The 230686-nt window shown below is 73.9% G+C and carries 216 protein-coding genes, 4 tRNA genes and 3 pseudogenes (2 of these 223 running past the window's edge); 161 read left to right on the top strand and 62 right to left on the bottom strand.

All coding sequences use genetic code 11. The features are described 5' to 3' along the window. The 4 genes and pseudogenes from RHODO2019_RS06540 to RHODO2019_RS19325 all read left to right on the top strand — a co-directional run. A protein-coding gene (locus RHODO2019_RS06540) for a right-handed parallel beta-helix repeat-containing protein (RefSeq protein ID WP_265384187.1) crosses the window boundary here: on the top strand, positions 1-1323 show its 3' portion. 15 nt of this gene lie to the left of the window's left edge; the window shows 1323 of its 1338 coding nt (coding positions 16-1338); the start codon falls outside the window, past its left edge; its stop codon occupies positions 1321-1323. An 84-nt stretch (positions 1324-1407) separates the two neighbouring features. Next, positions 1408-1506: pseudogene (locus RHODO2019_RS06545) on the top strand (hypothetical protein); the annotation flags it as partial. Between the two features lie 65 nt (positions 1507-1571). Further along, positions 1572-1706, top strand: a complete 135-nt coding sequence (locus tag RHODO2019_RS06550; protein WP_265384919.1) for a hypothetical protein — start codon at positions 1572-1574, stop codon at positions 1704-1706. A gap of 42 nt (positions 1707-1748) precedes the next feature. Beyond that, the gene (locus RHODO2019_RS19325; RefSeq protein WP_354005595.1) at positions 1749-1889 is read left to right on the top strand and encodes a hypothetical protein; all 141 of its coding nucleotides are present in this window, start codon (positions 1749-1751) and stop codon (positions 1887-1889) included. Positions 1890-2024: 135 nt separating this feature from the next. Here RHODO2019_RS19325 and RHODO2019_RS06555 read toward each other — a convergent pair. The 4 genes from RHODO2019_RS06555 to RHODO2019_RS06570 all read right to left on the bottom strand — a co-directional run bounded on the left by RHODO2019_RS06555 (position 2025) and on the right by RHODO2019_RS06570 (position 2835). After that, positions 2025-2099: transfer RNA gene (locus tag RHODO2019_RS06555), tRNA-Val, on the bottom strand. A 30-nt stretch (positions 2100-2129) separates the two neighbouring features. Further along, a tRNA-Cys gene (locus RHODO2019_RS06560) sits at positions 2130-2201 on the bottom strand. 24 nt (positions 2202-2225) lie between these two features. Next, positions 2226-2298: transfer RNA gene (locus tag RHODO2019_RS06565), tRNA-Gly, on the bottom strand. A 78-nt stretch (positions 2299-2376) separates the two neighbouring features. Continuing rightward, a complete protein-coding gene (locus RHODO2019_RS06570; RefSeq protein ID WP_265384188.1) occupies positions 2377-2835 on the bottom strand; it encodes an SsgA family sporulation/cell division regulator in 459 nt (152 codons plus the stop codon). 433 nt (positions 2836-3268) lie between these two features. Between RHODO2019_RS06570 and RHODO2019_RS06575 the strand changes: the two genes are divergently transcribed. The 12 genes and pseudogenes from RHODO2019_RS06575 to pdxS all read left to right on the top strand — a co-directional run bounded on the left by RHODO2019_RS06575 (position 3269) and on the right by pdxS (position 14458). Next, positions 3269-3886: an RNA polymerase sigma factor gene (locus RHODO2019_RS06575; protein ID WP_265384189.1), complete on the top strand. Its 618-nt coding sequence runs from the start codon at positions 3269-3271 to the stop codon at positions 3884-3886. Continuing rightward, positions 3883-4671, top strand: a complete 789-nt coding sequence (locus RHODO2019_RS06580) for an anti-sigma factor (protein WP_265384190.1) — start codon at positions 3883-3885, stop codon at positions 4669-4671. The genes RHODO2019_RS06575 and RHODO2019_RS06580 overlap by 4 nt, the downstream gene beginning before the upstream one ends. A 2-nt stretch (positions 4672-4673) precedes the next feature. After that, positions 4674-5123: a TIGR02611 family protein gene (locus tag RHODO2019_RS06585; RefSeq protein WP_265384191.1), complete on the top strand. Its 450-nt coding sequence runs from the start codon at positions 4674-4676 to the stop codon at positions 5121-5123. Positions 5124-5212: 89 nt separating this feature from the next. Further along, positions 5213-5287: transfer RNA gene (locus RHODO2019_RS06590), tRNA-Val, on the top strand. A gap of 156 nt (positions 5288-5443) precedes the next feature. Next, positions 5444-7477, top strand: a complete 2034-nt coding sequence (gene thrS, locus RHODO2019_RS06595; protein ID WP_265384192.1) for a threonine--tRNA ligase — start codon at positions 5444-5446, stop codon at positions 7475-7477. Then, positions 7474-8022 (top strand): HIT family protein, encoded by a 549-nt coding sequence (locus RHODO2019_RS06600; protein WP_265384193.1) that lies wholly within the window; start codon positions 7474-7476, stop codon positions 8020-8022. Before thrS ends, RHODO2019_RS06600 begins: the two co-directional genes overlap by 4 nt. Positions 8023-8073: 51 nt before the next feature. Further along, the gene (locus tag RHODO2019_RS06605) at positions 8074-9741 is read left to right on the top strand and encodes an alkaline phosphatase D family protein (RefSeq protein ID WP_265384194.1); all 1668 of its coding nucleotides are present in this window, start codon (positions 8074-8076) and stop codon (positions 9739-9741) included. Positions 9742-9803: 62 nt separating this feature from the next. After that, positions 9804-10424, top strand: a complete 621-nt coding sequence (gene pgsA, locus RHODO2019_RS06610) for a phosphatidylinositol phosphate synthase (protein ID WP_265384195.1) — start codon at positions 9804-9806, stop codon at positions 10422-10424. After that, positions 10405-11319, top strand: coding sequence for a phosphatidylinositol mannoside acyltransferase (locus RHODO2019_RS06615; RefSeq protein ID WP_265384196.1), 915 nt, complete (start codon positions 10405-10407; stop codon positions 11317-11319). The genes pgsA and RHODO2019_RS06615 overlap by 20 nt, the downstream gene beginning before the upstream one ends. Beyond that, a pseudogene (locus RHODO2019_RS06620) lies at positions 11316-12447 on the top strand (glycosyltransferase family 4 protein). The gene RHODO2019_RS06615 and the pseudogene RHODO2019_RS06620 overlap by 4 nt, the downstream one beginning before the upstream one ends. Next, positions 12444-13445 (top strand): NUDIX hydrolase, encoded by a 1002-nt coding sequence (locus RHODO2019_RS06625; protein ID WP_265384197.1) that lies wholly within the window; start codon positions 12444-12446, stop codon positions 13443-13445. The pseudogene RHODO2019_RS06620 and the gene RHODO2019_RS06625 overlap by 4 nt, the downstream one beginning before the upstream one ends. Positions 13446-13609: 164 nt before the next feature. Further along, a complete protein-coding gene (gene pdxS, locus RHODO2019_RS06630; RefSeq protein WP_265384649.1) occupies positions 13610-14458 on the top strand; it encodes a pyridoxal 5'-phosphate synthase lyase subunit PdxS in 849 nt (282 codons plus the stop codon). Between the two features lie 23 nt (positions 14459-14481). On the opposite strand, the gene RHODO2019_RS06635 is transcribed toward pdxS, so the two are convergent. Next, positions 14482-15120, bottom strand: a complete 639-nt coding sequence (locus RHODO2019_RS06635) for a nucleoside/nucleotide kinase family protein (RefSeq protein ID WP_265384198.1) — start codon at positions 15118-15120, stop codon at positions 14482-14484. 366 nt (positions 15121-15486) lie between these two features. Here RHODO2019_RS06635 and pdxT point away from each other — a divergent pair, with 366 nt between their 5' ends. From pdxT to RHODO2019_RS06690, 11 genes are all read left to right on the top strand, one after another. After that, a complete protein-coding gene (pdxT, locus tag RHODO2019_RS06640; protein ID WP_265384199.1) occupies positions 15487-16116 on the top strand; it encodes a pyridoxal 5'-phosphate synthase glutaminase subunit PdxT in 630 nt (209 codons plus the stop codon). A 63-nt stretch (positions 16117-16179) separates the two neighbouring features. Continuing rightward, on the top strand, positions 16180-16935 hold the full coding sequence (locus tag RHODO2019_RS06645) for a YebC/PmpR family DNA-binding transcriptional regulator (RefSeq protein ID WP_265384200.1): 756 nt from the start codon (positions 16180-16182) through the stop codon (positions 16933-16935). A gap of 180 nt (positions 16936-17115) precedes the next feature. Further along, positions 17116-17691: a crossover junction endodeoxyribonuclease RuvC gene (ruvC, locus tag RHODO2019_RS06650; RefSeq protein WP_265384650.1), complete on the top strand. Its 576-nt coding sequence runs from the start codon at positions 17116-17118 to the stop codon at positions 17689-17691. Continuing rightward, complete coding sequence (gene ruvA, locus RHODO2019_RS06655) at positions 17688-18272, top strand: Holliday junction branch migration protein RuvA (protein WP_265384201.1); 585 nt, start codon at positions 17688-17690, stop codon at positions 18270-18272. Before ruvC ends, ruvA begins: the two co-directional genes overlap by 4 nt. Positions 18273-18310: 38 nt before the next feature. Then, positions 18311-19321, top strand: coding sequence for a Holliday junction branch migration DNA helicase RuvB (gene ruvB / locus RHODO2019_RS06660; RefSeq protein ID WP_265384651.1), 1011 nt, complete (start codon positions 18311-18313; stop codon positions 19319-19321). A gap of 99 nt (positions 19322-19420) precedes the next feature. Continuing rightward, positions 19421-19783, top strand: coding sequence for a preprotein translocase subunit YajC (gene yajC / locus RHODO2019_RS06665; protein WP_265384202.1), 363 nt, complete (start codon positions 19421-19423; stop codon positions 19781-19783). A gap of 168 nt (positions 19784-19951) precedes the next feature. Beyond that, positions 19952-21664 carry a protein translocase subunit SecD gene (gene secD, locus RHODO2019_RS06670; RefSeq protein WP_265384203.1) on the top strand — a complete coding sequence of 571 codons (1713 nt, stop codon included), beginning with the start codon at positions 19952-19954 and terminating at the stop codon, positions 21662-21664. A 2-nt stretch (positions 21665-21666) separates the two neighbouring features. Continuing rightward, positions 21667-22896 (top strand): protein translocase subunit SecF, encoded by a 1230-nt coding sequence (gene secF / locus RHODO2019_RS06675; RefSeq protein WP_265384204.1) that lies wholly within the window; start codon positions 21667-21669, stop codon positions 22894-22896. 5 nt (positions 22897-22901) lie between these two features. Beyond that, positions 22902-24563 (top strand): ABC transporter substrate-binding protein, encoded by a 1662-nt coding sequence (locus tag RHODO2019_RS06680; RefSeq protein WP_265384205.1) that lies wholly within the window; start codon positions 22902-22904, stop codon positions 24561-24563. Continuing rightward, positions 24560-25108: an adenine phosphoribosyltransferase gene (locus RHODO2019_RS06685; protein WP_265384206.1), complete on the top strand. Its 549-nt coding sequence runs from the start codon at positions 24560-24562 to the stop codon at positions 25106-25108. Before RHODO2019_RS06680 ends, RHODO2019_RS06685 begins: the two co-directional genes overlap by 4 nt. A gap of 46 nt (positions 25109-25154) precedes the next feature. After that, positions 25155-27479, top strand: coding sequence for a RelA/SpoT family protein (locus RHODO2019_RS06690; protein ID WP_435532183.1), 2325 nt, complete (start codon positions 25155-25157; stop codon positions 27477-27479). A 55-nt stretch (positions 27480-27534) separates the two neighbouring features. Here RHODO2019_RS06690 and RHODO2019_RS06695 read toward each other — a convergent pair whose 3' ends face one another. Continuing rightward, positions 27535-28446: a peptidylprolyl isomerase gene (locus RHODO2019_RS06695; protein WP_265384653.1), complete on the bottom strand. Its 912-nt coding sequence runs from the start codon at positions 28444-28446 to the stop codon at positions 27535-27537. Between the two features lie 142 nt (positions 28447-28588). Between RHODO2019_RS06695 and RHODO2019_RS06700 the strand changes: the two genes are divergently transcribed. The 4 genes and pseudogenes from RHODO2019_RS06700 (at position 28589) to RHODO2019_RS06715 (ending at position 32357) form a co-directional block, all read left to right on the top strand. Next, positions 28589-29278: an MBL fold metallo-hydrolase gene (locus RHODO2019_RS06700; RefSeq protein ID WP_265384654.1), complete on the top strand. Its 690-nt coding sequence runs from the start codon at positions 28589-28591 to the stop codon at positions 29276-29278. Beyond that, positions 29275-30546, top strand: coding sequence for a histidine--tRNA ligase (gene hisS, locus RHODO2019_RS06705; RefSeq protein WP_265384655.1), 1272 nt, complete (start codon positions 29275-29277; stop codon positions 30544-30546). Before RHODO2019_RS06700 ends, hisS begins: the two co-directional genes overlap by 4 nt. 126 nt (positions 30547-30672) lie before the next feature. Continuing rightward, positions 30673-31746: pseudogene (locus tag RHODO2019_RS06710) on the top strand (Rv2578c family radical SAM protein). An 83-nt stretch (positions 31747-31829) separates the two neighbouring features. Then, complete coding sequence (locus RHODO2019_RS06715) at positions 31830-32357, top strand: hypothetical protein (RefSeq protein ID WP_265384207.1); 528 nt, start codon at positions 31830-31832, stop codon at positions 32355-32357. Here the strand turns inward: RHODO2019_RS06715 and RHODO2019_RS06720 are convergent. Beyond that, positions 32354-33385, bottom strand: a complete 1032-nt coding sequence (locus RHODO2019_RS06720; protein ID WP_265384208.1) for an LLM class F420-dependent oxidoreductase — start codon at positions 33383-33385, stop codon at positions 32354-32356. The genes RHODO2019_RS06715 and RHODO2019_RS06720 overlap by 4 nt on opposite strands. Positions 33386-33484: 99 nt before the next feature. On the opposite strand from RHODO2019_RS06720, the gene RHODO2019_RS06725 reads away from it, so the two are divergent. The 8 genes from RHODO2019_RS06725 to RHODO2019_RS06760 all read left to right on the top strand — a co-directional run bounded on the left by RHODO2019_RS06725 (position 33485) and on the right by RHODO2019_RS06760 (position 42758). After that, entirely contained in the window at positions 33485-34093 is a 609-nt protein-coding gene (locus RHODO2019_RS06725; protein ID WP_265384209.1) for a TetR/AcrR family transcriptional regulator, read from the top strand. Continuing rightward, positions 34090-34896, top strand: a complete 807-nt coding sequence (locus RHODO2019_RS06730) for a TIGR03084 family metal-binding protein (RefSeq protein WP_265384210.1) — start codon at positions 34090-34092, stop codon at positions 34894-34896. The genes RHODO2019_RS06725 and RHODO2019_RS06730 overlap by 4 nt, the downstream gene beginning before the upstream one ends. Before the next feature lie 65 nt (positions 34897-34961). Next, positions 34962-36593, top strand: coding sequence for an acyclic terpene utilization AtuA family protein (locus RHODO2019_RS06735; RefSeq protein ID WP_265384656.1), 1632 nt, complete (start codon positions 34962-34964; stop codon positions 36591-36593). Further along, complete coding sequence (locus RHODO2019_RS06740; RefSeq protein ID WP_265384211.1) at positions 36590-37738, top strand: acyl-CoA dehydrogenase family protein; 1149 nt, start codon at positions 36590-36592, stop codon at positions 37736-37738. Before RHODO2019_RS06735 ends, RHODO2019_RS06740 begins: the two co-directional genes overlap by 4 nt. Before the next feature lie 71 nt (positions 37739-37809). Next, the gene (locus RHODO2019_RS06745; RefSeq protein ID WP_265384657.1) at positions 37810-39339 is read left to right on the top strand and encodes an acyl-CoA carboxylase subunit beta; all 1530 of its coding nucleotides are present in this window, start codon (positions 37810-37812) and stop codon (positions 39337-39339) included. A gap of 5 nt (positions 39340-39344) precedes the next feature. Further along, positions 39345-41330, top strand: coding sequence for an ATP-binding protein (locus RHODO2019_RS06750; protein ID WP_265384212.1), 1986 nt, complete (start codon positions 39345-39347; stop codon positions 41328-41330). Then, the gene (locus RHODO2019_RS06755; RefSeq protein WP_265384213.1) at positions 41327-42490 is read left to right on the top strand and encodes an acyl-CoA dehydrogenase family protein; all 1164 of its coding nucleotides are present in this window, start codon (positions 41327-41329) and stop codon (positions 42488-42490) included. The genes RHODO2019_RS06750 and RHODO2019_RS06755 overlap by 4 nt, the downstream gene beginning before the upstream one ends. Positions 42491-42515: 25 nt before the next feature. Continuing rightward, complete coding sequence (locus RHODO2019_RS06760) at positions 42516-42758, top strand: AMP-binding protein (RefSeq protein WP_265384214.1); 243 nt, start codon at positions 42516-42518, stop codon at positions 42756-42758. On the opposite strand, the gene RHODO2019_RS06765 is transcribed toward RHODO2019_RS06760, so the two are convergent. The 3 genes from RHODO2019_RS06765 to RHODO2019_RS06775 form a co-directional block, all read right to left on the bottom strand. Continuing rightward, positions 42737-43582: a GNAT family N-acetyltransferase gene (locus RHODO2019_RS06765; protein WP_265384215.1), complete on the bottom strand. Its 846-nt coding sequence runs from the start codon at positions 43580-43582 to the stop codon at positions 42737-42739. The two genes, RHODO2019_RS06760 and RHODO2019_RS06765, sit on opposite strands and share 22 nt — an antisense overlap. Positions 43583-43721: 139 nt before the next feature. Next, positions 43722-44417: a hypothetical protein gene (locus RHODO2019_RS06770; RefSeq protein ID WP_265384216.1), complete on the bottom strand. Its 696-nt coding sequence runs from the start codon at positions 44415-44417 to the stop codon at positions 43722-43724. A 5-nt stretch (positions 44418-44422) separates the two neighbouring features. Next, positions 44423-44923 (bottom strand): GNAT family N-acetyltransferase, encoded by a 501-nt coding sequence (locus RHODO2019_RS06775; RefSeq protein WP_265384217.1) that lies wholly within the window; start codon positions 44921-44923, stop codon positions 44423-44425. A gap of 340 nt (positions 44924-45263) precedes the next feature. On the opposite strand from RHODO2019_RS06775, the gene RHODO2019_RS06780 reads away from it, so the two are divergent. After that, complete coding sequence (locus RHODO2019_RS06780; protein ID WP_265384218.1) at positions 45264-45638, top strand: ribonuclease FAU-1 family protein; 375 nt, start codon at positions 45264-45266, stop codon at positions 45636-45638. Here RHODO2019_RS06780 and RHODO2019_RS06785 read toward each other — a convergent pair. Both RHODO2019_RS06785 and RHODO2019_RS06790 read right to left on the bottom strand, forming a co-directional pair. Further along, the gene (locus tag RHODO2019_RS06785) at positions 45599-46432 is read right to left on the bottom strand and encodes a class I SAM-dependent methyltransferase (RefSeq protein WP_265384219.1); all 834 of its coding nucleotides are present in this window, start codon (positions 46430-46432) and stop codon (positions 45599-45601) included. The genes RHODO2019_RS06780 and RHODO2019_RS06785 overlap by 40 nt on opposite strands. 112 nt (positions 46433-46544) lie before the next feature. Further along, a complete protein-coding gene (locus tag RHODO2019_RS06790; protein WP_265384220.1) occupies positions 46545-46967 on the bottom strand; it encodes a DUF805 domain-containing protein in 423 nt (140 codons plus the stop codon). Between the two features lie 171 nt (positions 46968-47138). Between RHODO2019_RS06790 and aspS the strand changes: the two genes are divergently transcribed. The 9 genes from aspS (at position 47139) to RHODO2019_RS06835 (ending at position 62025) form a co-directional block, all read left to right on the top strand. Next, complete coding sequence (gene aspS, locus RHODO2019_RS06795; protein WP_265384658.1) at positions 47139-48926, top strand: aspartate--tRNA ligase; 1788 nt, start codon at positions 47139-47141, stop codon at positions 48924-48926. 3 nt (positions 48927-48929) lie between these two features. Then, positions 48930-49871 (top strand): DUF389 domain-containing protein, encoded by a 942-nt coding sequence (locus RHODO2019_RS06800; RefSeq protein WP_265384221.1) that lies wholly within the window; start codon positions 48930-48932, stop codon positions 49869-49871. Between the two features lie 15 nt (positions 49872-49886). Beyond that, entirely contained in the window at positions 49887-53162 is a 3276-nt protein-coding gene (locus RHODO2019_RS06805; protein ID WP_265384222.1) for a transglutaminase family protein, read from the top strand. After that, on the top strand, positions 53159-55666 hold the full coding sequence (locus RHODO2019_RS06810) for a circularly permuted type 2 ATP-grasp protein (protein WP_265384223.1): 2508 nt from the start codon (positions 53159-53161) through the stop codon (positions 55664-55666). The genes RHODO2019_RS06805 and RHODO2019_RS06810 overlap by 4 nt, the downstream gene beginning before the upstream one ends. A 92-nt stretch (positions 55667-55758) precedes the next feature. After that, positions 55759-56685: a transglutaminase family protein gene (locus tag RHODO2019_RS06815; protein ID WP_435532204.1), complete on the top strand. Its 927-nt coding sequence runs from the start codon at positions 55759-55761 to the stop codon at positions 56683-56685. A gap of 96 nt (positions 56686-56781) precedes the next feature. Beyond that, complete coding sequence (locus tag RHODO2019_RS06820) at positions 56782-57813, top strand: zinc-binding metallopeptidase family protein (protein WP_265384225.1); 1032 nt, start codon at positions 56782-56784, stop codon at positions 57811-57813. Positions 57814-57844: 31 nt separating this feature from the next. Further along, positions 57845-58981 (top strand): kinase, encoded by a 1137-nt coding sequence (locus tag RHODO2019_RS06825; protein WP_265384226.1) that lies wholly within the window; start codon positions 57845-57847, stop codon positions 58979-58981. 22 nt (positions 58982-59003) lie between these two features. Continuing rightward, positions 59004-60320: a replication-associated recombination protein A gene (locus RHODO2019_RS06830; RefSeq protein ID WP_265384659.1), complete on the top strand. Its 1317-nt coding sequence runs from the start codon at positions 59004-59006 to the stop codon at positions 60318-60320. Positions 60321-60384: 64 nt separating this feature from the next. Further along, a complete protein-coding gene (locus RHODO2019_RS06835) occupies positions 60385-62025 on the top strand; it encodes a CocE/NonD family hydrolase (RefSeq protein WP_265384227.1) in 1641 nt (546 codons plus the stop codon). A gap of 106 nt (positions 62026-62131) precedes the next feature. On the opposite strand, the gene RHODO2019_RS06840 is transcribed toward RHODO2019_RS06835, so the two are convergent. Next, complete coding sequence (locus RHODO2019_RS06840) at positions 62132-63403, bottom strand: M18 family aminopeptidase (protein WP_265384228.1); 1272 nt, start codon at positions 63401-63403, stop codon at positions 62132-62134. A 280-nt stretch (positions 63404-63683) separates the two neighbouring features. On the opposite strand from RHODO2019_RS06840, the gene RHODO2019_RS06845 reads away from it, so the two are divergent. The 9 genes from RHODO2019_RS06845 to aroQ all read left to right on the top strand — a co-directional run bounded on the left by RHODO2019_RS06845 (position 63684) and on the right by aroQ (position 72661). Beyond that, positions 63684-63878, top strand: a complete 195-nt coding sequence (locus RHODO2019_RS06845; protein ID WP_265384229.1) for a hypothetical protein — start codon at positions 63684-63686, stop codon at positions 63876-63878. A gap of 52 nt (positions 63879-63930) precedes the next feature. After that, on the top strand, positions 63931-66594 hold the full coding sequence (alaS, locus tag RHODO2019_RS06850; protein WP_265384230.1) for an alanine--tRNA ligase: 2664 nt from the start codon (positions 63931-63933) through the stop codon (positions 66592-66594). Then, on the top strand, positions 66591-67133 hold the full coding sequence (ruvX, locus tag RHODO2019_RS06855) for a Holliday junction resolvase RuvX (protein WP_265384231.1): 543 nt from the start codon (positions 66591-66593) through the stop codon (positions 67131-67133). Before alaS ends, ruvX begins: the two co-directional genes overlap by 4 nt. A 17-nt stretch (positions 67134-67150) precedes the next feature. Further along, positions 67151-68491, top strand: a complete 1341-nt coding sequence (locus RHODO2019_RS06860; protein ID WP_435532205.1) for an endolytic transglycosylase MltG — start codon at positions 67151-67153, stop codon at positions 68489-68491. Positions 68492-68528: 37 nt separating this feature from the next. After that, positions 68529-69302: a shikimate dehydrogenase gene (locus tag RHODO2019_RS06865; protein WP_265384233.1), complete on the top strand. Its 774-nt coding sequence runs from the start codon at positions 68529-68531 to the stop codon at positions 69300-69302. Then, a complete protein-coding gene (aroC, locus tag RHODO2019_RS06870) occupies positions 69299-70519 on the top strand; it encodes a chorismate synthase (protein WP_265384234.1) in 1221 nt (406 codons plus the stop codon). The genes RHODO2019_RS06865 and aroC overlap by 4 nt, the downstream gene beginning before the upstream one ends. Continuing rightward, positions 70516-71016, top strand: coding sequence for a shikimate kinase (locus tag RHODO2019_RS06875; RefSeq protein ID WP_265384235.1), 501 nt, complete (start codon positions 70516-70518; stop codon positions 71014-71016). The genes aroC and RHODO2019_RS06875 overlap by 4 nt, the downstream gene beginning before the upstream one ends. 86 nt (positions 71017-71102) lie before the next feature. Next, positions 71103-72212, top strand: coding sequence for a 3-dehydroquinate synthase (gene aroB, locus RHODO2019_RS06880; RefSeq protein WP_265384236.1), 1110 nt, complete (start codon positions 71103-71105; stop codon positions 72210-72212). Further along, a complete protein-coding gene (gene aroQ, locus RHODO2019_RS06885) occupies positions 72209-72661 on the top strand; it encodes a type II 3-dehydroquinate dehydratase (RefSeq protein WP_265384237.1) in 453 nt (150 codons plus the stop codon). The genes aroB and aroQ overlap by 4 nt, the downstream gene beginning before the upstream one ends. A 4-nt stretch (positions 72662-72665) precedes the next feature. Here aroQ and RHODO2019_RS06890 read toward each other — a convergent pair whose 3' ends face one another. Beyond that, on the bottom strand, positions 72666-73148 hold the full coding sequence (locus tag RHODO2019_RS06890; protein WP_265384238.1) for a B-4DMT family transporter: 483 nt from the start codon (positions 73146-73148) through the stop codon (positions 72666-72668). Between the two features lie 270 nt (positions 73149-73418). Between RHODO2019_RS06890 and efp the strand changes: the two genes are divergently transcribed. Both efp and nusB read left to right on the top strand, forming a co-directional pair. Further along, the gene (gene efp, locus RHODO2019_RS06895) at positions 73419-73982 is read left to right on the top strand and encodes an elongation factor P (protein ID WP_265384239.1); all 564 of its coding nucleotides are present in this window, start codon (positions 73419-73421) and stop codon (positions 73980-73982) included. Positions 73983-74112: 130 nt separating this feature from the next. Next, positions 74113-74580, top strand: a complete 468-nt coding sequence (nusB, locus tag RHODO2019_RS06900; RefSeq protein WP_265384660.1) for a transcription antitermination factor NusB — start codon at positions 74113-74115, stop codon at positions 74578-74580. A 39-nt stretch (positions 74581-74619) separates the two neighbouring features. Here the strand turns inward: nusB and bldD are convergent, their stop codons facing one another. Beyond that, entirely contained in the window at positions 74620-75108 is a 489-nt protein-coding gene (gene bldD / locus RHODO2019_RS06905; protein WP_265384240.1) for a transcriptional regulator BldD, read from the bottom strand. A 269-nt stretch (positions 75109-75377) separates the two neighbouring features. Between bldD and pyrR the strand changes: the two genes are divergently transcribed. From pyrR to metK, 12 genes are all read left to right on the top strand, one after another. Then, complete coding sequence (gene pyrR / locus RHODO2019_RS06910; protein WP_265384241.1) at positions 75378-76028, top strand: bifunctional pyr operon transcriptional regulator/uracil phosphoribosyltransferase PyrR; 651 nt, start codon at positions 75378-75380, stop codon at positions 76026-76028. Next, entirely contained in the window at positions 76025-76957 is a 933-nt protein-coding gene (locus tag RHODO2019_RS06915) for an aspartate carbamoyltransferase catalytic subunit (RefSeq protein ID WP_265384242.1), read from the top strand. Before pyrR ends, RHODO2019_RS06915 begins: the two co-directional genes overlap by 4 nt. Then, positions 76954-78255 (top strand): dihydroorotase, encoded by a 1302-nt coding sequence (locus RHODO2019_RS06920; protein ID WP_265384243.1) that lies wholly within the window; start codon positions 76954-76956, stop codon positions 78253-78255. Before RHODO2019_RS06915 ends, RHODO2019_RS06920 begins: the two co-directional genes overlap by 4 nt. Continuing rightward, a complete protein-coding gene (locus RHODO2019_RS06925) occupies positions 78249-78818 on the top strand; it encodes a PH-like domain-containing protein (RefSeq protein WP_265384244.1) in 570 nt (189 codons plus the stop codon). Before RHODO2019_RS06920 ends, RHODO2019_RS06925 begins: the two co-directional genes overlap by 7 nt. Next, positions 78815-79942, top strand: a complete 1128-nt coding sequence (gene carA, locus RHODO2019_RS06930) for a glutamine-hydrolyzing carbamoyl-phosphate synthase small subunit (protein ID WP_265384245.1) — start codon at positions 78815-78817, stop codon at positions 79940-79942. The genes RHODO2019_RS06925 and carA overlap by 4 nt, the downstream gene beginning before the upstream one ends. Continuing rightward, entirely contained in the window at positions 79942-83286 is a 3345-nt protein-coding gene (gene carB / locus RHODO2019_RS06935; RefSeq protein WP_265384246.1) for a carbamoyl-phosphate synthase large subunit, read from the top strand. The genes carA and carB overlap by 1 nt, the downstream gene beginning before the upstream one ends. Beyond that, the gene (gene pyrF / locus RHODO2019_RS06940) at positions 83286-84143 is read left to right on the top strand and encodes an orotidine-5'-phosphate decarboxylase (protein WP_265384247.1); all 858 of its coding nucleotides are present in this window, start codon (positions 83286-83288) and stop codon (positions 84141-84143) included. Before carB ends, pyrF begins: the two co-directional genes overlap by 1 nt. Positions 84144-84346: 203 nt before the next feature. Further along, positions 84347-84664 carry an integration host factor, actinobacterial type gene (mihF, locus tag RHODO2019_RS06945; protein ID WP_265384248.1) on the top strand — a complete coding sequence of 106 codons (318 nt, stop codon included), beginning with the start codon at positions 84347-84349 and terminating at the stop codon, positions 84662-84664. Continuing rightward, positions 84661-85236 carry a guanylate kinase gene (gmk, locus tag RHODO2019_RS06950; RefSeq protein WP_265384661.1) on the top strand — a complete coding sequence of 192 codons (576 nt, stop codon included), beginning with the start codon at positions 84661-84663 and terminating at the stop codon, positions 85234-85236. Before mihF ends, gmk begins: the two co-directional genes overlap by 4 nt. Positions 85237-85311: 75 nt before the next feature. Continuing rightward, positions 85312-85596, top strand: a complete 285-nt coding sequence (gene rpoZ, locus RHODO2019_RS06955; RefSeq protein WP_265384249.1) for a DNA-directed RNA polymerase subunit omega — start codon at positions 85312-85314, stop codon at positions 85594-85596. Beyond that, positions 85593-86879, top strand: a complete 1287-nt coding sequence (gene coaBC, locus RHODO2019_RS06960) for a bifunctional phosphopantothenoylcysteine decarboxylase/phosphopantothenate--cysteine ligase CoaBC (protein WP_265384250.1) — start codon at positions 85593-85595, stop codon at positions 86877-86879. The genes rpoZ and coaBC overlap by 4 nt, the downstream gene beginning before the upstream one ends. A gap of 57 nt (positions 86880-86936) precedes the next feature. Then, positions 86937-88148, top strand: coding sequence for a methionine adenosyltransferase (gene metK / locus RHODO2019_RS06965; RefSeq protein WP_265384251.1), 1212 nt, complete (start codon positions 86937-86939; stop codon positions 88146-88148). 15 nt (positions 88149-88163) lie between these two features. On the opposite strand, the gene RHODO2019_RS06970 is transcribed toward metK, so the two are convergent. Then, complete coding sequence (locus RHODO2019_RS06970; protein ID WP_265384252.1) at positions 88164-89816, bottom strand: hypothetical protein; 1653 nt, start codon at positions 89814-89816, stop codon at positions 88164-88166. Between the two features lie 117 nt (positions 89817-89933). Between RHODO2019_RS06970 and RHODO2019_RS06975 the strand changes: the two genes are divergently transcribed. Further along, a complete protein-coding gene (locus RHODO2019_RS06975) occupies positions 89934-91928 on the top strand; it encodes a primosomal protein N' (RefSeq protein ID WP_265384253.1) in 1995 nt (664 codons plus the stop codon). 49 nt (positions 91929-91977) lie between these two features. Here the strand turns inward: RHODO2019_RS06975 and RHODO2019_RS06980 are convergent, their stop codons facing one another. After that, entirely contained in the window at positions 91978-93456 is a 1479-nt protein-coding gene (locus tag RHODO2019_RS06980) for an RNA polymerase sigma factor (RefSeq protein ID WP_265384254.1), read from the bottom strand. 91 nt (positions 93457-93547) lie between these two features. Between RHODO2019_RS06980 and def the strand changes: the two genes are divergently transcribed. The 20 genes from def to RHODO2019_RS07080 all read left to right on the top strand — a co-directional run bounded on the left by def (position 93548) and on the right by RHODO2019_RS07080 (position 112013). After that, a complete protein-coding gene (def, locus tag RHODO2019_RS06985; protein WP_265384255.1) occupies positions 93548-94096 on the top strand; it encodes a peptide deformylase in 549 nt (182 codons plus the stop codon). Between the two features lies 1 nt (position 94097). Beyond that, entirely contained in the window at positions 94098-95018 is a 921-nt protein-coding gene (locus RHODO2019_RS06990) for a methionyl-tRNA formyltransferase (RefSeq protein WP_265384256.1), read from the top strand. Continuing rightward, on the top strand, positions 95015-96412 hold the full coding sequence (locus RHODO2019_RS06995) for an RsmB/NOP family class I SAM-dependent RNA methyltransferase (RefSeq protein ID WP_265384257.1): 1398 nt from the start codon (positions 95015-95017) through the stop codon (positions 96410-96412). The genes RHODO2019_RS06990 and RHODO2019_RS06995 overlap by 4 nt, the downstream gene beginning before the upstream one ends. A 188-nt stretch (positions 96413-96600) precedes the next feature. Further along, complete coding sequence (locus RHODO2019_RS07000; RefSeq protein ID WP_265384258.1) at positions 96601-98094, top strand: MFS transporter; 1494 nt, start codon at positions 96601-96603, stop codon at positions 98092-98094. 61 nt (positions 98095-98155) lie between these two features. Beyond that, positions 98156-98821: a ribulose-phosphate 3-epimerase gene (gene rpe / locus RHODO2019_RS07005; RefSeq protein WP_265384259.1), complete on the top strand. Its 666-nt coding sequence runs from the start codon at positions 98156-98158 to the stop codon at positions 98819-98821. Next, positions 98818-99816 carry a bifunctional diaminohydroxyphosphoribosylaminopyrimidine deaminase/5-amino-6-(5-phosphoribosylamino)uracil reductase RibD gene (gene ribD, locus RHODO2019_RS07010; RefSeq protein WP_265384260.1) on the top strand — a complete coding sequence of 333 codons (999 nt, stop codon included), beginning with the start codon at positions 98818-98820 and terminating at the stop codon, positions 99814-99816. The genes rpe and ribD overlap by 4 nt, the downstream gene beginning before the upstream one ends. A 4-nt stretch (positions 99817-99820) precedes the next feature. Further along, positions 99821-100501, top strand: coding sequence for a riboflavin synthase (locus RHODO2019_RS07015; protein WP_265384261.1), 681 nt, complete (start codon positions 99821-99823; stop codon positions 100499-100501). Then, positions 100498-101763 carry a bifunctional 3,4-dihydroxy-2-butanone-4-phosphate synthase/GTP cyclohydrolase II gene (locus tag RHODO2019_RS07020; RefSeq protein ID WP_265384262.1) on the top strand — a complete coding sequence of 422 codons (1266 nt, stop codon included), beginning with the start codon at positions 100498-100500 and terminating at the stop codon, positions 101761-101763. Before RHODO2019_RS07015 ends, RHODO2019_RS07020 begins: the two co-directional genes overlap by 4 nt. Further along, positions 101760-102257: a 6,7-dimethyl-8-ribityllumazine synthase gene (gene ribH / locus RHODO2019_RS07025; protein WP_265384263.1), complete on the top strand. Its 498-nt coding sequence runs from the start codon at positions 101760-101762 to the stop codon at positions 102255-102257. Before RHODO2019_RS07020 ends, ribH begins: the two co-directional genes overlap by 4 nt. A gap of 41 nt (positions 102258-102298) precedes the next feature. Beyond that, positions 102299-102733 (top strand): PH domain-containing protein, encoded by a 435-nt coding sequence (locus RHODO2019_RS07030; protein WP_265384264.1) that lies wholly within the window; start codon positions 102299-102301, stop codon positions 102731-102733. Then, a complete protein-coding gene (locus RHODO2019_RS07035) occupies positions 102730-103146 on the top strand; it encodes a Rieske (2Fe-2S) protein (RefSeq protein WP_265384265.1) in 417 nt (138 codons plus the stop codon). Before RHODO2019_RS07030 ends, RHODO2019_RS07035 begins: the two co-directional genes overlap by 4 nt. A 118-nt stretch (positions 103147-103264) precedes the next feature. Further along, the gene (gene uvrC / locus RHODO2019_RS07040; protein WP_265384266.1) at positions 103265-105241 is read left to right on the top strand and encodes an excinuclease ABC subunit UvrC; all 1977 of its coding nucleotides are present in this window, start codon (positions 103265-103267) and stop codon (positions 105239-105241) included. Continuing rightward, positions 105238-106152: an RNase adapter RapZ gene (gene rapZ, locus RHODO2019_RS07045; protein WP_265384267.1), complete on the top strand. Its 915-nt coding sequence runs from the start codon at positions 105238-105240 to the stop codon at positions 106150-106152. Before uvrC ends, rapZ begins: the two co-directional genes overlap by 4 nt. A 35-nt stretch (positions 106153-106187) precedes the next feature. After that, positions 106188-107126 (top strand): gluconeogenesis factor YvcK family protein, encoded by a 939-nt coding sequence (locus RHODO2019_RS07050; protein ID WP_265384662.1) that lies wholly within the window; start codon positions 106188-106190, stop codon positions 107124-107126. Positions 107127-107241: 115 nt separating this feature from the next. Further along, positions 107242-108219: a DNA-binding protein WhiA gene (gene whiA, locus RHODO2019_RS07055; RefSeq protein ID WP_265384663.1), complete on the top strand. Its 978-nt coding sequence runs from the start codon at positions 107242-107244 to the stop codon at positions 108217-108219. Between the two features lie 70 nt (positions 108220-108289). Next, a complete protein-coding gene (gene gap / locus RHODO2019_RS07060; RefSeq protein WP_265384268.1) occupies positions 108290-109306 on the top strand; it encodes a type I glyceraldehyde-3-phosphate dehydrogenase in 1017 nt (338 codons plus the stop codon). Beyond that, positions 109306-110535, top strand: a complete 1230-nt coding sequence (locus RHODO2019_RS07065; protein ID WP_265384269.1) for a phosphoglycerate kinase — start codon at positions 109306-109308, stop codon at positions 110533-110535. Before gap ends, RHODO2019_RS07065 begins: the two co-directional genes overlap by 1 nt. Next, positions 110535-111320 carry a triose-phosphate isomerase gene (tpiA, locus tag RHODO2019_RS07070; protein ID WP_265384270.1) on the top strand — a complete coding sequence of 262 codons (786 nt, stop codon included), beginning with the start codon at positions 110535-110537 and terminating at the stop codon, positions 111318-111320. The genes RHODO2019_RS07065 and tpiA overlap by 1 nt, the downstream gene beginning before the upstream one ends. Before the next feature lie 124 nt (positions 111321-111444). Further along, positions 111445-111678 (top strand): preprotein translocase subunit SecG, encoded by a 234-nt coding sequence (secG, locus tag RHODO2019_RS07075; RefSeq protein ID WP_265384271.1) that lies wholly within the window; start codon positions 111445-111447, stop codon positions 111676-111678. Next, positions 111678-112013: an RNA polymerase-binding protein RbpA gene (locus tag RHODO2019_RS07080; protein ID WP_265384272.1), complete on the top strand. Its 336-nt coding sequence runs from the start codon at positions 111678-111680 to the stop codon at positions 112011-112013. Before secG ends, RHODO2019_RS07080 begins: the two co-directional genes overlap by 1 nt. A 65-nt stretch (positions 112014-112078) precedes the next feature. Here the strand turns inward: RHODO2019_RS07080 and pgl are convergent, their stop codons facing one another. From pgl to tkt, 5 genes are all read right to left on the bottom strand, one after another. Then, positions 112079-112834: a 6-phosphogluconolactonase gene (gene pgl / locus RHODO2019_RS07085; protein ID WP_265384273.1), complete on the bottom strand. Its 756-nt coding sequence runs from the start codon at positions 112832-112834 to the stop codon at positions 112079-112081. Then, positions 112831-113781, bottom strand: coding sequence for a glucose-6-phosphate dehydrogenase assembly protein OpcA (gene opcA, locus RHODO2019_RS07090; protein WP_265384274.1), 951 nt, complete (start codon positions 113779-113781; stop codon positions 112831-112833). The genes pgl and opcA overlap by 4 nt, the downstream gene beginning before the upstream one ends. Before the next feature lie 83 nt (positions 113782-113864). After that, complete coding sequence (gene zwf / locus RHODO2019_RS07095; RefSeq protein WP_265384275.1) at positions 113865-115400, bottom strand: glucose-6-phosphate dehydrogenase; 1536 nt, start codon at positions 115398-115400, stop codon at positions 113865-113867. Between the two features lie 11 nt (positions 115401-115411). Next, a complete protein-coding gene (gene tal, locus RHODO2019_RS07100; RefSeq protein WP_265384276.1) occupies positions 115412-116551 on the bottom strand; it encodes a transaldolase in 1140 nt (379 codons plus the stop codon). A 4-nt stretch (positions 116552-116555) separates the two neighbouring features. After that, positions 116556-118649 (bottom strand): transketolase, encoded by a 2094-nt coding sequence (tkt, locus tag RHODO2019_RS07105; RefSeq protein WP_265384277.1) that lies wholly within the window; start codon positions 118647-118649, stop codon positions 116556-116558. 406 nt (positions 118650-119055) lie between these two features. Between tkt and RHODO2019_RS07110 the strand changes: the two genes are divergently transcribed. Then, entirely contained in the window at positions 119056-119940 is an 885-nt protein-coding gene (locus tag RHODO2019_RS07110; protein WP_265384664.1) for a heme o synthase, read from the top strand. Between the two features lie 166 nt (positions 119941-120106). On the opposite strand, the gene RHODO2019_RS07115 is transcribed toward RHODO2019_RS07110, so the two are convergent. Continuing rightward, a complete protein-coding gene (locus RHODO2019_RS07115) occupies positions 120107-121072 on the bottom strand; it encodes a quinone oxidoreductase family protein (protein WP_265384278.1) in 966 nt (321 codons plus the stop codon). A gap of 33 nt (positions 121073-121105) precedes the next feature. Here RHODO2019_RS07115 and RHODO2019_RS07120 point away from each other — a divergent pair, with 33 nt between their 5' ends. Then, positions 121106-121414: a hypothetical protein gene (locus RHODO2019_RS07120; protein ID WP_265384279.1), complete on the top strand. Its 309-nt coding sequence runs from the start codon at positions 121106-121108 to the stop codon at positions 121412-121414. Then, positions 121404-122291: an ATP-grasp domain-containing protein gene (locus tag RHODO2019_RS07125; protein ID WP_265384280.1), complete on the top strand. Its 888-nt coding sequence runs from the start codon at positions 121404-121406 to the stop codon at positions 122289-122291. The genes RHODO2019_RS07120 and RHODO2019_RS07125 overlap by 11 nt, the downstream gene beginning before the upstream one ends. Here RHODO2019_RS07125 and RHODO2019_RS07130 read toward each other — a convergent pair. Genes RHODO2019_RS07130 through mptB form a run of 4 tightly spaced genes read right to left on the bottom strand, consistent with a single transcriptional unit; the run spans position 122225 to position 126585 of the window. Next, positions 122225-123202 (bottom strand): COX15/CtaA family protein, encoded by a 978-nt coding sequence (locus RHODO2019_RS07130; RefSeq protein WP_265384281.1) that lies wholly within the window; start codon positions 123200-123202, stop codon positions 122225-122227. The genes RHODO2019_RS07125 and RHODO2019_RS07130 overlap by 67 nt on opposite strands. Positions 123203-123221: 19 nt before the next feature. After that, entirely contained in the window at positions 123222-124010 is a 789-nt protein-coding gene (locus tag RHODO2019_RS07135; RefSeq protein ID WP_265384282.1) for an ABC transporter permease, read from the bottom strand. After that, positions 124007-124930 carry an ABC transporter ATP-binding protein gene (locus tag RHODO2019_RS07140; protein WP_265384665.1) on the bottom strand — a complete coding sequence of 308 codons (924 nt, stop codon included), beginning with the start codon at positions 124928-124930 and terminating at the stop codon, positions 124007-124009. The genes RHODO2019_RS07135 and RHODO2019_RS07140 overlap by 4 nt, the downstream gene beginning before the upstream one ends. A gap of 47 nt (positions 124931-124977) precedes the next feature. Continuing rightward, complete coding sequence (gene mptB, locus RHODO2019_RS07145; RefSeq protein WP_494338168.1) at positions 124978-126585, bottom strand: polyprenol phosphomannose-dependent alpha 1,6 mannosyltransferase MptB; 1608 nt, start codon at positions 126583-126585, stop codon at positions 124978-124980. Positions 126586-126793: 208 nt separating this feature from the next. Between mptB and RHODO2019_RS07150 the strand changes: the two genes are divergently transcribed. From RHODO2019_RS07150 to RHODO2019_RS07180, 7 genes are all read left to right on the top strand, one after another. After that, positions 126794-127576 (top strand): helix-turn-helix transcriptional regulator, encoded by a 783-nt coding sequence (locus RHODO2019_RS07150; RefSeq protein ID WP_265384283.1) that lies wholly within the window; start codon positions 126794-126796, stop codon positions 127574-127576. Next, entirely contained in the window at positions 127573-129000 is a 1428-nt protein-coding gene (sufB, locus tag RHODO2019_RS07155) for a Fe-S cluster assembly protein SufB (RefSeq protein WP_265384284.1), read from the top strand. Before RHODO2019_RS07150 ends, sufB begins: the two co-directional genes overlap by 4 nt. Before the next feature lie 2 nt (positions 129001-129002). Continuing rightward, on the top strand, positions 129003-130232 hold the full coding sequence (gene sufD, locus RHODO2019_RS07160) for a Fe-S cluster assembly protein SufD (RefSeq protein WP_265384285.1): 1230 nt from the start codon (positions 129003-129005) through the stop codon (positions 130230-130232). 77 nt (positions 130233-130309) lie between these two features. After that, positions 130310-131101: a Fe-S cluster assembly ATPase SufC gene (gene sufC / locus RHODO2019_RS07165; RefSeq protein WP_265384286.1), complete on the top strand. Its 792-nt coding sequence runs from the start codon at positions 130310-130312 to the stop codon at positions 131099-131101. A 1-nt stretch (position 131102) separates the two neighbouring features. Then, positions 131103-132395, top strand: coding sequence for a cysteine desulfurase (locus RHODO2019_RS07170; protein ID WP_265384287.1), 1293 nt, complete (start codon positions 131103-131105; stop codon positions 132393-132395). 5 nt (positions 132396-132400) lie between these two features. Beyond that, positions 132401-132892, top strand: a complete 492-nt coding sequence (gene sufU, locus RHODO2019_RS07175; RefSeq protein WP_265384288.1) for a Fe-S cluster assembly sulfur transfer protein SufU — start codon at positions 132401-132403, stop codon at positions 132890-132892. After that, positions 132889-133374, top strand: coding sequence for a metal-sulfur cluster assembly factor (locus RHODO2019_RS07180; protein WP_265384289.1), 486 nt, complete (start codon positions 132889-132891; stop codon positions 133372-133374). The genes sufU and RHODO2019_RS07180 overlap by 4 nt, the downstream gene beginning before the upstream one ends. 75 nt (positions 133375-133449) lie before the next feature. On the opposite strand, the gene RHODO2019_RS07185 is transcribed toward RHODO2019_RS07180, so the two are convergent. Beyond that, the gene (locus RHODO2019_RS07185) at positions 133450-134625 is read right to left on the bottom strand and encodes a lycopene cyclase family protein (protein WP_265384290.1); all 1176 of its coding nucleotides are present in this window, start codon (positions 134623-134625) and stop codon (positions 133450-133452) included. Between the two features lie 65 nt (positions 134626-134690). On the opposite strand from RHODO2019_RS07185, the gene RHODO2019_RS07190 reads away from it, so the two are divergent. Further along, positions 134691-135323, top strand: a complete 633-nt coding sequence (locus tag RHODO2019_RS07190) for a hypothetical protein (protein ID WP_265384291.1) — start codon at positions 134691-134693, stop codon at positions 135321-135323. Continuing rightward, complete coding sequence (locus tag RHODO2019_RS07195; protein WP_265384292.1) at positions 135278-135982, top strand: acVLRF1 family peptidyl-tRNA hydrolase; 705 nt, start codon at positions 135278-135280, stop codon at positions 135980-135982. The genes RHODO2019_RS07190 and RHODO2019_RS07195 overlap by 46 nt, the downstream gene beginning before the upstream one ends. Before the next feature lie 33 nt (positions 135983-136015). Here RHODO2019_RS07195 and RHODO2019_RS07200 read toward each other — a convergent pair whose 3' ends face one another. Then, on the bottom strand, positions 136016-136840 hold the full coding sequence (locus RHODO2019_RS07200; RefSeq protein ID WP_265384293.1) for an SDR family oxidoreductase: 825 nt from the start codon (positions 136838-136840) through the stop codon (positions 136016-136018). Between the two features lie 168 nt (positions 136841-137008). On the opposite strand from RHODO2019_RS07200, the gene RHODO2019_RS07205 reads away from it, so the two are divergent. The 3 genes from RHODO2019_RS07205 (at position 137009) to RHODO2019_RS07215 (ending at position 140897) form a co-directional block, all read left to right on the top strand. Continuing rightward, positions 137009-138640 (top strand): ABC-F family ATP-binding cassette domain-containing protein, encoded by a 1632-nt coding sequence (locus tag RHODO2019_RS07205; protein WP_265384294.1) that lies wholly within the window; start codon positions 137009-137011, stop codon positions 138638-138640. Positions 138641-138756: 116 nt separating this feature from the next. Then, a complete protein-coding gene (locus RHODO2019_RS07210) occupies positions 138757-138969 on the top strand; it encodes a helix-turn-helix domain-containing protein (protein WP_265384295.1) in 213 nt (70 codons plus the stop codon). 104 nt (positions 138970-139073) lie between these two features. Continuing rightward, positions 139074-140897, top strand: coding sequence for an ABC transporter ATP-binding protein (locus RHODO2019_RS07215; protein WP_435532206.1), 1824 nt, complete (start codon positions 139074-139076; stop codon positions 140895-140897). Here RHODO2019_RS07215 and RHODO2019_RS07220 read toward each other — a convergent pair. Then, on the bottom strand, positions 140894-141475 hold the full coding sequence (locus RHODO2019_RS07220) for a TetR/AcrR family transcriptional regulator (protein ID WP_265384296.1): 582 nt from the start codon (positions 141473-141475) through the stop codon (positions 140894-140896). The genes RHODO2019_RS07215 and RHODO2019_RS07220 overlap by 4 nt on opposite strands. 209 nt (positions 141476-141684) lie before the next feature. Here RHODO2019_RS07220 and egtA point away from each other — a divergent pair, with 209 nt between their 5' ends. The 4 genes from egtA to egtD are packed head-to-tail and all read left to right on the top strand — an operon-like array spanning position 141685 to position 145939. Beyond that, positions 141685-142851: an ergothioneine biosynthesis glutamate--cysteine ligase EgtA gene (gene egtA, locus RHODO2019_RS07225; protein WP_435532207.1), complete on the top strand. Its 1167-nt coding sequence runs from the start codon at positions 141685-141687 to the stop codon at positions 142849-142851. Then, entirely contained in the window at positions 142848-144176 is a 1329-nt protein-coding gene (gene egtB, locus RHODO2019_RS07230) for an ergothioneine biosynthesis protein EgtB (protein ID WP_265384298.1), read from the top strand. The genes egtA and egtB overlap by 4 nt, the downstream gene beginning before the upstream one ends. Before the next feature lie 8 nt (positions 144177-144184). Then, complete coding sequence (egtC, locus tag RHODO2019_RS07235; protein ID WP_265384299.1) at positions 144185-144922, top strand: ergothioneine biosynthesis protein EgtC; 738 nt, start codon at positions 144185-144187, stop codon at positions 144920-144922. 45 nt (positions 144923-144967) lie between these two features. Continuing rightward, complete coding sequence (gene egtD / locus RHODO2019_RS07240; protein ID WP_265384300.1) at positions 144968-145939, top strand: L-histidine N(alpha)-methyltransferase; 972 nt, start codon at positions 144968-144970, stop codon at positions 145937-145939. Between the two features lie 123 nt (positions 145940-146062). Here egtD and RHODO2019_RS07245 read toward each other — a convergent pair whose 3' ends face one another. Next, positions 146063-148861, bottom strand: coding sequence for an aconitate hydratase (locus RHODO2019_RS07245; RefSeq protein ID WP_265384301.1), 2799 nt, complete (start codon positions 148859-148861; stop codon positions 146063-146065). A gap of 168 nt (positions 148862-149029) precedes the next feature. On the opposite strand from RHODO2019_RS07245, the gene RHODO2019_RS07250 reads away from it, so the two are divergent. The 9 genes from RHODO2019_RS07250 (at position 149030) to RHODO2019_RS07290 (ending at position 159451) form a co-directional block, all read left to right on the top strand. Further along, positions 149030-149935, top strand: a complete 906-nt coding sequence (locus tag RHODO2019_RS07250; RefSeq protein WP_265384302.1) for an alpha/beta hydrolase — start codon at positions 149030-149032, stop codon at positions 149933-149935. Between the two features lie 64 nt (positions 149936-149999). Next, a complete protein-coding gene (locus RHODO2019_RS07255) occupies positions 150000-151541 on the top strand; it encodes an AMP-binding protein (protein ID WP_265384303.1) in 1542 nt (513 codons plus the stop codon). 266 nt (positions 151542-151807) lie between these two features. Next, positions 151808-153415: an NlpC/P60 family protein gene (locus RHODO2019_RS07260; RefSeq protein WP_354005588.1), complete on the top strand. Its 1608-nt coding sequence runs from the start codon at positions 151808-151810 to the stop codon at positions 153413-153415. A gap of 124 nt (positions 153416-153539) precedes the next feature. Beyond that, on the top strand, positions 153540-154601 hold the full coding sequence (locus RHODO2019_RS07265; protein ID WP_435532185.1) for an AAA family ATPase: 1062 nt from the start codon (positions 153540-153542) through the stop codon (positions 154599-154601). After that, positions 154598-155590: a DUF58 domain-containing protein gene (locus RHODO2019_RS07270; protein ID WP_265384304.1), complete on the top strand. Its 993-nt coding sequence runs from the start codon at positions 154598-154600 to the stop codon at positions 155588-155590. Before RHODO2019_RS07265 ends, RHODO2019_RS07270 begins: the two co-directional genes overlap by 4 nt. Further along, positions 155587-156567, top strand: coding sequence for a VWA domain-containing protein (locus RHODO2019_RS07275; protein ID WP_265384305.1), 981 nt, complete (start codon positions 155587-155589; stop codon positions 156565-156567). The genes RHODO2019_RS07270 and RHODO2019_RS07275 overlap by 4 nt, the downstream gene beginning before the upstream one ends. A gap of 70 nt (positions 156568-156637) precedes the next feature. Beyond that, positions 156638-157357: a 3-oxoacyl-ACP reductase FabG gene (gene fabG / locus RHODO2019_RS07280; protein ID WP_265384306.1), complete on the top strand. Its 720-nt coding sequence runs from the start codon at positions 156638-156640 to the stop codon at positions 157355-157357. A gap of 112 nt (positions 157358-157469) precedes the next feature. Beyond that, positions 157470-158237, top strand: a complete 768-nt coding sequence (gene fabI, locus RHODO2019_RS07285) for an enoyl-ACP reductase FabI (RefSeq protein WP_265384307.1) — start codon at positions 157470-157472, stop codon at positions 158235-158237. 119 nt (positions 158238-158356) lie between these two features. Next, positions 158357-159451 (top strand): ferrochelatase, encoded by a 1095-nt coding sequence (locus RHODO2019_RS07290; RefSeq protein ID WP_265384308.1) that lies wholly within the window; start codon positions 158357-158359, stop codon positions 159449-159451. Positions 159452-159465: 14 nt separating this feature from the next. Here the strand turns inward: RHODO2019_RS07290 and RHODO2019_RS07295 are convergent, their stop codons facing one another. Beyond that, positions 159466-160263, bottom strand: coding sequence for an Rv1486c family protein (locus RHODO2019_RS07295; protein ID WP_265384309.1), 798 nt, complete (start codon positions 160261-160263; stop codon positions 159466-159468). Between the two features lie 111 nt (positions 160264-160374). Here RHODO2019_RS07295 and RHODO2019_RS07300 point away from each other — a divergent pair, with 111 nt between their 5' ends. The 3 genes from RHODO2019_RS07300 (at position 160375) to RHODO2019_RS07310 (ending at position 162993) form a co-directional block, all read left to right on the top strand. After that, the gene (locus tag RHODO2019_RS07300; protein ID WP_265384310.1) at positions 160375-161205 is read left to right on the top strand and encodes a DUF3097 domain-containing protein; all 831 of its coding nucleotides are present in this window, start codon (positions 160375-160377) and stop codon (positions 161203-161205) included. Between the two features lie 64 nt (positions 161206-161269). Next, positions 161270-161701 carry an NfeD family protein gene (locus RHODO2019_RS07305; RefSeq protein WP_265384311.1) on the top strand — a complete coding sequence of 144 codons (432 nt, stop codon included), beginning with the start codon at positions 161270-161272 and terminating at the stop codon, positions 161699-161701. Then, a complete protein-coding gene (locus RHODO2019_RS07310; RefSeq protein WP_265384312.1) occupies positions 161701-162993 on the top strand; it encodes an SPFH domain-containing protein in 1293 nt (430 codons plus the stop codon). Before RHODO2019_RS07305 ends, RHODO2019_RS07310 begins: the two co-directional genes overlap by 1 nt. Before the next feature lie 68 nt (positions 162994-163061). On the opposite strand, the gene RHODO2019_RS07315 is transcribed toward RHODO2019_RS07310, so the two are convergent. The 4 genes from RHODO2019_RS07315 to RHODO2019_RS07330 all read right to left on the bottom strand — a co-directional run bounded on the left by RHODO2019_RS07315 (position 163062) and on the right by RHODO2019_RS07330 (position 165984). Further along, a complete protein-coding gene (locus RHODO2019_RS07315) occupies positions 163062-163970 on the bottom strand; it encodes a haloalkane dehalogenase (RefSeq protein ID WP_265384313.1) in 909 nt (302 codons plus the stop codon). Between the two features lie 24 nt (positions 163971-163994). Continuing rightward, entirely contained in the window at positions 163995-164525 is a 531-nt protein-coding gene (locus RHODO2019_RS07320) for a hypothetical protein (protein WP_265384314.1), read from the bottom strand. Further along, entirely contained in the window at positions 164522-165160 is a 639-nt protein-coding gene (locus tag RHODO2019_RS07325; protein WP_265384670.1) for a hypothetical protein, read from the bottom strand. The genes RHODO2019_RS07320 and RHODO2019_RS07325 overlap by 4 nt, the downstream gene beginning before the upstream one ends. Before the next feature lie 164 nt (positions 165161-165324). Beyond that, entirely contained in the window at positions 165325-165984 is a 660-nt protein-coding gene (locus tag RHODO2019_RS07330) for a TVP38/TMEM64 family protein (protein WP_265384315.1), read from the bottom strand. Between the two features lie 186 nt (positions 165985-166170). Here RHODO2019_RS07330 and RHODO2019_RS07335 point away from each other — a divergent pair, with 186 nt between their 5' ends. The 3 genes from RHODO2019_RS07335 to RHODO2019_RS07345 all read left to right on the top strand — a co-directional run bounded on the left by RHODO2019_RS07335 (position 166171) and on the right by RHODO2019_RS07345 (position 169168). After that, positions 166171-167292 (top strand): NDMA-dependent alcohol dehydrogenase, encoded by a 1122-nt coding sequence (locus RHODO2019_RS07335; RefSeq protein ID WP_265384316.1) that lies wholly within the window; start codon positions 166171-166173, stop codon positions 167290-167292. Further along, the gene (locus RHODO2019_RS07340; RefSeq protein WP_265384317.1) at positions 167289-168236 is read left to right on the top strand and encodes an AAA family ATPase; all 948 of its coding nucleotides are present in this window, start codon (positions 167289-167291) and stop codon (positions 168234-168236) included. The genes RHODO2019_RS07335 and RHODO2019_RS07340 overlap by 4 nt, the downstream gene beginning before the upstream one ends. Before the next feature lie 122 nt (positions 168237-168358). Then, positions 168359-169168 carry a VWA domain-containing protein gene (locus RHODO2019_RS07345; RefSeq protein WP_265384318.1) on the top strand — a complete coding sequence of 270 codons (810 nt, stop codon included), beginning with the start codon at positions 168359-168361 and terminating at the stop codon, positions 169166-169168. Between the two features lie 35 nt (positions 169169-169203). Here RHODO2019_RS07345 and RHODO2019_RS07350 read toward each other — a convergent pair whose 3' ends face one another. Both RHODO2019_RS07350 and RHODO2019_RS07355 read right to left on the bottom strand, forming a co-directional pair. Next, positions 169204-169482, bottom strand: a complete 279-nt coding sequence (locus tag RHODO2019_RS07350) for a hypothetical protein (protein WP_265384319.1) — start codon at positions 169480-169482, stop codon at positions 169204-169206. Positions 169483-169589: 107 nt separating this feature from the next. Further along, complete coding sequence (locus tag RHODO2019_RS07355) at positions 169590-169967, bottom strand: universal stress protein (RefSeq protein WP_265384320.1); 378 nt, start codon at positions 169965-169967, stop codon at positions 169590-169592. A 120-nt stretch (positions 169968-170087) separates the two neighbouring features. Between RHODO2019_RS07355 and RHODO2019_RS07360 the strand changes: the two genes are divergently transcribed. From RHODO2019_RS07360 to recD, 5 genes are all read left to right on the top strand, one after another. Next, complete coding sequence (locus RHODO2019_RS07360) at positions 170088-171059, top strand: aldo/keto reductase (protein ID WP_265384321.1); 972 nt, start codon at positions 170088-170090, stop codon at positions 171057-171059. A 111-nt stretch (positions 171060-171170) separates the two neighbouring features. After that, positions 171171-171521, top strand: a complete 351-nt coding sequence (locus RHODO2019_RS07365; protein ID WP_265384322.1) for a calcium-binding protein — start codon at positions 171171-171173, stop codon at positions 171519-171521. Between the two features lie 88 nt (positions 171522-171609). Next, positions 171610-174852 carry an exodeoxyribonuclease V subunit gamma gene (gene recC, locus RHODO2019_RS07370; protein ID WP_265384323.1) on the top strand — a complete coding sequence of 1081 codons (3243 nt, stop codon included), beginning with the start codon at positions 171610-171612 and terminating at the stop codon, positions 174850-174852. Beyond that, positions 174849-178133, top strand: a complete 3285-nt coding sequence (locus RHODO2019_RS07375) for a UvrD-helicase domain-containing protein (protein WP_265384324.1) — start codon at positions 174849-174851, stop codon at positions 178131-178133. The genes recC and RHODO2019_RS07375 overlap by 4 nt, the downstream gene beginning before the upstream one ends. After that, a complete protein-coding gene (recD, locus tag RHODO2019_RS07380) occupies positions 178130-179950 on the top strand; it encodes an exodeoxyribonuclease V subunit alpha (protein ID WP_265384325.1) in 1821 nt (606 codons plus the stop codon). The genes RHODO2019_RS07375 and recD overlap by 4 nt, the downstream gene beginning before the upstream one ends. Positions 179951-179982: 32 nt before the next feature. On the opposite strand, the gene RHODO2019_RS07385 is transcribed toward recD, so the two are convergent. Further along, positions 179983-181125, bottom strand: a complete 1143-nt coding sequence (locus tag RHODO2019_RS07385) for an acyl-CoA dehydrogenase family protein (protein ID WP_265384326.1) — start codon at positions 181123-181125, stop codon at positions 179983-179985. Between the two features lie 57 nt (positions 181126-181182). On the opposite strand from RHODO2019_RS07385, the gene RHODO2019_RS07390 reads away from it, so the two are divergent. Continuing rightward, entirely contained in the window at positions 181183-181749 is a 567-nt protein-coding gene (locus RHODO2019_RS07390) for a TetR/AcrR family transcriptional regulator (protein WP_265384327.1), read from the top strand. A gap of 7 nt (positions 181750-181756) precedes the next feature. Here the strand turns inward: RHODO2019_RS07390 and RHODO2019_RS07395 are convergent, their stop codons facing one another. The 3 genes from RHODO2019_RS07395 to RHODO2019_RS07405 all read right to left on the bottom strand — a co-directional run bounded on the left by RHODO2019_RS07395 (position 181757) and on the right by RHODO2019_RS07405 (position 184163). Further along, positions 181757-182224 carry a hypothetical protein gene (locus RHODO2019_RS07395; protein ID WP_265384328.1) on the bottom strand — a complete coding sequence of 156 codons (468 nt, stop codon included), beginning with the start codon at positions 182222-182224 and terminating at the stop codon, positions 181757-181759. Next, positions 182217-182600: a hypothetical protein gene (locus RHODO2019_RS07400; protein ID WP_265384329.1), complete on the bottom strand. Its 384-nt coding sequence runs from the start codon at positions 182598-182600 to the stop codon at positions 182217-182219. Before RHODO2019_RS07400 ends, RHODO2019_RS07395 begins: the two co-directional genes overlap by 8 nt. Positions 182601-183149: 549 nt before the next feature. Continuing rightward, complete coding sequence (locus RHODO2019_RS07405; RefSeq protein ID WP_265384330.1) at positions 183150-184163, bottom strand: PHP domain-containing protein; 1014 nt, start codon at positions 184161-184163, stop codon at positions 183150-183152. Between the two features lie 9 nt (positions 184164-184172). On the opposite strand from RHODO2019_RS07405, the gene RHODO2019_RS07410 reads away from it, so the two are divergent. After that, positions 184173-185345: a CaiB/BaiF CoA transferase family protein gene (locus tag RHODO2019_RS07410; protein ID WP_265384331.1), complete on the top strand. Its 1173-nt coding sequence runs from the start codon at positions 184173-184175 to the stop codon at positions 185343-185345. 17 nt (positions 185346-185362) lie between these two features. Here the strand turns inward: RHODO2019_RS07410 and RHODO2019_RS07415 are convergent, their stop codons facing one another. Beyond that, entirely contained in the window at positions 185363-186187 is an 825-nt protein-coding gene (locus tag RHODO2019_RS07415; protein WP_265384332.1) for an acyl-CoA thioesterase, read from the bottom strand. Between the two features lie 132 nt (positions 186188-186319). On the opposite strand from RHODO2019_RS07415, the gene RHODO2019_RS07420 reads away from it, so the two are divergent. After that, positions 186320-188098, top strand: a complete 1779-nt coding sequence (locus tag RHODO2019_RS07420) for a hypothetical protein (protein ID WP_265384333.1) — start codon at positions 186320-186322, stop codon at positions 188096-188098. A 69-nt stretch (positions 188099-188167) separates the two neighbouring features. Here RHODO2019_RS07420 and RHODO2019_RS07425 read toward each other — a convergent pair whose 3' ends face one another. The 5 genes from RHODO2019_RS07425 to RHODO2019_RS07445 form a co-directional block, all read right to left on the bottom strand. After that, positions 188168-189343 (bottom strand): N(5)-(carboxyethyl)ornithine synthase, encoded by a 1176-nt coding sequence (locus RHODO2019_RS07425; RefSeq protein WP_265384334.1) that lies wholly within the window; start codon positions 189341-189343, stop codon positions 188168-188170. A 49-nt stretch (positions 189344-189392) separates the two neighbouring features. After that, the gene (locus tag RHODO2019_RS07430) at positions 189393-190451 is read right to left on the bottom strand and encodes an ABC transporter ATP-binding protein (protein WP_265384335.1); all 1059 of its coding nucleotides are present in this window, start codon (positions 190449-190451) and stop codon (positions 189393-189395) included. Continuing rightward, positions 190448-191164, bottom strand: a complete 717-nt coding sequence (locus RHODO2019_RS07435; RefSeq protein ID WP_265384671.1) for an ABC transporter permease — start codon at positions 191162-191164, stop codon at positions 190448-190450. Before RHODO2019_RS07435 ends, RHODO2019_RS07430 begins: the two co-directional genes overlap by 4 nt. A 95-nt stretch (positions 191165-191259) precedes the next feature. Further along, positions 191260-192108 (bottom strand): ABC transporter permease, encoded by an 849-nt coding sequence (locus RHODO2019_RS07440; protein ID WP_265384336.1) that lies wholly within the window; start codon positions 192106-192108, stop codon positions 191260-191262. Between the two features lie 64 nt (positions 192109-192172). Next, positions 192173-193303, bottom strand: a complete 1131-nt coding sequence (locus RHODO2019_RS07445) for an ABC transporter substrate-binding protein (RefSeq protein WP_265384337.1) — start codon at positions 193301-193303, stop codon at positions 192173-192175. A 208-nt stretch (positions 193304-193511) separates the two neighbouring features. Between RHODO2019_RS07445 and RHODO2019_RS07450 the strand changes: the two genes are divergently transcribed. Together RHODO2019_RS07450 and RHODO2019_RS07455 are read left to right on the top strand one after the other, a co-directional pair. Continuing rightward, positions 193512-194447 carry an oxygenase MpaB family protein gene (locus RHODO2019_RS07450; protein WP_265384338.1) on the top strand — a complete coding sequence of 312 codons (936 nt, stop codon included), beginning with the start codon at positions 193512-193514 and terminating at the stop codon, positions 194445-194447. A gap of 145 nt (positions 194448-194592) precedes the next feature. Further along, positions 194593-195333, top strand: a complete 741-nt coding sequence (locus RHODO2019_RS07455) for a glycerophosphodiester phosphodiesterase (protein WP_265384339.1) — start codon at positions 194593-194595, stop codon at positions 195331-195333. A 107-nt stretch (positions 195334-195440) separates the two neighbouring features. Here RHODO2019_RS07455 and RHODO2019_RS07460 read toward each other — a convergent pair whose 3' ends face one another. After that, complete coding sequence (locus RHODO2019_RS07460; RefSeq protein ID WP_265384340.1) at positions 195441-195581, bottom strand: hypothetical protein; 141 nt, start codon at positions 195579-195581, stop codon at positions 195441-195443. Positions 195582-195701: 120 nt separating this feature from the next. Between RHODO2019_RS07460 and RHODO2019_RS07465 the strand changes: the two genes are divergently transcribed. After that, a complete protein-coding gene (locus RHODO2019_RS07465) occupies positions 195702-196562 on the top strand; it encodes an acyl-CoA thioesterase domain-containing protein (RefSeq protein ID WP_265384341.1) in 861 nt (286 codons plus the stop codon). Between the two features lie 221 nt (positions 196563-196783). Here RHODO2019_RS07465 and RHODO2019_RS07470 read toward each other — a convergent pair whose 3' ends face one another. The 7 genes from RHODO2019_RS07470 to RHODO2019_RS07500 all read right to left on the bottom strand — a co-directional run bounded on the left by RHODO2019_RS07470 (position 196784) and on the right by RHODO2019_RS07500 (position 203077). After that, on the bottom strand, positions 196784-197668 hold the full coding sequence (locus RHODO2019_RS07470) for an MOSC domain-containing protein (RefSeq protein ID WP_265384342.1): 885 nt from the start codon (positions 197666-197668) through the stop codon (positions 196784-196786). 152 nt (positions 197669-197820) lie between these two features. Beyond that, complete coding sequence (locus RHODO2019_RS07475; RefSeq protein WP_265384343.1) at positions 197821-198501, bottom strand: alpha/beta hydrolase; 681 nt, start codon at positions 198499-198501, stop codon at positions 197821-197823. Between the two features lie 16 nt (positions 198502-198517). Continuing rightward, entirely contained in the window at positions 198518-199267 is a 750-nt protein-coding gene (locus RHODO2019_RS07480; RefSeq protein WP_265384344.1) for a 3-hydroxybutyrate dehydrogenase, read from the bottom strand. Between the two features lie 138 nt (positions 199268-199405). Further along, entirely contained in the window at positions 199406-200857 is a 1452-nt protein-coding gene (locus RHODO2019_RS07485; RefSeq protein WP_265384345.1) for a protein adenylyltransferase SelO, read from the bottom strand. Beyond that, positions 200854-202194, bottom strand: a complete 1341-nt coding sequence (locus tag RHODO2019_RS07490) for an NAD(P)/FAD-dependent oxidoreductase (RefSeq protein ID WP_435532208.1) — start codon at positions 202192-202194, stop codon at positions 200854-200856. The genes RHODO2019_RS07485 and RHODO2019_RS07490 overlap by 4 nt, the downstream gene beginning before the upstream one ends. A gap of 10 nt (positions 202195-202204) precedes the next feature. Beyond that, positions 202205-202660 (bottom strand): CBS domain-containing protein, encoded by a 456-nt coding sequence (locus RHODO2019_RS07495; protein WP_265384347.1) that lies wholly within the window; start codon positions 202658-202660, stop codon positions 202205-202207. A gap of 114 nt (positions 202661-202774) precedes the next feature. Next, positions 202775-203077, bottom strand: a complete 303-nt coding sequence (locus RHODO2019_RS07500; RefSeq protein ID WP_265384348.1) for a putative quinol monooxygenase — start codon at positions 203075-203077, stop codon at positions 202775-202777. 144 nt (positions 203078-203221) lie between these two features. On the opposite strand from RHODO2019_RS07500, the gene RHODO2019_RS07505 reads away from it, so the two are divergent. After that, positions 203222-204469 carry a saccharopine dehydrogenase family protein gene (locus RHODO2019_RS07505; protein WP_265384349.1) on the top strand — a complete coding sequence of 416 codons (1248 nt, stop codon included), beginning with the start codon at positions 203222-203224 and terminating at the stop codon, positions 204467-204469. 19 nt (positions 204470-204488) lie between these two features. Here the strand turns inward: RHODO2019_RS07505 and RHODO2019_RS07510 are convergent, their stop codons facing one another. The 3 genes from RHODO2019_RS07510 to RHODO2019_RS07520 are packed head-to-tail and all read right to left on the bottom strand — an operon-like array spanning position 204489 to position 208386. Then, positions 204489-205091 (bottom strand): Pr6Pr family membrane protein, encoded by a 603-nt coding sequence (locus RHODO2019_RS07510; protein WP_265384350.1) that lies wholly within the window; start codon positions 205089-205091, stop codon positions 204489-204491. A gap of 20 nt (positions 205092-205111) precedes the next feature. Next, positions 205112-207496 (bottom strand): phosphoenolpyruvate synthase, encoded by a 2385-nt coding sequence (ppsA, locus tag RHODO2019_RS07515; protein ID WP_265384351.1) that lies wholly within the window; start codon positions 207494-207496, stop codon positions 205112-205114. Further along, entirely contained in the window at positions 207493-208386 is an 894-nt protein-coding gene (locus RHODO2019_RS07520) for a pyruvate, water dikinase regulatory protein (RefSeq protein WP_265384352.1), read from the bottom strand. Before RHODO2019_RS07520 ends, ppsA begins: the two co-directional genes overlap by 4 nt. A 199-nt stretch (positions 208387-208585) precedes the next feature. Here RHODO2019_RS07520 and RHODO2019_RS07525 point away from each other — a divergent pair, with 199 nt between their 5' ends. The 5 genes from RHODO2019_RS07525 to RHODO2019_RS07545 all read left to right on the top strand — a co-directional run bounded on the left by RHODO2019_RS07525 (position 208586) and on the right by RHODO2019_RS07545 (position 212677). Further along, positions 208586-211015 (top strand): ATP-binding cassette domain-containing protein, encoded by a 2430-nt coding sequence (locus RHODO2019_RS07525; RefSeq protein ID WP_435532186.1) that lies wholly within the window; start codon positions 208586-208588, stop codon positions 211013-211015. Between the two features lie 189 nt (positions 211016-211204). Continuing rightward, entirely contained in the window at positions 211205-211753 is a 549-nt protein-coding gene (locus RHODO2019_RS07530) for a hypothetical protein (RefSeq protein WP_265384353.1), read from the top strand. Then, positions 211750-212157 (top strand): phage holin family protein, encoded by a 408-nt coding sequence (locus RHODO2019_RS07535; RefSeq protein ID WP_265384354.1) that lies wholly within the window; start codon positions 211750-211752, stop codon positions 212155-212157. The genes RHODO2019_RS07530 and RHODO2019_RS07535 overlap by 4 nt, the downstream gene beginning before the upstream one ends. After that, on the top strand, positions 212154-212408 hold the full coding sequence (locus tag RHODO2019_RS07540) for a DUF3618 domain-containing protein (RefSeq protein WP_265384355.1): 255 nt from the start codon (positions 212154-212156) through the stop codon (positions 212406-212408). Before RHODO2019_RS07535 ends, RHODO2019_RS07540 begins: the two co-directional genes overlap by 4 nt. Further along, positions 212405-212677 (top strand): DUF4235 domain-containing protein, encoded by a 273-nt coding sequence (locus RHODO2019_RS07545; RefSeq protein ID WP_265384356.1) that lies wholly within the window; start codon positions 212405-212407, stop codon positions 212675-212677. The genes RHODO2019_RS07540 and RHODO2019_RS07545 overlap by 4 nt, the downstream gene beginning before the upstream one ends. Before the next feature lie 83 nt (positions 212678-212760). Here the strand turns inward: RHODO2019_RS07545 and RHODO2019_RS07550 are convergent, their stop codons facing one another. Further along, a complete protein-coding gene (locus tag RHODO2019_RS07550) occupies positions 212761-212916 on the bottom strand; it encodes a DUF6131 family protein (RefSeq protein WP_265384673.1) in 156 nt (51 codons plus the stop codon). Between the two features lie 174 nt (positions 212917-213090). Between RHODO2019_RS07550 and RHODO2019_RS07555 the strand changes: the two genes are divergently transcribed. The 17 genes from RHODO2019_RS07555 (at position 213091) to paaE (ending at position 228707) form a co-directional block, all read left to right on the top strand. Next, positions 213091-213900 (top strand): DUF1206 domain-containing protein, encoded by an 810-nt coding sequence (locus tag RHODO2019_RS07555; protein WP_265384357.1) that lies wholly within the window; start codon positions 213091-213093, stop codon positions 213898-213900. Positions 213901-214032: 132 nt separating this feature from the next. Then, complete coding sequence (locus RHODO2019_RS07560; RefSeq protein ID WP_265384358.1) at positions 214033-214314, top strand: metal-sensitive transcriptional regulator; 282 nt, start codon at positions 214033-214035, stop codon at positions 214312-214314. A gap of 25 nt (positions 214315-214339) precedes the next feature. Continuing rightward, the gene (locus tag RHODO2019_RS07565; RefSeq protein ID WP_265384359.1) at positions 214340-214558 is read left to right on the top strand and encodes a heavy-metal-associated domain-containing protein; all 219 of its coding nucleotides are present in this window, start codon (positions 214340-214342) and stop codon (positions 214556-214558) included. 30 nt (positions 214559-214588) lie between these two features. Beyond that, complete coding sequence (locus RHODO2019_RS07570) at positions 214589-216844, top strand: heavy metal translocating P-type ATPase (RefSeq protein WP_265384360.1); 2256 nt, start codon at positions 214589-214591, stop codon at positions 216842-216844. Continuing rightward, positions 216841-217191: an NADH-quinone oxidoreductase subunit A gene (locus tag RHODO2019_RS07575; RefSeq protein ID WP_435532187.1), complete on the top strand. Its 351-nt coding sequence runs from the start codon at positions 216841-216843 to the stop codon at positions 217189-217191. The genes RHODO2019_RS07570 and RHODO2019_RS07575 overlap by 4 nt, the downstream gene beginning before the upstream one ends. Further along, the gene (locus RHODO2019_RS07580; RefSeq protein WP_265384361.1) at positions 217182-218156 is read left to right on the top strand and encodes a hypothetical protein; all 975 of its coding nucleotides are present in this window, start codon (positions 217182-217184) and stop codon (positions 218154-218156) included. The genes RHODO2019_RS07575 and RHODO2019_RS07580 overlap by 10 nt, the downstream gene beginning before the upstream one ends. Beyond that, a complete protein-coding gene (locus tag RHODO2019_RS07585) occupies positions 218149-219069 on the top strand; it encodes an NADH-quinone oxidoreductase subunit H (protein ID WP_265384362.1) in 921 nt (306 codons plus the stop codon). Before RHODO2019_RS07580 ends, RHODO2019_RS07585 begins: the two co-directional genes overlap by 8 nt. Next, entirely contained in the window at positions 219066-219641 is a 576-nt protein-coding gene (locus RHODO2019_RS07590; RefSeq protein ID WP_265384363.1) for an NADH-quinone oxidoreductase subunit J, read from the top strand. The genes RHODO2019_RS07585 and RHODO2019_RS07590 overlap by 4 nt, the downstream gene beginning before the upstream one ends. Then, positions 219638-219943: an NADH-quinone oxidoreductase subunit NuoK gene (gene nuoK / locus RHODO2019_RS07595; protein ID WP_265384364.1), complete on the top strand. Its 306-nt coding sequence runs from the start codon at positions 219638-219640 to the stop codon at positions 219941-219943. The genes RHODO2019_RS07590 and nuoK overlap by 4 nt, the downstream gene beginning before the upstream one ends. After that, positions 219940-221745, top strand: a complete 1806-nt coding sequence (locus RHODO2019_RS07600; RefSeq protein ID WP_265384365.1) for an NADH-quinone oxidoreductase subunit 5 family protein — start codon at positions 219940-219942, stop codon at positions 221743-221745. The genes nuoK and RHODO2019_RS07600 overlap by 4 nt, the downstream gene beginning before the upstream one ends. Before the next feature lie 2 nt (positions 221746-221747). Further along, positions 221748-223259, top strand: coding sequence for a complex I subunit 4 family protein (locus RHODO2019_RS07605; protein WP_265384675.1), 1512 nt, complete (start codon positions 221748-221750; stop codon positions 223257-223259). Next, positions 223256-224671: an NADH-quinone oxidoreductase subunit N gene (locus RHODO2019_RS07610; RefSeq protein ID WP_265384366.1), complete on the top strand. Its 1416-nt coding sequence runs from the start codon at positions 223256-223258 to the stop codon at positions 224669-224671. Before RHODO2019_RS07605 ends, RHODO2019_RS07610 begins: the two co-directional genes overlap by 4 nt. Before the next feature lie 178 nt (positions 224672-224849). Beyond that, entirely contained in the window at positions 224850-225809 is a 960-nt protein-coding gene (gene paaA, locus RHODO2019_RS07615; RefSeq protein ID WP_265384367.1) for a 1,2-phenylacetyl-CoA epoxidase subunit PaaA, read from the top strand. A gap of 50 nt (positions 225810-225859) precedes the next feature. After that, on the top strand, positions 225860-226177 hold the full coding sequence (paaB, locus tag RHODO2019_RS07620; protein WP_435532209.1) for a 1,2-phenylacetyl-CoA epoxidase subunit PaaB: 318 nt from the start codon (positions 225860-225862) through the stop codon (positions 226175-226177). 12 nt (positions 226178-226189) lie between these two features. Beyond that, complete coding sequence (gene paaC / locus RHODO2019_RS07625) at positions 226190-227104, top strand: 1,2-phenylacetyl-CoA epoxidase subunit PaaC (RefSeq protein WP_265384368.1); 915 nt, start codon at positions 226190-226192, stop codon at positions 227102-227104. An 80-nt stretch (positions 227105-227184) separates the two neighbouring features. Next, on the top strand, positions 227185-227640 hold the full coding sequence (gene paaD, locus RHODO2019_RS07630) for a 1,2-phenylacetyl-CoA epoxidase subunit PaaD (protein WP_265384677.1): 456 nt from the start codon (positions 227185-227187) through the stop codon (positions 227638-227640). Continuing rightward, positions 227637-228707, top strand: coding sequence for a 1,2-phenylacetyl-CoA epoxidase subunit PaaE (gene paaE / locus RHODO2019_RS07635; RefSeq protein WP_435532210.1), 1071 nt, complete (start codon positions 227637-227639; stop codon positions 228705-228707). Before paaD ends, paaE begins: the two co-directional genes overlap by 4 nt. Before the next feature lie 35 nt (positions 228708-228742). Here paaE and RHODO2019_RS07640 read toward each other — a convergent pair whose 3' ends face one another. Both RHODO2019_RS07640 and RHODO2019_RS07645 read right to left on the bottom strand, forming a co-directional pair. Continuing rightward, positions 228743-229321, bottom strand: coding sequence for a TetR/AcrR family transcriptional regulator (locus tag RHODO2019_RS07640; RefSeq protein WP_265384370.1), 579 nt, complete (start codon positions 229319-229321; stop codon positions 228743-228745). A gap of 104 nt (positions 229322-229425) precedes the next feature. Then, positions 229426-230686, bottom strand: the 3' portion of a protein-coding gene (locus RHODO2019_RS07645) for a cation:proton antiporter domain-containing protein (RefSeq protein ID WP_265384371.1). 233 nt of this gene lie beyond the right edge of the window; the window shows 1261 of its 1494 coding nt (coding positions 234-1494); the start codon falls outside the window, past its right edge; its stop codon occupies positions 229426-229428.

Here is a 230686-nt window from a genome sequence, read left to right on the forward strand (position 1 = left end):
ACTGCTCTGCGCGTGGCCGCGACGGCGTCGACGCTGCTTATCGCGGCCACCGGCTGCACCAGCTCAACGCACGAGGCGTCGTCGCGCGCACCGTCGACGGCCTCGCCCTCTGGCACAGCGGTGCTGACCTGCGCACAAGCCGACCGGAACCTCGTCGGCGCCGTGCAGCGCTACGTCGACGCCTACGGCAGCCCGCTGAGCACGGCGGCGGCAAGCCCATCGAGCAGCGGGTCGGCGGCCCCATCGCCATCCGCGTCGGCGACTACTGGCCCGTCGAGCGAGGCCGCGGCTGCGCTGCGCACGGCGGTCGAGGCTGCACAACGCGCCATCAGCGCGAAGGCGTGTGAGCTTGCGCAGTTCCGCCAGAGCCTCGAATCCGACCTGTCGGCGGTGGCGGCCCGGGGCCCGGTCGCGAAGGCGGTGCTGATGCGCCTGACGGCCAGCATCACCGGCACCGCGCAGCAGGCGGTGACGACGATCAGCCTCAAGCCCGGTGATGATCTGGCCCGTCGCATCGCCGATCTCGCCCCGGGGTCGACGGTGGAGCTCGCGGCGGGCACCTACTCCCTCGACGCGTCGCTGGCCCTGCTCGACGGCATCACGGTGCACGGGGCGGGACGCGAACAGACGGTGATCCAGACGACGGCGGCCGACGCGGCGCTGCTCGTGCTGACCGATGCGCGGGTCGAGCTGAGCGATCTCACGGTGCTGCACACCGGGGCGGCGGTCGGCGACCTGGTGGTCGGTGGACCGACGTCCCTGCTCGTGCTGAACCGGGTTCGCATCAGCGGTGCGGTCGCCGCGAAGGACCAGGGCGGCAACGGCGTACTCATGTCGGCGCGCGCGAGCGCCGCCACGGTCGGTGCCACAACCCTCGAGAGCACCGACTCGATCTTCGATCACAACGCCGCCGCCGGTGTCTCGCTGTCGTCCGGACACGTGGCGAGCATCCAGCAGGGCCGCTTCGACACGAATGACAACTGCGGCATCTGCTTCGCCGGCGACAGTACGGGGGCCGTCCGCGGCAGTGTGTTCGTCAATGACCGGGTCGGTGTGGCGGTGCTCGATCACGCCGAGCCGGCGGTGCAGAACGACACCTTCGAGGGCGGCCTGTTCGCGATTCAGGCGGGTGGCGACGCCACTCCGGTGATCACCGGAGCGGCGGTGTCGGGTGCCACCAGGGCGGCGATGATTTTCGCCGACCGGTCCGCGGGAAGCGTTGACGGGTCGCGGTGCGACAAGGTGCCGTACGGCATCGTGGTCTCCGCCGCGGCCCTGCCGTTGTTGGGAACCAACACCTGCCAGGTGGCCCGAAGCCAGTAACGACGCCCAGCCAGCCAGAATCGGGGAAGCGGGCCGATCATGCTCGAGGACAAGGTCATCATCGTCACCGGCGCGGCGACGGGCATGGGCAGCTCCACGGCCAAGCTGTGCGCTGAGCGCGGTGCTCGCGTCGTGGTGGCCGACCTGGACGGGGCCAGAGCCGAACACGTCGACCGCGAGATCACGGCCGCTGGTGGCCAGGCGATCGCGCGCCAGGCGGACTTGGCTGGCGAGGCGTCGTCGCGGCGTTGGCCGACGCCGCCGTCGCGGCGTTCGGACGGATCGACGCGCTGCACAACAGCGCCTGTGCCGTTCACCCCGACGCCGTCGCGGATGTCGCCAACACCACGGTCGATTGCTGGGACTGGACGATCCGCACCTGACTCACCCGTCAGTTCCTGTGCTGCCGCGCGGTGCTGCCGAACATGCTGGCGCGGCGGTCGGGGTCGATCATCAACGTGTCGTCCGGCAACGGCATGACCCGGACGAAAAGTCGGACCGCTCGCGCCGTCCACTGTGGATTCGGCGGGCGACCTGTCTTGTTCATTTCTTCGCGTGGCACGTGACTTTGGGCTGTTCGTGGCTTCGCTTGCCAGGCGACCCTGAGTTGGTCATACCCCCGAAACGCTCGACCGCATCGCACGGGGATCGCACGATCTATGAGACGTGGTGTGCGTTTCCCCTGGTCAAACGGTTATTGATGGTGCGCGATACTGGGATTGAACCAGTGACCTCTTCCGTGTCAGGGAAGCGCTCTCCCGCTGAGCTAATCGCGCGGGTGGTGGGGCACGAGATGAGGACGAACGAGGCGGAGACGGGAATCGAACCCGTGTACAGGGCTTTGCAGGCCCTTGCCTAAGCCACTCGGCCACTCCGCCACAGAGCCCGAGATCGACTCCTCGAGCGGATGACGGGATTCGAACCCGCGACCCCAACCTTGGCAAGGTTGTGCGCTACCAACTGCGCTACATCCGCACTCGCAGCATCCGTTTCCGGTGTGTGCTGCGGTTGGGAACAGTAGCCGAGGCCCGGGCCCGGCTCCAAACCGGGTGGTCAGCGTGCGCCGGGGGTGAGCAGCGCGGCCAGGGCGGCGTCGAGGTCCACCTGCTCGGACTCGCGGCCCGGCGCCACCACGGCGAAGCTGCGGTCGAGGAACGCGGCCACCTCCGTCGCCGAGGCCTCGAAGCACGCGTGCCCGCTGGGTGAGCTCAGCTCGAGGAGCACGACGTCACGGGTGCCGTCCGCGCACGGCCACACGCGCACGTCGCCGTCACCGGTGGGGGCGAGGAGGCCCTCGGTGAGGAGCTCCCGGGCGAACACCCACCGCACGTCGCGCGCGGGGCCGGTGGTGAGCCGGAGGTGCACGGCGAACGGGTCGACCACCGAGAAGCGCAGCTGCGCGGGAACGGGTACCGAGGAGCTCCACCGTGGGGCGACGACGTCCGTGCCCAGCGACGGCGGTCCGAGCAGCCTGAAGACGGCGCTCGCGACGACGGTGCGGGAATCCTTCATGGTGCGCTCGTCCTCTCGTTCCCCACCGACCGACCTGGGTCGAACAGTTGGGTGGGAGCCGCAGACGATGTCCGCAACCTGGCTCTACCCAACGGCAGACGGTCACGCAGTGCTGACGAAGAGTCCTCTGGTCACACGTGTGAGCGGTGTGGTTCACCCGTTCGGTCCAGGCGGCGCGACGGAGTGACGCTCGCGCCTGCGCCGCGGCGGCGCTCCACCCACGAGGTGATCTTGCCGGTTACCCTCGCGTGGAGAGGGACGGTCGTCGTGGCCACCACGGGCGGCCGACCTCCGGGTGAACCGCCCGGGGCTCGGCTGCGAACACCCCGACGTGAGGACCCAACCTGTGGCTGAACTCGACGCACCTGGTGCGCCCGGCGGTGCTCCGTCTCCGCGACGGCCCCGCGGGACGCGAGCGGCAGCGTCGCCCGCGATGGCCGAGAGGGCGTCCGAGGACGTCCTGCTCGTCTCTCGGCTGTCCACCGGGGACGAGGGAGCGCTGTCCCAGCTCTACGACCGGTACTCGCGACCCGCCTACTCCCTGGCTCGGCGCATCTGCGTGGACGAGCTGCTGGCGGAGGACGTCGTGCAGGAGGTGTTCCTCGCCGTGTGGCGAGACCCCTCCAAGTACGTCGCGGACCGCGGCGCGTTCTCGTCCTGGCTGCTGACGCTCGTGCACCACAAGGCGGTCGACGCCGTCCGTCGCGAGGGCGTGCACCGCCGTCGCCAGGTGGCCATGGACGACGAGACCACCGACCGCCTCGCCCCGCAGACCCCTGGAGCCGACGTGGACGCCATCGGAGCGGTGGTGGCGGGTGACGTTCGCAGCGCGCTCCGCGACCTGCCCACCGAGCAGCGGACGGCCATGATGCTCGCCTACTACGGCGGCTACACCCAGCGCGAGGTGGCCGCCCTCGTCGGCGTGCCCCTCGGCACGGTGAAGTCGAGGATGTTCGCAGCGGCCGGCCGGTTGCGAGCCGCGCTGGGTCCGCTCTCCGCGGACTTCGGCATCGCCGCGGCCCGCACGTCCGAGGGTGAGGTGCTCCGATGAGCGAGCAGCACCGTCAGGAGTGCGCGCAGCGGGAGCTCGCCGTGGGCTGGGCCCTGCACGCACTGGAGCCCGAGGAGGAGGTCGGTTTCGCCCGCCACCTCCCGCACTGCGAGGACTGCACCGAGCGGGTCCGCAGCACGGAGGCCGTGGCGTCCCTGCTCGGTGGCGGGGCCGAGCAGCTCGACCCGCCTCCCCGACTGCGGACCGCCATCCTGGCCGCCGCCCGTGCACAGCAGCCCGTCCGGGTCGCGGCGCTCCAGCAGGAGCCGCCCCGTGCCCGCCCCGTCGAGCTGGCTGTCCCGGCCGAGCCCTCCCGCTCGATCTCCCGCACGCGGCGCGTCCTCGTGGCCGCGGCGGCCGTCGGACTCGTCGCCTTCGGAGCCGGCTGGGTCGGCAACGCCCTCACCGGTGCGGGTTCGCCCGCGACGCAGTCGGCGCTGCCGGACCTGTCGAACGCCGCCGTGCACTCCACGCCGCTGACCGGTGCGGTCTCCGGGCAGGTCATGGCGGTGGTGCTCAACGACGGCACGAGCGCATCGGTGGTGCCGCTCTCGCTGTCCTCGGCCCCCACGGGTGAGGCGTACTGGCTGTGGGGCACCGGTGGAACCGGTGGCAAGCCCGTCGCGCTCGGCCGGGTGACCGTCGGGGACGGCGCGGCGGCGGACCTCCAGCTGCAGGACGCGGTCCAGCCCGCGAGCTTCTCCGGGTACGCGCTCTCCATCGAGTCGGACATCGGTGTGCCCTCCGCCCCGTCGACGGTGATCGGGTCTTCGGGCACCGTCTAGGCATGAGCGACACCAACGAGGTCTCCACCGCGACGGCCGTCCCCGACCAGGGGCGGCTGTCCGGCCTCGAGCGGTGGCGGGAGGGAATCCGGAGCAACCCGGCGCTGAACACCGCCTACCGAGCGGCCGTCGGCGTCGTCGGGGCGGTCGTCCTCGTGGTGGGCATCATCCTGGTTCCCTACCCCGGTCCGGGGTGGCTCATCGTGCTGGCCGGGCTCGCGATCCTGGCCTCGGAGTTCGAGCGCGCCCACCGCGTGCTCACGTTCGTCAAGCACTACTACGCCACCTGGACCCACTGGCTCGGCCAGCAGCCGCGGGTGGTGCAGGGCCTGTTCGTCCTCGCCACCGCAGCTGTCGTCCTCGTCACCCTGTGGCTGCTCGGCACCGTCAGCCTCGTCGCGGGCTGGTTCGGCTGGGACGCGGGCTGGCTCGCCTCGCCGATCTTCGGCTGATGCCGTCGGAGGTGTCCCGGACCAGGTCCGGACCGTGTTAGTGTCCTCCCCGCACGTTCGGCCGGGCTGTCGCACCGCCTGATCCGCACGGTCCTGTGGCTCAGTGGAAGAGCGTCCCGTTCACACCGGGAAGGTCGCTGGTTCGAACCCAGCCAGGACCACCACCCAGAAGGCCCGGTCCCCATCAGGACCGGGCCTTCTGACGTCCCCGTCGCTGACGGCCCCAGGTCTCCGGAAACCGGTGTCGCCCCCGCGAGGCCGTCGTCGCGGGCCGATAGGCTCGGACCGTCCCGCACGTCGATCGAACAGGAGCACCGCCCGTGGCAGCCCCCGCCGTCCCCGCCGCACCCCGCCTCACCGTCACAGGCGGCACCACGGCCGGCACGGCGGTGCGCGAGGCGGGCCTCCCCGGCAAGGACGAGGACGGCGTGGTCGTGGTGCGCGACGGTGGCGGCCAGCTTCGCGACCTGTCGTGGACCCCTGACGTCGACACCGACGTCGAGGCCGTCGCCGCCAACACCCCGGACGGGCGGATGGTCATCCGGCACTCCGCCGCCCACGTCGCCGCGCAGGCCGTGCAGCAGCTGTTCCCGGAGGCGAAGCTCGGCATCGGCCCACCGATCACCGACGGCTTCTACTACGACTTCGCCCTCGAGCGCCCGCTCACCCCCGAGGACCTCGCTGCCGTCGAGAAGCGGATGAAGCAGATCGTCAAGGGTGCCCAGCGGTTCTCCCGCCGCGAGCTCGCCTCGGTGGAGGCGGCCGAGGCCGAGCTCGCCGACGAGCCCTTCAAGCTCGAGCTGGTCCGCGACAAGTCCGGGGCCGACGACCCGGAGGTCATGGAGATCGGGCCCGGGGCCCTCACCGTCTACGACAACCTCGACCCGCGCACCGGTGAGGCCGTCTGGGGCGACCTGTGCCGCGGTCCGCACGTTCCCACCACCAAGCACATCCCGGCCTTCGCGCTGACTCGAAGCTCTGCGGCCTACTGGCGCGGGGACCAGGCCAACGCGAGCCTGCAGCGCGTCTACGGCACGGCCTGGGAGTCGCAGGAGGCTCTGGACGCGCACAAGGAGCTGCTGGCCGAGGCCGAGCGCCGCGACCACCGCCGCCTCGGCACCGAGCTGGACCTGTTCAGCTTCCCCGACGAGATCGGCTCCGGACTGCCCGTGTTCCACCCGCGCGGAGGGGTGATCAAGCGGGAGATGGAGGACTACGTCCGCCGCCGGCACATCGAGGAGGGCTTCGACTACGTCGGGACCCCGCACATCGCCAAGGAGCCGCTGTTCCACACCTCCGGCCACCTGCCCTACTACGGCGAGGGCATGTTCCCGGCGATGCAGCTCGACGGTGGGCCCTACCGCCTCAAGGCGATGAACTGCCCGATGCACAACCTCATCTACCGCTCGCGCGGGCGCTCCTACCGTGAGCTGCCGCTGCGGTTCTTCGAGTTCGGGCACGTGTACCGCAACGAGAAGTCCGGCGTCATCCACGGCCTGACCCGGGTGCGGGGCTTCGCCCAGGACGACTCGCACTCCTACGTCACCCCGGAGCAGGCACCCGATGAGATCAAGCACCTGCTCGACTTCGTGCTGAGCCTGCTGCGCGACTTCGGGATGGACGACTTCTACCTGGAGCTCTCCACCCGCGACGACCGCCCGGACAAGTTCATCGGCTCCGACGAGGACTGGGCGGCGGCGACCGAGGTCCTCGAGGACGTGGCCACCGCCTCCGGGCTGGAGCTGGTGCCCGACCCGGGCGGCGCCGCCTACTACGGGCCGAAGATCTCGGTGCAGGCCCGGGACGCGATCGGTCGCACCTGGCAGATGTCGACCATCCAGTACGACTTCAACCAGCCCTCGCCCGAGCGCTTCAACCTGGAGTACGTGGCCTCCGACGGCACCCGGCAGCAGCCGGTCATGATCCACTCGGCCAAGTTCGGCTCCATCGAGCGGTTCATGGGTGTCCTGGTGGAGCACTACGCCGGCGCGTTCCCGGCGTGGCTGGCGCCGGTGCAGGTGGTGGGGATCCCGGTGGCGGCCGACTACGGCGACCACCTTGAGGCGGTGGCCCGGGAGCTGAAGGCGGCCGGCATCCGGGCCGAGGTCGACCACAGCGACGACCGGATGCAGAAGAAGATCCGTACCCACACCACGCAGAAGGTGCCGTTCATGCTGCTGGCGGGCGAGCGCGACGTCGAGGCCGGGGCGGTCAGCTTCCGCTTCCGCGACGGCACCCAGGTCAACGGCGTCCCCGTTGCGCAGGCCGTCGCCACCATCGTCGGCTGGGTGGCGCGGCGGGAGAACGCCTCACCCACCGCGGAGCTGCTCGCCGAGCTGGTGCAGGCCGGGTGAGCGAGGTCCGTCAGGGTGGGGTGGGGGAGCCCGACCGCCTGGAGCGGCTGTGGACACCGCACCGGATGTCCTACGTGGTGGACCCCGACGCCTCCGGGGCCGTGGCCGACCACCCCGGGGAGCCGGGGTGCCCGCTGTGCGCCATCCCGGCCATGGATGACGAGGCCGGGCTGCTCGTGCACCGTGGCGAGCACGTGTACGCGGTGCTCAACCTGTACCCCTACAACCCCGGTCACCTCATGGTGGTGCCCTACCGGCACGTTGCGCAGCTGGAGGCGCTCACGACCGAGGAGTCGACCGAGCTGATGGCGGTGACGCAGACCGCGATCCGGGTGGCCCGCAGCGTGGCGACGCCGCACGGCTTCAACGTCGGCCTGAACCTCGGTGGGGTGGCCGGTGGCTCGCTCGCGGCGCACCTGCACCAGCACGTGGTGCCGCGGTGGGGTGGGGACGCGAACTTCATCACCGTGCTGGGCGGCACGAAGGTGCTGCCGCAGCTGCTGGGGGAGACCCGCGCCCTGCTCGCCGGGGCCTGGCCCACCTGAGGGTGCGCCGGCCGGGTGGATGATCCGGGGTGCGCGTGCCACCCTCGGCGGGTGACCGCACCGACGATCGTGCTCGGCCCGCTGCTCCGCCACGTCGACGCCACCGAGGCGACCGTGTGGGTGGAGACCGACGCGCCCTGCGAGGTGCGGGTGCGCTGCGGCGACGTCGAGGCCACCGCCCGCACCTGGGGCGTCCACGGCCACCACTACGTGCTGCTCGCCCTCGAGGGACTGGAACCCGGCACCGCCACCCCGTACGCGGTGGACCTCGACGGCGCCACGGTCTGGCCGTCGGCGGGGGACCGCCCGAGCACCGTGCGCACCCGGGGCCGGGGCGACGACGTGCGCATAGCGTTCGGCTCGTGCCGCAAGGCGGAGGGTGTCGATGCCGAGGCGCTGGGCCGGTTCGGGGCCGACGCCCTCGTCGCCATGGCCACCCGGATGTCCAGCGCGGGCCACGAGGACTGGCCGGACGCGATGCTCTTCGTCGGCGACCAGATCTACGCCGACGAGCCCTCCGAGGACCTCCGCGCGCGGCTGCGGGCCCGGCGTGCGGCAGGCGAGGGGCCGCAGGGGGCGATCGGTGCCGACGAGGTCACCGAGGAGATCTGCGACTTCGAGGAGTACACCTGGCTGTACCACGAGTCCTGGGCGCCGGCGGACGTCCGGTGGCTGCTCTCCACCGTGCCCACGTGCATGATCCTCGACGACCACGACCTGCGCGACGACTGGAACAGCTCGTGGAGCTGGCGGCAGGAGATCCGGACCCGCCCGTGGTGGCGCGACCGCGTCGTCGGGGCCTTCAGCTCCTACTGGGTGTACCAGCACCTGGGCAACCTGTCCCCGCGCGAGCTCGAGTCCGACGTGCTCTACGCCGCGGTGCGGGCCGCCGGTTCCGACGCCGAGCGCGAGCAGCTGCTGGCCGACTTCTCCTGGCGGGCGGACACCGAGCCCGGCAGCGCCCGGTGGAGCTACCACCGCGACTTCGGCCGCACCCGGCTGCTCGTGGTCGACTCGCGGTGCTCCCGGCGCCTGGACCCCGACGACCGCGCGATGGTCGACGAGGCCGAGTGGGAGTGGGTGCGGGAGACCGCGCTGGACGCCGACGTGGACCACCTGCTCATCGGCACCTCCCTGCCGTTCCTCCTGCTGCCCGGCCTGCACCACCTCGAGGGGTGGAACGAGGCCACCGCCGAGGGCGCCTGGGGCCGGGCCTACGGGGCGGTGGCGGAGAAGATCCGGCTGGCCGTGGACCTCGAGCACTGGGCGGCGTTCCGGTCGTCCTTCGACGCGATGGTCGAGCTGGTGCAGCAGGTGGCGACGGGGCCGCGCCCGCCCGCGAGCGTGCTGTGGCTCTCCGGGGACGTGCACTGCTCCTACCTCGCGGAGGCCCACGTCGAGGGGGTGGACGCGGACCGGACGACCGTGCGCCAGCTGACCATGTCTCCGTTCCGCAACCCGCTGAACGTGCCCATCCAGGTCGCCAACCGACTCGCCCAGACCCCGGCGGTCGCGCGAGCGCTGCGCGGGCTGTCCCGCCGGGCCGGGGTGACCGAACCCGCGATCAGCTGGGACGTCGACGACGGGCCGTGGTTCGACAACGGGGTGATGACGGTGGTGCTGCACGGGCGCGCGGCCGCGGTCGACGTGGACCACGCCTGGGTGGATCCGACGGGCACGCAGGGCCTGCGACGCACGCTGCACCGCCGCCTGACCTGAGCCGGTGTGGACGCCGACTAACCTGCAGGGGTCCCGCCCGCTCCCCGGAGGTGCTCCACCGCATGGTCAAGCTCATCACCCGGTCCTCGGCCTCCCGCGTCACGGGGCCGATCGGGTCCTGGCTCGTCCGTCGTGGGCTCAGCCCGGACGCCATGACGGTGATCGGCACCGTGCTCAGCGTGGTCTCCGCGCTGACGCTGTTCACCACCGACCACCTTTTCGTCGGCACGCTGCTGATCTGGCTGTTCGTCATGTTCGACATGCTCGACGGAGCCATGGCGCGCGCGCAGGGAGGTGGCACCCGCTTCGGCGCGGTGCTCGACGCGACGTGCGACCGCGTCACCGACGGTGCGATCTTCGCCTCGCTGACCTGGTGGGCGTTCACCTACGCCCACAGCCGTCCGCTGGCCGCCGCCGCCCTGGTCTGCCTGATCACCAGCCAGGTCACCTCGTACGCCAAGGCCCGGGCCGAGGCCAGCGGGTTCGCCGCGCCGAAGGGGCTCATCGAGCGCCCCTCACGGCTGGTCATCGTCCTCGCCGGTACCGGGCTCACCGGCCTCGGCCTCCCGTGGGCGGTGTACGTCGGCACGTACGTGCTGGCCGTGGGCAGCGTGTACACGGTGGTGCAGCGCGTGCTGGCCGTCCGCAACGCCGAGGGCGCGCGTGACCGCATCCCGCTCTGACCGCGTCCGGAGCCGGGCGGGCGAGCTGGGCTACGCCGCCGGGTGGCGCCTGGTCCGTGCGCTGCCCGAGCCGGTCGCCACCCTCGCCTTCACGCTGGGGGCCGACGTGGCCGCCCGGCGCGGCGACCACCTCCAGCTGCGCCGGAACCTCGGCCGCGTGCTCGGGGTGGCCCCTGGCGAGGTTCCGCAGACCGTGGTCCGCGACGCGCTGCGCTCCTACGCCCGCTACTGGCAGGAGGCGTTCCGGCTGCCGTCGGCGGACCACGAGGACATCCGGGCCCGCGTGCGGATCGAGGGCGACGAGAACATCCAGGCGGGTCTCGACGCAGGCCGCGGGGTGCTGCTCGTGCTGCCGCACACCGGAAACTGGGACGTGGCCGGGCTGTGGCTCGTCGGCCGGACCGGGACCTTCACCACGGTGGCCGAGCGGCTGCGCCCGGAGTCGCTGTACCGCCGGTTCGTCGCCTACCGGGAGAACCTGGGTTTCGAGATCCTGCCGTTGACCGGCGGCGAGTCGCCGGTGCGGGGGATCGTCCGGCGGCTGCGCGCCGGCGGGGTGGTCTGCCTGGTGGGCGACCGCGACCTCAGCCGCGCCGGGATCCCGGTGACCTTCTTCGGCGAGGCGGCACGGATGCCGGCCGGTCCCGCGTCGATCGCGCGGAGCACGGGGGCGGCGCTGCTGCCGGTGGACTGCGTCTTCACCGGTGCCGGATGGCGGCTGCGGGTGCACCCACCGGTGGACCCGACCCTGGACGTGGCCGCCGCGACGCAGGTGGTGGCCGACCGCTTCGCCGCCAGCATCGCCGCCCACCCCGCGGACTGGCACATGCTGCAGCCGTTCTGGGTGGCGGACCTGCCGGCGCGCTGGCAGGCGGAGCTCGGGGGCGCGGGATGAGGATCGGCATGGTCTGCCCGTACTCCTTCGACGTGCCGGGCGGGGTGCAGGCCCACGTGGCGGAGCTGTCGGCCGTGCTCATCGGTCTCGGGCACGAGGTGAGCGTGCTCGCCCCCGCGGACGAGGACACCGTGCTGCCCGACTACGTCGTCAACGGTGGCCGGGCGATCGCGGTGCGCTACAACGGTTCCGTGGCGCGGCTGAGCTTCACGCCGACGAACTTTTCGCGGGTGCGGAAATGGATCCGCGGCAACGACTTCGACGTCCTGCACCTGCACGAGCCCAACGCCCCGAGCCTCACGATGATGGCGCTGATGATCGCAGAGGGGCCGATCGTGGCCACCTTCCACACCTCGACGACCAAGAGCCGCATGCTGAGCACGTTCTCCGGTGTGCTGCAGCCGTTCCTGGAGAAGATCACCGGTCGCATCGCGGTCAGCGACCTGGCCCGGCGCTGGCAGGTGGAGGCGCTCGGGGCGGACGCGGTGGAGATCCCCAACGGCGTCCACGTGGGGGCGTTCGCCGAGGCCGAGCCCCTGCCCGGCTACCCCCGCGCCGGCGGCACGCTGGCCTTCCTCGGCCGCTACGACGAGCCCCGCAAGGGCATGCCGGTGCTGCTGGCGGCGCTGCCCGCCCTGCTCGAGAACCACCCCGACCTCGAGGTGCTCGTGGTGGGCGGCGGCGACGTCGACGCCCTGCGCCGGGCTGCGGGCGAGGAGGTGTTCGCGCACCTGCGGCTGCTCGGCCAGGTCAGCGACGCGGAGAAGGCCTCGGCGCTGCGCAGCGCGGATGTCTACTGCGCCCCCAACACCGGGGGCGAGAGCTTCGGCATCGTCCTGGTCGAGGCCATGGCGGCGGGCACGGCGGTGGCGGCGAGCGACCCTCGAGGCCTTCCGGCGGGTCCTGCAGGACGGGGCCGCCGGCGCCCTCGTGCCCAACGGTGACGCCGCCGCGTGGAGCCACACGCTGCACGGGCTGCTCGCCGACGCCGACCGCCGCGCGGCGCTGGTCCGGGCCGGGAACACCGCGGTGCGGGCCTACGACTGGCCGGTGGTGGCGCAGCAGGTGCTGCGGGTCTACGAGACCGTGACCGCCGGCGGCGCCCGGGTGCACGAGGCGGACGAGTGACCGCGCTGCTCGTCGTCGCCGTGCTGGCCGTCGTGCTGGTGGGGCTCTGGATCTACGCCACCGCCAACCGGCTCGACCGGCTGCACGTGCGCACCGACGCCGCCTGGATCGCGCTCGAGTCCGCCCTGGGCCGTCGCGCCGTGGTGGTGCGCGAGCTCGCCAGGGCCGGGGCCGGCCCCGGTGCGGACACACGGCTCGCCGCCCTCGCCGCGCGCGCGGAGCGCACCGACCGGGTGGGGCGGGAGGACGCGGAGAACGCCCTCTCGGCCGCGCTGGGCTCGGTGCGCACCGAGGCGCTCTCGCCCCAGCTCGCCGCAGAGCTGGCCGACGCGGAGGCCCGGGTGCTGCTGGCCCGGCGCTTCCACAACGACGCGGTGCGCGACACCCTGGCCCTGCGCGGGCGGCGACCCGTGCGGGTGCTGCGCCTCGGTGGCACCGCCCGGCTGCCCGCCTACTTCGAGATCGCCGAGCGGCCACCCGTGGACTCGGGCGGTCCGCGGCGTCGACCGTCGAGCCGGGTGCTCCTGCTGGACCCGACCGGTCGGGTGCTGCTGCTGCGCGGGAGCGAGCCCACCCGTCCCGGGGCGCACTTCTGGTTCACCACCGGGGGAGGCACCGAGCCGGGCGAGGACGCCAGGGCGGCGGGGGTGCGCGAGGTCACCGAGGAGACCGGGCTGGCCCTGGAGGAGTCCGTGCTGCGCGGTCCGCTGTGGTGGCGCCGGTCGATCTTCGTCTTCGACGGCGACACGATCGAGGCCGAGGAGACGTACTTCGCGGCCGCCGTGTCGGCGTTCACCCCGGACGGGGCGGGGCACACCGAGCTGGAGCGGCGCACCCTCAGCGACGCCCGCTGGTGCGGACCGGAGGACGTGCGCACGCTGGAGGCCGCGGGGGAGCGCGTCTACCCCCCCGGGCTGGACGCGCTGCTGGCCGAGGCCGTGGCGCTCGTCACCTCGCCGGTCGACTCCCCGGCTCCGCTGCCGCGCAGCATCCCCTGATCGGTTCCGCCCGGCGTGCGTCTCGCGGTGTCCGGCCTACGATCACGGGCAGACCCGAGAGCCGCTCCCACGCGGCACGAACAGCAGGAGACACCGTGAGCACCCCCGAGACCTCCAGCAGCACCGCCGCAGCCGGTACCGGCACCGCCCGCGTCAAGCGCGGCATGGCCGAGATGCTCAAGGGCGGCGTGATCATGGACGTCGTCAACGTCGAGCAGGCCCGGATCGCCGAGGACGCCGGCGCCGTCGCCGTGATGGCCCTGGAGCGCGTGCCCGCCGACATCCGCGCCGAGGGCGGCGTGTCCCGGATGAGCGACCCGGACATGATCGACGCCATCCAGGCGGCCGTGAGCATCCCCGTGATGGCCAAGGCCCGCATCGGTCACTTCGTCGAGGCCCAGGTGCTGCAGAGCCTCGGCGTGGACTACATCGACGAGTCCGAGGTGCTCACCCCCGCCGACTACGCCCACCACATCGACAAGTGGCGCTTCACCGTGCCGTTCGTCTGCGGCGCGACCAACCTCGGCGAGGCGCTGCGCCGCATCAACGAGGGTGCGGCGATGATCCGGTCCAAGGGTGAGGCCGGCACCGGCGACGTGTCCAACGCCACGATGCACATGCGCACCATCTCCGCGGAGATCCGTCGGCTGACCTCGCTCAGCCCCGACGAGCTCTACGTCGCGGCCAAGGACCTCCAGGCCCCGTACGACCTCGTCGTCGAGGTGGCCACGGCCGGCCGCCTGCCCGTCACCCTGTTCACCGCCGGCGGCATCGCCACCCCGGCGGACGCCGCGATGATGATGCAGCTCGGCGCCGACGGCGTGTTCGTGGGCTCGGGCATCTTCAAGTCCGGCAACCCGGCGCAGCGTGCCGAGGCCGTCGTCAAGGCCACCACCTTCTTCGACGACGCCGACATGGTCGCCAAGGTCTCCCGCGGGCTCGGCGAGGCCATGGTCGGCATCAACGTCGAGCAGCTGCCGGTCGACCACCGGCTCTCCAGCCGCGGCTGGTGAGCCCGGCGCTGCGCCCGTGACCGCTAGCCGGTGCGCAGCGCGGGCCGGTCGGCGTGCTCGGCACGGACGAGCACGTCGGCCAGCTCATCGGTGCCCACCTCCTCCTCGTGCCCGAGCACGGCCGGCACCGTCCAGCGGAGGCCCTCCGGGGTGCGGCGCAGCAGTGCTGCCTCCGACACGTGCACGTGCACGGTGAGCTCGAAGGGCAGCCCGCGGCCGAGCAGCAGGGGTCCGTCCACCAGCAGCACGGTGCCCGGGGCGGCGGTGCGCCGCTCGGCGCGGGTGGCCCGGTCACGCTCGGCGTCCCACAGGGTGGGTAGCCACCGGCCGCTGCCGCCGGGGCCCAGGGGGCCGAGCACCTCGCGCTCGAGCGCGGCCAGGTCGAACCACCCGCTGCGGTAGCTCTCCTCGTCGGCTCGACCGTGCTCCAGGCGCAGCGAGGCGGGACGCAGCCAGTCGGCGAGCGACACCCGTGCGCAGGGGGTGCCCTCGGCACGCAGGCGCTCAGCCACCGCGTCGGCCAGCACACCGGGCTGCGCCCCGTCGGCGCCGTCCACCGCGACCCGCAGCGCGTCCGGGACCGTCCGCGCGGCCCGGCACCGGGCCGCGAGCTCGTCGGCCAGGGCCGCCGTGCTCAGCGGTCGGTAGGTGGGGGCGCTCACCGGTCCATCGTGGTGCAGCCGCCGCTCCCGCACGACATCGCGCCCGGGGGACGTATGCGGCGGCGCTCGCCGCCACCGCGACCCTCGCACCGACTGCCACGTCGAGGTCCACGAGTTCCAGGCCAGCCGTGATCTGCTCCGGGGTGGCACGCAGGCAGGCCGTCACCCGCTCGACCAGCGGGGTGGCGCGCAGCTCGGGGGCGCCGCGGTCCACCACCCGGCCGGGCCAAGCGCGGGGCGGCCGACTCCAGCTCGGCCGCGTCGGGCACCTCCCGTCGCCCCGCGCCCCCGGCGAGCGGCACGACTGACCATCGGCACCTGCGCCGGTGGACCTGACCCCGCGGGGGCCGCCTACAGTTCGCCCCCGTGACCGGACGGCCCGTGGTGGGAGTGCTCGCGCTGCAGGGCGACGTCCGCGAGCACCTCGTCGCGCTGGCCCGCGCGGGGGCCGATCCGGTGCCGGTCCGCCGGGAGGCGGAGCTCGCCGCGGTGCACGCAGTGGTGCTGCCGGGCGGTGAGTCGACCACCATGAGTCGGCTGCTGCGCACCTTCGAGCTGCTCGAGCCGCTGCGCGAGCGCATCGCGTCGGGGCTGCCCACCTACGGTTCCTGCGCCGGGATGATCCTGCTGGCCCGCGAGGTGCTGGACACCCGGGCCGACGCGGTGGGGGTGGGGGGTCTCGACGTCACCGTCCGCCGCAACGCCTTCGGCCGGCAGGTCGACTCGTTCGAGACCGATCTCGACGTGGTGGGCGTCGTAGGCCCCCCGGTGCGCGCGGTGTTCATCCGGGCGCCGTGGGTGGAACGGGTGGGCGACGGCGTGCAGGTGCTGGCGCGGGTGCCCCCGGGACACGGGGCCGCCGACGGGCGGGTGGTGGCCGTCCGCCAGGGATCGGTGCTGGCCACCTCCTTCCACCCCGAGGTGACCGGCGATGGCCGGGTTCACGAGCTGTTCCTGCGGATGGTGCGGGAGTCCGCCGACGGTGACATGGGTTGACCGGCTCCGCCGGTTAGGATCGCCGCACTGTCCCGAGCACCTGACCGGAAGGGGCGCGCGCCGATGAGCGGCCACTCCAAGTGGGCGACCACGAAGCACAAGAAGGCCGTGATCGACGCACGCCGCGGCAAGTCGTTCGCCAAGCTCGTCAAGAACATCGAGGTGGCTGCGCGCACGGGCGGGGGCGACCCCGTCGGCAACCCGACGCTGTTCGACGCCATCCAGAAGGCGAAGAAGACCTCCGTCCCCAACGACAACATCGAGCGTGCGCGCAAGCGTGGTGCCGGTGAGGAGGCGGGCGGGGCCGACTACCAGACGATCGTGTACGAGGGCTACGGGCCCGGTGGCGTCGCGATGTTGGTGGAGTGCCTGACCGACAACAAGAACCGGGCCGCGGGCGAGGTGCGCACCGCAATGACGCGCAACGGCGGCAACCTGGCCGACCCGGGCTCGGTGGCCTACCTGTTCGCCCGCAAGGGCGTCGTCACCCTGGAGAAGGGCGAGCTCAGCGAGGACGACCTGCTGATGGCCGTGCTCGAGGCGGGCGCGGAGGAGGTCAACGACAACGGCGACACCTTCGAGATCATCAGCGAGCCGACCGACCTGGTGGCCGTGCGCACGGCGCTGCAGGAGGCGGGGATCGACTACGACTCCGCCGACGCGAGCTTCCAGCCGTCGATGAGCGTGGCCGTGGACGCCGACGGCGCCCGGAAGGTGCTCAAGCTCGTCGACGCCCTCGAGGACTCCGACGACGTGCAGAACGTCTACTCCAACGTGGACCTATCCGACGAGGTGCTCGCCGAGCTCGAGGACGACTGAGTCCCGACCGCCCGTGGGTTGGTGGCGGTGGAAGACCGTCCGGCTGCTGTTCGGGGTACGTGCAGACGTGCCCACGCGTGTCGTGCGCCGGTGGTCTGCACCCGCGCCGCTAGGGTTCGAACGTCAGTTCGGGTCTGCGGGTCGGTCGAGCGTGGAGGTGCGGGCGTGCGGGTGCAGGGCTTGCGTGTGCTCGGCGTGGACCCGGGGCTCACCCGCTGCGGTTTCGGCGTCGTGCAGTCCGGTCGTGGGCGAGAGGTGAGCCCGGTGGCCGTGGACGTCGTCCGCACCCCCCCGGACCTCGAGCTCTCCCGGCGGCTGCTGCGCATCTCCGACGCCGCCGAGGAGTGGCTCGACGCGCACCGCCCGGACGTGGTGGCCGTGGAGCGGGTGTTCAGCCAGCACAACGTGCGCACCGCCATGGGCACGGCGCAGGCGGGGGGAGTCGTCGCCCTTGCCGCCGCACGACGGGGCATCCCCGTCAGCTTCCACACCCCGAGCGAGGTCAAGGCCGCGGTGACCGGCAGCGGCACGGCCGGCAAGGCGCAGGTCACCGTCATGGTCACCCGGCTGCTCGGGCTCGCCGTCGCCCCGACGCCGGCCGACGCCGCCGACGCCCTGGCCCTGGCCATCTGCCACTGCTGGCGGGCCCCCATGATCGCCCGGATGGCGCAGGCAGAGGCGGCTGCCGCGGAGGCCCAGCGGGCGTACAGGGCCCGCCTCGCGCTCGCCGCGCGGACCAGCCGGAGCGGGCGGTGATCAGCTCGGTCCGCGGCGAGGTGCTGCAGGTGGCGCTCGACCACGCCGTCGTCGAGGTCGGTGGGGTGGGTCTGGCCGTGCTCGCCACCCCCGCCACGCTGGCCACCCTCCGCCGGGGGAGCGAGGCCCGCTTGGACACCACGCTCGTGGTCCGCGAGGACTCCCTCACCCTGTACGGCTTCGCCGACGCCGAGCAGCGCGCGATGTTCACGCTGCTGCAGACCGTCTCCGGCGTGGGGCCGCGCCTGGCCATGGCCGTGCTGGCCGTGCTGGAACCCGACGTGCTGCGCGGGGCGCTGGCCGACGGCAACCTCACCACGCTCATGCAGGTGCCCGGCATCGGCAAGCGCGGCGCCGAGCGGATGGTCGTCGAGCTGCGGGACAAGGTCGAGGCCGTCGGTGCCCCGACCCCCTCCGCGGGCGGTGCGGTGCGAGACCAGGTGGTCGACGCCCTGGTCGGGCTCGGCTTCGGCGGCAAGCAGGCCGAGTCGGCGACCGACGCCGTGCTCACCGCCGATCCCGCCGCGAGCACCGCGGCCGCGCTGCGCGCCGCCCTGTCGAGCCTGGGGGCCCGCCGGTGAGCGAGGAGCCCGGGTCCGACGACGCCCTCACCGCGGCCATGGTCGCCGAGGACCGCGACGTCGAGTCCAGCCTGCGGCCCAAGGACCTGAGCGAGTTCATCGGCCAGCACCGCGTCCGCGAGCAGCTGCAGCTGGTGCTCACCGGGGCCCAGCGGCGCGGCACGCCACCCGACCACGTCCTGCTCTCCGGTCCGCCCGGGCTCGGCAAGACCAGCCTGGCCATGATCATCGCGGCCGAGCTGGGGACGGCGCTTCGGCTCACCTCGGGCCCGGCCCTGGAGCGCGCCGGCGATCTCGCGGCCATGCTCAGCAACCTCGTCGAGGGCGACGTCCTGTTCATCGACGAGATCCACCGCATCGCCCGCCCGGCCGAGGAGATGCTCTACCTGGCCATGGAGGACTTCCGGGTCGACGTGGTGGTGGGCAAGGGCCCCGGGGCCACGTCGATCCCCCTCGAGGTCGCCCCCTTCACCCTGGTGGGAGCGACCACCCGGTCCGGAGCGCTCACCGGACCGCTGCGCGACCGCTTCGGGTTCACCGCGCACATGGAGTTCTACGAGCCCGCCGACCTCCAGCTCGTGCTGGCCCGCTCGGCCCGCATCCTCGGGGTGGACCTGCGCCCCGAGGGGGCGGTGGAGATCGCGGGCCGCTCACGGGGGACACCGCGCATCGCGAACCGACTCCTGCGTCGCGTGCGCGACTTCGCCGAGGTGCGCGGGAACGGCACCGTCGACCGCTCCACCGCGCGCGCGGCGCTCGCCGTCTACGACGTGGACGAGCTCGGGCTCGACCGGCTCGACAAGGCCGTGCTCGGCGCGCTCGTGCGCAGCTTCGGTGGCGGCCCCGTCGGCGTGTCCACCTTGGCCGTGGCCGTGGGGGAGGAACCGGCGACGGTCGAGGAGGTCTGCGAGCCGTTCCTGGTGCGTGCCGGGATGCTGGCCCGCACCCCGCGGGGCCGGGTGGCGACGGCCGCGGCGTGGACCCACCTGGGCCTCGTGCCCCCACCGGACGCGGTCACCGGAGCGGGCCAGGCGGTCCTCTTCGACTGACCCGTCGGCCGCTCCGGGAGAGCAGTCGGTGACGGGTGGCACACTGGGGTCCCGTGCCGGGTCGCCGGTGCGCGACCCGACGACAGGACCGATCCACCGATGAACGCCTTGCTCCCCATCCTCCTCGTGGCCTTCCTGGGCATCATGTACATGGCCAGCCGCCGGCAGAAGAAGGAGGCCAAGGCCGTCTCCGACATGCAGGACGCGCTGACCGCGGGCGACGAGGTGATGACGACCTCCGGTCTGCACGGAACCATCGTCGACCTCGACGAGGACACGGTGGACCTCGAGGTCGCCCCCGGGGTCGTCACCACCTGGAACCGCCTGGCCATCCGGTCCCGGGTCACCGTCGACGCCAGCGAGGACGAGGTCGAGGACGAGGACCTGGAGGACGACCAGGTCGAGGACCAGCCCGCCGTCGAGGCCTACGAGCCGGCCGCGCCGAGCCTGCGCAAGGACTGACCGGACCGACCGGGCGGGTACGGTGCCTCTCCGGGCGAACCGGACGGGCGCCGACGCCGGTCGGCCGTGCGGAGGCGTCAAGCCACGAGCGCGAGCGCACCCCCACCCCTGAGCACACCCAGCCCGAGCACGTGACCAGCAGCACCCAGGCGAGGAGAACGACGGATCGTGGCACCCCAGGCAGGGCAGGTCCGGCCCGCGCGCTACCTGTCGATCTTCGCGGTCATCGTGGTGGGCCTCTACGCCCTGGTGTTCTTCACCGGTGGGGGCTCACCCAAGCCGAAGCTGGGCATCGACCTGCAGGGCGGTACACGGGTCACGCTGACCGCCACGACCCCGGACGGTCAGGCGCCCAGCCAGCAGAACCTCGACCTCGCCCGGCAGATCATCGAGACGCGGGTCAACGGCATCGGGGTCTCGGGCTCCGAGGTCGTCATCGACGGCAGCAACCTCGTCATCACCGTTCCCGGCGACAACAGCTCGCAGGCGCGCAGCCTCGGCCAGACCGCGAAGCTCTCCTTCCGCGGGGTGATCGGCAGGCCGGTGCCGGCGGCAGCCGCAGCGGTGCCCGCCCCCGCGGCAGGCACGGCCCCGGCGACCACGACGGACCCGGTGGCCCCCCCGGCCCCGGCGGCCCCGGCCACCAGCACGCCCGCGCCCCAGGGCCGGGTCCTGCCCGCCCAGGCCCCGACGACCGACCCGGCCGCACCGACGACCGCCCCGGCCTCGCCCACTCCCGACCCCGCCACCCAGACCACGGCCGAGCAGCAGGCGGCGGCGATCGCGCAGGCCAAGGCCACCCGGCAGAGCACCGACCCGGCGACGCAGCAGGCCGCGCTCGCCGCCCTGGACTGCGCTGCGCCGGACCCGCTGCTCGGCAACGACGACCCGGCGCTGCCACTGGTCACCTGCGACCAGAACGGTGCTGCGAAGTACGTGCTCGACAAGAGCTTCCTCGACGGCCAGGCGATCAGCGACGCCACGAGCGGGGTGGCCCAGGGCGGCGTCGGCTACGACGTGCGGCTCAGCCTGAACAGCGACGGGCTCAACGTCTGGTCGACCTACACCGCCGCGAACGTCGGCAGGCAGTCGGCCTTCGTGCTCGACGCCAAGGTCGTCAGCGCGCCCACGATCAACGGCGCGATCACCACGAACCCCACGCTGATCACCGGCAGCTTCTCCCAGTCCCAGGCGTCCTCGCTCGCCGAGTCGCTGAAGTACGGCTCGCTGCCGCTGTCCTTCACCCAGTCCGAGGCGCAGACGGTGTCGGCCAGCCTGGGTGCCGCCTCGCTCGAGGCCGGGCTGCTCGCCGGCGGCATCGGCCTGATCCTGGTGCTGGTCTACTGCCTGGCCTACTACCGCCTGCTGGGCATCCTCACCGCGCTCTCGCTGGTGCTCTCCTTCGCCATCGTCTACGCCGTGATGGTGCTGCTGGGCCGCTACATCGGCTTCACCCTCGACCTGTCGGGCATCGCCGGTCTCATCGTGGCGATCGGCATAACGGCGGACTCGTTCGTCATCTACTTCGAACGGCTCAAGGACGAGGTCCGCGAGGGCCGCTCGTTCCGCTCCGCCGTCCCGCGCGGCTGGATCCGGGCCCGGCGCACCATCCTCTCCGCCGACGCGGTGAGCTTCCTGGCGGCCGCGGTGCTCTACCTGCTGGCCGTCGGGCAGGTGAAGGGCTTCGCCTTCACCCTCGGGGTGTCCACGGTGCTCGACCTCGTCGTCGTGTTCCTCGTGACGCACCCGCTCGTCGCCCTCGCCTCGCGCTCCAAGGTCCTCTCCAAGCCGAGCCTCACCGGTCTCGGCGCGGTCCAGCACATCGCCGCCGACCGCCGGGCCGCCGCGGCCGCAGCCTCGACCCAGCCGAAGGAGGCCTGAGCATGGCCACGACCAGCGCCCCCGAGCCCAGCGACGCCGACACCGTCGCCGACGAGGCCCCGGAGAGCCCGGCCGGTCCACCGCCCGTCTCCACCGAGGCACGAGGCAGCGTGTTCAGCCGGCTCTACACGGGCACCGGTGCGTTCGACGTCATCGGACACCGCAAGCGCTTCTACGTGGTCTCGGTCGTGCTGCTGCTGGTCTCGATCGTCTCGCTGCTCACCCGTGGGTTCAACCTCGGCATCGACTTCGAGGGTGGCACGCAGGTGTCGCTGCCCTCGGGCTCGGCCACCACCGAGCAGGTGCAGAAGGCCTACACCGATGCGTTGGGCATGGACCCGGTCCAGGTCGTCTCCGTCGGCTCGGGAGGCTCGTCGACCATCCAGATCCGCTCGGTCGACCTCGCCGAGGGCCAGGTGGAGACCCTCAAGCAGGCGCTGTTCACCGAGTTCCAGCCCGTCGGCGCCGACGGGGTCGCGTCGGTCAACGCCATCAGCGACTCGGCCGTCAGCTCCACCTGGGGCGGGGAGATCACCAACAAGGCGATCATCGCGCTCATCGTGTTCCTCGTGCTGGTGACGGTGTTCATCGCCATCCGCTTCGAGCGGGACATGGCCGTCGCGGCACTGGTCTCGCTGTTCCACGACATCGTCGTCACCGCGGGGGTGTACTCCCTGGTCGGCTTCGAGGTCACGCCCGGCACCGTCATCGGGCTGTTGACCATCCTGGGCTTCTCGCTCTACGACACGGTGGTCGTCTTCGACAAGGTGCAGGAGAACACCCGCGGCATCCTGGGGCTCACCCGTCGCACGTACGCCGAGCAGACCAACCTCGCCGTGAACCAGACCTTCATGCGCTCGATCAACACCACCGTCATCGCCGTGCTGCCCGTGCTCGGCCTGCTCGTGGTGGGCGTCGGACTGCTCGGTGTCGGCACCCTGAAGGACCTCGCGCTGGTCCAGCTCACCGGCATCCTGGTGGGGACCTACTCCTCGATCTTCCTGGCGTCGCCGCTGCTCGTGACGCTGAAGGAGCGCAGCGGCGAGGTGGCCGTGCACACCAAGAGGGTGCTGGCGCGACGGGAGAGCGCGAAGCTGCGCTCCTCCGTGCCCCCCGAGCTCGCGACGGCGGGTGCGACCTCCGGGCCGGTGGCCTCACCCCGCACCCCGTCCGCGCCCCGGTCGTCCGCGCCACGTCCCGGCGCCCGACCGACCGGCAAGCGCAAGCGCTGACTCCCGTGCGTGCGCGGTGGGCGCTCGGCGGTGTCCTCGGCACGGCTCTGCTGCTCGGCGGGTGCACCACCGGGCCCACCCCGACCGACGACGCCGGACCGTTCCTCGGGCTCGCCCTGGCGGGCGGGGTGACCACGTACAACCCCTCGACCGTGGCGGGGGCCGCCGGCGCCGGACCGGAGGCGCTCGCCCGGGTGCTGCCCGGATTCAGCTACACCGGGCCTGCTGGCACCCCGGTCTCCGACACCGACGTGGGCACCGCGACCGAGCTCAGCCCGGAGCCGCTGACCCTGCGCTACACCTTCGACGACGCCGCCGTGTGGTCCGACGGCGTGCCGGCCGGCTGCGCCGACCTGGTCCTCGCCCGTCTCGCGCACTCCGGGGCCAACGGGTTCTCCGCGGCGAGCACCGTGGGCTACGCGGACATCGCCGAGGTCGCCTGCGCCGCGGGGGACCGCTCCGCCACCGTCACCTTCGCCCCCGGCCGGGCGGACCCGGACTGGCGCAGCCTGTTCGGGGCGGGGGACCTGATGCCCGCGCACGTGGCCGAGCGGGCCACCGGGGTGGCGGACGTGGTGGCGGCCGTCCGGGACCAGCACACCGCGGCGCTGGCCAGGCTGGCGACGTTCTGGAGCACCGGCTGGGACCTCACCCCGGGCGCGCTGGACCAGGCCCTCCTGCCCGCGCTGGGTCCCTACCGTGTGGACACCCTGGGCGCCGACGGCATCCTGGGCCTGGTCGCGAACGAGCGCTGGTGGGGCACCGCGCCCGGCGTGGGCCGGCTGCAGGTCCACCTGGACGACCAGGACCCCGCTGCGCTGCTGGCCTCCGGGGCCGTGCAGGTGGCCGACCTCCCGTCGAGCCCCGAGCTCGTCAGCGCCCTCGGGGCGGTGGTGGGGGCCCAGGTGGCCACCCGGACCACCACGACGGCCGAGCAGCTGGTGCTGGACCTGCGGGGCACCTTCGCGAACCCGGCCCTGCGCACCGCCCTCGCCCAGTGCCTGCCCCGGGCGGGCCTGCTGGCCCAGCAGGTCACCCCCGCCGATCCGGGTCCCACCGATCCGGGCCCCACCGTCCTGGACACCCGGCTGACCCTGCCCGGGCGGCCGGACAGCCCGCGCGGTCCGCGGGTGGTCGCCCAGCACGTCGCCGCGGCCGCCGCGACGGTCTCCGGCCTCGGTCGAGCCGGGACGGTCGTGCGCATCGGGTACCACGCACCCGACCCGGTGCGCGCCCGGACGGTGGAGCTGGTCGCGCGGGCCTGCGCCCCCGCCGGCTTCACCGTCACCGACGCCGGCAGCCCCGGCAGCGCACCGACCGACCTCGGGGCCGGCTCGGTGGACGCGGTGCTGGGCAGCAGCCCGGCGAGCACCTCGCCGGCGGTGCGGGGGGCGTCGCTGCGGACCGGCGCGGCGGCCGACACCGGTGGCTACAGCGACGCCCGGGTGGACCAGGTGCTCGACGCGCTGACCGTCACCACCTCGGTGGAGGACGGCGTGGCACTGTGCACCGAGGCGGAGGCCCTGCTGTGGGCCGACCTGCCGACCGTGCCGCTGCACCTGCAGCAGCGCACCACCGCGGTGACCGCCGCGGTGACCGGAGTGGTCCCGACACCCGCAGCGGTGGGCGTCGGGTGGAACGTCGACAGATGGGTGGCAGCCGGATGAGCGGTGCAGTGCAGGTCGGAGCGGAGCAACAGGCGGCGCAGGACGTCCGGCGGCTGACGCGGACGGTGGCCGACTTCCCCGTCGACGGCGTGCAGTTCGCCGACCTCAGCCCGGTGTTCGCGGACGGTCCTGCTCTCGCCCACGTGGTCGCGGCGCTGGCCACGGCCGGTCCGTGCGACCTCGTCGCCGGCATCGACGCCCGCGGCTTCCTGCTCGGCTCGGGCGTGGCGCTGAACCTCGGCGTGGGGGTGCTGCCGGTGCGCAAGGCGGGAAAGCTGCCGCCCCCGGTGCACTCGGAGTCCTACGCGCTGGAGTACGGCGAGGCCACGCTGCAGGTCCCCGCGGAGGGCATCGAGCTGCGGGGTCGACGGGTGCTCGTGGTGGACGACGTGCTCGCCACCGGGGGCACCGTGGCGGCCGCGGTGGCGCTGCTGCGCCGCTGCGGGGCCGAGGTGGTGGGTGCGGCCGTGGTGCTGGAGATCCCGGGACTGGGGGGCCGCGAGGTGCTCGACGGCCTGCCTCTCACCTGCCTGGTGCCGGCCTGAGGACTACGCTCGCCCGGTCAGCAGGCCACGAGCAGGGGGAGCGCAGGTGACCCAGGACGCGCGGCCCGCCGCCCCCGCGGACCCGGTGGCCGAGGGGCCCACACCGACGGTGTCCACCGCGTCGACCTCGCGTCGCGTGCGCGCCCGGCTGGCCCGGCGTATCACCGCGCAGCGCGCCGGTGCCGTGAAGCCGGTGCTGGAGCCGCTGGCAGCCGTCCACCGTGCAATGCACCCCAAGTCCGACCTGGTCGAGCTGCAGCGGGCCTACGACGCGGCCGAGCTGCACCACACCGGCCAGCTCCGCAAGTCCGGTGACCCCTACATCACCCACCCGCTGGCCGTCGCCACCATCCTGGCCGAGCTGGGCATGGACACCACGACCCTGGTGGCCGCCCTGCTGCACGACACGGTGGAGGACACCGGCTACACGCTGCACGCGGTGCGGGAGGACTTCGGCGAGGAGGTCGCGCACCTCGTCGACGGCGTCACCAAGCTCGACAAGGTGGCGCTGGGCACCGCCGCGGAGGCGGAGACCATCCGCAAGATGATCATCGCGATGGCGCGCGATCCCCGGGTCCTCGTCATCAAGGTCGCCGACCGGCTGCACAACATGCGCACGATGCGCTTCCTGCCCCCGGAGAAGCAGGCGCGCAAGGCCCGCGAGACGCTCGAGGTCATCGCCCCGCTGGCGCACCGCCTGGGCATGGCCACGGTGAAGTGGGAGCTGGAGGACCTCGCGTTCGCGATCCTGCACCCCAAGAAGTACGACGAGATCGTGCGCCTCGTCGCCGACCGCGCCCCGTCCCGGGACACCTACCTTGCCCGGGTGCGCACGGAGATCGGTGCCGAGCTCGCCGCGGCGCGGATCGACGCCACTGTCGAGGGTCGGCCCAAGCACTACTGGTCGATCTACCAGAAGATGATCGTCAAGGGTCGCGACTTCGACGACATCCACGACCTGGTGGGTGTGCGCATCCTCTGCGATGGCACCCGGGACTGCTACGCGGCCGTCGGCGTCGTGCACTCCATGTGGCAGCCGATGGCGGGACGCTTCAAGGACTACATCGCCCAGCCCCGCTACGGCGTGTACCAGTCGCTGCACACCACCGTGGTGGGCCCGGAGGGCAAGCCGCTGGAGGTGCAGATCCGCACCCGCGAGATGCACCGCACCGCGGAGTTCGGCATCGCCGCCCACTGGCGGTACAAGGAGTCGCGCGGCCGGGTCGCCGCCGACCCGCAGGCGGCCGAGGTCGACGAGATGGCCTGGATGCGTCAGCTGCTCGACTGGCAGCGGGAGGCCGCGGACCCGGGGGAGTTCCTCGAGTCGTTGCGCTACGACCTCGCCGTGAAGGAGATCTTCGTCTTCACCCCGAAGGGGGACGTGGTCACCCTGCCCGCCGGCTCCACCCCGGTCGACTTCGCCTACGCGGTGCACACCGAGGTGGGCCACCGCTGCATCGGTGCCCGGGTCAACGGCCGCCTCGTCGCGCTGGAGCGCCCGCTGGACAACGGGGAGGTCGTGGAGGTGTTCACCTCCAAGGCGCCCAACGCCGGCCCGACCCTGGACTGGCAGAGCTTCGTCGTCTCGCCCCGGGCGAAGTCGAAGATCCGGCAGTGGTTCGCCAAGGAGCGCCGCGAGGAGGCGCTGGAGACCGGCAAGGACGCCATCGCCAAGGAGGTGCGCCGGGGCGGGCTGCCGCTGCAGCGCCTGGTCAACGGCGAGGCCATGGGCGCCATCGCCCGCGAGCTGCACTACGTGGACGTCTCCGCGCTGTACGCCGCCGTGGGCGAGGCACACGTCTCCGCCCAGCACGTGGTGGCCCGGCTCGTGGCTCAGATCGGCGGGGTGGACGACGCGGAGGAGGAGCTCGCCGAGCGTTCCACCCCGTCCACCGTCGCCCGGCCCCGCACCTCGGGTGACGTGGGCGTGGTCGTGACCGGGCTGACCGGGGTGCTGGCCAAGCTGGCCAAGTGCTGCACCCCGGTGCCGGGCGACGAGATCCTCGGGTTCGTCACCCGGGGCGGCGGGGTCAGCGTGCACCGCACCGACTGCACCAACGCCACCTCGTTGCAGGAGCAGGCCGAGCGGCTCGTGGAGGTCACCTGGGCGCCCTCGGCGTCGTCGGTGTTCCTGGTGGCCATCCAGGTCGAGGCGTTGGACCGGCACCGCCTGCTCTCCGACGTCACCAAGGTGCTGGCCGACGAGCGGGTGAACATCCTCTCCGCCTCCGTGGCCACCTCCCGCGACCGGGTGGCGGTCAGCAAGTTCACCTTCGAGATGGGTGATCCCAAGCACCTCGGCCACGTGCTGACCGTCGTGCGCAACGTCGAGGGCGTCTACGACGTGTACCGGGTGACGTCAGCGAGCTGAGCCGCTCGGTCCCGCTGGTCCCCGCGGGGTGCGCCCCCCGCGGGGACCGTGCCGCTCAGGCGGCCGCGGTCATGGTGGTGATGGTCACCGGGGTGTTCGGCTTCCCGCCGCCGGGGCTGGGGTCGAGCGAGCCGTCGCTCCCGGCTGCCGCGACCTTGTCGAGGACGGCCAGCCCGGCGTCGGAGATGGTGCCGAACAGGGTGTAGCCGGGCGGCAGCGGCGAGTTGTCGTAGACCAGGAAGAACTGGCTGCCGTTGGTGTCGGGGCCGGAGTTGGCCATCGCGATCGAGCCGCGCGGGTAGGTCGCGGGGGCCGACAGGGCGGCGTCACCGGGAGCGAGCTGGTCGGTGGGGAACTCGTTGGCGAAGGAGTAGCCCGGGCCGCCCTGCCCGGTGCCCGTGGGGTCCCCGCACTGCAGGACCTTGATCCCCGTCGTGGTGAGCCGGTGGCAGGGGGTGGAGTCGAAGTACTGCTGACTCACCAGGCTCAGGAAGCTGTTGACGGTGCAGGGCGCGAGTGCCCGGTCGAGCGTCAGCCCGATGTCCCCGGCCGAGGTGGCCATGGTGACGGCCACCGTGCCCTCGGTCGAGATCCCCGTGGTGCCGGGAGGGGTGTTGGGCTTGGACGCCGGTTGGCCGGCCGTCGCGGCGTAGGTGCAGTCCACGGTGGCCGGCAGCGCGGTGGCCCGGCCGGTGGGCAGGGCAGCGGCGGCGGGTGCGGCTCCGGTGGTGGTGGTCGCCGGGGTCGACGTGGGTGGGGTGGACGTGGCCGCAGCGGTGTCGGCGGAGCTGCCACCACCCCGGGTGACCGTCACGAGCAGGACGACCAGTCCCGCGACGACCACGACGGCCACCGCGGACAGGGCGACCGCGAGCTGGCGGCGCTTCTTCGCACGCTCCTGCCGACGCTCGAGCTGTCGCTCGAGCTTCCGCTTGGCTGCTTGACGTCGCTGCTCGTTCGTCGGCACTGCGGTGTCCTCCATGATCGATGGTGCTGCTGGCGTCGCCGAGTGTGCCAGCAGCCCTGGTGGGCCCCGTGTGACCCGCTCGCGGTTACAGTCGGCAACCGGTTGGGTGGAGTCGAGCCCCGGACGAGATGAGGTGCTCACCGTGCTGGTGCTCGGGTTCCCCGCGGGATCGTTCCAGACGAACTGCTACGTGCTGGCCCCGGAGGCGGGCGGGCCCTGCGTGGTGGTTGATCCCGGCCAGGACGCGGTGGAGCCGCTGACCGAGCTGCTGGCGACCAACGGCCTGAGCCCGGTGGCGGTGCTGCTGACCCACGGTCACGTCGACCACACCTGGTCGGTGTTCCCGGTGTGCGACGGCAACGACATCCCCGCCTACATCCACCCCGCCGACCGCGCGATGATCGCGGACCCCGGCCGCGGGGTGAGCCCGCAGCTGGTGGCGATGCTGGGTGGGCTGGTCTTCCGCGAGCCCGCCGACGTCCGGGAGATGACCGACGGTGCCGTGCTGGACCTGGGTGGGGTGCAGCTCACCGTCGACCACACCCCGGGCCACACCCAGGGCTCCGTCGTCTTCCGCACCACCGCCGAGACCGAGCAGGGCGCCACCGGAGTGGTCCTGGCCGGGGACACCCTCTTCGCGGGCTCGGTGGGCCGCACCGACCTGCCCGGCGGCTCCCACGAGCAGATGCTGGCCTCCATCGCCGCCAAGCTCCTGCCGCTGGACGACTCGACGGTGGTGCTGCCGGGTCACGGACCGGGCACCACGATCGGCCGCGAGCGTGCGGGCAACCCCTACCTGGTTGGACTCGCGCCGCCGCGCAAGGGACTCTGAGCCCGGTGAGCACCTTCGCCGCGCCCAAGGGCGTCCCCGACTACGCCCCGCCGGCCTCGGCCGCGTTCCTCGCCGTCCGCGACGGCCTGACCCGGCAGGCCCGCCTGGCCGGGTACTCCCACGTCGAGCTGCCGATCTTCGAGGACACCGCCCTGTTCGCCCGGGGCGTCGGCGAGTCGACCGATGTCGTCAGCAAGGAGATGTACACCTTCGCCGACCGCGGCGACCGGTCGGTCACCCTGCGCCCGGAGGGTACGGCCGGGGTGGTCCGCGCCGTCATCGAGCACAGCCTGGACCGCCAGCAGCTGCCCGTGAAGCTCAGCTACGCGGGCCCGTTCTTCCGCTACGAGCGCCCGCAGGCCGGCCGCTACCGCCAGCTCCAGCAGGTGGGCGTGGAGGCCATCGGGGTCGACGACCCGGCCCTGGACGCCGAGGTGATCGCGATCGCGGACGCCGGTTTCCGGTCCCTCGGGCTGACCGGGTTCCGGCTGGAGCTCACCTCGCTGGGCGACGACTCCGACCGTCCCGCGTACCGGGCGCTGCTGCAGGAGTTCCTGGCCGGGCTCGACCTCGACGAGGCCACCCGCGAGCGGGCCCGGCTGAATCCGCTGCGCGTGCTGGACGACAAGCGGCCGCAGGTGCGGGAGATGACCGCGGGGGCCCCGCTGGCGCTGGACCACCTCACCCCGGCCAACGCCGAGCACTTCGCCGCCGTGCGCCGCCACCTCGACGCCCTGGAGGTGCCGTACGTGGTGAACCCGCGGATGGTGCGCGGGCTCGACTACTACACCAAGACGACGTTCGAGTTCGTGCACGACGGGCTCGGTGCGCAGTCGGGCATCGGCGGTGGCGGCCGCTACGACGGGCTGATGGCCTCCCTCGGCGGGCAGCCGCTCTCCGGCATCGGGTTCGGCCTCGGGGTGGACCGCACGATGCTCGCGCTCGCCGCCGAGGGCGTCGCGGTGGGGGAGACCACCCGGGTGGACGTGTTCGGGGTGCCGCTGGGCGAGGACGCGCTGGCCGCGCTCGTGCCGGTGGCCGGGGCCCTGCGGGCCTCGGGAGTACGGGTGGACCTGGCCTACGGTGGCCGTGGGCTCAAGGGCGCGATGAAGGCCGCCGACCGCTCCGGCGCCCGGTTCGCGCTGGTGCTCGGCGACCGCGACCTCGAGGCCGGGGTGGTGGGGCTGAAGGACCTGGGCACCGGGGAGCAGCTGGAGATCGCGCTGGACTCCGCGGTGGAGCGGGTTCGCGCCGCGCTGCGCGGGTAGCCAGGGCGCGAGGTCGGCCACCCGGGGTCCGCCTCCGCCCCGAGCCGGTGCCGGGCCAGCTCCAGCATCGCCACCCCGGCAAGGCAGCCCCTTGCTCTGGGATCGAACACGTGTTCGACTATCCCCATGAGGTGGGACGGGCAGAAGGTCGTGGACGGTGAGGTGGTCGGCGGACCGCCCACGCTGCCCGGCATGCCCGGGCTGCTGCGCTCGGTCCGGTCCCCGGACTTCGCCGACGTCGTGTTCCACGAGGTGGCCGCGCGCTCGGTGCTCAACGCGGTGCCCGGGGGATCGGCCGTGCCGTTCCGCTGGACGGTGAACACCTTCCGCGGGTGCAGCCACGCGTGCGTCTACTGCTTCGCCCGGAACACCCACACCTATCTCGACCTCGATGCCGGTGCGGACTTCGACGGCCAGGTGGTGGTCAAGGTGAACGCCGCCGAGGTGCTCGCCCGGCAGCTGCGGGCCCCGTCGTGGGCGCGCGAGCACGTGGCCATGGGCACCAACACCGATCCGTACCAGCGCGCCGAGGGCCGCTACGAGCTCATGCCCGGGGTGATCGACGCCCTGGCCCGGGAGCACACCCCGTTCTCCATCCTCACCAAGGGGACGCTGCTGCGCCGCGACCTGCCCCGGCTCGTGGAGGCCGCCGAGCGGGTCCCGGTGGGCATCGGGGTGTCCCTCGCGCTGGTGGACCCCGAGCTGCACCGGCGCCTGGAGCCCGGCACGCCGACGCCCCGTGCCCGGCTGGACCTCGTGCGGGCGCTGCGCGAGGCGGGGCTGCCCTGCGGGGTGTTCGTGGCCCCGGTGCTGCCGCACCTCACCGACTCGGTGGCCGCCCTGGACGAGCTGCTCGGGGAGATCGCGGCCGCCGGGGCCACGGGCGTCAGCGTGGTGGCGCTGCACCTGCGGCCCGGCACCCGGGAGTGGTTCCTGGCCTGGCTCCAGCGCGAGCACCCCGAGCTCGTGGACACCTACGCGCGCCTGTACCGCACGGGCGCCTAGGTCGATCCCGCCTACCGGCGGCTGCTCGCCCAGCGCTGGGCTCCGCTGGTGCGTCGACACGGGCTCGAGTCCCGTCGCGGTGCTCCGGCGAGCGGGGTGCCTGGTGACGGCGAGGCGGAGTTCCCCCGCGGGGCTTTGCCCACCCGGGCCCCAGCAGCGCCGACGACGGACACCGAGCAGCTCCGGCTGCTCTGAGCGGAGCGGACCTGATCGCGCCCGCCTGCCGGGCTCGTGGGGCCGACCGCGCCCGCCCGATCGGCGGTGGGGATGATGGATGCATGTGGCGCCGCACCCTCGTCCTCCTGCTCGGGCTGCTCGCCCTGGCCGGCTGCTCGTCGGACCCGGGCCCCGCGCCGGCGGCCACGGCTCCGATGGCGGGGGTGGGTGCTCCCTCGGACGCCGTCCACGGAGCGACGGCCGGCACCGCGCCCCTCGCCTTCGGCGCGACCTCCACCGACCCCAACGGCCTGGCCGTCACCGTGACCGCCCCCCAGGTCGTGGCCCTGCCCGCGGGGGTCACCCCGGTCCAGTCGTGGCCGACCTACGTCACCGTGACCGTGACGCTCGTCAACGGGAGGTCCGACGCCTACGACCCGCAGAGCCTGTTCGTGTCCCTGACCAGCGGGAAGGACACCGCCGAGCAGGTCTTCGCAGCCGGGGCCGGACTGCCGGGCACCCCCTCCCAGGGCCTGGCCCCCGGCGCCCGGGTGAGCTTCCCGCTGGCCTTCGGCGTCACCGCCGCGACCGGGCTCAGCCTGGAGATCGCTCCCGACTTCACCCAGCCCACGGTGCTCTACCAGGGCTAGCGGCGTCCCAGCAGCCGGGCGATCGTGCGGATGGTGGCCTCGTCGGGCCGCAGGATCATCGTCGTCAGCACGGTCTCCTCCCAGCGGGCCAGCTCGTCGGCGATCTTGGCCTCGGAGCCCACGAGCGCCACGTCCTCGACCATGGCCAGCGGCACTGCGGCAATCGCAGCCTTCCGGTCACCGGCGAGGTAGGCGTCCTGGATCGTCGAGACCTCGGCCTCCCATCCCATCCGGGAGAAGACGTCGGCGTGGAAGTTCGCCCCCTTCGCGCCCATCCCGCCCGCGTACAGGGCGATCTCCGGGCGCAGCGCGTCGGCCGCGCGCTCGACGTCGTCGTCGATCACCACGGGCACCGGGCACACCACCTCGAAGTCGTCCAGGGTGTGCCGGGCGCCGTCGCGGTCGAACCCGTCGGCCAGCGCGGTGCGGTAGAAGGCATCGGCGGAGGGGCCGAACCAGAGCGGGAACCAGCCGTCGGCGATCTCCGCGGCGAGCGCGACGTTCTTGGGGCCCTCCGCGGCGAGGAAGATCGGCAGATCCACCCGGAGCGGGTGCACGGTGGAGCGCAGCGGCTTGCCCAGGCCCGAGCCGCCCGCCAGGGGGAGGGGGTAGAACGCGCCCTCGTGCCGGACCGGTGCCTCGCGGGCCAGCACCTGCCGGACGACCTCGACGTACTCCCGGGTGCGGGCGAGCGGCTTGGGGTAGGGCTGGCCGTACCAGCCCTCCACCACCTGGGGCCCGCTCGCCCCGAGACCGAGCACGAACCGCCCGCCGGAGAGGTGGTCCATGGTCATCGCGGCCATCGCCGCGGCGGTGGGGGTCCGGGCCGACATCTGCATGATGGCCGTGCCCAGTCGGACCCGTTCGGTCCTGGAGCCCCACCAGGCCAGGGGGGTGAGCGCGTCGGAGCCGTAGGCCTCGGCTGTCCACACGGAGTCCAGCCCCAGGTCGTCGGCCCTGGCCACGAGCTCGGCGGCGCCCTCCGGTGGCCCGGCCGACCAGTAGCCGACCGACAGTCCCAGCTCCACGGTGAGCCCCTTCCGTTGCGGACCCCGACCGTACGGCGTGGCGCCCGAACGCAACAAGCAGGCTTGACTGTTTGTTGCCCGGAGGGCACAGTCGGCCAGGTGAGCACCACCGTGGCGGCGAGCCCGCGACAGACGCAGGCGGACCGCAGCCGTGACACCCGGCTCAAGCTCATGCAGGCCGTGGTGGAGTGCCTGGTCGACGTCGGGTGGGCCGGGACCACGACCACCCTGGTCTCCGAGCGGGCCGGGGTGTCCCGTGGCGCCCAGCTGCACCACTTCGCGAGCCGGGGCGAGCTCGTCGCCGCGGCCGTGGAGCACCTGGGGGCGGAGAGCGTGCGGGCGCTCCGTGCCGATTCCGACGCCCTGGGGCGACCGGTGCGCACCCCGGCCGTCGTCGGGCTGATCGTCGACTTCTACGTCAGCCCGCTGTTCGCCGCGGCCCTCGAGCTGTGGGTGGCGGCGCGGACGGACACCGCGCTGCGCGAGCTCGTCATCCCCCTGCAGGGTCGGCTGGGCCGGGAGACCCACCGCCTGGCCGTCGACCTGCTGGACGTGGACGAGTCCCGCCGCGGCGCCCGCGAGGCGGTGCAGGCGACCCTCGACCTCGCCCGCGGACTCGCCCTGGCCAACCAGCTCACCGACGACTCCGTCCGCCGCGCCCGCATCGTCGCGGAGTGGTCCGCCCAGCTCGAGGAGAGGCTCGCATGACCGCCGCCCCGGTGAACGCCCAGCAGCAGGTCGTCGACGACCTGGCCGCGGAGAACGACGACCTGGACGCCCGGGTGGCGGACCTGGACGCGGCCGGGTGGCGCACCCCGACACCGGCGGCGGGCTGGGACGTCGCCCACCAGGTCGCGCACCTCGCCTGGACCGACCACGCCTCGTTGCTCGCGGTGACCGACCCCGCCGGTTTCACCGCGCTCCTCGCCGACGCCGCGCAGGACCCCACCGGCTTCGTCGACACCGCCGCCGCGGAGGGTGCGGCCACGCCGGTCGCCGAGCTGCTGGCCCGGTGGCGGACCGGTCGCGCGGAGCTGCTCGTCGCGCTGGCCGCCGTCCCGTCCGGGGTGAAGATCCCGTGGTTCGGCCCGCCGATGAGCGCCGCCTCCATGGCCACCGCCCGGCTCATGGAGACCTGGGCGCACGGCCAGGACGTGGCCGACGCGCTCGGGCAGGTGCGGGAGCCCACCGCCCGGCTGAGGCACGTCGCCCACATCGGGGTGCGCACCCACGGCTTCGCCCACCTGGTCAACGGTCTCCAGCCGCCCGCCGCGCCGGTCCGGGTGGAGCTCACCGCGCCCGACGGCAGCACGTGGACCTGGAACGACGACGCCGTCGAGGTCGTGCGGGGTACCGCGGTGGACTTCTGCCTGCTGGTCACCCAGCGGCGGCACCGCGACGACCTCGCGCTGGTGGCACAGGGACCCGTCGCGCAGCAGTGGCTCACCGTCGCCCAGGCCTTCGCGGGCCCGCCGGGCGGCGGACGGTCCGCGGCCGAGGTGTCGCCGTGACCGACGCCCTCCGGATCGGCAACGCCTCGGGCTTCCTCGGGGACCGCTTCTCCGCCGTGCACGAGATGCTCACCGGCGGCGAGCTCGACGTCCTCACCGGCGACTACCTGGCCGAGCTGACCATGCTCATCCTCGGCCGCCAGCGCGCGAAGGACCCCACCCGCGGCTACGCCACCACCTTCCTGCGCCAGCTGGAGACCGGGCTCGGGGAGGCCCGGGCCCGCGGCGTGAAGGTGGTGGCCAACGCGGGCGGGCTCAACCCCGCGGGGCTCGCCGACGCCGTGCGGACGCTGGCCCAGCGGCTCGGGCTCGACGTGTCCGTGGCCCACGTGGAGGGCGACGACCTGCTGCCCCGCGCGGACGAGCTCGGACTCGGCGGCGCGCTCACCGCGAACGCCTACCTCGGTGCAGCGGGGATCGCGACGTGCCTGCGTGCGGGCGCGGACGTCGTGGTCACCGGGCGGGTCACCGACGCCTCGCTGGTGGTCGGACCCGGGATGGCCCACTTCGGCTGGGGGGCAGCGGGTTCGAGCACCGACGACCTGGACGCGCTGGCCGGTGCCGTGGTCGTCGGTCACGTGCTGGAGTGCGGCACCCAGGCCACCGGCGGCAACTACTCCTTCAGCGCGCGGCACGACGTGCGGCGCCCGGGCTTCCCCCTGGCGGAGCTGCACGCCGACGGCTCGGCCGTCATCACCAAGCACCCGGGCACCGGCGGGGCGGTCACGGTCGGCACGGTCACCGCGCAGCTGCTCTACGAGATCCAGGGCGCGCGCTACGCCGGCCCGGACGTCACCACCCGCTTCGACACGATCTCCCTCGCCCAGGACGGCCCGGACCGCGTGCGGATCTCCGGCACGGTCGGCGAGCCCCCCCCGCCCACGACCAAGGTGTGCGTCAACACCCTGGGCGGGTTCCGCAACGAGATGACGGTCGCGCTGACCGGGCTCGACGTCGAGGCCAAGGCAGAGCTGGTCACCGCCCAGCTCGAGGCGGCGCTGGACCCCCGGCCGCAGACCGTGGCGTGGACGCTGAGCCGGCTCGACACCCCGGACGCGGCGACCCAGGCCCAGGCCACGGCGCTGTTGCGGTGCGCGGTGAGCGACGAGGACCCGAAGGTCGTCGGACGGTCGTTCAGCGGTGCCGTCGTGGAGCTCGCGCTGGCGAGCATCGCCGGGTTCCACGTGCTGGCCCCGCCGGGCGACGGCACCCCGTACGGCAGGTACACCGCGGCGTACGTCGACAACGCCGTGCCGCAGCACCTGGCCACGGGCGTGCTGCACCAGCCGCCGGCGACCACCCGGCCGCTGCACCCCGTGCCCGACCCGGAGCTCCCGGAGGCGCTCACCGGTCCGACCCGGCGGGTGCCGCTGGGCACCGTGTTCGGCGCGCGCTCCGGCGACAAGGGCGGCGACGCGAACGTCGGGGTGTGGGCGGAGTCCGACGCCGGGTACGCCTGGCTCGCCCACGAGCTCACCCCGGACCGGCTGAGGGTGCTGCTCCCGGAGACCGCCGAGCTGGAGATCCACCGCACCCTGCTGCCGAACCTGCGGGCGGTGAACCTGGTGCTCGTGGGGCTGCTCGGCGAGGGCGTGGCCAGCGCACACCGTTTCGACCCCCAGGCCAAGGCCGTGGGGGAGTGGCTGCGCAGCCGCCTCGTCGACCTGCCCGTCACCCTGCTGGAGGAGACCCCGTGAGCACGGCTGAGCACTTCGAGACCCCCGAGCGCCGCGAGCTGCGCTCCACCGTGCGCCGGTTCGTCGAGCGCGAGGTGGTCCCGCACCTGTCGGACTGGGAGCGCGCCGGGGAGCTGCCCCGGAGCCTGCACGTCCGCGCCGCCGAGCTCGGACTGCTGGGCCTGGGGTTCGACGAGGAGGTGGGCGGCTCCGGCGGGGACCTGCTCGACACCGTGCTGCTCACCGAGGAGCTGATCCAGGCCGGGGGCTCCTCCGGGTTGGTCGCCGGGCTGCTCACCCACGGCATCGCCCTGCCGCACGTCGTCGCGGCCGGTGATCCGACGCTGCGGGACCGCTTCGTCCGCCCCACCCTCGCCGGAGAGCTGATCGGGTCGCTCGGCATCACCGAGCCCGACGGGGGTTCCGACGTCGCGGGCCTGCGCACCACCGCGGTGCGCGACGGGGACTCCTACGTCGTCAACGGGGCCAAGACCTACATCACCTCGGGCACGCGGGCGGACTTCGTCACCACTGCCGTGCGCACGGGTGGTCCGGGCCACGGTGGGATCAGCCTGCTCGTCGTCGAGGCGAGCACGCCCGGGTTCACCGTGACCCGCCGGCTGGAGAAGATGGGCTGGCACTGCAGCGACACCGCCGAGCTGTCCTTCGTCGACGCCCGCGTGCCGGTGGGCAACCTCGTGGGGGTCGAGGGCACCGGGTTCGTCCAGATCGCGCAGCAGTTCCAGTCCGAGCGCATCTCCCTGGCCGTGCAGGCCTACGCCACCGCGCAGCGCTGCCTCGACCTCACCCTGGACTGGGTGCGGCAGCGGGAGACCTTCGGTCGGCCGTTGATCGCCCGGCAGACCGTCCGGCACACCCTCGTGGAGATGCGCTCGCGGATCGAGCTGGCCCGGGCGTTCACCCGGGACCTGGCCGTCCGGGTGAACGAGGGCGCCGAGGACATCGGCGGGGTCTGCGTGGCCAAGAACACCGCCTGTGCAGCAGCGGACTTCGTCGTCGACAAGGCCGTGCAGCTGCACGGCGGGATGGGCTACATGCGGGAGGCAGAAGTGGAACGGCACTACCGGGACGCGCGGATCCTGTCCATCGGCGGCGGCGCCACCGAGGTCATGACCGACCTCGCGGCGAAGCGGTGGGGCTGGTGACCGCGCCCGCTCCCACCGTGGGCACACCCGTGCGCCACGACGAGGAGTTCCTCGCCAACCGGGAGGCCTCGCTGGTCGCGCTGGAGTCCGTGGCCGGCGAGCACGCCAAGGCGCTGGCCGGTGGCGGCGAGCGGTACACCACCCGCCACCACGCCCGCGGCAAGCTCCTGGCCCGCGAGCGCATCGAGCTGCTGCTCGACCCCGGTGCCCCGTTCCTCGAGCTGTCCACCCTGGCGGGCTGGGGCAGCGACTTCACCGTCGGCGCCAGCCTGGTCACCGGGATCGGCGTGATCGAGGGCGTCGAGTGCCTGGTGGTGGCCTCGGACCCCACGGTCAAGGGCGGTGCCAGCAATCCCTGGACGCTGCGCAAGACGTTTCGCGCCAACGACATCGCCCGCACCAACCGGCTGCCGGTGATCACCCTGCTGGAGTCCGGCGGGGCCGACCTGCCCACCCAGGCGGAGATCTTCATCCCCGGCGGTGGCCTGTTCCGAGACCTCACCCGGCTGTCGGCCGCGGGCATCCCCACCATCACCGCGGTGTTCGGCAACGCGACGGCCGGCGGTGCGTACGTGCCGGGCATGAGCGACCACGTGATCATGGTCTCCGGCGCCGCGAACGTGTTCCTGGCCGGCCCGCCGCTGGTGAAGATGGCCACCGGGGAGGACGCCGACGCCGAGACCCTGGGCGGGGCCGCCATGCACGGCGAGACCAGCGGGCTCGCCGACGCGGTCGCCGTCGACGAGCACGACGCCCTGCGGCTGGTCCGGCGCGCCGTCGCCCGGCTGCACTGGCGCAAGCACGGTCCGGACCCGGTGGCCGTGGTGGAGCCCCTGCTGGACGCCGAGGACCTGCTGGGCATCGTCCCGCGCGACCTCCGGGTGCCCTTCGACCCGCGCGAGGTCATCGGCCGGATCGTGGACGGCAGCGCCTTCGACGAGCACAAGCCGCGGTACGGCGCGAGCCTGGTCACCGGGTGGGCGCGGCTGCACGGCTACCCCGTCGGCATCATCGCCAACGCCCGGGGCGTGCTGTTCAGCGAGGAGGCGCAGAAGGCCGCGCAGTTCATCCAGCTCGCCAACGCCCGCGACACCCCGCTGCTGTTCCTGCAGAACACCACCGGCTACATGGTCGGCACCGCCTACGAGCGCGCCGGCATCATCAAGCACGGGGCGATGATGGTGAACGCGGTGGCGAACTCCCGGGTGCCGCACCTGACGGTGACCCTGGGCGCCTCCTACGGGGCGGGCAACTACGGCATGTGCGGACGGGCCTACGAGCCGCGCTTCCTGTTCACCTGGCCGGCCGCCAAGTCCGCGGTGATGGGGCCGGCCCAGCTCGCCGGGGTGCTGTCCATGGTCGCCCGGCAGGCCGCCGCGGCCAAGGGCGCGCCGTACGACGACGAGGCCGACGCCGGGCTGCGAGCCATGGTGGAGAACCAGATCGAGTCCCAGTCGCTGGCGCCGTTCCTCTCCGGGCGCCTGTACGACGACGGCGTGATCGACCCGCGCGACACCCGGACCGTGCTCGGGCTCTGCCTGTCCGCGATCCACTCCGCCCCGGTCCAGGGTGCGGAGCACTTCGGCGTCTTCCGGATGTGACGGTCATGATCGAGAGAATGCTGGTGGCCAACCGCGGGGAGATCGCCCGGCGGGTGCAGGCCGCGTGCCGGGCCCGCGGCATCTCCACCGCCGCCGTCTTCTCCGACCCGGACGCCGGGGCCCGCTTCGTCCTCGAGGCCGACGTCGCCGTGCGGCTGCCGGGCTCCTCACCGGCGGAGACCTACCTGCGGATCGACGCCGTGGTCGCCGCGGCCCTGGCCTGTGGCGCTGACGCGGTGCACCCGGGGTACGGGTTCCTCTCGGAGAACGCCGCGTTCGCCCGGGCCGTGCTGGCCGCCGGGCTGACCTGGGTCGGTCCCACGCCGGAGTCCATCGACGCGATGGGGTCCAAGGTCGCGGCCAAGGCGCTCGTGGCCGCAGCCGGGGTGCCCGTGCTGGCCGAGCTCGATCCCGCGTCGGTGACGGAGGCCGACCTGCCGATCCTGGTGAAGGCCTCCGCCGGTGGCGGTGGACGCGGCATGCGGGAGGTGCACGCCCTGGCCGAGCTCGAGGAGGCGGTGGCGGCGGCGCAGCGGGAGGCGGCCTCGGCCTTCGGTGACGGCACCGTGTTCTGCGAGCCGCTGCTGCGCGGTGCCCGGCACGTCGAGGTCCAGCTCATGGCCGACACCCACGGCACCGTGTGGACCCTGCACGAGCGGGACTGCTCCCTGCAGCGCCGCCACCAGAAGATCGTGGAGGAGAGCCCGAGCCCCGGGGTCGACGCCACCACCCGCACCCGCCTGCACGCCGCGGCCCGCGCGGCCGCCGGGGCCCTGGGCTACGTGGGGGCGGGCACGGTCGAGCTCCTGCTCGGCGACGACGGGCGGCTGGCCTTCCTGGAGGTGAACACCCGCCTGCAGGTGGAGCACCCCGTCACCGAGGCCGTGCACGGGATCGACCTGGTGGGCTGGCAGATCGCCGTGGCCGAGGGGGCCGTGCTCCCCGCGGAACCGCCGGCGGCCCACGGTCACGCGGTGGAGGTGCGGCTGTACGCCGAGGACCCCTCCCAGGACTGGCGGCCGGCCTCGGGCACCCTGCACCGGCTGCACGTGCCCGGGGTGGACACCGAGTTCGGGGTCCCGCCCGGCGCGCACGGCCTGCGCCTGGACAGCGGCGTCGTCGACGGCGACGAGGTCGGGGTGCACTACGACCCGATGCTGGCCAAGCTCATCGCCCACGGCCCCGACCGGGCCAGCGCGCTGCGGCGGCTGGTCACCGCCCTGCGCGGCGCCGAGATCCACGGGCTCACCACCAACCGCGGGCTGCTCGTCGGGCTGCTGACCCACCCCGCGTTCACCACCGGGGGCGTGGACACCGGGTGGCTGGACGCGCGTGACCCCGCGACGCTGGTGGCCGGCCCGGCGCGGGTGGACCTCGCGGTGCTCGCGGCCGCACTGGTCCTGGCCGAGCGGGGCGGGTCCCGGCGCGCCACCCCCACCGGCTGGCGCAACCTGCCCTCGGCCCCGGTCCGCACCACCTTCACCCACGGCGACGACGAGCACGTGGTCGACCACCTCCTGGTGCACGGGCGCCTGCAGAGCGCTGGAGATGTCGACCACGCCGGGGTGGAGCTCGTCAGCCTCACGCCCACCGGCGCCGTCCTCGCCGTCGACGGGGTGCGCCACGCGTTCCGGGTGGCCGTGCACGGTGCGCAGGTGGAGGTCGACTCCCCCCTGGGCGCGGTGAGCCTCCGCTGGCAGGATCCGCTGCCCGAGCCGCGCGCCGTCCTCGCCGCCGGCGCCATGGTCGCGCCCATGCCGGGGGCCGTCGTGCGGGTCAGCGTCACGCAGGGCCAGCTCGTGGCCGCGGGGGACGAGGTGCTGGTGCTCGAGGCCATGAAGATGGAGCACCGGGTGCTCGCCCCCACCGCCGGCACGGTCGCGTCCGTGGCCGTCGCCCAGGGAGACCAGGTCGCCGCGGGCACCGTGCTCGCCGTCGTCTCCGCCGATGTCCCAGAAGATGCAGCAGAACCAGCAGAGGAGCGGGCATGACCAGCTACACGGAGACCTCCGAGCGCCAGCAGCTGCGCGAGCAGGTGTTCAAGCTCGGCAGCACCTTCGGCGGGGAGTACATGCGGGCGTGCACCGCCGAGGGCCGCAAGACCACCGAGCTGTGGGATGCCGTGGCGCAGGCCGGGTACCTCGGCGTCGCCGTGGACGAGCAGTGGGGCGGCGGCGGCGGCGACATCGGCGACCTCGCTGCGGTCATGGAGGAGCTGTCCGCGGCCGGCTGCCCGCTGCTGCTCATGGTGGTCTCGCCCGCGATCTGCGGCACCGTCATCCAGCAGTTCGGCACCGCGGAGCAGAAGGACCGGTGGATGCCCGGCTTCGCCGACGGCAGCCTCACCATGGTCTTCGCCATCACCGAGCCCGACGCCGGCTCCAACTCCCACAACCTCGCCACGAACGTCCGGCACGACGAGGAGACCGGGGAGTGGGTCCTCAACGGGGGCAAGTACTACATCTCCGGGGTGGACGAGGCTAGCCACGTGCTCGTCGTCGCCCGGCACCGGCAGCCCGACGGGACCCTCGGGCTCCCCTCGGCGTTCATCGTGCCCACCGACGCGCCCGGGTTCACCAAGCAGGTCATCCCCATGGACATCGCGATGCCCGAGAAGCAGTTCACGCTGTTCCTCGACGACGTGCGGGTGCCGGCCGACGCCCTCGTGGGTGACGCGACCGCCGGTCTGGCCCAGCTGTTCGCCGGGCTGAACCCCGAACGCATCATGGGGGCGGCCAGCGCACTGGGCATGGCGCGCTACGCGCTGGACAAGGCCACCGAGTACGCCCGCACGCGCCAGGTGTGGTCCACCCCGATCGGGGCCCACCAGGGCATCGCGCACCCGCTGGCGCACTGCGCGATCCAGGTCGAGCTCGCCCGGTTGATGATGCAGAAGGCCGCCGCGCTCTACGTCGCGGGGGAGAAGGGGGCCGGCGAGGTCGCGAACATGGCCAAGTACGCCGCCGCCGAGGCCTCCATCGCCGCGGTGGACCAGGCCGTGCAGACCCACGGCGGCAACGGGCTGGCCTCGGAGTACGGCCTGGGTTCCCTCGTCGTCGCGTCGCGGCTGGCCCGGATCGCCCCGGTGAGCCGCGAGATGATCCTGAACTACGTGGCCCAGCACACCCTGAAGCTGCCCCGCTCGTACTGACCGCCCCGCAGACCCAGAGCGCACGGTGGTGTTCGGTCGAGGCCCTCGCGGCCGGCACGTCGAGGGGTTGCGCAAGGGCGACGTGCTGGCCCTGCACGGCCCGAGCTCGCTCGCCGTCCCCGTGGTGCTGCTCGCCGCCGCCCGCCTCGGCGTCACCGTCACCACGCTGAACGGGCTCTGCACCACCGGTGAGATGGCGGTGCAGCTCCGGGACCGGGAGACGCGGCGCGCGCCCGGGCCGCGCGGTCACCCCAGCGGCACGTCGTAGTAGTCCTCGCCGGCCACCCGCGTGAACCCCAGCGAGGTGTACAGCCCCAGCGGCCCCTCGTTGTCCACGGCGACCTCCAGGCCCACCCGGGTGGCTCCCTCGGCGAACAGCTGGGTGCTCACCCGCCGCAGCACGTCGCGGCCGATGCCCCTGCCCTGCCACGCCGGGTCCACCGCGAAGCCGTGGACGCCGCCGGTGCCACCCTCCAGGCTCAGGCGCACCGTGCCGACGGCGGCACCATCCACCGCGACGAGCAGGGTGCGCTCCTGCGCCTCGGCGAGCTGCTCGGTGAGGTCGCGGGGCGGGTCGCCGAAGGCGGCCTCCAGCAACCGGCCGACGGCTGCGGCGTCGTCCGGACCCGCCCGGCGCACGGAGGTCCGGGCGTCCTGGGGACCCGCGTCGGGCGGGGCGTCGAGCACCAGTGCGTGCTCGGAGTGCTCGGGGACCCCGCCTCTCGCGAGGGCGAACGACCGCCCCGGCTCGGAGCCCGCCGGCACCACCAGCAGGGCCCGGTGCAGTCCCCGCTCCCGCCCGAGCTCGGCGGCGGCGTCGAGCAGCGTCCTCCCCACGCCCCTGCGCCGGGCGGTCGGCTCGACCACCCCGGCCAGCTCCAGCGGAGCGGACCCGAACCGGTAGAGCCCGAGGAACCCCGTCAGCCGGCCGTCCTCCCACCACAGCAGGTCCTCCACCCGAGCGCCCGGACGCGACCGGAGCGTGGCCCACTCGAGCTTCAGCCGCCCCCCGTCCGCGGCGAGCGCGCTGCGCTCCAGCTCGGCGAGGGCTGTCAGGTCGGTGGCGGACAGACCGCGGGAGCGTTCCAGCACGTGTGCAGCAGACCACGGTCGTCCACCGGGTTCCGGTCCCGGCGGTCGTGCCGGGGCCCCGGCACGCCACCACCCGCCGACGACGCGACGGGGGACCGGGGTGGTGGTCCACGTCGAGCGCGCTGGACGACCTCGTGCCCTACGGCCTCGTCGGCGGCGTCCGAGCTTCCTGGTTCCGACCTGCGAGGACCAGCGCGCCGATGACGAGGCCGAGCGCGACCACCTCGCCGAGCAGGGTGACCGGAGCGAGACCGGTGCGGAACAGCTGCACCCCCAGTCCCACCAGCCCGAGCACGACGGCGGCTGCGGTGCCGGTCCGTCCCCAGCGGCGGTCGTCGGCGAGGCCGGCCAGCCCCACCAGGACCAGGGCACCCAGCACGGACCCCGCCACGACGACGACCGCGGGCGTCGTGGTCGCACCGCTGAGCTCGAGCGGTGCGTAGTCGCTGTACCGCCGTGGCATCGTGGCGCCCCCGCCGAGCAGGACGAGCGAAGATCCGACCCCGCCGTACCGCGGAGCCAGGGCCACGCTGAGCACCGCGACGACGAGCCCGCCCACGCCGAGGGTGAGCACCCGGCGGTCACCGCGACCGGGTCGGGACCCGGCACGCCGCCGGGCGACTGCGACGGCCAGCGCACCGAGACCCGCCAGGACCAGCGGGACCAGCAGCCACTCCTGAACCACCCGGGGCGCGGCGGGCACCACCTGCGGCGGCGGCGCGTACGCGAACCACCCGAAGTCCGCCTGCCCCGCGCCCAGCCCCGCCACCAGCAGCACCGCGACGAGGCCCTGCAGCACCCCGACCAGCGCCCCCGCCAGCACCCCTCGACCCATGCCGTTCAGTGTCGGGGCCGGGGACCACCCGTGGCAACGCCCGCCCGCACCCGCCCGTCGACCTGGGTGCCCAGCGTGAAGCCGAGGTGGCCGAGCACCGCCAGCGCGCCCCGGTTGCCCGCCGTTGTCTCGGCCACGACCCGCCGGACCCCCGCCTGCGCCGCCAGCTCCAGCACGACGGCCAGCGCCGCCCGCCCCACCCCGGCCCCCCGGACCGACCGGGTGAGCCACAACCCGGTGTCGGCGACGCCAGCCTCGTCGGTCCACCGCAGCCGGGCCCCGCCCACCGGTGCGCCGTCGACCAGCACCGCCCAGGTCGCCTCACCGCAGGGACCGTCGAGCCCGGCCCGGCGGTCGCGGTGGTAGGCCCGCAGCCACACCGAGCGCTCCGGGGTCCAGCCGTCGCCCAGCGGCGGGGTCACCTCGTCCGGCGCCGCACCCCTGGTGGCCGCCCCCACCAGCGCGGCCAGCACGAGCTCGTCCACGGCGACCAGCTGCACGTCCACCGCCAGGACGGTAGCGGCGGGCCCCGCGGCTCGGTGGCCCGCCGGCACGGTCCCGCGCGACGAGGTCGGTGGTGCCGCCCTCCACGAGGGGTCGTACCTCGTGGTTGCTCCTCGATGGACCGCAGGGGCGAGGATGGCGGCGTGCACGCACCCGGGACCGTCCTGCGCTGGACCGTCTCCATGGGCGGGGTGCTCGGCGGCGAGTGCGCCGTGCGGGTGGTGCGGGACGGCGTCGACGGTCTGGTGCTCCTGCTGGCCCGGGGCACCGTGGTGCGAGCGGCGTCGGTGCACCCCCCGCGACGTCGCGTCGGGGGCCGCGCCCGGCCCGTTCGTGGAGCGCGTGGCCGACCGGGACGCCCTCGTCTGGGAGCCTGCGGGCACCGGGCACGCCGTGTGGTGGTGGTTCGCGCCCGACGGGACGTTCACCGGGTGGTACGTCAACCTGGAGCGTCGGGTGCACGGGATCGCCTCGGTGGACGTGCACGACCACGAGCTGGACCTGGTGGTCGCCCCGGACCGCAGCTGGAAGTGGAAGGACGAGGGGTCCTTCGCCGCGAAGACCGGCCGCGCCGGGTTCTGGACCCAGGAGGAGGCGGTGGTGATCCGTGCCGAGGGTGAGCGCGTGGTGGCGCAGGTCGAGCGCGGGGAGCTCCCCTTCGACGGGACGTGGTGCGACTACCGGCCGCCCCCGGGCTGGACACCGCCGAGGGTGTAGCGGACGTCCTGGTGCAGCACCACCGTCCCGTCGGGCTCCCGGGCCGTCTGCAGCAGCTCGAGTGCGTCGGCGAGCAGCGCGGCGTGGTGCTCGGGGGGAACCGCCTCCCACATGCCGCGCTGGCCGTGCGACCACGAGAACTCGCGCCACTGCTCGGGCCCGGTGAGCACCGTCCGCAGCGCGAGGTGCACGGTGCGGACGTCGGTCAGCCCGGCCTCGGCGAACAGCGCCTCGACCCCCGCGTCCGAGGCGAACGGGCCGCGCCGGCCCGAGGTGCGGGCATCGAGCATCGCCGGCGGCAGGTGGGGGACGAAGAGCTCGTCGACCGTGGCCAGGAGGTGTCCCGTGGGACCGAACGTCGCGATCCCGAGCCGCCCGCCCGGCACCAAGACCTCGCGCCAGGCCCGCAGGGCGGTCGCCGGTCGCGGCAGGAAGAACAGCACCAGCGACGCCGCCACCACGTCGAACGAGGCCGGTGGCAGCGCCGGGGAGCGGGCGTCGGCCACCCGGAGCTCGACCTGCGGCAGGTGGGCGAGATCGGCCGTGGTGGCCGAGACCATCCGGGGCGCGAGGTCGATGCCCAGGACGCGGCCGTCCGGGCCCACGCCCTCGGCCAGCGGGACGGTGGCCGCGCCGCGTCCGCAACCGACGTCGAGGGCGTGCTCGCCGGGGGCAGGTGCGAGCTCGTGGACGAGACCCGCCGCGATGGGGGTGAACCAGTCCACGCCCACCGCGTCGTAGGTGTCCGCCACGCGGTCGAACAGTGCGGCGACGCGGTCGGTGGGCTCGGTCATGATCCACCGTGGCACGCGGGCCGACGGCTGTCGACGGCACCGCCCCGGTGGCCGCCGTGGTGGTGCGGTGGTGTGGTGGTGCGGTGGTGTGGTGGTGCGGTGGTGCGGGGGCTCAGTAGCCGACCGGCGGGGTGTACCCGGCCGACGGGGTGTACCCACCGATCCCCTTGGGGGACGGCCCGTGCTGGTTGTCGCCGTGGCTGTCCTGCACCCAGAACACGATCAGCACGATGATCCCGACCAGCGGGACGAGCGCGATCAGCTGCCACCACCCGGTCCGGCCGGTGTCGTGCAGCCGGCGAGCGCCGACGGCGAGGGTCGGCATCAGGATGGCCAGCGAGAACAGGTTCGTCAGCCACGACGTCCCGATGACCCCGCCGATGATCCCCAGCACGGCGCCGGCGGCCAGGGCGAACAGCTCGAAGAACCAGAGCTCGGAGCGTCGGGCACGGCCCGAGAACCCCGCGTACTGGCCGAACACGGACTTGACGGCGTCGCCGAACCCCATGGTGTGGAACCCCCTCGTGAGCGCCACCGCGGTGGTGGTGCGGGCCGAATCGTCCGGTACGGGACGCCGGTGCACCAGCACGCGACGGTCACGGTTGCGTCACGCCTGGCGGGTGTGGCCGTCCCCGGCCCGCACGACGCGTCGGTGGGTCTCCGTAGGATCATCGTCCGACCCCCGAGGACCAGAGTGAGGAACCCCGTGCTGCGCACCCACCCCGCCGGCTCGCTGCGAGCCGAGCACGCCGAGCAGACCGTCACGCTCACCGGCTGGGTGGCGCGGCGTCGTGATCACGGCGGGGTGGAGTTCATCGACCTGCGAGACGCCTCCGGCACGGTGCAGGTGGTCTTCCGCGAGGGCGCGGTCGCCGAGGCCGCGGGCGCGCTGCGCAACGAGTTCTGCGTGCAGATCACGGGCACCGTCGCCGTCCGGCCGGCGGGCAACGCGAACACCGAGATCGCGACCGGTGACGTCGAGGTGACGGCGACCGAGCTGGTGGTGCTCAACGAGAGCGCACCGCTGCCGTTCCCGCTGGACGACCACACCGGTGTCGGCGAGGAGGTCCGCCTCAAGCACCGCTACCTGGATCTGCGCCGCTCCGGGCCCGCCGCCGCGATCCGGCTGCGCAGCGAGGTCAGCCGCGCGGCCCGCACCGTGCTCGCGGGCCACGACTTCGTCGAGGTGGAGACGCCCACCCTCACCCGCTCCACCCCCGAGGGGGCGCGGGACTTCCTGGTGCCCGCACGGCTGCAGCCCGGCAGCTTCTACGCCCTTCCGCAGAGTCCGCAGCTGTTCAAGCAGCTGCTCATGGTGGGTGGGCTCGAGCGCTACTACCAGATCGCCCGCTGCTACCGGGACGAGGACTTCCGCGCCGACCGCCAGCCGGAGTTCACCCAGCTCGACGTCGAGATGAGCTTCGTCGACTCCGACGACGTCATCGCCCTCGCCGAGGAGGTGCTGGTCGCGCTGTGGCGTCTCGTGGGCCACGAGATCGCGCTGCCGATCCCGCGGATGACGTACGCCGAGGCCATGCGTCGCTTCGGCTCCGACAAGCCGGACCTGCGCTTCGGCATCGAGCTCGTCGAGTGCGCGGACTACTTCACCGACACCACCTTCCGGGTGTTCCAGGCGCCCTACGTGGGCGCGGTGGTCATGGCGGGGGGCGCCGCCCAGCCCCGCAAGCAGCTCGACGCGTGGCAGGAGTGGGCCAAGCAGCGCGGCGCCAAGGGCCTGGCCTACGTGCTCGTCGCCGAGGACGGCACCCTGGGCGGGCCCGTGGCCAAGAACCTCACCGACGCCGAGCGGGACGGGCTGGCCGCGCACGTCGGAGCGGCGGCCGGGGACTGCATCTTCTTCGCCGCCGGCGAGGTCAAGAGCTCGCGTGCGCTGCTCGGGGCCGCGCGGGGGGAGATCGCGAGGCGCCAGGAGCTCGTCGACCCCGATGCGTGGGCCTTCACCTGGGTCGTCGACGCTCCGCTGTTCGAGCCGGCCGGGGACGCCGTGGCCAGCGGGGACGTGGCCGTGGGCTCCGGAGCCTGGACCGCGGTGCACCACGCGTTCACCTCGCCGACGGCCGCGTCGATGGACACCTTCGACACGGACCCGGGCTCGGCCCTGAGCCACGCCTACGACATCGTCTGCAACGGCAACGAGATCGGTGGCGGCAGCATCCGCATCCACCAGCGCGCGGTGCAGGAGCGGGTCTTCGCCGTGATGGGCCTGGACCAGGCCTCGGCGCAGGAGAAGTTCGGCTTCCTGCTGGACGCCTTCGCCTTCGGCGCGCCCCCGCACGGCGGCATCGCGATGGGCTGGGACCGCATCTGTGCCCTGCTGAGCGGCACCGACTCCATCCGCGAGGTCATCGCCTTCCCCAAGTCCGGTGGCGGCATCGACCCGCTGACCGACGCCCCGGCGCCGATCACCCCGGAGCAGCGGAAGGAGTCGGGCATCGACGCCAGGCCGAAGCCCGGTCCCGAGAAGCCCGAGTAGCCGGTGCTGCACCTGCGGGTGATCTGCCCCCCGGAGCTGACCGAGCACGTCCTCGCCCTGCTGAAGGACGCCCGTGGTGCGACCCACCTGACGCTGCACCGCGGCGCGGCCCTGGTCCCGGCGGGGGACGTCGTGGAGGCCGACGTCGCCCGTGAGTGCACCAACTCCCTGCTCGACGCCCTGGGTGACCTCGGCGTCGAGCGGGAGGGCGGGGTGACCCTGGAGGCGATCGACACGACGCTGTCGGTGGCCGCCCGGCGTGCGCAGGAGGCGGCCCCGGGGGAGGCCGACGACGCGGTGATCTGGGAGGAGCTGGTCGCGCGGACGGGGGAGGAGTCCCGGCTGACCTGGACCTTCGCGGCGTTCCTGGTCCTGGCCGTCCTGATCGCTGCGGTCGGCGTGGTGACCGACTCGCCGGTGACCGTGGTGGGCGCGATGGCCGTGGGTCCGGAGTTCGGCCCGCTGGCCGCGATCGCGGTCAACCTCGTCCGGCGTCGACCCGAGCTGGTGGGCCGCGCCGCCGTGGCCGTGGGAGTGGGCTTCCCGCTCGCGATGGTCGCGACCCTGCTGGGTGCGCTCCTGGCGGAGGCCGCGGGCCTGGTGACCGCGCAGAGCCTGGAGGGCGCGGACAAGGTGGACTTCATCTACCAGGTGGGACCGTTCTCCTTCGTCGTCGCGCTGCTGGCCGGGACCGCCGGGATGCTGAGCCTCGTCTCGTCGAAGTCCGCAGCGCTGGTCGGGGTGTTCATCTCGGTGACCACCGTGCCCGCCGCGGGGTACGCCGTGGTCGCCGCCACCCTCGGCCGTTGGGACCGTGCCGGGGAGTCCGCGCTGCAGCTGCTGGTCAACCTGGTGGGGATCACGGTGGCCGCCACCGCTGTCCTGGCCGTGCTGCACCGGCACCGGGCCCGGGCGCGCGACCGCAGCCCGGCCGAGGTGGACTGAGTAGGTTCACCCCCCGTGAGCATCAAGGTCGCCCTGGAGCACCGCACCGCCTACAGCTTCGACCGCCCCGTGACCGTGCACCCCCACGAGGTGCGCCTGCGCCCCGCCCCGCACACCCGCTCGACCATCGAGTCCTACTCGCTCACCGTCACCCCGGCCGAGCACTTCATCAACTGGCAGCAGGACCCGTTCGGCAACTGGGTGGCCCGGCTGGTGTTCCCCGAGCCCACCACCGAGCTGTCCATCACCGTCGGCCTCGTCGCCGACATGCAGGTCGTCAACCCCTTCGACTTCTTCATCGCCGACCACGCCGAGAGCTACCCGTTCGCCTACGGGCCCTCGCTGGAGGCCGACCTCGAGCCCTACCTGCGCCCTGTCGACAGCGACATGCTCGTCGCCAAGTTCCTCGACGCGTTCACCATCGCCCCCGGCACCCGCATGATCGACCTCCTGGTCCAGCTCAACGCCGCCGTCAACCGGGCCGTGGGCTACACCGTCCGCATGGAGGCCGGGGTGCAGACCCCCGAGCACACGCTGGACACCGCGATCGGCTCCTGCCGGGACAGTGCGTGGCTGCTCGTGGCGCTGCTGCGCGAGCTGGGCCTGGCCGCACGGTTCGTCTCCGGCTACCTGGTGCAGCTCAGCTCCGACGTGCCCAGCCTGGACGGGCCCTCCGGTCCGGCGGAGGACTTCACCGACCTGCACGCCTGGGCCGAGGTGTTCGTGCCCGGGGCCGGCTGGATCGGCATGGACGCCACGTCGGGACTGTTCGCCGGGGAGGGCCACATCCCGCTCTCGGCCACCCCGCACCCGTCCTCGGCGGCCGCCATCAGCGGCTCCACCAGCCCGTGCACCGCCACCCTGGACTTCCACAACGTGGTCACCCGCATCCACGAGGACCCCCGCGTGACGCTGCCGTACACCGCGCAGCAGTGGGCCCGGGTCCAGTCGCTCGGGGCCGAGGTGGATGCCCGGCTGCGGGCCGGGGACGTCCGGCTGACCATGGGCGGGGAGCCCACGTTCGTCTCGACCACCGACCTCACGTCGCCGGAGTGGATCACCGCGGCGGACGGGCCGCACAAGCGGGAGCGGGCCAGCGCGCTGGCCGAGCGGCTGCGCGGGGTGCTCGGGGCGGGCACGGGGGACACCTCGGGCGTGCTCGTGCACCGGGGTCAGGGCAAGTGGTACCCCGGGGAGCCGCTGCCGCGCTGGCAGATCGGCTTGCTGTGGCGCACCGACGGCGAGCCGCTGTGGCACGACCCCGCCCTGCTGGCCGACCCGTGGGTCGACGAGCAGACGCCGGGCCCGCACGACCAGGGCGACGCCCGCCGGCTCGCCGTCGCCCTCGCGAGCGCCTTCGGCCTGCCCGAGAGCCAGGTGCGCCCGGCCTTCGAGGACCCGCTGGCCGCGCTGGCCACCGAGGCCCGCAGGCCCCGGGGACCGGCGCCGGACGAGGACGTGACGGTGGCCGATCTCGACGCGGCGGTCACCGAGCCCGTCGCCCACGTGCTGCCCCTGCACCAGGAGCTGGACGGCTCCGGCTGGGCGAGCGCGGACTGGCGGCTGCGGCGCGGTCGCGTGGTGCTGCTGGCCGGGACGTCCCCGGCCGGGCTGCGGCTGCCGCTGGACGGGCTCAGCTGGGTCGCGCCGGCGGCCACCGAGGAGGACGACCCCCAGGCCGCCAAGGCCCCGCTCCGGGCGCGGACCGACCCGGCTCGGGTGGTCCCGATGGGCGACGGGGTGCCCCGCACGGCCCTGGTGGTGGAGGAGCGCAACGGGCACGTGCGGGTGTTCCTGCCGCCGCTGGACCGCCTCGACGACGCCGTGGACCTCATCGCCCGGCTCGAGGGTGCGGCCCGGACGTCCGAGGTCACCGTCGTGCTGGAGGGTTACACCCCGCCCGGCGACCCCCGGCTCACCTCGCTCACCGTCACCCCCGACCCCGGCGTCATCGAGGTCAACGTCCAGCCCACCAGCTCCTTCGCCGAGCAGGAGGAGCTGCTGCGCACCCTCTACGCGCAGGCGCGGCTGACGCGGCTGGGCACCGAGACCTTCGAGGTGGACGGCAGCCACGGCGGCACCCGGGGCGGCAACCACATCACCCTCGGCGGGGCCACCCCGTCGGACTCCCCGCTGCTGCGCCGGCCGGACCTGCTGGTCAGCCTGCTCACCTACTGGCAGCGCCACCCGAGCCTGAGCTACCTGTTCTCCGGACGCTTCATCGGCAGCACCTCGCAGGCCCCGCGGGTGGACGAGGGTCGCGCGGAGAACCTCTACGAGCTGGAGATCGCGTTCGCCGAGATCGACCGGCTGACGGGCCCGGACCGCACCGCGCTGCCCTGGGTGGTCGACCGGGCGCTGCGACACCTGCTGACCGACATCACCGGCAACACCCACCGCTCCGAGTTCTGCATCGACAAGATGTACAGCCCCGACTCCACCCGCGGTCGTCTCGGCCTGCTCGAGCTGCGGGGCTTCGAGATGCCGCCGCACCCGCAGATGGCCATGGTGCAGGCGCTGCTGGTCCGCGCGCTGGTCGCCCGGTTCTGGGACGAGCCCTTCCAGGCCCCGCTGGTGCGCCACGGGCTCAACCTGCACGGGCGCTGGCTGCTGCCGCACTTCCTCATCAGCGACGTCGCCGAGGTGGCGGCGGACCTGCGCCGGCACGGCACCGATTTCGACACCTCGTGGCTGGAGCCGTTCACCGAGTTCCGCTTCCCCCGCATCGGCAGCGTGCACGTGGGTGGGGTGAGCATCGAGCTCCGCGGGGCCATCGAGCCGTGGAACGTGCTCGGCGAGGAGGCCACCGGCAGCGGCACGGCCCGCTACGTGGACTCCTCGGTGGAGCGCGTGCAGGTCACCGTGGTCGGCGCGGACCCGGGACGGCACCTGCTCACCTGCAACGGCGTGCCCGTGCCGCTGCTCGACGGCGGCTCCGCGGGCGTCCAGGTCGGCGGGGTGCGCTTCCGGGCGTGGCAGCCGCCGAGCGCGCTGCACCCCACCATCGAGGTCCAGGCGCCCCTGGTCTTCGACCTCGTCGACCTCGACGCCGGGCTCTCCCTCGGCGGCTGCAGCTACCACGTCGGCCACCCGGGCGGGCGGTCCTACGAGAGCCCCCCGGTGAACTCCGTGGAGGCCGAGTCCCGCCGCAACCGGCGCTTCTCCACCGACGGCGGGGCAGCCCGCGCGGTGGACACGGCCGAGCTGCGCGAGCACCTCGCCCGGATCGCCGCCGACCCCGCCCCGTCCGGCGTCCTCGACCTGCGCCGTGCGGTGGTCACCCGGCGGTGAACGTCGCGACCACCACGCCGGGCTTCGACGAGGCCCGGTCCGTCGACGGCACGCCCCGTCCCGGCTGGGGCGAGCTGGTCGAGGACCTGGCCCGGCTGGGCGAGACCGGTCTCGCCCGGGCCCGCGCGCACGTCGAGCACCAGCTGGCCAGCGACGGCGTCACCTACAGCCCCGTGCTCGGGGACGCGCCGGTCCCGGCCGACGGTGAGGTCGCCGCCCCCGAGCGCTGGCAGCTGGACCCGGTGCCCCTGGTGCTCCACGCGGAGGAGTGGGCCGTGCTGGAGCGGGGGGTGGCCCAGCGCTCGACCCTGCTCGACGCCGTCCTCGCCGACCTCTACGGCCCGCAGGACCTGTTGCGGCACGCCCTGGTCCCGCCCGAGGTGGTCCTCGGGCACGAGGGCTACCTGCGGGCCGCCCACGGCATCACGCTGCCCGGTCCGCGTCAGCTGGTGGTGCACGCCGTGGACGTGGCTCGCGGCCCCGAGGGGGGGTTCGTGGCCCTCGCGGACCGGACGCAGGCCCCCTCCGGCATCGGCTACGCGCTGGCCGACCGGGCTGTGCTCGCCCGCGTCCTGCCCGACCTGCTGCGCCGCAGCGCCCCCCGCCGGCTCGGGGCGTTCGCCGACACCCTGCGCACGGCCCTGCACGCCGTGGCCCCCCAGGCGGTGGAACAGCCGCGCGTGGTGGTGCTGAGCCCGGGCTCGCACTCCGAGACCGCCTTCGACCAGGCCTACCTGGCGGCCCTGCTCGGCCTCCCGCTCGTGGAGGGCGCCGACCTGACCGTGCACCAGGGGCGGCTCTGGATGCGGTCGCTGGGGCGCCTGGAGCAGGTCGACGTGGTGCTGCGCCGGGTGGACGCCGCGTTCTGCGACCCGCTGGACCTGCGCTCGAGCTCGCGGCTGGGGGTCGTGGGGCTCGTCGAGGCCTGCCGACGCGGGACCGTGAGCGTGGTGAACCCACTGGGCGCGGGGGTGCTGGAGAACCCGGCGCTGGTGGCCCTGCTGCCCGCGCTGTGCCGGGCCCTGCTGGACGAGGACCTGGTGCTGGCGTCAGTGCCGCTGTCCTGGTGCGGGAGCCCGGAGGGCCTGTCCCACGTGCTGGCGAACCTCGGCTCGGTGGTGCTGCGGCCCATCGGGGCGGGGACGTCGGTCGTGCCCGGTCGCCTGCCCGCCGCGGAGCAGGAGCAGTGGCGGGCGCGGCTGGGCGCAGAGGGCTGGCGGTGGGTCGGCGAGCTGGGGGTCGAGCTCTCGCAGGCCCCCTCGGCCACCCGCGGCGGGCTGGCGCAGCGCCCCGTGGTGACCCGGCTGTTCTCCGTGGGCCAGGCCTCCGGGCACGTCGTGATGCCCGGCGGTCTCGGCGGCAGCTTCGGCGCGGGCGAGCACCCGGCGTGGACCGAGCGTCCGGCCGCCGCCGCCAAGGACGTGTGGGTGCTCTCCACCACCGCCGATCAGGCCGTCAGCCACGTCGCCGGCCCACAGGTGCTCCCGTCGCCCCGTGCGGCGCTCGGGTCGGTGTCCTCCCCACGCGTGCTCGCCGACCTGTTCTGGCTCGGCCGCTACGCCGAGCGCACCGAGGCGCTGACCCGGCTCCTCGCGGCGGGCACGGCCCGCGCCGGCGACGTGCGGCCGAGCGGTACTGCGGCGGCGGAGACCACCGGTGTGCTGGTGGCGGCGGCGGGCGCGCTGTCCGGGGTGGCCGTCGACGGCGCCGAACCGCTGGTGGTGCTGCAGCAGCTCACCACCGACGCTGCCCGGCAGGGCACCGTGGCGCACTCGCTGAACCGGCTGGTCGGGGTGGCCGGCGCCGTGCGGGACCAGCTCTCCGCCGACACCTGGGCGGTGCTGTCCTCGGCCGAGGACGCCGTGGACCGGCTCGTGGCGACCAGGGCAGCCGACGGTTCCGAGCTGTCCGGGTGCCACGCGGTGCTGCTGTCCTGCTCGCTGGCGCTGTCCGGGCTCGCCGCCGAGAACATGGTGCGCGACCCCGGCTGGTTCCTGCTGGACGCGGGCCGTCGGCTGGAGCGGTCCCAACAGCTCAGCGCCCTGCTGCGGCACACCCTCGGGACCCCGGCCGGCACGCGCACCGCGGAGGTCCTGCTGCTGGAGTCCGTCCTGGTGGCCACCGAGTCGGTGCTCACCCACCGCAGGCGCTACTCCGGTGAGCTCGCGCCGGGTGGGGTGCTGGCGCTGCTGCTGCTGGACCCCGCCAACCCGCGGTCGCTGGTGTTCCAGCTGCAGGCGCTCGCCGCCGACCTCCGGGCCCTGCCCGGAGCCACCGGCACCTCCAGGCCCGAGCGCCTCCTCGAGGAGCTCGTGGTGACGGTGCGCCGGCTGGACGCCGACGAGCTCGGCGTGGTGGCGCAGGACGGCACCCGCGTGGGGCTCGTGGGGGTGCTCGACGGGGTGCGGGCGTCCCTGCGCGCCCTGGCCGACGCCGTGTCCGCCCAGCACCTGGTGGTCAGCTCGCCGGTGGCGCAGCCCGTCGAGTACGGCGGGATGCGGTGAGCCCGGACGCGGGGGGTTCGGGCGCGGGGGGTTCGGGCGCTGGGGTTTCGGGCGCTGGGGTTTCGGGCGCAGGGGGTGCGCGGACCCACCGGATCACCCACCGCACCGTCTACGAGTACTCCGACGAGGTGTCGTCCTCCTACGGGCGGCTGTGGCTGCGCCCCCGGGAGCTCGCCGGTCAGCAGTGCCTGCACCACGAGCTGACCGTCGATCCCGGTGCGGCCGACCTCTCCACCGGCCGCGACGTCTACGGCAACGACGTGGCCTACTTCCACGTGAGCACCCCGCACACCCGCCTCGAGGTGACCGGGACCTCCCTCGTGCGCGTGCTCCACCCGGAACCCGACCCGGCCGCCACCGCCCTGGCCTGGGAGGACGCCCGACCCGTCGGGGTGCACGGCCGTCCCGTGCTCGACCTCGTCCTCGACCAGCGCGATCCCGCCCTGCTCGCCCGGGCCCGCGACTACGCCGCGCCGAGCTTCGCCCCGGGGACCCCGATCGGTGAGGCCGTGCAGGACCTGCTGCACCGGGTGCACACCGAGTTCACCTACGCCTCGGGCAGCACCTCGGTGCGCACCGGGCTGGACGAGGTGCTCGACGCCCGGCAGGGGGTGTGCCAGGACTTCGCCCGGCTGTCGGTGGCGTGCCTGCGCTCCCTCGGCCTGGCCGGGCGCTACGTCTCTGGCTACCTGGCCACCGACCCACCGCCCGGCCGTGACCGCGTGGTGGGCGCGGACGCCACGCACGCATGGGCGGCGGTCTGGCTGCCGTCGGCCCGCGGGGGGGCGGGGGACTGGCTCGACTTCGACCCCACCAACGACCACCTCGCCGACGAGCGGTACACCACGCTGGCGTGGGGGCGGGACTACGCCGACGTGCCCCCGGTGCGCGGCATCGTGTTCACCGACGCCGAGACCTCGACCATGACCGTGTCGGTCGACGTCGCTCCGGTCGACGTCACGCCGACAGACGTCGCTCCGGTCGACGTCACGCCGACAGGCGTCGAGTCGGCCTGCTGAACCGCCCCTCGTTGGGCGTCCCGGCGGAGGAGGGCCGTACGGTGCTCCCGCCCCGGCGCACTCGCCGTGGGGTCCCTGATCGAGGAGAGCACCCGCGTGCGCGACTTCAGCTGTCCCCGGTGCGGCCAGCAGCTGGCCTTCGAGAACTCCCGGTGCCTGCACTGCGGGGCCACCCTGCGGTTCGTGCTCGACACCCGTGACTTCGTGGCGCTGGTCGAGGACGGTCCCAACCCCCGCACCGCCGAGGTGGGCGGGGTCGTGCTCACCAGCTGCGCCAACCTGTTCACCGCGCGCTGCAACTGGGCCACACCCGCCGGGACGTCGCTGTGCCCGTCCTGCACCCTGACCCGGGTGCGTCCCGCCGACGCGGACACCAGCGGGATCTCCGCCTTCGCGGACGCGGAGGCGGCCAAGCGACGGCTGGTCCTGGAGCTCGTCGAGCTCGGCCTGCCCATCGTCGGTCGCGCCGAGGACCCCGAGGGTGGGCTGTGCTTCGACCTGCTCTCGAGCGAGGAGGAGCCGGTGATCACCGGGCACGACAACGGCGTGGTGACCCTCGACCTCGCCGAGAGCGACGACGTGCACCGCACCCAGCTGCAGCTGTCCATGGCGGAGCCCTACCGGACCCTGCTCGGGCACTTCCGGCACGAGACCGGGCACTACTACGCCACGCTGTTCCTGGACGGGGCTGCGGCGCAGGAGCGCGCCGCCCGCCCGGAGTTCGAGCGGCTGTTCGGCGACCCGGACGCCGACTACCAGGCCGCCCTGGACCGCCACTACTCGCAGGGCGCACCGGTCGGCTGGGCGCGGAGCTTCGTCTCCTCCTACGCGACGATGCACCCCGCCGAGGACTGGGCCGAGACGTTCGCGCACTACCTGCACATCCGCGACACCCTGGACACCGCGGCCGCCTTCGGGATGGCGCCCTCGGGTGCGGCGGCGGACCGTCCGCTCGCCGGGGACGTCGGCTTCGACAAGATCATCGAGCTCTGGCTGCCGCTGTCGTGGTCGCTGAACATGGTCAACCGCTCCATGGGGCACGTCGACCTGTACCCGTTCGTCCTGCCGGACGCCGTGCTGGAGAAGATGCGGCTGGTGCACCACCTGGTGACCGCGGAGGGGGCCTGAGGCGGACTCGAGCCGGGTACGATCGGAGGAGATGAGCCTGGAGACGGTGACCACTCGCGACAGCACGCAAGAGGTGCTGCGCTCGGCGGAACGTCTGCTCACGCGGCGCACGGGCGCCCAGGTGGTGCTGGTGGACCCCGAGGACCTCGGTGGCAGCGACCGCACCGTCGTGCTGCGGGTGCGGCCGAGGGAGAACCCGTTCTCGCTGCCGCGCACGATGGTGGTGAAGAAGGTGCTCACCGGCCAAGGTGGTCGGGACGCCGACGAGGCGTTCCTCCGGGAGACCGTCTCGTACCAGTTCGCGAACTCCCTGCCCCTGGAGCACCGTCCCGGGGCCACGCTCGTGGCCCACGACGTGGCCGACCGGGTCCTGGTGCTCGCCGACCTCGGGGGTGCCCCCACCCTCGCCGACGTGCTCGCCGACCCGGATCCGGTGCTCGCGCAGCGCGGGCTGGTCGCCTGGGCGCAGGCGCTGGGCCGGATGCACGCTGCCACCGCGTTCCGCGAGGGCGACTTCGCGGCCCTGCTGCGCCACGCCGGTCGCGCACGGTGGACCGATCCCCTGGAGGGCCCGGCCACCGCTGCCCTCGCCGAGCTCCCTGCGGCGCTGGAGTCCGCGCTCGGCGTGGACACCCCCCACGAGGTGGTGCAGCGGGCCGCCGCGACCGACCGCTTGCTCGGGCGCAGCGCGCTGCGCGCCTTCAGCCCGTCCGACCTCTGCCCGGACAACGCGATGCTCACCGCGGACGGGGTGCAGTTCCTGGACTTCGAGTGGGGTGGCTTCCGGGACGTGTTCCTCGACGCCGTCTACGCCCTGGTGCCCTTCCCCGGCTGCTGGTGCAGCCCGCAGCTGAGCACGGACCAGGCAGAACACCTGGTGCAGGCGTGGCGGGGCGAGGTCGTCGGGGTGTGGCCGCAGCTGGCCGACGACGCGCTGCTGCGGACCGGGCTGCTCGACGCGCAGCTGCTCTGGACGTGGGTGAGCACGCGGTGGTTCCTGCCCGGGCACGCCACCCGCGCCGACCCCAGCAGCGAGCACCCGCTGGCCCTGCGACCAGCCGACTCCCTGGCCGTGTGCTGGACGCGGTTGGCCGAGTCCGCGGAGCGCGCCGGCGAGCTCGCCACCGCGGAGCACGCACGGACCGTGGCCGCAGCGCTGTCGCGGTAGCGTCCTGGCGGTGGAGGACGGGCTGTTCGGCGACGACGATCCCGTCGGTCCCGCTCGGGCCAGGGTCCGGCCCGACTCGCCGCTCGCGGTGCGGATGCGCCCCACGGCCCTCTCGGAGGTGCTCGGCCAGGACCACCTGCTGGGCCCCGGCGCCCCGCTGCGCCGTCTGATCGAGGGGTCGGCACCTGCGTCCGTGCTGCTCCACGGCCCGCCCGGCACGGGCAAGACCACCTTGGCCACGCTCGTCTCCCAGGCCACCGGGCGGCGGTTCGAGGCGCTCAGCGCGCTGAGCGCGGGGGTCAAGGAGGTCCGCGCCGTCATCGACCTGGCCCGGCGGCGGCTGCTGGCCGGTGAGCAGACCGTGCTGTTCATCGACGAGGTGCACCGGTTCTCCAAGACCCAGCAGGATGCGCTGCTGGGCGCCGTGGAGGACCGGATCGTGCTGCTCGTGGGGGCCACCACGGAGAACCCGTCGTTCTCGGTGGTCTCCCCGCTGCTGTCCCGCTCGCTGGTGCTCCAGCTCAAGCCGCTGGGGGCCGACGACGTCCGGGCCCTGGTCCGGCGCGCCGTGGCCGACCCGCGCGGGCTCGACGGTGCGGTGACCCTGGCTGACGACGCGCTCGAGCACCTGGTCCGGCTGGCCTCCGGAGACGCCCGCCGCGCGCTGACCGCGCTGGAGGCGGCGGCCGGGGCCGTCCCGGTGGGCGGAGAGGTCGACCTGGCGACGGTGGAGGAGGCCGTGGACACCGCCTCGGTGCGCTACGACCGCGACGGGGACCAGCACTACGACGTCGTCAGCGCCTTCATCAAGTCCATCCGGGGCTCGGACGTGGACGCCGCGCTGCACTACCTGGCCCGCATGATCACTGCCGGGGAGGACCCGCGGTTCATCGCCCGCCGGCTCGTGGTGCACGCCAGCGAGGACATCGGGATGGCCGACCCCACCGCGCTGCTGACGGCGTCGGCCGCCGCCCAGGCCGTGGCGCTCATCGGCATGCCCGAGGCGCGCCTCGCCCTGGCCCAGGCCACCATCCACCTGGCCACCGCACCCAAGTCTCCCGGGGTGGTGGCCGCTCTCGGCGCTGCGCTGGCCGACGTGGCCGCGGGGAAGGCCGGTCCCGTGCCGCCCCACCTGCGAGACGGTCACTACGCCGGCGCCGCTGCACTCGGCAACGCCCAGGGCTACCGGTACCCGCACGACCATCCCGACGGCGTCCTCGCCCAGCAGTACGCCCCCGCCGAGCTCGTCGGCGTCAACTACTACGACCCCACCCCGCACGGGCACGAGCGGACGGTGCGGGAGCGGCTGGAGAGACTCCGCTCCCGCACCCGTGCGTGATTTCTGGACCCTGAGCGCGAGGTTTCCTGCACAGTCCGCGCCCGGGGCGTCGTATGTTGACGGCGTGGACGGTGTCGTCGAGGTCAGCGTGCCGATGCGCGACGGCGCGGTGCTGCACGCCGACCTCTACCTGCCGCCGGGCCGGGGCCCGCACCCCACCCTCGTGCACCGCACCGCCTACGGCACCCGCACGACGGCCATGGTGGTGCACCTCGTGGCCGACCCCGCCGTCCTGGCGGCCGCGGGCTATGCCGTTCTCGTGCAGGACGTCCGGGGGCGATTCGCGAGCGAGGGGGAGTGGGAGCCGTTCGTCCACGAGGCCGCCGACGGCTACGACACCGTGGAGTGGGCGGCCGCCCAGCCCTGGAGCAGCGGCCGCGTGGCGGTCTACGGCTCGTCCTACATGGGCATCGCCACCTACCAGGTGCTGGCCGCCGCGCCACCCCACCTGGCCGCCGCCGCGGTGTGGGTGGCCGGGAGCGATCCCGACAACGGCCTGCTGCGCACCGGGGGCGCGCTCGAGCTCGGGTTCCTCACCGGGTGGAACCTCGCCAACGCCCGCGACACCGTGCGGCGCGAGGGGGTCGACGTCGGGACCCGGACCGCACTGCTGGACGCGGTGGACGCGGAGCCGTGGTCGGTCGTCCGCTCGGTGCCGCTGCTCGACCACCCCGCCCTGGCGCTGAGCCCGGCTCTGCGTGCACAGGTGCACCACGAGGCGGGTGACCCGCTGTGGCGGTCGGTCGCGGTGACGGCCGAGCAGGTCGGGGTGCCGCTGCTGCAGGTGGTGGGCCTGCGGGACTGGATGGCGCCGTCGATGCTGACCTTGTTCCGGGCGCTCCAGGAACCGAGCGGTCCGCACCGCCTGGTCGCGGGGCCGTGGACGCACCACTCGGCCTACGCGGGGCCGACGGGGGAGCGCGACCTGACGGGTCCTGCCCCGGGTGGACCGGCCGCGCACACCCCGACCCTGCTGGCCTTCCTCGACCAGCACCTGCGCGACGGCGTCCCCGACGACGACCCGGTGGTGCGCTACTACTCCACCGGCGACGACACCTGGCGCGCGTCGTCGTCGTGGCCGCCGGAGGGCACGACCACCAGCACGTGGTTCACGGGCCCCGACGGTGCGTTGCGAGTCGCGGAGCCCGGCGCGGGGGTCGACGAGCTCGTGCACGACCCACGGGACCCGGTGCCGACGGTCGGGGGCAGCTGCTGCCACCTCGCCCTGGGTCCGTCCGGGATCGTCGACCACGCCGAGGTGGCGCGTCGGCCGGACGTGCTGACCTGGACCGGCCCGCCCCTGGTCGCACCCCTGCGACTGGCCGGCGAGGTGAGCCTGGAGCTGGTGCTCACGACCACGGCTGCGGACGCCGACGTGGTGGTGTTCCTGGTGGACGTGCACCCCGACGGGTACGCCGAACCGGTGACCGACGGGGTGCTGCGCACCCGCTACCGCCTCGGCGGGACCCGGCACTGGCTCGTGCCGGGGGAGGCGACGCCGCTGGTGGTGCGCCTGGCCGACACCGCGCACACGCTCGCTGCGGGCCACCGGCTGCGCCTGGAGCTCGCCGGGTCCAGCTTCCCTCGCTTCGCCCCCAACCCCGGCACCCGCGTGCTGCCCGAGCTGGCCACGCCGGCGGACCTGACGACGGCGGTGCACCACGTCGACCACGGTGCGCGGGTGGTGCTGCGCACCTGTGCGTGAAGGACCCGAGGCCGTTACCCCCACACGGTGAGCGATCCCTCGTCGACATCCAGGTGGGGGACGACCTCGACGGCGAGGGTGCGGTCGAGGGTTCTGTGCGGCGCCCCTAGCTGAGGCAGGAGGTCAAGGCCCGCACCATCATCGGCACGTCCAGGGCGGAGACCAGCTCGCGGCAGGAGTGCATGCCGAGCAGCGGTGCGCCGACGTCGACCGTGGAGATGCCCAGCCGGGTCGCGGTCAGCGGGCCGATGGTGGAGCCGCACGGCAGGTCGTTGCGGGACACGAAGTGCTGCACCGGGACTCCCACCTCCGCGCACCGCTCGGCGAACCAGCCACCACTGCGGGCATCGGTCGCATAGGCCTGGTTGGCGTTCACCTTCACCACCGGTCCGCCGCCCAGCGCGGGGGTGTGCGCCGGCTCGTGGCGCTCGGAGCGGGTGGGGTGCACCGCGTGCGCGGCGTCGGCGGAGACCAGCCGCGAGCGGGCGAGAGCCCGGGCACGGGCCTGGGGGTCGGCGTCCCCGGTGGCCGCGACGACCCGGTCCAGCACATCCTCCAGGAACGACCCGCGGGCACCCTCGGAGGACCCGCTGCCCACCTCCTCGTGGTCGTTGGCCACCACCACCTGGGTGTGCGCGGCCGCGGGTGCCGCCAGCAGCGCGAGCGTGGCGGAGTGGCAGCTGGTCTGGTTGTCCAGCCGGGGTGCGGCGATCCAGCTGCCGTCGGCCCCGGTGCGGGCGGCGGGCTGGGTGTCGGCGAGCACCAGGTCGTGGCCGGTGACCTCGTCCACCGCCACCCCCAGCTCGGCGGCCAGCGCCTCGAGCAGGCCCGGCTCGGTGCCGAGGTCGCTGCCCCACACGGGCACGAGGTGGCGCTGGGTGTCCAAGGTCAGCCCCTCGCGCACGCTGCGGTCGAGGTGGATCGCCAGTGACGGGAAGCGCAGCGGGGACCCGGGCAGCGTCACCAGGCGCACCTCGCCGCCGCGCAGCGACACCCGCCCGGCGACGGTGAGCTCCCGGTCGAGCCAGGTGTGGGCGAGCAGGCCGCCGTAGGTCTCCACGCCGACCAGCCGGTAGCCGCCCTGGTGGACGTCGTGGTGCGGGCGGACCTTGAAGGTCGGGGAGTCGGTGTGCGCTCCCACGATGCGCAGGCCGGCCTCCGACGGCGCGGCCGTGCCCACCCGGAAGGCCACGACGCTGCCGCCGGCCCGCACCACGTAGCGCGCGTCCCCGGGGGTCAGCTCCCAGCGGTCGGCCTCCGCCAGCGGGGTGAACCCCTGTGCGCGCAGCCGTCGCACCATCTCCGCCACGGCGTGCGAGGGGGACGGGGAGGCGTCGGAGAACACCCGGAGGTCGTCGCCGAGAGACTGGTCAACCATGCCCGGCACCCTACGGACCGCCACCCCCGGGCCAGGCCGCCGACCCGGACCCCGGCGCCGGCGGCTGCACCGGTGTCGCAGGTCCGCGCGCGGTCCGCCACCGATCGGCGACGGTGGGTCGGCACGCACTCCGGCGGCGCCCAGTATCGTGAGGAAGGACCAACGTCGGCCACCAGGTCGGCGTGGCACCCACCGAGCTGGAACGAGGACGACACGTGCTGCAGTGCCGGACCGCCCGGGGCCCCCGCCCCGTGGCCGCCGAGCTCGACGGACCCGCCTCGTGAGCCGCCTCGTCTGGTTGCTGGTGGGCCTCGTCCTCGGCGCAGGGGCCGCCACGCTGCTGGCCCGGCGCACGGTCGTCCCCGCCGTGGCTCCGGTCGTCGAGCGGGTCGCGCTCCCCAAGCCCGTGGCCGCTCCCGCCGGGCGCCACGTCTGGGTCCCGCCGGGCGAGAACGCCGGCCCCGCCGACCGCTGAGCCCCGCCCTCCCCGCGCGTCCGCGCCCCGAATCCCGTAGAGGACGACACCCGTGCAGACCCACGAGATCCGACAGCGCTTCCTCGACCACTTCACCGCGGCCGGGCACACCCCCGTGCCCAGCGCCTCGCTGATCCTGGACGACCCGAACCTGCTGTTCGTCAACGCGGGCATGGTGCAGTTCGTCCCCTACTTCCTCGGGCAGGTGCCGGCGCCCTGGGCCCGCGCCGCCAGCGTCCAGAAGTGCGTCCGCACCGGTGACATCGAGAACGTCGGGATCACCACCCGGCACAACACCTTCTTCCAGATGGCGGGCAACTTCAGCTTCGGCGACTACTTCAAGCGCGAGGCGATCGGGCACGCCTGGAGCCTGCTGACCGACCCGGTGGACGAGGGTGGCTACGGGTTCGACCCGCAGCGGCTGTGGGCCACGGTCTACACCGACGACGACGAGGCCCACCGGCTGTGGCAGGACGTCGCAGGCCTGCCGCCCGAGCGCATCCAGCGTCGCGGGATGGCCGACAACTACTGGTCGATGGGGATCCCCGGCCCGTGCGGCCCGTGCTCGGAGATCTACTACGACCGCGGTCCGGAGCACGGCGTCGAGGGTGGTCCGGAGGCGGACGAGGACCGCTACATCGAGATCTGGAACCTCGTGTTCATGCAGAACGAGCGCGGGGCAGGAACGTCCAAGGACGACTTCGAGATCCTCGGCCCGCTGCCGCGGCAGAACATCGACACCGGGATGGGCGTCGAGCGGGTCGCGTTCCTGCTGCAGGGCGTGGACAACGTCTACGAGACCGATCTCGTCCGGCCCGTCATCACCCTGGCCGAGCGGCTCTCGGGGCGCGCCTACGGGCGCGACAGCACCGACGACGTCCGCTTCCGGGTCATCGCCGACCACGCCCGCACCGGCGTGCTGCTCATCGCGGACGGGGTGACCCCGGGCAACGACGGCCGTGGCTACGTGCTGCGCCGGCTGCTGCGCCGCATCGTGCGCTCGGCCCGGCTGCTCGGCATCACCGCGCCGTCCATGGCCGAGCTGGTCGCTGTCGTCCGCGACACCATGAGCACCTCCTACCCGGAGCTGACCAGCGAGTTCGCCCGCATCGAGCGGATCGCGGTGGGGGAGGAGACGGCGTTCCTGCGCACCCTGGAGGCCGGCTCCACCCTGTTCGACACCGCCGCGGAGCAGGTGCGCGCCGCGGGGGCGTCGGTCATCGCCGGGGACCGCGCGTTCGCGCTGCACGACACCTACGGCTTCCCCATCGACCTCACGCTGGAGATGGCAGCCGAGGCCGGGCTCACCGTCGACGAGCCCGGCTTCTGTGCGCTGATGTCCGAGCAGCGGGCCAGGGCCAAGGCCGACGCCCAGAAGAACAAGACCGCGCACGGCGACCTCTCCGCCTACACCGAGCTCCTGGCCGCCGGACCCACCGAGTTCACCGGGTACACCGAGCTCGAGACCGAGGGGCGGGTGCTGGGCGTCCTCGCCGACGGAGTGCGGACCCGCCGGGCGTCCGAGGGTGACGTCGTCGAGGTGGTGCTGGACCGCACCTCGCTGTACGCCGAGTCGGGCGGGCAGGACAGCGACGCCGGCCGGATCACCGGGGACGGCGTCGACCTCGAGGTGCTCGACGTGCAGAAGGTGGCCAAGCGGATCTGGGTGCACCGGGTGCGGGTGGTCGCCGGTGAGCTCGCCGAAGGTGCCGCGGTGGTCAGCCGGGTCGACCCGCAGTGGCGGGCCGGCGCGCGCCAGGGTCACTCCGGCACGCACCTGGTGCACGCGGCGCTGCGGCACGTGCTCGGCCCCACCGCGCTGCAGTCCGGGTCGTACAACAAGCCCGGCTACCTGCGGCTGGACTTCGCGTGGCAGGGGGGGCTCTCCGCCGCCACCCGCAGCGAGGTCGAGGAGGTCACCAACCGCGCCGTGCGCGACGACCTGCCCGTCCGTGTGGTGCACACCGACATGGCCGGTGCGCAGCAGATGGGCGCGCTCGCCCTGTTCGGGGAGACCTACGACACCGACGTCCGCGTGGTGGAGATCGGCGGCCCGTTCTCGGTGGAGCTGTGCGGAGGCACGCACGTGCAGCACTCCTCGCAGGTCGGTCCGGTGACGCTGCTGGGGGAGTCCTCGGTGGGTTCCGGGGTGCGCCGCGTCGAGGCCTACGTCGGTCTCGACGCCTACCGCTACCTGGCCAGGGAGCGCGCGCTGGTCCAGGGCCTGGCGGCGACGCTGAAGGTGCCCGACGACGAGGTGCCGGCCCGTGTGGAGGCCCTGCTCGAGCGGCTCAAGGAGGCCGAGCGCGAGCTGGAGCAGACCCGGGCCGCGGCCGCCGTGGCCTCGGCGGGAACCCTGGCCGCCGGCGCCGAGAAGGTCGGTGACCTGCTGCTCGTCGCCACGACCGCGCCGGCCGGCGTCACCGGGGGGGACCTGCGGACGCTGGCCACGGAGGTCCGCGGGAAGCTCGGCCAGCAGCCCGGCGTGGTGCTGCTGCTCGCGGTGTCCGACGGCAAGGTCAGCTTCGTCGTGGCGACGACGGCCGCCGCTCGGGAGGCGGGCCTGCGCGCGGGCGACCTGGTGGCGGTGTTCGGACCGTCCATCGGTGGGCGTGGTGGCGGCAAGCCGGACATGGCCCAGGGAGGCGGCACCGAGCCCGACGGCATCCCGGCGGCACTGGCGGCGCTGCGGGCGCACGTCGGACAGCGGGCGTGAGCCGCGCCCCGGACCGGCCGGGACCCGACGACCCCGGCCGCGGCCGCCGCCTCGGCGTCGACGTGGGCAGCGTCCGCGTGGGGGTGGCGCTCAGCGATCCCGACGGCATCCTCGCCACCCCGGTGGAGACGGTGCCGCGGGTGGCCGGCAGCAGCGGTGCCGACCAGCCCGACGTGCGCCGGGTGCTGGCCCTGGCCGCCGAGCACGAGGTGGTCGAGGTGGTCGTGGGGCTGCCCCAGACGCTGCGTGCCGAGCACGGGAAGGCCGCCCAGCTCGCCACCACCTACGCCCGGTTCCTCCGCGACCACCTCGACGGCGTGCCGGTGCGGCTCGCCGACGAGCGCTTGACGACGGTCACGGCCGCCAGGACGCTGTCCGACCGGGGGGTGCGCGGACGCAGGCAGCGCGCCGTGGTCGACCAGGCTGCGGCCGTGACCATCCTGCAGTCCTGGCTCGAGGCCCGCACCCGGTACGCCCAGGAGCAGACCCGCCGCGCACCGGCACACCAGACGGGGTCCACGACGGAGGAGCGCGCGTGAACGACGACGACCTCGGCCTGCTCGGTGGCCACCGCGACGACCACCACCGCGACGACCACCACCGCGACGACCACCACCGCGACGACCACCACCCGGGCGCGGGTGGTTCCCGGTACTTCGACGACCCCGACCGCGCCGCACCCGCGCGGTTCGAGGCCACCGCGCGGCGTCCGCGGCGAGCGGAGGCACGCAGGGCCCAGGAGCGCCGCACCAGGGCCAGGCGCAAGCGCCGCACCGGCACCCTCGTGGCCGTCGTCGTGCTGCTGGTGCTCGGCGGCGGGGTCTTCCTCGGCGGCCGTGCCCTGCTCGGCGGGCTGGGCATCGGCGGATCCACCGCCTCGGACTACTCCGGTGGCGGGCTGGCCGACGTGGTCGTGCGGGTTGCCGCGGGGGACTCGACCAGCGCGATAGCGAAGACCCTCGTCGACGACGGCGTGGTCTCCAGCGTGCCGGCCTTCACCCGTGCTGCCAGCGGCAACGCCGGGATCTCCGCCATCCAGCCGGGCTACTACAAGCTGCGGACCCAGATCCCGGGCTCCGACGCGGTGTCCCGGCTTCTCGCCAGCGACTCCCGCGTGGGCAACCTCGTCATCCCGGAGGGTGTGCAGCTCGACGACGTCACCGGGGCGAGCGGCACCGTCACCGACGGGATCCTGACCCGGATGCAGAAGGCGTCGTGCGTCGACCTCGACGGGACCCGGACCTGCACCTCCCTCGACGACCTGCGCTCGGTGGCCTCCACCGGGAACCTCGCAGCGCTGGGGGTGCCCACCTGGGCCACCGCGGAGGTGGCCGCGGCCACAGTGCCGGGCAAGCGGCTCGAGGGCCTCATCCGTCCGGGCAGCTACGACCTGGAGCCCGGTGCCCCGGCGCAGCAGCAGCTCACCAAGGTCGTCACCGCCTCGGCGGCCTCCTTCGAGAGCCTGGGCCTGCCGAGGTCGACCGTGGGCGGGCTGACCCCCTACCAGGTGCTGGTCACCGCCTCGCTGGTGCAGCGCGAGGCGCTGCCGGCCGACTTCGCGAAGGTGTCACGGGTGGTCTACAACCGCCTCGCCGTCAACCAGAAGCTCGAGTTCGACTCGACCGTCAACTACCCGCTCGACGTGCAGGCCATCGCGACGACGGCCGCCGACCGCGGGACGGTCACGCCGTGGAACACGTACGCGAGCCCGGGGCTGCCCGCCACCCCGATCTCGGCGCCCAGCGACGACGCCCTGACCGCGGCCGAGCAGCCCGCGGACGGGACGTGGCTGTACTTCGTCACCATCGACACCAGAGGCACCACCGTCTTCTCCGACACGTTCCCCGAGCACCAGGCGGCCATCGCCCGAGCCCAGGCCAACGGTGTCTTCGGCTGATCCCCGGGCGCGTCGCGCCGGGGTGGTCGGCGCCCCGGTGGGCCACTCCCGCTCCCCGCAGCTGCACCTGGCGGCCTACGCGGCCCTCGGGCTGGGCGGCTGGCGCTACGACCGCCTCGAGTGCGACGAGGAGGGTTTCGCGCGGCTCGTGGACGGGCTCGGTCCGGAGTGGGTGGGCCTGTCGGTGACCATGCCGGACAAGCTCGTGGCCCTGGAGCTCGCGACCACCGCCACCGCGCGGGCCCGGGCCGTCGGGGCGGCCAACACGCTGGTGCGCACCACGTCCGGCTGGCACGCCGACTGCACCGACGTCGACGGCGTGACCGGAGCCCTGGACGAGCTGGGGGTGGTTGGGCTCTCCGGTGCTCGCGCGGTGGTGGTGGGGGCCGGGGGCACGGCTCGAGCGGTGCTGGTGGCCCTGGCCGCGCTCGGGGTGGCCGAGGTGGACCTGGCCGTGCGCTCGCCGGGGCGGGCGGCCGGGGCGGTGGTCTGCGCGCAGGCGGTGGGGCTGGCCGTGCGGGTGGTCGGCCTGGACGGGCTCGCCGGGGTGTGCGACGGAGCGGCGGTCACCGTGAGCACGGTGCCCGCGGCCGGTTCGCAGGCCGTCGCCGCCGCGGTGGCCCGGTGCGCTCGCGTGCTCGACGTCCTCTACGACCCCTGGCCGACACCCGTGGCGCAGGCGGTGCGGGCCGCGGGGGGCACCGTCGTCGGGGGCTTGTCGGTGCTCCTGCACCAGGCCTACGGGCAGGTGGAGCTGTTCACCGGGCGGCCCGCACCCCGGGAGGAGATGGCCGCCGCGCTGGGTGGATGACCCCACGGCCGTGGGAGACTGCTCGGGTGCTGCGCTGGATCACTGCCGGGGAGTCCCACGGGCCCGCTCTCGTCGCCGTCCTCGAGGGGATGGTCGCCGGGGTCGAGGTCACGTCGTCCGACATCGCTGCGGAGCTCGCCCGCCGCCGCCTCGGCCACGGCCGCGGGGCCCGGATGAAGTTCGAGGCCGACGCCGTGGAGGTGCTCGGTGGGCTGCGGCACGGGGTCACCATGGGCGGACCGCTCGCCGTGCGCATCGCCAACACGGAGTGGCCCAAGTGGGAGACCGTGATGTCCGCGGACCCGGTGGACGCCGAGACCCTGGCTGCGCAGGCCCGCAACGCACCGCTGACGCGCCCGCGACCCGGTCACGCCGACTACGCCGGGATGCTCAAGTACGGCTTCGACGACGCCCGTCCGGTCCTGGAGCGGGCGAGCGCCCGGGAGACCGCGGCCCGCGTCGCGCTCGGGACCCTCGCCAAGGCCTTCCTGCGCCAGGCGCTGGGGGTCACCGTGCTCAGCCACGTCACCGCGCTGGGTTCGGTGGACGCCCCGGACGGCGTGGTCCCCGGACCCGACGACCTGGCCGACATCGACGCGAGCCCCGTGCGGGCGTTCGACCCGTCCGCGACCGAGGCCATGGTCGCCGAGGTGGACCTGGCCAAGCGCGAGGGCGACACCCTGGGCGGCGTCGTCGAGGTCGTCGTCCACGGCCTGCCCATCGGGCTCGGGTCCTTCGTCGCCGGGGACCGAAAGCTCGACGCCCGCCTGGCCGAGGCGCTCATGGGCATCCAGGCCATCAAGGGCGTGGAGATCGGGGACGGGTTCGCCACCGCCCGCCGGCGCGGCAGCCAGGCCCACGACGAGATGCGGCCCGGTCCTGACGGGGTGCTGCGCTCCACCAACCGGGCCGGGGGCATCGAGGGCGGCATGACCAACGGCGAGCCGCTGCGCGTGCGCGCGGCCATGAAGCCCATCTCCACCGTGCCGCGCGCGCTCGCGACCGTGGACATGGCCACCGGCGAGGAGGCCGTCGCCATCAACCAGCGCTCCGACGTCTGCGCCGTCCCCGCCGCCGGTGTCGTGGCCGAGGCCATGGTGGCGCTCGTGCTGGCCCAGGCCGCCCTCGAGAAGTTCGGCGGCGACTCCGTGGGCGAGACCGCCGCCAACCTGAACGGCTACCTGAGGACCCTGCACACCCGGCACGAGCCGGCGTGAGCCCGAGGGTGGTGCTGGTCGGCCCGCCGGGCGCGGGCAAGACCACGATCGGCCGCAAGCTCGCCGCCCGCCTGGAGCTGCGCCTGGTGGACACCGACCAGCTGGTGGAGCTGCAGTCAGGCCGCACCGTGCCGGAGATCTTCACCACCGACGGCGAGGCGACCTTCCGTGCGCTCGAGGAGCGGGCCGTGCTCGACGCGCTCGACGAGGACGAGGCGGTGGTGTCCCTCGGCGGTGGGGCGGTGCTCTCCGAGCGGACCCGGGCCGCGCTCGCCGGGCACACCGTGGTGTTCCTGGCCGTCGGGATGGCGGAGGGGGTGCGGCGCACGGGCATGGGGGTCGGGCGCCCGCTGCTCGCGGGGATCAACCCACGGGCCACCTTCAAGGCGATGCTCGACGCGCGGCTCGGGCTCTACCGCGAGGTGGCGACGATCGAGGTGGTCACCGACGGCCGCAGTCCCGCCGCGGTGGTCGACGCCGTCCTCGCCGCCCTCTGACCCGCGCCCACCCCGGTCCCCGGCGCGCATCCCGCGGGCGCGACGTCCTGCGGGACCCGCCGGGGCCGTCTGGGAGGATGGCGCCCATGAGCGAACCGGTGCGGGTGCGGGTGGCGGCGGAGACGCCCTACGACGTGGTGATCGGGCGCGGGCTGCTCAGCGAGCTCACCGCCGAGCTCCGCGGCACCACCACCGCGGCGATCATCCACCAGCCCTCCCTCATCGCGACCGCAGAGGCCGTGCGCGAGGCCCTGGCCGAGGTCGGGGTGGACGCGCACCGCATCGAGATCCCTGACGCCGAGGACGGCAAGGACCTCGCGGTCGCGGGCTTCTGCTGGGAGGTGCTGGGGCGCATCGGGCTCACCCGCCGCGACGCCGTCATCTCCCTGGGCGGGGGAGCGGCGACCGACCTCGCCGGATTCGTGGCCGCCACGTGGATGCGCGGGGTCCGCGTCGTCCACGTGCCCACCACGCTCCTGGCCATGGTCGACGCGGCCGTGGGCGGCAAGACCGGCATCAACACCGACGCGGGCAAGAACCTCGTCGGCAGCTTCCACACCCCGTCCGCCGTGCTCGTGGACCTGGTCACCCTGGAGTCGCTGCCCCCGTTGGAGATCGTCGCGGGCACGGCGGAGATCATCAAGGCCGGCTTCCTGCACGACCCGCGCATCCTCGAGCTCATCGAGGCGGACCCGGCCGCGGCGCTGGACCCCACCGGCGACGTGCTGCCCGAGCTCGTCGAGCGCGCCATCGCCTACAAGGCCGAGGTGGTCGGCAGCGACCTCCGTGAGCAGGGCCGGCGCGAGGAGCTCAACTACGGCCACACCCTCGGCCACGCCATCGAGCGGCGCGAGCGCTACCGCTGGCGCCACGGTGCCGCCGTGAGCGTGGGACTGGTGTTCGCGGCCGAGCTCGCGCGGCTGGCCGGCCGGCTCGACGACGCCACCGCGGACCGGCACGCCGCGGTGCTCGCCTCCGTCGGCCTGCCCACCACCTACGACGCGGACGCGCTGGGCCAGCTCCTGGAGGGCATGCGCAACGACAAGAAGAACCGCGCCGGGATCCTCCGCTTCGTGGTGCTGGACGGGCTCGGCAGGCCCGGCCGGCTGGAGGGTCCGGACCCGGCCCTGCTCGCCGCGGCCTACTCCGCCGTGGCGCGCGAGCCCGGCGGAGCCGGCACGGGGATCCTGCTGTGAGGGTCGAGGTGCTCAACGGACCGAACCTGGGACGGCTCGGCACGCGCCAGCCCGAGGTCTACGGCCGCACCACCCACGCCGACCTGGTCGTGCTGTGCGAGCAGGCCGGTACCGGGCTGGGCCTGGAGGTCCGCGTGCGCCAGACCGACCACGAGGGCGAGCTTCTCGGCTGGGTGCACGACGCGGCCGACGCGGGGACGCCGGTGGTGCTCAACGCCGGCGGGCTGACCCACACGTCGGTGGTGCTGCGCGACGCGTGTGCCGAGCTCACCGCACCGTGGGTGGAGGTGCACATCTCCAACGTGCACGCCCGTGAGCCGTTCCGCGCGCACTCCCACCTCTCCGCGATCGCCACCGGCAGCATCGTGGGGCTCGGGGTGACCGGGTACGTGCTCGCGCTGCAGTTCCTGCAGCGTCACGGAGGGCAGGAGCACCGTCCGGCCGGCTGACGGCTCAGCGCTCGCGGGCCTCGAGCCGAGCTCGACGAGCCTCGCGGGCGGTTCCCCGGACCGGCTCGGGCTCCGGGTCGGCCGGGCGGACACGACGCCCGACGAACAGCCCCAGCGCCGCGGGCACCAGCACGAGCAGCGCCGTGAACGCGGCCCCGCCGGTGAGCTCCACCAGCAGCTGCTCGGTGCCGGAGGCGTCGACGAGCAGGCCCTCCACCGCCCAGCCCACCAGCCCGGCCGCCGGCCCCGTGAGCAGGGCAGCCTTCAGCCAACGGGTGAAGAGGTCGTCGCGCTGGACGTCCTCGAGGTCCTCGCGGACGGCGTCGAGCCCGGCCCACAGCAGGGCGACGAGGACGAGCAGCACGACGGACCCGTAGCGCAGCGCCCCGCCCGAGCCCGGGGCGGTGCGCAGCACCAGCTCGAGACCCGTGCGGACCAGCACGTGCAGCAGGACCAGGGACGTCGCCCGCACGAGCCAGGGGTTCATGGCGCGAGCCCGGTCGTCACGGCGCGAGCCCGACCGTCACGGCGCCAGCCTCATCCATCACGGGCCCGAGGTTACCGCCGAGCAGGGCTGCTCCGGGCGGGGGCACCGGGTGAACCTGCCGCACCGGTATGCTTCCGCTCCGGCGCGGCAGCAGCCGTCGGGGCCGGTGGGCGTCCGGGGCGCTCCCGCGGGGTGCGCCGTGCAGCGGACGGCCGCCGACGCCCCCACCTGACCCAGCGCTCACCGGCGACACAGAGAGGCGGAGCCGACGTGGCATCCACCAGCGACTTCAAGAACGGGCTCGTCCTCAAGATCGATGGACAGCTCTGGACCATCACCGACTTCCAGCACGTCAAGCCGGGCAAGGGCCCCGCGTTCGTGCGCTCGACGCTGAAGAACGTGCTCTCCGGCAAGGTGGTCGACAAGACGTTCAACGCCGGTGTGAAGGTCGAGACCGCCACGGTCGACCGTCGCAACATGACCTACCTCTACCGCGACGGCGACGACTTCGTCTTCATGGACGCCGAGGACTTCGAGCAGCACTACATCGGGGCTGCCACCGTGGGTGGCGGCGCGAGCTTCATGCTGGAGAACAGCGACGTGCAGGTCGCGTTCAACGAGGGTGTGCCGCTGTACGTCGAGCTCCCGGTGGCCGTCGACCTGCTGGTGCAGCACACCGACCCGGGCCTGCAGGGCGACCGCTCCACCGGGGGCACCAAGCCCGCCACCATGGAGACCGGCGCCGAGATCGCCGTCCCGCTGTTCATCAACACCGGTGACAAGCTCCGGGTGGACACCCGTGACAGCCGCTACCTGGGTCGTGTGAACTCCTGACGTGGCTGCCTTCCCCAGCTTCCCGCCCGGGAACCTCCCGGACGACGTCGAGCTCGTCGGTCCCGTCGTCGAGGACCTCGGCGACGCCCGGCGCCCGGGTGGCTCCCGCCGCAAGGCCCGCAAGCGCGCCGTGGACTTCCTGTTCGAGGCCGAGGCCCGGGACGTGGACCCGGTGGGGCTGGCGCAGGAGCGCGCCGCCGCTGCGGTCGGCGACCCCACGGCCGCACCCGTCAACCCGTACACCCTGCTCGTGGTGCAGGGGGTCGCGGAGAACCTGGACCGCCTCGACGACGTGATCAGCTCGCACCTGCGCGAGTGGCGCCTGGACCGGCTGCCCGCGGTGGACCGAGCCGTGCTCCGGATCGCCGTGTGGGAGCTGTTGCACGCCTCCGACGTCCCGCCCGTGGTCGCGGTCGACGAGGCGGTGGAGCTCACCAAGCAGCTCTCCAACGACGAGTCGCCCGCCTACGTCAACGGGGTTCTCGGCCAGGTCGTCCTCGTGGCGGAGCAGGTGCGGGCCGCGGCGGCCGCGGTCAGCAGCCGGGACGCTGAGCACGCCGCGTCCCGAGCGGCCGAGGACCGGGCCCGCGAGGACTGAGCACCGGGGGACCCTGGTCGTCGGAACCGCGCGGGATGCCTACTCCTGCATGGCCGGCCCGGCCTCGGGCGGGAGCACGCCCCAGCCGATGAGCCGGTCGGTGAGCTCACCCGGTGTGAGGTCGTAGATGATCGCGAGCGAGCGCAGGTCCTCGGCGCGGATGCTCAGCACCTTGCCGTTGTAGTCCCCGCGCTGGGTCTGGATGGTCGCCGCGTACCGGGCCAGGGGGCCCACCTGGTCAGCGGGCAGCTCCTGCAGGCGCTCCAGGTTGATCACGATCTTGGTGGCTGCCTCGGCACCGGAGCTGACCCGTCCCTCGGGGAGCAGCTCGTTGACCGGGATGCCGTAGAAGTCCGCCAGCTCGGCCAGCTTCTGGACCGTCACCGCTCGGTCGCCGCGCTCGTACGAGCCGACCACCACGGCCTTCCACCGGCCGGCGGACTTCTGCTCCACGCCGTGCAGGGACAAGCCCTGCTGCTGGCGGATGCCGCGCAGCTTGGCCCCCAGTGCCTTCGCGTAGTCACTCATCCGGTCGTCGTCTCCCTCGTGCACGTGCGCTGGTCCAGCCCCGACAGGAACGGTGGACACGGAGTGTAATCGTCGGACCGTCACGCTGCGCAGTCAAGCCGGCTCGGTCCGCAGCGCGTGGTGCGGAGCGGAAGATCACCCGGTCGGAGCACGGTGCGGTCCGCGGGAGCGGGCGGAGACGCACGGCGCGGCTGCTACCGTGAGGGCGTTCACCACCCTGTCGACATCCTTTAACGACCCGTCCCGTGAGGCGGGGAAGGAGGTCTCGGATGCTCCCGGCACCCGAGGCGGTCGGACCACCTGGCGGTGCTGACGGCACGGCGACCGAGCGCGAGCTGCTCGGTGCCGCGGACGTCACCCGGACCGTGGCCCGCATCGCCCACGAGCTCATCGAGAAGACGGCGCTCGACGCCCGTCCCGTCGCGGGTGCCGACTCACCCCGCGTGCTGCTGATGGGCATCCCGACCCGGGGCACCACCCTCGCCGCGCGCCTCGCCGACGCGGTGGCCGAGTTCTCCGGCGTGCGTCCCGGCCTCGGCTCGCTGGACACGACGCTCTACCGCGACGATCTCCGGCGCCGCCCGCCGCGCGCCCTGGAGAGCACCTCGGTGCCCGACGGCGGCGTGGACGATGCCCTCGTGGTCCTCGTCGACGACGTGCTGTTCTCCGGCCGCACCGTCAGGGCCGCCCTGGACGCGCTGCGCGACCTCGGCCGCCCGCGCGCGGTCCAGCTCGCCGTCCTGGTCGACCGCGGCCACCGCGAGCTGCCGATCCGGGCGGACTACGTGGGCAAGAACGTGCCGACCGCGCGGACCGAGGACGTGGCCGTGCTGCTCACCGAGCACGACGGCCGGGACGCCGTCGTGCTGAGGCCGGCGGTGCTGCTGCCCGGCACCGGCCGGCCGGGGAGCGGTTCGTGAAGCACCTGCTCAGCGTGGACGACCTCACCGCCGACGCGGCGACCGCCATCCTCGACGACGCCGAGCGCCTGGAGCAGGCCCTGCTCGGCCGCGAGGTGCGCAAGCTGCCGACCCTGCGCGGGCGGACGGTGATGACCGTGTTCTTCGAGGACTCCACCCGCACCCGGGTCAGCTTCGAGGTGGCGGGGAAGTGGATGAGCGCCGACGTCATCAACGTCGGCGCCAAGGGTTCCTCGGCGTCGAAGGGGGAGTCGCTGCGCGACACCGTGCGCACCCTGCACGCCGCCGGGGCGGACTGCCTCGTGGTGCGGCACCCCGCCTCCGGGGCTGCCCACCGCATCGCCGCGTGGGGCGGGGCGTCGGGGCCCAGCGTGGTCAACGCCGGGGACGGCACCCACGAGCACCCCACCCAGGCCCTGCTCGACGCGCTCACCCTGCGCCAGCGGCTCGGCTCCCTCGCGGGGCGCCGGGTGGTGGTGGTCGGCGACGTGCTGCACAGCCGGGTCGCCCGCTCCAACGCCCACCTGCTGGCCACCCTCGGCGCGGAGGTGGTCCTGGTGGCCCCGCCGACGCTGCTGCCGATCGGGGTGGAGCAGTGGCCGGTGAGCGTGGCCCACCACCTCGACGGCGAGCTGCCCGGCGCGGACGCGGTGATGATGCTGCGGGTGCAGGCCGAGCGGATGCGCGGCGGCTTCTTCCCCTCGGCCCGCGAGTACTCGATCTCCTACGGCCTCAGCGCGCGGCGCCAGGCCCTGCTGGGGGAGGACGTCCCCGTGCTGCACCCCGGGCCCATGGTGCGCGGGATGGAGATCGCCTCGGCGGTGGCCGACTCGGCCCAGTCCGCGGTGCTCGCCCAGGTGCGAAACGGGGTCCACGTCCGGATGGCCGTGCTGTACCAGCTCCTCGCCGGAGCGGAGGGAGTGTCGTGACCGTGCTCATCACCGGTGCCCTGCTGTACGGGGAGGGCGACCCGACCGACGTGCGCGTGCGCGACGGGGAGATCGTCGAGCTGGGCACGGGACTCGCCGTGCGGGACGGGGAGGAGGTGCTCGACGCCACGGGCCTGGTGCTGCTGCCCGGGTTCGTCGACCTGCACACCCACCTCCGCGAGCCGGGGCGCGAGGACACCGAGACCATCGCCACCGGGTCCGCGGCGGCGGCGCTGGGCGGTTACACGGCGGTGTTCGCGATGGCGAACACCGACCCGGTGGCCGACTCCGCCGTGGTCGTGGAGCACGTGCACCGGCGGGGGCTCGAGGCCGGGCTGGTCGACGTGCACCCGGTGGGCGCGGTCACCGTGGGCCTGCGCGGGGAGCAGCTCGCCGAGATGGGCGCCATGGCGGCCTCCGCGGCCGGGGTCCGTGTGTTCTCCGACGACGGGCACTGCGTGTCCGACCCGCTGCTCATGCGCCGGGCGCTGGAGTACGCCACCGCGCTGGACGTCGTCGTCGCGCAGCACGCGGAGGAGCCACGGCTGACCGTGGGGGCGGAGGCGCACGAGGGGCCCACCGCCGCGCGCCTCGGGCTCACCGGCTGGCCCCGTGCGGCCGAGGAGGCGGTGGTGGCCCGTGACGTGCTGCTGGCCCGGGACTCCGGCGCGCGGCTGCACGTGTGCCACGTGTCCACCGCCGGCACCGCGGAGGTCCTGCGCTGGGCCCGCACCACCATGCCGGGCCTGCGGGTCAGCGCCGAGGTCACCCCGCACCACCTGCTCCTGGACGACTCCCGGCTGCACACCTACGACCCGGTGAACAAGGTGAACCCCCCGCTGCGCGAGGCAGCGGACGTGGCGGCGCTGCGCCGGGCCCTCGCCGAGGGCGTCATCGACTGCGTCGCCACCGACCACGCCCCGCACGCCCCGCAGGAGAAGGACACCGAGTTCGCGGTGGCCCGCCCCGGCATGCTGGGGCTGCAGACCGCGCTCTCGGTGGTGGTGGAGGCGATGGTGCGCACGGGTCTGCTCGACTGGCGCGGCGTCGCACGGGTGATGAGCGAGCGCCCCGCCCAGATCGCCTCGCTGCCCGACCACGGTCGCCCGCTGGAGGTCGGCGAGCCCGCGAACCTCGTGCTCGTCGACCCCGACGCCACCTGGACCGTGCGCGGGGCCGAGCTCGCGAGCATCGCCGCCAACACCCCCTACGAGGGGATGACGCTGCCGGGCCGGGTGGTGGCCACCCTGCTGCGGGGCCGCGTCACCGCCCGAGACGGAGAGGTACGACCGTGTTGAGACTGCTGCTGAGCCTGGCCGCGCTGGTGGTGTTCGCCCTGCTGGTGTGGGGTGGCTTTCGCGGCTGGCGGCACCGCGCCGAGCGCCAGGAGGCCGTCACCGGCGCCTTCCCCGACGCTCCGGCCGATCCCGGTCCGGTGCTGCACGGCCCCACCACCGGCCTCTACGTCGGCAGCACCATCGCCGGCGACTGGCAGGACCGGGTCACCGTCGGCGACGTGGGCTCACGCGCCGCGGGGGCCCTGACCCTGCACGAGGGCGGTGTGCTGGTCGCCCGGGACGGTGCCAGCGACATCTGGTTGCCGCTGACGGCGGTGCAGGGCATCCGCACCGACCAGAAGCTCGCCGGCAAGGTCACCCTCAAGGGCGGGCTGCTGGTCCTGCGCTGGGCCGTGGGCGGGGCCGTGGTCGACACCGGCTTCCGGGGCGACGGCATAGACGACTACCCGGGGTGGCTCACGGCCGTGGGGTCGCGACTGACCACCGGCACCCCGACCGTGGACGACACCGTGACCGTGGACGACACCGTGAACCCGAAGGACGAGAAGGAGCAGCAGGCGTGAGCGAGGCAGCACTGGTGCTCGAGGACGGCCGGATCTTCCGCGGCGAGGCCTTCGGCGCCACCGGCACCACCCTGGGCGAGGCCGTGTTCTGCACCGGGATGACCGGGTACCAGGAGACGCTGACCGACCCCAGCTACCACCGCCAGATCGTCGTGGCCACGGCCCCGCAGATCGGCAACACGGGGTGGAACGACGAGGATGACGAGAGCGCCCGCATCTGGGTCGCCGGGTACGCCGTGCGCGACCCCTCGCGCCGCTCCTCGAGCTGGCGGGCCACCGGGACGCTGGACGACGAGCTGGTGGCCCAGGGGGTCGTCGGCATCGCCGGCATCGACACCCGCGCGGTGGTGCGGCACCTGCGCGAGCGGGGGTCCATGCGGGCGGGGATCTTCTCCGGGGACGGGCTGGCGCCGGCCGACGAGCTGGTGCGGCGGGTCCTGGACCAGCCGAGCATGCTCGGCGCGGACCTCGCCGGTGAGGTGAGCACGGCGTCGTCCTACGTCGTGGAGCCCGACGGGGGGCAGGCGCGGTTCACCGTCGCGGCACTGGACCTCGGCATCAAGAGCAACACCCCGAGGATGTTGGCCGCCCGCGGCGTGCGGGTGCACGTCCTGCCGGCCTCGGCGTCGGTGGAGGACGTGCTGGCGGTGTCCCCGGACGGCTTCTTCCTCTCCAACGGCCCCGGCGACCCCGCGACCGCCGACGCCCAGGTCGCGCTGACCCGGGCGGTGCTCGAGGCGCGGGTGCCCACCTTCGGGATCTGCTTCGGCAACCAGCTGCTGGCCCGCGCCCTGGGCCGTGGCACGTACAAGATGCGCTACGGCCACCGTGGGATGAACATCCCCGTCGTCGAGCACGCGACGGGACGGGTGGCCATCACCGCCCAGAACCACGGCTTCGCGGTGGAGGGCGAGGCGGGCGAGGAGTTCGACACCCCCTACGGCCGCGCGGTGGTCAGCCACACCTGTCCCAACGACGGCACCGTCGAGGGCGTCGCCCTGCTCGACGGCTCCGCCTTCTCCGTGCAGTACCACCCCGAGGCCGCCGCCGGCCCGCACGACGCCGCGGACCTCTTCGACCGGTTCACCGCCAGCATGCAGACCAGCAAGGACGGACACGCCTGATGCCCCGCCGCACCGACCTGCAGCACGTCCTGGTGATCGGCTCCGGCCCGATCGTCATCGGCCAGGCCTGCGAGTTCGACTACTCCGGCACCCAGGCCTGCCGCGTCCTGCGCGAGGAGGGCCTGCGGGTCAGCCTCATCAACTCCAACCCGGCCACGATCATGACCGACCCGGAGTTCGCCGACGCCACCTACATCGAGCCGATCACCGCGGAGTTCGTGGAGAAGGTGATCGTCAGCGAGCGGGAGGCCGGCCACCCCGTCGACGCCGTCCTGGCCACCCTGGGCGGGCAGACGGCGCTGAACTGCGCCATGGACCTGTTCCACTCCGGCGCGCTGGACCGTCACGGCATCGAGCTCATCGGGGCCAACGCCGCCAGCATCGAGCGCGGCGAGGACCGGCAGATGTTCAAGGACATCGTGGCCACCGTCGGCGGGGAGTCCGCGCGCTCGCAGGTCTGCCACACGATGGACGAGGTCCGCGCCTACGTCGCCGAGATCGGGCTGCCCGTGGTGGTGCGCCCCAGCTTCACCATGGGTGGGCTCGGCTCCGGGATGGCCCACACCCACGCCGACCTCGACCGCATCGCCGGGGGTGGGCTCACGGCGTCGCCGACGGCGAACGTGCTCATCGAGGAGTCCATCTACGGGTGGAAGGAGTACGAGCTCGAGCTGATGCGCGACTCCCGGGACAACGTCGTCATCGTCTGCTCCATCGAGAACGTCGACCCCATGGGGGTGCACACCGGCGACTCGATGACCGTGGCCCCGGCCATGACCCTGACCGACCGTGAGTACCAGCGGATGCGCGACCTCGGCATCGCCGTGCTGCGCGAGGTGGGCGTGGACACCGGGGGCTGCAACATCCAGTTCGCCGTGCACCCGCAGGACGGCCGGCTCGTCGTCATCGAGATGAACCCCCGCGTGTCCCGCTCGAGCGCCCTGGCCTCCAAGGCCACCGGGTTCCCCATCGCGAAGATCGCGGCCAAGCTGGCCATCGGCTACACCCTCGACGAGATCGTCAACGACATCACCGGGGAGACCCCGGCCTGCTTCGAGCCGAGCCTGGACTACGTCGTGGTGAAGGCGCCCCGGTTCGCGTTCGAGAAGTTCCCCGGCGCCGACCCGACGCTGACCACGACGATGAAGTCTGTCGGTGAGGCCATGAGCATCGGGCGCAGCTTCGCCGAGGCCCTGGGCAAGGTGCTGCGCTCGCTGGAGACCACCCAGAGCAGCTTCTGGACAGCACCGGACGCGGGCTTCGCCGACCTCGAGGCGGTGCTTGCCGACCTGCGCACGCCCACCGAGGGCCGCATCTACGACGTCGAGCTCGCGCTGCGCCTGGGCGGCACCGTGGAGCAGGTCGCGGCGGCCTCCGGCATCGACCCGTGGTTCGTGGAGGAGGTCGCCGGGCTGGTGGACCTGCGCGCCGAGCTGCTGGAGGCCCCCGTGCTGGACGCGCTGCTGCTGCGCCGGGCCAAGCGGGCGGGGCTCTCGGACCAGCAGGTGGCCGCGCTGCGCCCCGAGCTGGCCGGCGAGGGCGGGGTGCGGGTGCTGCGCCACCGGCTCGGGGTGCGCCCGGTGTTCAAGACCGTGGACACCTGCGCGGCCGAGTTCGAGGCCAGCACGCCTTACCACTACAGCTGCTACGAGTCCGACCCGGACGCGGAGAGCGAGGTCGCCCCACAGACCGACCGGGCCAAGGTCATCATCCTCGGTTCCGGGCCGAACCGGATCGGCCAGGGCATCGAGTTCGACTACTCCTGCGTGCACGCGGCGACCACGCTCACCGCCGCGGGGTACGAGACCATCATGGTCAACTGCAACCCCGAGACGGTCTCCACCGACTACGACACCGCCGACCGGCTGTACTTCGAGCCGCTGACGCTGGAGGACGTGCTCGAGGTGGTGCACGCCGAGCAGGTCAGCGGCGTGGGGGGGCCGGGTCTGGTGGGGGTGATCGTGCAGCTGGGTGGGCAGACCCCGCTGAAGCTGGCCCAGGGGCTGGCCGACGCCGGCGTGCCGATCGTCGGCACCTCGCCCGAGGCGATCGACCTCGCCGAGGACCGCGGCGCGTTCGGCGAGGTGCTCACCGCGGCCGGGCTGCCCGCCCCCGCCTACGGCACGGCGACGAGCTTCCCGCAGGCCCGGGCGATCGCCGACCGGATCGGCTACCCGGTGCTGGTACGCCCGTCCTACGTCCTCGGTGGGCGTGGCATGGAGATCGTCTACGACGAGGAGTCCCTGGCCGGCTACATCGACCGGGCCACGGAGATCACCGCCGACCACCCGGTGCTCGTGGACCGCTTCCTCGACGACGCGATCGAGATCGACGTGGACGCACTCTGCGACGGCACCGAGGTGTACCTGGGCGGGGTGATGGAGCACATCGAGGAGGCCGGGATCCACTCGGGCGACTCCGCGTGCGCGCTGCCACCGATCACGCTGGGCCGCACCGACATCGAGGCCGTCCGGCGCTCGACGGAGGCGCTGGCCCACGGGATCGGGGTGCGGGGGTTGATGAACGTGCAGTACGCGCTCAAGGACGACGTGCTCTACGTCCTGGAGGCGAACCCGCGCGCCAGCCGCACCGTGCCCTTCGTGAGCAAGGCCACCGCCGTCCCGCTCGCCAAGGCCGCCGCCCGGATCATGCTGGGCGCGACCATCGCCGATCTGCGGGCCGAGGGCGTGCTGCCGGCGACCGGGGACGGCGGCACCGTGGCCGTCGACGCCCCGGTGGCGGTCAAGGAGGCCGTGCTGCCCTTCCACCGCTTCCGCAAGGCGGACGGCAGCGGGATCGACTCGCTGCTGAGCCCGGAGATGAAGTCCACCGGCGAGGTGATGGGCATCGACGCCGACTTCGGCCGGGCGTTCGCCAAGAGCCAGACGGCGGCCTACGGCTCGCTGCCGACCTCGGGCACGGTGTTCGTCTCGGTCGCCAACCGCGACAAGCGGTCCCTGGTGTTCCCGGTCAAGCGGCTGGCCGACCTCGGGTTCCGCGTGCTGGCCACGGCCGGCACCGCGGAGACGCTGCGGCGCAACGGTATCCCGTGCACCGAGGTGCGCAAGCACTTCGAGGGGGCGGCCGCCGACGGCACCCCGACCATCGTGGAGATGATCGCGCGGGGCGAGGTGGCGATGGTCATCAACACCCCGTACGGCAACTCCGGCCCGCGCGTCGACGGCTACGAGATCCGCTCCGCCGCGGTGAGCGCCGACATCCCGTGCATCACCACCGTGCAGGGTGCGGCCGCAGCCGTCCAGGGCATCGAGGCGGCCATCGCCGGGGACATCGGGGTGCGCCCGCTCCAGGAGCTGCACCGCGTGCTCCGGCCGGCGCGCTGATGCCGGGGGCGGTGGTGCCGGGGGCGGTGGTGCCGTTCGGGGAACGGCTGACCGACGCCGTGGCGGCCCGTGGACGGCTCTGCGTCGGGATCGACCCCCACCCCGGGCTCCTCGAGAGCTGGGGTCTCACCGACGACGCCACGGGGCTGGAACGCTTCGCGATGACGTGCGTCGAGGCGCTGGCGGGGGAGGTGGCCGTGCTCAAGCCGCAGGTCGCGTTCTTCGAGGCGCACGGGTCGGCGGGGCTCGCGGTGCTGGAGCGGACCACCGCGGCCGCGCAGCAGGCCGGGGCGCTCGTGCTGGCCGACGCCAAGCGGGGTGACATCGGCTCCACGATGGCCGCGTACGCCCGCGCGTGGCTGGCCGACGGGGCGCCCCTGGCGGCAGACGCCGTGACGCTGTCCCCGTACCTGGGGGTCGGTGCCCTGCACCCTGCGCTGGAGCTGGCCACGAGCACCGGGCGAGGGGTCTTCGTGCTCGCGCTGACCTCGAACCCGGAGGGTGCGCTGGTGCAGCGAGCGGTGGGACCCGACGGCCGTGCCGTCGCGCAGGCGGTGGTGGACGAGCTCGGTGTCCGCAACGCGGGGGCCGTGCCGCTGGGATCCGCCGGGATCGTCGTGGGGGCCACCGTGGGCGCACACGGGTTGGACCTCGCCGCGCTCAACGGCCCGGTGCTGGCCCCCGGGCTCGGGGCGCAGGGAGCGAGTGCGGTGGACCTGGCGCGGGTGTTCTCCGGTGTCGGCCACCTGGTGCTGCCGACCACCTCGCGGGACGTGCTGCGGCACGGGCCGGACGTGGCCGCGCTCCGGGCTGCTGCGCTGGCCGTGCGCGACGAGGTGGCCGTCGCGCTCGGGTGAGCCCCGGCCCGCGGGCGCGACGTCGTCCACGGCCGGCCGGCGGTGCGTGCCGCTCGATACACCAGGGGTCGGCGCCTCGCGGCCACGGGGCGGGTTGGGCCAGGTAGAGCGCCCTGGGTACGGTCGTCGATGCTGCTGGCGAACCAGCGGCTGCACCACCAGACGACGATCCTCACGATGGATCCACACACAACGGAGGAACCGTGGCGCTTCCCCAGCTGACCGCTGAGCAGCGGGCCGCTGCCCTGGAGAAGGCGGGCATCGCGCGCAAGGCCAGGGCCGAGCTCAAGGAGCGGCTCAAGCGGGGCGGCACCGACCTCAAGCAGGTCCTCGCCGACTCCGAGAACGACGAGATCCTCGGCAAGATGAAGGTGTCCGCACTGCTCGAGGCCCTGCCGAAGGTGGGCAAGGTCAAGGCGCAGGAGATCATGACCGAGCTGGAGATCGCCCCCACCCGCCGTCTGCGCGGACTGGGCGACCGGCAGCGCAAGGCGCTGCTCACGCGCTTCGACCAGGCCTGAGGGACGTGACGACGAGGGGTCGGCTGGTCGTCCTGGCCGGCCCCTCGGCCGTCGGCAAGTCCACCGTGGTGGCCCGCCTGCGCACCGAGCTGCCGCAGCTGCACTTCAGCGTCTCCGCGACCACCCGTGCACCCCGCCCCGGCGAGGTGGACGGACGGGACTACCACTTCGTCAGCCCCGCGGAGTTCGACCGGATGATCAGCTCCGGCGAGCTGCTCGAGTGGGCCGACATCCACGGTGGGCTGCACCGCTCCGGCACCCCGGCCGTCCCGGTGCGCGACGCTCTCGACTCCGGACGACCCGTGCTCGTGGAGGTCGACCTGGCCGGTGCGCGGGCCGTGCGGGCCAGCGAGCCGGGCTGCACGCTGGTGTTCCTGGCCCCGCCCAGCTGGGACGTCCTGGTGGCGCGGCTGACCGGTCGGGGCACCGAGCCGGGGGAGGTGGTGGCCCGTCGGCTGGAGACCGCCCGCGAGGAGCTCGACGCCGCGGGGGAGTTCGACGTCACCGTCGTCAACCACGACGTCACCGAGGCCACCCAGGACTTGGTACGCTTGCTCGTTGGCCCGTCCTGAGCTCTCGTGGGAGCTGCTCAAGATCGTCTCGACCCGACCCGCCGCTCGACCAACTGTGCAGGAGCCCGATCACTCGTGAGCACGCCCGAGACCGACGCCGTCATCCCCGTCTACGACACCCCGCTCGGCATCACCAACCCGCCGATCGACGAGCTGCTGGCCCGTACCTCGTCCAAGTACGCCCTGGTCATCTACGCCGCCAAGCGCGCGCGCCAGATCAACGACTACTACTCCCAGCTCGGTGACGGACTGCTGGAGTACGTCGGCCCGCTGGTCGAGCCGGGTCCGCAGGAGAAGCCGCTCTCCATCGCCCTGCGCGAGATCCACGCCGACCTGCTCGAGCACACCGAAGGCGAGTGAGCACCTCCTCGCCCGACGTCGTCGCTCGGCCGGACGCCGCTGCCTCCTCCCGTCCCCGGGTCGTCCTCGGGGTGGGCGGGGGCATCGCTGCGTACAAGGCGTGCGAGCTGCTGCGCAGGCTGACCGAGTCCGGGCACGACGTCCGCGTCATCCCCACCGCCTCGGCCCTGGAGTTCGTCGGCGCCGCGACCTTCGAGGCGCTGTCCGGGCACCCGGTGCACACCGGCGTGTTCCACGACGTGCACGAGGTGCCGCACGTGCGCCTGGGGCAGCAGGCCGAGCTGGTCGTCGTGGCACCGGCCACCGCCGACCTGCTCTCCCGAGCCGCGCACGGCCGTGCCGACGACCTGCTCACGGCCACCCTGCTCACCGCCCGGTGCCCGGTGCTGCTCGCCCCCGCCATGCACACCGAGATGTGGCTGCACCCGGCCACCGCCGACAACGTGGCTCTGCTGCGCTCCCGCGGCGCGGTGGTGCTGGAGCCCGCCTCGGGCCGGCTCACCGGGGCCGACACCGGCCCGGGCCGACTGCCCGACCCGGCGGAGGTCGCTGCGCTGGCCACCCTGCTGCTGGAGCGGGCCGACGCGCTGCCGCAGGACCTGGTCGGTCGTCACGTGCTGGTGTCCGCGGGCGGCACGCGCGAGCCGCTCGACCCGGTGCGCTTCCTCGGCAACCGCAGCTCCGGCAAGCAGGGGTACGCCCTCGCCCGGGTGGCCGCCCAGCGCGGGGCCCGGGTGACCCTGGTCTCCGGTCACACCGCCGGGCTGGCCGCGCCCGCCGCGGTGGACGTGGTGCAGGTCGGCACGGCGGCCGAGCTGCGGGAGGTCGTGCACGCCCACGCTCGCACCGCCGACGTCGTCGTCATGGCGGCAGCCGTGGCGGACTTCCGGCCCACCACGGTGGAGTCGTCGAAGATCAAGAAGGGGGCTGACGAACCCTCGTCGGTGCCGCTCACCCGCAACGCCGACGTGCTCGCCGAGCTGGTCGAGGCCCGTGCGGCCGGTCGGCTGCCGGCCGAGCAGGTGGTGGTCGGCTTCGCGGCCGAGACCGGTGACGAGCGGGGCGACGTGCTCACCCACGCCCGCGCCAAGCTCGCCCGCAAGGGCTGCGACCTGCTCGTGGTCAACGCCGTCGGTGAGGGCGGGGCCTTCGAGGTGGACACCAACACGGGCTGGCTGCTCGGCTCCGACGGGTCCGAGCAGGCCCTGGACCACGGGTCCAAGGCGCTGCTGGCGACCCGCGTGCTCGACGCCGTCCGTGCCCGCCTCGCTCCGCCCCGTTAGGGTTTCTCCCGGCCCCGGGCACCGGGGCAGGTCCACCAGATCAGAGAGGGAGCACCTGTGAGCCAGTCCGGTCGTCGCCTGTTCACCAGCGAGTCGGTCACGGAGGGCCACCCCGACAAGATCTGTGACGCGATCAGCGACTCGATCCTCGACGCGATGCTCACCGAGGACCCGCGCAGCCGGGTCGCGGTGGAGACGATGGTGACCACGGGTCAGGTGCACGTGGCCGGCGAGGTCACGACCAAGTCCTACGTGCCCATCGCGGACATCGTGCGCCAGCGCATCCTCGACATCGGCTACGACTCCTCCACCAAGGGCTTCGACGGCGAGTCCTGCGGCGTGAGCATCTCCATCGGCCAGCAGAGCCCGGACATCGCGCAGGGCGTGGACACCGCGCACGAGTCGCGCACCGGTCTCTCCGACGACGAGATCGACCGCCAGGGCGCGGGCGACCAGGGCCTGATGTTCGGCTACGCCTGCACCGACACCCCCGAGCTGATGCCGCTGCCGATCGCGATGGCCCACCGGCTCTCCCGTCGTCTCACCGAGGTCCGCAAGAACGGCCAGCTCCCCTACCTGCGCCCGGACGGCAAGACCCAGGTCACCATCGAGTACGCCGGTGACCAGGCCGTGCGGCTGGACACCGTCGTGCTCTCCACCCAGCACGCCGCGGACATCAGCCTCGACGGACTGCTCACCCCGGACATCAAGGCCCACGTGGTCGACGCCGTGCTGGCGGACCTCGAGATCCCGGGTCTGGACATCTCCGACGTGCGGCTGCTCGTCAACCCCACGGGCAAGTTCGTGCTCGGCGGCCCGATGGGTGACGCCGGCCTGACCGGACGCAAGATCATCGTCGACACCTACGGCGGCATGGCCCGCCACGGTGGCGGCGCGTTCTCCGGCAAGGACCCGTCGAAGGTGGACCGCTCCGCGGCCTACGCCATGCGGTGGGTGGCCAAGAACGTCGTGGCCGCCGGGCTCGCCGAGCGGGTCGAGGTGCAGGTGGCCTACGCCATCGGCAAGGCCGCACCCGTGGGCCTGTTCGTGGAGACCTTCGGCACCGAGACCACGGACCCGTCCAAGATCCAGTCCGCGATCAGCGAGGTGTTCGACCTGCGGCCGGCCGCGATCATCCGGGACCTCGACCTGCTGCGGCCGATCTACACCCCCACCGCCGCGTACGGCCACTTCGGCCGCACCGACGTGGACCTGCCCTGGGAGCACACCGACCGCGCCGACGCGCTGCGCTCCCTCGCCGGGGCCTGACGGGGCAGGTCCACCTCAGGGGAGCTGAGTCGGGCCGGCCACCACGGCGTCGCTGGAGTCGTAGGCGGTGGCCAGGCCGGTGACCGGGGTGTCCCCGGCTCCCCGCCCCGGTGCCACGCACACCCCGTGACCGGCGCGCACCACGCAGCGAACGGGCACCGGCGAGCCGGACACCTCGAGGCGGGTGGCGCGGGGGTCCACCGCCAGGACCACGGTGCTGGACCCGTCGACCACCGTCGCCGAGCCGGGCAGCGGGACCGGGTCGAGGCTGCGCGCGGACGGGGGGTCGGCCACGGGTGCAACCAGCACGGTGGTCCGCCCGGGGGGCTCGTCGGCGCCGGTGCACAACAGCACCGCCCCCGGCGCGCCCACCACCTCCAGGGTCCGTGCAGGGTCGTCGAGCCGGAGCGCGGTCGCGGTCCGCCAGGCGTCCGGCTCGGGCACGTCCGGGTGCTCGGCCAGGCAGCGTGCGAGCAACGGGTCCCCCGGCCCGGGCAGGTCAGGTGCGGGCAGCGCCGTGTCGCTGCGGCGCACCGCGGTGAAACCGGGGTCGGGCAGCGGGCCGTCGTAGGTGTCGACCCCGTCCCTGGTGACCGTGAGGCGGAGGTTGGCGGCCGTGGCGCCGACGCGGTACGGGACGACGACGATCGCCGCGTTGGTGCTGGCGATGCTCACCCCGGAGCCGTCGCGCCCCGACCGGACCTCGATCGCGGCGCGGTCGGGGTTGCGCACCGCGAACAGGTCCGGGCCGGCGGCGAGCAGCTCCACGCCGCCGGCGTCGACGCCCCGGGTGGCCGACACCCAGACCCGGGCCGGACCGGTGACGCACACGAACGCGCCGTTGACGGTGGAGACGAGACCGGCCGTGTCCACCTCGGTGCGGCGGGCCGACCACGTGGACACCGGGGGGAACAGCGAGCCGGCCCCGGTGTCGACCACGGCTGCTGCGCAGCGGGCCAGGTGCTGGTCGAGCACCAGGTCACCGCTGTCGGTGAAGCCGGCCCGCGAGGCGACCTGGCGGTCCGCGGCCGACAGGGCCAGCGCGGCCTGTCCGAGCGCGGCCGCGACGGAGGACCGCAGCGGCGTGGACCGGTCGCCGGGCCCGGGTCCGCGGGTGCGGTCGATGCTGCCCGTCGCGGCCGCCACCGCGACCAGCAGGGCCGCGACACCGACCAGGGCGCCGAGCCGGAGCTGTCGCGGCGCGCGCACCCGGGGCGGCGGTGGGACGGGCCCGTCGAGCAGTCCGGCCGGCAAGGGCTCGGGCGCCGGCACCACGGGCAACCGGGCGGCCCCCGCGACGCGGTGCTGCCGGGCCACGGCGGTGCGGCTGCGACCGAGGACCCGTGCTGCCCGCGCCACGTCCAGCCCGCCCAGCAGGCACAGCACGGCGACGTCCCGCTCCGGTGCGCCCAGCTCGTCCAGGCCCCTCGCCTCGGCACCGACCGCCACCACCACCGGGCTGGGCGGCGCGGTGACCCGGGCGAGGACGGCCAGCAGCCAGCCCTCCGGGTCCGAGCGCGACACCCGCCGCGGGTTCCGCGTCGCGACGGCGAGCACGGCCAGCACCGCGGCCCGGGCCTGCCGGTCGTGCGGGGTCAGGGCCCGGGCCAGCGTCCACAGCCGCGTGCCGTGGGTGGACACCTGCGTGCCTGCTGCCTGCCGCTGCACCGTGGCCCTCCTCGCTCCCGCCCCCAGCGTGCCGCACCGACGGTCCCGGCACGAGGTCCGTGCGCACCGACCGCACCCCGGTCGGTCCCGTCGGTGTGCAGGGGTACAACTTCACCCGTGGTGGTGCAGCGGGTGCGGGCGTCGGTGGACCCGGTCGCGAGGGTCGCGCTGCTCGTGCCGCTGGCCCACCTGGACCGCGAGTTCGACTACCAGGTCGCCCAGGAGCAGTCGGACGATGCCCAGCCCGGGGTGCGCGTGCGGGTGCGCTTCGCCGGGCGCCTGGTCGACGGGTTCGTCCTCGAGCGCGCCGCCACCTCGGGGCACGCCGGCAGCCTCGGATGGCTGGACAGGGTCGTCTCGTCGGAGCCCGTGCTCACCCCGGAGGTCGCCGCGCTGGCCCGGGCCGTGGCCGCGCGCACCGCGGGGGTGCGCGCCGACGTCCTGCGCCTGGCCGTCCCGCCACGGCACGCCCGGGTGGAGGCCGAGGTCCCGCCCAAGCCGACCGCACCCCCGCCGCCCCCGGAGGACCTGCCCCGCTGGGCGCCGTACCCGCAGGCCGACGGCTTCCTGGCCGCGCTCCGCGAGGGACGTGCACCGCGGGCCGCCTGGCAGGCCCTCCCGGGGGAGGACTGGCCCGCCCGGCTCGCCGAGGCCGCCGCGGTCACCGTGGCCGGTGGGCGCAGCGCGGTCCTCGTGGTGCCCGACCAGCGCGACGTCGACCGGGTCCACGCGGCGTGCGCGCGGATCCTCGGCGAGGGCTCCGTCGTGGCGCTGGCCGCGGGCCTGGGGCCCGCCGTCCGCTACCGACGGTGGCTGGCTGCCCTGCGCGGCCAGGCCAGGGTGGTCGTGGGACCGCGCGCCGCCGCGTTCGCGCCGGTGACCGACGTCGGCCTCGTCGCGGTGTGGGACGACGGCGACGACAACCACGCCGAGCCCCGAGCGCCCTACCCGCACTCCCGCGAGGTGGCGGTGCTGCGCGCGCACGCCGCGGGGGCCGGGCTGCTGGTCGCCGGGCACGCCCGCACCGCGGAGGTACAGGCCCTGGTGGAGTCCGGGTACGCGCGCGACCTCCTCGCGCCCCGGGCCGTGGTCCGTGAGAGGGCACCGCGCACCACGGCCCTGGCCGACACCGACGAGCAGCTCGCCCGCGATCCCGCCGCCCGGGCCGCGCGCATCCCGGCCATCGCCTTCGCCGCCGCCCGGGCCGCCCTGGCCGTCGGCGCCCCGGTGCTCGTGCAGGTGCCCCGGCGCGGGTACGTGCCCGCGCTGTCCTGCGCCCGCTGCCGGGAGCCCGCCCGCTGCCGGCGCTGCCACGGACCGCTCGCCCTGCCGGCCGCGGCCGGGCCGGACGGTGCCGGTGCCCCGGTGTGCCGCTGGTGCGGGGTCACCGACACCGCCCACCGCTGCACGGCCTGCGGCGGCCGCGGGCTGCGGGCCACCGTGGTGGGCGCGCGGCGCACGGCCGAGGAGCTGGGCCGGGCCTTCGCGGGGGTGCCCGTGCGCACCTCCGGGGCGGAGGAGGTGCTGGCCACCGTGCCGGCGAGCGCGGCGCTGGTGGTCGCCACCCCCGGGGCCGAGCCGGTGGCCGAGGGCGGCTACGGCGCGGCCCTGCTGCTCGACGGCTGGGCGCTGCTGGGTCGTGCGGACCTGCGGGCGGGGGAGGAGGCGCTGCGCCGGTGGATGGCCGCCGCGGCCCTGGTGCGCGGGGCCGAGGCCGGGGGACAGCTCGTGGTGGTGGCGGAGTCCGAGCTGGCCACCGTGCAGGCCCTGGTCCGCTGGGACCCGGTGGGCCACGCCGCGGCCGAGCTCGCCTCCCGCGCCGAGGTCGGCTTCCCGCCGGCCGTCGCGATGGCGGCGCTGGACGGGGTGCCGGCCGCGCTCGAGGCGCTGGTGGCCTCGGCCGAGCTGCCCGCGGGCACCGAGGTGCTCGGTCCGGTCGACTCCACCGACGCCCCGCACGGCGCGCAGGGCTGGGAGCGGCTGCTGCTGCGGGCGCCGCGGGCGCAGGGCCGGGCGCTGGCCGGGGCGCTGGCGGCCGCGCAGGGCGTGCGCAGCGCCCACAAGGAGGCCGACACGGTCCGCGTCCAGGTGGACCCGCACCGCATCGGCTGAGCTCGCCTCGCCTGCGGCGGCCGCGGGGACGGGCAGCGTTGCACCGCGCTCAGGGCAGCGGGAGCACGGCCGGCCCGGCCACGACCTCGCCGTCCGCGGAGCACGCGGTGACGGTCGCGGGGGACACCGTGCTCGTGGGCGCCGAGCAGACGCCCACCCCCGAGGCGGCGACGCACGAGACGCCCTGCTGGGTGCTGCTGTCGACCTGCAGGGAGACGGCCCGCGGATCGACTGCGAGCACGGTGTAGGAGTGCGGGTCGCCGGCCACCGCCCCCACCTGGGTGACGGGCTCCAGCGCCCCGGCCGGCGCGGGGTCGGCCACCGGGAAGGACGCGAACACGACCTGCCCGCCCCGTTCGGTGCACACCCCCGCCATCCCGGGCGCGCGCGCGGCGACCACCGTCGTCCCGTCGTCCAGGACCGTGTTCGCCGCCACCGACCAGGCAGAGGGCGCGGGGGTGAGGCTGCCGAACGGCGAGGCCAGGCAGCGGCCCAGCAGCGCTCCGGCCACCGACGTCCGGTCGGGCGGGGCGAGCTGCGCATCGACGAGCTCCACGTAGGTGCTGCCAGGGTCGGGCACCGGGCCGTCGAAGCGCGTCCCGTCGGTCCCGGCCACGGTCACGTCCAGGCCGAACGGGGCGGTGAACACGTCGAACAGGCCCACCAGCTGCACGGCTGCGGAGCTCGGCAGCGTGCCTCCCGTCGTCTGCGGTCGCTGCGGGGTGAACGTGACCGTGGCGCCGAGCGGGTTGAGCACCACGAGCTGCCCCGGCCCCGCCCGGACCAGCTGCACGGCCCCGGCGCGGACCCCGGTGGTGCCCGAGACGAAGACCGTCGTCGGGGTGGTGGAGCAGGCGAAGGCATCGTCGACCACGGTCGTCACCCCCGTGGCCCCCGCCTGGGTCCGGCCCACCCGCCAGGAGGCGACCGGCGGGTAGTCCGCCGTGCGGAGGGTGCCCCGGACGGCCTCGACGCAGCGGGCGAGGTGCTGGTCGGTGACGAGGTCTCCGGTGGCGGGGAACCCGACGCGTGCTGCGAGGTCGTCGTCGGCCCTCCTGGCGGCCTCGGCGGCAGCCATCGAGGCCTGCGCGACCGTGTCGGGCACCACCGTCGTCGGGGCCCTGGCCGAGGGGGTCGACGAGGGTCGGGCCACCCACACCAGCCCCAGCACGACGGCCACGGCGAGCACCCCTGCTCCCACCCGCAGGCCACGGCGACGGCGCAGGGTGGGGGCGGCGGTGTCGGTCTCGGCCAGCACCCGGGCCCTGATCTCTGCTCGTCGCCGGTCGGAGAGCACGACAGGCTCGGGGCGGGCGTCCAGCCGGGTGATCACCCCCGGTGCCCGGGTGGGGGTTCTGCGGGCGAGCCGCCGAGCGGTGCCGGCCAGCCACGGTCCGTCCGCGTCGGTGCCCGCCGCCCGGAAGGTGCCGACGACGACGTCGGTGACCTGCCCCTCGTCGGGGACCACCGCCGCCACCTCGCGCCACACCGCCGCGACGTGGTGCTCGACCAGCTCCTCGGCGTCCACCCGCGCACCTCCCCGTCCGTGACCGCAGGCACAGCGTCGCACCCCCACTAGAATCGGCGGGCCGAACCAGACCAGACCTTGGAGCCGCCGCGTGTCCGTCCAGCCCGTCCGCCTGTTCGGCGATCCCGTCCTGCGCACCCGTGCCGAGGAGGTCGTGGACTTCGACGCCGAGCTGAGGCAGCTGGTGGCCGACCTGCACGACACGATGGTCGAGCAGGGCGGTGCGGGGATCGCGGCCCCCCAGATCGGGGTCGGCCTGCGGGTGTTCACCTGGATGGTGGACGGCGAGAGCGGGCACGTGGTGAACCCGACCTGGGAGACCGTGGGGCAGCAGGAGCAGGAGGGGCTCGAGGGCTGCCTGTCCATCCCGGGCCTGAAGTTCGACTGCCGGCGCGCCGAGCAGGTGGTCGCGAGGGGGTGGGACGTCCACGGCGAGCCGCTGGTGCTGCCGGGCACCGGGATGCTGGCCCGTGCGGTGCAGCACGAGGTGGACCACCTCGACGGCGTGCTCTTCGTGGACCGGCTCGACCCGGCCGCCCGCAAGGAGGCGCTGCGCGCGATCCGGGCGGCGGAGTGGTTCGGCGCTCAGGCTCCCGTGGTGAAGCTGAACCCGCTCGGCCTGCACGGCGCGGGCCGCTGACGTGCGCCTGGTCTTCGCCGGCACCCCGGCCCCCGCCGTCCCGTCCCTGCAGCGACTGCTGGACTCCCCGCGCCACGACGTGGTGGCCGTGCTAACCCGGCCCGACGCACCTGCGGGCCGCGGCGGGAGGCTGAGCCGCTCACCGGTGGGCGAGCTCGCCGACGCCGCCGGTGTCCCCGTCCTCACCCCCGCACGGGTCGCCGACGCCGCCGACGCGCTCGCGGACCTGGCCCCGGACTGCATCCCGGTGGTGGCCTACGGGGCGATCGTGCCCCGCTCCGCGCTGGAGCTGCCCACCCACGGCTGGGTCAACCTGCACTTCTCCCTGCTGCCCGCGTGGCGCGGTGCCGCCCCGGTGCAGGCTGCCGTGCGCGCGGGCGACGAGGTGACCGGGGCCAGCACCTTCCGGATCGAGGCCGGCCTGGACACCGGGCCCGTCTACGGGGTGCTCACCGAGACCGTCCGGCCCACCGACACCGCAGGCGCCCTGCTCGAGCGGCTCGCGTTCTCGGGCGCGCAGCTGCTCGAGGCGACGATGGACGGGCTGGAGGCCGGTGAGCTCCAGGCCGTCGCGCAGCCCGACGAGGGCGTGTCCCTCGCCCCCAAGATCGCCGTGGACGACGCGCGGGTGGACTGGACGCGGGCCGCGCTGCACGTGGACCGGCTGGTCCGCGCCGTCACCCCCGAGCCCGGGGCGTGGACCACCGTCGGCAAGGTGCGGGTGAAGCTCGGGCCCGTGGAGCCGACCGACGTGCAGGGCCTCGCGCCCGGGGAGCTAGCCGTGGAGAAGTCGACCGTGCTCGTGGGCACCGCCACCACCGCCGTGCGCCTGGGGCTCGTGCAACCGCCGGGCAAGAGGCCCATGGCCGCCGCCGACTGGGCCCGCGGTGCGCGGCTGAGCTCCGCGGCGGTGGCGTCGTGACCGAGTCCCGCCGCCCCGCCAGGCGCACCGGGGGCACCCGACGGCCCCGCCCGGCGCCGGTCCCCACCGGGGGCGACCCGGCCCGCGAGGTCGCCCGCGACGTGCTCACCGCCGTCCGGGCGCGCGACGCCTACGCCAACCTCGTGCTTCCGGGACTGCTGCGGGAGCGGAAGATCTCCGGCCGCGACGCCGCCCTGGCCACCGAGCTCGCCTACGGCACCTGCCGGGCGCAGGGCCTGCTCGACGCGGTGCTGGAGGACTGCACCGACCGTCCGCTGGCCGATGTCGACGGTGCCCTGCTGGACGTGCTCCGCCTCGGTGCCTACCAGCTGCTGCGCACCCGCATCGGGGCGCACGCCGCCGTGTCCACCTCGGTCGACCTGGCCCGCGCGACCCTCGGCCAGGCCCGGGCGGGGTTCGTCAACGCAGTGCTGCGCAAGGTCGGCCGCCAGGACGAGGCCGCCTGGGTGGCGCAGCTCGCCCCGGACGACGAGCTCGGTCGGCTGGCGCTGACCCACGCCCACCCCCGGTGGATCGCCGAGGCCTTCCGGGACGCGCTGGGCGCCGACGCCGGTGAGCTCGAGGAGGTGCTGCGTGCCGACGACACCCGCCCGGCCGTGCACCTGGTGGCCCGCCCCGGGGAGATCTCCGCCGAGGAGCTCGCCGCCGTCACCGGGGGCGATGCGGGTCCGTGGTCGCCCTACGCCGTGCACCTGACCGACGGGGGCGACCCCGGCCAGCTCGACGCCGTGCGCGAGGGTCTGGCGGGTGTCCAGGACGAGGGCAGCCAGCTCGTCGCCCGCGCGGTCTCGCTCGCCCCGCTGGACGGCCCGGACGGGCTGCGCTGGCTCGACCTGTGCGCCGGACCCGGGGGCAAGGCCGCGCTGCTGGGCGCGCTGGCGGGGATCGAGGGTGGACGGCTGGACGCGGTGGAGCCCAGCGAGCACCGGGCCGGGCTCGTCCGGCGCACCGCGAAGGACCTGCCGGTGGACGTGCACGTGGCCGACGGCCGGGACCCCGGCCTGGAGCCCGGGTACGACCGCATCCTCGTCGACGCCCCGTGCACCGGGCTGGGGGCGCTGCGCCGCCGGCCCGAGGCGCGCTGGCGCCGTCAGCCCGCCGGGGTGGCCGAGCTCGTGGTGCTGCAGGGCGAGCTGCTGGCCTCGGCGCTGCGCCTGGTGCGTCCGGGCGGGGTGGTGGTCTACGCCACGTGCAGCCCGCACCGGGACGAGACCACCGGTGTCGTGGCGGCGGCGGTGGCGGCGGGCGCGGTCCAGCTGGACGCCCGCCCACTGGTGCCGGGGGTGCCGCAGCTCGGTGACGGACCTCACGTCCAGCTCTGGCCGCACCGGCACGGGACGGACGCGATGTTCCTGGCGGCCTTCCGGGGCTGAGCCCGTCCCCCTCACGCAGGTGGCGGGCCAGCTGCGGTCGGCGACCCTGGTTTCGCGCGGATTGCCCGCTATCCGCGGGTTCCGGGCCGGGCACGGGGAGCGGGGTCGGTCCGGCCGGGGAAGGATCCCGACCGGAGCAGCGTCGCTCTCACCCCCGTTCGACCGTCCGTGAGAGGCACTGCAACCCCATGACCGAGTCCCAGCTGCGCGCACCCGCCGCCGCCACCACGGCCCACGACGACCCGCACCACGGTCGCCGCTGGCTGGTCCTGGGCGTGGTCGCCGTCGCCCAGCTGATGGTGGTGCTCGACGCGACGATCGTGAACATCGCCCTGCCGTCGGCCCAGGCCGCGCTCGGCTTCGCCGACACCGACCGGCAGTGGATCGTCACCGCCTACGCGCTCTCCTTCGGCAGCCTGCTGCTGCTCGGCGGCAAGCTCGGCGACCTGTTCGGCCGCAAGAACACCTTCATCGTGGGCCTCGTCGGCTTCGCGCTCGCCTCCGCCCTCGGCGGCGCCGCGGAGTCCTTCGGCGTCCTCGTCGGCGCGAGGGTCCTGCAGGGCGTGTTCGGCGCCCTGCTCGCCCCGGCCGCACTCGCGACGCTGGCGACCACGTTCACCGACCCGAAGGAGCGCTCCAAGGCGTTCGGGGTGTTCGGGGCTGTCGCCGGCGGCGGCAGCGCGGTGGGTCTCGTCCTCGGCGGGGTGCTCACCGAGCTGCTCTCCTGGCGCTGGTGCCTCTACGTCAACCTGGTCTTCGCCGTCCTGGCCGTGGTCGGCGCGGCGTTCCTGCTGCAGAACGCGAAGGGCCAGCACCGCACGCGGCTGGACATCCCCGGCACCCTGCTCGCCTCCGCCGGGCTGTTCTGCCTGGTCTTCGGCTTCTCGGAGGCCTCGACCAAGGGGTGGGTCTCGACCGTGACGCTCACCTCGCTGGTCGCCGGCGTGGTGCTGCTCGTCGTGTTCGTGGTGGTCCAGCAGAGGGTCAGCGCGCCGCTGCTGCCGCTGCACGTGGTCACCGACCGGGTGCGCGGCACCTGCTACGCCGCCGTGGGGCTCTCCGCCATCGCCATCTTCGCGGTGTTCCTGTTCCTCACCTACTACCTGCAGGAGATCAAGGGCTTCAGCCCCATCACCAGCGGCGTGAGCTTCCTGCCGCTGACCGCCGGCATCGTGACGGCCTCGACGACGGCCAACATCGTCCTGCTGCCGCGCACCGGTCCGCGGCCGCTGCTGCCGCTGGGCATGGCGCTGGGCGCGGCCGGGATGTTCCTGCTCACCCGCCTCACCCCGACCGCCGGGTACGCCAGCCACGTGCTGCCGTCGCTGGTGGTGCTGGGGCTGGGCTTCGGGCTCATCTTCGCCCCGGCCATCAGCAGCGCCACGTTCGGCGTCGAGCGCCAGGACAGCGGGGTGGCGTCGGCCATGGTCAACACGATGCAGCAGGTGGGTGGGTCGATCGGCACGGCGCTGCTGTCCACCCTTGCCGCGAGTGCCACCGCCGGCTACGCCAGCACGCACACCGGCGACGGCACGCAGGTCCTCGCGGCAGTGCACGGGTACACCACCGCCTTCACGGTGTCCGGGTGCATCTTCGTCGTCGGCGCCATCCTCACGGCGGTGCTGCTCCCGTCGGGGGTGCTCACCGCGGGTGCCCCGAAGGAGCCGGTGGCCGCGCACTGACGGGGGGCCGGGCCGGCTCGCCCTAGACTCCGCCCCCGTGCCTGCCCAACGTCCTGCGCCGATGATCGCGCCATCCCTGCTCAGCGCCGACTTCGCCCGCCTGGGCGAGGAGGCGGCGGCCGCACACGGGTCGGACTGGCTCCACGTGGACGTCATGGACAACCACTTCGTGCCGAACCTGACCCTCGGGCTGCCCGTCGTCCAGGCCCTGCTGCGGGCCACCGACATCCCCCTCGACTGTCACCTCATGATCACCGAGCCCGGCCGCTGGGCGCCCGCGTACGCCGAGGCCGGGGTGCGCAACGTCACCTTCCACGCCGAGGCCACGCAGGACCCGGTCTCCGTGGCCCGCGACATCCGGGCGGCGGGGGCGAGGGCAGGGCTCGCGCTGAAGCCCGGCACCCCGCTCGAGCCGTACCTGGCCATCCTCGCCGAGGTCGACACGCTGCTCGTCATGAGCGTCGAGCCCGGTTTCGGCGGCCAGTCGTTCATGCCGGAGGTGCTGGAGAAGGTGCGCACGCTGCGCGGTCTCGTGGACACCGGCCACCTGGAGCTGCTGGTGGAGATCGACGGCGGGATCAACGCCGACACCATCCACGCCGCGGCGGAGGCCGGGGTGGACTGCTTCGTCGCCGGCTCGGCCGTCTACGGCGCCGAGGACCCGGCCGCCGCGGTGGCGGCCCTGCGCGTCGCTGCGGCCGCCGCGCGTGAGCCCACGACGGCGTGAACCGGGAGCAGGCACTCGTCCTCGCCACCGCGGCCGGTGAGGCCGTCCGGGGCACCACGAGCCCCAACCCGCCCGTCGGCTGCGTCGTCCTGGACGCCGACGGTGAGCTGGTCGGCACCGGGGCCACCGCCCCGCCGGGTGGGCCGCACGCCGAGGTCGTGGCCCTGGCACGGGCGGGTGAGCGGGCGCGGGGCGGCACGGCCGTCACCACCCTCGAGCCGTGCAACCACACCGGGCGGACCGGGCCGTGCAGCGTGGCACTCGTCACCGCTGGGATCGCGCACGTGCACTACGCCGCCGCCGACCCCACCCCCCAGGCCGCCGGTGGAGCCGCGCACCTGCGCGCGGCCGGGGTGACCACCAGCACCACGGGCACCGACCCGGCCCCGCTGCGCGCGTGGCTGCACCGCCAGCGCACCGGGCGCCCGCACGTCACCTGGAAGCTCGCCGCCAGCCTGGACGGGCGCACCGCGGCCGTGGATGGCACCAGCCGATGGATCACCGGCCCGCAGGCGCGGGCCCAGGTGCACGCCGAGCGGGCCCGGGTCGACGCCATCGTGGTGGGCACCGGCACCGCGCTGGCCGACGACCCGGCGCTGACCGCCCGCCACCCCGACGGCACCCTCGCCGGCCACCAGCCGCTGCGCGTCGTGGTCGGGCACCGGCCGCTCCCGGCGGGGGCGCAGCTGCTCGACGACACCGCGGTGACGCTGCTGCTGGACACCCACGACCCGCACGCCGTGCTGGCCGCGCTGACCGACCACCCGGACGTGCTGCTGGAGGGCGGCGCGACCCTGGCCGGGGCGTTCGCGGCCGCCGGGCTGCTGGACCGCGTGGTGGCCTACGTCGCACCCGTGCTGCTCGGAGCGGGCCCGGCCGCGCTGGGGGATGCTGGGGTGGGAACGATCGCGCGGGCGCTGCGGTTCGAGGTGGAGAGCGTCGAGCTCGTCGGCGCGGACGTACGGCTGGTCCTGGGACCAGCAGAACGGGGTTGAGGCAGTGTTCACCGGCATCGTCGAGGAGCTCGGTGAGGTGGTCCGAAAGGACGACCTCGCCGACGCCGCCCGCTTCACCGTCCGCGGGCCGCTGGTCACCAGCGACGCGGGGCACGGGGACTCCATCTCGGTGAACGGCGTGTGCCTGACCGTCGTCGAGGTCTCCGACGGCACCTTCACCGCGGACGTGATGAAGGAGACACTGACCCGCTCCAGCCTCGGCGCCCTGGCCGCCGGCAGCCCGGTGAACCTCGAGCGCGCGGCGACCCTGAGCACGCGCCTGGGGGGCCACCTCGTCCAGGGCCACGTCGACGGCACCGGCGAGGTGCTCGGCCGCACGCCGTCCGAGCACTGGGAGCTGGTGCGGATCTCCCTGCCGGACAGGATCTCCCGCTACGTCGTGGAGAAGGGCTCCATCACCGTCGACGGGGTGTCGCTGACCGTCGCGGCGCTGGACGCCGAGTCCTTCACCGTCTCCCTCATCCCCACCACCCTGGAGCTGACCACCCTCGGGCAGGCCCGCCCCGGCACCCCGGTCAACCTGGAGGTGGACGTGATCGCCAAGTACGTCGAGCGGTTGTCGCTCGCGGGGCGCACCGAGCGGGCGGTCGTGGGCACCGTCGGCACGCCGCCGTCGGCCGCGGTGGGACACTCAGCAGCCAACCCCCAGGAGGCAGACCGGTGAGCAGGTTCGACAGCATCGAGCGGGCGGTCGCGGACATCGCCGCCGGCCGGGCCGTGGTCGTGGTGGACGACGAGGACCGCGAGAACGAGGGTGACCTCATCTTCGCCGCGGAGAAGGCCACCCCCGAGCTGGTGGCCTTCATGGTCCGCTACACCTCCGGCTACCTGTGCGTGCCGCTCGTGGGGGAGGACTGCGACCGGCTCGGGCTGCCGCCGATGTACTCCACCAACCAGGACAAGCACGGCACCGCCTACACCGTGACGGTCGACGCCAAGGCCGGCATCGGCACGGGCATCTCGGCCTCGGACCGCGCGGCCACCATGCGGCTGCTCGCCGACCCGACCTCCGGTGCCGGCGACTTCACCCGACCCGGGCACGTGGTGCCGCTGCGGGCGCTCGAGGGGGGCGTGCTGCGCCGACCCGGGCACACCGAGGCCGCCGTCGACCTGGCCCGGATGGCCGACCTCCGTCCCGCGGGCGTCATCTGCGAGATCGTGTCGCAGAAGGACGAGGGCGAGATGGCTCGCACGGACGAGCTGCGCGTCTTCGCCGACGAGCACGACCTCGCACTCATCTCCATCGCCGACCTGATCGCGTGGCGCCGCCGGCACGAGAAGCAGGTGCACCGCGTCGCCGAGGCCCGCATCCCCACCTCGCACGGTGAGTTCCGCGCCGTCGGCTACCAGAGCCTGTTCGACGGCATCGAGCACGTGGCCCTCGTGCGCGGGGACCTCGGCCTGCCCGGGGGCACCGACGACGGGGAGGACGTGCTGGTGCGCGTGCACTCCGAGTGCCTCACCGGGGACGTGTTCGGCTCCCTGCGCTGCGACTGCGGCACCCAGCTGGACGCCGCGCTGCAGACGGTCTCCACCGAGGGCCGCGGCATCGTGCTCTACATGCGCGGCCACGAGGGCCGCGGGATCGGCCTCATGCACAAGCTGCAGGCCTACCAGCTGCAGGACGCCGGGCAGGACACGGTGGATGCAAACCTGGCGCTCGGCCTCCCGGCGGACTCGCGCGACTACGGCACCGGGGCGCAGATCCTCGTCGACCTCGGGGTGAAGTCCATGCGGCTGCTGACGAACAACCCGGCCAAGCGCGCCGGCCTGGACGGCTACGGCCTGCACATCACCGAGCGGGTGGCGATGCCCGTCCGGGTCACCCCCGAGAACATCCGCTACCTGCGCACCAAGCGGGACCGGATGGGTCACCAGCTCGACGACCTGCCGGAGGAGACCGTCGACGAGCTGGCCACCCCGTGAGCGGCAGCGGTGAGCCCGAGATCGCGGTGAGCGGGGCCGCGGACCTCCGGGTGGCCGTGGTCGCCGCCCGGTGGCACACCACCATCACCGAGGCGCTGCTGGCCGGTGCGCTGCGGGCCGCCGCGGGTGCCGGGGTGCAGGACCCGACCGTGGAGCGGGTCGCCGGCGCGGTGGAGCTGCCGGTGGTCGCCCAGGCGCTGGCCCGCACCCACGACGCCGTCGTCGCCCTCGGGGTCGTCATCCGGGGGGACACCCCGCACTTCGACTACGTGTGCGAGGCGGTCACCGCCGGGCTCACCCGTGTCTCGCTCGACGAGGGCACGCCCGTCGGCAACGGGGTGCTGACCACCAACACCGAGGCGCAGGCCCTCGCGCGGGCCGGGCTGCCCGGCTCCGCGGAGGACAAGGGGGCCCAGGCCACCACCGCCGCGCTGGACGCCGCGCTCACCCTCAAGCGGCTGCGCCAGCCGTGGACCGCGGAGACCTTCCAGTGACGGCTCCCGGTCCCCTCTCGCCGGAGCTGGTGATCCGGCCGGTGCGGGTGCGTCGTGTGGCGGGCGCCTGCGCCGTCGCCGTCGTGGTCGTCTTCACCACCGTGGCCCTGCTGCTCACCGGCGATGCCACCGGCGTGTTCTTCCGTCCCGTCGACCAGGTCGCGATGATCCTGTTCGGCCTGATGCTCGGCGGGGCGATCCTCCTCCTGGCCCGGCCCCGGGTGCGGGTGGGACCGGAGGGGGTGGGCGTGCGCAACATCCTGGGTGAGCAGGTCTTCCCGTGGGCGCTCGTCCGCGAGGTCTCCTTCCCGCGCGATGCCCCGTGGGCCCGGCTGGAGCTGCCCGACGACGAGTACGTCGCCGTGATGGCCATCCAGGCCTCCGACGGCGACCGCGCCGTCCAGGCCATCCAGCAGGTCCGCGACCTGCACCGTCGCCACACCGCACCGGTGACCGAGACCGGGAGCGACGCGTGAGCGGGCCCCCGCTGAACCGGCGCACCGCGGTCTGCGGGCTGCTCCTCGGGCTGGTGGCTCCGGGCACGCTGGCCGCGTGCGCCAGCGGCGTCGCCGCCCCGACCGTCGACTCCGCACCGGGCACCGTGCTGGCCGAGCTCTCCGCCGTGCCCGTGGGCGGAGGAGCGGTGGTCGACGGCCCGTCCGGCAAGGTCCTGCTGGTGCAGGAGGTCGCCGGCACCGTCACCGGCTACTCCGCGCGCTGCCCGCACGCCGGGGTCACCGTGAACCCGCCGGTGGACGGCGTCGTGGTCTGCCCAGCCCACGGCAGCCGGTTCGACCCGGCCACGGGGGACGTCACCCAGGGGCCCGCCCAGCGCGGGCTCACCCCGCTCGCGGTGGCCGTCTCCGGGACGCAGGTCGTCATCGCCTGAGCACGCGGCCCCGGGTGCGACGCACTCCGGGCACACCCGCGCCGAGCTCGTCGACCGGGTGGCCGCGGGACTGCCGGCCGTGCCGGAGACCGTCGGGGGTCGGGACTAGCCTGGAGCCGTGCCCGACCCGTCCACGTACCGCCCGGCGACCGGCACCATCCCGGAGGAGCCCGGGGTCTACAAGTTCCGCGACCCGCACGGCCGCGTGGTGTACGTCGGCAAGGCCAAGAGCCTGCGCCAGCGGCTGAACAGCTACTTCGCCGACCTCGCCGGCCTGCACCCGCGCACCCGCCAGATGGTGACCACGGCCGCGTCCGTCGAGTGGACCGTCGTCGGCACCGAGGTCGAGGCGCTCCAGCTCGAGTACAACTGGATCAAGGAGTTCGACCCGCGGTTCAACGTTCGCTACCGCGACGACAAGAGCTACCCGATGCTCGCGGTGACCCTCAACGAGGCCTACCCCCGGCTGTTCGTCTACCGGGGGCCACGTCGCAAGGGGGTGCGCTACTTCGGCCCGTACCCGCACGCCTGGGCCATCCGCGAGACCCTGGACACGCTGCTGCGGGTCTTCCCCGCACGCACCTGCTCCACCGGGGTGTTCAAGCGCCACAACCAGATCGGGAGGCCCTGCCTGCTCGGCTACATCGGCAAGTGCTCGGCGCCCTGCGTCGGCACGGTCGACCAGGCCACCCACCGGCAGACGGTCGAGGACTTCTGCGACTTCCTGGCCGGGCGCACCGACAAGCTCGTCCGCCAGCTCGAGCGCCAGATGGTGCAGGCCTCCGACGAGCTGGACTTCGAGAAGGCCGCCCGCCTGCGCGACGACGCGGGCGCGCTCAAGCGGGCCATGGAGAAGCAGGCCGTGGTCCTCGGCGACGGCACCGACGCCGACCTCGTGGCGTTCGCCTCCGACGACCTCGAGGCCGCCGTGCAGGTCTTCCACGTCCGGGGTGGCCGGGTCCGCGGCCAGCGCGGGTGGGTGGTCGAGAAGTCCGGGGACGCCGACGACGTGCCGGCGCTGGTCGAGCAGTTCCTCACCCAGTTCTACGGACAGGAGGCGGCCCTCGTCGCCGACGACCCGAAGGCCAGGCCCGTCCCGAGGGAGGTGCTGGTGCCCGAGCTGCCGGCCGACGCCCCGGCGCTGGAGGAGTGGCTCAGCTCGCTGCGCGGGTCCCGGGTGGACCTGCGGGTGCCGCAGCGCGGGGACAAGCGGGCCCTGGCGGAGACCGTCGCCCGCAACGCCGCCGAAGCCTTCTCCCAGCACAAGCTCAAGCGCGCCGGGGACCTCACCTCGCGCTCGCAGGCCCTGCAGGGCATCCAGGAGCTGCTCGGGCTGGGGACCGCCCCGCTGCGGATCGAGTGCGTGGACGTCAGCCACGTGCAGGGCACCGACGTCGTCGCGTCCCTGGTGGTGTTCGAGGACGGGCTGCCCCGCAAGTCGGACTACCGGCACTACGCGATCAAGGAGGCCGCCGGCGACGGGCACTCCGACGACGTCGCGAGCATCGCCGAGGTCACCCGGCGGAGGTTCCTGCGGCACACGAGCCCACCCACTCCCGAGCTCGAGGCGGTGGCTGCACCCGTCGAGGGCCCCACCCCGGGCATCGACCCCGACACCGGTCGACCACGACGCTTCGCCTACCCGCCCAACCTCTACGTGGTGGACGGTGGTCAGCCGCAGGTCACCGCAGCGGCAGCCGTGCTCGACGAGCTGGGCGTCACCGACGTTGCGGTCATCGGGCTGGCCAAGCGGCTGGAGGAGGTGTGGGTGGCCGGCGAGGACGACCCGCTGATCCTGCCGCGCACCTCCGAGGCGCTCTACCTGCTGCAACGGGTGCGCGACGAAGCGCACCGCTTCGCCATCACGTTCCACCGCAGCAAGCGCAGCAAGCGGATGACGACCTCCGCGCTGGACTCCGTGCGAGGCCTGGGGGAGAGTCGTCGCACCGCGCTGGTGTCCCACTTCGGGTCGGTGGCGCGGCTCCAGCAGGCCAGCGTCGAGCAGATCACCGAGGTGCCCGGCATCGGCGTCTCCACCGCGACCGCGGTGCTGGCGGCGCTGAACGGACCGGCACCACAGGGGGAGACGGCGTGAACGACAGCACCACCGGCGAGGACCAGGGCCCGACCAGCGGCATCGAGGTCGCACTGGTCACCGGCCTGTCCGGCGCCGGACGTTCGACCGCGGCCAAGGTGCTGGAGGACCTCGGCTGGTTCGTGGTGGACAACCTGCCCCCTGAGCTCATCTCCACCATGGTCGACCTCGGTGCCCGGTCGGCCCGCGGGGCCGACGACGGGATCACCCGCATCGCCGTGGTCATGGACGTGCGCAGCCGGGCGTTCACCGGAGACCTCGCCTCGGTCATCAAGGACCTCGACGCCCGCGGCACCAAGCCGAGGGTGCTGTTCCTGGAGGCCTCCGACGCCCTGCTCATCCGCCGCTTCGAGCAGGTGCGCCGCAGCCACCCGCTGCAGGGCCCGGGACGGCTCTCCGACGGCATCGCCGCGGAGCGCGCCCTGCTGGCGCCGCTGCGGGCGGAGGCCGACCTCGTCATCGACACCACGACGCTGTCGGTGCACGACCTGCGGGCCACCATCGAGAGCGCCTTCGGCGACGCGTCGACCGCCCAGACCCGGGTGACGGTGCTGTCCTTCGGCTACAAGTACGGCCTGCCCATGGACGCCGACCTCGTCGTGGACGTGCGGTTCCTGCCGAACCCGCACTGGATCCCCGAGCTGCGCGAGCACACCGGGCAGGACGCCGACGTCCGCGACTACGTGCTCGCCCAGGAGGGCGCGGGGGAGTTCCTCGACCGTTACCACGACCTGATCCGGCTGATCAGCGCCGGCTACCGCCGCGAGGGCAAGCGCTACCTCACCCTCGCCGTCGGCTGCACGGGCGGCAAGCACCGGTCGGTGGCGATCTCCGAGCAGCTCGCCGTGCGGCTCGCCGAGCAGGACGGGCTCTCGGTGCGCGTGGAGCACCGCGACCTGGGGCGGGAGTGACACCGGGGGGTGGGGCGGGAGCGGCCACTCGTCCCCTGGCCGTGGTCGCGCTGGGTGGGGGCCACGGGCTGCACGCCACCCTCGGTGCGGCCCGTCGCCTCACCGACGACGTGACGGCCGTGGTCACCGTGGCCGACGACGGCGGCTCGTCGGGACGTCTGCGCCGCGAGCTCGACGTGCTCCCCCCCGGTGACCTGCGGATGGCGCTGTCCGCCCTGGCGGCCACGGACCAGCGCGGCGCCCGCTGGACCGAGGTGCTGCAGCACCGCTTCGGTGGCTCCGGAGCGCTGTCCGGCCACCCGGTGGGCAACCTGCTGCTCGCCGGGTTCACCGAGGTGCTCGGGGACCCGGTCGCGGCGCTCGACGAGGTGGGCGCCGTGCTGGGCGTGCGGGGACGGGTGCTGCCGATGAGCCGGCTGCCGCTGGAGATCGAGGCCGACGTGGTGGGCCTGGACGCCGACCCTCGGGTCTCCCGCCGGATCCGCGGGCAGGTGGCGGTGGCGACCACCCCGGGCCGGGTGCGCCGGGTGCGCCTGCTGCCCGACGCGCCCCCGGCCTGCGCCGAGGCCGTGGCCGCCGTGCTGCGGGCCGACCTCGTGCTGCTGGGGCCGGGATCCTGGTTCTCCAGCGTCATCCCGCACCTGCTGGTGCCCGAGCTCCTGGCGGCGGTGCTCGCGAGCCCGGGGCGCCGGGCCGTGGTGCTGAACCTCGGCCCTCAGCCGGGCGAGACCGCGGGGTTCTCCGCCGAGCGACACCTGCACGTACTCTCCCAGCACGCACCCGACCTTCGTCTCGACGAGGTGGTGGTGGACAGCGGCACCGAGCTGCAGGACACCGAGCGGGCCCACCTGGACCGGGCCGCGGCGGCCCTCGGTGGCGTGGTCCGGACGGCTCCGGTGGCCGTGCCCGGCACCACGGTGCACGACCCGGCGCTGCTCGCGGCGGCCCTCGAGCAGGTGGTCCGGGCAGGGTGACGGCGAGGGCGGGCACAGCGGCGACGGCAGGACCAGCAGCAGCACGACGACCACCAGCACGATGACCACCAGCACGACGACCAGCAGCACGACGAGAGGACAACCGGGCGTGGCGATGACGGCGGCCGTCAAGGACGAGCTGAGCAGGCTCGAGGTGAAGCGGACCTCGTGCCGCAAGGCGGAGGTGTCGGCGCTGCTGCGCTTCTCCGGGGGACTGCACATCGTGGCCGGCAAGGTCGTCGTCGAGGCGGAGGTGGACGCCGGATCCATCGCCCGACGGCTGCGCCGTGACATCCACGAGGTGTACGGCTACCCCTCGGACGTGCACGTGCTCAGCGCGGGAGGGCTGCGCAAGTCCACCCGGTACGTGGTGCGCGTGGTCAAGGACGGCGAGGCCCTCGCCCGGCAGACCGGGCTGCTGGACGTCCGTGGTCGACCGGTCCGCGGTCTTCCCCCGCAGGTGGTGGCCGGAGCCGTCGCGGACGCCGAGGCCGCCTGGCGCGGCGCGTTCCTGGCCCACGGCTCGCTGACCGAGCCCGGGCGATCCTCGGCGCTGGAGATCGGCTGCCCCGGGCCCGAGGCGGCGCTCGCGCTGGTCGGGGCCGCCCGTCGGATGGGCATCACGGCCAAGGCCCGCGAGGTGCGGGGGGCCGACCGCGTCGTGGTCCGCGACGGGGAGGCCATCGGCGCCCTGCTGACCCGGATGGGCGCCCAGGACACCCGCCTGACGTGGGAGGAGCGCCGGATGCGCCGCGAGGTGCGCGCCACCGCGAACCGCCTGGCCAACTTCGACGACGCCAACCTGCGCCGCTCGGCCCGCGCCGCCGTGGCCGCCGCCGCCCGGGTGGAGCGGGCGCTGACGATCCTGGGCGACGAGGTGCCCGACCACCTGGCCGCGGCGGGCACTCTGCGCGTGGCCCACCGGCAGGCCTCGCTGGAGGAGCTGGGCCAGCTCGCCGATCCGCCGATGACCAAGGACGCGGTGGCCGGGCGGATCCGCCGCCTGCTCTCCATGGCCGACCGGCAGGCACGGGAGACCGGGGTGCCGGACACCGAGTCCGCGGTCACCCCCGACATGCTGGACGAGGGGTGATCACCGCCCGATAGGCTGATCAGTGATCGATCCAGAACACTGGACATCCCCAGAGCTTGAGGAGAACACCGTGACGGTTCGTGTAGGCGTGAACGGCTTCGGCCGCATCGGTCGCAACTTCTACCGCGCGGTGGAGGCCCAGCGCGCGGCCGGCACCACGGACATCGAGATCGTGGCGGTCAACGACCTCACGTCCATCACGACGCTGGCGCACCTGCTCAAGTACGACTCCATCCTCGGGCGCCTCCCGCAGGACGTGTCGGTCGAGGGCGACGAGATCGTGGTGGGGGACAAGCGGATCAAGGCTCTCGCCATCAAGGAGGGCCCCGCCGCGCTGCCGTGGGGCGACCTCGGCGTGGACGTCGTCATCGAGTCCACCGGGATCTTCACCGACGCCGCCAAGGCCCGGGGCCACCTGGACGCGGGGGCCAAGAAGGTCATCGTCTCCGCGCCGGCCAAGGGCGAGGACCTCACGGTCGTCATGGGCGTCAACCACGGCGAGTACGACGGCAGCCAGGACATCATCTCCAACGCCTCCTGCACCACCAACTGCCTCGGACCCATGGCCAAGGTGCTCGACGAGGCCTTCGGCATCCAGCGCGGGCTCATGACCACGATCCACGCCTACACCCAGGACCAGAACCTGCAGGACGGCCCCCACTCGGACCTGCGGCGTGCCCGGGCCGCCGCCCTCAACGTGGTGCCCACCTCCACCGGTGCGGCCAAGGCCATCTCGCTCGTGCTGCCCCAGCTCAAGGGCAAGCTCGACGGGTACGCCCTGCGGGTCCCCGTGCCGACCGGCTCCGCCACCGACCTCACGGTCACGGTGAAGGCGCCCACCACGGCGGAGGCCGTCAACGCCGCGTTCAAGGCGGCCGCCGAGGGGGAGCTCAAGGGCTTCCTCCGGTACACCGAGGACCCCATCGTCTCCTCCGACATCGTCACCGACCCGGCCTCCTGCATCTTCGACTCGGGCCTGACCAAGGTCATCGAGGACCAGGTCAAGATCGTCGGCTGGTACGACAACGAGTGGGGCTACTCCAACCGCCTCGTCGACCTGACCGGCCTGATCGGCTCCAAGCTCTGATGAAGGGCCTCTCCGACCTGGTCTCCGGCGGGCTCGCGGGCCGGTCCGTGCTGGTCCGGTCCGACCTCAACGTGCCCCTGGAGGCCGGTGAGATCACCGACGCCGGCCGCATCGAGGCCTCGGTCCCGACCCTGCGCGCACTGGCCGAGGCCGGCGCCCGGGTGGTCGTCACCGCCCACCTCGGGCGTCCCGGGGGCCAGCCGGACCTCGAGCACAGCCTGGGTCCGGTCGCCGCGCGGCTCGCGAGCCTGCTCGGCCGTGAGGTCCAGCTGGCGCAGGACGTGGTGGGCTCCTCCGCCGCGACCCTGGCGGCCGCGCTGACCGACGGCGACGTGCTGCTGCTGGAGAACGTGCGGTTCGACCCACGGGAGACGAGCGGGGACGACGCCGAGCGCGGGGCGCTGGCCGACGCGCTGGTGGCGCTGGTGTCCTCGGCGGGCACCGACCCGGCCTTCGTCTCCGACGGGTTCGGGGTGGTGCACCGCAAGCAGGCCTCCGTGTACGACGTGGCCACCCGGCTGCCCGCCTACGCCGGCGGGCTCGTCGAGGCCGAGACCGAGGTGCTGCGCAGGCTCACCGACGATCCGGTCCGCCCCTACGCGGTGGTGCTCGGCGGCTCCAAGGTCAGCGACAAGATCGGCGTCATCGAGGCCCTGGCCCCGAAGGTCGACGGCCTGTTCATCGGTGGCGGCATGTGCTTCACCTTCCTGGCCGCCCAGGGCCACGGCGTGGGCGACTCCCTGCTGCAGCCGGAGATGCTCGACACCTGCCGCGACCTGCTCAGCCGCTTCGGCGACAAGATCTACCTGCCCGTGGACGTGGTCGTGGCGGAGGCGTTCGCCCCCGACGCGCCCATCCGGACGGTGCCCGCGAACGAGATCCCCGACGGGTGGAAGGGCCTCGACATAGGCCCCGCCACCGTCGAGCGCTTCGCCCAGGGTCTGGGCCAGGCCCGCACGATCTTCTGGAACGGGCCCATGGGCGTGTTCGAGATGGCGGCCTTCGCCGGTGGGACCCGCGGGGTGGCCGAGGCCATCGCGAAGGTCACCGAGGACGAGGGCGCGTTCAGCGTCGTCGGAGGCGGCGACTCCGCGGCGGCCGTGCGGTCGCTGGAGATCGGCGAGGAGCGGTTCTCGCACATCTCGACCGGTGGCGGCGCGTCCCTGGAGCAGCTCGAGGGCGCGGTGCTCCCGGGGCTCGCGGTCCTGGAGAACGGGGCGGTCTCCTGATGGCCCGCACCCCGCTCATCGCCGGCAACTGGAAGATGAACCTCAACCACCTCGAGGCCATCGCGCTCGTCCAGAAGATCGCGTTCTCGCTGCCCGCCAAGTACTTCGAGAAGGTCGACGTCACGGTGGTGCCGCCGTTCACCGACCTGCGCAGCGTGCAGACGCTGGTGGACGGGGACAAGCTCCTGCTCACCTACGGGGCGCAGGACGTCTCGCCGCACGTCTCCGGTGCGCACACCGGGGACATCAGCGGCGCCATGCTCGCCAAGCTCGGGTGCAGCTACGTGGTCGTCGGGCACTCCGAGCGGCGCAGCGACCACCACGAGGACGACGCGCTGGTCGCGGCCAAGACCGCGGCCGCGCTCGCGCACGGGATCACGCCCATCGTCTGCGTCGGCGAACCGCTGGAGGTCCGCGAGGCGGGCACCCACGTGGCCCACACCGTCGACCAGCTGACAGGCTCCCTGGCGGGGCTCACCGCCGTTCAGGTCGCCCAGGTCGTCGTGGCCTATGAACCGGTCTGGGCCATCGGCACGGGTCGCGTCGCCACGCCCGCCGATGCCCAGGAGGTCTGCGGCGCGCTGCGGGCTGCGCTCGTCGAGCTCGGGGGAGCGGCAGCGGGCAGCACCGTCCGGGTGCTCTACGGCGGTTCGGTGAGCTCGAAGAACGTCGCCGAGATCGTCGGCCAGACCGATGTCGACGGCGCCCTCGTGGGCGGGGCCAGCCTCAAGGCCGACGAGTTCGCCACCCTGTGCGCCATCGCGGCCGGGGGCCCGCTCCCGTGACGCGCCTGTCCTAGCTCCACACCGACTCCGGGCCGGGCTGCACCAGCACCCGGCCCGGAGGCACTACCCTGGCCTGGTCTGCTCCGGAGAACCCGTGGCGGGCGGACCACACCGGAAGGCTGTCATGCAACTGTTCCTGCAGATCCTGCTCATCGTGATGAGCCTGGCGCTGATCCTGCTCATCCTGCTGCACCGCGGCAAGGGTGGCGGTCTGTCCACGCTCTTCGGTGGTGGGGTGCAGTCGAACCTCTCCGGCTCCAGCGTCGTCGAGAAGAACCTCGACCGGTTGACCCTCTTCGCGGGCGTCATCTGGATCGTGTGCATCGTCGGCATCGGTCTGCTCATCAAGGTCGGCTGATGAGCAGCTCGATCCGCGGCAGCCGCATCGGGGCCGGACCCATGGGGGAGAACGAGCGCGGCGAGTCCGCCCCGCGCCAGCGCGTGCCCTACTTCTGCGCCAACGGCCACCGGTCCACCCCTGCCTTCGCGCACGACGCCGAGCTCCCCGCCGAGTGGGACTGCCCGCGCTGCGGCCTTCCCGCCGGCCAGGACGAGAGCGCTCCGCCGCCCGCCAGCCGGGTGGCGCCGTACAAGACCCACCTGGCCTACGTGCAGGAACGGCGCAGCGACGCCGACGGCGAGGCCCTGCTCGAGGAGGCCCTGGCCAAGCTGAAGGAGCGTCGGGGCCGCTAGGCCTGGGACCGGCACGGCCCGCCTCCGCGCTCCGCCGTCGAGGCGGAGGGCCGGGGACGGTTCGGTCAGGAAGGGGCCAGCCCGCCGGCCGCGGCGGTGTCCAGCACCCAGATCGTGCTCTCCAGACCCCGTGCGCCGGCGGCGGGCAGGTCGACCTCGGCCGCGCCGGAGAGCGCACGGTGCACGGCCTCGGCCTTGCCGGCTCCGGCGACGCACAGCCACACGTGGGCGGCGGCGCGCACGGTGGGCAGGGTCATGCTGATCCGGGTCGGGGGCGGCTTGGGACAGTCACGCACGGCGACCACGGTCAGCTGCTGCTCGTGCACGGCGGGCGAGTCGGGGAACACCGAGGCGACGTGGCCCTCGGGACCGATGCCCAGCAGCAGCACGTCGAAGCGGGGGACCGTGCCGTCGGGGCTGCGATCGGCGAGCGTGCGCGCGTACGCCGCGGCCGCCGCGTCCGGGTCGTCGCCCAGCGGTCCGTCGCTCGGGGCCATGGCGAACACGCGGGACGGATCGACCGGCACGTGGTCGAGCAGCGCCGCGCGGGCCTGGGTCTCGTTGCGCGCGGGGTCACCGCCCGGCAGGTACCGCTCGTCACCCCAGTACACGTCGACCCGGCTCCAGTCCACGGCGTCGCGGCCCGGCGAGCGGCGCAGCTGCTCGAGCACCGCCGTCCCCGTGCCACCGCCGGTGACCACGAACGAGGCGGACCCGCGGGCGGCCTGGGCGTCCACGAGAGCGGTGAGCACGCGCGCGGCGAGCGCGGCGGCCAGCAGCTCGGGGTCGGGGTGGACCACGACGCGGGGGTCCGTGCTCACCGGGACGCCCTCTGCGGGGTCTTGGCCGCGGCGCGGGACTTCTTCACCAGGGCCAGCCCCCCCAGGGCCCGGGCGTAGACCTCGTCGGGGTCCAGCCGCCGCAGCTCCTCGGCGAGGCAGTCGCGCACCTGTCGCCGGGCCAGGGCCACGGAGCGGTCGGGCTGACCGGGTTGGGTGAGCACCGCGGTGGTTCCCTCCGGCCGCACCAGCACGACGGGGCCGGAGCGGCGGTCGAGCTCGACGGACACGATGCCCTCGCCACCCCGCACCCGCTTCACCGGCACGTCCATGTTGGCCGCCAGCCACCCGGCGAGCAGATCGCTCGACGGGGACGCCGCGGCGCCGGTCACCGTGGCACCGGTGACGGGCTCGAACGGCGGCTGGTCCAGCGCCGAGGCGAGCAGCGCCCGCCACGGGGTCAGGCGGCTCCACGCCAGGTCGGTGTCCCCGTCGGCGTAGCTCGCGTGACGCTGGGCGAGGGCCTTGGTCGGGTGCGCCGAGGACGAGGCGTCGGTGATGCGGCGGTTCGCGAGCATCCCGATGGGGTCCTTGGAGGGCACCGCGGGCGGCTCGCCCGGCCACCACGCCACCACCGGCGTGTCGGGCAGCAGGAAGGGCACCACCACGCTCTCCGCGTGGTCGGCGAGCGGGCCGTAGAGCCGCAGCACCACCACCTCGGAGGCACCGGCGTCCCCGCCGACTCGGATCTGCGCGTCCAGGCGGGCCACGGCCTTCCGGGCGCCGCGGGCGAGCACGATCACGCGGCAGGGGTGCTCGTGGCTGGCCTCGTTGGCCGCGAGGATGGCCTCCTCGGTGTCGGCACCGTCGTCGGTGGTGATGACCAGGGTCAGCACCCGACCGGTGGTGACCGCGCCCCCGCTCTCGCGCAGGTCCACCATCCGCTTGTTCACGCTGCTCGTCGTGGTCGACGGCATGTCGATGATCATGGTCGCGCTCCTCGCGCTCGGGCGATCATGGTCGCGCTCCTCGCGCTCGGGCGATCATGGTCGCGCTCCTCGCGCTCGGGCGATCATGGTCGTCTCCAGGTGCGGCTGGTGCGGGCCATCATGTCGTCGGCGGAGCGCGGGCCCCACGTGCCGGCGGGGTAGGGGTCCGGGGAGCCCTCGGTGGCCCAGTGCTCGATGACCGGGTCGAGGATCTTCCAGGAGAGCTCCACCTCGGCGTTCACCGGGAACAGCGAGGGTTCACCGAGCAGCACGTCGAGGATCAACCGCTCGTAGGCCTCCGGCGAGCTCTCGGTGAAGGCCTGGCCGTAGCTGAAGTCCATGTTCACGTCGCGCACCTCCATCCCGCTGCCGGGGACCTTCGATCCGAAGCGCAAGGTGATGCCCTCATCGGGCTGCACCCGCACCACCAGCGCGTTCTGGCCGAGCTCCTCGGTCATCGTGGAGTCGAAGGGCAGGTGCGGAGCCCGTTTGAACACCACCGCCACCTCGGTGACGCGGCGTCCCAGCCGCTTGCCGGTGCGGAGGTAGAACGGCACCCCGGCCCAGCGGCGGGTGTCGACCTCGAGGGTGATCGCGGCGTAGGTCTCGGTGGTGGAGTCATGGGCGAACCCGTCCTCCTCGAGCAGCCCGACCACCTGGGTCCCGCCCTGCCACCCGCCGGCGTACTGCCCGCGGGCGGTGGTCTCGTCCAGCGGCTGCGCGAGCCGGGTGGCCGAGAGGACCTTCACCTTCTCGGCCTGCAGCTCGCTGGGCTGGAAGCTGACCGGCTCCTCCATCGCGATGAAGGCGAGCAGCTGCAGCAGGTGGTTCTGGATGACGTCGCGCGCGGCGCCGATACCGTCGTAGTACCCCGCACGCCCGCCGAGACCGATGTCCTCGGCCATGGTGATCTGCACGTGGTCGACGTAGTGGGCGTTCCAGATGGGGTCGAAGAGCTGGTTGGCGAACCGCAGCGCCAGGATGTTCTGGACGGTCTCCTTGCCCAGGTAGTGGTCGATGCGGAACACCGCGTCCTCGGGGAAGACCTCGTTGACGACCGCGTTCAGCGCCCGCGCGCTCTGCAGGTCGTGGCCGAAGGGCTTCTCGATGACCACCCGGCGCCACGACCCGTCGCTGGAGGTGGCGAGCCCGGAGCGGGCCAGCTGCTGGCACACCGAGGGGAACGCGTTCGGCGGCACGGAGAGGTAGAAGGCGTGGTTGCCGCCCGTGCCGCGCACCCGGTCGAGGTCGGCCAGGGTCGCGGCGAGGGTGTCGAAGGCCTTGTCGTCGTCGAAGGTGCCCTGCACGAAGCGGAAGCCCTCGGCGAGGGAGTCCCAGACGTCCTGGCGGAACGGCGTGCGCGAGTGCGCCTTGACCGCGTCGTGCACGACCTGGCCGAAGTCCTGGTCGGCCCAGTCGCGCCGGGCGAACCCGACGAGGGCGAAGCCGGGGGGCAGCAGGCCACGGGCGGCCAGGTCGTACACGGCGGGCATGAGCTTCTTGCGGGCGAGGTCGCCGGTGACCCCGAAGATCACCAGGGCGGACGGTCCCGCGATGCGCGGCAGGCGCTTGTCGCGGGCGTCGCGCAGCGGGTTCGTCCAGCCCTCGGGTGCGGTCACCGGCGGTCGCCTCAGGCCTCGCCGGCGGCGGAGCCGGTCACGGCGTCGAGCTGGCCCTGCACGGTGTCCAGGAGCTCCGTCCAGGAGACCTCGAACTTGGCGACCCCCTCGTTCTCCAGGGTCACGAACACGTCCGGGATGTCCACACCCGCGGCGGAGATCGCGTCGAAGACCTCCTGGGCGACGGCGGAGGTGTCGCTGACGGTGTCGCCGGTGACCTCGCCGTGGTCGGCGAAGGCGTCCATCGTCTTCTCCGGCATGGTGTTCACCGTGTTGGGGCCGACCAGCCCGGAGACGTAGAGCGTGTCCGGCAGGGACGGGTCCTTGACACCGGTGGAGGCCCAGAGCGGGCGCTGGGGAACCGCACCGGCGGCCGCGAGCGCCTGCCAGCGCGGTCCGACCTGGAAGACCTGCTCGTAGGCGCCGTAGGCCAGGCGCGCGTTGGCCAGCCCGGCCTTGCTCTTCAGCGCCATGGCCTCCGGCGTGCCGATGGCGGTGAGGCGCTTGTCCACCTCGGTGTCGACCCGGGAGACGAAGAACGACCCCACGCTGGCGATGGCGGAGAGGTCGTGGCCGTTGGCCCGGGCCTGGTCCAGCCCGTCCAGGTAGGCGTCCATCACCTCGCGGTAGCGCGCCACCGAGAAGATCAGCGTCACGTTGACGCTGATGCCCCTGGCGATCGTCGCGGTGATGGCCGGCAGCCCCGCCTTGGTGGCGGGGATCTTGATCAGCGCGTTCGGCCGGTCGACGGTCTCCCACAGCTCGACGGCCTGCGCCGCGGTCTTCTCGGTCTCGTGGGCCAGGCGCGGGTCCACCTCGATGGAGACGCGGCCGTCCTTGCCGCCCGTGGCCGTGTGCACGTCGGCGAACACGTCGCAGGCGTTGCGGACGTCGTCGGTGGTCAGCGCCCGCACGGCCACCTCGACGTCGGCCCCGGCCGCCACGAGCTCGCGCACCTGGGCGTCGTAGGCCTGGCCCTTGGCGAGGGCGCCGGCGAAGATCGTCGGGTTGGTGGTGACCCCGACGACGCTCTTCGTGGCGATCAGCTCGGCGAGGTTGCCCGAGTCGAGCCGCTCGCGGGAGAGGTCGTCCAGCCACACGGACACCCCGGCAGCGCTCAGCGCCTCCAGGTTCACGTTCTGCTCGCTCATGTCTTCATGCCTCCAGTCGGGCCAGCGAGCGCTGCGCGGCAGCGACGACGGCCTCATCGGTGATCCCGAACTCGCGGTACAGGGTCTTGTAGTCGGCCGAGGCGCCGTAGTGCTCCAGGGACACGACCTCGCCGTCGGTCCCGGTGAACCGGTGCCAGCTCATCGCGATCCCCGCCTCGACGGCCACCCGGGCCCGCACGGTGGGGGGGAGCACGGTGTCGCGGTAGCTCGCCGGCTGGGCGTCGAACCACTCGACGCACGGCATGGACACCACGCGGGTGCCGATGCCCTGGGCCTCGAGCTGCTCGCGGGCGGCCACGGCGATCTGCAGCTCCGAGCCCGTGCCGATCAGCACCACCTGCAGCGGACCGGCCGCGGCGTCGGCCAGCACGTAGCCGCCCCTGGCCACGCCCTCGGCGGAGGTGCCCTCGAGGATCGGCAGGTCCTGGCGGGTCAGCGCGAGACCAGCCGGACCCTCGGGCTGCTCCAGGATCGTCTTCCACGCCGCCGCGGTCTCGTTGGCGTCGCCGGGGCGCACCACGTCGAGGCCGGGGATGGCGCGCAGCGCGGTGAGGTGCTCGACGGGCTGGTGGGTGGGGCCGTCCTCGCCCAGGCCGATGGAGTCGTGGGTCCAGACGTAGACCACCGAGGACTTCATCAGCGCGGCCAGCCGCACGGCCGGGCGCATGTAGTCGCTGAACACGAGGAACGTGCCGCCGTAGGGGCGGGTGGGCCCGTGCAGCGCGATGCCGTTGAGGATGGCCCCCATGGCGTGCTCACGGACGCCGAAGTGCAGCGTGCGGCCGTAGGGGTTGGCCGCCCAGGTGTCGGTGGAGATGCTCACCGGTCCGAAGGAGTCCGCACCCTTGATGGTCGTGTTGTTGGAGCCGGCGAGGTCGGCCGATCCGCCCCAGAGCTCGGGCAGCACGGGGCCGAGGGCGGCCAGGACCGCCTCCGACGCCTTGCGGGTGGCCACGCCCTTGTCGCCGGGCGACCAGGTGGGCAGCGTGTCGGCGTAGCCCGTCGGCAGGGTGCGGCCCAGCACGCGGTCCAGCAGCGTCTTGCGCTCGGGCTCGCGGGCCGCCCAGGCCTCGAAGCGGGGGTTCCACCGCTCGCGCAGCTCGCGTCCGCGGTCCTTGACCCCGCGGACGTGGGCGAGGACCTCGTCGCTGACCTCGAAGGTCTGCTCCGGGTCGAAGCCCAGCGCCTTCTTGACCCCGGCCACCTCGTCGTCGCCGAGCGCGGATCCGTGCACGGCTCCACTGTTCATCTTGGTGGGCGCGGGGTAGCCGATGATGGTGCGCAGCAGGATGAGCGAGGGCTTGCCGGTCTCTGCCTTGGCCGCCAGCAGCGCCTTCTCGATGGCCGCGACGTCCTCGCCCCCCTCGACGACCTGCACGTGCCAGCCGTAGGCCTCGTAGCGCTTCGCCACGTCCTCGCTGAGTGCGATGTCGGTGTCGTCCTCGATGGAGATCTTGTTGTCGTCGTAGACCAGCACGAGGTTGCCCAGCTGCTGGTGCCCGGCGATGGAGGACGCCTCGGAGGTCACGCCCTCCTCGATGTCGCCGTCGGAGGCGATGACGAAGACGTGGTGGTCGAAGGGGCTCTCGCCGGGCGCGGCATCGGGGTCGAACAGGCCGCGCTCGCGGCGGGCGGCCATGGCCATGCCCACGGCGGAGGCGAGGCCCTGGCCCAGCGGGCCGGTGGTGATCTCGATGCCCGGGGTGTGCCGGTGCTCGGGGTGGCCCGGCGTCTTGCTGCCCCAGGTGCGCAGGGCCTTGAGGTCGTCGAGCTCCAGGCCGTAGCCGGCCATGTAGAGCTGGATGTACAGCGTGAGGCTCGAGTGCCCGCAGGAGAGCACGAAGCGGTCGCGTCCGAGCCAGTCCTGGTCGGAGGGATCGTGGCGCATGACGCGCTGGAAGAGTGTGTAGGCCAGCGGCGCGAGGCTCATGGCGGTGCCCGGGTGGCCGTTGCCGACCTTCTGCACGGCGTCGGCGGCGAGCACGCGGGCGGTGTCCACGGCGCGGGTGTCGAGGTCCGTCCAGCCCTCGGGGTGGCGGGCGGTGGTGAGGGAGGCGATGTCGTCTGTGACCGGCACGGCGCAGGAGCTCCTGACGTGGTTGCAGGGGCGGCCCGGGGGAGGGAGCTCTGCGCCGAGTGCAGGTGCGCGGTCGGCGGGGACCCGGCCTCAGGTAGCCCGTTGGTTGACGATGCGGATCGATCAAGACTCTAGTGGTGCGCACGGTCGCTGACGATCCCGGGAACCCGTGTGGCCGAGGACACGGCGGACCGGTCCGGGGGCGGGTCCGGGGGGAACGGCGTCTACTATCGGCTGTCGGAGTCAGGACGGTGGCGGACGAGGAGTCGTGGTGCGGGCAGCGGAGCAGGTCGGCCACGGCGCCGGGGGTCAGGGCGCCGGACGGCAGGGCGGTCGGGGAGCCGGTGTGGACGAACGCACCGGCAGGGCGTCGCGGGGCACGCTCTCGGAGCGCCGCGAGGGATCGGTGCTCGGCGCTCGTCTCGGCGCCTACGTCTCCCTGACCAAGCCCCGCGTCATCGAGCTGCTGCTGGTCACCACCATCCCCGCGATGCTGCTGGCGCAGCGCGGAACGGTCGCCCCGCTGCTCATCCTCACCACCCTCGTCGGCGGTTGGATGGCGGCCGCCAGCGCCAACACGCTGAACTGCGTGGCGGACGCGGACATCGACGCCGTGATGAAGCGGACCGCGTCGCGCCCGCTGGCCCGCCACGCCGTGCCCACCCGGAACGCGCTCGTCTTCGGCGTGGCCCTGGGTGTGGCGTCGTTCGCCTGGCTGTGGGTCACGGCCAACCTGCTCTCCGGCCTCCTCGCCGTCGCCACGATCCTGTTCTACGTCTTCGTCTACACCCTCGTGCTCAAGCGCCGCACCGCGCAGAACGTGGTGTGGGGCGGAGCGGCGGGGTGCATGCCCGTGGTCATCGGCTGGTCGGCGGTCACCGGGTCGGTCGGCTGGCCCGCGATCGCCATGTTCGGGATCATCTTCTTCTGGACCCCGCCCCACACGTGGGCGCTGGCCATGCGCTTCAAGGACGACTACGAGCGCGCCGGCGTGCCCATGCTCCCGGTGATCAAGACGCCGGTAGAGGTCACCCGGCGGATCCTCGCCTACACCGTCGGCATGATCATCGTCAGCCTGAGCCTGCTGTTCGCCACCGGCTGGTTGTACGCCGTGGTGGCGCTCGGTGCGGGCGCCTGGTTCCTCACCATGGCGGTGCGGCTGCACCTGGCCACCCGCTCCGGTGCGGTGACCAACCCCATGCGGTTGTTCCACCTGTCGAACACGTACCTGTCGCTGCTGTTCGTCGGCCTCGCCGTCGACTCCGTGCTCGGCCTGCCCGTCCTGCTCTGACCGGCTGTCGCAGGGGCCACGAACGGCTGTCGCAGGGGCCACGTGGAACCTCGTGGTCACTCGTGCCGGTGGTGCCACGCTCACGTGGAACCTCGTGGTCACTCGTGCCGGTGGTGCCACGCTCATGTGGAACCTCGTGGCCCCCAGCGACTGGCGGCGGCGGGGGTCAGGGGAGCAGCACGACGGAGCCCGTGGTCTCGCGGGCCTGCAGGGCGGTGTGCGCGGCCGCAGCCTCGGCCAGCGGGAAGCTCGCCCCCACGCGCAGCCGCAGCGACCCGTCCGCCACCGCGGCCAGCACGTCGTCCGCCCGCCGGTGCAGCTCCTCGGGCGTGCGGACGTGGTGGACCAGCGTCGGCCGCGTGAGGAACACCGATCCCGCGCCGTTGAGCCGTTGCGGGTCGAACGGCGGCACCGGTCCGCTGGCCGCACCGAACAGGGCCAGCGTCCCGCGCACCCGCAGCGAGGCCAGGCTCGACTCGAAGGTGCTCGCCCCCACCCCGTCGTACACCGCGGCCACGCCCTCGCCGTCGGTGAGCTCGCGCACCCGTGCGGCCACGTCGTCGGTGTAGCGCAGCACCACGGCCGCGCCCGCAGCGCGCGAGAGCTCCGCCTTGGCGTCGCTGGAGACGGTGGTGACCACCCGCGCCCCGCGGGCCACGGCCAGCTGGGTCAGCACCAGACCGGTGCCGCCCGCGCCGGCGTGCACGAGGACGGTGTCCCCGGGCTGGACCGCGTAGGTCGACGTGAGCAGGTAGTGCGCCGTGAGGCCCTGCAGCAGCACCGAGGCCGCCTCTGCGTCGGACACACCGTCCGGGACCGCCACCGCCTGCGTGGAGTCGACGACCACGAGCTCGGCGTAGCTGGCGGGGGCCGTGGCCCACGCCACCCGGGTCCCGACCAGCGCGGGGTCCGCGCCGGCACCGACCGAGCGGACCACGCCCGCCCCCTCCGAACCTGGCACGAAGGGCAGCGGCAGGGGGTACTGGCCGCTGCGCTGGTAGGTGTCGATGAAGTTGACCCCGCTGGCCGCGACCGCGACGAGCAGCTGGCCCGGGCCGGGCGAGGGGTCGTCCAGCTCGGTGGGGACGAGGACCTCGGGACCGCCGGTGACGGTGACCTGGATGGCGTGCACACCGCCATCCTGCACCCCCGCTACCCTCTCGCCATGAGCGAGGAGAGCACGCCGTCCGTCACCGCCCCCGCCCGCGCCGTCGCCGCGGTGGACCGTTTCGTCGCCGCGCACGGGGAGGCGGCCAGCGCCGTCGTGGAGGGTGTCAGCTGCGACAAGGTGCGGATCACCCTGGTCGGTGCCGACGGCAACCTCGGTGACGTGATCGTGCGGGACGCGGCCACGGCGGCGGCGGTGGTGGAGGCGTCCACGGCCACCGGGGCGGAGTGGGACCGGGAGCTGTCGGGATCGGTCACCCTCACCCGGGCCAACCGGGCGCGGATGGCCGGCGGGCGTGCCCGCTGACGTCGTCCTCGCGAGCTGTGCGGCGCTGCCGTGCGGGGATGGTGGTGACGACGACCTGGTGGACGCCCTGCTCGAGCGGGGGCTGGCGGTGCGCTGGGCGCCGTGGGACGCGCCGGGGACGGGCTCGGCCGGGCTCGTGGTGCTGCGGGCCACGTGGGACTACCCCCGGCGGTGCGCCGAGTTCCTGGCCTGGGTCGACGGGGTAGAGCACCTCGCGAACCCCGCGGCGGCGGTTCGGTGGAGCGCCCACAAGCGCTACCTGCTGGACCTCGCCGCCGACGGCGTCCCGGTGCTCCCCACGGCGGTCTTCGCCCCCGGTGCCGACGTGGTGCTGCCGGACGGTGAGGTGGTGGTCAAGCCGGCCGTGGGGGCCGGCTCCCACGGTGCCGCCCGGTTCACCGAGCCCGCCGCTGCGCTGGCCCACGCCCGCACGCTGCACGCCCGGGGTCACGACGTCGTGGTCCAGCCCTTCGAGCCCAGCGTGGACACGGCGGGGGAGACGGCGATGGTGCTGGTCCGGGGCCGGCCCTCGCACGCCTTCCACAAGGGCGCGATGCTGCCCGCACCGGGAGCGGCGGCCGTGGCCGTGGACGGCTCGGGGTTGTTCACCACCGAGCGGCTCGGCCCGCTGGAACCACCTGCGGCCGCCTGGGCCGTGGCGGAGCTCGCCGTGGCCGCGGCCGCCCGACGCATCGGGCTGGACCCCGCCGACCTGCTCTACGCGCGGGTGGACGTGCTCGGTGCCCAGCCCAGGGTGCTGGAGGTCGAGCTGGTCGAGCCCTCGCTGGGCTGGCGGCAGGTGCCGGACGCTCAACGGGCGGCGGCGCTGTCCCGGTTCGTCGACGCCGTGGTGGAGCTGCTCGCGTCCAGGGGCTGACGGGTGTGCGCCCACACGGCGGCCGACGCGGCGGTGACGGCAGCGGCCCCCGCGACGTGCAGCGAGACCAGCGCCTCCGGCACCCCGGTGTAGTACTGGACGATCCCCACGACGGCCTGTGCCAGCACCACACCGACGACCACCCACGTCCGCCGCACGAGCACGGCCGGTGCACCGACCACCCGAAGGCTGAACAGCAGTCCGACGAGCAGGGCGACGTAGGCGACCAGCAGGTCACCGTGCACCTGGGTGAGGGCGGGGATGGACACGGCGGTGAGCCTGTCCACGTCCGTCGAGCCCGAGTGCGGACCGGCCGCGGTGACGAGCGTCCCGGCGGTGAGCAGCAGCGCCAGCACGCCGGTGGCGACGACGAGCAACCCCCGCAGCGGCGACGGCACCGCGACCACCACGTCCACGTCGTCCGGACGTGCGATGCCCACGTGCAGCTGCACGGCGAGCCAGACCAGCACCATCGAGACGAGGAAGTGCGGGGCGACGGTCCACCACTGCAGCCCGGTGAGCACGGTGATCCCACCCAGCACCGCCTGGACGACGGTGCCCAGCGGCAGGGCCCACGCGTAGCGCCGCAGCTCGGTGCGCCGCCCGGCCCGCAGCACGACGAGCACGGCGGCGATGGCGGCCAGCACCACGACGTAGGTGAGCAGCCGGTTGCCGAACTCGATGGCCTGGTGCCACGCCGGAACCTCGGTGCCGCCGACCGGGACCAGGCTGCCCGCGAAGCAGCTCGGCCACGTGGGGCAGCCCAGGCCGGATCCGGTGACCCGGACGACGCCACCGGTGACCGCGATGAGGGCCTGGGTGAGGGCGGCGATCCAGGTGACCCTGCGCTGGGTCGCGACGGACGGTGCGGGGAACCGGCGCAGGACCGGGGAGAGCACGCGGGAGATCACCTGCTCAGGGTAGGTCGGCTCAGGTGAACTTGAAGGTCCGGGTGGCCACCGCCGCGGCCACCGCACCCCAGACCAGCAGGACCACGAGCGCGGTGAGATCGACGCCACCACCGAGCGCGGTGCGCAGCGCCTCGGTCAGCGCGCCGGAGGGCAGCAGCCTCGCGAACGCCTCGGTCCCCCCGGGCAGCCGGTCCAGGGGCACGACGACACCACCGAGACCGAGCAGCACGAACCAGATGATGTTGGCCAGGGCCAGCACGACCTCGGCCTTGAGGGCCCCGCCCAGCAGCAGGCCCAGGGCGCCGAAGCAGAAGGTGCCCACCACGAGGGCGACGGCCCCCAGCGCGAGCCCGGCCACGTCCGGGCGCCAGCCCAGCGCGAGCCCGATGGCCCCGAGGACGACGGCCTGCAGGGCGACCACGGCCACCACGGCCACGGTCTTCCCGGCGAGCACGCCCCACCGGGGCAGGGCGGTGGCGCCGAGTCGCTTGAGCGCGCCGTAGCGCCGGTCGAAGCCGACGGCGATGGCCTGCCCGGTGAATGCGGTGGACATCACCGCGAGGGCCATGATCCCGGGCACCACGGAGTCGATCCGGGGCGAGGGCAGGGCCACCACGTCCAGCTCGGTGAGCCCGATGAGCAGGGTGATGGGGATGAGCAGGGTGATGAGCAGCTGCTCGCCGTTGCGCAGCAGCAGGGTGAGCTCGAGCCGGCTCTGCGCGGCGAGCATGCGGCTCGGGCGTGCGGGCTCAGGGTCGGGGGAGAAGGTGCCGGCCGGGAACCGGCCGGTCGACGACGAGCCGGTCACGAGCGCATCTCCCGTCCGGTGAGCTCGAGGAACACGTCCTCGAGGCTTCGCTGGGCCACCCGCAGGTCCGCGGCCATCACGTCGAGCCGAGCGCACCACGAGGTCACCGTGGCGAGCACCTGCGGGTTGATGACCCCCTCGACGAGGTACGCCCCGGGGGTGGTCTCGGTGCTGGCGTAGCCCTCGGGCAGCACGGCCCGCAGCAGGTCCAGGTCGAGCCCGCTGGGGGCGGAGAAGCGCAGCTGCTGCTCGGCGCCGGCCCGGGTGAGCTCGGCGGGACTGCCCGCGGCCACCACCCGTCCGCCGTCGACGATGACCACCTGGTCGGCCAGCTGCTCGGCCTCGTCCATGAGGTGCGTGGTGAGCAGCACGGTCACCCCGTCGCGGCGCAGTCCCTGCACGAGGTCCCAGACGAGCAGGCGCGCCTGGGCGTCCATGCCGGCGGTGGGCTCGTCGAGGAACACGAGCTCGGGCCGGTTGACCAGTGCGCAGGCGAGCGAGAGCCGCTGCTGCTGGCCCCCGGAGAGCCTCCGGTAGGGGGTGCGGACAGCCTCGGTGAGCCCCAGGGTGCTCAGCAGCCAGTCGGGGTCCAGGGGGCGGGCGGAGTAGGAGGCGACCAGGCGCAGCATCTCGCCGGCCCGGGCGGCGGGGTACGCGCCGCCACCCTGCAGCATGACGCCGATGCGGGGACGCAGCTGCGCGGACTGCGCCACCGGGTCGAGCCCGAGCACGCGCACCGATCCGCTGTCCGGGCCGGTGAACCCCTCGCACATCTCGACGGTGGTGGTCTTGCCGGCGCCGTTGGGACCGAGCAGCGCGAGGACGCTGCCGCGCTCCAGGTCCAGGTCGAGCCCGTCCACCGCGCGGGTGCTGCCGAAGGTCTTCACGACGTCGCGCAGCTGGACGGCCCCGGGGTGCACGTGCCCGTGCCGCGCGGGGGCGCCGGCGGCGGCGGACGGAGGGGTGCTCACGAGGGGTCAGGGTAGGCGGCAGGACCGGGGTCCCGCTCTGCCGGGCGCCGCAACCGGGGCACGACGGTGCCGAGCTGCTCGCGCCAGGGCAGCTGCCGCTGGACGAGCAGGACGGCGACGGCCGCCGCGGCGACGGCCGCCAGGGCCGCCTGGAGGATGACGAACGGTGGGAACTCGGCGCCGTTCGGCATGAGCAGCAGCGCGATCACGGCGGAGACGGACACCGCGGCCCGCCGGTACGCCGGGGCCGAGGCCCACGCCGCGAGGGGGATGGCCGCCCACAGCAGGTACCAGGGGTGCACCACGGGGAACAGGACCACGATCGCGCCGAGGGCGATGCCGAGCCCGCCCACCGGGTGCAGCCGTCCGGACCGGACGGCCAGCAGCATGCGCAGCCCGATCGCGGCCGAGACGAGCGCCCCGATGGCTCGGGTGAGCGTCAGCACCGCCGACGTGTGGTCACCCAGCCCCAGCAGCACTCCCCCGCTGCCGGCCAGCAGCCCGGCCAGGGTGGACAGCGACATCCAGCTGCGCACGGCGTTGGCGGTGCCGAGCGTGCCGGTCCAGCCGAAACCCAGCCCGCTCGCCTCGCTGACGGCGACGAAGACCACCGCGGTGACGGCGCCCAGCAGCACCCCGGCCTGCACCACCGCCCGGAGCCCCCCGCCCCAGCGGCGGGCCAGGGCCATGCCGAGGAAGCCCAACGCGACGATCGTGGGGACCTTCACGGCCGCCGACAGCACCACCAGGCCGGACCCGCCGAGCAGGAGGGCGAGCGGCGCTCCCGCGAGGGCGCCGGAGTCGTCGATCCCGCGCAGCGCGAGCTCGACCCCGGCGAGCATCAAGCCGATCATGAGTGCTTCGTTGTGCACCCCGGAGACGAGGTGGAACAGCACCAGGGGGTTCAGCGCGCCGAGCCACAGCGCCGCCACCGGGGTCACGCCGCAGCGCCGGGCCAGCCGGGGCAGGGCCCACACGACGAGCGCGAGACCGACCAGCGCCACGAGCCGGTGCAGGAACACCCCGAGCAGGACGTCGTCGCCCGCGACCCGGGCGATCCCCCGGCCGATCCAGAGGAAGAACGGTCCGTAGGGGGCGGGGGTGTCGCGCCAGATCGTCGGCACGGTGCGGGTGAGCACGTTGTCGACACCGAGGGCCTGCGCCGGACCCAGCGCGTACGGGTCCAGCCCGCGGGCGGCGATCTCGCTCTGCGCCAGGTAGGAGTAGACGTCCTTGCTGAACATCGGCGGGGCCACCACGAGGGGCAGCGCCCACAGCATCAGCGTGCGGTCGAGCTGGCGCCGGCTCATCCGGCGCGGTGCGTCCCGGCGGACGAAGCGCCCCACCACCAGCCACGCCAGCACCACCATGATCATCCCGGTCATCACGACGGCGAGAGCGGTGCTGGGCATCCGGGCGGGCAGGCCCAGCACGCGCACGCCCTGCAGCGGGTTCTGCAGCACCGGGTTCGCACCGGCGCCGAGCGAACCCAGTGCCATCAGCAGCGAGCCGGTCGCACCGAAGCGCCGGGCGGTGCGCAGCTGCGCGGTCTCCGCGGCGGTCAGACCCGCCACGTCCTGCTCGGTGTCGTGCAGCGCCGAGATGCTGGCCCCGGGGGCACCGCGCCCGAGCCCGGTGGGGGCGACCCGGTCCCCGCCCGACCCGCGGCGCCCGAGCCCGCGGGTCGACGGTGCGCTGGGGCGGGTCACCGGGCGAGGGTAGCCGCGCTCGGCGGCTCCCCGTCGGGGCGCGGGCGAGCCCGCCCGGGGAGCACCGGTGGCGCCTGCCGAGTATTTGCGACACACTCGTGTTGTGGAAACCAGTCGCTCCGACGCTGCAGCGCCCCCCGGCGCCGAGCAGCACACCCGCCACGCGGTGGCGCGCGTGCTGCTCGAGGACGGACCGGTGACCGCCACCGACGTGGCCGATCGTCTCGGCGTGAGCCCGGCCGGGGTCCGCAGGCACCTCGAGGCGCTCCTCGCCGCCGCGGAGGCCACCAGCGCCGTGGCGCCGGTCCGTGGTCCCCGGGGTCGCGGCCGACCGGCGCGGGGCTGGATGCTCACCGCCGCCGGCCGTTCCCGCTTCGGCCACGCCTACGACGACCTCGCGGTGGCGGCCCTGCGCCAGCTCCGCGAGCTCGGTGGCGAGGCGGCCGTCGAGGAGTTCGCCCGGCGCCGGGTGGCTGCGGTCACGGCAGGCATCGAGCCGGCAGGTCCGCGGCGCGCGGACCGCCAGCGGGTGTCCGACCACCTCGCGCGGGCGCTCACCGGGGCTGGCTACGCTGCCTCCACCCGCCAGGTCGGCACCGGCGTCCAGCTCTGCCAGCACCACTGCCCCGTCGCTCACGTCGCCGCGGAGTTCCCGCAGCTGTGCGAGGCCGAGCGCACTGCCTTCGCCGACCTGCTGGGCACCCACGTCCAGCGCCTGGCGACCATCGCCAACGGTGATCCCGTCTGCACCACCCACGTCCCGGACGGCCCGGCGCCGCCGGGACCGCCCGAGGCAGGAACAGCGGGCGCCACCCGGCGTTCCACCCAGAGAGCCACCACCCCGTACCACCCGGTTCGCAACGCCCTCCGGAAGGAGCTCGCATGACCATCACGCCCGAGAAGCTCACCCAGGACGAGGCCATCGCCTCGCTCGGCCAGTACGAGTACGGCTGGTCCGACTCCGACGTGGCGGGCGCGAGCGCCAAGCGAGGGATCAGCGAGGCGGTCGTCCGCGACATCTCGCAGAAGAAGAGCGAGCCCGAGTGGATGCTCGAGAAGCGTCTCAAGGCGCTCAGCACCTTCTTCCGCAAGCCCATGCCGTCCTGGGGCTCGGACCTGTCGGGGATCGACTTCGACAACATCAAGTACTTCGTGCGCAGCTCGGAGAAGCAGGCCACCACGTGGGACGACCTCCCGGCCGACATCAAGAACACCTACGACAGGCTCGGCATCCCCGAGGCGGAGAAGCAGCGCCTGGTCTCCGGCGTGGCCGCCCAGTACGAGTCGGAGGTGGTGTACCACTCCATCCGCGAGGACCTCGAGGCCCAGGGCGTGCTGTTCCTGGACACCGACACCGCGCTCAAGGAGCACCCGGACCTGTTCCGTGAGTACTTCGGGTCGGTCATCCCGGCCGGCGACAACAAGTTCTCCGCGCTGAACGCGGCCACCTGGTCCGGCGGGTCGTTCATCTACGTGCCGAAGAACGTGCACGTCGACATCCCGCTGCAGGCGTACTTCCGCATCAACACCGAGAACATGGGCCAGTTCGAGCGGACCCTGATCATCGTCGACGAGGGTGCCTACGTGCACTACGTCGAGGGCTGCACCGCGCCGATCTACAAGTCCGACTCGCTGCACTCCGCCGTCGTGGAGATCATCGTCAAGAAGGGTGGTCGCTGCCGATACACGACCATCCAGAACTGGTCGAACAACGTCTACAACCTCGTCACCAAGCGCGCCAAGGCCGAGGAGGGCGCGACGATGGAGTGGATCGACGGCAACATCGGCTCCAAGGTGACGATGAAGTACCCGGCCGTGTGGATGACCGGTGAGCACGCCCACGGCGAGGTGCTCTCCATCGCGTTCGCCGGCGAGGGCCAGCACCAGGACGCGGGCGCGAAGATGCTGCACCTGGCGCCGCACACCACCTCGACCATCGTGAGCAAGTCCGTCGCCCGGGGCGGTGGCCGCACGTCCTACCGCGGCCTCGTCCAGGTCAACAAGGGTGCGCACGGCTCGAAGTCGACGGTCAAGTGCGACGCGCTGCTGGTCGACCAGATCAGCCGCAGCGACACCTACCCGTACGTGGACGTCCGCGAGGACGACGTGTCCATGGGCCACGAGGCCACCGTCTCGAAGGTCAGCGACGACCAGCTGTTCTACCTGATGAGCCGCGGCCTCACCGAGGACGAGGCCATGGCCATGATCGTGCGTGGGTTCATCGAGCCCATCGCCCGCGAGCTGCCCATGGAGTACGCCCTCGAGCTGAACCGCCTGATCGAGCTGCAGATGGAAGGGGCCGTGGGCTGAGCATGAGCACCCCCACACCTGCTCTGGCGTCCACCGACGCCGTCGCACACACCTCGATCCCGGCCGGCACCTCCGCGGTGCCCGCCGCCAGCCGGGGCGACGCGTTCGCCTCCTTCGACGTCGAGGCCTTCGAGGTCCCGACGTCGAAGGACGAGGCGTGGCGCTTCACCCCGCTGCGCCGCCTCCGCGGCCTGCACGACGGTTCCGCCCCGGCCACGGGCACGCTCACCGTGGACGTGGTCGCTCCCGAGGGCATCACGGTCGAGACCGTGGGTCGCGACGACCCGCGGCTCGGTGCTGCCGGCACCCCGGTCGACCGGGTGGCCGCCCAGGCCTGGACGTCCTTCACCGACGCCACCGTCATCTCCGTCGGCCAGTCCAGCGAGATCTCCGAGCCCGTCATGATCACGATGACCGGGCCGGGCGTGGGGCTCACCGCCTACGGCCACACCCAGGTGCGGCTCGCGGCGTTCGCCTCCGCGGTCGTCGTGCTCGACCAGCGTGGCTCGGGCACCGTGGCCGAGAACGTCGAGCTCGTCATCGGCGACGGGGCTCGCCTCACCATCGTCACCGTGCAGGACTGGGCGGCCGACGCCGTCCACGTCGCGGCGCACCACGCCCTCGTCGGTCGCGACGGGGTGCTCCGGCACACCGCGGTGAGCATCGGTGGTGACCTCGTGCGGCTGAGCCCCACGGTGCGCTACGCCGGTCCGGGTGGTGACGCCGAGCTGCTGGGCGTGTACTTCGCCGACGCCGGGCAGCACCTGGAGCAGCGGTTGTTCGTGGACCACTCGGAGCCGCACTGCCGTAGCAACGTCATGTACAAGGGCGCGCTGCAGGGGCTCTCCGACGAGGGCAAGGTCGATCGGGACGTGCCCGACGCCCACACGGTGTGGATCGGGGACGTGCTCATCCGGGCCGCCGCCGAGGGCACGGAGACCTACGAGATGAACCGCAACCTCGTGCTCACCGATGGCGCGCGGGCCGACTCGGTCCCCAACCTCGAGATCGAGACGGGCGAGATCGTCTCGGCCGGCCACGCCAGCGCCACCGGGCGCTTCGACGACGAGCAGCTGTTCTACCTGCGCGCCCGTGGCATCACCGAGGAGCAGGCGAGGCGCCTGGTCGTTCGCGGCTTCTTCCACGAGGTGCTGGCCAAGATCGCCGTGGTCGAGGTGCGCGAGCGCCTCGAGCACGCCATCGAGGCCGAGCTCGCCGCCGTCGGCGTCTGACGTCCCTGCCCCGCCCGACCCACTGGACCACCGAGAGCACGCCGGTCCCCCCGAACACGCTTGGAGCTGAGCAGCACATGTCCACCCTGGAGATCCGCGACCTGCACGTCAGCGTCGCGACCGACGACCCGGCCGCCCCCCGCAAGGAGATCCTGCGCGGCGTCGACCTCACCGTCCGCTCGGGCGAGACGCACGCGATCATGGGCCCCAACGGCTCTGGCAAGTCGACCCTGTCCTACGCCATCGCCGGGCACCCCAAGTACGAGGTCACCTCCGGCACCATCACCCTCGACGGCGAGGACGTCCTCGCGATGACCGTCGACGAGCGCGCACGGGCCGGCCTGTTCCTGGCCATGCAGTACCCGGTCGAGGTGCCGGGTGTGTCCATGACCAACTTCCTCCGCACGGCGGCCACCGCCACCCGCGGCGAGGCCCCCAAGCTCCGGCTGTGGGTCAAGGAGGTCAAGAGCGCGATGGCTGACCTGGACATCGACGCAGCCTTCGGCGAGCGCTCGGTGAACGAGGGCTTCTCGGGCGGCGAGAAGAAGCGGCACGAGATCCTGCAGCTCTCGCTGCTGAAGCCGAAGATCGCGATCCTCGACGAGACCGACTCGGGCCTGGACGTCGACGCGCTGCGCATCGTCAGCGAGGGCGTAAACCGCTACAAGGCCGACAACGACGGCGGTGTCCTGCTCATCACGCACTACACCCGGATCCTGCAGCACATCACCCCGGACCACGTGCACGTGTTCTCGGGCGGTCGCATCGTCGAGTCCGGTGGCGCCGAGCTGGCCGACGAGCTGGAGAAGAACGGCTACGTGCGGTTCACCGACGCCGACAAGGCCGAGGCCGCTGCGGCAGCGGTCTGACGTGTCCACCACCACGGAGCGACCCGGGGTCGTGGGCGGGGGCATCGACGTCGATCGCCTGCGCTCGGACTTCCCGATCCTGGGTCGTACCGTCCGCGACGGGAAGCCGCTGGTCTACCTCGACTCCGGCGCCACCTCGCAGCGACCGCTCCAGGTCCTCGACGCGGAGCGCGACTTCCTGCTGACGTGCAACGCAGCCGTTCACCGGGGGGCCCACCAGCTCGCCGAGGAGGCCACCGACGCCTACGAGTCGGCCCGCGAGCGCATCGCGGCCTTCCTCGGCGCGGTGGCCGACGAGGTCGTGTTCACCAAGAACGCCACCGAGGCGCTCAACCTGGTGGCCTTCACGCTGGGGGACTCGCGATTCCCCGGCGGTCCGGTGGGTCCCGGGGACGAGATCGTGGTCACCGAGCTCGAGCACCACGCGAACCTGGTGCCGTGGCAGGAGCTGTGCCGACGCACCGGGGCCACCCTGAGGTGGTACGGGGTCACCGACGAGGGCCGGCTCGACCTCGACTCCCTCGAGCTCGGCGAGCGCACCCGGGTTGTCGCCTTCGCCCACCAGTCCAACGTGCTGGGTACCGTGCTGCCCGTGGCCGAGCTCGTGGCGCGGGCCCGGGCCGTGGGTGCGCTCGTCGTGCTCGACGCGTGCCAGTCGGTGCCGCACATGCCCGTCGACCTGCACGCCCTGGACGTGGACTTCGCGGCGTTCTCCGGGCACAAGATGCTCGGGCCGACCGGCGTCGGCGTCCTGTACGGCCGCGCCGAGCTGCTCGGTGCCATGCCGCCGTTCCTGACCGGCGGCTCGATGATCGAGACGGTGGAGATGGCGGCGTCCACCTACGCTCCTGCCCCGCAGCGCTTCGAGGCGGGCGTGCCGATGGCGTCGCAGGTGGTGGGGCTCGGTGCCGCCGTGGACTACCTCTCCGCGCTGGGGATGGACGCCGTGGCCGCGCACGAGCACGAGCTCACCGTCGCCGCGCTCGACCAGCTCTCCGCCCTGGCCGGGGTGCGCATCGTGGGTCCGGCCGACGGTACCGACCGCGGGGGAGCGGTGGCCTTCGTCGTGGACGGGGTGCACGCGCACGACGTGGGTCAGGTCCTCGACGACGAGGGGGTGGCCGTGCGGGTGGGCCACCACTGCGCCTGGCCGTTGCACAAGCGGATGGGCGTGGCCGCGTCCGTGCGGGCCAGCTTCGCCGTCTACAACACCCTCGCCGAGGTCGACGCCCTCGTGGCGGCCGTCCAGCAGGCGCAGCGGTTCTTCGAGGTCCTGCCGGACGGGCGGTCCTGAGCGCCGTGCAGATGCAGCAGATGTACCAGCAGGTGATCCTGGACCACTACAAGCACCCGCACGGGCGTGGGCTCCGCGAGGCGGACCCCGGCGCGCTCACGGCGCAGGTGCACCACGTGAATCCCACCTGTGGGGACGAGGTCACCCTCCGGGTGGTGCTCTCCCCGGACGGGACCACCGTGCTCGACGTGTCCTACGACGGGCAGGGCTGCTCGATCAGCCAGGCGGCCACCTCGGTGCTCACCGACCTCGTCACGGGGGTGCCGGTCGAGGATGCTCTGACCACGCTGGACGCGTTCAGCTCCATGGTGACGAGCAAGGGCACCGTGACCGGGGACGAGGACGTGCTCGGCGACGGGATCGCCTTCGCCGGAGTCTCGAAGTACCCCGCCAGGGTCAAGTGCGCCCTGCTCGGCTGGCTCGCCTTCAAGGCGGCCCTCGCGGACGCCACCGTCCCCACCGCAGACCAGAGCTCGACGACAGGAGACGCACGATGAGCGAGACCACGACCGATCCCCGGACCGGGCCCACGGAGGCCTCGGACCCCCGCACCGGGCGCACGGAGACCTCGGACCCCCGCACCGGGCGCACGGAGACCTCGGACCCCCGCACCGGGCGCACGGCGGCCGACCTCGACGCCGCCACCCCCGCGACCACCGTCGAGCTCCCCAGCTTCGACGACCTCGAGGAGGCGATGCGCGACGTGGTCGACCCCGAGCTGGGCATCAACGTCGTCGACCTCGGCCTGGTCTACGACCTGCGCATCGACGAGACGCGCATCGTCACCATCGACATGACGCTGACCTCGGCGGCGTGCCCGCTGACCGACGTCATCGAGGAGCAGGCCCGCGCGGCGCTCACGACGGACGGCCTCGCTGCCGACATCAAGATCAACTGGGTGTGGATGCCGCCGTGGGGCCCGGACAAGATCACCGAGGACGGCCGCGAGCAGCTCCGAGCCCTGGGCTTCACCGTCTGATCCGGGCGAGCCGTCCGGACCTCGGTGGCCCGACGTCCCGCGCACCCGTGGTCGTCCACCTGACGCGACCTCGGCTCAGCTCCCGCCGGGAGCGCGCGGCGTCGCGCGGGTCCCGACCCCCACGGCTCGGGTCAGCAGCGCGGTGCGCAGCGGCCCCGAGAGGTGCGGCAGCAGCGCGGTCATCGCCGCCGCGGTGCGGCCCGGGTGGGCGCGGTCGCTGAGGTAGGACCGCTGGTGGTGCGCGGGCAGGTCGAGGAACGCGGCGAAGAACTGCGGCACCTGCTCCGGGGCCAGACCCAGCAGGACCTCGAGGCCCCGTCGTCGCAAGCCGTGCACCACCCGGGCACCGGCGGGCCACAGCACGTCCTGCACCGCCCGCGCGGGGTCGTCCTCCCGTGCGGCCGCGGCGATCTCGGGGGCCAGCCGCAACGACGCCGCCACGCTGTAGCCGGTGGCGGGGTGCACCAGCGGGGCAGCCGCTCCGAGCCGCGGCGCCGTCGGAGCTCCGCCGAGCCACTCGGCGCGCGGCAGCGGGGTGTCCAGGGCGAAGCGGACCCGCTCCACCGGTTCGTCGCCGCGGAGCTCCACGTCGTGCCGGGCCAGCCGGACCTCCAGGCGCCGGCGCAGCTCACCGGTGCCGAGAGCGGGGCGCCCCGCCAGGCAGGTCTCCTCCAGCAGGACCCGGTCACCGCCCAGAGGCAGCGCGTAGAGGAAGCTGGGCGCGGCCCGTGGGTCGTCGGCGGGGCGCCAGTCCATGAACAGTGCCTCGGCCCCGTCGAGCAGGCGCTCGGCGCGGCCGGCGTCCACCACGACTCCGTGTGCCGTCTGCTGCGCCCGCCCCGCCACGGGCGCTCCCCGCGCGTCGAGCACCAGCCGGGCCCGCAGGACCTCGCCGTCGGCGCACTCCACCCGTCGGGCCCCGTCGGTGCGCTGCACCCGAACGGCCCGCCCTGCGCGAACCCGCGCACCCGCCAGGTCCAGCCCGTCCTGCAGCGCCGCGGTGTCCAGCACCGTGTAGGCCCGACCCAGCTCGTGACGACGGGTCGTCCACGCCACCGGGCGCTCGAGACGCACCGCGGCCGGGAGCCCCGGCGCGAGCTCGTCGGACCACGCTCCGTAGGTGGCCGTCCACCGCCGGTGGGGAGCGGGGTCGAGGGCCAGCACGTCGAGGCCGGCGCGGACGCAGGACGCGGTGGTCGCCCGCCCGGCGGGGCCGAGCCCGAGCACGACCACGTCGGCCCAGGTCGTCATCGGGTGATCCCACCACGGGGCAGCCGGAGGGGCTCCGTGAGGGGGAGCGGCCCTACTGTGGGCCCGTGCCCACCTCGCCGCAGCGTCCCAGCGCCGGTGAGGGTGTGCTCCTGCGCGGTGACGCCCACGCCGGACTGTCGGCGGTGGCCGATGCGGTGCTGGGCTCGAGCCCGCGCCGCGAGCTGTTCCTGCTCGACGTGGGCCAGGACCCGTCCGAGGTCGACCAGGGTCCCGTCGACGTGGTGTGGTCCGGTCCGGACGACGTCTCCCGGCTGCACCGCGCCGGCGAGCTCGGGGCAGCCCTGCGTGCGGCCCGGGCCCGGCTGCGGGCCGGTGGCCTGGTCCTGCTGCCCGCCCCCGAGCCGGCGGAGCTGAAGGCCCTGCACGCGGTGGCCCCGGTCGCCGTGCAGCTCGGCGTCGACGGTTCGGCCGGTCCGGTCGGGGTGTGGGACTTCACGGCGGGCGGGTCGCGCAGCTACTCCTGCCACGTGCTCGACCTGCAGCGCACGGACGATCAGTGGTCCGTCCAGGCGGGGGTCACCACCTGGTTCGAGGTGCCCACCGGGGCGACGCTGCGCACGGAGCTGGTCACGGCCGGTTTCCAGGGCGCCCAGCGACTGCCCGCCGCGGAGGCAGGCACGAGCTGTGCGGTGTGGGCGGCCGTCGCCCCGTCCTCCGTGCCACCGGACCGGGCCTGACCGTGGCCCGGGGCCGCGAGCTGGCCGGCGGCGGTCGCGCCGTGGAGGTGGAGCCCGGTCGACTGGAGCGCTTCTGCGCCGGGGTGGTCCAGCGCCACGGCCCGGTGGTCGGCACGCTGGTGCGATCCGGCTTCGTGCTGCTGACCACCGCCGATGGCTCGACCGCGGAGCTGGTCCCCGTCGTGGGTGGCCTGGACCCGGCCGAGCACGAGGGCCTGCACCTCGACGAGCTCGTCGACCACCTCGCCCGCCCGTGGCGCGTGGGCCTGCTGCTGGTACGAGCGGGCGGGCACACCGCCGGGGTTGCCGTGGACGGTGCCGTGCTCACCAGCTCCACCGACCACCGACACGTCCAGGGCCGCAGCGCGGCGGGTGGCTGGTCCCAGCAGCGCTTCGCCCGCCGACGGGCCGGGCAGACCCGTTCGGCCCTGGAGCAGGCCACGGAGACGGCGGTGCGGGCACTGCGGGATGCGGAGCTCGACGTGCTGGTCACCGGCGGTGACCGGGCGAGCGTGGCGACGGTGCTCGCCGATCCCCGGCTCGCCGGGCTGGCGCCGCTGCTCAGCCCGCGGTGGCTCGACGTGGGGGAGCCCCGACGGGTCACCCTCGACCTGGCCGCCGCACGCGCGCACTGCCTGGAGGTGCTGCTGCGCGGCTGAGCACGCCGGGGTTCTGCTCCGCGGCTGAAGGCGCTAGAGGCCGCCGGTGGAGAGGATCCCGCCGTCCACGCGCACGCAGTCGCCGGTGATCCAGGACGCGGCGTCGGAGACGAGGAAGCCCACCAGCTGGGCCACGTCCTCGGGGGCGCCGAGGCGCTTCATCGGGTACGGCCGGGCCGTCGCCTCCTCGTCCGCGCTGTAGAGCGCCTCGGCGAAGCGGGTCTTCACCACGGCCGGGGCCACGGCGTTCACCCGGATCGACGGCCCGAGCTGCCACGCCAGCTCCTCGGTCAGCCGGATCAGGGCCGCCTTCGACGCTCCGTAGGCGGAGATGACGCCCGAGGAGCGGATGCCCGCGACGCTGGCCAGGTTCACGACCGCGCCACCGTGCTCACCCATCCAGGCCTTGTAGGCCTCCTGCACGAAGCCCAGGGCCGCCACCACGTTGACGTCGAAGATCTTGCGGACACCGTCGAGGTCGGCGTCCATCAGCGGGCCGTAGACCGGGTTGATCCCCGTGTTGTTGACCAGGATGTCGACGGCACCGAACGTGGCCAGCGTCCGGTGGACCACGTCGTGGCGGGACGCGGCGTCCCCGGCGTTCCCGGCCACGGCGAGCACCCGGTCGGTGGCACCGCCGGCCCCGGCGGCGAGCTCGGCCGCGGCCGCCTCCAGCTCGGGCTGCTTGCGCGCGGAGATGGTCACGCTGGCGCCGCGGGACAGCAGCTCGGCCGCGATCGCCAGGCCGATGCCGCGGCTCGCGCCGGTGACGATCGCCACGCGGCCGGTGAGATCGTGCAGGGCGGTGAGGTCGCGCGGGGCGGCGGCGTCGCGCGGGGCGGAGTCAGGGGTGCTCATGCCGGGGACGGTACCGAGCCCCGCGCCGCACGTGTGACGGGGATCGCTCGGCGGGGTGCGGCGCCGGTCGACGGTAGACTCGACACCTGGACCGCGCAGGAACCTCCTGCCGCCGCCCGGGCGCACCGCAGCGCAGGGGGAGTCCGCGAACCTGCTGGGAGCACCGCCGTGATCACCGCGACCGACCTCGAGCTGCGCGCCGGCGCCCGGACCCTGGTGTCCGCACCCGGACCGGCGCTGCGCATCCAGGCGGGCGACCGGATCGGGCTGGTGGGACGCAACGGTGCCGGCAAGACGACGACCATGAGGGTGCTCGCCGGCGAGGGTGAGCCGTACGCCGGGGCCATCCTGCGGTCGGGCGAGCTGGGGTACCTGCCGCAGGACCCGCGCGAGGGCGACCTCACCATCAGTGCCAAGGACCGGGTGCTCTCGGCCCGCGGGCTGGACGTGCTGCTGCGGGACATGGAGAAGCAGCAGGTCGTGATGGCCGAGGTGGTGGGCGCGGCCGAGCAGGACAGGGCCGTGCGCCGCTACGGCGTGCTCGAGGACGAGTTCTCCAACCTCGGCGGGTACTCCGCGGAGAGCGAGGCGGCCCGCATCTGCAACAACCTCGGCCTCGACGACCGGGTGCTCGCCCAGCAGCTGCAGACGCTCTCCGGCGGGCAGCGCCGCCGCGTCGAGCTCGGTCGCATCCTGTTCGCCGCCTCCGACGGAAGCGGCGGCCGCTCCGGCACCATGCTGCTGCTCGACGAGCCGACCAACCACCTCGACGCGGACTCCATCACCTGGCTGCGGGGGTTCCTGCAGACCCACGAGGGCGGCCTCGTGGTGATCAGCCACGACGTGGACCTGCTGGCCGACGTCGTCAACCGGGTGTGGTTCCTCGACGCGGTCCGGGGCGAGGTCGACGTCTACAACATGACGTGGAAGCGCTACCTCGACGCACGGTCGACCGACGAGCAGCGTCGCCGCCGCGAGCGGGCGAACGCCGAGAAGAAGGCGGGCGTGCTGAAGGCCCAGGCCGCCAAGATGGGCGCCAAGGCCACCAAGGCCGTGGCCGCGCAGAACATGGCCAAGCGGGCCGACAAGCTGCTCGCCGGGCTCGACGAGGTGCGGGTCAGCGACAAGGTCGCCCGCATCCGCTTCCCGGAACCGGCACCCTGCGGCAAGACCCCGCTCATGGCCGAGGGCCTCACCAAGGTCTACGGCTCCCTCGAGATCTTCAGCGGGGTGGACCTGGCCATCGACAAGGGCAGCCGCGTGGTGGTGCTCGGCTTCAACGGCGCCGGCAAGACCACGCTGCTGCGCCTGCTGGCCGGCACCGAGAAGCCCGACAGCGGTCGGCTGGTCCCGGGGCACGGGCTCAAGCTCGGCTACTTCGCCCAGGAGCACGAGACCCTCGACCACAGCGCCACGGTGTGGGAGAACATCCGGCACGCTGCGCCCGACGGCGGCGACCAGCAGCTGCGCAGCCTGCTCGGTGCCTTCCTGTTCACCGGCGACCAGCTCGACCAGCCTGCCGGCACCCTCTCCGGGGGCGAGAAGACCCGACTGGCGCTGGCTGGTCTGGTGTCCTCGGCCGCCAACGTCCTGCTGCTCGACGAGCCCACCAACAACCTCGACCCCGTCTCGCGGGAGCAGGTCCTCGACGCGCTGCGCAGCTACGCCGGGGCCGTGGTGCTCGTCACCCACGACCCGGGCGCGGTGGAGGCCCTCGAGCCCGAGCGCGTGATCCTGCTGCCGGACGGCAACGAGGACCACTGGTCGGCCGACTACATCGAGATCGTGCAGCTCGCCTGACCTGCTTGACCGGTCAAGCACCCGTCATGATCGAACCGACCGCGCCCCCTCCGTCGAAGGCTCGTTGACCGACCAGAAGCACCGGTCGCACCCGTCGTCTCGCAGAGGAGCTCCGCATGGAACTGACCAAGGGCACCAGGATCACCGGCGACACCCGGACCGAGCTCGCCAGCGACCTCCGCAGCAAGTACGAGAAGGGCGCCAGCATCCGGGCCCTCGCCGAATCCACGGGTCGGTCCTACGGCTTCGTCCACCGCGTCCTGAGCGAGTCCGACGTGCCGCTGCGCGGGCGCGGCGGCGCCACCCGCGGGGCCAAGAAGGCCTCCTGACCTCGGGCCCACCGCGGGGTGAGGCTGTCCTCACCTGCGCGGGCGGGCCCACCTGAGGGCACACTGCGGCCGTGGACAACGGCTGGATGCTGATGCGTGGAGCGATGCTCGCCAACGAGCCGCGCCAGAAGATCGGTCGGGAGACGGTGCGCCGGGTCTGGGACTTCGCCAGCCCGCACCGCCGCTCGCTGACCGCGCTGCTCGTCGTGACCGTCGCCTCGGCGGTCATCGCGGTGCTCACCCCCCTGCTGGCCGGCCGCGTCATCGACGCCGTCATCAACCGCAGCGGGCTGCGCACCGTCGTCGTCGTCGCACTCGTCATCGCCGGTCTCTCCGTCATCGACGCCGGGCTCTCGCTGGCCGAGAGGTGGCAGGCCTCCCGGATCGGTGAGGGGCTCATCCTCGACCTGCGCCGCGCGGTGTTCACCCACGTGCAGCGGATGCCCGTCGCCTTCTTCACCCGCACCCGCACCGGAGCGCTGGTCTCGCGGCTGAACAACGACGTCATCGGTGCCCAGCGCGCCTTCACGTCCACGCTGTCCGGGCTGGTCACCAACGTCATCCAGCTGGTGCTCACGGCTGTCGTCATGGCCACCCTGTCCTGGCAGGTCACGATCCTCTCGCTCGTGCTGCTCCCCGTCTTCGTCATCCCGGCCCGCCGCGTCGGGTCCCGGATGGCCGACCTGCAGCGCGAGGCGTCCGGGCTCAACGCCGGCATGGTCACGCAGATGACGGAGCGGTTCTCCGCCCCGGGCGCCACCCTGGTGAAGCTGTTCGGGCGGCCCGACGTCGAGGAGCGCGAGTTCTCCGCCCGAGCCGCCCGCGTGCGCGACATCGGGGTGCGGACCGCCATGGCCACCCGGGTCTTCCTCACCGCCCTCACGCTGGTCTCGGCGCTGGCCCAGGCCCTGGTCTACGGGCTCGGCGGCTACCTCGCCTACACCGGGCAGATCCAGGCCGGTGCCGTGGTCAGCCTGGCGCTGCTGCTCACCCGGCTCTACGGCCCGCTCACCGCGCTGGCCAGCGCGCGGGTGGACGTCATGACGGCGCTGGTGAGCTTCGAGCGCGTGTTCGAGGTGCTCGACCTGGCGCCCACCATCACCGAGAAGCCAGACGCCGTCGACGTGCCGGCCGGCCCGCTCTCGGTCGAGCTGCGCGACGTGCGCTTCTCCTACCCGTCGGCCTCCTCGGTCTCGCTCGCCTCGCTGGAGGAGGTCAGCGTGCTGGACACCCGTGGCGGCGAGGAGGTGCTGCACGGCATCTCCCTGGTGGCGCAGCCCGGCCAGCTCGTGGCGCTGGTGGGCTCGTCGGGGGCGGGCAAGTCGACGCTCGCCTCGCTGCTGGCCCGGCTGTACGACGTCGACTCCGGGGCCGTGCTGCTCGGCGGGGTGGACGTGCGTGACGTCGGGTTCGACTCGCTGCGCTCCGCCGTTGGCGTGGTCACCCAGGACGGGCACCTGTTCCACGACACCCTGGAGGCCAACCTCCGCTACGCCGACCCGGACGCCACCGACGAGCAGCTGTGGAGCGCGCTGCGCCGGGCGCGGCTGGAGCCCCTGGTCCGCTCGTTGCCCGACGGCATGGCGACGCTGGTCGGTGAGCGCGGCTACCGGCTCTCCGGCGGGGAGCGCCAGCGGCTCACCATCGCCCGGCTGCTGCTCGCCCAGCCCCGGGTGGTGGTGCTCGACGAGGCCACGGCGCACCTGGACTCCGAGTCCGAGCACGCCGTGCAGGAGGCGCTGACGGCCGCCCTGGAGGGGCGCACGGCCATCGTCATCGCCCACCGCCTCACCACGATCCGCGACGCGGACGTCATCTGCGTCGTCGAGGACGGGCGCATCGTCGAGCGCGGTGACCACGACGAGCTGCTGGCGGCGCGCGGCCGGTACGCCGAGCTGTACGAGGGCGTGTTCGAGACGACGGGCTAGGAGCCGGCGGGCTGGGAGCGCCGTCGCACGCTGTCCTCGACGAGGTCCAGCACGGGGGAGAGGTGCGCGGTGGGCAACCCCATCGCGAGGTGCGCGACGAGGCCGTCGAGGACCAGCTCGAGATAGGCGGCCAGCACGGCGGGGTCGACGTCGTCGCGCAGCTTGCCGGCCTCGCGCTGGCGGGCGAGCCGGGCGAGCGTCGCGGCGGTGAGCTCGGCCGAGCGCTGCGCCCAGCCCGCCCGGAACTCGGCGTCGGTGCGCAGCCGGCGGGAGACCTCCAGGCGGGTGCCGAGCCAGTCGTGCTGCTCGGGGTGGGCCAGCAGGTCACGCATCACCTGGACCAGCCCCTGCTCGGCGACCACGTCGGCCATCCGCTGCGCCTCCTCCAGCGCGAGGGCCAGGAACAGGCCGTCCTTGTCGCGGAAGTGGTGGAAGATCGCGCCGCGGGAGAGACCGGTGGCCTCCTCCATCCGCCGCACGGTGGCGCCCTCGTACCCGTTGCGCGCGAAGCACACCCGGGCGCCGTCGAGGATCTGGCGGCGACGGGCGTCGAGGTGGTCCTGGCTGACCTTCGGCACGGGGTCAGCATAGGCCGCCACCAAGCCGTACGTACGGCTCGGTTCCGGTGCAGGTCACCATCCCGTCACCGTCACGGACCGGCACCGGTCGGCTGTCGTGTGTAGCGTTCTCAGCAGTCTTCCCGACCCTGGAGGTGAACGCCGTGACCCGTCTCCTGCACGCCCCGGTCCCTCTCCGGGGACGCACCGAGGCCGAGGCGCACGTCGGCATGACGTGCTTCAAGCTCGGCCCACCGAGCCTCATCGGCGCCGAGCTCGAGTTCCTCGTCGCGCACCGCGAGGACCCGTCGGTCCGCCCCTCGCTGGGCGAGCTGGCGGAGGCCCTCGGTGAGCACTCCCCGCACAGCATCTCCCCGCTCTCGCCCGCCCTCCCGCTGCCCGGTGGCAGCGCCGTGACGGTGGAGCCCGGTGGACAGGTCGAGCTCTCCAGCTCCCCGTACCCCGACGCCGCCAGCCTCTGCTCCGCCCTCGTCGCCGACGTCGAGGTGCTCGGTGACCGGCTCGCCGGGCGCAACCTCCGTCCCGTGACCGCCTCGGCGGACCCCCGGCGCGAGCCCCGGCGCCTGCTCGAGCTGCCGCGCTACGACGCGATGGAGGCGTTCTTCGACCAGGTCGGCCCGTACGGGCGGCTGATGATGACCAACACCGCCGCCACCCAGGTCGCCGTCGACGCCGGGCGCGCGGGCGGCGAGGTCCGGGCGCGGTGGGCGCTGCTGCACGAGGCAGGTCCGGCGCTGGTGGCCGCGTTCGCCTGCTCACCGGTGCTGCGCGGCGCCCCCGCCGGGGCGTGGGCGTCGCAGCGGATGCGCACCTGGCTCGAGCTCGACCCGCGGCGAACCCGAGGTCCTGGTCTCGGCGGCGGGGACCCGGCTGCCGAGTACGCGCGCTGGGCGCTCGACGTGCCGCTGCTGTGCGTCCGCTCGGACGGGGACTCCTGGAGCGCCCCGGACGGAGCCACCTTCGCCGACTGGGTCGACGGTCGGCTCGATGCGGTGCTGCCGGCCCGCCCCGGCGTGGACGACCTCGAGCTCCACCTGAGCACCCTGTTCCCGCCCGTGCGGGCCTGCGGCCACCTCGAGGTGCGCTACCTCGACGCCCAGCCGGACGGGCAGTGGCGGGTGCCGGTCGCGGTGCTCGAGGCGCTGCTGTCCACTCCCACGGTCCTCGACCGCGCCCGCGCCATCGTGGCGCCGACCGTCGGGCGGTGGCGCGACGCCGCGCGCCTCGGGCTCGCCGACGACCCGCTGCGCACCGCCGGCGCCGCCGTCCTGGCCCTGGCCGCCGACCACACCGCCGACCCCGCGCTGGCCGCGCTGGTGCAGCACGCCGCAGCCCGCACCGCCGAGGGAGCCGCTCCGCGGGGGGAGACCCGATGACGACCGCATCCGGCGGGATGACCACGGAGCAGCTGCGCGAGCACGTCGCGACCACCCTGACCCGGGGACGCGAGCGCACCGCCGCGCTGATCGAGGTCGAGCCCGACGAGCTCACCGCACAGCACTCCACGCTGATGAGCCCGCTGGTGTGGGACTACGCGCACATCGGCAACCAGGAGGAGCTGTGGCTCGTCCGCGACGTGGGCGGCCGCGACCCCGTGCGCCAGGACATCGACCAGATGTACGACGCCTTCCTGAACACCCGCGCCAGCCGGGTCGCCCTGCCGCTGCTCGACCCGACCGAGGCCCGTGACTACGTGCGGACGGTGCGGGACAAGGTGTTCGAGGTGCTCGAGCGCAGCCCGCTGGCCGGGCGGCGGCTCGAGGAGGGTGGGTTCGCCTTCGGCATGGTGGCCCAGCACGAGCAGCAGCACGCCGAGACCATGCTCGCCACCCACCAGCTCCGTGCGGGCGCCGCCGTGCTGCACGCACCGCGTCCACCCGCCGCAGTTGTCCGCCTCGCGCCCGAGGTGGTGGTCCCCGCCGGCGAGTTCGTGATGGGCACCTCCACGGAGCCGTGGGCGCTGGACAACGAGCGGCCCGCGCACACCCGGAACGTCGACGGGTTCGCGATCGACACCGCCCCGGTCACCAACGGCCGCTGGCTGCAGTTCCTTCTCGACGGCGGGTACGACCGCCCCGAGCTGTGGACCACCGTCGGGTGGGCGCACCGGGTGCAGGCGGGGCTCACGGCGCCGGAGTTCTGGCAGCTCGACGGTGACGCGTGGTCGCGTCGTGCGTTCGGGGTGCTCGAGCCGCTGGTGGACGACGAGCCCGTGGTGCACGTCTGCTTCCACGAGGCGCAGGCCTACGCCCGCTGGGCCGGGCGACGGCTGCCCACCGAGGTGGAGTGGGAGAAGGCCGCGCGCCACGACCCCGCCACCGGGCGCTCGCGCCGCTGGCCGTGGGGCGACGAGGATCCGACGGCGGAGCACGCCAACCTCGGCCAGCGGCACCTGCGCCCGGCACCCGTGGGTGCCTACCCGGCCGGGGCGTCCGCCCTGGGCGTGCACCAGCTCGCCGGGGACGTGTGGGAGTGGTGCGACTCCGGGTTCACCCCGCACCCGGGGTTCGAGGTGTTCCCCTACGAAGAGTACTCCAAGGTGTTCTTCGGTGGCGACTACGCGGTGCTGCGCGGCGGCTCGTTCGGCACCGACGAGGTGGCCGCGCGGGGAACGTTCCGCAACTGGGACCACCCGGTGCGCCGGCAGATCTTCACCGGACTCCGCACGGCGCGCGACCTCACCGCGGCAGAGCGGGGCTGAGCGCGCGCGTGTGCCGTCACCTGGCGTACCTCGGTCCACCGTGCTCGGTGGGCGAGCTGCTGGCCCGCGGGCCGCACTCCCTGCAGTCGCAGGGCTGGGCACCCCGGGACATGCGCGGCGGCGGAACCGTCAACGCCGACGGCTACGGCGCCGCGTGGTGGGTGGACGGCGCGCCCGTGCGCTACCGGACGGCGCGCCCGGTCTGGAACGACGAGGCCGGGGCTGCCGTGCTGGGCTCGGCCCGCTCGGGCGCCGTGCTGGCGGCGGTGCGCTCGGCGACGGTCGGCATGCCCGTGGTGCACACCGCCAACGCGCCGTTCACCGACGGCCGCTGGGCGTTCAGCCACAACGGCACGGTGCGCGGCTGGCCCGGCTCGCTGGCCCGGCTGGCGGCCGAGCTACCCATCACCGACGTGCTGACCCTCGACGCGCCCACCGACTCCGCGCTGCTGTGGGCGACGGTCAGGGCCAGGCTGGACTCCGACGACCCGGCGGACGTGCTCGCCGAGCTGGTGCGTTCGGTGGGGGCCTCCGCGCCGGAGTCCCGGCTCAACCTGCTCCTCACCGACGGCGAGCAGGTCGTGGCCACCACCTGGTACCACTCGCTGTCCGTGCTCGTCACCGAGGACGCGGTGCTGGTGGCGTCCGAGCCGCACGACGACGACCCGGCCTGGCGACCGGTGCCCGACCACAGCCTGGTGACCGCCCGACCCGGACACGTCGCCGTCACGCCGCTCGACCCCTGACCTCCCGAACCCTGACCTCCCGAACCCCACCCTGAACGAGGAGCCATGACCGCACCGACGCTGGACGTCCACCTCTCACCCGATGACGCCGGGGTGGCGCTGCGCGAGGACGCGCGCGACGGCCTCACCGCGACCGACAAGTGGCTGGCACCCAAGTGGTTCTACGACGCCCGGGGCAGCGACCTGTTCGAGGACATCACGCGGCTGCCCGAGTACTACCCCACCCGCACCGAGAAGGCGCTGCTGCAGGCCCACGCGGGCGACATCGCCCGGGCCTCCGGGGCGGACACGCTGGTCGAGCTCGGCTCCGGGTCGTCGGAGAAGACGCGGCTGCTGCTGGACGCCCTGCGCGACGGGGGGACCCTGCGGCGGTACGTGCCGCAGGACGTCTCGCAGTCCGCGCTCGAGGCGGCGGCCCGCGAGGTCGCGCGGGAGTACCCGGAGATCCAGGTGCACGGCGTGGTCGGGGACTTCACCCGCCACCTCGGCGAGCTGCCGGGTGGCGACCACCGGCTGCTCGCGTTCCTCGGCGGCACGCTGGGCAACCTCATCCCCGCCGAGCGGGCCGACTTCCTGGCCAGCGTCCGCGCGACGCTGGTGGCGGGCGAGCACCTGCTGCTGGGGGTGGGGCTGGTGATCGACCCGGCCGTGCTCGTGCCTGCCTACGACGACGCGGCGGGGGTGACGGCGGAGTTCAACCGCAACGTGCTGCACGTGCTCAACCGCGAGCTGGGGGCGGACTTCGAGCCGGAGGCCTTCGAGCACGTGGCCCGGTGGAACGCCGAGGACGAGTGGATCGAGATGCGGCTGCGCGCGAGCCGAGCCATGCACGTGCGCCTGGACTCCCTCGACCTGGAGGTGGACCTGGCCGAGGGCGAGGAGATCCGCACCGAGGTGTCGGCGAAGTTCCGGCTCGACGGGATCTCGGCGGAGCTGGAGCGGGCCGGGCTCGAGCTCACCTCGCACTGGACCGACGCCGACGACCGCTTCGCCCTGCTCCTGGCCACGGCCGTCTGACCCCAGGCTCTCACCGGTCGTTCGGGCCGCGCCCCGGGCGCGTGCGCGACCACCGCGTGGGTCCGCACGACCGCGCCCCCCGTCCCTGGTGGGACGGGGGGCGCGGGCCGGACGGCTCCGTGGTCAGGCGCTGACCATGTTCCGCAGGACGTACTGCAGGATGCCGCCGTTGCGGTAGTAGTCCGCCTCGCCCGGGGTGTCGATGCGCACGACCGCCTCGAACTCGACCTTCTCGCCGTCGGCCCTCGTCGCCGTGACGTGCACGGTCTTCGGGGTCCGGCCCTCGTTCAGCTCGGTGATCCCGGAGATGTCGAAGGTCTCCGTGCCGTCCAGGCCCAGCGAGGACGCGCTCTCGCCCGCCGGGAACTGCAGCGGCACCACGCCCATCCCGATGAGGTTTGAGCGGTGGATGCGCTCGAAGCTCTGCACGATGACGGCCTTGACGCCGAGCAGCGAGGTGCCCTTGGCCGCCCAGTCGCGCGAGGAGCCGGAGCCGTACTCCGTGCCGCCGAGCACCACCAGCGGGGTGCCCTGCGCCGCGTAGCTCTGCGCGGCGTCGTAGATGAACGCCTGCGGCGCACCGTCGACCGTGAAGTCGCGGGTGTAGCCACCGGCAACGTCCTCCAGCAGCTGGTTGCGCAGCCGGATGTTGGCGAACGTCCCGCGGATCATCACCTCGTGGTTGCCGCGGCGGGAGCCGAAGGAGTTGTAGTCCTTGCGGTCCACGCCGTGCTCGTCGAGGTACTGCGCGGCCGGGGTGCCACCCTTGATGGCGCCGGCGGGGGAGATGTGGTCGGTGGTGACCGAGTCGCCCAGCAGGGCCAGCACCCGGGCACCCGAGATGTCCTGCACCGGAGCGGGCTCCGCGGCCATCCCGTCGAAGTAGGGGGGCTTGCGGACGTAGGTGGACTCGCTGTCCCAGGCGAAGGTGTTGCCGTCCGGGGTGGGCAGCGCCCTCCAGCGCTCGTCCCCCGCGAACACGTCGGCGTAGTCCTTGACGAACATGTCCTGGGTGATGGCGTCCTCGATCGTCGCCTGGATCTCGCCCGCGGACGGCCAGATGTCGGCGAGGAACACGTCCTTGCCGTCGGTGTCCTGGCCCAGCGGCTCGGTCTCGAAGTCGAAGTCCATCGTCCCGGCCAGGGCGTAGGCGATGACCAGGGGCGGCGAGGCCAGGTAGTTCATCTTGACGTCCGGGTTGATGCGGCCCTCGAAGTTGCGGTTGCCCGAGAGCACCGCCGCCACCGACAGGTCGTTCTCGTTGATCGCGGCGGAGATCTCCTCGGCCAGCGGCCCGGAGTTGCCGATGCACGTGGTGCAGCCGTAGCCCACCAGGTGGTAGCCCAGCTTCTCCAGGTACGGCCACATGCCGGCCTTGTCGTAGTAGTCGGTGACGACCTGCGAGCCCGGTGCCATCGACGTCTTGACCCACGGCTTGACGGCCAGGCCCTTGTCGACGGCGTTGCGGGCGAGCAGGGCCGCGCCGAGCATCACCGAGGGGTTCGACGTGTTGGTGCAGCTGGTGATCGAGGCGATGACGACCGCACCGTGGTCGAGCTCGGTGGTGGTGCCGTCGGAGAGGGTCACGCTGACCCGGTTGTGGGCGCGGTCGCGCGACTCCGGGCTCTCGACCGGGGCCTGGCCCGCGGGCTGGGCACCGCCGATCTCGGTCCCGGCGGCGTCGCTGCCCGGGAAGGTGCCCGCGAGCTCCGCCGAGACCGGGGCGCTGACGTAGTCGACCAGCGTGCCGCGGAAGCTCTCCTTGCTCTCGCTCAGCGAGATGCGGTCCTGCGGACGCTTCGGGCCGGCGATCGAGGGGACGACGGTGGAGAGGTCCAGCTCGAGGTACTCCGAGTACGTCGCCTCGCGCTCCGGGTCGTGCCAGAGGCCCTGCTCCTTGGCGTAGGCCTCCACCAGGGCCACCGAGGACTCGCTGCGCCCGGTCAGGCGCAGGTAGCGGGTGGTCTCCTCGTCGATCGGGAACATCGCCGCGGTGGAGCCGAACTCGGGGCTCATGTTGCCGATGGTGGCGCGGTTGGCCAGCGGGACGCTCGCGACGCCCGCTCCGTAGAACTCGACGAACTTGCCGACGACGCCGTGGCGTCGCAGCTGCTGGGTGATGGTGAGGACGACGTCGGTGGCGGTGACGCCGGCCGGGATCTCACCGGTGAGCTTGAAGCCGACCACGCGCGGGATGAGCATGGAGACGGGCTGGCCGAGCATGGCTGCCTCGGCCTCGATGCCGCCGACGCCCCAGCCCAGCACACCGAGGCCGTTGACCATGGTGGTGTGCGAGTCGGTGCCGACGCAGGTGTCCGGGTAGGCCTGCTGGTGCCCCTCGCCGCTGTCGCGCACCATGACCGTGCGGGCCAGGTGCTCGATGTTCACCTGGTGGACGATGCCGGTGCCGGGCGGGACGACCTTGAAGTCGTCGAACGCGCTCTGGCCCCAGCGCAGGAACTGGTAGCGCTCGCCGTTGCGCTGGTACTCCAGCTCGACGTTGCGCTCGAAGGCGTCCGGGCTGCCCGCGACGTCGGCGATCACGGAGTGGTCGATGACCAGCTCGGCCGGGGCCAGCGGGTTCACCTTCTCGGGGTCGCCACCGAGGTCGGAGATCGCCTCGCGCATGGTGGCCAGGTCGACGATGCACGGCACACCGGTGAAGTCCTGCATGATCACCCGCGCCGGGGTGAACTGGATCTCGGTGTCCGGCTCCGCCTCCGGGTCCCAGGACGCCAGGGCGCGCACGTGGTCGGCGGTGGTGTTCGCACCGTCCTCGTTGCGCAGCAGGTTCTCGGTGAGCACCTTCAGGCTGTAGGGCAGCTTCTCGGCACCGGGCACGGCCGAGAGGCGGAACACCTCGTAGGAGGCATCACCGACCTCCAGGGTGCCGCGGGCGCCGAAGGAGTCCTTGCTCGTCACGTCTTCGCTCCACTCGTCGATGAGGTCTGCTGCGGACCGGTGCCGATCCTGCCGCACGCAGGCACCGCGCGGCCTGCCGCAACTCTAGCAGTACGCTTGTCCTGTTGGGCGGGTCCGGCACTGCCGACACGCGGCGACGCCGGGGCGGCGGGTCGTAGGGTCGGGCCCATGCCTGTCGACGCCCAGCTCGCCGCCCTGCTCGAGGTGCTCCCCACCACCGACATCGGCGGCGCCGTCACCGACGTCGCGACGATGCGGTCGGGGATGGCGCAGGCCGTCGCCCAGCTGCCGGTCACCGTGCAGGTCGAGGACGTGCGCGACGTCGTGGCCGACGGCGTCGCCGTGCGGGTGTACCGCCCGTCCGCCGGGGAGCCGCTGCCGCTGGTGCTGCTGGTCCACGGCGGTGGGTTCGTCATCGGCAGCGTCGACACGCACGACGGGCTGGCCCGGCGGATCGCGCGCGACGCGGGCGCCGTCGTCGTCTCCGTGGAGTACCGGCTCGCCCCGGAGCACCCGTTCCCCGCCGCGGTGGACGACTGCTGGGCGGCGCTGCGCTGGGCCGCCGCCCACGCGGACGAGCTCGGCGCGGACCCGGCCAGGGTGGCTGTGGCCGGCGACAGCGCCGGGGGCAACCTCGCGGCGGTGCTCACCCACCTGGCGCGGGGGACCAGTGGCCCCGACCTGGTGTTCCAGCTGCTGCTCTACCCCGTGACGAGCGGGCACCACGACTGGCCCAGCGTCCGCGAGAACTCCGATGCACCGGTCCTCACGCGGCGGGCGATGGAGTGGTTCGCCGCGCAGTACGCCGCCGACGGCTCGGTCCGCTCGGCTCCGGCGACCGCGGAGAGCTTCACCGGGCTGCCGGCGGCCTTCGTGGCCACCGCGGGTGCTGACCCCCTGCGCGACGACGGCGAGGCCTACGCCGAGCTGCTCCGGCGCGACGGGGTGGCGGTCCAGCAGGTGCGGTACGAGCCGCTGGTGCACGGCTTCGCGGCGTTCGACGGGATCGTGCCGGCCTGCACGGCCGCGGTCGACGAGTGCGTGGCGGCGCTGCGGGCGGCACTGCACCCCTGACGCCGGCTGTGGGTGCGGTCACTATGGTTGGGGAGCCCTTTCCCGCTGAGCCGGAGGTTGCACCGTGCGCGTCGCGCTGACCACCCAGGACTTCCTCTACCGCGCTGAAGCGGTGTGGGCCAACCGCACGGCGGTGATCGACGAGCCCGTGCAGCCCGCCGGCGCGGTCGACACCACCACCTACGGCGACCTGGGTCGGCGCATCCGCGCCTGGCAGGCAGGGCTCGACGCCCTGGGGATCGCCGAGGGGGAGCGGGTCTGCGTGGTCAGCCACAACTCCGCGCGCCTGCTCGAGCTGCTCTACGCGGTGCCCGCGAGCGGTCGCGTCTGCGTGCCGGTGAACTTCCGGCTCAGCCGCGACGAGGTCGCGTACATCGTGGAGAACAGCGGCGCGACGGTGCTGCTCGTGGACCCGGAGATCGACGAGGTGCTGGCCGACGTCACCGCCACCCACCGCTTCGTGCTGGGAGAGCAGACGGAGAACGAGCTCATGCGCTTCGACGTGGAGCCACGGCCGTGGGCGCGGCCGGACGAGGATGCCACCGCCACGATCAACTACACCTCCGGCACCACGGCGCGACCCAAGGGCGTGCAGATCACCCACCGCAACTCCTGGGTGAACGCGACGACGTTCGCGATGCACACCCGCACGTGGGAGCGCGACGTCTTCCTGCACACCCTGCCGATGTTCCACTGCAACGGCTGGGGCATGCCGTTCGCCATGGCCGGCCTCGGCGTGCCGCAGGTGGTCATCCGCAAGATCGACGGGGCCGAGATCCTGCGCCGGGTGCGCGACCACGGGGTGACCCTCATGTGCGGTGCGCCCGCGGTCTACAACGCCGTGCTCGACGCGGCCGCGACGTGGGAGGGCGAGATCCCCGGTCGGGACACCGTCCGGGTGGTCTGCGCGGGCGCACCGCCGCCCAGCCGCACCATCCAGCGGATCATCGAGGAGCTGGGCTGGGAGTTCCTGCAGATCTACGGACTCACCGAGACCTCGCCGCTGCTGACCTTCAACCGCACGCGCCCGGAGGATCTCCACCTGCCGCCCAGCGAGCGGGCCAAGCGGCTGAGCCGGGCCGGGTCACCGTCGCTGGGCACGCGGATGACGCTCAGCGACACCGGTGAGGTGCTCGTGCGGTCCAACACCGTTCTCGAGGGCTACTGGGAGAAGCCGGAGGAGACGGCCGACGCGCTCGCCGACGGCTGGTTCCACACCGGGGACGGCGGCACCATCGACCCCGACGGCAGCGAGCTCGTGATCTCCGACCGCAAGAAGGACGTCATCATCACCGGTGGGGAGAACGTCTCCTCCATCGAGGTGGAGGACGTGCTGTTCAGCCACCCGGCCGTGGCCGAGGCGGCGGTGATCGGGGTGCCGCACGAGAGGTGGGGCGAGACGATCAAGGCTCTGGTGGTGGTGGCCGACGGTGCCGTCGTCAGCGAGGCCGACCTCATCGCCCACTGCAAGGCCAAGCTGGCCGGCTACAAGGCGCCGACGTCGGTGGAGTTCCGCGAGGCCATCCCGCGCACGGCCACCGGCAAGATCCAGAAGTTCAAGCTGCGCCAGCAGTTCTGGGCCGAGACCGGTCGACAGATCGGCTAGACCTCGATCCCTGCTCCCACCGGCGGCCGTCCCTGCACCACGGGGCGGTCGCCGTCGCGCGTGGTGACGGATGGGACTCGAGGTAACAGAGTTACCGACGGTGCTGCTGGCGCTGGAGTGATTATCGTGCAAAAGTGGCGCGGCGTGTCGCCTTGACTACCCGCGAGCTGCGGGTACGACGTCGAGCCACGACAGCAGGAAGCAGCGGGCGACCACCACCCCGGTGAGCAGCAGGACCGGGGTCGGTGCGAGGAGGAGCAGCAACAGTGACCCGACCGGACCCCACCGTGCCGAACGCACTCGCACCCCGTCGGCCCGTCCGCTCGGTGCGCACCGCGCTCGGCTCCGTCGTCATCGTGGGCTCGATGCTCATGACGCTGCCGGGTACCGCCGCCGCCGTGCCGCCGCCCCCGGCCAACCCGAGCGACTCCGACCTCAGCGTGGCCTCCTCCGCCGCCACCGCGCAGGCGGGCACGGTCGGCGCGCTCATCAGCTCGCTGACCAGTGCGCAGAACCAGCTGGCCCAGCTCCAGAACGACGTCGGGCTGAAGATGGAGCTCGCGAACAAGGCGCTGGTGGACCTGCAGACCGCCCAGGACGCCGCGGATGCGGCCCTGGCCGCCAAGGCCACCGCCGACCGGCAGGTGGCCGTGGCCGGGCAGAACATCGAGACCGCGAACCGGCAGGTGGACGCCTTCGCAGCGAGCAGCTACCAGCAGGGCACCACCGTCGGCGGTCTCAGCGCGTACCTGGGGTCGGACAGCCCCGAGGACGTGCTCGCCCGGGCCCAGCTCCTCGACGCGGTCAGCGGCAGCGAGCTCGACGTGCTGAACGGGCTGCAGCGGGCCCGCACCACCGAGTCCAACGCCGCCTCCAGCGCGAAGGCCGCCCAGCTCGCCGCCGACGGCGCCGAGGCTGCGGCCACCGACGCCAAGTCGGCTGCAGACGGTGCCCGGGCCGACGCGCTGGCGGCGCAGGCCTCGCAGGTCACCCAGACCGCGCAGCTGCAGGCCCAGGAGGCCTCCGCGCAGACGCAGCTCGACGCCGCCCGGGCCAACGTCAACGGGCTCCAGGGCCAGCGTGCCGCCTTCGTGGCGTGGGACAACCAGCGCAAGGCGGAAGAGGCCGCCGCAGCGGCTGCGGCTGCGGCGGCCGCCGCAGCCGAGCAGCGGGCGGCTGCCGCCGCCGCCGCGGCCCAGCAGCGGGCGGACGCCGCGGCCCAGCAGCGGGCCGCGGACGAGGCCACCGCAGCATCGGCAGCGGCGGCGGCACGACCCAGTGCGCCCTCTCGCAGCTCCTCCTCGGGTGGCGGTTCGTCGTCGGGCGGCGGTACGTCGTCGGGCGGCGGTACGTCGTCGGGCGGCGGTACGTCGTCGGGCGGGGGGGCCTCGTCGTCGGGGGGCGGCTCCTCCTCCGGCGGCGGAGCTCCCTCCCGGGGCAGCTCGGCGCCGGCCGGTTCGTCCGTCTCGTCCGTCATCGCCCGGGCCGAGTCCCAGCTCGGGGTGCGCTACTCCTGGGGCGGCGGGGACAGCAGCGGCCCCACGGTGGGCATCCGCGACGGCGGGGTGGCCGACAGCTTCGGCGACTACCGCAGCGTCGGGTTCGACTGCTCCGGGCTGATGATCTACGCGTTCGCCGGGGTGCAGTCGCTGCCGCACTACTCCGGCTACCAGTACACCGCGGGACGGCAGGTGCCCCGCTCGCAGATGCAGGCGGGGGACATGATCTTCTACGGCAACAGTGGCATCCACCACGTGGCCCTCTACATCGGCAACGGCCAGATGATCGAGGCGCCGTACTCCGGTTCGCAGGTCCGGCTCAACACGGTCTACTACACCGACATGCTGCCGTACGTCACCCGCCTGATCGGCTGACGAGCACCGTTCACAGCCCCCACACCGTCGTCACGGTTGGCTGGCGCGGCACACTGTCCGGGCACGGGGCGCGGCACGCCGTCCCGGTGGGCAGGGCGCACGATCGAGAGCGGAGGAGTCGTCGGTGACCTCAGGTGGACCGGAGCTCGGCAGCACGCCGAACGGGGTGGACGCGGGGCGCGACGCTCAGCTGCTCGAGCGCACCATCTTCGAGGTCAAGCGGGTGATCGTCGGTCAGGACCGACTGGTGGAACGTCTCCTGGTGGGCCTGCTGGCCAAGGGGCACGTCCTGCTGGAGGGCGTGCCCGGGGTGGCCAAGACGTTGGCGGTGGAGACCTTCGCCCACGTCGTGGGGGGTTCGTTCTCCCGGGTCCAGTTCACCCCCGACCTGGTGCCGGCCGACCTGCTGGGCACCCGCATCTACCGCCAGGGCCGCGAGGAGTTCGAGACCGAGCTCGGACCGGTCGTCGCGAACTTCGTGCTGGCCGACGAGATCAACCGTGCGCCGGCCAAGGTGCAGTCCGCCCTGCTCGAGGTGATGGCCGAGCGGCACGTCACCATCGGTGGGGTCACCCACCCGATGCCGGACCCGTTCCTGGTCCTCGCCACCCAGAACCCGATCGAGAACGAAGGGGTGTACCCGCTGCCCGAGGCCCAGCGGGACCGCTTCCTGTTCAAGCTGCTGGTGTCGTACCCCTCCGTGGAGGAGGAGCGCGAGATCGTGTACCGCATGGGCGTCCGCGCGCCCACCGCGTCCCAGGTGCTCAGCGCGCCCGAGCTTGTCCGCCTGCAGGGTGTGGCCAGCCAGGTGTTCGTGCACCACGCGCTGGTGGACTACGTCGTGCGCGTCATCGCCGCCACCCGCAACCCCGGCGAGGTGGGCATGGCGGACGTCGCGGGCTGGATCACCTACGGCGCCTCCCCGCGCGCCACCCTCGGCGCGGTGGCCGCGGCCCGTGCGCTGGCCCTGGTCCGCGGGCGGGACTACGTGCTGCCCCAGGACGTGGTGGACGTGCTGCCCGACGTGCTGCGACACCGGCTCGTGCTCTCCTACGACGCGATGGCCGACGAGGTGCCCGTCGAGCACGTCATCACCCGGGTGCTCCAGACGGTGGGCCTGCCCCAGGTGAGCCCGCAGACGGTGGCGGTGGGTGGGCCCGCACCCACCGGCGCTCCCGTTCGGTGAGCGCACCGGCACCTGGCGCACGGCCCGCCTGGGCCCCACCGTCGCTGGACTCCGGTCACCTCGTCGACCCCCGGCTCGCGGCGGCGCTGCGCACCCTCGAGCTGACGGTGCGCCGGCGGCTCGACGGGCTGCTGCAGGGCAACCACACCGGGCTCGTGCCCGGCCCCGGAAGCGAGCCGGGGGAGGTCCGGGCCTACCAGCCCGGCGACGACGTCCGGCAGATGGACTGGTCGGTCACCGCTCGGACCACCGAGGCGCACGTGCGCCAGACGGTCGCCGACCGCGAGCTGGAGACCTGGGTGGTGCTCGACTTGTCGCCGAGCCTCGACTTCGGCACAGCGGCCTGCGAGAAGCGCGACCTGGCCGTCGCCGCGGTCTCGGCGATCACCCACCTCACCGCCGGCGGCGGCAACCGGATCGGGGCCGTGATCGCCACCGGTGAGCGCACCATCCGCCTGCCCGCGCGGGGAGGAGCCGTGCACGCGCGCACGCTGCTGCGCACCGCGGCCACCACACCGCGGGCTCCGGACGGGACCCGCGGCGACCTCGCCGCCGCCCTCGACGTGCTGCGACGTCCGCTGCGCCGCCGCGGCCTCGCGGTGGTGGTGAGCGACTTCCTCGGAGACCTGGACTGGGAGCGTGCCCTGCGCGGGCTCTCGGCGCGCCACGACCTGCTGGCCGTCGAGGTGCTCGACCCCCGAGACCTGGAGCTGCCCGACGTGGGACGCGTGGTGCTCAGCGACCCCGAGTCCGGGCGGACCCGCGAGATCACCGCCACCCCCCGCCTGCGAGCGGACTTCGCGGCGGCTGCGGCCGCGCACCGCGCCGACGTGGCTGCGGCGCTGCGCCGCTGCGGCAGCGGGCAGCTCACGCTGCGCACCGACCGCGACTGGGTGGCCGACGTGGTCCGCTTCGCGACCGCGCGCCAGCGCGGGGGCCTCGGGGGTGCGCGCCCGGGGGGCCGAACCAGCTCCGGGGCACGCGGATGAGCCTGTCCGGTTTCGCGTCTCCGCTGTGGTTCCTGCTGCTGCTGGCGGTGGCCGCGCTGCTCGCCGGCTACCTGGTGGTGCAGCGTCGTCGTCGACGGAACACCCTGCGCTTCACCAACCTCGCGCTGCTGGAACGGGTGGCGCCCCAGCGGCAGGGCTGGCCCCGCCACGTCCCCACCACGCTGCTGCTCGTGGGTCTGGTGGGTCTGACCGTGGCACTCGCCGGCCCGACCGACGACGTCAAGGTCCCCCGGAACCGGGCCACGGTCATCCTCACCATCGACGTGTCGCTGTCCATGGAGTCCACCGACGTCGCCCCCACCCGGCTCGAGGCCGCCCAGCAGGCGGCCAAGGACTTCGCCAACGGGCTCACCCCGGGGATCAACCTCGGGCTCGTGGCCTTCTCCGGCACCGCGGCCGTCCTGGTCTCGCCGACCACCGACCGCGCCCCGGTGCGCAGGGCCATCGACAGCCTGCAGCTCGCCGAGCGCACCGCCACCGGTGAGGCGATCTTCACGTCCCTGCAGGCCATCGACACCCTCGCCGCGCTGGTGCCCAGCGGTGAGGGCCCGCCCCCGGCCCGGATCGTGCTGCTGTCGGACGGGAAGCAGACCGTGCCGGAGAAGACCGACGACCCGCGCGGCTCGTTCACCGCGGCGGCCCGGGCGAAGGAGAAGGGGGTGCCCATCTCCACCATCTCCTTCGGCACCACCTACGGCACCGTGGGCATCGACGGCCAGCAGATCCCGGTGCCGGTGGACGACGCGTCGATGGGTCGGATCGCGGACATCTCTGGGGGAGACGCGTACAGGGCCTCGAGCCTGGAACAGCTCAACCAGGTCTACGACACGCTCAAGGAGCAGATCGGGTTCGAGACCACCCGGGGCGATGCGAGCCGACCGTGGCTGCTGCTGGGGACCCTCGCGTCCCTGCTCTCCGCTGCGGGGGCCCTGGTCCTCACCCAGCGCTTGCCCTGACCGTCCCCGCACGGCCCAGGACCCGGCGCCCCTGGCGGGCTACCCGCGGGTAGCCGATAGGTTTCCCGTCATGGCCGACACCCCGACCGCCCGCTCCGTCCTGGTCACCGGCGGAAACCGCGGCATCGGGCTCGCGATCGCCCGTGCGCTGTCCGCCGACGGGCACCGGGTGGCGGTCACCCACCGCGGCTCCGGCGCGCCCGAGGGGCTGTTCGGCGTGCGGTGCGACGTCACCGACACCGCCGCCGTGGACGCCGCCTTCACCGCCGTGGAGGCCGAGCAGGGTCCCGTCGAGGTGCTGGTCAGCAACGCGGGCATCACCGACGACGGCCTGCTGATGCGGATGAGCGAGGACAGCTTCACCTCGGTGCTCGACGCGAACCTCACCGCCGCCTACCGGGTGGCCAAGCGCGCCTCGCGCGGCATGCTCAAGGCGCGCTGGGGGCGGATGGTGTTCATCTCCTCGGTCGTCGGGCTCTCCGGTGCCCCGGGCCAGGTGAACTACGCCGCCTCCAAGGCCGGGCTGGTAGGGCTGTCCCGCTCCATCGCCCGAGAGCTGGGTTCGCGCTCGATCACCGCCAACGTGGTGGCCCCGGGGTACGTGGACACCGACATGACCGCGGTGCTCAGCGAGGATCGTCGGGCGGCGATCACCGCCTCGATCCCCCTCGCCCGCCAGGCCCGGCCCGAGGAGGTCGCCAGCGCCGTCAGCTGGTTGGCCTCCGACGGGGCGGGCTACGTCACCGGTGCCGTCATCCCCGTGGACGGTGGCATCGGCATGGGCCACTAGCTCCACCCCCGCTCCTCTCTCTCGTCGCAAATAGCGGGCTATTTGCTGCTCGAAGACCACGACACCAGCGAATAGCCCGCTATTTGCGACACGTAGGAGAGAGGACCACACCGTGACCGGACTGCTCGAGGGCAAGCGCCTGCTCGTCACCGGCGTCATCACCGACGCCTCCATCGCCTTCCACACCGCCAAGGCCGCGCAGGAGCAGGGCGCCACCGTGGTGCTCACCGGGTTCGGCCGCATGCGGCTCGTGGAGCGCATCGCCCAGCGTCTGCCGCAGCCCGCCCCGGTCATCGAGCTCGACGTCGCCGACCCCGCCCAGCTGGACTCGCTCGCCGACCGGGTCCGCGAGCACGTCGACGGTCTCGACGGCGTGGTGCACTCGATCGGCTTCGCGCCGCAGAGCTGCCTCGGTGCGCCCTTCCTGGACGCACCGTGGGAGGACGTCTCGACCGCCGTGCAGGTCTCGGCCTACTCGTTCATGTCGCTGGCCAGGGCGGCGCTACCCCTGATGGGCCCCGGCGGCTCCGTCGTGGGGATGGACTTCGACGCGCGCGTCGTGTGGCCGGCCTACAACTGGATGGGCGTGGCCAAGGCGGCCCTGGAGAGCGTGAACCGCTACCTCGCCCGTGAGCTGGGTCCGCAGGGGATCCGGGTCAACCTGGTGGCGGCCGGACCCATCCGCTCGATGGCGGCGAAGTCCATCCCCGGGTTCAGCGCCATCGACGAGAGCTGGGACGCCCGCGCCCCGCTGGGCTGGAACACCGAGGACCCGACGGCCGTCGCCAAGTCGGTCTGTGCGCTGCTCTCGGACTGGCTGCCGGCCACCACAGGGTCCATGGTCATGGTCGACGGTGGGGCGCACTTCATGGGCATGTGAGCCGCCCGTCGCCGACGTGCCGCGAGAAGAGCTCTCGCGACAGGTGGGGCCGTGGGGTGTCGGCACGCTCACGCCGGGCGGGCGGGCGGTGCGCCGGGGGCTGCGGCAGGATCGGGTCCGTGCCTGAGACCCCCGCGCCCAAGAGCCCCGTGCCCGGGGGCTTCGACGCCCTGCTGCTGCTGTCCTTCGGCGGACCCGAGGGGCCCGAGGACGTGCGGCCGTTCCTGGAGAACGTCACCCGCGGCCGTGGCGTGCCGCCCGAGCGGCTCGACGACGTCGCCCAGCACTACCTGCACTTCGGCGGCGTGAGCCCGATCAACGCGCTGAACCGGCAGCTCATCGCCGACGTCGAGGCCGAGCTGGAGCGCCAGGGGATCTCCCTGCCGGTGTACTTCGGCAACCGCAACTGGCACCCCATGGCAGAGGCCACCCTGGCCCAGATGCACGCCGACGGGGTGCGCAGCGCGCTCGTGTTCCCCACGTCGGCGTGGGGGGGTTACTCCGGGTGCCGGCAGTACCACGAGGACATCGCCCGGGCCCGGGAGGCCGTGGGCGCCGATGCCCCGGACCTGCTGAAGCTGCGGCACTTCTTCGACCATCCGCTCTTCATCGCCTCCGTCGCCGATGCGCTCACGGCGGCCTACGACGGCCTGACCGAGCAGCAGCGTGCCGGTGCCCGGCTCGTGTTCACGGCGCACTCCGTGCCCGAGGCCGCCGACCGGGCCGCCGGACCCCCGGAGGAGGGCGGGCACCGGTACTCCCGCCAGGTGGCCGAGGCCTCCCGGCTGGCGGCCGAGGCGGTCGGCGTGGTGGAGCACGACGTGGTGTGGCAGTCGCGCTCCGGCCCGCCGCAGGTGCCGTGGCTGGCCCCGGACGTCGTCGATCACGTCGAGGCACTGCACGCCGCCGGCACGACCACGGTGGTGGTGTGTCCGGTGGGGTTCGTCTCCGACCACCTCGAGGTGGTGTGGGACCTCGACACCGAGGCCGCGGAGAAGGCGGCCGAGCTGGGGATGACCCTGGTGCGCGCCGGCACGGCCGGACCGGACCCGCGCTTCGCGGAGATGGTCGTCGAGCTCGTCCGGGAGCACACCTCGGCCGCCCCGGTCCGGCGGCTCTCCGACATCGGCTCGGCGGGGTGCACCCTCAACGGTGTGCCCTGCGCGGTGGGCTGCTGCGAACCGACGAAGCGCCCGGTGCGCCCCGCGAGCTGAACCCGGCGCGGGATCTAGCTGGCGGCGCGTCCGGCCGTGAGCACCCGCACGGTCTCCGCCACTGCGGCCGTGCGCGCCGTGCGCACGGCGGTCCACAGCGGTCGGAGCAGGTCGTCGCGGGCCGCTGCCGTCGGGGCGGAGCGCGCACCACCGGGCGCGTCCTGGCCGGCGGCGGCGAGGATCGCGGCCACCTCGTCGGCGGAGTCCAGCACGCGCAGGGCTCGTCCCGGGGTGCCCGTCGGCCAGTCCAGCCGTGGCCGTGCCCGCAGCGTCGCCGCGATGCGACCGCGGACGTGCCGGTCACCGCTCGCGACGTCGAGCTCGAGCAGGGCGCGAGCGCTGTCCCGGACCGCTTCGCGCAGGCCGTGCTCGGCCTCCCCGAGCCCGGTGTGGTCGGCCGGCCGGATGACTGCGGGGACGGCGAACACCCTCCAGCGCAGGGCTTCCCGACCCTCCGGCACCGGGACCAGGCCCATCCGGGCCCCGGGGACCAGCACGCCCTCCCCGGCGGCGAGGGCGGCGCCGGCGAACGCCGTGCCTGCCGGGAGGCCGCGGACGTCACCGGCGGCCGGGAGCACCAGGCGCACGTCGGTGTCGCCCGCCGCCCGCAACGGGGCGAACAGGGTGGCGGGTCCCACGGTGCCGTCGTCGGGTCCGGGCAGGCCCGTGCTCCCGGCGGCCACCCGGTCGGCGGCGTGCACGCGGTGCAGCGGGGCCCAGGCGGTCAGCGCGTCGAGCACGTCGTCGGCCGCGGCGGCGCCGGCCAGCCAGGCGGAGGCCCAGACGGCGAGGGTGGCACTGGCGTTCGGCACGGTGTTCGAGCATAGGTCGGCGTGCCGCTGGGCGTCGGACGGCGTGCCGCTGGGCGTCGGACGGCGTGCCGCCGTGCGCCCTGGGCCCCGTGCCACCTACCGTCGCCGTCCGTGGACACCTCCTACGGCGACATCTTCTCCGGGCACCAGCGCAGGGCCGCCCGGGTGGTGCCCGAGGTTCCCGCGGAGCGCGACCTCGTGGTCGAGGACGCCGCCAGCGGCTGGTGCGGGGCGGTGCTCGGGATCGAGAAGACCGGGGACGGGGACTTCGTCCGGCTCGAGGACGCCCGGGGCCGCAGCAGGCTGTTCGCGCTGACCCCGGCTGCGTTCCTCGTCGACGGGCGACCCGTGACGCTGGTCCGGCCCGTCGTCGGACCGGCGGGTCCGCAGCGCACGGCGTCGGGGTCCACGGCGGTCACCGGGCTGCGTGCGCGCACGGCCCTGCCCAGCCGGATCTGGGTGGAGGGCATCCACGACGCGGCGCTGGTGGAGCGCGTGTGGGGTCACGACCTGCGGGTGGAGGGGGTGGTGGTGGAGCACCTCGAGGGTCTCGACAACCTGGCCGACCGGCTCGACGCGTTCCGCCCGGAGCGTGGCCGCCGGGTGGGGGTGCTCGTCGACCACCTCGTCACCGGGTCGAAGGAGTCGCGGCTGACCAGCGCCCTCGACCCGCGCGTCCGTCCGCACGTCATGGTCACCGGTCACCCGTACGTCGACGTCTGGGAAGCCGTGAAACCCGCCTCGCTCGGCATCGCCGCCTGGCCCCGGGTGCCGCGCGGCCAGGACTGGAAGACCGGGGTGTGCGACGCGCTCGGCTGGGGCACCCCCCGCGAGGGGTGGCGACGGGTCAGCTCGGCGGTGTCCAGCTTCCGCGACCTGGAGACGCCGATGATCGGGGCCGTCGAGCGGCTGGTGGACTTCGTCACCGAACCCGCGGGCTGAGCCCGGGACGTCCCGGTATGTCCGTCTCCCGACCCCGGGCGCGGGACTCTGACACAGTGGGGGTGTGGCAGCTCTCGTCTGGCTCGTGGCCGGGATCCTGCTGGCGGCCGCAGAGGCTCTCAGCGGGGACTTCGTCCTGCTCATGCTGGCCGGGGGTGCGCTCGGCGCCGCCGGGATCAGCGCCGTAGCGGGCGACGCCTACCTGGTGCAGGCGGCGGTGTTCGCCGTGGTCTCGGTGGCGCTGGTGGCCGGGGTTCGTCCGCCGCTCAAGCGGCGGGCCCTGCGGGGGCCGGACCTCGCCGTCAACGTGGCGGCCCTGGTGGGCCGGGAGGCGGAGGTCCTGGAGCTCACCAGCTCCGACGCCGGTCAGGTGAAGCTCTCCGGTGAGGTGTGGACGGCCCGCTCGGCCTCGAGCGCGGACGTGTTCGATCCCGGTCAGATCGTCCGGGTGGTGCAGATCGACGGCGCGACCGCCGTCGTGGGGAGAGAGATCTGATGGATGCTGCTCTGATCGTGCTGGCGGTGGTCGTCCTGCTCGTGGTCGTCCTCGCCGTCAAGTCGTTCGCCCTGGTGCCGCAGGCCGAGGCGGCGGTGGTGGAGCGCCTCGGCCGCTACAACAAGACGATCAGCGGGGAGCTCGCGTTCCTCATCCCCTTCGTGGACCGGGTTCGCGCCAAGGTCGACCTCCGTGAGCGGGTGGTCAGCTTCCCGCCGCAGCCCGTCATCACCCAGGACAACCTGACGGTGAACATCGACACGGTCGTCTACTTCCAGGTGACCAACCCCCAGTCCGCCGTCTACGAGATCAACAACTACATCGTCGGGGTCGAGCAGCTGACCACCACCACCCTGCGCAACGTGGTCGGCGGGATGACCCTGGAGCAGACGCTGACCTCGCGGGACTCCATCAACGGCCAGCTCCGTGGCGTCCTCGACGAGGCGACCGGCCGGTGGGGGCTGCGGGTGGCCCGGGTGGAGCTCAAGAGCATCGACCCGCCCCCCTCGATCCAGGAGTCGATGGAGAAGCAGATGAAGGCCGACCGCGAGAAGCGGGCGACCATCCTCACGGCCGAGGGCCAGCGCGAGAGCTCCATCAAGACCGCCGAGGGCCAGAAGCAGAGCCAGATCCTGATGGCCGAGGGTGCCAAGCAGTCGGCGATCCTCTCCGCCGAGGCCGAGCGGCAGTCCCGGATCTTGCGGGCCCAGGGTGAGCGGGCGGCGAGGTACCTGCAGGCGCAGGGCCAGGCCAAGGCCATCGAGAAGGTGTTCGCCGCCATCAAGGCGGGCAAGCCGACCCCCGAGCTGCTGGCCTACCAGTACCTGCAGACGCTGCCGCAGATGGCCCAGGGAGACGCGAACAAGGTGTGGATCGTGCCCAGCGACTTCGGCTCCTCGCTGCAGGGCTTCGCCAAGATGCTCGGTGCGCCGGGCGAGGACGGCGTGTTCCGCTTCGAGCCGAGCGCCGACGACACCACCGTGGCCGTCGACGACTCCGAGGAGGTCAAGGACTGGTTCGACACGTCCACCGACCCACGGATCGCGGCCTCCGTCGCCGCGGCCGAGGCCGTTGCCCGCACCGACGTCGAGGCCCCGCACGAGGAGGCCCGCCGCACGGGGGCCGAGGCGGCCGAGCGGGCGGCCCAGGCCTCGCACGCCGCCAACCAGCGGGACGAGCAGTCGCAGCAGCCGGCGCTGGAGAGCCCGACCACGGTGGACCCGTCACCCTGGCAGCAGGGCCCGGTGGCGCGGAGGTGGGACGAGCAGCTGCCGCCGCAGGGCGGTCGGTGAGCGCGATCGGGAAGCGCCTCTGGTCGTCGTGACCACGGGTGCTTCCCGATCGTGGTGAGTCAGCCGGCTCAGGTGGTGCGGACGAGATCGATCACCGCCTGGGCCAGCTCCGGTCCGGCGTCCTCCTGCAGGAAGTGCCCGGCCCGCGCGATCGTCGGGTGCGCCAGGCCCGCAGCCCCGGGAACGGTGCGGGCCAGCACCGGACGCATCGGCCCGGTGATCGGGTCGGAGTCGCTGAACGCGATGAGGAACGGCTTCGTCCAGCGGGACAGCTCCGCCCACGCCGAGCGGTTGGCCGCGGTCGCCGGGTCGTCCGGCGTGGTGGGCAGGATCAGCGGCATCGCCCGGGGGCCTGCCTTGTACGACTCGTCGGGGAACGGTGCGTCGTAGGCGGCCTGGTCGGTCGGGGCGAGCCCGCGCACGCACCCGCTGGCCACGAGGCGGCCGACGTCGAGCTCCGGCGCGTTCTCCACGGCACGGCGGAACCCCCACCACACGTCGGGCATGGGGTGGTCGCCGGTCGGCAGCCCCGTGTTGGCGGCCACCACCCGCGCGAACCGGTCCTGCTCCTCGGCCACCAGGCGGAGCCCGAGCAGCCCGCCCCAGTCCTGGCCGACCAGGGTGACGTCGTGCAGGTCCAGCACGTCCACGAGCAACGAGCGCAGCCAGCCGACGTGCCGGGCGTAGGTGTGGTCGCCGACCTGCGCCGGCTTGTCCGAGCGGCCGAACCCGACGAGGTCCGGCGCCACCACCTGGCAGCCGGCCTCGACCAGGGGCGGGATCATCCGTCGGTACAGGTAGGACCACGTCGGCTCCCCGTGCAGCAGGAGCACCACCGGTCCGTCGCCCGGTCCGTCCTGCACCCAGGCCATCTCGGCCGACGCGCCGTCGGGTGCGGTCACGAGGGCGCGGTGGTGCGGGCTGGGGTGCTCGTCCAGACCGTCGAAGCGTTCGTCGGGGGTGCGCAGGAGGTCCATGGCTGGTGATCCTGCACCCTCGGGTCAGGTGAGCAGGGCCCGCACCACGGCCCAGCACCCCACGGCCCAGAGCACGCTGGTGAAGGTGCCGATGATGAACTGCTCGCCGGCCCTGGCCTCGCGCAGCTCGGGGTAGCGAGCGAGGCCCTTGACCGCGAGCACCACCGCGAGTCCCTCGGGCCAGCCCGCGAGCAGGGACACGGCGACCGCGGCGCGCTCGAGCACGCCGATGACGGCCCCGCCGCGCAACAGGTCCTGGACGGGCAGCGGGTTCGACTGGGCCCGTCGGGCGAGGTGGAAGACCAGCCGCACCGCCGGCCCCGCGCCGCCGGCCGCAGCGAGCACGCCGAGGACCTGCGCCAGCCCGCCGGTGGTGCTGCCGAGGGGGGCGGCCAGGGCAGCGAGGAGACCGGCCACGGCCAGCCCGGCCACCTGCAGCAACGCCGGTACCCAGGCGTCGTCCCCGGTCCTGCGTCCCCGCACCGCCCGGAGCCGGGCGAGGGCCGCGGGCAGCGCAGCCACCACGGCGAGCAGGGCGAGGACGGTGGCGCTCACGCCTGTGCTCCCCGGCTCCCGAGGGTGCCGGTGTGAAGGGTGCCGGACCCGGGGGTGTCCGCGTCCGCACGGTGCAGCAGGGTGGCGGCCACCTCCCGGCCGGCCTGCTCGGGCTGCCAGCCCGCAGCGCGCAGCCGCTGGGACACGGCCTGCGGGGTGACGCCCAGCCGCTGGGCGGCCTCGGCCTGCGTGTGCCCCGCGTCGACGAGCTCGACGGCGGCCCAGCCCTGCGCGGAGCGCCGCTGCACCAGCAGCGCGACCAGGTCGAGCACGGCCTGCGCGTCGGATCCGTCGGACCCGGCTCCCTCGACCGCCAGGTGGGTCGGTGCGGACTTCGCGCGCTCGACCGCCGTGCGGGCGCGCTCGAAGGCAGGCCCACGTCCTGCACGGGTCGAGACCGGCAGCGGCTCGGAGACGGGTCCGACGCCGATGCCGATGCTCCAGTGACCGTCGCGGACGAGGGCCAGGGTGGTGCGGACCAGCTCGCCGGCGTCGTCGAGGACCGCCTGGACCTCGTCACCCGCCGTTCGCTCGAACGCGCGGACGACCGCGGTGGACGACGTGCTGCGCAGCAGGTCCTCCACCCGGTCGTCGTCGCGGCGGCTGCCGCGCTGGTCGACGGTGAGCACGAACACCGATGCCTCCTCGCTCTCGAACCGATGCACGAATCAAGTCTGGACGCTGGATTGGTCGCGATCCGTGGTGCAGGCTTGCCCGCACCGGCAGACCAGACGCTCGCAGGTCACCCCGACGGGATCGAAAAGACAAGTGTGCAACCTTGACTGCAGGGATGCAAGCCTCAAGGCTTGACGGGGGTGCGAACGTCGAGCACGAGCCCCACCAGGCCCAGGACCCCGAACGCCAGACCGAGGGTGAGCAGCCAGGGCGAGCCGTGCCCGGCGACCGCGCCGCCCAGCACCACGAGCGAGACCGTCCCCGGAACGACACCGACGGCCGTGGCCAGGGTGAAGGGGACCACGCGCACCGCCGAGACCCCGCAGGCATAGTTGACCAGCCAGAACGGCACCACCGGCACCAGCCGCAGGGAGGCCACCGCCAGCCAGCCCCGCCGGGCCAGGCGCGCATCGGCGCTCCGGAACGAGGGGTGCTGCAGCCGGGCGGCCACCGCCTCGCGGCCCACGGTACGCACGAGCAGCAGGGCGAGGACCGCGCTGGTCGTGGCGCCGACCACGGCCAGCACCACCCCGGTCGACGGCCCGAAGAGCACGCCGGCCGCCAGGGTGAAGGCCGTCCTGGGCACGGGCGTCACCGTGACGAGCGCGTGCGCCACGACGAAGGCGACCGGGAGCGCCGGACCGAGCCCCTGCAGACCCAGCACCCGTTCCTGCAGGGCCACCTGGGCCGCGGTGACGGAGGGGAGGTGCTCGCGCAGCAGCACGGTGGCGGCGACCACCAGGACGACCGCGACACCGAGGACGACAGCGCGCCGACCCGTCACCACCGCCTCCGCACACCCACGACGGTACGCAGCCGCGCGCGCCCGCGGCCCCCACCTGCGACCACCCCGTGCAACGTCGTTGCAACCCTGTACGGGTGACCAGGCCCGTGCCACAGTGCGCACACGGCCACGTGATCGGGATCACCGGGATCGGGGGCCGTCCGACAACGACGTTGAGGAGACCGGATGAAGACCAAGGCCGCGGTCGTGTACGAGACCGGCAAGCCCATCGAGATCGTGGAGCTCGACCTGGACGGCCCCCGCGAGGGCGAGGTGCTCATCCGCTACACCCACGCCGGGCTCTGCCACTCCGACGTGCACATCTCCCACGGCGACCTCGAGGCGCGGCTGCCCATGGTCCTCGGCCACGAGGGCGCCGGGATCATCGAGGAGGTCGGCCCCGGGGTCACCCGCGTCAAGGCCGGCGACCACGTGGTGTGTTCCTTCATCCCGAACTGCGGCGTCTGCCGCTGGTGCGCGACCGGTCAGCAGGCCATCTGCGACATGGGCGCCACCATCCTGGAGGGCTACCTGCCCGGCGAGCGCTTCCCCTTCACCGGGCCCGGCGCGGAGAAGAACTACGGCGCCATGTGCATGCTGGGCACCTTCAGCCAGTACGCCACCATCCACCAGAACTCCGTGGTCAAGGTCGACGACGACATGCCGCTGGACAAGGCCGTGCTCGTCGGCTGCGGCGTGCCCACCGGCTGGGGCTCGGCCGTGAACGCCGCCGCCGTGAAGCCCGGCGAGACCGTCATCGTGGTCGGTGTCGGTGGCATCGGCATCAACGCCGTGCAGGGCGCGCGCTTCGCCGGGGCCAAGAACCTCATCGCCGTGGACCCGCTGGAGAACAAGCGCGAGAAGGCCATGGAGCTCGGGGCCACCCACGCCGTCGCCACGGCCGCGGAGGCCATGGAGCTCGCCCAGTCGATGACCAACGGCAACGGCGCGGACAAGACCATCATCACCGCCGGCATCGTCACCGAGGAGATCGTCACCGACTCCTTCAACGCCACCGGCAAGGGCGGCACCATCGTGCTGACCGGGCTCAACAAGCTGTCGGTCGACAACATCAAGCTGCCGGGCTCGATCATGACGCTGTTCAAGAAGACGCTGAAGGGCAGCCTGTTCGGCGACTGCAACCCCACGACCGACATCCCGAAGATCCTGGGGCTCTACCAGTCCGGCGACATCAAGCTCGACGAGATCATCACGCGCACGTACACCCTGGACCAGGTCAACGAGGGCTACGAGGACCTGCTCAACGGCAAGAACATCCGTGGCGTCCTCATCCACGAGCACTCGTGAGCGCTGTTCTCCGGGCCGACGGGTCGGGTGTCTCCGCGCCCGACCCGTCGTCGCGTCCGCGCTCGGTCGTCGGTCGGGCCCGTGAGGTCGAGCTGCTCGTCGCCGCGCTGGACTGCGGGGCACACGTGCTGCTCGAGGGACCGCCCGGCACCGGCAAGACGACCCTGCTCCGCTCGGTGGCCGACGACGAGTCGGTGCCCTTCGTGTTCGTCGAGGGCAACGCCGAGCTGACCCCGGGTCGGCTCATCGGGCACTTCGACCCGTCCCAGGTGCTGACCGACGGATACACCCCCGACACGTTCGTCGACGGGCCCCTCGTGGAGGCGCTGCGCTCCGGTGCGCTGCTCTACGTCGAGGAGGTCAACCGGGTCCCCGAGGAGACCCTCAACGTCCTCATCACGGTCATGAGCGAGGGGGAGCTGCACGTCCCGCGGCTCGGGCGGGTGTCCGCCGAGGGCGGCTTCCGGCTCGTGGCGGCCATGAACCCCTTCGACGCCGTCGGCACCGCCCGCATCTCGGCCGCGGTCTACGACCGGGTCTGCCGCATCACCATGGGCTACCAGGACGCCACGGACGAGGCGGAGATCGTGGCCCTGCGGGCGCCCGAGGTCCCGGCGCAGTGGCGTGCCCAGGTGGTCGACCTGGTGCGGCGCACCCGGGACCACGCGGACGTCCGGGTGGGCTCGTCGGTGCGGGGATCGATCGACCTCGTGCGGCTCACGACCTCGCTGGCCCCGCGTCGCGGCACCGCCGTGACGGACTGGCACACCGGGCTCGACGCCGCGCTGGTCGCGCTCTCGGGTCGCGTGCGGCTGCACGAGTCCTGCGCACGCACGCCCGAGGCCGTGGTCCGGGAGATGTACGAGGCGGTGTTCGGGGCCGAGCCGCGGGAGTCCGACGCCGCCGACGACGGCGAGGGTGGTGGTGCGTCGGGGGGAGCCTGAGCCCGCCGGGAGCGGGCGAGGACACACAGCCACCCCCTGACCGCCGGCGCGGTCCGCAGCAGCGCACGGCGTCGCGGTCCGAGCTGGCCCGGCACGCGCAGTTCGAGCAGGTCTCTCCCGAGGTGGGTGTGCTCGACGAGGAGGCCTTCGAGGCCGCCATGGGTGCCGATCCGGACGCGGCCCTCACCCTGCTGGCGTCCATGGCGTCGGCGACGGACGAGAAGCTGCGGCGGGCGGCGCGACGGCTCGCGGCCCGCATCGTGCTCGACCTGGCCCGCAAGGGGATCGCGCTGGGCCGCGGCGTGGGCAAGCTGCGCAGCGTGTCCGCCGACCGGGGCGGTGACCTCGACGTGGACGCCTCGTTGGACGCGGTGCTCGCCGGGCGTGCCGAGCGGCGGGCGCCGTACGTGGAGGACCTGGTCGCCCGGCAGTGGGCCCGGCCCGAGCTCGCGCTGTGCCTGGTGGTCGACCGCTCGGGGTCCATGGGCGGTGAGCGCCTGGCCGCGGCCGCGCTCGCGGCCGCCGCGTGCGCGTGGCGGGCCCCCGGTGACCACGCGGTGCTCGCGTTCGCCCGCGAGGTGGAGGTGCTGCGGCCCATGGGGTCCGACCGGCCCGCGGCAGCCGTGGTGGACTCCGTGCTGAACCTGCGGGGGCACGGCACCACGGCACTCACGGCGGCACTGGCGGCGGCCGCGGAGCAGCTGGAGCGGACCCGGGCGGCGCGACGGGTGGTGGTGCTGCTGTCGGACTGCCGCACCACCGACACCGACGACCCGGTGCACGTCGCGCGCCGGCTCTCCGAGCTGGTGGTGCTGGCCCCGGCCGGGGACACCGAGCAGGCGGCGGACTTCGCGTCCCGCAGCGGTGCTCGGTGGGCACCGCTGTCCGGAGCCGCGGACGCACCGACGGCGCTGCGCGAGCTGCTCGGCTGACGTCGCCGGTGGTGCCGGCCTGGTCGGGGGGCAGGTCAGCGCTCGGTGACGACCCCGACCAGGCGCAGGCACTCGTCGACCGCGGGGACGAACCGGTCGCTGCGCTCGCACGGCACCGCGCGCAGGTACTCGAGGTAGGCGCCCAGGGCGGGCAGCGACCGGGCGTCCACCCGGACCCTGGCGGCCAGCTCACCCAGCCGGAAGGCGGAGGTGGGGACGAGCACGGCCAGGTCGCGCAGCTCGAGCTGGAGCTGGGCACCGTCGCAGCACAGGCCCTGGACGGTGGTCGGCTCGAGCAGGGTGGCTGCGCTCATGGTGTTCTCCAGGGTCGTGCCGCACCGGAGCTGGGATGTCCGAGGGCCTCTGCACGGTCCATCGTCGCGGGGACCCCGGATCGTTAACCCGGGCCGCCGGGGTCGCGTCAGGCGGGCTTGACGGCGAGCACCGGGCAGCCCACCTCGAGCAGGACCCGCTGGGCGGTGCTGCCCAGCAGGAGCTTGCCGACGGGGGAGCGGCGGCGGATGCCCACCACCACCAGCTCGGCGTCGGCTGCGGCCGCGACGATCTCGTGGGCGGGATCGGCGTCCGGGGCGAGCTGGCGCACGTCGCCGTCCACGCCGTGCTCGGCGAGCATCCCGCGCAGCGCGTCGACGTACTGCTCCTCGGAGACGTCCGGGGTGTCCGAGGGTGGGGTGCTCAGGACCACCAGCCGGGCCGAGCGCAGCTGCGCCTCGAGGACGGCGCGGTGCAGGGCCGCCTCACCCTCCGGGGTGGCGATGTGACCGACGACGATGACCACGGGTGACCTCCAGGGGCGGGTGCGGTGCATCCCCAGTGTGGACCCCGGCGGCTGGGCGGCCCGAACCGGTGGCGCCTAGCGTCGGGGTGGTCGGGGGAACGAACGACGAGGGGTGCGCACGTGGAGCAGGTACGGCTGGGTCGGACGGGTCTCGAGGTCTCCAGGATCTGCCTGGGCTGCATGAGCTACGGCGATCCCGCGCGCGGCGGCCACCCCTGGAGCCTGGACGAGGAGGCCTCGCGGCCGTTCCTGAAGCGGGCCCTGGAGCTCGGCATCACCTTCTTCGACACCGCGAACGTGTACTCGGCCGGATCCAGCGAGGAGATCGTCGGGCGGGCGCTGAAGGACTTCGCCCAGCGGGACGAGATCGTGCTGGCCACCAAGGTGCACGGCCGGATGCACGACGGGCCGAACGGCGCCGGGCTCTCGCGCAAGGCGATCATGGCCGAGATCGACCACAGCCTGCGCCGGCTGGGCACGGACTACGTCGACCTCTACCAGATCCACCGCTGGGACCCCGTGACGCCGGTGGAGGAGACCCTCGAGGCGCTGCACGACGTGGTCAAGGCCGGCAAGGCCCGCTACCTCGGGGCGTCGTCGATGTGGGCGTGGCAGTTCAGCAAGGCGCTGCACACCGCCGACGCGCACGACTGGTCGAGGTTCGTCTCCATGCAGGACCACCTCAACCTGCTGCATCGCGAGGAGCAGCGGGAGATGCTGCCGCTCTGCGCGGACGAGGGCATCGGCGTCATCCCGTGGAGCCCGCTGGCCCGGGGGCGCCTGGCCCGGCCGTGGGGCACCGACACCGAGCGCTCGGGCACCGACGAGTTCGGCAAGATCCTCTACGACGAGCCCGACCGCGCCGTGGTGGAGCGGGTGGCGCAGGTGGCCGACGGCCGCGGCGTGCCCATGGCCCAGGTCGCGCTGGCGTGGGTGTCCCAGGTGCCGGGCGTGGTCGCCCCCATCGTCGGCGCCACCAAGGCGCACCACCTGGAGGACGCGGTGGCGTCGCTGGAGATCACCCTCAGCGCGGAGGAGGTCGCGCTGCTGGAGGAGCCCTATGTGCCGCACGCCCCGGCCGGGTTCCGCTGAGCGGCACTTGAACCGCCAAGTGCGGGCTTCTGGCGGTCATTCCCGGGTGGATGACCGCCAAAAGCCCGCACTTGGCGTTGGATTTGCTCAGCCGTGGCGAGTCTGCGGGCGATGACCAGGCGCTGGAGCTCGCCCCGGACGTCGCCGTCGCCCGGGCCGGGACAGCGTTGTCCGGGCCCGGTCCGTGGGAGCTGGCGGCGACCGCCGTCGCCCACCACCGCGACCCCCGTCCAGGAACCCGCGCCCGAGGTCACGTGCCTCGACCTGCAGGTCGCGCAGGTCGCCATCCAGCAGGCCGGGGTCTGCTCCTCCCGCAGCGATGACGCCAGTGGCGCCGGGCGGGCCCAGGTCCTCGACCGGAGCTGGACCGTCGTCTCCCAGGGCCCCGCCCCCGGCGTCCTCATCGGCGAGGGAGACGTCGTGCTCTCGGTCGTCCGGACGGGGGAGCCGAACAGCTGCTGATCCGCGGCACCCCGGCGAGTGACGCCGAACCCGCAGCACCGGCAGCCGTCCGGGCTCCACCGTCGCAGGGGTGCTGTAGACAGGGCCCGTGCTCCACCTCCACCGTGCCGAGCGGACACCCGCCCTGGTGGACGCCCTCGCGCGGATCCTGGCCGAGCCCCCGGCCGACCCGTTCGCCGACGACGTCGTGGCGGTGCCCTCGCAGGGGGTGGAGCGGTGGCTCGCCCAGCGCCTGTCCACCGTCCTTGGGGCCGGAGACCGCCGGGACGGCATCTGCGCCGGGGTCCGGTTCCCCTCCGCCGCAACCCTGGTCGACAACGCCGTCGCGGCCGCCACCGGGACCGACCCGCGCACCGACCCGTGGGTCCGCCCGACCTGGGTGCTGCTCGAGGTGATCGACGAGTGCGTCACCGAGACCTGGTGCTCCGTGCTCGCCCACCACCTGGGCGCGGACCGCGACGACAGCAGGTCGCTCGAGCGTCGGGGCCGCCGCTGGGCCACCGCCTCCCACCTGGCCGGGCTCTACCGGACCTACGCCGCCGAACGGCCCGCGATGATCGAGGCGTGGGCGGCCGGCGCGGACACCGACGGGTCCGGCCACGCGCTGCCCGCCGACCTGCACTGGCAGGCCGAGCTCTGGCGACGGCTGCGCACCCGCCTGGGCCCCGACCCCGTCGAGCACCTCGACGCCACCTGCGGCGCCCTGCGCGAGCACCCCGAGCTGTCCGCACTGCCGCAGCGGCTCAGCATCTTCGGGGCGACGCGGCTGTCCACCCGCGCCCTCGCCGTCCTCGACGCGCTGTCCGAGCACCGTGAGGTCCACCTGTGGCTGCCCCACCCGAGCCCCGCGCTCTGGACCGCCCTGCACGGCCGCTGCGCCACCCGCCGCGCCAGCGACCCCACCACCACCGTGGCCACGCACCCCCTGCTGCGCAGCCTCGGCCGTGACGTCCGCGAGCTCCAGCTCCGGCTGCCCGCCCACACCGACACCCACCACCCCGCCGCAACCGCCGACGACCGGCCGACGCTGCTCGCCCAGCTGCAGCGCGACCTGCTCCACGACCAGCCCCCCACGGGCGGCCTCACCGCCGACGCCACCGTCCAGGTGCACTCCTGCCACGGACCCGGCCGGCAGGTCGAGGTGCTCCGTGAGCTGCTGCTGAGCCTGTTCGAGGACGACCCCACCCTCGAACCGCGCGACGTCCTCGTGCTCTGCCCCGACATCGAGACGTTCGCGCCGCTGATCCTCGCCACCTTCGGCCTCGACACCGCCCTGCCGCACCCCGGCGGCGCCCTCCGGGTCCGGCTCGCCGACCGCAGCCTCCGCCAGACCAACCCCCTGCTCGACGTCGTCACCCGCCTGCTGCAGCTCGCCGGGAGCCGGGCCACCGCCACGCAGGTCCTCGACCTGGCGGCGACCCCCGGGGTCCGGACCCGCTTCGCCCTCACCGACGACGACCTCGACCGCGTGCGCGGATGGGTCGCCACCTCCGGGGTGCGGTGGGGCCTGGACGAGAGCACCCGCGCCGCCCACGGCCTGGGTGCCGTGCCGCAGAACACCTGGCGGACCGGGATCGACCGCATCCTGCTCGGCGTGACCACCGCGGAGGACGACCACGTCACCCTCGGGCGCGCCCTGCCGCTGGACGACGTCGACAGCGGCGACGTGGACCTCGCCGGCCGCCTCGCCGAGCTCCTCGACCGGGTCCAGGACGTGCTGCACGCCCTCGACGGGGAGCACCCCGCCGCCCACTGGACCACCACCCTGCTGACCGCGCTGGACTCCCTCACCGACACCACCGCCGACGACGCCTGGCAGCTCGCGCAGGCGCGCCGCGAGCTCGCCGCCGCGACCGACGGGAGCACCGGCACCCTCCGGCTGCCCGACGTGCGGGCGATGCTCGCGCAGCGGCTGCGCGGGCACCCCACCCGGGCCAGCTTCCGCACCGGCAACCTCACCGTGTGCACCCTCGTGCCCATGCGGGCCGTCCCGCACCGGGTGGTGGTCCTGCTCGGCATGGACGACGGTGTCTTCCCGCGGGCCGGCGCCCGGGACGGCGACGACGTGCTGGCCCGCGACCCCGCCATCGGCGAGCGGGACGCCGGCAGCGAGGACCGCCAGCTCCTGCTGGACGCGCTGCTGTCGGCCGGGGACCGCCTCGTCGTCCTGCACACCGGAGCCGACCCCGTCACCGCCGCGACCCGTCCGCCGGCCGTCCCGATCGGCGAGCTCCTCGACGTGCTCGACCTCATGACCACGGCCACCCGGGACACCCTGGTCCGCCGCCACCCGCTGCAACCGTTCGACGCCCGCCAGTTCACCGGCACGCCGCCGACGAGCTTCGACCCGGTGAACCTCGCCGGCGCCCGCGCGGCCGCCCAGCCCCGGACCCCCGAGCCGGCCCGGACGCTGCTGGCCCCCCGCCCGGGGCCGGTCACCCTCGAGGACCTGGCCTCGTTCGTCGAGCACCCCGTGCGGGCCTTCCTCCGCCAACGGCTGCAGATCACGCTGCCCGGCGAGGACGACGACGTCCTCGACTCCCTCCCCATCGAGCTCGACGGCCTCCAGACCTGGGCCATCGGCGACCGGCTGCTCACCGCCGCCCTGGCCGGGACCTCCGAGGCTGACGCCGCCCGCACCGAGCGCCTGCGCGGCACCCTGCCGCCCGGTGCCCTCGCCGCCGCCGTCCTGCGCACCGTCCTGCCCCGCGTCGGCGCGCTCGCCGAGGCCGCGGCCCCGCTGCTGGCGGGGGCACCCCGCACCGTCGACGTGCGCCTGGACGTCGCCGGCACCGACCTCAGCGGGACCGTGGCCGGGGTGCGGGCGGGCGGCACCGTCGTCACCGTCACCTACTCGACCCTGGCCCCCAAGCACCGGGCCCGGGCCTGGGTGAACGCCCTCGCCCTGGCCGCCACGGAGGGCCACGGCCGGGCCGTCACCATCGGCCGCGCCGGCGACCGGGCCCGGACCTCCACGCTCGTGGCCCCCGCCGACCCGCTGACCGTGCTCGCCGACCTCGTCGACCTCCGCCAGCGGGGGCTGCGCGAGCCGCTGCCGCTGCACCCCGCCCCCTCCGAGGCCTACGCCGCCAGCCGCACCAACCCCGAGCGGGCCCGGGGTGCGGCGAAGGCGGCGTGGGACGGCGGGATGTTCCCCGGCACCGGGGCCGACCGCCACCACGTGCAGGTGTGGGGAGCCGACGCACCCTTCACCGTCTGGACCGAGCAGGCGGCCCGCGCGGACGAGCCCGACCTGGGGGAGCGCTCCCGGTTCGGCACCCTCGCCCACCGGTTCTGGCACCCGCTGCTCGAGGCCGAGAACCTCTCGTGAGCACCGTGACCACCCCCACGGCCGCTGCCGGGCCCCCACCGTTCGACGTGTGCGGACCCCTGCCCACCGGGACCACCGTCCTGGAGGCCAGCGCCGGCACCGGCAAGACGTTCACCATCGCCGCCCTGACCACCCGCTTCGTCGCCGACGGGGTCTGCGAGCTCGCCCAGGTCATGCTCGTCACCTTCGGCAACGCCGCCTCCCGCGAGCTCCGGGACCGGGTCCGCGAGCGCATGGTGAGCGCCGAACGAGGGCTGCGGGACCCCGACGTCGCCCGGACGCAGACCACCGACCCCGTCCTCGCGCTGCTGGCCACCGGCACCCCCAGCGAGGTGGGGGTGCGCCGCGAACGGCTCGTCCGGGCCCTGGCCACCTTCGACGCCGCCACCATCGCCACCACCCACAGCTTCTGCCAGCAGGTCCTCACCGGCCTGGGCACCGCCGCCGACACCGACCACACCGCCACCTTCACCGACACCATCGACGACCTGCGCCAGGACGTCGTCGACGACCTCTACGTCCGCGCCTTCGCCCCCTCCTCCGACCCCCCGTTCATCACCCCCCGCGACCTGGGCCTGCTCGCGGCCGCCGCCACCGGCAGCGACCGGCAGGCCCGGCTGGAGCCCACCGACGAGAGCGGTGTCACCGGACGCCTGCGAGGGGCCGCCCAGGCCATCCGCACCGAGGTCGCCGCCCGCAAGCGGGCCCGCGGCCTCGTCGACCACGACGACTGGCTCACCCAGCTCCGGGACGCCCTCACCGACCCCGTGACCGGGCCGGTGGCCTGCCAGCGGGTCCGTGACCGCTACCGCGTCGTCATGGTCGACGAGTTCCAGGACACCGACCCCGTCCAGTGGGACGTCCTGCGCCACGCGTTCCACGAGCACACGACCCTCGTGCTCATCGGCGACCCCAAGCAGTCGATCTACGGCTTCCGCGGCGGCGACGTCACGACGTACCTCGCCGCCACCGGCGTCGCCACCGCCGAGTCCACCCTGGACCGCAGCTGGCGCAGCGACGCCCGCCTCGTCACCGCCCTGCAGCACCTGCTCGGCGGCGTCGCCCTCGGCGACCGCCGCATCGTCGTGCGCCCGGTCGACTCCGCGCACCCCGAACCCCGCCTCACCGGGGCCGGGGCCCCGCTGCGGGTGCGCCGCGTCCTGCGAGCGGGCCCGGACCCCCGCAAGGCCCTCGCGGTCGGCGTCGCGCGTCCGCTGGTGGCCACCGACGTCGCCGACGACATCGTCCACCTGCTCACCGGGCCCGCCCGGCTGCACGGCCGGCCCGTCGGACCCGGCGACATCGCCGTGCTCGTCCGCACCAACAAGCAGGTGCAGCTCGTCCGCCAGGCCCTGGGTACCGCCGGGGTCCCCGCCGTCGCCGCGGGCGGAGGCACCGTGTTCGCCACGGCCGCCGCGCGCTCCTGGCTCGTCCTGCTCGAGGCCGTGGAGCAGCCCCACCGGTCCGGCCGCGTCCGCGCAGCAGCGCTCTCGGTCTTCCTCGGCCGCGACGAGCAGACCCTCGACCAGCTGGGCGACCAGCTCACCGACAGCCTCTCCACCCAGCTGCGGGGCTGGTCGGAGCTGCTCGCCCGCCGCGGGGTCGCCGCCTTCCTCGAGGTCCTCACGGAGCAGGAGAGCCTGCCCGCCCGGATCCTCGCGAGGCCGGACGGGGAACGGGTCCTGACCGACCTGCGCCACGCCGGCCAGGTGCTGCACGCGGCGGCCCTGGCGGAGTCGATGGGGCTCACGGCGCTCGTCGAGTGGCTGCGTCGTCGGATCGCCCGCGCCGGGCAGGAGAACACCGATGACCGCAGCCGCCGCCTCGAGTCCGACGACGACGCCGTCCAGGTCATGACCGTGCACACCAGCAAGGGCCTCGAGTTCCCCGTCGTCCACGTCCCCTTCGGCTGGGACCGCTGGAACAACGACCGCCCGGCCACCCTGCGGCTGCACGACGACGCCGGCCACCGGGTCCTGCACGTCGGGGGCACCCGCAGCCCCAGCTACGACGACGCCCGTCGCCGCCACCACGACGAGGAGCGCGGCGAGGACCTCCGCCTGCTCTACGTCGCCCTGACCCGCGCGTCCAGCCAGGTCGTGGCCCACTGGGCGCCCACCACCAACACCGCGACCTCGTCCCTGCACCGGGTCCTGTTCGGCGACCGCACCGGCGACCAGCTGCCCGACTCCGTCACCGTCCCCACCGACGAGGTCGCCGCGCAGCGGCTGGCCGCGCTCGCCGAGCGCTCCGGGGACCTCGTCAGCGTCCACGACGTGCCGCCGGCCCCCACCGCGGGCCGGTGGCGCCGAGCCACCACCCCCACCCCGGAGCTGAGCGTGCGCAGCTTCACCCGCCGCCTCGACCACGACTGGGCCCGCACGTCCTACAGCTCCATGACCCGCGCCGCCCACGAGCACCCGCCGACCAGCGAGCCCGAGGTCGACACCACCACCGACGAGCGCGACACCACCGCGGACCCGACCGCCCCGCCGAGCACCAGCACCCCCGGGGACCTCCCGAGCCCGCTGACCGACCTGCCCGGGGGCGCCGCGTTCGGGACCCTCGTCCACGACGTCCTCGAGGACACCGATCCCGACGAGCTGCTCCGGCGCTGCACCGACGCGGTGCTGCGGCACGGCGTCCGGGGGGTCGACCCCGCTGCCCTCGCCGAGGCCCTGCGACCCGTGCTGCGCACCCCGCTCGACGAGCACGGCACCACCCTCGGCACGGTCGCTGCCCACGACCGCCTCGCGGAGCTCGACTTCGAGATGCCGCTGGCCGGGGGGGACGACACCGTCACCGGCGCCCGGCTCGCCGACATCGTCGACCTGCTCCGGCGCCACGACCTCGGTCCGCTCGCGGGGTACGCCGACCAGCTGGCCCGGCTGCCCGCCCAGACCCTGCGCGGGTACCTCACCGGCAGCATCGACGCCGTCCTGCGCCTGCCGGGACCCCGCTACGCCGTCGTCGACTACAAGACCAACCGGCTCGGCCCCGAGCCCCTCACCACCGCCCACTACCGGGGACCCGCCATGGCCGCGGAGATGCAGCACACCCACTACGCGCTGCAGGCGCTGCTGTACTCCGTCGCCCTGCACCGGTTCCTGCGCTGGCGCCAGCGAAGCTACGAACCGGCGGTGCACCTCGGCCCCGTGCTGTACCTGTTCGTCCGGGGCATGGCCGGACCCGACACCCCGGCCGGCGCCGGCGTCTTCACCTGGACCCCCGACCCCACCCTCGTCACCGAGCTCTCCGACCTGCTCGCGGGTCCCCGGTGATCCCCGTCCGGGCCACCGGCCTGCTCCGGGACTTCGCCGAGGCCGGCGTCCTGGAGGCCGCGGACGTCCACGTCGCCCTCCGGCTGTCCCAGCTCGGCGGCGAGGGGGCGGAGACGGTCCTGCTCGCCGCCGCCCTCGCCGTGCGGGGGGTCCGGACCGGCTCCGTCTGCGTCGACCTCGCCACCATCGCGGGCTCCGTGCTCGTCGACCCCGATCCCGACCACCCTGATCCTGACGACCCCGATCGTGACGACCCGGGGGCAGAGCCCACGCCGGACCCCACCGGCGCCGTCGCGCCCCCCCTGGCCTGGCCCGAGACCTGGGACGCCCTGCAGGACAGCCCCCTCGTGGCCGTCGGGGTCGACGCCCCGTGGCGCCCGCTGCGGCTGGTCCACGGCCTGCTGTACCTCGACAGGTACTGGCAGCAGGAGCAGCTGGTGCGCCGCGAGCTCGACCAGCGCGCCGCCCGGCCCACCCCCGCCCTCGACCTCAGCGCCCTGCCCGGCCTGTTCCCCGTGCCCGGTCCCGACCGCCAGCGCCTCGCCGTCGCGGTCGCCGCCGACCGCTGGGTCAGCGTCATCACCGGCGGCCCCGGCACCGGCAAGACCCACACCGTGGCCCGGCTGCTGGCCCTGCTGCTCGCCCAGCCCGGACCGACCCCCCGCATCGCGCTGACCGCACCCACCGGCAAGGCCGCCGCCCGGCTGCAGGAGTCCGTGCAGTCCCAGGCCGCCGCGGTCGGCCTCCCGCTCGACCTCACCGCCTCCACCCTGCACCGCCTCCTGGGCTGGCGCCCCGACAGCCAGAGCCGCTTCCGCCACCACGCCGGCAACCGTCTTCCCTACGACGTCGTCGTCGTGGACGAGTCCTCGATGGTGTCGCTGACGCTCATGGCCCGGCTGCTCGACGCCGTCCGCCCCACCGCACGCCTGGTCCTCGTCGGCGACCCCGACCAGCTCACCCCCGTCGACGCCGGCGCGGTGCTGAGCGACCTCGTGCACCGCCCCGCCCCCACCGGCGCACCCGTGACGGCCCCCAGCGGGATCGACCCGACCGAGCTCGACCTCGACGGCACCGAGCGTGCCCAGCTGGGCAACGGGATCGTCCGGCTGCGGGTCTCCCACCGCTACGGCCACCAGATCGGGGCGCTGGCCGAGGCCATCCGCACCGGGGACGCCGACGCCACCCTGGGCCTGCTGCACGACGGCGGCTCGCTGACCCTGGAGCCCGGGTTCGACGCGCTGCGCACCGAGGTGACCGCGACCGGTGTCGACATGGCCGCGGCCGCGTCGGCCGGGGACGCGGCTCGCGCCATCACCCTGCTCGGCACCCACCGCCTGCTCTGCGCGCACCGGACCGGTCCCCACGGGGTGACGTGGTGGAACGAGGAGTGCAGCCGGTGGAGCGGTGCGACCGGGGCACGCTGGTACGCGGGCCAACCCCTGCTGATCACGGCCAACGACTACGAGAACGCCCTCCACAACGGGGACACCGGCGTCGTCGTCGAGACCCCCGACGGACTGCAGGCCGCCTTCGCCCGGGCCGGCGGGATCGAGCGCATCGCTCTGTCGCGGCTGTCGTCGGTCGTCACCGCCCACGCCCTGACCGTGCACCGCTCCCAGGGCAGCCAGTACGAGTCGGTCACCCTCGTCCTGCCACCCCCCACGTCGCCGCTGCTGACCCGCGAGCTGTTCTACACCGCGATCACCCGGGCCTCGGCGCACGTCCGGGTCATCGGGTCCGAGGAGTCGGTGCGCGCCGCCGTCGGCCGTCAGCTCGTCCGGGCCAGCGGGCTGCGCCGGACCAGCACGGGCTGAGCGGGGCCCCGACCTGCGGGAACGGCCAGGGCTCAGCCGGCGGCGAGCCCGCGGGCGATGACCAGGCGCTGGATCTGGTTGGTGCCCTCGAAGATCTGCATGATCTTGGCCTCGCGCATGTAGCGCTCCAGCGGGAAGTCGCGGGTGTAGCCGTAGCCGCCGAGCACCTGGACGGCGTCGGTGGTGACCTTCATGGCCGCGTCGGTGGCCACCAGCTTGGCCACCGAGGCCTGCCGACCGTAGGGCCGACCGGCGTCGCGGCGACGGGCGGCGTCGAGGTAGGTAGCGCGGGCGGAGTCCACGGCTGCGGCCATGTCGGCGAGCAGGAAGCCGAGGCCCTGGTGGTCGATGATCTTGCGGCCGAACGTGGTGCGCTCCTTGGCGTAGGCCACCGCGTCGTCGAGCGCGCCCTGGGCGAGCCCGACGGCAACCGCGGCGATGCCGAGCCGGCCGGAGTCGAGCGCGGCGAAGGCGATGGGCAGGCCCTGGCCCTCCGCGCCGAGGCGCCGGTCGGCGTCGAGCAGGGCGTCGTCGTAGGTCGCGCTGGCCGTGGGGATGGCGCGCAGCCCCATCTTGTCCTCGGGCTTGCCGAAGCTCAGTCCCTCGAGGTCACGGGGGACCAGGAAGCAGGTGACGCCCTTGGACCCCTCGCCGGTGCGCAGGAAGGTCGAGTAGAAGTCGGCCGTGCCGCCGTTGGTGATCCACGCCTTGGTGCCGCTGATCCGGTAGTGATCGCCGTCGCGGACCGCCTTGCAGCTCAGGGCCGCGGCGTCGGACCCGGCCTGCGGCTCGGACAGCGAGTAGGCGCCCAGCAGCGTGCCGCCGAGCATGTCGGGCAGCCAGCGCTCCTGCTGCTCGGGGGTGCCGAAGGTGGCCAGCGGGAAGCAGCTGAGCCCGTGCACGCTGGTGGCCACGGCGACGGCAGCCCACGCGGCCCCGAGCTCCTCGAGCACCTGCAGGTACACCTCGTAGGGCTGACCGCCGCCGCCCTGCTCCTCGGGGTAGGGCAGCCCGAGCAGGCCCGCCTCGCCCAGCAGCGGGAACAGTCCCTCGGGGAAGGTCTCGTCACGCTCGTGGTCCGCGGCCCGGGGACGGAGCTCCTTGTCGGCCAGGTCCCGGGTGAGCGCGAGCAGGTCGTGCGCCTCGGACGTGGGCAGCATGCGGTCGACGGCCACGGGGGTCCTCCTGTGCGGGTGCAGTACGAACGGTAGTACCGCAGTACTGTCTCACGGATGAGGGGGACGACGCAGCGGCAGTCCGAGCTGGTGGACCAGCTCGTGGCCCTCCTGCTGGCGGAAGGCTTCGCGCACCTCACCCAGGACCAGCTGGCTGCGCGCCTGCGGTGCTCCAAGTCGACGCTGTACGCCCTGGCCGGCAGCCGCGAGCAGCTCGTGCGGGCCGCGGTGGTGCACTTCTTCCGGGTGGCCACCGGGCGGGTCGAGGCGCAGGTGGCGGCCACCGCGGGGGCCCGCGCGCAGATCGCCGCCTACCTGCGGGCGGTGGCCGACGAGCTGCGGCCGGCCTCGGAGCAGTTCATGGCCGACCTCGACGCGTTCGCACCGGCCCGGGAGGTGTACCAGCGCAACACCGTGCTCGCGGCGCGTCGGGTGCAGCAGCTCATCGCGTCGGGGGTGGCCTCCGGGGAGCTGCGCGACGTGCACGCCGCCTTCGTGGCCGACGTCGTCGCGTCGTCGATGGTGCGCATCCAGCAGCGCCGCGTGGCCTCCGCGACCGGGCTGGACGACGCGCAGGCCTACACCGAGCTCGCCGCGCTGGTGCTGCACGGCATCAGCGCGTGACCGCGGTTCAGGTGGTGCGGCCGGTCCTGCGCAGCCAGAGCAGGCCGAGCACCGGGAGCACCACGGGGATGTACAGGTAGCCCTGGCCGTAGTCCGACCACACGGTCGCCTCGGGGAACAGCTCCGGCGCCGTGAGGCTCAGCGTGCCGACCACGAGCACCCCGACGGTCTCCACGACGAGGCTGACGCCGGCGATGCGACGGTTGGTGCTCGAGGCGCGGGCCAGGCAGTAGGTGGCCACGCAGTAGACGACGGCCGCGAACCCCGACAGCAGGAACGCGAGCGGAGCGTTGGAGAACCGGGTGGCGATCTGTTCGACCGAGCGAGCGGTGGCCCCGATCGCGAACACCGCGTAGACGGCGACCAGTGCGCGGCCGGGACCCGAGCGGGTGGCCACCGCGGTGCGCTCCTCGCGGGTGGCGGGGGCGGCGGGCTCGGACGCGACGGTGGGGTCGGGCTGCTCGGGCTCAGGCACGGGTGTCCCAGACGGTGTTCATGCGCAGGATCATCGCGGGCACCGTGACGAGGCCGACGAGCACCACCCCCGCACCCCAGCGCGAGCGGTCGTTGAGCCCCCACAGCACCGTGAGGGGGATGATGAACGGCAGGGTCAGCGCGTAGCCGGCGAGGGTGTACGACTGGTCGGTGGTCAGGCCGCTGGTGAACGCGAGCACGGTGCTGAGCACCCCCTGGACCAGCAGCGCGACCTCCACCAGCACCAGGAAGCCCAGGAACGCCCGGGTGGAGCGCTTCTGCAGCAGCATCGGGCGGTTGGCGACCACGAGCGCCAGGGTCCACAGCGCGCCCAGCAGCGTCGCCGTGGTCACGGTGGCGGACAGGGGTGCGAACACGAATGCCACGGTATCCGGTGGCCGCGGGTGCGGCCGCGCTGCGGACCCCGGACCGGCTCCTCGGCGGTCCCCTGACGGTGGGGACGGACGTCTCGTTCCCGGGTCGCTGGGACGACCCGCTGTCGGTGGACGCGCTGGTTCCAGGCCCCGGCGGCTGAGCTGGCGGCGCGACGCTGGTGGTGGTGGGGCGGCGCGACGCTGGTGGTGACGGGGGCGGCGCGACGCTGGTGGTGACGGGGGTGGCGCGATGCTGGTGGCGACGCTCCGGGATCGGGGAGCGATGCGCGCCTCAGGCGTGCAGGTCCCGCCCCGATCACGTCGTCGGCTGCCGCCCCGGTGAACAGTGGATCGGGGCGCGGTTCGCACCCACACGGCTGCACTCGGCGCCCCGATCTGAGAGCACGCTGCACCACGTCCACCCCGGAGGGCGCCCACGGGAGGGCAGTCGTGCGTGAGGGCGGCCGAGGGTGGACGGTCGGGGGCGGCGCGGGCGGCGCCCGGGGTGGCTCGAGCGGGCGGGGATCGCTGCGCGGTCGGGGTGCACCGTGCTCAGCGGCGGGTCCACTCCAGCAGCTGCTCCACCGGCCACGTGTTGACGATCTGCTCCACCGGCACCCCGCACTCCTGCGCGCGAGCGCACCCGTAGGCCTGCCAGTCGAGCTGGCCGGGGGCGTGCGCGTCGGTGTCGATGCTGAACAGGCAGCCCGCCTCCACGGCCTGGCGCAGCAGCCGGCGCGGCGGGTCCAGCCGTTCGGGGCGGGAGTTGATCTCCACGGCCACCCCGTGCTCGGCGCACGCGGCGAAGACCGCGGCGGCGTCGAACTCGCTCTCCGGCCGGGTGCCGCGACCACCCGTGACGAGCCGGCCGGTGCAGTGGCCGAGCACGTCGGTGTGCGGGTTCCGGACGGCGCCCAGCATCCGGGCGGTCATCGTCACGGAGTCGGCGCGGAGCTTGGAGTGCACCGACGCCACCACGACGTCGACGCGACCAAGCAGCTCGTCGGACTGGTCGAGACTGCCGTCGTCGAGGATGTCGCACTCGATGCCCGACAGCAGCCGGAAGTCGCCCAGGTGGCTGTCCACCTCGGCCACGACGTCCAGCTGCTGGGTCAGCCGCGCGGCGGTCAGCCCGTGGGCCACGGTGAGGCGGGGGGAGTGGTCGGTCAGCGCCAGGTAGTCGTGGCCCAGCTCGAGCGCGGTGACCGCCATCTCCTCGATCGGGGAGCCGCCGTCGCTCCAGTCGCTGTGGCTGTGCAGGTCCCCCCGCAGCGCGGCCCGGAGCGCGTCGCCGCCCTCGACCAGGGGCTCGCGGGCCGCGGCCTCCAGCGCGACGAGGCGCTCGGGCACGTCCCCGGCGTGAGCCTGCAGGGCGACGGCGGCGGTGCTGGGACCGATGCCGGTGAGCTCTGTGAGGGTGCCGGCGTCGAGGCGGCGGGCCAGCTCCTCGCCCGACAGGTCGGCGAGCACGGCCGCGGCGTTGCGGAAGGCCTGCACCCGTCGCGAGGACTCGCGCGAGCGCTCCAGGAGGAAGGCGGTGCGACGCAGGGCAGCGACGGGGTCCATCCTGGGAGTGTGGACGACACAGGTGCGGGACCGCTGGCAGGCGTGCTGGTGGCGGACTTCTCCCGGGTGCTCGCCGGGCCCTACGCGACCATGCTGCTGGCCGACCTCGGTGCGACGGTGGTCAAGGTGGAGCCCCCACGGGGCGACGACACCCGTAACTGGGCGCCGCCGGTCCGGATCGATGCGGAGCGCGGGGACACCTCCACCTACTTCCTGTCGGTCAACCGGGGCAAGCGCTCCATCGTGCTCGACCTGACCGACGCGGACGACCGGGTCGTCGCCCACGAGCTCGCCCGGCGCGCGGACGTCGTCGTCGAGAACTTCCGCACCGGGGGCATGGAGCGCTTCGGGCTGGGCTACGAGCAGGTGGCCGCGACCAACCCCGGGGTGGTCTACGCCTCCATCACCGGGTTCGGCTCCCGCGGCGGGGCGGGCCTGCCGGGCTACGACCTGGTGGTGCAGGCCGTCTCCGGGCTGATGAGCACCACAGGTGCCCCCGACGGACCCGGCTACCGCTCCGGGGTGGCCGTGTTCGACGTGGTCGCGGGCCTGCACGCGGACCTGGGGATCGTCGCGGCCCTGCACCACCGCACGAGCACCGGGCTCGGCCAGCACGTGGAGGTGAACCTGCTCTCGTCGGCGCTCTCGGGGATGGTCAACCAGACCGGCGCCGTCGTGTCGGCCGGGGTCGTGCCGCACCGGATGGGCAACGCGCACCCCAGCCTGTTCCCCTACGAGCCGGTGGACACCGCAGACGGTCAGCTGGTGCTGGCCGTGGGCAACGACGGGCAGTTCGCGGCGCTGTGCCGGGTGCTGGAGGTGCCCGAGCTGGTCGCCGACGCCCGCTTCACCCGCAACGCCGACCGCACCGTGCACCGGGAAGCCCTGCGCCCCCTGCTGCTGCAGCGCCTGCGCACGCGGACCTCGGCGCAGTGGGCGCCCGTGCTCACCGCGGCCGGGGTGCCCTGCGGGGTGGTGGGCACGGTGGCCGACGGCCTGGCGCTGGCCACCGAGCTGGGGCTGGACCCGGTGGTGGAGGTGGGTGGCGTCCCCACCGTGCGGCACCCGGTGACCTTCTCGGCGACACCCGCCGTGCACCACCTGCCCCCGCCGAACCTGGACGAGCACGGGGCCGAGCTGCGCGCGTGGCTGACCCCGCCCGCTGCGCCCGTCGACGAGTAGCGGGGGAGCGGCCCGGGTCAGGGCTGCTCGTGCACCGTGCGCATGAGGCCTTCCTGGACCACGGCCGCGACCATGTTCCCCGCGCGGTCGTAGATGCGGCCCTGGGTCAGCGCCCGACCGAACCCGGCGGACGGCGAGGTCTGGTCGTAGAGGAGCCACTCGTCGGCCCGGAACGGCCTCAGGAACCACAGCGCGTGGTCGAGCGAGGCCCCCTGGGTCACCGCGTCGGGGTGCGGCACCCGCGCGGAACCCAGCAGCGTCATGTCGGACATGTAGGCAAGTGCGCAGACGTGGAACACGGGGTCCGGCGGCAGCTCGTGGCGGTACCGCATCCACACCTGCTGCTGGGCGGCTGCGTCCGGACGGGTGTGCAGCGCCTCGGCGGGAACCCGCCGGATGTCCCAGTCCGGCCACTCCGTGACGTACCAGGGGTCCTGCGGTCCGGGCGCGCCCACCAGGTCGGGCAGCTCCTCCGGCGGGACCACCACGGGGGCGCGGTCCTGGTGGGTGGGGCCCTCGTCACCGGTGTGGAACGAGGCAGACATGGAGAAGATCGCCCGACCGTTCTGCATGCCCGTGACCCGCCGGGTCGCGAACGAGCGGCCGTCACGCACCCGCTCCACCAGGTAGACCGTGGGCACCGTCGGTGCGCCCGGCCTCAGGAAGTACCCGTGCAGCGAGTGCACGGTGAAGCCGTCGGCGACGGTGCGCACGGCGGAGACCAGCGCCTGCCCGGCCACCTGCCCGCCGAAGGTGCGTTGCAGGTTGGTGGCCGGTGAGCTGCCGCGGAAGATGTCGGCCTCCAGCTGCTCGACCTGCAGCACCTCGTGGATCGTGGCCACGGAACTCCTCGGGTGGACGGCGGTCGGACGGAGCCCAGCGTGCCACCCCGGGGCAGCAGGTCCAGCACGCCGGGCCCACCCCCGTGCGGCCCGGGTTGTGGTCAGCGGCACCGCCTCGGAGAGACTGGGGCGGTGAGCACCCCCGAACAGCACCGACCGCCCGTGTACGCCTGCGCCGCCGGCGCCGTGCTGCACGCCCACGCCGGGGACACCCTGGAGCCTGCCGTCCTGCTGCACACCTTCCTGCCGCCGGCCGCCGCCGAGCGCCTGCGCGACCCCGGTGCCCGGGTGGACGTGCACTCCGACGGGATCACCGCGCCCACCGTGACCGTGCGGGTGCTGGCCGACGGGCACGCCCTGACCTGGCAGCTGCCGGTGGCCCCGCTGGTCGCGGCGCTGCCCGGGCAGTCCGGCGACGACGGTCGCGTGGTGCTGCTGGCCGTGGTCGACGCCGAGCCCGCTCCCGGCTCCTGGGGCGAGGCGCTCGACTGCGAGCGCCTCGCCGCCGAGCTGCCCCTGCCGGTGGCCGAGGTGGTGGAGGCGCTGCGCGGGCGTCTCGCCCCGTGGCTCGCCGAGGACGTGGAGCTGCTGCTGCACGACGACGCGCACGACCATGCCGCGGACTTCTCCCCCGAGCAGCTGGTGGCCTCGGCCGTGCTCTCGAGCCACCGGGGCGCGCTGGACGCCGACCAGGCGACCACCCGGCTCGTCCGCGGGCTCGCCTACGGACCGCCCGAGTTCCAGGTGGAGCTGGCCCGGCTGGTCGCGGGTGCGCTGCTGAGCAGCTCGGCGCTGGCCGGCCCGCACGGGGTGGCGGCGGTGCTGGCCGAGACCGGGCCGTTCGAGGACGAGGCAGTGCGCCTGCTCACCGAGGTCCCCCGCGCCCGTGGTGTCGACGGCGTGGGCGAGGTCCTGCTGGCCACCGGCGACCGGGACGAGGCGGTCCGCGCGGCGGTGGGGGTCATCGCGCGGCTGGCCCGGGTGGGGCTGGGGGCCACCGAGCTCGAGGACGACGCCCTGCTGGCGCGGCTGGACATGGTCGACGACGCGGCGCTCGCCCGGCTGGCCGGGCTGTGGGTGCGCCTGGCCGTGGCGGCCGCGGGGGAGCCGGACGGTGACGCCGACGCGGTGCGTGCGGTCGCGGACGGGGTGCTGGCCACGAGCGGTCCCGGTCGCTCCTGGCTGGCCCGCACCGCCCGTGCCCTGGCCGCCGAGAGCACGGAGGTGGCCGGACGCCAGCTGCACCGGGTGGGGGCGCCCCTGGAGCTCGTGCGTGCGGTGCTCGAGAGCGACGACACGACCGCCGACCCCGGGCCCCTGGTGCACGCCTGCCTGCAGCTCGCCCGCTTCGTGCGCACCCGGGCGGGGATCGGGCCCGGCGGCTGGGCGGAGGTGCCGCTCACCGCCGCCGTGCAGGCGACCGGGGCGGCGCTGGCGCAGGGGGTGTCGGTGGAGACGGGCATCGACCTCCTGACGGGACTGCTCGAGCCGGACCTGGAGGCGGCCGAAGCGCTGGACGCCTTCGTGTGCGCCACCGCGCAGCTGCTGGTGCAGGCCCAGGACGAGCCCGGTGCGTCGTCGTGGGAGACCCAGGTGGCCGAGCTGCTCGCGGCGGTCGCCCCCGGGCAGCGCGGTCCCCGGTGGCTGGTGGTGGGGTGCCTGCGCTCCGCGCACGAGCACGACCCCGCGGCGGTCGACCTCGCCCCGCTGCTGGCTGACGAGCCGGACCCGGACCTCGACCGGGCGGCGTCCCGGGCGGGTGTGCGCGGGGTCCTGCGCGACGGGATCGCCGTGCTCGGGGCGCTGGCCGAGGTGGTCGGGCCCGCCGCCGGGGCCAGCCGTGATGACGTGTTCACCTTCGTGCTGCCGGCGGCGCTGGCCGAGCACGACCTGCTCCGCCGCTCCCGCTGACCCCCACGCCGCCCCGGGTGGTCGCCCCGCACCACCCGGTTCGGGACCGGGCGCGCGGGTGCAGGTGGGTCAGGGGGCCGGGGCGTCGCCCAGCACGGCGTGCGGGTAGCCCGGTGCCCGGTGCTGGAAGGCGAGCACGGCCGGGTTGCGCACCACGCCGTCCTGCACCTCGACGGCCCGGGAGACCACCTCGTCGGCCGCCCAGGCCGCAGGACCACCCATCACCGCCGCCAGGTGGGGCAGCAGGGCGTTGCTGTTCACCCACGTCGCGGAGTCCCACAGGTAGGAGGGGCTGTGGTCGACGCCGTAGTGGTGCACACCCTTGCCGACGGTGAACATCGGCTCGGCGAAGGTGGTCGGCCGCGCCCAGCTGAACCCCATGCCCTCGTCGCAGGAGACGTCCACCACGAGGGTGCCCGGGGCGAGCAGGGGCAGGTCCTCCTCCACCAGGAACGTCAGCGGGGCGGAGGTGTCCTGCAGGACGCAGTTGACGATGATGTCGTGCTCGGCGAGGAACCCGGCCAGCGGCACCCGGCCGGCGTCGGTGGTCGCGTGGCTGCGCCGCGGGGTGAGCACGTCGACGGTGCGGGCGTCGTGGTCGAGCTGGACCATCCAGGCGGAGTGGATGGGGCTGGCGATCGCCGAGACGTCGCGGGTGGTGAGCACGTGCACCTCGTGCACCCCGTGGGCGTTGAGCGCGGTCACGGCGCCACGGGCGGTGGCCCCGAAGCCGATCACCGCTGCCTTGAGCCGGCGCCCGTAGTCGCCGGTGATCCCGACGAGCTGCAGCGCGTGCAGCACGGAGCTGTACCCGGCGAGCTCGTTGTTCTTGTGGAACACGTGCAGGGAGAACGATCCGTCGGAGTTCCAGTGGTTCATCGCCTCGAACGCGATCAGGGTGAGCCGCTTGTCGATGGCCAGCTGGGTCAGGGCCGGGTCCTGGACCACGTGCGGCCAGCCCCACAGCACCTGGTGCTCGCGGAGCTCGGCCACGTCGGCCAGCAGCGGCTTGGCGTGCAGCAGGACGTCGCACCGGGCGACGAGCTCGGCGTGGGTGAGCATGCCTGCCACCAGGGGGCCGAGCTCGGCGTCACCCACCCCGAACCGCTCGCCGTAACCGCGCTCGAGGAACGTCCGGGCGCGCAGCTCCGGGTCGATGCGGGCCACGTGCGCCGGGTGGATCGGCAGGCGGCGCTCGTCGGTCTTGCGGGAGACGCTGACGACTCCGAGGCTGAGCTGGTCCACGTCGGGACTCCTCGTTCGGGGCCCCGGCACGAGCCAGGACCGGGTCGGGTCAGGAGCGGGGCGAGCAGACCACCGGCACCACGTCGAGCTCGACGCGAACGCGGTCACCCGGCACGAGCGGGCTCGCGTGCTGGCTGACCACGGTGGTCCCGTCGGGCAGGGTGACGGTGGTGCGGCGCACGGCCCCCAGGAAGCTCGAGCTCAGCACCGTCGCGGTCCCGGCGTCGTCCTCGTGCAGGTGGACGTCCTCCGGGCGCACGAAGATCGTGACCGGTCCGTCGGCGGTGGCCGGGTCCACCAGGGGTAGACGGGTGCCGAGCAGGTGCGCGGCACCGCCGGAGACGCTGCCGGGCACCTGGTTGCTGAGACCGATGAAGTCGGCGACGAATGCGGTCGCGGGCCGGGAGTACACCTCGTGCGGGGCCGCGATCTGCTCGATCCGTCCGGCCCGCATCACGCCGACGCGGTCGGCCACAGCCAGGGCCTCCTCCTGGTCGTGGGTGACGAACAGCGTGGTGGTGCCGACCTCCTGCTGGATGCGCCGGATCTCCTCGCGCAGCTGGGTGCGCACCTTGGCGTCCAGGGCGCTGAGCGGCTCGTCCAGCAGCAGCACCGAGGGCTCGATGGCCAGGGCGCGGGCCAGGGCCACCCGCTGCTGCTGCCCACCCGAGAGCTCGCTCGCGTACCGGTCGGCCATCGCCGACAGCCCCACGAGCTCCAGCACCTCGCCCGCGCGGCGGCGGCGGTCCTTCGTGGACGCCCCCCGCAGGCGGAGCCCGAAGGCCACGTTGTCCAGGGCGGACAGGTGCGGGAACAGGCTGTAGGCCTGGAACACCATGCCCATGTCGCGCTTGTTGGTCGGCAGCTCGGTGACGTCCCTGCCCCCCACGACCACCCGCCCGCTGTCCACGTCCTCGAGCCCGGCCAGGGCCCGCAGGGCCGTGGTCTTGCCGCAGCCCGAGGGCCCCAGCAGCACCACCATCTCGCCGGGTGCCAGCTCGAGCTCGAGGTCGTCCAGGGCCCGGACCGGGCCGTAGGTGCGGGTGAGGTGGTCCAGGTGCACCGCGGTTCCCTTGACCGGGACCGCGGGGGCGGCAGGGCTCGTCATGCGCGTCTCCGTCGGGTGCGGCTGCCGACCAGCGACAGCACGATCAGCAGCGCGAACGCCAGCACCAGGGCGGCCAGGGAGACCGCCACCGCCGCCGCCGCGTCGCGCTTGCTGAGGAAGTTGATGGCCACCTGCAGGTTCTGCCGGTTGAGCAGGGAGGCCACGGTGAACTCGCCCAGGACCAGGGCGACGGAGATGAACGCCGAGGACAGCAGGGCCGGCCGCAGGTTCGGCACCACCACCCGCCACATGACCACGAACCAGCCGGCCCCCAGGCTGCGGGCGGCCTCGGCGAGGGTCTTGAGGTCCACCGCCGAGAGGCCGGAGTCCAGCGCGCGGAAGGCGTAGGGCAGCACGAGCACGGTGTAGGCGAAGGTCAGGGTGGCCGAGCCGCTGCCGAAGAAGTAGTAGACCCACGCGTACACCGGGGCCAGGCCGACCACGAGCACGATCGCCGGGATGGTCAGCGGGAGCAGGCAGACGAACTCCAGCACCCGTGCCGCCCGGGGCACCCGCAACCGCGTCCACACCATGGTCGGCACGAGCAGGACGAGCATGAGGACGACCGTGAGCACGGCGAGCACCAACGAGGCGCGGGCCCCGGCGAGCAGGTCCGAGTAGTCGGTGGTCAGCCTGCTGGCACTGACCAGCCCCGTCCACACCCGGAGGGTGCGGCCCTCACCGGCCCGTCCGCGGGTGGTGAACTCGAGCATGCTCAGCAGGGGCAGGGCGAAGAACACCCCGAGCACGGTCAGCACCACCCATCGCTGGGTGGCCTGGCGGCGCCTGCGCCGGCGCGCGACGGTGCTCACTGCAGCCACCTCGAGGTCCGGCGCTGCAGCAGCGCGTAGGCGGTCATGACGACGGCCACCACGACGACCATGCCGAGGGCGAGCGCCTTGGCCAGGTCGGCCCGGCCCAGCAGCACCTCGCTGGTCAGCGCCGCCCGGATCTGCAGCGGGACGATGGGCGCGCCCTGGCTGACCAGCGCCGCAGCGGTGGCGTAGGCGGAGAACGCGTTGGCGAACAGCAGCAGGGCCGAGCCGAGGAAGGACGGCAGCAGCAGGGGACCACCGACGTGGCGCCAGTACTGCCAGGTGGAGCCCCCGAGGCTGTCCGATGCTTCTCGCCACTGGGCCCGCAGCCCGTCGAGCGCCGGGAGGAACACGATGACCATCAGCGGGATCTGGAAGTAGGCGTAGACCAGGATCAGGCCGGGCAGCTGGAACAGCCACACCCCACCGGCGAAGATGTCGACGCCCAGGTTGTCCTTGGCGAAGACCGTGACCAGGCCCTGCAGACCGATGGTGGCCACGAACGCGAACGCCAGGGTGACCCCGCCGAACTGCGCCAGCACGCCGGAGGCGGCCGTGACGGCACGGCGGAGGAACCCGTCGGGCCGTGCCGTGCTGACGGCGTGGGCGAGGAGGCCGCCGACCACCGCCCCGACCGCGGCCGTGCTCGCCGAGAGCAGGATGCTGCGACGGAAGGCCGTGAGCACGCTGGAGTCGGTCAACGCCTGGAGGTTGGCCAGGGTGGGGGCGTTGTTCGCGTCCAGCAGCGAGCCGATGACCACGACCAGCGTGGGGATGACGAGGAAGAGCACCACGAAGACCGCGAAGGGGGTCAGCCCCAGCAGCGGCCGGAGCCGGAGCACCCAGCCGGGTCGGCGACGGGCGGACAGCGCCGCCGACCCGGGGGTTGGGTCAGTCCGGTGCGGTTCAGGCAATGGCCTTGGCCCAGGTGCTGTTGAGAGTGGCTGCGGCGGCGTCGGTCTGCGCCGGGGTCAGGAACACCGGGGTGCCCGAGACCGCGGGCAGCTTCGCCAGCAAGCCCTTGTCGATCGTGCCCGAGGTGATCATCGCGTCCGCGCGGACGGGCCGGGCCCCACCCTTGAGCCACAGGTTCTGGCCGACGTCGGAGTACAGGAACTCCTGCCACAGCCGGGCGGCCGCCGGGTGCGGTGCCTGCGCGTTGATGGCCTGCGCGTAGTAACCGCCGACGACGGCGCCCTTGGGCACCACGACCTTCCAGCTCGCGAGCCCCCCGGTCTTGGTGGACTCCGCCGCGTTGAGGTAGTCCCAGTCGATGACGACGGGGGTCTGGCCGGACTCGATGGTGGCCGGGGTCGGGTCCAGCGGCAGGAAGTTGCCCGCCTTGTTGAGCTTGGAGAAGAAGTCCACGCCGGGGGAAACGTCGTCGGCGGAGCCGCCCGAGGCGAGGGAGGCCATCATGACGCCGTTGAACGCGGCGCCGGCCTGCGTCGGATCGCCGTTGAGGGCGACCTTGCCCTTGTACTCGGGCTTCATCAGGTCGGCGACGGTGGTGGGTGCGGGGACCGTGGCGGAGTCGTAGCCGATGGACATGTAGCCGCCGTAGTCGTTGGTCCACTTGCCGTTGGGGTCCTTCAGACCGTCCGGCACGTCACCGATGGTCGCGACCTTGTAGGGCGCGAACATGTCCGTGTTGGCGACGGTGACCGACTGGCTGAGGTCGAAGACGTCCGGCGCGGTGTCCTGGCCCGCCAGCTGCTTGGCGGCGGTGATCTCGTCGGCGCTGGAGGCGTCCGGCTGCGCGGAGCTCACGGTGATGCCGTAGGTGGACTCGAAGGTGGAGATGACCTCGGCGTAGTTGGTCCAGTCCGGCGGCAGCGCGATGACGTTGAGCTTGCCCTCGGCCTTGGCCGCGGTGACCAGCGCATCCATCCCACCGAGGTCCGCGACGCTGGTCGCGGAGCCCGCCGGCGTGGACGCCGCGGCGGAGTCGGACGCGGGTGGGGAGCAGGCGGTGACGGTGGCGGCGACGGCGGCAGCCGCGATCAGGGACAGGACGCGGACGGTCGTGCGGGCCACGGTTTCCTCCAGGGCTCCACACCCGGACGGCGGAGCGCGTCCGGGTCGTGTGCGGTGAAGGTAGCCCGATGCGGTGTCCGAGGGACAGACCGGAGACGTCCTGCAGGTGGCCGGCGGGGTGCGTGGCGGTGCGTGGAGGTGCGTCCGGGCGTTGACACGCGGCCACCGTCGACGTTCACTCGGGGCTCCGCCGAGCAGGGGAGACGACGTGGGTCGGTACGACCGTCGGGACCTGCTGGCCACCCTCGATCCGGAGACGGAGTTCGAGGAGATCTACCGCCAGGTGGCGACGCTGGAGTTCCCCTGGGACCTCAACCAGTCGCTGGGCTTCGCGCTGTTCCGCACCTACGCGGTGCCCAGCATCGGCGAGCTCCTCGGCCGCACGGGTGAGTTCACCGAGCGGGTGCAGAAGCGCTACGACGACACCGGGCTCATCCTCGACGCCGTGCTCGAGCACGGGCTGGGCAGCACGCGGGGACGGGCCGCGGTGCGGCGGATGAACCAGATGCACGGCGCCTACCCGATCAGCAACGAGGACATGCTGTACGTGCTGGCCACCTTCGTGGTGGTGCCCGCGCGCTGGCTCGACGACCACGGCTGGCGCCCGCTCAGCGCGGTCGAGCAGCGGGCGAGCGTGCGGTACTACGCCGAGCTCGGTCGACACATGGGCATGCGGGACGTGCCGCAGACCTGGGCGCAGTTCACGGCACTGCTGGAGACCCGCGAGCTGCGCACCTTCGGCTGGACCGACGGTGGCCGTGCGGTCGCCGACGCCACCCTCGACCTCATGACGACGTTCCCGCCGAACCACCTCGCCCCGAGGGCGGTGATCCGCACGTTCTCCCACGCCCTGATGGACGACCGCCTGCTGCGGGCCCTGCGCTACCCGCGGCCGTCGGCGCCGGTGCGGTGGGCCTCCCGGGCGGCGATGCGGCTGCGTGCGGCAGCGGTGCGGCGGATGCGCCCGCGCACCGAGCCCCGGTTCGCCCGCCAGCTGCCCCAGATCCGCAGCTACCCGGGTGGCTACACCGTCGACGAGCTCGGCACCTTTCCCACCCGCGGGTGCCCCTTCCCGCGCGGGGCCGGCGACGAGGCGACCGACCCCGCCACGACTCCGGGCCCGGGAGCCGCACCCGGGTCCTGATCCGTGCGACACACCGTGCGCCGCGGTGTGGGCGTGGCGCCCGCCGGGTGGCACGCTGGCGGGGGTGATCATGGCTCCCTCCTCGGCCGGGCCGGCCGAGGCATCTCCGTCGTCCTACCCTCCGGCGGCGCCCCGCCGTCCCCCTGTGTTCACCGACCTGGGGCTGACCCTCGTCGCGCACCGCGGCAGCGGCACGGGCACCGGTCCGGCGGGCACCCGGGAGAACAGCCTCGCGGCGTTCCGGTGGGCCGCCGACCAGGGCGCACCGTGGGTGGAGCTGGACGTTCAGGCTTCGCGCGACGCCGGGCTCGTGGTCCGCCACGACCTGCGCGACGCCACCGGCTACGTCAGCGCTGCCGACGCCGTGGACTGGACCGCCCGGGACCTGCTGACCTTGGAGCGCCTGCACGCCGAGCTGCCCTCGCACGTGGGCATCGACGTCGAGGTGAAGGTGGGTCTGCCCAGCGAGGACGGGTCCGACGCGACGACCACCGCCGCGCTGGCCTTCCTGGCCGCGCACGCGCGGGAGCGGCCCTGGTTGCTGACCTCCTTCGACCCCACGGTGGTGGTCCGCGCGCACGAGCACTCCGTGCCCACGGGCTGGCTCACCGAGGACGAGGCGTCGCTGCACGGCTCGGTGGCCGCTGCCATCCGCATGCGGGCGCACGCGGTGTGCCCGCACGTGGACGCGGTGCTGCGCAACCACCCCGCGGAGGCGCCGGCCGAGGACGTGTTCGAGGTGGCCCGCAGGTTCGGGGTGCAGGTGCTGGTGTGGGGTGCGGTGCCGGCCCAGGTGCCGGCGCTCGCCGACCTCGGCGTGGACGCCGTCTGCGTGGACGCCGTGCAGGAGACGCTGCACGTGCTGGGCGAGGGACCCCACCGTTGACCCCGCCCGCCGAGAGGCGTTGACCCCGCCCGACCGCGCGTTCTGAACCACCGTCCCCCGGTGACCTGCCCGCCCGCGGCCGGTGGCGGAGCTGCGGCCGGGGGGCGTCAGTCGTCGGGTCCGTCGCGCAGGCGCAGCACGATCCGCACCACCTGCTCGACGGCGAGCTCGAAGGCCCGTCCGCGGAGCTCGCCCCGCACGGCGAGGTTCTGCGCGGCGATCTCGACCACCAGCTCTCCGTCGGTCATCGTGGCCCCCTCGCTCGTCGTGCCGACCATCCTGGCTGACGACCCGGCGTCCTACGGTGTGGGTCCGCCACCACCACGACCCCGAGGAGCTCCTGTGCCGACGGTCCTGCGAGCCCACCGGTGACCGCACCCCCCACCGCGGCCGTGCTCGACGGCCTCGCGCTGCACCGGGCCACCGGTGCACCCGCGCTGGCCTGCCTGGCCGGGTACCGATCGGTGGACCGCACCCGACCGGGCACCACCCTCGCTGCCGCGGCGGACGCCGCGGGAGCGGCCGGGTCCACCGATCTCGCGATGCTGGTCGACCTGGCGGCGGGTGCGGCGATCCGGTCCCGGATCGGGGGCGACCGGCGTCTGGCGACCACGTCGCTGGCGGTGCACCTGCTCGGAGCCCTGCCCCCGACCGCGGACCTGGCGGTGCACGTCCCGGAGGTCGCCGAGCTCGGGCGGCTCGCGGTGGCGAGCACCACGGTGCTCGCCGGCGCCGAGGTGGTGGGCACCGGCTCGGTGGCCTTCGCGGTGCTGGGTGACGGACTCCCGCCGATCCCGTGGGAGCAGGCCGGTCCCACCCCGCACGGTCCGCTGCGCGAGGAGGACCTCACCCCGGACGAGCGGGACGGGCTGCGGCACAGCCGGTCCGCAGGTGCTCGGTCGTGGAGCGAGGCGGTGCTGCGCGGGTCCACGCAGTGGTCGCCGGCGGGGCTGGTGCTGCGGCCGTCCACCCTCATGGCCAACCGGGTGGGGGGCGTGCAGGGCGGTGTGCTGGTGGGCCTGGCCGTGCTCGCCGCCGAGGCCCCGGACGGGAGCTCCGTGCTGGGCTCGGTGCAGGTGGACTTCGTGTCCGCGGCGACCGTGGACGCGTCGGTCACGGCTCGGGTGGAGGTGCTGCGGGAGAGCCGGCGCAGCCGACTGCTCCGGGTCGCCCTGGTGCAGTCCGACACCCTCGTGGTGGCGGCCACGGTGGGTCTTCGCACCGGCTGACCCACCGGGCTCGTCCCGCCCCGCCGGCGGAGGGGCCCGTCGACCGTGGCGCTCGAGCTTGTCCAGGCACTGCACGATGCGGGTCACGGGTCGAGCCTGCCCGGGTCAGCGACGGCTCCGGCCACCACGGTGCGGTGGAGAGGGGCAGCGCCTCGGCGGCGCCCTCGTGAAAGCTGGGGTAGTGGGTCTCCGGAGCAGCAGACCGCGGACGGCCACCGACGTCAGCGGTGCTCTGCGCCCCGGGCGGCCACCGTCGTCGCGCGCAGGGGGCCGTCCGCGGGATCGCCCGCCTCCAGCACCTCGACGCCGTCCCCGACGGAGATCCTCGCGCCGGGGGAGTCCGGCACCAGGTTGACCGCGAACCAGGTCTGCCCGTCCCAGCGCCGGTGCCGGGCCAGGGTGGCGATCGGCTCCTTGCCGCCCTCGGCCGTCGTGGGGTCGAGCGTGGTCATCACGCACCGCGCGCACCCCTTGACCACGCGGAACACGGCCCCGCCCACCCGGATCCGCCGCCAGCGGTCCTCGTCCCACGCCGGGGCCCCGGCGACCACCAGGCTGGGCCGGAACCGGGTCATCGACAGCGGCCCCTCGTCGGCGAGGGGACCGGCCGCGACGAGCTCGTCCAGCGCGGCGAGCGAGTCCTGCGAGGCCAGCAGGAGCGGGTAGCCGTCCGCGAAGGACACGCGGTCCTCGGGCCGGGAGAACGTGGGGTCGGTGGCGCGGAGGGTCGGGTCGTCCAGGTGGACCAGGCGGGCGGAGGTGCCGATCGCCTCCGTCAACCACGCGTCAGCGCCGACGGCGAGGGCGGCGTCCACCGTGCTCGACCAGATCTGGACCGAGATGCGCTCCGAGCCGGCGCCGGGTGCGCGGACGTGGATCGGGGGCAGCCCCGGGGCGGTGAGCTCCAGCCCGTCCTCGACGATCCGCGGGTGCACGAGCAGCAGCCGGTGCTCCACCCTCGCGGTGACGAACCGGCCGGCCGCGTCGACCACCATCCAGCGGCGGTCGCCGGCGAGCCCCCACGGTTCGACCACCGCGCTGTCCAGCTCCTCACCCCGGCAGGACTTCACGGGGTAGCGACGGATCCCGGTGACGGTGATCGACATGCCTGGACCGTACGGGCCCGGCAGCAGGGGAGGGCCGGGGCTGCCGGACCGGACGTGAGCCTCGTCGGTGAAGCTCGGGTGGCAGCCGTCGATGATGCCGAGCAGGCTCCTCCAGCGTGAGCTCGTCGAGCTCCCCGTGGCGCACCCGGGGATCAGAGGTCGAGCACGGGGGAGCCGGGCCGAAGGGCTCCGGCGGCCAGCGGGGTCGAGCGCCCGCCGACCAGGACGGCCACGGCCAGCCGGGCGGCGAGCAGGCCGGCGGCGTCCCGCCGAGCCAGCAGCGCGTGCCCCTGCCCGGCGGCGCGGACCAGGGTGGCCGTGGTGGCCACCCCCTGGGCCGCACGGACGAGCTCCGCGCTGGCCTCGGGGCTCGTCGTCCGGTCCCGGGAGCCGTGCACCAGGACCACCTGTTGGCCGTCCAGCAGCCGGGCAGGCTCGGTGGGGGTGACCCACGGCGCCAGGCCCACCACCACGCGCACCGACGGGTCGTCGGCGACGTGCAGCGCGGCCCGGCCGCCCATGGAGTGCCCGACCACGGCCACGGGCAGGCCGGGGTGGCGCCGTCGGACCTCGGCGAGCGCCCACCGGGCGTCCACCACGGCCGACTGCTCCGCGCCGTTCCACCCCCGCACAGCGTTGACCAGGCGCAGCACGTGCACGCGCCCGCGACCGGCCCGCACGGTGGCCAGGGCGACCGGCAGCATCCGCAGGGCTGCCACGCCCCAGCGGGAGGCGGGCAGGTGGCTCACCTCGGAGCCGCCGTGCAGCAGGAGGACGACGCCGCGGGGACGGCGCGCACCCCAGGTGGTCAGCAGCCGGGGGGAGGGGTTCACGCTGGTCCCGGAAGGCTCACCGCGCGCTCCACCCGCCGTCGAGGGTGTGGCTGGAGCCGTTGGCCATGCCCCCGCCGGGGCCCGCGAGCCACACGGCCAGTCCGGCGATCTCCTCGGCGGTGACCATCCGCTTGACGGCGCTCTCGGCCAGGAACACCTTCTCGAGGACCTCGTCCTCGGGGATCCCGCGGGTGCGGGCCTGGTCGGCGACCTGCGCCTGCACGAGGGCGGTCTGCACGTAGCCGGGCGAGATGCAGGTGCTGGTGACCCCGCGGCCGCCGCCCTCCAGCGCGATGGTCTTGGACAGTCCCTCCAGCCCGTGCTTGGCCGCCACGTAGGCCGACTTGTACGGCGAGGCCACCAGCCCGTGCACCGAGCTGATGTTCACCACGCGACCGAAGCCCTGGGCGTACATGTGCGGCAGCGCGGCCCGGACCAGCAGGAACGGTGCCTCCAGCATCAGGGTGAGGATGCGGTGGAAGGCCTGCGGCGGGAAGTCCTCGATGGGGCTGACGTGCTGGATCCCGGCGTTGTTGACCAGCACGTCGCAGTCCAGGGTGAGCTCGGCCAGTGCCGCCGTGTCGGTCAGGTCGACCACCCACGGGGTGCCGCCGACGTCCCCGGCCACCCGGTGCGCGGCGTCGGAGTCGACGTCGGCCACCGTGACCCGGGCCCCCTCGGCGGCGAAGGCCCGGGCGATCGCCTCGCCGATGCCCGCCCCGGCCCCGGTGACCAGGACGTGCCGGTCCTGCTGGGTGCCGCTCACCCCAGGGCTCCCGGCACGGCGCAGGTCGGGGATCGGTGCAGCTCGTCCAGGGCCATCGTGGGACCTCCTCGGTGTGGTGGTCCCACTCTTGCAGGCCCGCCCGGGGACACCGCGCCGGGACCCCCGGCACCGGGACGGTCAGGTCCCGCAGAACGTGCGGTACCCCGGGGAGGCGTCCGGGTCCGGCGCGGCGTAGCGCTCCAGCCCGGGGCGCTCCCGGTACGGGTCCGAGACCGCGTCCAGCAGCTGCTGCAGGGGTGCGAGGTCACCCTCGGTGCCCGCCGCGAGCGCCTCCTCCACCAGGTGGTTGCGCGGGACGTAGACCGGGTTCACCCGGTCCATCACCTCGGCGTCGGGCCCCAGCGCACGCCACCGCTCGAGCCAGCCGTCGATCGCGCCCAGGTCCAGCACCAGGCTGCGCGCGGGCTCGGCGTCGCCGCGGGCCGCGTGGCCCAGGGCCCGGAAGAAGCTCGTGTGGTCCACGTGGTCGCGGGTCATCAGCCCCAGCAGCTCGTCGCGCAGGGGAGCGTGGTCAGAGTCCTCCGGCAGGCCGAGCTTGGCCCGCATCCCGGCCGACCAGGCGGCGTCGTAGGACGGTTCGAAGCGACCCAGCACCTCGACCACCGCCGCGACGGCCTGCTCCTCGTCCTCGTGGACCAGCGGCAGCAGGGCCTCCGCGAGCCGGGCCAGGTTCCACTGCGTCACCACGGGCTGGTTGCCGTAGGCGTAGCGCCCGGCGTGGTCGATCGAGCTGAAGACGGTCGCCGGGTCGTGGGCGTCCAGGAACGCGCACGGTCCGTAGTCGATGGTCTCGCCCGAGATGGTCACGTTGTCGGTGTTCAGCACCCCGTGGACGAAACCCACCAGCATCCAGCGTGCGACGAGGGTGGCCTGCGCGGAGACGACACCGGCGAACAGGGCGAGGTAGGGGTTCTCGGCGTCGGCCGCGGCCGGGTGGTGCCGGGCGATCGCGTGGTCGGCCAGGCGGCGCAGCAGGTCCGGGTCGCCGGTGGCGCGGGCGAGCTGGAAGCTGCCCACCCGGAGGTGGCTGCTCGCGGTGCGGGCGAGCACCGCGCCGGGCAGCAGGTCCTCCCGCACGACGTGGCGACCGGTGGCGGTGACGGCCAGGGACCGGGTGGTGGGGATGCCGAGGGCGTGCATCGCCTCGCTGGTGACGTGCTCGCGCAGCATCGGTCCCACCGCGGCCAGCCCGTCACCCCCGCGGGCGAACGGGGTGCGGCCGGAGCCCTTGAGGTGCAGGTCCCGCAGGGTCCCGTCGGCCGCGGTGAGCTCACCGAGCAGCAGGGCCCGTCCGTCCCCGAGCCGGGGGCTGTACTGGCCGAACTGGTGCCCGGCGTAGGCCTGCGCCACCGGCGTGGCGCCCGCGGGAACGGCGTTGCCGGTGAGCAGGCCCACCCCGGCCCCGCTCCGCAGCCACGCCGGGTCCAGCCCGAGCTCGGTGGCCAGCGCCTCGTTCAGGACCAGCACCTGCGGGTCGGGTGCCGCCTCGGCCTGCCACGGCTGCGCCATCTCGGGCAGCGCACGCGCGAAGAGGGCTTGCAGCGACACGGTCGGCGGAGCCTGGGTCATGACGTCGAGGCTACGTCCGGCTCTCCGGTCGACCAGGTGTAGGGCTGCTCCGGGGACGTCGAGGTGCCGAGCAGGAACGCGCGGTCGGTCCGACGTGCCCGGGCGATGGTGCCCAGCCAGGTGGCGACGGTGCTGACCCGGTTCTGCACGCCGGTGAGGAAGGCGATGTGGATGAGACCCCAGCCGAGCCAGCCCGGGAACCCGGCCAGCTTCACCGGGCCGGCCTGCAGCAGGGCGTGCCCTCGGCTGATGTAGGCCGCCGAGCCGAGGTCCCGGTACCGGTAGGGCGTGCGGGGTGCGCCGGCGAGGTCGGCCCGGATGCAGGCCGCCGCGTGCAGGCCGCCCTGCATGGCGTTCTCGGCCACGCCGGGAAGGTGGTCGCGCCCGGCGAGGTCGCCGATGACGAACACCTCCGGGTGACCGGGAACGGTCAGGTCGGCGTCGACGGCGATGCGCCCCGACCGGTCGCTGGTGGCTCCGAGCACCTCCGCGACCCGGCGCGCGAAGGGCACGGCCTCCACCCCCGCGGTCCACAGGACGGTCCGGGCGGTGTGCTCCTCGTCGGGGCCACCGGCCTTCGGCGAGACGGTGACCCCGTCACGGCGGACGTCGGTGACGTGCACCCCCAGGTGAACCTCCACCCCCAGCTGCTCCAGGGTCCGGGTGGCCTTGCCCGACAGCCCGGGGGCGAAGCTCGTCAGCAGCCGGTCCCCTCCGTCGAACAGCAGCACCCGGGCGTCGGTGGGGTTGATGCTGTGGAACTCGTGGGCCAGGGCGCGGGTGGCCATCTCCCGGATCTGCCCGGCCAGCTCCACCCCCGTGGGACCTCCCCCGGTCACGACGAAGGTGAGCCAGGAGTCCCGCTCGGGACCCGGGGGCAGCGTCTCGGCGATCTCGAACGCGCCGAACAGCCGCCGCCGGATGGTGAGGGCGTCGTCGAGGGTCTTCATCCCCGGCGCCCACCTCGCGAACTCCTCGTGACCGAAGTAGGACTGCCGCATGCCCGCGGCCAGCACGAGCACGTCGTAGTCGAGCGTGTAGCTGGTGGCGTCCGGCCGGCGGGCGGTGACGCGGCGGGCCGCGGGGTCGAGGTCGACGGCGTCCCCGAGCAGGGTCGTGACGTTGCGGTGGCCCGCGAGCTCCTCGCGCAGCGAGCGGCTGATCTGGCCGACGCTGAGCGTGCCCGTGGCGCACTGGTAGAGCAGCGGCTGGAACACGTGTCCGGCCGCGCGGTCCAGGAGCGTGACGTCCACGTCCGCACCACCGAGCTTCCGGGCGCAGAACAGCCCGCCGAACCCGCCACCGATGACCAGCACCCTCGTCCGCCCGTTGCCCACCCGGACGAGGCTAGCCACGTCCCGCGGCAGCTGCGCGATCGCACTCCCGGGCTGCCACACCCGCGTCGGTGCAGAAGCTGCTGCCGTCGGCCCGCAGGCACAGCAGCCCCACCAGCTCCCGCCGCGGTCCCACCACGGCCAGGCGCCGCTGCCCGGTGGCGACGAGCCGGCGGTGGGCGTCCAGGGCGGGGGTCGCCGGGTCCACCGTGCGCCCGGCGAGGGTCGCCAGCCCGAGGGCGGCCGAGGACCCCGCCGCGCCGTCCGGGAGGTCGCTGCGGAGCAGGGTTCCGAGGAGCAGCGTGAGAGGGCGTCGATCGGAGGTGCGCCGGGTGGTGTCGACGAGCAGCACCACGTGCACGTGGGCGTCGGTGAAGGCGGCCCGCACCTCCCCGACGGTGGTGTCCGCGGGCAGCGTCTTCGGAGCGGTGACCGCCACCTCGCGCACGGTCGCTCCGGAGGGGATCACGGGACTCCTCTCGAGCGCCTGGGGGGACGACCGGTGGGTCGGTCGACGACGACCCCCATCCTCGCGCCGAACGCCGCCCGAGCGCACGACGGAGGTCGGTTGCGCACCCGCGGGTCAGGAGTCGAGGGGGATCCGTCGGGAGTAGATCGTCTTGACCGGGCGCGCGACGACGATCTCGGCGAGCTGGTGGGCCCCCTCGGGGGTCAGCCGCCAGGCGGCGTAGGCGTCGTGGTCAGCCGTGCTCGCCCACTGCTCGACGACGACCACCCGGGCGGGGTCCGCATCGTCGACGATCACCTCGAGCCCCTCGTTGCCGGGCCACGCGCGGGTGGCCTCGAGGGTCTCCCGGATGACGGTCGCGGCCTCCTCGAGCCGGCCGGCGTCGAGCTGGAGCTCGAGGTGGACGATCGTGGTCATGGCGGTCTCCGTCCTGCACCGGGTGCCCGGTGTCGGGCACCATCGTGCCCGTCGTCGCCGGTGGCTCCGGAGCCGGGCCGGGGGGCAGTGGTGGGATGGTGCCCACGCCACCCCCTCCCCACCCCGACCCCGTACGGAGCTGACATGACGACCCGAGATCTCGACCTCGTCCTGCACGGAGCGACCGGGTTCGTCGGAGCGCTGACCGCGGCCCACCTGGCCGCCGCCGCCCCCGCGGGCACCCGCATCGCCCTCTCCGGCCGCTCGGCGAAGAAGCTGCGCGCCGTGCGGGACGCCCTGGGCCCCGCCGCCGCGGGCTGGGAGCTGGTCGTGGCCGACGCCACCGACCAGGACGCGCTGGACGAGCTCGCCCGGCGGACGACGGCCGTGATCACCACCGTGGGCCCGTACGCCGCCCACGGGATGCCGCTGGCCCGGGCCTGCGCCCGGGCGGGCACGCACTACGGCGACCTCACCGGTGAGCCGCTGTTCGTCCGGCGCTGCATCGACGAGCTCGACGCCACCGCGGTCGCCTCCGGGGCGCGGATCGTCAGCTCGTGCGGGTTCGACTCCGTCCCGTCGGACCTCAGCGTGCTCCTGCTGCACCAGCGGGTGGCCGCCGACGCCGCGGGCTCCCTGGGCGACACGACGATGGTGGCCGTGGCCAAGGGTGGCGTGAGCGGGGGCACGATCGCCTCCGGGCGCGGGCAGATGGCCGCCGTCGCTGCCGATCCGTCGCTGGGTGCCGTGCTGGCCGACCCGTACACGCTGAGCCCGGACCGGGCCCGGGAGCCCGACCTCGGACCGCAGTCCGACCGGGCCCTGCAGCGTGCCGCGACGATCGACCCGAGCCTGACCGGGTGGGTCGCCAGCTTCCTGATGGCCTACCACAACACGCGGATCGTCCGGCGCAGCGCGGCGCTGCTGGACTGGTCCTACGGGCCGACGTTCCGCTACCGAGAGGTGATGAGCACGGGCAGCTCGTTCGCGGCACCCGTGCTCGCCGCCGGGATGGCCGGGGCCCTGGCCGGCTACGACCTCCTCGGCCCACTCGTCTCCCGCGGGGTGGGGCTGAAGGTCCTCGACCGCGTGGCGCCCAAGCCCGGCACCGGGCCGGACGAGGCCACCCGCGAGGGGGGGTACTTCACCCTGCGCACCTACACCCGCACCACCACCGGCGACCGCTACCGGGCGACCTTCGCCGCCCAGGGCGACCCCGGGTACAAGGCCACGGCGGTCCTGCTCGGCGAGGCCGGCCTCGCCCTGGCCCTGGACGGTGAGCGCCTGCCCGTCGCGGCCGGGGTGCTCACCCCCGCCACCGCCCTCGGTGAGGTGCTCGCCGACCGGTTGCGCGCCGCAGGCATGACGATCACCGTCGACCGGCTCCGCTGACCGCCCCAGGACCGTGGCCTCAGGACCGCGTCCCGGGCACCCAGCCAGGGGCCCGGGCCACCACCCACGTCACGGCGGCGAGGACGACGGCGACGACCGCGGAGGTCAGGGCCACCCCGGCGTAGCCGGCCGTCGCGGGGTCCAGGAACGGGTAGGGGTACCAGCCGACCACCCGACCGCGCACCAGGCTGTGGACGAGGTAGGCGGCCGGCACCGCCAGCCACAGCAGGGCTCGCCGGTAGGGCACCGCCGCGGACCGTCCGCTCAGCACCCAGTCGAGCAGGACCGCGGCCGGCATGAGGTAGTGCAGCACGGTGTTGTCCCACGGCACCGCGGTGAGCTCGTTCGCGGGACGGTTCGACAGCAGCACGATGAACACGAGCGCGACGGTGGTCATGTACAGCGCGACCGCGCCCCGGAACACCTCGAGCCCCGTGGAGCGGGTCCTCGTGGCTGCGGCCACGGCGCCCAGCACGAGGCTCACCACGGCCAGCACGTTGGACTCGATGGTGAAGTAGCTGAAGAAGTTCGCCGGCACGAAGACGCCCCGGGCCACCAGGGTGGCGATCTCGGTGACGACCGCGCTGAACCCGAGGAACGCCAGCGCCAGCCGGACGGACACCAGGGGCCACCGCGCCCCGCTCACCGGCGCGTCTTCGCCAGGTGGAGCCAGGTGTCGACGACGGTGTCGGGGTTCAGCGACATCGTCTCGATCCCCTTGTCCACCAGCCACTCCGCGAGGTCCGGGTGGTCGCTGGGCCCCTGCCCGCAGATGCCGACGTACTTGCCGCGCGCCAGGCAGGCCGTGATGGCCATCTCGATGACGGCGAGCACCGCGGGATCCCTCTCGTCGAAGCCGGCCGCGACCAGGCTGGAGTCGCGGTCCAGGCCCAGCACCAGCTGCGTCATGTCGTTGGAGCCGATGGAGAACCCGTCGACGTGGTCGAGGAAGGCGTCGGCCAGCAGCGCGTTGGAGGGCAGCTCGCACATCATCACCACCGAGAGGTCGTTCTCCCCGCGACGCAGGCCGTGGCTGGCCAGCAGCTCGACGACGCCCACGATCTCGCTCACCGTGCGCACGAACGGGATCATGATCTTGACGTTGGTCAGCCCCATCTCGTCGCGGACGTGCCGCAGCGCCTCGCACTCCATGGCGAAGCACTCCGCGAAGTCGGCCGAGAGGTAGCGGGACGCGCCGCGGTAGCCCAGCATCGGGTTCTCCTCGTGCGGCTCGTAGGCCTCCCCGCCGAGCAGGTTCGCGTACTCGTTGCTCTTGAAGTCGCTCATCCGCACGATCACCGGCTCCGGTGCGAAGGCCGCGGCGATCATCGAGATGCCCTCGGCCACCCGCTGCACGAAGTACGCCCGGGCCGAGGGGTAGGCCGCGATCCGCTCGGTGATCTTCGCCTTCAGCGGGGCGTCCAGGGTGTCGAGCTCCAGCAGCGCGCGGGGGTGCACCCCGACCTGGCGGTTGATGATGAACTCGAGCCGCGCGAGCCCCACGCCGGCGTGCGGCAGCCGGGAGAACGCGAACGCCTGCTCCGGGGTCCCCACGTTCATCATGATCTTGGTGGGGATCTCGGGCATGGCGTCGAGCCGGGTCTGCTCCACCTCGAAGTCGACCAGGCCCTCGTACACCAGGCCGGTGTCGCCCTCGGCGCAGGAGACGGTGACCTCCTGGCCGTCGGACAGGGTGCGGGTGGCGTCGCCGGTGCCGACGACGGCAGGGATGCCCAGCTCGCGGGCGATGATCGCGGCGTGGCAGGTGCGCCCGCCGCGGTTGGTGACGATGGCCGAGGCCCGCTTCATGATCGGCTCCCAGTCGGGGTCGGTCATGTCGGCCACGAGCACGTCGCCGGGGGTGAAGGAGTCCATCTCCTCGATGTCGGAGAGCACCCGGACCGCGCCCGCCCCGATCTTCTGACCGATGGCGCGACCCTCGACGACCACGTTCCCGGTGCCGGTGAGCCGGAAGCGCTCGGTGGTGCTGCCGGTACGGCTCTGGACCGTCTCGGGCCGCGCCTGGAGGATGGAGATCTTCCCCGTCAGGCCGTCCTTGCCCCACTCGACGTCCATCGGGCGGCCGTAGTGCTCCTCGATCTTCACCGCCTGCCGGGCCAGCTCCTCCACCTCGTCGTCGGACAGCGAGAGCAGCCCGCGCTGGGCGGGGTCCACGTCCACGAACTCGGTCGTGCGCCCGACGGTCGCGTCGTCGGTGTAGACCATCTTGGTGGCCTTCTCGCCCACCCCGCGCTTGAGGATCGCCGGGCGGCCGGCCGCCAGGGCCGGCTTGTAGACGTAGAACTCGTCGGGGTTCACCGCGCCCTGCACCACACCCTCACCGAGGCCGTAGGCCGAGGTCACGAACACCGCGTCGCGGAAGCCGGACTCGGTGTCCATGGTGAACAGCACCCCGGACGCCCCGACGTCGGAACGCACCATCCGCTGCACCCCGGCCGAGAGCGAGACCGCCTCGTGGGCGAAGCCGTGGTGCACCCGGTAGGCGATGGCGCGGTCGTTGTAGAGGGAGGCGTAGACCTCGCGGATGGCCTGCAGCACGGCGTCGATGCCGCGCACGTTCAGGAAGGTCTCCTGCTGCCCGGCGAAGGAGGCGTCCGGGAGGTCCTCCGCGGTGGCGCTGGAGCGGACGGCGAACGAGGCCTCCGCGTCACCCCCGACGAGCTGGTCGTAGGCCGCGCGGACGTCGGCCTCCAGCGCGGGCGGGAACGGCTGCTCGACCACCAGCGTTCGGATCTCCTTGCCCGCGGCGGCCAGCGCCCGCACGTCGTCGGTGTCCAGGGCGCGCAGCTGGTCGTTGATGCGGTCCGCGAGGCCGGTGTCGCCGAGGAAGCGCTGGTAGGCCGACGCCGTGGTGGCGAAGCCGTCCGGCACGCTGACCCCGGCGTCGGCCAGGTTGGAGATCATCTCGCCGAGCGAGGAGTTCTTCCCGCCGACGACCTCCAGGTCCCCCAGCCCGATCTCGGCGAACCAGCGGACGTTGTCCTCTGCGGTGGTGTCCGTGCTCATGCGCGGGTGGTCCTTCCTCGGGGTTGGTCACGGCCGGAGCGCTCGTCGGCGCGCCGCTGGCGGGCCAGGGTCTGGATGACGACGGCGGCGATCTCCTCGACCGACGCCGCCGAGGTGTCGACGGTGGGCAGGTGGTGGGTGGAGTACATCTCGCCCGCCTGCCGAAGCTCCCACCGGCACTGGTCCTCGGAGGCGTACCGGGAGTCGGGGCGACGCTCCTGGCGCACCCGGCTCAGCCGCGACGCCGTCGTGGTCAGCCCGAAGCACCGGCCGGCGAGGTCCTGGACGGGGCGCGGCAGGTCGGTGGTCTCCAGGTCCTCGTCGACGAGGGGGTAGTTGGCCACGAAGAGTCCGTGCTGCAGGGCCAGGTACATCGCGGTGGGGGTCTTGCCGCAGCGCGAGGGGGCCAGCAGCACCACGTCGGCCCGGTCGAGCCCGCGCGTGCCCAGGCCGTCGTCGTGCTCGATGGCGAACTCGATGGCGGCCATCCGGCTGTTGTAGCGCCGGACGTCGCCCACCCCGTGCAGCCGGCGGGCCTCGCGCAGCCCGCGCTGGCCCAGCTGGGCCTCCACCATCCCCATGTGCATCCCGAAGAAGTCGATGATGGGGGCCCTGGTGCGCAGCAGCTCCTCGCGCACCTCGTCCACGGCCGCGGTGGTGAACACCAGCGGGGTCACCGGCCCCTCCATGGCCTCGTCGAGCTGCGCGACCACCTCACGGGCCTGCTCGACGGTCGAGATGAAGGGGATGAGGGTCCGCTCGAAGGACACGTCGGGAAACTGGATGAGCAGCGCGTTGCCCATCGTCTCCGCGCTGATCCCGGTGCTGTCGGAGAGGAAGAACACGGGCACGACGTGGTCGTCGTCGGGGGTGCTGACCGCGGCGGTCACGGCTCACCCCGGTGCGAGGTGGGCGCGGGCGGCACGGGACGGGCTCTCACGGTGGTGCGACCTCCCAGGACGACGGCGTCGATCGTCACGGCACCGGTGATCGTCACAGCATCACGGTGTGGACCGCCGCGGTCCACCACTGCGGCTGCGCGCGCCTCGTCGTCAACACCCCGGAACGGCCGCGACGTACGGTGCCGGGGTGCCGCAGCCGCCCATCCCCGACGTCGCGACAGCCCCGACCGGAGCGGCGACGACGAGCAGAGCGGGGGCGACGAGCGCGGTCCCCGCGGACGGCCACGACCTGATCCGGGTGCGCGGTGCGCGGGTGAACAACCTGCAGGACGTCAGCCTCGACATCCCCAAGCGGCGGCTGACGGTGTTCACCGGGGTCTCCGGCTCGGGCAAGAGCTCGCTGGTCTTCGGCACGATCGCTGCGGAGTCCCAGCGCATGATCAACGAGACCTACAGCGCCTTCCTGCGGGGCTTCATGCCCACCATCACCCGACCGGACGTGGACCTGCTCGACGGGCTGACCACGGCGATCATCGTCGACCAGGAGCGCCTCGGCGCCGACCCCCGCTCCACCGTGGGCACGGCCACCGACGCGAACGCGCTGCTGCGCATCCTGTTCAGCCGCCTCGGCCGGCCGCACCTCGGCCCGCCCCAGGCGTTCTCGTTCAACGTGGCGTCCCTCTCGGGGGCCGGGGCGGTGACCGTCGAGCGGGGCGGACGGACGGTGAAGGAGCGGCGGAGCTTCCGCGTCACCGGCGGGATGTGCCCGCGCTGCGAGGGTCGAGGCTCGGTCACCGACATCGACCTGACGGCGCTCTACGACGAGACGAAGTCGCTCCGCGAGGACCCGTTCACCATCCCCGGCTACAGCATGGAGGGATGGTTCGGGCGCATCTTCCTCGGCTCGGGCTACTTCGACCCGGACAAGCCGATCCGCCGGTACACGAGCAGGGAGCTGCGCGACCTCCTGCACCGGGAGGCGACCAAGATCACGGTGGACGGCATCAACCTCACCTACGAGGGTCTGATCCCCAGGCTGAAGAGGTCGGTGCTGTCCAAGGACGTCGACGCGCTCCAGCCGCACGTGCGGGCCTTCGTGGAGCGCGCGGTCACCTTCGCCACCTGCCCCGACTGCGACGGCACCCGGCTCACCGCCGGAGCCCGCTCGTCGACCATCGGGGGCACGAGCATCGCCGACGCGTGCGCCCTGCAGATCAGCGACCTCGCCGCGTGGGTCCACGGCCTCGACGAGCCGACGGTGGCGCCGCTGCTGGAAGGGCTGGGGGCCACCCTGGACTCCTTCGTGGAGATCGGTCTCGGCTACCTCTCGCTCGACCGCCGGTCCGGCACCCTCTCCGGGGGCGAGGCGCAGCGGACGAAGATGATCCGCCACCTCGGCTCCAGCCTCACCGACGTCACCTACGTCTTCGACGAGCCGTCGACCGGGCTGCACCCGCACGACGTGGAGCAGATGAACCACCTGCTGCTCCAGCTGCGGGACAAGGGCAACACGGTGCTGGTGGTGGAGCACGAGCCGGAGATGATCGCCATCGCCGACCACGTCGTCGACCTCGGTCCCGGCGCGGGCGACGGGGGCGGCCGCATCGTCTTCGAGGGAACGGTGGCGGGGCTGCGGGCCAGTGGCACCGTCACCGGGTGCCACCTCGCCGACCGGGCGGCGCTGAAGCCCACCCTGCGGACGCCGTCCGGGGTGCTGCGGGTGCGCGGGGCCACCACCCACAACCTGCGGGACGTCGATGTCGACATCCCCCTCGGGGTGCTCGTGGTCGTCACCGGGGTGGCCGGCTCGGGGAAGAGCTCGCTGGTGCACGGGTCAGTCTCCGGGCGCGAGGGCGTGGTGTCGGTCGACCAGGGCGTGCTGCGCGGCTCGCGGCGCAGCAACCCCGCGACGTACACGGGCCTGCTCGATCCCGTCCGCACGGCGTTCGCCAAGGCCAACGGCGTCAAGGCGGCGCTGTTCAGCTCCAACAGCGAGGGGGCCTGCCCGGCCTGCAACGGCTCCGGGGTCGTCCAGACCGACCTGGCGGTGGTGGCGGCGGTGGCCACCGTCTGCGAGGTCTGTGAGGGCAGGCGGTTCGACGCGGCGGTCCTGCAGCACCGGCTCGGCGGAAAGGACATCAGCGAGGTCCTCGCGCTGTCGGTCAGCCAGGCGGCGGAGTTCTTCGGCGAGGGCGGCGTGCGGCTGCCCGCCGCGCGGGTGATCCTCGGCCGTCTCGTCGACGTCGGGCTCGGCTACCTCACCCTCGGGCAGCCGCTGAGCACGCTCTCCGGCGGTGAGCGGCAACGGGTCAAGCTGGCCACCCACCTGGGGGAGAAGGGTGGTCTGTACGTCCTGGACGAGCCCACCACCGGGCTCCACCTCGCGGACGTCGAGCGTCTGCTCGGCCTGCTCGACCGGCTGGTCGACGACGGGAGGTCGGTGGTGGTCATCGAGCACCACCAGGCAGTGGTGGCCCACGCCGACTGGATCATCGACCTCGGCCCCGGCGCCGGCCACGACGGCGGGCGGGTCGTCTTCGAGGGGACCCCGGCCGACCTGGTCGCCTCCCGCGCCACCCTGACCGGCACGCACCTGGCGGCCCACGTCGGCCGATGACGCCTTCGTTCTGCGCCGGTCGGGCGGGACTGGTTCGTTGATCACGTTCGAGGCTCGGCCCGCTCCAGAGTCCGGGTGCGCCGAGCCCCCGCACCGCCGTCCGGCGGTGACCGTCGCGCCCGTGCGCACGGGACCCACTCCCACGGGCCGTCCGCAGCGCAGCGCCGCACGGTCGGCCGGAGGACACCCATGACCCGCAACACCGTCTCCCGCGCGCTGCACGACGTCGGTCTCGCCGCCTGGTTCGGCGGCACCCTGGCCAACGCCGTGGCGCTCAACCCGGCCGCCGCCCAGGCGAAGGACCCCGAGGCCGTCGGCCACGTGACCAACGACGGCTGGGACCGCTGGACCCCGGTCAACGCCGCCGCCATCGGCGCCCACCTGCTGGGCAGCCTCGGCCAGCTGCGCGGCAACCGCTCCCGCCTGGCCCACCAGGACGGTGTCGCCGCGATGGCCACCACCAAGACGGTGCTGACCGTGGCCGCCCTGGCCGTCACCGGGTACAGCCGGGTGGTCGGCTCGAAGGTCTCCGACCCGGTGGACCCGCCCGTGCACGCCGGCACCGAGCCCATCGCCACCACCCCGCCCGAGGTCCGTGGCGCCCAGGCCCAGCTGCGCTACCTGCAGTGGGCCGTGCCCGCCCTCACCGGGGCGCTGGTCGTCATCAGCGCGTTCGCCGGGGAGCAGCAGCGGCCCGCGAGCGTCGTCGCCGGGCTCGTCTCTCGGGTCCGCCGGTGACCACCCCCGTGCACGGCAGCCCCGACGACCTCTCGACCGCCGCGCTGCTCGAGCGGCTCACCACCCAGGTCTCCACGCTCGTGCAGCAGGAGGTCGCGCACGCCACCGCCGAGGTCAAGCAGAAGGGCGCCCGGATGGGCGTGGGCCTGGGCATCTCCGGAGCGGGCCTCGCGCTCGTGGCCGGCGGTGGCGCCACCCTCGTGGCCACCGCGGTGCTCGCGCTGGCCCTCGTGCTGGCCGCCTGGCTCGCCGCCCTGGTCGTCGCGGTCGTGCTGCTCGTGGTCGGCGGCGTGCTCGCCCTGGTCGGCGTGAAGCAGGCGCAGCACTCCGTGCCGGTGCCCCAGGACACCATTGCCAGCGTCCAGCGCGACGTGGCCACCCTGAAGGAGAGCGCCCACCGATGAGCGAGCACCCGACCACCCCGTCAACGCGACCCCGTCCGCCCGAGCAGTCCCGGGAGGAGACGCGGGCCGAGCTCGCCGCCACCGTCGACGCACTGACCCGCAAGCTCGACGTCACCGCCCGGGCGAAGTCCGGTGCGCACGACGCGTACCAGGCCCTGGCCGACCGGCACGGTGCCCGCCTCATCGTGTTCGGGGGCACGGCGGCCGCCGTGCTCGCCCTCGTCCTTCTCAGAAAGCTGGTCACCCGGTGAGCGCAGCGAAGATCATCTACTTCCCGGTCAACCTCGTCGTGAGCATCGCCGGCGGTGTGCTCGCCGGTGCCGTGTTCAACCAGGTGTGGAAGCGCCTCGGCGACAACGACGTCGAGCCTAAGCCGGCCGACCTCGACCAGCCCGCGCGACAGGTGTTCCTCGCCGCAGCCGCCCACGGGCTGGTCTACGGCCTCGTCAAGGCCGCGGTCAGCCGTGGCACCGCCAAGGGTTTCCGCAAGGCCGTGGGGACCGACCCGGTGCAGCAGTGACCGGGGGCTCGGCCCCGGCCACGCCGCTGCGCTGAGCTGCTGCGAGGTCCCGTCCCTGCTCGGGGTGCCGGCTCCGGCGTGCGTCAGTACCAGTGAGCGCGGCCGCCGACCTTGCGTCCGGCCGCGCCGAGCACCGCGAGCACGGCGCCCACGACGACCAGGATGATGCCGATGGTCCACAGGATCGGGATCCCCGCCACGAAACCGATCACCAACAGGATTGCCCCAAGAATTATCATCGCGCCTGCTCTCGTGGTCCTGCCCCGCCGGGTGACGGTGCTGGCCACTTCCTACTCCCGCACCGCGTCGGGGACGGAACGAACAATTCGGGGTCGCCGCGGCCCAGCGGCGTGGCAGGCTCAGCTCACCCGGCCAGGAGGACGCTCATGACTGCTCGATCGAGGACCCAGCGCGTGGCGGACTCCTCCGCGCTCCAGGCCGTGGCACGCGTCGGGCTCGTCGCCTACGGGGTGGTGCACGTCCTCATCGCGTGGCTGGCCCTCCAGCTGGCGTGGGGCGGGGGCTCCTCGGACTCGGCCAGCAAGACGGGGGCGCTGGCCGCGCTCGCGGCACAACCCGGTGGCCGGGCGCTGCTGTGGCTGCTCACCCTGGGGCTGGTCGCCCTGGCGCTGTGGCAGGCGGGGGAGCTGCTGCACCACCTCGACGGGCTGCAGGGCACCGGCGAGGAGCGCAAGGACTCCGTCGGCAACCTCGTCGGATCCCTCGCCCGGGTGGTGGTCTACGCAGCACTGGCCGTCACCGCCGGCAAGGACGCCGCCGGCGGCAGCGCCCAGAGCTCCAGCTCCACGCAGCAGCAGGGCACCTCCGGGCTCTTCGGCGTTCCGGGTGGACGCATCCTGGTCGGGATCGGGGCGCTGGTGATCGTGGGGATCGGGGTGTACCAGATCGTCAAGGCGCTCAGGCGCAGCTTCCTCGACGAGGTCGACCTCACCGGTGCGTCCGCGCGGACACGCGAGCTGACCGAGAAGCTCGGCATGGTCGGTGGCGCCGTCAAGGGGTTCGCCCTGGGGGTAGTCGGTGGGCTGTTCGGCTGGGCCGCGATCACCTTCGACCCGGCCAAGGCACAGGGGCTGGGCGGGGCGATGGCGACCATCCTCTCCGCGCCCTTCGGTCGGGTCCTGCTCACGCTGGTCGCGCTGGGGTTCCTCGCCTACGGCGGGTACTGCGCGGTGCGCGCACGTTTCCCGGCACGGTCCAGCTGATCCTCGCCTCGTCGGTGGGCTGCTCCGCGCAGCCGGGCGAGGTCACCACACGGCACTGCTGAGGTCGGGACGGTCGGGAACACCCTGGGGGGGTAGGGTGTTGTGCAGGCAGGACGAGAACGGGGGACCCCGGTGACCGGATACGCGAGCAGCAAGGACGACCAGCTCAGGCGGCTGCGCCGGATCGAGGGCCAGGTGCGCGGTTTGCAGCGCATGATCGAAGCCGACACCTACTGCATCGACGTGCTGACCCAGGTCTCGGCGGCCACCCGCGCGCTGCAGTCGGTCGCCATCGGACTCCTGGAGGAGCACATGGCGCACTGCATGGTCCAGGCCGCCAAGGTCGGCGGCGCCGAGGCCGACGCCAAGGTGAAGGAAGCCTCCGAGGCCATCGCCCGTCTCGTCCGCAGCTGAGCACCACCGAACAGAGGAGAACGTCATGAGCACCGTCACCTACCCCGTCACCGGCATGACCTGCGGGCACTGCGTGGCCTCGGTCACCGAGGAGGTCTCCGAGGTCCCCGGCATCACCGACGTCTCGGTGAGCCTCGAGGCCGGCACCGTCACCGTCACCGGGGACGAGTCCGTCGTCACCGACACCGCCCTCGTCCGTGCCGCCGTCGAAGAAGCCGGCTACGAGCTCCCCACCACCGACTGACACCGCTGCACCCGCTGGACCGGAGGACGCATGACCACCACCACCACCACCACCGACCAGCAGGTCGAGCTCGCCATCACCGGCATGACGTGTGCGTCGTGCGCCAACCGCATCGAGCGCAAGCTCAACAAGCTCGACGGGGTCACCGCCACGGTGAACTACTCCACCGAGAAGGCGAAGGTCAGCTACTCCGCCGCGGTGAGCACCGACGTGCTGCTGCAGACGGTGGCGGCGGCGGGGTACGCCGCGGCGCTGCCCGCCCCCCGAGCGCCCAGCACCCCGGCGCCGGTGGACGAGACGGGCCTGCTGCGCCAGCGGCTGCTCGTGTGCCTGGCGCTCTCCGTTCCCGTCGTGGCGATGGCCATGGTCCCGGTGCTGCAGATCGACGGGTGGCAGTGGCTCTCCCTCACCCTGGCCGCACCGGTGGTCGTGTGGGGGGCCCTGCCGTTCCACCGTGCGGCGTGGACGAACCTCCGTCACGGGGCGGCAACCATGGACACGCTCGTGTCGGTGGGTGTTCTCTCGGCGTTCACCTGGTCGCTGTACGCGCTGTTCCTGGGCACGGCCGGGACCATCGGCATGCGCCACCCGTTCGAGCTGACCCTGGCCCGCGGGGACGGGGCGGGCAACATCTACCTCGAGGCCGCGGCCGGGGTCACCACCTTCATCCTCGCGGGGCGCTACGCCGAGGCACGGGCAAAGCGCAGCTCCGGGGCGGCGCTGCGCGCACTGCTGGAGCTCGGAGCCAAGGACGTGGCCGTGGTCCGGGACGGTCACGAGGTCCGCATCCCCGTCGAGGACCTCGTCGTCGACGACACGTTCGTGGTGCGTCCGGGGGAGAAGGTGGCTACCGACGGGGTGGTGGTCGAGGGCAGCTCCGCCGTCGACGCAAGCCTGCTGACGGGTGAGTCCGTGCCCGTCGAGGTCGCCCCCGGCGACTCGGTCACGGGAGCCACCACCAACGCGGGCGGACGGCTGCTCGTGCGGGCCACGCGGGTGGGCGCCGACACCCAGCTCGCCCAGATGGCCCGGCTGGTGGAGGACGCCCAGAACGGCAAGGCCCAGGTGCAGCGCCTCGCCGACCGGATCTCCGGCATCTTCGTGCCTGTCGTCCTCGTGCTCGCCGTGGCCACGCTGGGGACCTGGCTGGCGATCGGAGGTGGCGCCGGGGCGGCGTTCACCGCGGCCGTGGCCGTGCTCATCATCGCCTGCCCGTGCGCGCTGGGCCTGGCCACGCCGACCGCGCTGATGGTCGGCACCGGCCGCGGTGCGCAGCTGGGCATCCTCATCTCCGGCCCCGAGGTGCTGGAGTCCACCCAGCGGGTGGACACGGTGGTGCTGGACAAGACAGGCACCATCACCACCGGGCACATGAGCCTGGTCGACGTGGTGGCGGCCGACGGCACCGACCCCGATCAGCTGCTCCGCCTGGCCGGGGCGCTGGAGGCCGCCTCGGAGCACCCCGTGGCCCGGGCGATCGCCGACGGCGCCACCGAGCGGGTGGGCGAGCTGCCCACCGTCGAGGACTTCACCAACGTGCCGGGGCTCGGGGTGCAGGGCTCCGTGGACGGCCACGCCGTGCTCGTCGGGCGTCCCCAGCTGCTCGCCGAGTGGTCCCAGGCGCTGCCCGCCGAGCTGGTCGCCGCGATGACGACGGCACAGCAGGGCGGGCGCACCGCTGTGGCGGTGGGCTGGGACGGGGCCGCGCGTGGGGTGCTGGCGGTGTCGGACACCGTCAAGGCGACGTCGGCCCGTGCGATCGCCCAGCTCCGCGAGCTCGGCCTCACCCCCGTCCTGCTCACCGGAGACAACGCGACCGTCGCACGGTCCGTGGCCGTCGAGGTGGGCATCGAGCCCGGACCGGACACCGTCATCGCCGACGTCCTCCCGCAGGACAAGGTCGACGTCATCACCGGGCTCCAGGCCCGGGGGCGGGTCGTCGCCATGATCGGGGACGGGGTGAACGACGCCGCCGCACTCGCGCAGGCCGATCTGGGCCTGGCCATGGGCACCGGCTCCGACGTGGCCATCGAGGCCAGCGACCTCACGCTGGTCCGTGGTGACCTCCGCGCCGCCGCCGACGCCATCCGCCTCGCCCGCCGCACCCTGCGCACCATCAAGGGCAACCTGTTCTGGGCGTTCGCCTACAACGTCGCCGCCATCCCGCTGGCGGCCCTGGGGCTGCTCAACCCGATGATCGCGGGGGCGGCCATGGCCTTCTCCAGCGTCTTCGTGGTCACCAACAGCCTGCGGCTGCGCTCCTTCCGCCCCCTGGACGCCGCGTGAACGGTCTGCTCCAGGCCGGCTCCCTCGTCGGGGTGCTGGGGCTGGCGGTCCTCGGCGTGCACGGGGCGTCGGTGGCCGTGCGGATCGCCCGGGACCCGCTGCGGCGGCACGCGTTCCTCTCCGGCAACGTCCCCGCCGAGCACGCCGTGTCCCGCTTCCACGTCCGCTGGTACACGGTCTCGATGGTCTTCCTGGCCTTCGACGTGGAGATGATCTTCATGTACCCGTGGACCCTGGTCGTCCACGAGGTCGGGGTCTCCGCGATCGTGGAGATGTTCGGGTTCCTGCTCGTGCTGCTGGCCGGGGTGGTCTACGCCTGGCGCGAGGGTGCGCTGCGGTGGACCTGACCGCACTGGGCGCGCGACTGCGGTCCCTCGCCCGCCCGAGGCCCCTGCTCGTCGAGGTCCCCGGGTCCACCGGCCTGCGGTGGACCGTCGAGTCCCAGCTGCGGGAGCTGGGGTGGGTGGCGGTGACGAGCCCGACCGAGGCCGACCTGCTCGTGGTGTGCGGCGAGCCCGGTCCCGAGCTGGCCGCCGCCGTGGACGTGGTGTGGGACCAGCTGCCCACGCCCCGGGCCCGGGTCGTGGTCACCGACGTCGCGCGGTCCGGCAGCGACCTGAGCGCGGCCCGGGACCGGCTCGCCGACGTCGCCCACCAGCGTCGCGACGTGGCGGGACGCGGCCCCGGGCCGCAGGACCAGGAGATGGCGCCCGGCGGGCTGGACATGGCCGGACGGGGCGGGGACCGCGACGGTCTCGTCCTGGACCAGCTGCACCCGGTGTGGGGACCGGTGCTCGCCGACTGGCCGGCCGGGCTGCGGCTCGCGCTGGTCCTGCAGGGCGACGTCGTGCAGGAGGTCGGGGTGCACGTGCTGGACCGCGGGGTGGGTGGACCCGACGACGAGCTCGACCCGCGGGCGGTCGCCGCGGACGAGGTGGGCCGCGTGCTCGCCGTGCTGGGGTGGCCCGCGGCCGCCGAGCGCGCCCGGTGGGTGCGCGACGAGCTCGCGGCCGGTCGCGACCCCGGTCCCCGGCGGGACGCCCTTGTCGCCCGGGTCCGTCGTTCGGGTGGCGTGCGGGCGGCGACCACGGGACTGGGGCTGCACCACGGGGTCGATGCTGCGCACCGCGTGTCGGGTCTGCTCACCGTGCTGGCGGGAACTGGGGCGACACACGCTCTCGAGCACGACCGGGAGGCCTCGCTCGCCGCCCTGCCGGCCCTGCTCCCCGGTCTCGAGGTGGGTGCGGCCCGGCTCGTGGTCGCGTCGCTGCCCCTGGCGCCGGTGGCCGCCCGGGCGGTGACCCGTGGCTGAGCAGCTGCCCGGGGTAGCCCTGCTGGCCGTGCCCGTGGTCGTCGGTGCGCTCGCGGTGCTGGCGGGATCGGCGGACGCGGTGCTGTCCGCGCGGGCGGCCGGACGTCCCGTGCGGGCGGCGGTGACCGCACCGCTGCGCGAGGGCGCCCGACTGCTGGTGCAGCAGCCCCGGCGGGTGCCCGGCGCCGACCTGCTGCTGGTCCGGGCGGGCCTGCTGACCCTCGTCGCGGCCGCGGGGCTCGCCGCTCTCGTGGTCCCGGTGGGTGGCCGGGCCGTGTCCGACTCGTCGATCGGTCTCGTGTGGTTCAACGCCGCGGACGTGGCCGTGTGGGTCGCGTTCTGGTCGATCGGCTGGGGGTCGAACTCCAGCTGGGGCCTGGTGGGTGGCTACCGCTTCCTCGCCCAGGCCCTGGCCTACGAGCTGCCGCACATGTTCGCCCTGGTCGCCGTGGCCACCGCCGCGGGCTCGCTGCGCCTGAGCGACGTCGTCGCCGCCCAGCAGGGCTTGTGGTTCGGGGTGTGGATGCCGGTGGCGTTCGCGGCCTACCTGCTCGCGGTCCTGGGCCTCAGCGCCTGGGGTCCGTTCGGCAGGCCGGTCGGCCCAGAGGTGGCCGGCGGGCTGGGCGTGGAGCTCGCGGGGGTGGACCGCGGGCTGCTGCACGCCGGTCGGGGTGCCCTGCTCGCCGTGGGCGCGGCCATGGCGGTGCCGCTGTTCCTGGGTGGAGGGGCCGGACCGTGGCTCCCGCCCGCGCTGTGGTGGCTGGTCAAGACCCTGGTGGTGCTGGGGGTGCTCGTGGGGCTCGGTCGGCTGGGGCCGGCGGTGCGGGTGGAGCGGTTCACCGAGCAGGCCTGGCTGTGGTGGGTACCGGCCACGCTGCTGCAGGCCCTCGTCGTCGCGGTGGTCGTGCTGTGACCGCCGGATGGGTCACCGCCACCCTGTTCTGGGTGTGCGCGCTGGGGTCGGTGGCCACCGGGTTCGCCGTGTTCCGGGTCAGCTCCATGGCCCGGGCAACCATGGCCCTGCTCGTCTCGTTCGCGCTGGCGGCCGGGGCGGTGGTGCTGCTGCAGCTGGGCTACCTCGCGGTCGTCGTCGTGCTCATGATGATCATGGAGATGGCCGTGATGGCCGTGTTCATGCTGATGTACATGATGAACCCGGCCGGGCTCATGCCGATGCAGATGTACCACAACAAGTCGGTGGCCATGTCGGCGTCGGTGGGCACGTTCGTGGTTCTCGCCGCCGGCATCCTGGCGGCCCCCTGGCCGGCCCGGGCGGGGTCGCCGCCGACCGACCCGACCCTGGAGCTGGGCCTGGCGCTGATGGGCTCGAAGATGCTCGTGATGGTGATGATCGGGATCGCCATGTTCGCGACCATCGTCGGGTCGGTGGTGCTGGCGACCGACCGGGGCCGCTACGACCGCCTCGGGGACGACCTCGACGCGCCCCGCACCGACGACCCCGTCCCGGGTGGTGTGGGCCGGTGACCCTGCAGACCTTCCTGCTGCTGGCGGCCGCACTGTTCTCCATCGGCCTCTACGGAGCGCTGTCCCAGCAGTCCGTCGTCATGGTCATGATGGGCCTCGAGCTCATGATCAACGGGATCATCGTCGCGGCCTCCGCGTTCTGGTTCTACCTGTCCCCGGCCCGCGCCGACGGACAGGTCCTCGTCCTGCTCGCGCTGGCGGTGATGGCCGTCGAGATGGCGGTGGGGTTCGCCGTCGTCACCGCGTCGTTCCGGGCCGGCGAGATCGACCTGGTCGACTCCGCCGACGAGCTCCGCGGGTGAGCGCCGTCCTCGCCCTGCTGGTGGCGCTCCCCGCGGTGGTCGGCCTCGTGCTGCTCGCCCTGCCGGTGCTGGCCGGCACGCACGGTGAGAGAGCGGCCGCCCCGGTGTCCGTGGGTGCGGCCACCGCCGTCCTCGGACTCGCCGTCGTCACCGCCCTCACCCGTCCTGAGCTGGACCTGGTGTGGGTGCCCGGCCTGTCCGGACGGCTCGCGGTCGACGGGCTCTCGGCCGCGCTGGTTCTCACCGTCGCGGGAGCGGCCCTGCCGGTGCTGCTGTGGACGGTGCGGTCGCCGGGGGAGGGTCGCCGGCGCCTGGCCGGGCTGCTGCTGGTGTTCACCGCGGCGATGCTGCTGGTGGTCACCGCCACCGACCTGGCCCTGCTCCTGCTGGGCTGGGAGCTCGTCGGGCTCACCTCGTACGCCCTCATCGGGCACTCCTGGCGCGAGCCGGCCCGGGTGGACGCGGGCATCACCGCGTTCCTCACCACCCGTCTGGGCGACGTCGGGCTCTACGTCGCGGTGGGCGCGGCCGTGGCGGGGGGCGGGGTGGGCCTGGACCACGTCGCGCCCACCGCCGGGGGCAGCGGCTGGGCGCAGGTGGCCGTGGCCGGGATCGTCGTCGCCGCGCTGGGCAAGTCCGCGCAGCTGCCGTTCAGCGGCTGGCTGTCCGGGGCGATGCTCGGACCGTCCCCCGCCTCGGCCCTGCTGCACTCGGCCACCATGGTCGCCGCCGGCGGCTACCTGCTGCTGCGCGTGCACCCGCTGCTCGAGTCCACCGGCTGGGACACCGGCGTGGCCTGGGCGGGCGCGGCCACCGCCGTCGTCATGGGCACGGTGGCCCTGGCCCAGCGCGACCTCAAGCAGCTGCTCGCCGCCTCCACCTGCGCCCAGCTCGGCTTCGTCCTGGTCGCGGCCGGCACGGGGGCGATCACCGGGGGCGTGCTCGCACTGGTGGCCCACGCCGCCACGAAGTCGCTGCTGTTCCTGTGCGCCGGGTCCTGGCTCGACGCCCAGGGCACCAAGGACCTGACGGCCCTGCGCGGGGTGGGCCGTCGCTACCCCGCGGTGGGGGTCGCGGCCGCGGTCGGCGCGCTGAGCCTGGCGGGGGTGCCGCCGCTGGCCCTGTGGGTCGGCAAGGAGGCGGCCCTGGCCGGGTCCACCGGTGCGCTGTACCTCGCCGGCCTGCTCGGCGCCGTGCTCAGCGCGGCCTACGGGGCGCGGGTGCTCGCGGTGGTCCTCGGACCGCCCGCGCCGGGGGCGGAGCTGGACACCGAGCATCGCGGCACCCGCCACGTCGGCGTCCCCGCGCTGCTCGCGGTGGCCGGGCTCGCCGCGCTCACCGTCGCGATCGGGGTGGTCGGGCTCGCACGGGCCGACCTGCGGCCCGCTGCCGGGGAGCTGGCGGTGGCCGGGGCGCTGTCGGTGCTGGTCGTCGCCGGGGTGGTGCTGCTCGACCACCGCCGGGCGGGACGGACCGCGCCGGTGCTGCTGGACTGGTGGGGCCTGCGCCGCCTGCTCGACGGGGTCGGCGCGAGCACGCTGCGCGTCGCCGGTGCGCTCGCCGCCGCCGACGACCGTCTGGTCGCGGCCAGCCTGGCCGCCCCGGAGGCCACCGGCCCGGCCCGGTTCGAGACCACCGGGGTCGAGGAGCCCCTCCTCCGTGGGGTGGCGGCGCTGGCCACCGGCACCCGCCGCCTCGGGGTCGTCGCCCGGCGACCTCAGACAGGTCTGCTGCACACGTACTACGCCCAGGCCGTCCTCGCCCTCGTGGTGCTGGCGGCGACCCTCGTGCTGGTGAGGTGACCGTGCTCCCCGTCCTGATCGTCCTCCCGCTGCTCGTCGCGGCGGGCCTGCTCGCCGCGCCCGCGGCCTCCGACCGGGTGGTGTCCGCGGTGTGGACGGCCACCACCGGGGTGCTGGTCGCGCTCGTGGCCGGGACGTGGGTGGCCTACCGGCTGCACCCGCCCGCGGCCGGCGGCCAGGCGTTCGTCGTCGACGTGGCGTGGATCCCCTCGGTGGGCTCCCGCTTCCACCTCGGGGTCGACGGGCTTTCGCTGCCCCTGGTCGCGCTGACCGCGGTGCTGTTCCTCGCCGCAGCCGTCCACGCCGGGCGCCGCCGCGACAACCTGGGCCGCTACGCCGCCCTGATGCTGTTCCTGCAGTCCGCCTCGCTCGGGGTCTTCGTGGCCCTGGACCTGCTGGTGTTCTTCGTGTTCTTCGACCTGTCCATCGTCGGCATGTACTTCGTCATCGCCGGCTGGGGCCAGGTGGCCTCCGCCGAGCGCCGCCGGGCGGCCCTGCTGTTCTTCCTCTACACCTTCGCCGGCTCGTTGGCCCTGCTGCTGGGGTTCATCGGGCTGTACCTGGCGGCCGACCCGCACACCTTCGACATGGTGGAGCTGGCCCGGGCGAACCCGCTGGCCGGGCGCGGGGTCCTCGGCGGGATCGTGCTGGGTGCGGTCCTGCTCGGGCTGGCGATCAAGACCCCCACCTTCCCGTTCCACACCTGGCTGCCACCGGCGCACACCTCCGCCCCGGCCGAGGGCTCCGCGATCCTCGCCGGGGTGCTGCTCAAGATGGGCACCTACGGCTTCCTCCGGATCGCGATGCCGCTGCTGCCGCAGGCCTGGCGGGCGTGGGCCTGGGTCATCGTGGTCATCGGGGTGATCTCGGTGCTGCACGGGGCGCTCGTCGCCCTGGCCCAGGACGACCTCAAGCGGATGGTCGCCTACACCTCGGTGAACCACATGGGCTACATCGTGCTCGCGGTCGGAGCCGCCGGGCTCGGCGGGGGCGCCGACGAGGCCGCCCGCTCGCTGGCCGTCACCGGCGCGGTGACCCAGATGGTCAGCCACGGCCTCATCACCGGCGCGCTGTTCCTGCTGTGCGGGGTCCTGCACGACCGCGGGGGCACCTACGCGATGAGCCGGTACGGCGGGCTCGCGGGCGTGGCGCCGGTGTTCACCGCGCTGTTCGCGGTGGCCGCGTTCGCCTCCCTCGGCCTGCCGGGGCTCTCCGGCTTCGTCGCCGAGCTGCAGATCTTCACCGGCAGCCTGGCCACCGCTCCGGTCCCCACCGCCGTGGCGGTGCTCGGCATCGTGGTCACCGCCGCCCTGTTCCTGCGCGCGCTCGGCCGGCTCGGCACCGGTTCCACCCGCACCCCGGACGGCCGGACCTTCGGCGACGTCACCGCCCGGGAGGTCGTCGCGGTGGTGCCGCTGCTCGTGCTCGTCGTCGTCCTCGGGGTGTACCCGTCGCTGGTGCTGGACGTCATCAGCCCGGCGGCCGGCACCGTCGTGCAGCTGGTGGGCCGGTGACCCCGGGAGCCAACGAGGCCGTCACCACGCTGCTGCCCGAGCTGGTCCTGGTGTTGGCCGCTGTGGTGGGCCTGCTCGCTGGCTCGTTCCTGCCGCGCCGCCGCCAGGGCCTGGTGCGGGCCGGGGCCGTGCTGGCGGTGGTCGCGGCCGGGGTGCTCTCGGCGGTCGGGCTCGCCCGGCCCGCGGAGCTGGTGTTCAGCGGGACCTACGCGGTGGACGCGGGGCTGGGGGTGCTGCGGCTGGTGGTGCTCGCCGCCACGGCGCTGACCCTGCTGCTCGCCGCCGAGGCGATCGGGGGTAACCGGCGCGAGACCGAGGTGGTCGTGCTGGTCCTGCTGGCCGCGCTGGGCACCATCGTCCTGGCCGGCGCCAACGACCTGCTGGTGCTCGCCGCCGGGTTCCTGCTCACCTCGCTGCCGCTGTACGCGCTCACCGGGTTCACCCACACCCGCCGCAGCACCGAGGCCGCCCTCAAGCAGTACCTGCTCGGTGCGCTCGCGGGTGTGCTCATGCTCGTCGGCGTCGCCGTGCTGCTGGGCGCCGGCGGGGGCACCGACTACCCCACCCTGGCCACCGGGCTCCCCGCCGCCGCGCGGATCACGGTGGTGCTGGGCGTGGTCGCCCTGGTGGCAGGGCTGCTGTTCGAGCTCGGTGCCGTGCCGCTGCACTTCTGGGTGCCCGACGTGACCCAGGCGGCGAGCACACCCGTCGCGGCCTTCACCTCCACGGTTCCCAAGCTCGGCGCCGCGCTCGCGCTCTACCGGCTGCTCGACGTCCCCCTGGCCGGCACGGGTCAGGACTGGTCGCTGCTGGTGGCCGTGATCGCCGCCGCCAGCATGACCCTGGGCAACCTTGCGGCCTTCGCCCAGGACGACGTCCGCCGCCTGCTCGGCTACTCCGCCATCAGCCAGGTCGGCTACCTCCTCATGGCCGTCGCCGTGGCCGGGCGGGCCGAGCTCGCCCTCAGCTCCCTGCTGCTGTACCTCGCGGCGTACGCGGTGACGAACCTCGGGGCCTTTGCCGTGGTCGCCGCCCTGCCGCACGCGCGGACGCTGGCCGACTTCCGCGGTCTCGCCCGCACCCAGCCGTGGCTGGCCGGTGCGCTGGTGGTGTGCCTGCTGGGGCTCGTCGGCACCCCGCCCACCGCGGTGTTCGCCGGCAAGCTCACCGTCTTCACCGCCGCGGGCGACGGCGGGCTGGGCTGGCTCGTGGTCGTCGCCGCCATCAACACCGTGGCCAGCCTGTTCTACTACCTGCGCTGGATCGCGCCGGCGGTGCGCGGCGGGGGCCAGGCACCCACCGTCGACCCGTGGGCCCGCGCCGCAGCGGTCACCGCCGCGGTGTCCTCGCTCGCCCTCGGCGTGCTCGCCGGCCCGGCGCTGGACCTGGTCAACGGCACGCTCGCCCGGTAGCCGCTGGCGGTTGGTCCCCGGCGGGTCCCGTGGTGGTCCTGGGGACCGCTGGTCACGAGCACCCGACTCCCCGTTGCGCTCGGGGCGGGACCGTGGGAAAGTATTCCTGACCGATCGTTCTGTAAACGACTGGCCCGACGCCGTCTCCAGCCGCGACGCGATCATCACAGGAGGAACCATGACGGTGCTGCCCCCGGCGCCCCCGGTGGACGAGTCCGAGCTCCTCGCGGGCTTCGACGCCACGATCGCGCGCAACGACCGGATCGAGCCGCGCGACTGGATGCCGGAGCGGTACCGCTCCACCCTCGTGCGCCAGATCGCCCAGCACGCGCACTCGGAGATCATCGGCATGCAGCCGGAGGGCAGCTGGATCGCCCGCGCGCCGTCGCTGCGCCGCAAGGCGACCCTGCTGGCCAAGGTCCAGGACGAGGCCGGTCACGGGCTCTACCTGTACTCCGCGTGCGAGACCCTCGGCGTCTCGCGCCAGGAGCTCACCGAGAAGCTGGTCGCGGGCACGCAGAAGTACTCCTCGATCTTCAACTACCCCACCCTGTCCTACGCCGACGTGGGCACCATCGGCTGGCTCGTCGACGGCGCCGCCATCTGCAACCAGGTCCCGTTGTGCCGCACGTCCTTCGGTCCGTACGGACGCGCCATGATCCGGGTGTGCAAGGAGGAGTCGTTCCACCAGCGGCAGGGCTTCGAGCTCCTGTCCACGATGATGCGCGGCACCGACGCCCAGCGCGCCATGGTGCAGGAGTCGGTGGACCGATTCTGGTGGCCCGCCCTGATGATGTTCGGCCCGCCGGACGCGGACTCCCCGAACACCGAGCAGTCGATGGCCTGGGGCATCAAGCGCGACACCAACGACGAGCTGCGGCAGAAGTTCGTGGACATGTCCGTCCCGCAGGCCGCGGCCCTGGGCGTGACGCTGCCGGACCCGGGCCTGGTGTGGAACGAGAGCAAGGGTGGGCACGACTTCGGCCAGCCCGACTGGGACGAGTTCTACGCCGTGGTCAAGGGCTCCGGACCGTGCAACGCCCAGCGCACCGCGCACCGGCGGCGGGCGCACGAGGAGGGCGCGTGGGTCCGGGACGCCGCGACGGCCTTCGCCCGCTCCCAGCAGGAGGTGTCGTGAGCGGCGACGGCCAGGACTTCAGCGCGGACGGTGGGCACGGAGCCGTCCCCCTGGCCGGTGTGCCGACCGGTCTCGGCGAGCAGCCGGACGGGGAGTGGCCGCTCTACGAGATCTTCGTGCGCGGCAAGCGGGGCCTGAACCACGTGCACGTCGGGTCGCTGCACGCCGCAGACGACGAGATGGCGCTGCGGCACGCCCGCGACGTCTACACCCGCCGCAACGAGGGCGTGAGCATCTGGGCGGTGCGGTCGGACGACGTGGCGGCCTCCAGCCCGGACGAGAAGGACCCGCTGTTCGCCCCCGCCGGGGACAAGGTCTACCGGCACCCCACCTTCTACTCGATCCCTGACGACGTCCCGCACATGTGAGAGGAGCTCGCCATGACGGACCACAGCTCGGTCTACGACGGCCTCACCGGCGGGGATGACTCCCAGTGGGCGTTCGGCACCGACTTCGAGGACCCGCTGGCCGGGGTGGACACCACGATCGGCGACGGGGTCGACGCCGCGGTGCTGGGGCAGTACTGCCTGATGCTCGGTGACGACGCCCTCGTCTACGCCCACCGCCTGTCCGGGTGGGCGAGCAACGCGCCCGACCTCGAGGAGGACATCGCGCTGGCGAACGTCGCACTGGACCTGCTCGGGCAGGCCCGGCTGCTGCTCGCCAGGGCGGCAGCGGCCGACCCGTCGCTGGTACCCGGGCTGCCCGAGGGTTCGCCCGTGCCGCCGGAGGACGCCCTCGCCTTCTTCCGGGACGAGATGGCCTTCCGCAACGTGCGCCTCGTCGAGCCGCCGAACGGCGACTTCGCCGTCAGCACGGTGCGCCTGCTCGTCTTCTCCACCTACCGCCTCGCGCTGATGCAGCGCCTGGCCACGAGCAACGATCCCGTGCTGTCGGCCATCGCGGTCAAGGGGATCAAGGAGCTGCGCTACCACCGGGACTACGCCGGGCGGTGGTTCCTCACCCTGGCCAAGGGCACCGAGGAGTCCCGTCGTCGGCTGCTGGCCGGGATGGACCTGGTGTGGCCGCTGAAGGACGAGCTGTTCACCGCCACCGCCGTGGAACGTGCCGCGGCCGAGCAGGGGGTCGGGGTGGACCCGGCGACCCTCGCCGACGAGGTGGCCGTGCTGCTCGAGCAGGTCCTCACCGTCAGCGGGGTGGACCGACCCGACGTCCCGCGGACCGGGGCGGTCAACGGCGGTACCGGCCGGCACGGGCGGCACACCGAGGAGATGGGTCGGCTGCTGGCCGAGATGCAGGTGGTGGCCCGCGCCCACCCGATGGGGCGGTGGTGAGCGCCGTGCCGACCACCTCCCGTGCCTCCACCCGGCTCGCGCGGGCCCGGGTGCTGGCGGAGCGGGTCACCGACCCGGAGATGCCGATGCTCACGCTGAGCGATCTCGGCGTCCTCCGCGACGTCCAGCTCGAGGAGGAGGCCGGAGCCGACGCCGTCGTGGTGACGATCACCCCGACCTACTCGGGCTGTCCCGCCATGGCGACGATGCGCGACGACCTCGTGCACACCCTGCACGACAACGGCTTCACCGACGTCCGGGTCGTGGTCAGCCTGCACCCCGCGTGGTCGAGCGACTGGATCACCGAGGGGGGGCGGCGGGCGCTGCTCGAGCACGGCATCTCCGCGCCGGGCGCGGCGCCCCGGCACGACGGACCGATCGCGCTCAACCTGGCGCCGATCCGCCGCCCGCTGACCTGTCCCCGCTGCGGAGGTGCGGACGTGGCCCTGGTCTCGGAGTTCGGGCCCACCGCCTGCAAGGCCGTCTACCGCTGCACGTCGTGCCTCGAGCCGTTCGAGCACGTGAAGGAGATCTGAGCGTGACCTCACCCCGATCGGCGTTCCACGAGCTGCGCGTCGCCGCCGTCGAGCGGCTCACCGAGGACTCGGCCGCGGTGACCTTCGACGTGCCCGCGGACCTCGCGTCCACCTTCGACTTCCAGGCCGGGCAGTCCCTCACGCTGCGCCGCACCGTCGACGGGCAGGACCACCGCCGCTCGTACTCCATCTGCGCCCCGGCGGGGTCCCCGCCGCGGGTGGGCGTCCGGGAGATCCCCGACGGGCTGTTCTCGAGCTGGCTCGTCCGTGGCCTGTCCGTCGGTGACGTCGTCGAGGCGCAGCCGCCCGCGGGGACCTTCCGGGCCGACCCCACCCAGGCCGGTCGGCACCTCTGCATCGCGGCGGGGTCCGGCATCACCCCGATGCTGTCGATCGCGACCACCGTGCTCACGAACCCCGCGTCCTCGGTGACGCTGATCTACGGCAACCGCACCGTGCGCTCGGTGATGTTCGCCGAGGAGCTCGCGGACCTGAAGAACCGCTACGGGCCCCGCCTGGACCTCGTCCACGTCCTCTCCCGCGAGCCCCGCGACGTCGAGCTGTTCTCCGGTCGGCTCGACGCCGACCGGCTGCGCCGGCTGCTCACCACGCTGGTCCCGGTCCGCAGCGTCGACCACGTGTGGCTGTGCGGACCGTTCGGTCTCGTCAACGCCGCCCGCGACGTCCTCTCCGAGCTGGAGGTCAGCGCCGACAAGGTGCACGTGGAGCTGTTCTACGTCGACGAGCCACCGCCGGAGGTCGTCCGCCGCGACGACGTCGTGGACGGTGACGTCAGCCAGGTGACCATCGTCCTGGACGGCCAGACGACCACCGTGGCGGCCCCCAAGGAGCTGTCCATCCTCGACGGTGCGGCCAGGACGAGGAACGACCTGCCGTTCGCCTGCAAGGGCGGCGTGTGCGGGACCTGCCGTGCCCACCTGGTCTCCGGCGAGGTCGACATGCGTCGCAACTACGCCCTCGACGACGACGAGGTCGCGCGCGGCTACGTGCTGACGTGCCAGAGCTTCCCGGTCTCCGACACCGCCACGGTCGACTTCGACGCCTGAGCCCCCGGCGCCCCCGGCCCCGCCTGGTCCCCGCGTCAGGTCCCGCCCACCGTGGCGGGACCGTCCGGGCGGCCGAGGCCGTCGAAGACCACGCCCGTCACCCACCGGGCCAGCAGCGTCGGGTCCACCGGTCCACCGGGGCGGTACCACTCGACCAGCGAGTTGACCGTGCCGAAGAGCAGCCTGCTGATGACCTCGGGGGGGATGTCGGCCCGCAGCGAGCCCTCGTCGACCGCGGCCCGCACGAGCGTCGCGAGCTCGTCGCCGATGAGCCGCCGACGGGTCAGGGCCTCGAGCTCCACCGCGCTGTTGCCCCGCACCCGCAGCAGCAGCGTGACGGCGGGGAGGTGGTCGAGCAGGATCTGGACGGACTCCTCGGTGGCGGTGCGCAGACGCTGGAGCGCGCTCGTGCCGGGGGCCGCGCTCGTGGCCGTGCGCACGGCCGTCGTGAGCCCGTCCAGCGCCTCGTCCAGCGCCGCCGACAGCAGCGCCTCCTTGCTCGCGACGTGGTGGTAGATGGCCGACTTGGTCAGCCCGAGCTCCTTCGCGAGGTCCCCGATGCTGGTGGCGTCGTAGCCCTTCGTGTTGAACAGGTCGATCGCACGTCTCAGCACGGTCTCCTGGTCGTAGCCTGGGCGCCCGCGCCGGGGTGGGGCCGGCGGTGGGGCGGGTGCGGACACGGTGGGGATCGTCGCACGGGCGCCGGACGGGGGATGCCTCAGCCGTGCCCCGGGCCCGGCTCCGACCCCCTGCGTGGCACGGTGAACAGCGGGGCCACCTCGACCCCGCCCTGGCCGTGCAGCAGGACCTCGTCGTCCGCCCGGAGGCGGGTGTCGGCGCCGAGGTCGACCAGCTCGCCGTCGCGCGCCGCGAGGCTCAGCCACGCGCCCGGTCCGAGGTCGAGGTCGGACACGAGCGCTCCGTCGGCCGGAGCCCCGTGCTCCACCGTGTACCGCAGCAGCCCTTCCGGGGCCTGGCGCAGCCGAAGACCGATCGCGTAGGGCTCGGGGGGCTGTGCGCGCATCGGTATCCGCAGCAGTCTCGCGACGGCGGGGACGGAGCCGCCCTGGACCACGACCGAGACCAGCACGACCACGAAGATGATCCGGTACACGCGTGCGCCGTCGTTGATGTTCGCGTTCAGCAGGAAGATCCCCAGCAGGATGGGTACGGCGCCCTTGAGCCCGGCCCAGAGCACGAAGATCCGCTCGTTGCGGCTGAGCTTCACCGGGATGAGCAGCAGGCCGACGAGGACCGGCCGCACGAGCAGGATCATCAGCCCGGCCAGCGCCAGCCCGACCAGCAGGTCCGACCCGGAGAACAGGTTGGTGACGGAGACCGTGAGGCCGAGGATGGTGAAGGCGACGATCTCGGCCAGGCTCGCCAGGGCCGAGGTGAACCGCTCGATCTCGGCCTTGTAGGGGCCCTGGGTGTCCCCGACCAGGATGCCGGCGAGGAAGACGGCCAGGAAGCCCGACCCGTGCGCGACCGCGGCGAGACCGTAGATCGCGGCGGCCCCGGTGAGGGTGCGCAGCGGGTAGAGGCCCTCGTTGGGCAGCTGGACGTGCTGGGTGACCCACCGCAGGCCGAGTCCGCCGACCACCCCGACGGCCAGGCCCACCGACATCTGCAGCGCGAAGTCCCCGACTCCGGAGAGCACGGCCCCGACACCACCCCCGGTGGCACCGAGGATGGCCACCAGGATCGCGATGCCGACGGGGTCGTTGGCGCCGGACTCGCCCTCCAGGATCGTGCCGGTGCGTCCGGTGATCTCCCGTCCGCCCAGCACCGAGAACACCACGGCGGGGTCGGTGGGGGCGAGGGCGGTGCCGAGCAGCAGCGCGACGCGCCAGTCGAACCCGAACAGCAGGTGGGCGGCGGCGGCGAGCCCGGCGGCGGTGACCACCGTCCCGGCGATGCCGATCCAGAGCACCGCACCGGTGGCCCGGCGGAAGCGTCGCCAGCCGATGCCCATGCCA

The sequence above is a fragment of the Rhodococcus antarcticus genome, from assembly GCF_026153295.1.
GTDB lineage: Bacteria > Actinomycetota > Actinomycetes > Mycobacteriales > Mycobacteriaceae > Rhodococcus_D > Rhodococcus_D antarcticus.

What these genes read in the sequence shown, in the direction of transcription:
- yajC (WP_265384202.1), top strand. Translation starts at nt 19,421, where the DNA reads ATGAACGCCTTGCTCCCCATCCTCCTCGTGGCCTTCCTGGGCATCATG.
- RHODO2019_RS07500 (WP_265384348.1), bottom strand. Translation starts at nt 203,077, where the DNA reads ATGACCACGATCGTCCACCTCGAGCTCCAGCTCGACGCCGGCCGGCTC.
- ppsA (WP_265384351.1), bottom strand. Translation starts at nt 207,496, where the DNA reads ATGAGCACGGACACCACCGCAGAGGACAACGTCCGCTGGTTCGCCGAG.
- RHODO2019_RS07215 (WP_435532206.1), top strand. Translation starts at nt 139,074, where the DNA reads ATGCTCGCCAACGAGCCGCGCCAGAAGATCGGTCGGGAGACGGTGCGC.
- RHODO2019_RS06575 (WP_265384189.1), top strand. Translation starts at nt 3,269, where the DNA reads ATGGCCGAGAGGGCGTCCGAGGACGTCCTGCTCGTCTCTCGGCTGTCC.
- RHODO2019_RS06750 (WP_265384212.1), top strand. Translation starts at nt 39,345, where the DNA reads ATGATCGAGAGAATGCTGGTGGCCAACCGCGGGGAGATCGCCCGGCGG.
- RHODO2019_RS06825 (WP_265384226.1), top strand. Translation starts at nt 57,845, where the DNA reads ATGAGCCTGGAGACGGTGACCACTCGCGACAGCACGCAAGAGGTGCTG.
- RHODO2019_RS07120 (WP_265384279.1), top strand. Translation starts at nt 121,106, where the DNA reads ATGAGCGAGGAGAGCACGCCGTCCGTCACCGCCCCCGCCCGCGCCGTC.
- RHODO2019_RS07080 (WP_265384272.1), top strand. Translation starts at nt 111,678, where the DNA reads ATGAGCAGCTCGATCCGCGGCAGCCGCATCGGGGCCGGACCCATGGGG.
- RHODO2019_RS07435 (WP_265384671.1), bottom strand. Translation starts at nt 191,164, where the DNA reads ATGCTCGAGTTCACCACCCGCGGACGGGCCGGTGAGGGCCGCACCCTC.
- RHODO2019_RS07180 (WP_265384289.1), top strand. Translation starts at nt 132,889, where the DNA reads ATGAGCGAGACCACGACCGATCCCCGGACCGGGCCCACGGAGGCCTCG.
- fabG (WP_265384306.1), top strand. Translation starts at nt 156,638, where the DNA reads ATGGCCGACACCCCGACCGCCCGCTCCGTCCTGGTCACCGGCGGAAAC.
- rpe (WP_265384259.1), top strand. Translation starts at nt 98,156, where the DNA reads ATGATCGCGCCATCCCTGCTCAGCGCCGACTTCGCCCGCCTGGGCGAG.
- paaC (WP_265384368.1), top strand. Translation starts at nt 226,190, where the DNA reads ATGACGGACCACAGCTCGGTCTACGACGGCCTCACCGGCGGGGATGAC.
- RHODO2019_RS07185 (WP_265384290.1), bottom strand. Translation starts at nt 134,625, where the DNA reads ATGACGACCTGGGCCGACGTGGTCGTGCTCGGGCTCGGCCCCGCCGGG.
- RHODO2019_RS07200 (WP_265384293.1), bottom strand. Translation starts at nt 136,840, where the DNA reads ATGAGCACCCCTGACTCCGCCCCGCGCGACGCCGCCGCCCCGCGCGAC.
- RHODO2019_RS07485 (WP_265384345.1), bottom strand. Translation starts at nt 200,857, where the DNA reads ATGACCCAGGCTCCGCCGACCGTGTCGCTGCAAGCCCTCTTCGCGCGT.
- RHODO2019_RS06755 (WP_265384213.1), top strand. Translation starts at nt 41,327, where the DNA reads ATGACCAGCTACACGGAGACCTCCGAGCGCCAGCAGCTGCGCGAGCAG.
- pyrF (WP_265384247.1), top strand. Translation starts at nt 83,286, where the DNA reads ATGCCGGGGGCGGTGGTGCCGGGGGCGGTGGTGCCGTTCGGGGAACGG.
- paaD (WP_265384677.1), top strand. Translation starts at nt 227,185, where the DNA reads ATGCCGATGCTCACGCTGAGCGATCTCGGCGTCCTCCGCGACGTCCAG.
- RHODO2019_RS19325 (WP_354005595.1), top strand. Translation starts at nt 1,749, where the DNA reads ATGCTGGCGCGGCGGTCGGGGTCGATCATCAACGTGTCGTCCGGCAAC.
- egtA (WP_435532207.1), top strand. Translation starts at nt 141,685, where the DNA reads ATGACGTGCTTCAAGCTCGGCCCACCGAGCCTCATCGGCGCCGAGCTC.
- secF (WP_265384204.1), top strand. Translation starts at nt 21,667, where the DNA reads ATGGCCACGACCAGCGCCCCCGAGCCCAGCGACGCCGACACCGTCGCC.
- RHODO2019_RS07540 (WP_265384355.1), top strand. Translation starts at nt 212,154, where the DNA reads ATGAGCGAGCACCCGACCACCCCGTCAACGCGACCCCGTCCGCCCGAG.
- pgsA (WP_265384195.1), top strand. Translation starts at nt 9,804, where the DNA reads ATGGTCAAGCTCATCACCCGGTCCTCGGCCTCCCGCGTCACGGGGCCG.
- RHODO2019_RS07430 (WP_265384335.1), bottom strand. Translation starts at nt 190,451, where the DNA reads ATGACGAGCCCTGCCGCCCCCGCGGTCCCGGTCAAGGGAACCGCGGTG.
- RHODO2019_RS07460 (WP_265384340.1), bottom strand. Translation starts at nt 195,581, where the DNA reads ATGACCGACGGAGAGCTGGTGGTCGAGATCGCCGCGCAGAACCTCGCC.
- tpiA (WP_265384270.1), top strand. Translation starts at nt 110,535, where the DNA reads ATGGCCCGCACCCCGCTCATCGCCGGCAACTGGAAGATGAACCTCAAC.
- RHODO2019_RS07350 (WP_265384319.1), bottom strand. Translation starts at nt 169,482, where the DNA reads ATGAGCGCAGCCACCCTGCTCGAGCCGACCACCGTCCAGGGCCTGTGC.
- pyrR (WP_265384241.1), top strand. Translation starts at nt 75,378, where the DNA reads ATGCTCCCGGCACCCGAGGCGGTCGGACCACCTGGCGGTGCTGACGGC.
- RHODO2019_RS07390 (WP_265384327.1), top strand. Translation starts at nt 181,183, where the DNA reads ATGAGGGGGACGACGCAGCGGCAGTCCGAGCTGGTGGACCAGCTCGTG.
- pdxS (WP_265384649.1), top strand. Translation starts at nt 13,610, where the DNA reads ATGGCCGAGATGCTCAAGGGCGGCGTGATCATGGACGTCGTCAACGTC.
- aroC (WP_265384234.1), top strand. Translation starts at nt 69,299, where the DNA reads ATGACCCCACGGCCGTGGGAGACTGCTCGGGTGCTGCGCTGGATCACT.
- RHODO2019_RS06685 (WP_265384206.1), top strand. Translation starts at nt 24,560, where the DNA reads ATGAGCGGTGCAGTGCAGGTCGGAGCGGAGCAACAGGCGGCGCAGGAC.
- RHODO2019_RS07470 (WP_265384342.1), bottom strand. Translation starts at nt 197,668, where the DNA reads ATGTCGATCACCGTCACCGGGATCCGTCGCTACCCCGTGAAGTCCTGC.
- RHODO2019_RS07000 (WP_265384258.1), top strand. Translation starts at nt 96,601, where the DNA reads ATGACCGAGTCCCAGCTGCGCGCACCCGCCGCCGCCACCACGGCCCAC.
- RHODO2019_RS06645 (WP_265384200.1), top strand. Translation starts at nt 16,180, where the DNA reads ATGAGCGGCCACTCCAAGTGGGCGACCACGAAGCACAAGAAGGCCGTG.
- RHODO2019_RS06840 (WP_265384228.1), bottom strand. Translation starts at nt 63,403, where the DNA reads ATGGTTGACCAGTCTCTCGGCGACGACCTCCGGGTGTTCTCCGACGCC.
- RHODO2019_RS06570 (WP_265384188.1), bottom strand. Translation starts at nt 2,835, where the DNA reads ATGAAGGATTCCCGCACCGTCGTCGCGAGCGCCGTCTTCAGGCTGCTC.
- RHODO2019_RS07530 (WP_265384353.1), top strand. Translation starts at nt 211,205, where the DNA reads ATGACCCGCAACACCGTCTCCCGCGCGCTGCACGACGTCGGTCTCGCC.
- sufC (WP_265384286.1), top strand. Translation starts at nt 130,310, where the DNA reads ATGTCCACCCTGGAGATCCGCGACCTGCACGTCAGCGTCGCGACCGAC.
- RHODO2019_RS07210 (WP_265384295.1), top strand. Translation starts at nt 138,757, where the DNA reads ATGGAACTGACCAAGGGCACCAGGATCACCGGCGACACCCGGACCGAG.
- RHODO2019_RS07550 (WP_265384673.1), bottom strand. Translation starts at nt 212,916, where the DNA reads ATGATAATTCTTGGGGCAATCCTGTTGGTGATCGGTTTCGTGGCGGGG.
- RHODO2019_RS07505 (WP_265384349.1), top strand. Translation starts at nt 203,222, where the DNA reads ATGACGACCCGAGATCTCGACCTCGTCCTGCACGGAGCGACCGGGTTC.
- RHODO2019_RS07275 (WP_265384305.1), top strand. Translation starts at nt 155,587, where the DNA reads ATGAGCCTGTCCGGTTTCGCGTCTCCGCTGTGGTTCCTGCTGCTGCTG.
- secG (WP_265384271.1), top strand. Translation starts at nt 111,445, where the DNA reads ATGCAACTGTTCCTGCAGATCCTGCTCATCGTGATGAGCCTGGCGCTG.
- bldD (WP_265384240.1), bottom strand. Translation starts at nt 75,108, where the DNA reads ATGAGTGACTACGCGAAGGCACTGGGGGCCAAGCTGCGCGGCATCCGC.
- RHODO2019_RS06730 (WP_265384210.1), top strand. Translation starts at nt 34,090, where the DNA reads ATGACCGCCGCCCCGGTGAACGCCCAGCAGCAGGTCGTCGACGACCTG.
- RHODO2019_RS06785 (WP_265384219.1), bottom strand. Translation starts at nt 46,432, where the DNA reads ATGACCGAGCCCACCGACCGCGTCGCCGCACTGTTCGACCGCGTGGCG.
- carB (WP_265384246.1), top strand. Translation starts at nt 79,942, where the DNA reads ATGCCCCGCCGCACCGACCTGCAGCACGTCCTGGTGATCGGCTCCGGC.
- egtD (WP_265384300.1), top strand. Translation starts at nt 144,968, where the DNA reads ATGACCGCACCGACGCTGGACGTCCACCTCTCACCCGATGACGCCGGG.
- RHODO2019_RS06735 (WP_265384656.1), top strand. Translation starts at nt 34,962, where the DNA reads ATGCTCACCGGCGGCGAGCTCGACGTCCTCACCGGCGACTACCTGGCC.
- RHODO2019_RS07065 (WP_265384269.1), top strand. Translation starts at nt 109,306, where the DNA reads ATGAAGGGCCTCTCCGACCTGGTCTCCGGCGGGCTCGCGGGCCGGTCC.
- RHODO2019_RS07250 (WP_265384302.1), top strand. Translation starts at nt 149,030, where the DNA reads ATGCCTGTCGACGCCCAGCTCGCCGCCCTGCTCGAGGTGCTCCCCACC.
- paaA (WP_265384367.1), top strand. Translation starts at nt 224,850, where the DNA reads ATGACGGTGCTGCCCCCGGCGCCCCCGGTGGACGAGTCCGAGCTCCTC.
- RHODO2019_RS06715 (WP_265384207.1), top strand. Translation starts at nt 31,830, where the DNA reads ATGTGGCGCCGCACCCTCGTCCTCCTGCTCGGGCTGCTCGCCCTGGCC.
- sufD (WP_265384285.1), top strand. Translation starts at nt 129,003, where the DNA reads ATGAGCACCCCCACACCTGCTCTGGCGTCCACCGACGCCGTCGCACAC.
- whiA (WP_265384663.1), top strand. Translation starts at nt 107,242, where the DNA reads ATGACGGCGGCCGTCAAGGACGAGCTGAGCAGGCTCGAGGTGAAGCGG.
- RHODO2019_RS07335 (WP_265384316.1), top strand. Translation starts at nt 166,171, where the DNA reads ATGAAGACCAAGGCCGCGGTCGTGTACGAGACCGGCAAGCCCATCGAG.
- RHODO2019_RS06890 (WP_265384238.1), bottom strand. Translation starts at nt 73,148, where the DNA reads ATGAACCCCTGGCTCGTGCGGGCGACGTCCCTGGTCCTGCTGCACGTG.
- aroB (WP_265384236.1), top strand. Translation starts at nt 71,103, where the DNA reads ATGAGCGAACCGGTGCGGGTGCGGGTGGCGGCGGAGACGCCCTACGAC.
- RHODO2019_RS07315 (WP_265384313.1), bottom strand. Translation starts at nt 163,970, where the DNA reads ATGGACCTCCTGCGCACCCCCGACGAACGCTTCGACGGTCTGGACGAG.
- RHODO2019_RS07365 (WP_265384322.1), top strand. Translation starts at nt 171,171, where the DNA reads ATGACCAGGCGCTGGAGCTCGCCCCGGACGTCGCCGTCGCCCGGGCCG.
- RHODO2019_RS07310 (WP_265384312.1), top strand. Translation starts at nt 161,701, where the DNA reads ATGGATGCTGCTCTGATCGTGCTGGCGGTGGTCGTCCTGCTCGTGGTC.
- tal (WP_265384276.1), bottom strand. Translation starts at nt 116,551, where the DNA reads ATGAGCGAGCAGAACGTGAACCTGGAGGCGCTGAGCGCTGCCGGGGTG.
- RHODO2019_RS07570 (WP_265384360.1), top strand. Translation starts at nt 214,589, where the DNA reads ATGACCACCACCACCACCACCACCGACCAGCAGGTCGAGCTCGCCATC.
- egtB (WP_265384298.1), top strand. Translation starts at nt 142,848, where the DNA reads ATGACGACCGCATCCGGCGGGATGACCACGGAGCAGCTGCGCGAGCAC.
- RHODO2019_RS06770 (WP_265384216.1), bottom strand. Translation starts at nt 44,417, where the DNA reads ATGGGTCGAGGGGTGCTGGCGGGGGCGCTGGTCGGGGTGCTGCAGGGC.
- RHODO2019_RS06580 (WP_265384190.1), top strand. Translation starts at nt 3,883, where the DNA reads ATGAGCGAGCAGCACCGTCAGGAGTGCGCGCAGCGGGAGCTCGCCGTG.
- RHODO2019_RS07565 (WP_265384359.1), top strand. Translation starts at nt 214,340, where the DNA reads ATGAGCACCGTCACCTACCCCGTCACCGGCATGACCTGCGGGCACTGC.
- ruvB (WP_265384651.1), top strand. Translation starts at nt 18,311, where the DNA reads ATGGTCGCCGAGGACCGCGACGTCGAGTCCAGCCTGCGGCCCAAGGAC.
- RHODO2019_RS07405 (WP_265384330.1), bottom strand. Translation starts at nt 184,163, where the DNA reads ATGGACCCCGTCGCTGCCCTGCGTCGCACCGCCTTCCTCCTGGAGCGC.
- sufB (WP_265384284.1), top strand. Translation starts at nt 127,573, where the DNA reads ATGACCATCACGCCCGAGAAGCTCACCCAGGACGAGGCCATCGCCTCG.
- opcA (WP_265384274.1), bottom strand. Translation starts at nt 113,781, where the DNA reads ATGATCATCGACATGCCGTCGACCACGACGAGCAGCGTGAACAAGCGG.
- RHODO2019_RS06585 (WP_265384191.1), top strand. Translation starts at nt 4,674, where the DNA reads ATGAGCGACACCAACGAGGTCTCCACCGCGACGGCCGTCCCCGACCAG.